This is a genomic window from Agrobacterium tumefaciens, assembly GCA_025559845.1.
GTDB lineage: Bacteria > Pseudomonadota > Alphaproteobacteria > Rhizobiales > Rhizobiaceae > Agrobacterium.
On sequence record CP048470.1, the window covers coordinates 503,699 to 734,384 of the forward strand.

The 230,686-nt window shown below is 56.7% G+C and carries 198 protein-coding genes (2 of these 198 cut by a window edge); 101 read left to right on the forward strand and 97 right to left on the reverse strand.

What is annotated here, in order from left to right; all coding sequences use genetic code 11:
- Together FY156_18800 and FY156_18805 are read right to left on the reverse strand one after the other, a co-directional pair.
- Window positions 1-18, reverse strand: partial view of an acyl-CoA dehydrogenase gene (locus tag FY156_18800; GenBank protein UXS03606.1) — the 5' end (the start) only. Its footprint begins 1,110 nt before the window's first position; 18 of the gene's 1,128 nt are visible here — the first part of the coding sequence; it begins with the start codon at window positions 16-18; its stop codon lies off the left edge, out of view.
- Window positions 19-27: 9 nt separating this feature from the next.
- Window positions 28-1,206 (reverse strand): acetyl-CoA C-acyltransferase, encoded by a 1,179-nt coding sequence (locus tag FY156_18805; protein UXS03607.1) that lies wholly within the window; start codon window positions 1,204-1,206, stop codon window positions 28-30.
- A gap of 210 nt (window positions 1,207-1,416) precedes the next feature.
- Here FY156_18805 and FY156_18810 point away from each other — a divergent pair, with 210 nt between their 5' ends.
- The 8 genes from FY156_18810 (at window position 1,417) to panB (ending at window position 10,256) form a co-directional block, all read left to right on the forward strand.
- Window positions 1,417-1,890 (forward strand): Lrp/AsnC family transcriptional regulator, encoded by a 474-nt coding sequence (locus FY156_18810; protein ID UXS03608.1) that lies wholly within the window; start codon window positions 1,417-1,419, stop codon window positions 1,888-1,890.
- A gap of 80 nt (window positions 1,891-1,970) precedes the next feature.
- Window positions 1,971-3,143 carry an isovaleryl-CoA dehydrogenase gene (locus tag FY156_18815; protein ID UXS03609.1) on the forward strand — a complete coding sequence of 391 codons (1,173 nt, stop codon included), beginning with the start codon at window positions 1,971-1,973 and terminating at the stop codon, window positions 3,141-3,143.
- 8 nt (window positions 3,144-3,151) lie between these two features.
- A complete protein-coding gene (locus FY156_18820; GenBank protein UXS03610.1) occupies window positions 3,152-4,753 on the forward strand; it encodes a methylcrotonoyl-CoA carboxylase in 1,602 nt (533 codons plus the stop codon).
- 7 nt (window positions 4,754-4,760) lie between these two features.
- Window positions 4,761-6,746: an acetyl/propionyl/methylcrotonyl-CoA carboxylase subunit alpha gene (locus FY156_18825; GenBank protein ID UXS03611.1), complete on the forward strand. Its 1,986-nt coding sequence runs from the start codon at window positions 4,761-4,763 to the stop codon at window positions 6,744-6,746.
- 1 nt (window position 6,747) lies between these two features.
- On the forward strand, window positions 6,748-7,674 hold the full coding sequence (locus FY156_18830) for a hydroxymethylglutaryl-CoA lyase (protein ID UXS03612.1): 927 nt from the start codon (window positions 6,748-6,750) through the stop codon (window positions 7,672-7,674).
- Window positions 7,664-8,446: an enoyl-CoA hydratase gene (locus FY156_18835; protein UXS03613.1), complete on the forward strand. Its 783-nt coding sequence runs from the start codon at window positions 7,664-7,666 to the stop codon at window positions 8,444-8,446. The genes FY156_18830 and FY156_18835 overlap by 11 nt, the downstream gene beginning before the upstream one ends.
- Before the next feature lie 113 nt (window positions 8,447-8,559).
- On the forward strand, window positions 8,560-9,435 hold the full coding sequence (locus FY156_18840) for a pantoate--beta-alanine ligase (GenBank protein UXS03614.1): 876 nt from the start codon (window positions 8,560-8,562) through the stop codon (window positions 9,433-9,435).
- Entirely contained in the window at window positions 9,435-10,256 is an 822-nt protein-coding gene (gene panB / locus FY156_18845; GenBank protein ID UXS03615.1) for a 3-methyl-2-oxobutanoate hydroxymethyltransferase, read from the forward strand. Before FY156_18840 ends, panB begins: the two co-directional genes overlap by 1 nt.
- A gap of 48 nt (window positions 10,257-10,304) precedes the next feature.
- Here the strand turns inward: panB and FY156_18850 are convergent, their stop codons facing one another.
- The 3 genes from FY156_18850 to FY156_18860 form a co-directional block, all read right to left on the reverse strand.
- Window positions 10,305-11,291 (reverse strand): alpha/beta hydrolase, encoded by a 987-nt coding sequence (locus tag FY156_18850; GenBank protein ID UXS03616.1) that lies wholly within the window; start codon window positions 11,289-11,291, stop codon window positions 10,305-10,307.
- A 186-nt stretch (window positions 11,292-11,477) separates the two neighbouring features.
- On the reverse strand, window positions 11,478-12,167 hold the full coding sequence (locus tag FY156_18855; protein UXS03617.1) for a hydrolase: 690 nt from the start codon (window positions 12,165-12,167) through the stop codon (window positions 11,478-11,480).
- A gap of 394 nt (window positions 12,168-12,561) precedes the next feature.
- Window positions 12,562-13,353 (reverse strand): DeoR/GlpR transcriptional regulator, encoded by a 792-nt coding sequence (locus FY156_18860; protein UXS03618.1) that lies wholly within the window; start codon window positions 13,351-13,353, stop codon window positions 12,562-12,564.
- Window positions 13,354-13,426: 73 nt separating this feature from the next.
- Here FY156_18860 and FY156_18865 point away from each other — a divergent pair, with 73 nt between their 5' ends.
- From FY156_18865 to FY156_18885, 5 genes are all read left to right on the forward strand, one after another.
- A complete protein-coding gene (locus FY156_18865) occupies window positions 13,427-14,056 on the forward strand; it encodes a TIGR00725 family protein (protein UXS03619.1) in 630 nt (209 codons plus the stop codon).
- 87 nt (window positions 14,057-14,143) lie between these two features.
- Window positions 14,144-14,929, forward strand: coding sequence for an ABC transporter permease subunit (locus FY156_18870; GenBank protein UXS03620.1), 786 nt, complete (start codon window positions 14,144-14,146; stop codon window positions 14,927-14,929).
- Entirely contained in the window at window positions 14,926-15,963 is a 1,038-nt protein-coding gene (locus tag FY156_18875) for an ABC transporter ATP-binding protein (GenBank protein ID UXS03621.1), read from the forward strand. The genes FY156_18870 and FY156_18875 overlap by 4 nt, the downstream gene beginning before the upstream one ends.
- 23 nt (window positions 15,964-15,986) lie before the next feature.
- Window positions 15,987-17,066, forward strand: a complete 1,080-nt coding sequence (locus tag FY156_18880) for an extracellular solute-binding protein (protein ID UXS03622.1) — start codon at window positions 15,987-15,989, stop codon at window positions 17,064-17,066.
- Window positions 17,067-17,170: 104 nt separating this feature from the next.
- Window positions 17,171-17,998 (forward strand): ABC transporter permease subunit, encoded by an 828-nt coding sequence (locus tag FY156_18885; protein ID UXS03623.1) that lies wholly within the window; start codon window positions 17,171-17,173, stop codon window positions 17,996-17,998.
- A gap of 18 nt (window positions 17,999-18,016) precedes the next feature.
- On the opposite strand, the gene glpK is transcribed toward FY156_18885, so the two are convergent.
- From glpK to FY156_18930, 9 genes are all read right to left on the reverse strand, one after another.
- Window positions 18,017-19,513: a glycerol kinase GlpK gene (gene glpK / locus FY156_18890; GenBank protein UXS03624.1), complete on the reverse strand. Its 1,497-nt coding sequence runs from the start codon at window positions 19,511-19,513 to the stop codon at window positions 18,017-18,019.
- 70 nt (window positions 19,514-19,583) lie between these two features.
- Window positions 19,584-21,305, reverse strand: a complete 1,722-nt coding sequence (locus tag FY156_18895) for a carbohydrate ABC transporter substrate-binding protein (GenBank protein ID UXS03625.1) — start codon at window positions 21,303-21,305, stop codon at window positions 19,584-19,586.
- Between the two features lie 75 nt (window positions 21,306-21,380).
- Window positions 21,381-21,662, reverse strand: a complete 282-nt coding sequence (locus FY156_18900; GenBank protein UXS03626.1) for a DUF2160 domain-containing protein — start codon at window positions 21,660-21,662, stop codon at window positions 21,381-21,383.
- Between the two features lie 15 nt (window positions 21,663-21,677).
- Window positions 21,678-22,505 carry a carbohydrate ABC transporter permease gene (locus tag FY156_18905; GenBank protein ID UXS03627.1) on the reverse strand — a complete coding sequence of 276 codons (828 nt, stop codon included), beginning with the start codon at window positions 22,503-22,505 and terminating at the stop codon, window positions 21,678-21,680.
- A 14-nt stretch (window positions 22,506-22,519) separates the two neighbouring features.
- Entirely contained in the window at window positions 22,520-23,386 is an 867-nt protein-coding gene (locus tag FY156_18910) for a sugar ABC transporter permease (GenBank protein ID UXS03628.1), read from the reverse strand.
- A 3-nt stretch (window positions 23,387-23,389) separates the two neighbouring features.
- Window positions 23,390-24,460 carry an ABC transporter ATP-binding protein gene (locus FY156_18915; protein UXS03629.1) on the reverse strand — a complete coding sequence of 357 codons (1,071 nt, stop codon included), beginning with the start codon at window positions 24,458-24,460 and terminating at the stop codon, window positions 23,390-23,392.
- A gap of 12 nt (window positions 24,461-24,472) precedes the next feature.
- Complete coding sequence (locus FY156_18920) at window positions 24,473-25,555, reverse strand: ABC transporter ATP-binding protein (GenBank protein ID UXS03630.1); 1,083 nt, start codon at window positions 25,553-25,555, stop codon at window positions 24,473-24,475.
- A 38-nt stretch (window positions 25,556-25,593) separates the two neighbouring features.
- Window positions 25,594-27,120 carry a glycerol-3-phosphate dehydrogenase gene (gene glpD / locus FY156_18925; protein ID UXS03631.1) on the reverse strand — a complete coding sequence of 509 codons (1,527 nt, stop codon included), beginning with the start codon at window positions 27,118-27,120 and terminating at the stop codon, window positions 25,594-25,596.
- Between the two features lie 105 nt (window positions 27,121-27,225).
- Entirely contained in the window at window positions 27,226-27,996 is a 771-nt protein-coding gene (locus tag FY156_18930) for a DeoR/GlpR transcriptional regulator (protein UXS03632.1), read from the reverse strand.
- 227 nt (window positions 27,997-28,223) lie between these two features.
- Between FY156_18930 and FY156_18935 the strand changes: the two genes are divergently transcribed.
- From FY156_18935 to FY156_18950, 4 genes are all read left to right on the forward strand, one after another.
- Window positions 28,224-29,981, forward strand: coding sequence for an alkaline phosphatase (locus FY156_18935; GenBank protein ID UXS03633.1), 1,758 nt, complete (start codon window positions 28,224-28,226; stop codon window positions 29,979-29,981).
- A gap of 78 nt (window positions 29,982-30,059) precedes the next feature.
- Complete coding sequence (locus FY156_18940) at window positions 30,060-30,518, forward strand: hypothetical protein (protein ID UXS03634.1); 459 nt, start codon at window positions 30,060-30,062, stop codon at window positions 30,516-30,518.
- A gap of 5 nt (window positions 30,519-30,523) precedes the next feature.
- Window positions 30,524-31,210, forward strand: a complete 687-nt coding sequence (locus tag FY156_18945; protein UXS03635.1) for an ABC transporter ATP-binding protein — start codon at window positions 30,524-30,526, stop codon at window positions 31,208-31,210.
- Entirely contained in the window at window positions 31,207-32,577 is a 1,371-nt protein-coding gene (locus tag FY156_18950) for an FtsX-like permease family protein (GenBank protein ID UXS03636.1), read from the forward strand. Before FY156_18945 ends, FY156_18950 begins: the two co-directional genes overlap by 4 nt.
- On the opposite strand, the gene FY156_18955 is transcribed toward FY156_18950, so the two are convergent.
- From FY156_18955 to FY156_18965, 3 genes are all read right to left on the reverse strand, one after another.
- Window positions 32,566-33,213 carry an alpha/beta hydrolase gene (locus FY156_18955; GenBank protein UXS03637.1) on the reverse strand — a complete coding sequence of 216 codons (648 nt, stop codon included), beginning with the start codon at window positions 33,211-33,213 and terminating at the stop codon, window positions 32,566-32,568. The two genes, FY156_18950 and FY156_18955, sit on opposite strands and share 12 nt — an antisense overlap.
- Window positions 33,214-33,276: 63 nt before the next feature.
- A complete protein-coding gene (rhaI, locus tag FY156_18960) occupies window positions 33,277-34,569 on the reverse strand; it encodes an L-rhamnose catabolism isomerase (GenBank protein UXS03638.1) in 1,293 nt (430 codons plus the stop codon).
- Window positions 34,570-34,621: 52 nt separating this feature from the next.
- The gene (locus FY156_18965) at window positions 34,622-36,718 is read right to left on the reverse strand and encodes a bifunctional rhamnulose-1-phosphate aldolase/short-chain dehydrogenase (protein ID UXS03639.1); all 2,097 of its coding nucleotides are present in this window, start codon (window positions 36,716-36,718) and stop codon (window positions 34,622-34,624) included.
- A gap of 197 nt (window positions 36,719-36,915) precedes the next feature.
- Between FY156_18965 and FY156_18970 the strand changes: the two genes are divergently transcribed.
- The 7 genes from FY156_18970 to FY156_19000 all read left to right on the forward strand — a co-directional run bounded on the left by FY156_18970 (window position 36,916) and on the right by FY156_19000 (window position 44,257).
- Entirely contained in the window at window positions 36,916-37,746 is an 831-nt protein-coding gene (locus FY156_18970; GenBank protein ID UXS03640.1) for a DeoR/GlpR transcriptional regulator, read from the forward strand.
- A gap of 44 nt (window positions 37,747-37,790) precedes the next feature.
- Window positions 37,791-38,801, forward strand: a complete 1,011-nt coding sequence (gene rhaS, locus FY156_18975; protein ID UXS03641.1) for a rhamnose ABC transporter substrate-binding protein — start codon at window positions 37,791-37,793, stop codon at window positions 38,799-38,801.
- 194 nt (window positions 38,802-38,995) lie between these two features.
- Window positions 38,996-40,531, forward strand: coding sequence for a sugar ABC transporter ATP-binding protein (locus tag FY156_18980; GenBank protein ID UXS03642.1), 1,536 nt, complete (start codon window positions 38,996-38,998; stop codon window positions 40,529-40,531).
- A gap of 11 nt (window positions 40,532-40,542) precedes the next feature.
- Window positions 40,543-41,544 carry an ABC transporter permease gene (locus FY156_18985; GenBank protein UXS03643.1) on the forward strand — a complete coding sequence of 334 codons (1,002 nt, stop codon included), beginning with the start codon at window positions 40,543-40,545 and terminating at the stop codon, window positions 41,542-41,544.
- Window positions 41,541-42,554 (forward strand): ABC transporter permease, encoded by a 1,014-nt coding sequence (locus FY156_18990; GenBank protein ID UXS03644.1) that lies wholly within the window; start codon window positions 41,541-41,543, stop codon window positions 42,552-42,554. The genes FY156_18985 and FY156_18990 overlap by 4 nt, the downstream gene beginning before the upstream one ends.
- Window positions 42,555-42,557: 3 nt before the next feature.
- On the forward strand, window positions 42,558-42,881 hold the full coding sequence (gene rhaM, locus FY156_18995; GenBank protein ID UXS03645.1) for an L-rhamnose mutarotase: 324 nt from the start codon (window positions 42,558-42,560) through the stop codon (window positions 42,879-42,881).
- Window positions 42,878-44,257, forward strand: a complete 1,380-nt coding sequence (locus FY156_19000; protein ID UXS03646.1) for a carbohydrate kinase — start codon at window positions 42,878-42,880, stop codon at window positions 44,255-44,257. Before rhaM ends, FY156_19000 begins: the two co-directional genes overlap by 4 nt.
- 23 nt (window positions 44,258-44,280) lie before the next feature.
- Here the strand turns inward: FY156_19000 and FY156_19005 are convergent, their stop codons facing one another.
- On the reverse strand, window positions 44,281-44,895 hold the full coding sequence (locus FY156_19005) for a superoxide dismutase (protein UXS03647.1): 615 nt from the start codon (window positions 44,893-44,895) through the stop codon (window positions 44,281-44,283).
- A gap of 88 nt (window positions 44,896-44,983) precedes the next feature.
- Here FY156_19005 and soxR point away from each other — a divergent pair, with 88 nt between their 5' ends.
- The 8 genes from soxR (at window position 44,984) to FY156_19045 (ending at window position 55,435) form a co-directional block, all read left to right on the forward strand.
- A complete protein-coding gene (gene soxR, locus FY156_19010; protein UXS03648.1) occupies window positions 44,984-45,460 on the forward strand; it encodes a redox-sensitive transcriptional activator SoxR in 477 nt (158 codons plus the stop codon).
- Window positions 45,461-45,646: 186 nt separating this feature from the next.
- Window positions 45,647-46,678 (forward strand): L-idonate 5-dehydrogenase, encoded by a 1,032-nt coding sequence (locus tag FY156_19015; protein ID UXS05146.1) that lies wholly within the window; start codon window positions 45,647-45,649, stop codon window positions 46,676-46,678.
- Window positions 46,679-46,875: 197 nt separating this feature from the next.
- Entirely contained in the window at window positions 46,876-48,273 is a 1,398-nt protein-coding gene (locus FY156_19020) for a VOC family protein (protein UXS03649.1), read from the forward strand.
- Window positions 48,274-48,328: 55 nt separating this feature from the next.
- Complete coding sequence (locus tag FY156_19025; GenBank protein UXS03650.1) at window positions 48,329-49,852, forward strand: aldehyde dehydrogenase family protein; 1,524 nt, start codon at window positions 48,329-48,331, stop codon at window positions 49,850-49,852.
- A gap of 15 nt (window positions 49,853-49,867) precedes the next feature.
- Complete coding sequence (locus FY156_19030) at window positions 49,868-51,091, forward strand: pyridoxal phosphate-dependent aminotransferase (protein ID UXS03651.1); 1,224 nt, start codon at window positions 49,868-49,870, stop codon at window positions 51,089-51,091.
- Between the two features lie 352 nt (window positions 51,092-51,443).
- Entirely contained in the window at window positions 51,444-51,914 is a 471-nt protein-coding gene (locus FY156_19035; GenBank protein UXS03652.1) for a transcriptional repressor, read from the forward strand.
- The gene (gene katG, locus FY156_19040; protein ID UXS03653.1) at window positions 51,911-54,088 is read left to right on the forward strand and encodes a catalase/peroxidase HPI; all 2,178 of its coding nucleotides are present in this window, start codon (window positions 51,911-51,913) and stop codon (window positions 54,086-54,088) included. The genes FY156_19035 and katG overlap by 4 nt, the downstream gene beginning before the upstream one ends.
- A gap of 249 nt (window positions 54,089-54,337) precedes the next feature.
- The gene (locus tag FY156_19045; protein ID UXS03654.1) at window positions 54,338-55,435 is read left to right on the forward strand and encodes a branched-chain amino acid aminotransferase; all 1,098 of its coding nucleotides are present in this window, start codon (window positions 54,338-54,340) and stop codon (window positions 55,433-55,435) included.
- Window positions 55,436-55,486: 51 nt separating this feature from the next.
- Here FY156_19045 and FY156_19050 read toward each other — a convergent pair whose 3' ends face one another.
- The 3 genes from FY156_19050 to FY156_19060 form a co-directional block, all read right to left on the reverse strand.
- Window positions 55,487-56,515 carry a zinc transporter ZntB gene (locus FY156_19050; GenBank protein UXS03655.1) on the reverse strand — a complete coding sequence of 343 codons (1,029 nt, stop codon included), beginning with the start codon at window positions 56,513-56,515 and terminating at the stop codon, window positions 55,487-55,489.
- A gap of 224 nt (window positions 56,516-56,739) precedes the next feature.
- Complete coding sequence (ppk2, locus tag FY156_19055; GenBank protein ID UXS05147.1) at window positions 56,740-57,648, reverse strand: polyphosphate kinase 2; 909 nt, start codon at window positions 57,646-57,648, stop codon at window positions 56,740-56,742.
- A 245-nt stretch (window positions 57,649-57,893) separates the two neighbouring features.
- Window positions 57,894-58,826 carry a ring-cleaving dioxygenase gene (locus tag FY156_19060; protein UXS03656.1) on the reverse strand — a complete coding sequence of 311 codons (933 nt, stop codon included), beginning with the start codon at window positions 58,824-58,826 and terminating at the stop codon, window positions 57,894-57,896.
- A gap of 116 nt (window positions 58,827-58,942) precedes the next feature.
- Here FY156_19060 and FY156_19065 point away from each other — a divergent pair, with 116 nt between their 5' ends.
- Window positions 58,943-59,842 (forward strand): LysR family transcriptional regulator, encoded by a 900-nt coding sequence (locus FY156_19065; GenBank protein ID UXS03657.1) that lies wholly within the window; start codon window positions 58,943-58,945, stop codon window positions 59,840-59,842.
- Window positions 59,843-59,906: 64 nt separating this feature from the next.
- Here the strand turns inward: FY156_19065 and FY156_19070 are convergent, their stop codons facing one another.
- Complete coding sequence (locus FY156_19070; protein UXS03658.1) at window positions 59,907-60,344, reverse strand: cupin domain-containing protein; 438 nt, start codon at window positions 60,342-60,344, stop codon at window positions 59,907-59,909.
- The gene (locus FY156_19075) at window positions 60,344-61,114 is read right to left on the reverse strand and encodes an SDR family oxidoreductase (GenBank protein UXS03659.1); all 771 of its coding nucleotides are present in this window, start codon (window positions 61,112-61,114) and stop codon (window positions 60,344-60,346) included. Before FY156_19075 ends, FY156_19070 begins: the two co-directional genes overlap by 1 nt.
- A 618-nt stretch (window positions 61,115-61,732) precedes the next feature.
- Here FY156_19075 and FY156_19080 point away from each other — a divergent pair.
- The 10 genes from FY156_19080 to FY156_19125 all read left to right on the forward strand — a co-directional run bounded on the left by FY156_19080 (window position 61,733) and on the right by FY156_19125 (window position 71,137).
- Window positions 61,733-62,851 carry a response regulator gene (locus FY156_19080; GenBank protein UXS05148.1) on the forward strand — a complete coding sequence of 373 codons (1,119 nt, stop codon included), beginning with the start codon at window positions 61,733-61,735 and terminating at the stop codon, window positions 62,849-62,851.
- Complete coding sequence (locus FY156_19085; protein ID UXS03660.1) at window positions 62,841-63,164, forward strand: hypothetical protein; 324 nt, start codon at window positions 62,841-62,843, stop codon at window positions 63,162-63,164. The genes FY156_19080 and FY156_19085 overlap by 11 nt, the downstream gene beginning before the upstream one ends.
- A gap of 4 nt (window positions 63,165-63,168) precedes the next feature.
- Complete coding sequence (locus FY156_19090; GenBank protein UXS03661.1) at window positions 63,169-63,537, forward strand: response regulator; 369 nt, start codon at window positions 63,169-63,171, stop codon at window positions 63,535-63,537.
- Entirely contained in the window at window positions 63,534-65,501 is a 1,968-nt protein-coding gene (locus FY156_19095; protein ID UXS03662.1) for a chemotaxis protein CheA, read from the forward strand. The genes FY156_19090 and FY156_19095 overlap by 4 nt, the downstream gene beginning before the upstream one ends.
- Window positions 65,498-66,043 (forward strand): chemotaxis protein CheW, encoded by a 546-nt coding sequence (locus FY156_19100; protein ID UXS03663.1) that lies wholly within the window; start codon window positions 65,498-65,500, stop codon window positions 66,041-66,043. The genes FY156_19095 and FY156_19100 overlap by 4 nt, the downstream gene beginning before the upstream one ends.
- Window position 66,044: 1 nt before the next feature.
- Complete coding sequence (locus tag FY156_19105) at window positions 66,045-67,865, forward strand: HAMP domain-containing protein (protein UXS03664.1); 1,821 nt, start codon at window positions 66,045-66,047, stop codon at window positions 67,863-67,865.
- Window positions 67,866-67,867: 2 nt separating this feature from the next.
- Entirely contained in the window at window positions 67,868-68,362 is a 495-nt protein-coding gene (locus FY156_19110; protein UXS05149.1) for a chemotaxis protein CheW, read from the forward strand.
- Complete coding sequence (locus FY156_19115; protein UXS03665.1) at window positions 68,359-69,219, forward strand: chemotaxis protein CheR; 861 nt, start codon at window positions 68,359-68,361, stop codon at window positions 69,217-69,219. The genes FY156_19110 and FY156_19115 overlap by 4 nt, the downstream gene beginning before the upstream one ends.
- Before the next feature lie 11 nt (window positions 69,220-69,230).
- A complete protein-coding gene (locus FY156_19120) occupies window positions 69,231-70,319 on the forward strand; it encodes a chemotaxis response regulator protein-glutamate methylesterase (GenBank protein UXS03666.1) in 1,089 nt (362 codons plus the stop codon).
- 116 nt (window positions 70,320-70,435) lie between these two features.
- Complete coding sequence (locus tag FY156_19125) at window positions 70,436-71,137, forward strand: ParA family protein (protein ID UXS03667.1); 702 nt, start codon at window positions 70,436-70,438, stop codon at window positions 71,135-71,137.
- A 12-nt stretch (window positions 71,138-71,149) separates the two neighbouring features.
- Here the strand turns inward: FY156_19125 and FY156_19130 are convergent, their stop codons facing one another.
- Window positions 71,150-72,880 (reverse strand): chemotaxis protein, encoded by a 1,731-nt coding sequence (locus FY156_19130; GenBank protein ID UXS03668.1) that lies wholly within the window; start codon window positions 72,878-72,880, stop codon window positions 71,150-71,152.
- Window positions 72,881-73,165: 285 nt separating this feature from the next.
- Between FY156_19130 and FY156_19135 the strand changes: the two genes are divergently transcribed.
- From FY156_19135 to FY156_19200, 14 genes are all read left to right on the forward strand, one after another.
- The gene (locus FY156_19135; GenBank protein UXS03669.1) at window positions 73,166-74,662 is read left to right on the forward strand and encodes an NAD(P)/FAD-dependent oxidoreductase; all 1,497 of its coding nucleotides are present in this window, start codon (window positions 73,166-73,168) and stop codon (window positions 74,660-74,662) included.
- Window positions 74,655-75,299 (forward strand): 2-hydroxychromene-2-carboxylate isomerase, encoded by a 645-nt coding sequence (locus tag FY156_19140; protein UXS03670.1) that lies wholly within the window; start codon window positions 74,655-74,657, stop codon window positions 75,297-75,299. The genes FY156_19135 and FY156_19140 overlap by 8 nt, the downstream gene beginning before the upstream one ends.
- On the forward strand, window positions 75,296-76,297 hold the full coding sequence (locus FY156_19145; GenBank protein ID UXS03671.1) for a membrane dipeptidase: 1,002 nt from the start codon (window positions 75,296-75,298) through the stop codon (window positions 76,295-76,297). The genes FY156_19140 and FY156_19145 overlap by 4 nt, the downstream gene beginning before the upstream one ends.
- Window positions 76,298-76,326: 29 nt before the next feature.
- Window positions 76,327-77,400 (forward strand): ABC transporter substrate-binding protein, encoded by a 1,074-nt coding sequence (locus FY156_19150; protein ID UXS03672.1) that lies wholly within the window; start codon window positions 76,327-76,329, stop codon window positions 77,398-77,400.
- A gap of 20 nt (window positions 77,401-77,420) precedes the next feature.
- The gene (locus FY156_19155; GenBank protein UXS03673.1) at window positions 77,421-78,476 is read left to right on the forward strand and encodes an ABC transporter ATP-binding protein; all 1,056 of its coding nucleotides are present in this window, start codon (window positions 77,421-77,423) and stop codon (window positions 78,474-78,476) included.
- Window positions 78,476-79,345 (forward strand): ABC transporter permease, encoded by an 870-nt coding sequence (locus tag FY156_19160; GenBank protein UXS03674.1) that lies wholly within the window; start codon window positions 78,476-78,478, stop codon window positions 79,343-79,345. Before FY156_19155 ends, FY156_19160 begins: the two co-directional genes overlap by 1 nt.
- A gap of 8 nt (window positions 79,346-79,353) precedes the next feature.
- Window positions 79,354-80,142 (forward strand): ABC transporter permease, encoded by a 789-nt coding sequence (locus tag FY156_19165; GenBank protein ID UXS03675.1) that lies wholly within the window; start codon window positions 79,354-79,356, stop codon window positions 80,140-80,142.
- Between the two features lie 7 nt (window positions 80,143-80,149).
- A complete protein-coding gene (locus FY156_19170) occupies window positions 80,150-81,661 on the forward strand; it encodes a carboxylesterase/lipase family protein (protein UXS03676.1) in 1,512 nt (503 codons plus the stop codon).
- Window positions 81,662-81,704: 43 nt separating this feature from the next.
- On the forward strand, window positions 81,705-82,661 hold the full coding sequence (locus FY156_19175) for a LysR family transcriptional regulator (GenBank protein UXS03677.1): 957 nt from the start codon (window positions 81,705-81,707) through the stop codon (window positions 82,659-82,661).
- Between the two features lie 275 nt (window positions 82,662-82,936).
- Window positions 82,937-83,677: a FadR family transcriptional regulator gene (locus FY156_19180; protein ID UXS03678.1), complete on the forward strand. Its 741-nt coding sequence runs from the start codon at window positions 82,937-82,939 to the stop codon at window positions 83,675-83,677.
- Window positions 83,678-84,074: 397 nt separating this feature from the next.
- Window positions 84,075-85,097, forward strand: coding sequence for an ABC transporter permease (locus FY156_19185; GenBank protein UXS03679.1), 1,023 nt, complete (start codon window positions 84,075-84,077; stop codon window positions 85,095-85,097).
- The gene (locus FY156_19190; protein ID UXS03680.1) at window positions 85,097-85,984 is read left to right on the forward strand and encodes an ABC transporter permease; all 888 of its coding nucleotides are present in this window, start codon (window positions 85,097-85,099) and stop codon (window positions 85,982-85,984) included. The genes FY156_19185 and FY156_19190 overlap by 1 nt, the downstream gene beginning before the upstream one ends.
- 4 nt (window positions 85,985-85,988) lie before the next feature.
- Window positions 85,989-86,825 (forward strand): ABC transporter ATP-binding protein, encoded by an 837-nt coding sequence (locus FY156_19195; GenBank protein UXS03681.1) that lies wholly within the window; start codon window positions 85,989-85,991, stop codon window positions 86,823-86,825.
- Window positions 86,825-87,586 (forward strand): ABC transporter ATP-binding protein, encoded by a 762-nt coding sequence (locus FY156_19200; GenBank protein UXS03682.1) that lies wholly within the window; start codon window positions 86,825-86,827, stop codon window positions 87,584-87,586. Before FY156_19195 ends, FY156_19200 begins: the two co-directional genes overlap by 1 nt.
- 332 nt (window positions 87,587-87,918) lie before the next feature.
- Here the strand turns inward: FY156_19200 and FY156_19205 are convergent, their stop codons facing one another.
- The 8 genes from FY156_19205 to FY156_19240 all read right to left on the reverse strand — a co-directional run bounded on the left by FY156_19205 (window position 87,919) and on the right by FY156_19240 (window position 97,285).
- Window positions 87,919-89,517, reverse strand: a complete 1,599-nt coding sequence (locus FY156_19205; protein ID UXS03683.1) for an ABC transporter substrate-binding protein — start codon at window positions 89,515-89,517, stop codon at window positions 87,919-87,921.
- A gap of 86 nt (window positions 89,518-89,603) precedes the next feature.
- The gene (locus tag FY156_19210) at window positions 89,604-90,233 is read right to left on the reverse strand and encodes an SGNH/GDSL hydrolase family protein (protein ID UXS03684.1); all 630 of its coding nucleotides are present in this window, start codon (window positions 90,231-90,233) and stop codon (window positions 89,604-89,606) included.
- 11 nt (window positions 90,234-90,244) lie between these two features.
- Window positions 90,245-91,393, reverse strand: a complete 1,149-nt coding sequence (locus FY156_19215) for an enolase (GenBank protein UXS03685.1) — start codon at window positions 91,391-91,393, stop codon at window positions 90,245-90,247.
- A gap of 479 nt (window positions 91,394-91,872) precedes the next feature.
- Window positions 91,873-92,793: an SMP-30/gluconolactonase/LRE family protein gene (locus tag FY156_19220; protein ID UXS03686.1), complete on the reverse strand. Its 921-nt coding sequence runs from the start codon at window positions 92,791-92,793 to the stop codon at window positions 91,873-91,875.
- Window positions 92,794-92,827: 34 nt separating this feature from the next.
- Window positions 92,828-93,775: an ABC transporter permease gene (locus tag FY156_19225; GenBank protein ID UXS03687.1), complete on the reverse strand. Its 948-nt coding sequence runs from the start codon at window positions 93,773-93,775 to the stop codon at window positions 92,828-92,830.
- Window positions 93,772-94,713 (reverse strand): ABC transporter permease, encoded by a 942-nt coding sequence (locus FY156_19230; protein UXS03688.1) that lies wholly within the window; start codon window positions 94,711-94,713, stop codon window positions 93,772-93,774. The genes FY156_19225 and FY156_19230 overlap by 4 nt, the downstream gene beginning before the upstream one ends.
- Window positions 94,710-96,173 (reverse strand): sugar ABC transporter ATP-binding protein, encoded by a 1,464-nt coding sequence (locus tag FY156_19235; GenBank protein ID UXS03689.1) that lies wholly within the window; start codon window positions 96,171-96,173, stop codon window positions 94,710-94,712. Before FY156_19235 ends, FY156_19230 begins: the two co-directional genes overlap by 4 nt.
- 95 nt (window positions 96,174-96,268) lie before the next feature.
- Window positions 96,269-97,285, reverse strand: a complete 1,017-nt coding sequence (locus FY156_19240) for an ABC transporter substrate-binding protein (protein UXS03690.1) — start codon at window positions 97,283-97,285, stop codon at window positions 96,269-96,271.
- Between the two features lie 291 nt (window positions 97,286-97,576).
- On the opposite strand from FY156_19240, the gene FY156_19245 reads away from it, so the two are divergent.
- Window positions 97,577-98,812 carry a GAF domain-containing sensor histidine kinase gene (locus FY156_19245; GenBank protein UXS03691.1) on the forward strand — a complete coding sequence of 412 codons (1,236 nt, stop codon included), beginning with the start codon at window positions 97,577-97,579 and terminating at the stop codon, window positions 98,810-98,812.
- Between the two features lies 1 nt (window position 98,813).
- The gene (locus FY156_19250; protein UXS03692.1) at window positions 98,814-99,536 is read left to right on the forward strand and encodes a response regulator transcription factor; all 723 of its coding nucleotides are present in this window, start codon (window positions 98,814-98,816) and stop codon (window positions 99,534-99,536) included.
- An 18-nt stretch (window positions 99,537-99,554) separates the two neighbouring features.
- Here the strand turns inward: FY156_19250 and FY156_19255 are convergent, their stop codons facing one another.
- The gene (locus FY156_19255; protein UXS03693.1) at window positions 99,555-100,439 is read right to left on the reverse strand and encodes a LysR family transcriptional regulator; all 885 of its coding nucleotides are present in this window, start codon (window positions 100,437-100,439) and stop codon (window positions 99,555-99,557) included.
- A 113-nt stretch (window positions 100,440-100,552) separates the two neighbouring features.
- Here FY156_19255 and FY156_19260 point away from each other — a divergent pair, with 113 nt between their 5' ends.
- Both FY156_19260 and FY156_19265 read left to right on the forward strand, forming a co-directional pair.
- Window positions 100,553-101,014, forward strand: a complete 462-nt coding sequence (locus tag FY156_19260; GenBank protein ID UXS03694.1) for a VOC family protein — start codon at window positions 100,553-100,555, stop codon at window positions 101,012-101,014.
- Between the two features lie 73 nt (window positions 101,015-101,087).
- Window positions 101,088-101,921, forward strand: coding sequence for an SDR family NAD(P)-dependent oxidoreductase (locus FY156_19265; GenBank protein UXS03695.1), 834 nt, complete (start codon window positions 101,088-101,090; stop codon window positions 101,919-101,921).
- 125 nt (window positions 101,922-102,046) lie between these two features.
- On the opposite strand, the gene FY156_19270 is transcribed toward FY156_19265, so the two are convergent.
- On the reverse strand, window positions 102,047-102,433 hold the full coding sequence (locus tag FY156_19270) for a winged helix-turn-helix transcriptional regulator (protein ID UXS03696.1): 387 nt from the start codon (window positions 102,431-102,433) through the stop codon (window positions 102,047-102,049).
- A gap of 382 nt (window positions 102,434-102,815) precedes the next feature.
- On the opposite strand from FY156_19270, the gene FY156_19275 reads away from it, so the two are divergent.
- The 6 genes from FY156_19275 to FY156_19300 all read left to right on the forward strand — a co-directional run bounded on the left by FY156_19275 (window position 102,816) and on the right by FY156_19300 (window position 109,232).
- Window positions 102,816-103,346 (forward strand): dehydrogenase, encoded by a 531-nt coding sequence (locus FY156_19275; protein UXS05150.1) that lies wholly within the window; start codon window positions 102,816-102,818, stop codon window positions 103,344-103,346.
- Between the two features lie 29 nt (window positions 103,347-103,375).
- On the forward strand, window positions 103,376-105,007 hold the full coding sequence (locus FY156_19280) for a GMC family oxidoreductase (GenBank protein UXS03697.1): 1,632 nt from the start codon (window positions 103,376-103,378) through the stop codon (window positions 105,005-105,007).
- A 2-nt stretch (window positions 105,008-105,009) separates the two neighbouring features.
- Complete coding sequence (locus tag FY156_19285; protein ID UXS03698.1) at window positions 105,010-106,446, forward strand: c-type cytochrome; 1,437 nt, start codon at window positions 105,010-105,012, stop codon at window positions 106,444-106,446.
- 131 nt (window positions 106,447-106,577) lie between these two features.
- Entirely contained in the window at window positions 106,578-108,068 is a 1,491-nt protein-coding gene (locus FY156_19290) for a GHKL domain-containing protein (GenBank protein UXS03699.1), read from the forward strand.
- The gene (locus FY156_19295; protein UXS03700.1) at window positions 108,065-108,646 is read left to right on the forward strand and encodes a response regulator transcription factor; all 582 of its coding nucleotides are present in this window, start codon (window positions 108,065-108,067) and stop codon (window positions 108,644-108,646) included. Before FY156_19290 ends, FY156_19295 begins: the two co-directional genes overlap by 4 nt.
- A 97-nt stretch (window positions 108,647-108,743) precedes the next feature.
- Window positions 108,744-109,232, forward strand: a complete 489-nt coding sequence (locus tag FY156_19300) for a heme-binding protein (GenBank protein UXS03701.1) — start codon at window positions 108,744-108,746, stop codon at window positions 109,230-109,232.
- Between the two features lie 77 nt (window positions 109,233-109,309).
- On the opposite strand, the gene FY156_19305 is transcribed toward FY156_19300, so the two are convergent.
- A complete protein-coding gene (locus tag FY156_19305; protein ID UXS03702.1) occupies window positions 109,310-110,368 on the reverse strand; it encodes a D-alanyl-D-alanine carboxypeptidase in 1,059 nt (352 codons plus the stop codon).
- 349 nt (window positions 110,369-110,717) lie between these two features.
- Here FY156_19305 and FY156_19310 point away from each other — a divergent pair, with 349 nt between their 5' ends.
- Window positions 110,718-111,182, forward strand: a complete 465-nt coding sequence (locus tag FY156_19310; GenBank protein UXS03703.1) for a heme-degrading domain-containing protein — start codon at window positions 110,718-110,720, stop codon at window positions 111,180-111,182.
- A 71-nt stretch (window positions 111,183-111,253) separates the two neighbouring features.
- On the opposite strand, the gene FY156_19315 is transcribed toward FY156_19310, so the two are convergent.
- Window positions 111,254-112,360, reverse strand: coding sequence for an NADH:flavin oxidoreductase/NADH oxidase (locus tag FY156_19315; protein UXS03704.1), 1,107 nt, complete (start codon window positions 112,358-112,360; stop codon window positions 111,254-111,256).
- 105 nt (window positions 112,361-112,465) lie between these two features.
- Between FY156_19315 and FY156_19320 the strand changes: the two genes are divergently transcribed.
- On the forward strand, window positions 112,466-112,825 hold the full coding sequence (locus FY156_19320; protein ID UXS03705.1) for a helix-turn-helix transcriptional regulator: 360 nt from the start codon (window positions 112,466-112,468) through the stop codon (window positions 112,823-112,825).
- Between the two features lie 15 nt (window positions 112,826-112,840).
- On the opposite strand, the gene FY156_19325 is transcribed toward FY156_19320, so the two are convergent.
- Window positions 112,841-113,683: a LysR family transcriptional regulator gene (locus FY156_19325; protein UXS03706.1), complete on the reverse strand. Its 843-nt coding sequence runs from the start codon at window positions 113,681-113,683 to the stop codon at window positions 112,841-112,843.
- 100 nt (window positions 113,684-113,783) lie between these two features.
- Between FY156_19325 and FY156_19330 the strand changes: the two genes are divergently transcribed.
- Together FY156_19330 and FY156_19335 are read left to right on the forward strand one after the other, a co-directional pair.
- Entirely contained in the window at window positions 113,784-115,022 is a 1,239-nt protein-coding gene (locus FY156_19330) for an MFS transporter (GenBank protein ID UXS03707.1), read from the forward strand.
- 131 nt (window positions 115,023-115,153) lie between these two features.
- A complete protein-coding gene (locus FY156_19335; GenBank protein ID UXS05151.1) occupies window positions 115,154-115,555 on the forward strand; it encodes a GNAT family N-acetyltransferase in 402 nt (133 codons plus the stop codon).
- A 1-nt stretch (window position 115,556) separates the two neighbouring features.
- Here FY156_19335 and FY156_19340 read toward each other — a convergent pair whose 3' ends face one another.
- Entirely contained in the window at window positions 115,557-116,456 is a 900-nt protein-coding gene (locus tag FY156_19340; GenBank protein UXS03708.1) for a LysR family transcriptional regulator, read from the reverse strand.
- A 151-nt stretch (window positions 116,457-116,607) separates the two neighbouring features.
- Between FY156_19340 and argH the strand changes: the two genes are divergently transcribed.
- The 6 genes from argH (at window position 116,608) to FY156_19370 (ending at window position 123,019) form a co-directional block, all read left to right on the forward strand.
- The gene (gene argH / locus FY156_19345; protein UXS03709.1) at window positions 116,608-118,068 is read left to right on the forward strand and encodes an argininosuccinate lyase; all 1,461 of its coding nucleotides are present in this window, start codon (window positions 116,608-116,610) and stop codon (window positions 118,066-118,068) included.
- Complete coding sequence (locus FY156_19350) at window positions 118,065-118,937, forward strand: amino acid ABC transporter permease (protein UXS03710.1); 873 nt, start codon at window positions 118,065-118,067, stop codon at window positions 118,935-118,937. Before argH ends, FY156_19350 begins: the two co-directional genes overlap by 4 nt.
- Window positions 118,938-118,945: 8 nt before the next feature.
- On the forward strand, window positions 118,946-119,716 hold the full coding sequence (locus FY156_19355; GenBank protein UXS03711.1) for an amino acid ABC transporter ATP-binding protein: 771 nt from the start codon (window positions 118,946-118,948) through the stop codon (window positions 119,714-119,716).
- Window positions 119,717-119,795: 79 nt separating this feature from the next.
- A complete protein-coding gene (locus FY156_19360) occupies window positions 119,796-120,623 on the forward strand; it encodes an ABC transporter substrate-binding protein (GenBank protein UXS03712.1) in 828 nt (275 codons plus the stop codon).
- A 108-nt stretch (window positions 120,624-120,731) separates the two neighbouring features.
- Complete coding sequence (locus tag FY156_19365) at window positions 120,732-122,123, forward strand: MmgE/PrpD family protein (GenBank protein UXS03713.1); 1,392 nt, start codon at window positions 120,732-120,734, stop codon at window positions 122,121-122,123.
- Window positions 122,124-122,134: 11 nt separating this feature from the next.
- Complete coding sequence (locus FY156_19370) at window positions 122,135-123,019, forward strand: polysaccharide deacetylase (GenBank protein UXS03714.1); 885 nt, start codon at window positions 122,135-122,137, stop codon at window positions 123,017-123,019.
- 101 nt (window positions 123,020-123,120) lie between these two features.
- On the opposite strand, the gene FY156_19375 is transcribed toward FY156_19370, so the two are convergent.
- The 11 genes from FY156_19375 to FY156_19425 all read right to left on the reverse strand — a co-directional run bounded on the left by FY156_19375 (window position 123,121) and on the right by FY156_19425 (window position 134,782).
- Window positions 123,121-123,516: a cytochrome c family protein gene (locus tag FY156_19375; GenBank protein UXS03715.1), complete on the reverse strand. Its 396-nt coding sequence runs from the start codon at window positions 123,514-123,516 to the stop codon at window positions 123,121-123,123.
- 69 nt (window positions 123,517-123,585) lie between these two features.
- Entirely contained in the window at window positions 123,586-124,146 is a 561-nt protein-coding gene (locus FY156_19380; GenBank protein ID UXS03716.1) for a gluconate 2-dehydrogenase subunit 3 family protein, read from the reverse strand.
- The gene (locus FY156_19385; protein ID UXS03717.1) at window positions 124,146-125,831 is read right to left on the reverse strand and encodes a GMC family oxidoreductase; all 1,686 of its coding nucleotides are present in this window, start codon (window positions 125,829-125,831) and stop codon (window positions 124,146-124,148) included. Before FY156_19385 ends, FY156_19380 begins: the two co-directional genes overlap by 1 nt.
- A gap of 138 nt (window positions 125,832-125,969) precedes the next feature.
- A complete protein-coding gene (locus FY156_19390) occupies window positions 125,970-126,824 on the reverse strand; it encodes a sugar phosphate isomerase/epimerase (GenBank protein UXS03718.1) in 855 nt (284 codons plus the stop codon).
- Between the two features lie 129 nt (window positions 126,825-126,953).
- Window positions 126,954-128,123, reverse strand: coding sequence for a Gfo/Idh/MocA family oxidoreductase (locus tag FY156_19395; GenBank protein UXS03719.1), 1,170 nt, complete (start codon window positions 128,121-128,123; stop codon window positions 126,954-126,956).
- Between the two features lie 11 nt (window positions 128,124-128,134).
- A complete protein-coding gene (locus FY156_19400; protein UXS03720.1) occupies window positions 128,135-129,184 on the reverse strand; it encodes a sugar phosphate isomerase/epimerase in 1,050 nt (349 codons plus the stop codon).
- A gap of 37 nt (window positions 129,185-129,221) precedes the next feature.
- Window positions 129,222-130,244, reverse strand: a complete 1,023-nt coding sequence (locus tag FY156_19405; protein ID UXS03721.1) for a LacI family transcriptional regulator — start codon at window positions 130,242-130,244, stop codon at window positions 129,222-129,224.
- A 1-nt stretch (window position 130,245) separates the two neighbouring features.
- Window positions 130,246-131,214 carry an ABC transporter permease gene (locus FY156_19410; GenBank protein UXS03722.1) on the reverse strand — a complete coding sequence of 323 codons (969 nt, stop codon included), beginning with the start codon at window positions 131,212-131,214 and terminating at the stop codon, window positions 130,246-130,248.
- Between the two features lies 1 nt (window position 131,215).
- Window positions 131,216-132,160: an ABC transporter permease gene (locus tag FY156_19415; GenBank protein UXS03723.1), complete on the reverse strand. Its 945-nt coding sequence runs from the start codon at window positions 132,158-132,160 to the stop codon at window positions 131,216-131,218.
- Complete coding sequence (locus tag FY156_19420; GenBank protein ID UXS03724.1) at window positions 132,157-133,650, reverse strand: sugar ABC transporter ATP-binding protein; 1,494 nt, start codon at window positions 133,648-133,650, stop codon at window positions 132,157-132,159. Before FY156_19420 ends, FY156_19415 begins: the two co-directional genes overlap by 4 nt.
- 109 nt (window positions 133,651-133,759) lie before the next feature.
- Entirely contained in the window at window positions 133,760-134,782 is a 1,023-nt protein-coding gene (locus FY156_19425) for an ABC transporter substrate-binding protein (GenBank protein UXS03725.1), read from the reverse strand.
- A 370-nt stretch (window positions 134,783-135,152) separates the two neighbouring features.
- Between FY156_19425 and FY156_19430 the strand changes: the two genes are divergently transcribed.
- Window positions 135,153-136,199 carry a prolyl oligopeptidase family serine peptidase gene (locus FY156_19430; protein ID UXS03726.1) on the forward strand — a complete coding sequence of 349 codons (1,047 nt, stop codon included), beginning with the start codon at window positions 135,153-135,155 and terminating at the stop codon, window positions 136,197-136,199.
- A gap of 2 nt (window positions 136,200-136,201) precedes the next feature.
- On the opposite strand, the gene FY156_19435 is transcribed toward FY156_19430, so the two are convergent.
- The 20 genes from FY156_19435 to fepB form a co-directional block, all read right to left on the reverse strand.
- Complete coding sequence (locus tag FY156_19435; GenBank protein UXS05152.1) at window positions 136,202-139,117, reverse strand: UDP-N-acetylmuramoyl-tripeptide--D-alanyl-D-alanine ligase; 2,916 nt, start codon at window positions 139,115-139,117, stop codon at window positions 136,202-136,204.
- Window positions 139,118-139,340: 223 nt separating this feature from the next.
- Complete coding sequence (locus FY156_19440) at window positions 139,341-140,543, reverse strand: HlyD family efflux transporter periplasmic adaptor subunit (protein UXS03727.1); 1,203 nt, start codon at window positions 140,541-140,543, stop codon at window positions 139,341-139,343.
- On the reverse strand, window positions 140,544-142,793 hold the full coding sequence (locus FY156_19445; protein ID UXS03728.1) for a type I secretion system permease/ATPase: 2,250 nt from the start codon (window positions 142,791-142,793) through the stop codon (window positions 140,544-140,546).
- Window positions 142,794-142,850: 57 nt separating this feature from the next.
- Window positions 142,851-146,564 (reverse strand): BapA prefix-like domain-containing protein, encoded by a 3,714-nt coding sequence (locus tag FY156_19450; protein ID UXS03729.1) that lies wholly within the window; start codon window positions 146,562-146,564, stop codon window positions 142,851-142,853.
- 594 nt (window positions 146,565-147,158) lie between these two features.
- A complete protein-coding gene (locus tag FY156_19455) occupies window positions 147,159-148,448 on the reverse strand; it encodes a TolC family outer membrane protein (protein UXS05153.1) in 1,290 nt (429 codons plus the stop codon).
- A gap of 412 nt (window positions 148,449-148,860) precedes the next feature.
- Window positions 148,861-150,192: an FAD-binding oxidoreductase gene (locus FY156_19460; protein ID UXS03730.1), complete on the reverse strand. Its 1,332-nt coding sequence runs from the start codon at window positions 150,190-150,192 to the stop codon at window positions 148,861-148,863.
- A gap of 40 nt (window positions 150,193-150,232) precedes the next feature.
- Complete coding sequence (locus tag FY156_19465; GenBank protein ID UXS03731.1) at window positions 150,233-151,405, reverse strand: FAD-binding oxidoreductase; 1,173 nt, start codon at window positions 151,403-151,405, stop codon at window positions 150,233-150,235.
- Window positions 151,406-151,522: 117 nt separating this feature from the next.
- Window positions 151,523-151,885 (reverse strand): cupin domain-containing protein, encoded by a 363-nt coding sequence (locus FY156_19470; GenBank protein ID UXS03732.1) that lies wholly within the window; start codon window positions 151,883-151,885, stop codon window positions 151,523-151,525.
- A gap of 28 nt (window positions 151,886-151,913) precedes the next feature.
- Window positions 151,914-153,236, reverse strand: a complete 1,323-nt coding sequence (locus FY156_19475; GenBank protein ID UXS03733.1) for an FAD-binding oxidoreductase — start codon at window positions 153,234-153,236, stop codon at window positions 151,914-151,916.
- A 75-nt stretch (window positions 153,237-153,311) separates the two neighbouring features.
- Entirely contained in the window at window positions 153,312-154,913 is a 1,602-nt protein-coding gene (locus tag FY156_19480) for an ABC transporter ATP-binding protein (protein ID UXS03734.1), read from the reverse strand.
- A gap of 8 nt (window positions 154,914-154,921) precedes the next feature.
- Window positions 154,922-155,734: an ABC transporter permease gene (locus FY156_19485; GenBank protein ID UXS05154.1), complete on the reverse strand. Its 813-nt coding sequence runs from the start codon at window positions 155,732-155,734 to the stop codon at window positions 154,922-154,924.
- Between the two features lie 71 nt (window positions 155,735-155,805).
- Window positions 155,806-156,756 (reverse strand): ABC transporter permease, encoded by a 951-nt coding sequence (locus FY156_19490; GenBank protein UXS03735.1) that lies wholly within the window; start codon window positions 156,754-156,756, stop codon window positions 155,806-155,808.
- A gap of 66 nt (window positions 156,757-156,822) precedes the next feature.
- Window positions 156,823-158,478, reverse strand: coding sequence for a peptide ABC transporter substrate-binding protein (locus FY156_19495; protein UXS03736.1), 1,656 nt, complete (start codon window positions 158,476-158,478; stop codon window positions 156,823-156,825).
- A gap of 194 nt (window positions 158,479-158,672) precedes the next feature.
- Complete coding sequence (locus FY156_19500) at window positions 158,673-159,365, reverse strand: SDR family NAD(P)-dependent oxidoreductase (protein ID UXS03737.1); 693 nt, start codon at window positions 159,363-159,365, stop codon at window positions 158,673-158,675.
- Window positions 159,365-159,892, reverse strand: a complete 528-nt coding sequence (locus FY156_19505; protein UXS03738.1) for a MarR family transcriptional regulator — start codon at window positions 159,890-159,892, stop codon at window positions 159,365-159,367. Before FY156_19505 ends, FY156_19500 begins: the two co-directional genes overlap by 1 nt.
- 462 nt (window positions 159,893-160,354) lie before the next feature.
- Window positions 160,355-161,644: an MFS transporter gene (locus FY156_19510; GenBank protein UXS03739.1), complete on the reverse strand. Its 1,290-nt coding sequence runs from the start codon at window positions 161,642-161,644 to the stop codon at window positions 160,355-160,357.
- Between the two features lie 6 nt (window positions 161,645-161,650).
- Window positions 161,651-162,319, reverse strand: a complete 669-nt coding sequence (locus FY156_19515) for a FadR family transcriptional regulator (GenBank protein UXS03740.1) — start codon at window positions 162,317-162,319, stop codon at window positions 161,651-161,653.
- Window positions 162,320-162,447: 128 nt separating this feature from the next.
- Window positions 162,448-163,485, reverse strand: coding sequence for an iron chelate uptake ABC transporter family permease subunit (locus tag FY156_19520; protein ID UXS03741.1), 1,038 nt, complete (start codon window positions 163,483-163,485; stop codon window positions 162,448-162,450).
- Entirely contained in the window at window positions 163,482-164,492 is a 1,011-nt protein-coding gene (locus FY156_19525) for an iron ABC transporter permease (GenBank protein UXS03742.1), read from the reverse strand. Before FY156_19525 ends, FY156_19520 begins: the two co-directional genes overlap by 4 nt.
- Window positions 164,489-165,457, reverse strand: coding sequence for a Fe2+-enterobactin ABC transporter substrate-binding protein (gene fepB / locus FY156_19530; GenBank protein UXS03743.1), 969 nt, complete (start codon window positions 165,455-165,457; stop codon window positions 164,489-164,491). Before fepB ends, FY156_19525 begins: the two co-directional genes overlap by 4 nt.
- A 155-nt stretch (window positions 165,458-165,612) precedes the next feature.
- Here fepB and FY156_19535 point away from each other — a divergent pair, with 155 nt between their 5' ends.
- Both FY156_19535 and FY156_19540 read left to right on the forward strand, forming a co-directional pair.
- Window positions 165,613-166,416, forward strand: coding sequence for an ATP-binding cassette domain-containing protein (locus tag FY156_19535; GenBank protein UXS03744.1), 804 nt, complete (start codon window positions 165,613-165,615; stop codon window positions 166,414-166,416).
- Entirely contained in the window at window positions 166,413-167,708 is a 1,296-nt protein-coding gene (locus tag FY156_19540; GenBank protein ID UXS03745.1) for an NtaA/DmoA family FMN-dependent monooxygenase, read from the forward strand. Before FY156_19535 ends, FY156_19540 begins: the two co-directional genes overlap by 4 nt.
- A gap of 2 nt (window positions 167,709-167,710) precedes the next feature.
- On the opposite strand, the gene FY156_19545 is transcribed toward FY156_19540, so the two are convergent.
- Window positions 167,711-168,526 carry an IclR family transcriptional regulator gene (locus tag FY156_19545; GenBank protein ID UXS03746.1) on the reverse strand — a complete coding sequence of 272 codons (816 nt, stop codon included), beginning with the start codon at window positions 168,524-168,526 and terminating at the stop codon, window positions 167,711-167,713.
- A 229-nt stretch (window positions 168,527-168,755) separates the two neighbouring features.
- Here FY156_19545 and FY156_19550 point away from each other — a divergent pair, with 229 nt between their 5' ends.
- A complete protein-coding gene (locus FY156_19550; GenBank protein ID UXS03747.1) occupies window positions 168,756-170,852 on the forward strand; it encodes a TonB-dependent receptor in 2,097 nt (698 codons plus the stop codon).
- A gap of 89 nt (window positions 170,853-170,941) precedes the next feature.
- Here the strand turns inward: FY156_19550 and FY156_19555 are convergent, their stop codons facing one another.
- Window positions 170,942-171,682 (reverse strand): hypothetical protein, encoded by a 741-nt coding sequence (locus FY156_19555; GenBank protein ID UXS03748.1) that lies wholly within the window; start codon window positions 171,680-171,682, stop codon window positions 170,942-170,944.
- 238 nt (window positions 171,683-171,920) lie between these two features.
- Between FY156_19555 and FY156_19560 the strand changes: the two genes are divergently transcribed.
- Window positions 171,921-172,634 carry a FadR family transcriptional regulator gene (locus FY156_19560; protein UXS03749.1) on the forward strand — a complete coding sequence of 238 codons (714 nt, stop codon included), beginning with the start codon at window positions 171,921-171,923 and terminating at the stop codon, window positions 172,632-172,634.
- Here the strand turns inward: FY156_19560 and FY156_19565 are convergent.
- A complete protein-coding gene (locus tag FY156_19565) occupies window positions 172,606-174,030 on the reverse strand; it encodes an aspartate ammonia-lyase (GenBank protein UXS03750.1) in 1,425 nt (474 codons plus the stop codon). The genes FY156_19560 and FY156_19565 overlap by 29 nt on opposite strands.
- A gap of 211 nt (window positions 174,031-174,241) precedes the next feature.
- Here FY156_19565 and FY156_19570 point away from each other — a divergent pair, with 211 nt between their 5' ends.
- The 7 genes from FY156_19570 to fhuB all read left to right on the forward strand — a co-directional run bounded on the left by FY156_19570 (window position 174,242) and on the right by fhuB (window position 183,884).
- Window positions 174,242-175,744 carry an amino acid permease gene (locus FY156_19570; protein UXS03751.1) on the forward strand — a complete coding sequence of 501 codons (1,503 nt, stop codon included), beginning with the start codon at window positions 174,242-174,244 and terminating at the stop codon, window positions 175,742-175,744.
- Window positions 175,745-175,767: 23 nt separating this feature from the next.
- Window positions 175,768-176,676, forward strand: a complete 909-nt coding sequence (locus FY156_19575) for an asparaginase (GenBank protein UXS05155.1) — start codon at window positions 175,768-175,770, stop codon at window positions 176,674-176,676.
- 176 nt (window positions 176,677-176,852) lie between these two features.
- Window positions 176,853-177,365, forward strand: coding sequence for an RNA polymerase sigma factor (locus tag FY156_19580; protein ID UXS03752.1), 513 nt, complete (start codon window positions 176,853-176,855; stop codon window positions 177,363-177,365).
- A 103-nt stretch (window positions 177,366-177,468) separates the two neighbouring features.
- Entirely contained in the window at window positions 177,469-178,452 is a 984-nt protein-coding gene (locus tag FY156_19585) for a DUF4880 domain-containing protein (GenBank protein ID UXS03753.1), read from the forward strand.
- A gap of 116 nt (window positions 178,453-178,568) precedes the next feature.
- The gene (locus FY156_19590) at window positions 178,569-181,010 is read left to right on the forward strand and encodes a TonB-dependent siderophore receptor (protein UXS03754.1); all 2,442 of its coding nucleotides are present in this window, start codon (window positions 178,569-178,571) and stop codon (window positions 181,008-181,010) included.
- Between the two features lie 134 nt (window positions 181,011-181,144).
- Window positions 181,145-181,909 (forward strand): ABC transporter substrate-binding protein, encoded by a 765-nt coding sequence (locus FY156_19595; GenBank protein ID UXS03755.1) that lies wholly within the window; start codon window positions 181,145-181,147, stop codon window positions 181,907-181,909.
- Window positions 181,902-183,884 carry a Fe(3+)-hydroxamate ABC transporter permease FhuB gene (fhuB, locus tag FY156_19600; GenBank protein ID UXS03756.1) on the forward strand — a complete coding sequence of 661 codons (1,983 nt, stop codon included), beginning with the start codon at window positions 181,902-181,904 and terminating at the stop codon, window positions 183,882-183,884. Before FY156_19595 ends, fhuB begins: the two co-directional genes overlap by 8 nt.
- 34 nt (window positions 183,885-183,918) lie before the next feature.
- Here fhuB and FY156_19605 read toward each other — a convergent pair whose 3' ends face one another.
- The 8 genes from FY156_19605 to FY156_19640 all read right to left on the reverse strand — a co-directional run bounded on the left by FY156_19605 (window position 183,919) and on the right by FY156_19640 (window position 195,569).
- Window positions 183,919-184,989: an iron ABC transporter permease gene (locus FY156_19605; GenBank protein ID UXS03757.1), complete on the reverse strand. Its 1,071-nt coding sequence runs from the start codon at window positions 184,987-184,989 to the stop codon at window positions 183,919-183,921.
- Window positions 184,979-187,393: an ABC transporter permease gene (locus FY156_19610; protein UXS03758.1), complete on the reverse strand. Its 2,415-nt coding sequence runs from the start codon at window positions 187,391-187,393 to the stop codon at window positions 184,979-184,981. The genes FY156_19605 and FY156_19610 overlap by 11 nt, the downstream gene beginning before the upstream one ends.
- A complete protein-coding gene (locus FY156_19615) occupies window positions 187,390-188,049 on the reverse strand; it encodes an ABC transporter ATP-binding protein (protein UXS03759.1) in 660 nt (219 codons plus the stop codon). Before FY156_19615 ends, FY156_19610 begins: the two co-directional genes overlap by 4 nt.
- Window positions 188,050-188,213: 164 nt before the next feature.
- Complete coding sequence (locus tag FY156_19620) at window positions 188,214-190,184, reverse strand: HAMP domain-containing protein (protein ID UXS03760.1); 1,971 nt, start codon at window positions 190,182-190,184, stop codon at window positions 188,214-188,216.
- 295 nt (window positions 190,185-190,479) lie between these two features.
- Complete coding sequence (locus FY156_19625) at window positions 190,480-192,009, reverse strand: peptide ABC transporter substrate-binding protein (GenBank protein UXS03761.1); 1,530 nt, start codon at window positions 192,007-192,009, stop codon at window positions 190,480-190,482.
- A gap of 25 nt (window positions 192,010-192,034) precedes the next feature.
- Window positions 192,035-192,862 (reverse strand): ABC transporter permease, encoded by an 828-nt coding sequence (locus FY156_19630; protein ID UXS03762.1) that lies wholly within the window; start codon window positions 192,860-192,862, stop codon window positions 192,035-192,037.
- On the reverse strand, window positions 192,859-193,830 hold the full coding sequence (locus FY156_19635) for an ABC transporter permease (protein ID UXS03763.1): 972 nt from the start codon (window positions 193,828-193,830) through the stop codon (window positions 192,859-192,861). Before FY156_19635 ends, FY156_19630 begins: the two co-directional genes overlap by 4 nt.
- Before the next feature lie 2 nt (window positions 193,831-193,832).
- Window positions 193,833-195,569, reverse strand: a complete 1,737-nt coding sequence (locus FY156_19640) for an ABC transporter ATP-binding protein (protein UXS05156.1) — start codon at window positions 195,567-195,569, stop codon at window positions 193,833-193,835.
- Between the two features lie 235 nt (window positions 195,570-195,804).
- Between FY156_19640 and FY156_19645 the strand changes: the two genes are divergently transcribed.
- The 7 genes from FY156_19645 to FY156_19675 all read left to right on the forward strand — a co-directional run bounded on the left by FY156_19645 (window position 195,805) and on the right by FY156_19675 (window position 204,088).
- Entirely contained in the window at window positions 195,805-196,518 is a 714-nt protein-coding gene (locus FY156_19645) for an SDR family NAD(P)-dependent oxidoreductase (protein UXS03764.1), read from the forward strand.
- 22 nt (window positions 196,519-196,540) lie between these two features.
- Window positions 196,541-197,854: an FAD-binding oxidoreductase gene (locus FY156_19650; GenBank protein UXS03765.1), complete on the forward strand. Its 1,314-nt coding sequence runs from the start codon at window positions 196,541-196,543 to the stop codon at window positions 197,852-197,854.
- 38 nt (window positions 197,855-197,892) lie between these two features.
- Complete coding sequence (locus FY156_19655) at window positions 197,893-199,947, forward strand: hydantoinase/oxoprolinase family protein (GenBank protein UXS03766.1); 2,055 nt, start codon at window positions 197,893-197,895, stop codon at window positions 199,945-199,947.
- The gene (locus tag FY156_19660) at window positions 199,944-201,596 is read left to right on the forward strand and encodes a hydantoinase B/oxoprolinase family protein (GenBank protein UXS03767.1); all 1,653 of its coding nucleotides are present in this window, start codon (window positions 199,944-199,946) and stop codon (window positions 201,594-201,596) included. The genes FY156_19655 and FY156_19660 overlap by 4 nt, the downstream gene beginning before the upstream one ends.
- A 37-nt stretch (window positions 201,597-201,633) precedes the next feature.
- Window positions 201,634-202,056 carry a RidA family protein gene (locus FY156_19665; GenBank protein UXS03768.1) on the forward strand — a complete coding sequence of 141 codons (423 nt, stop codon included), beginning with the start codon at window positions 201,634-201,636 and terminating at the stop codon, window positions 202,054-202,056.
- 192 nt (window positions 202,057-202,248) lie between these two features.
- The gene (locus FY156_19670) at window positions 202,249-203,016 is read left to right on the forward strand and encodes a DeoR/GlpR transcriptional regulator (protein ID UXS05157.1); all 768 of its coding nucleotides are present in this window, start codon (window positions 202,249-202,251) and stop codon (window positions 203,014-203,016) included.
- 43 nt (window positions 203,017-203,059) lie between these two features.
- Complete coding sequence (locus FY156_19675; GenBank protein UXS03769.1) at window positions 203,060-204,088, forward strand: LacI family transcriptional regulator; 1,029 nt, start codon at window positions 203,060-203,062, stop codon at window positions 204,086-204,088.
- Between the two features lie 39 nt (window positions 204,089-204,127).
- Here the strand turns inward: FY156_19675 and FY156_19680 are convergent, their stop codons facing one another.
- The 7 genes from FY156_19680 to FY156_19710 form a co-directional block, all read right to left on the reverse strand.
- The gene (locus FY156_19680) at window positions 204,128-205,042 is read right to left on the reverse strand and encodes a nucleoside hydrolase (protein ID UXS03770.1); all 915 of its coding nucleotides are present in this window, start codon (window positions 205,040-205,042) and stop codon (window positions 204,128-204,130) included.
- Between the two features lie 8 nt (window positions 205,043-205,050).
- Entirely contained in the window at window positions 205,051-206,157 is a 1,107-nt protein-coding gene (locus FY156_19685; GenBank protein ID UXS03771.1) for an ABC transporter ATP-binding protein, read from the reverse strand.
- Window position 206,158: 1 nt separating this feature from the next.
- Window positions 206,159-207,895: an ABC transporter permease subunit gene (locus tag FY156_19690; protein UXS03772.1), complete on the reverse strand. Its 1,737-nt coding sequence runs from the start codon at window positions 207,893-207,895 to the stop codon at window positions 206,159-206,161.
- Window positions 207,896-208,006: 111 nt separating this feature from the next.
- A complete protein-coding gene (locus tag FY156_19695; protein ID UXS03773.1) occupies window positions 208,007-209,077 on the reverse strand; it encodes an extracellular solute-binding protein in 1,071 nt (356 codons plus the stop codon).
- Between the two features lie 63 nt (window positions 209,078-209,140).
- A complete protein-coding gene (argE, locus tag FY156_19700; GenBank protein ID UXS03774.1) occupies window positions 209,141-210,346 on the reverse strand; it encodes an acetylornithine deacetylase in 1,206 nt (401 codons plus the stop codon).
- Window positions 210,343-212,685 carry a glycosyl hydrolase gene (locus FY156_19705; GenBank protein UXS03775.1) on the reverse strand — a complete coding sequence of 781 codons (2,343 nt, stop codon included), beginning with the start codon at window positions 212,683-212,685 and terminating at the stop codon, window positions 210,343-210,345. The genes argE and FY156_19705 overlap by 4 nt, the downstream gene beginning before the upstream one ends.
- Before the next feature lie 126 nt (window positions 212,686-212,811).
- The gene (locus tag FY156_19710) at window positions 212,812-213,759 is read right to left on the reverse strand and encodes a LysR family transcriptional regulator (protein ID UXS03776.1); all 948 of its coding nucleotides are present in this window, start codon (window positions 213,757-213,759) and stop codon (window positions 212,812-212,814) included.
- A gap of 281 nt (window positions 213,760-214,040) precedes the next feature.
- On the opposite strand from FY156_19710, the gene FY156_19715 reads away from it, so the two are divergent.
- The 3 genes from FY156_19715 (at window position 214,041) to FY156_19725 (ending at window position 216,534) form a co-directional block, all read left to right on the forward strand.
- Entirely contained in the window at window positions 214,041-215,291 is a 1,251-nt protein-coding gene (locus FY156_19715; protein ID UXS03777.1) for an NAD(P)-binding domain-containing protein, read from the forward strand.
- Window positions 215,292-215,341: 50 nt separating this feature from the next.
- Window positions 215,342-215,755, forward strand: a complete 414-nt coding sequence (locus tag FY156_19720) for a RidA family protein (GenBank protein ID UXS03778.1) — start codon at window positions 215,342-215,344, stop codon at window positions 215,753-215,755.
- A gap of 101 nt (window positions 215,756-215,856) precedes the next feature.
- Window positions 215,857-216,534, forward strand: a complete 678-nt coding sequence (locus FY156_19725; protein UXS03779.1) for a DUF1028 domain-containing protein — start codon at window positions 215,857-215,859, stop codon at window positions 216,532-216,534.
- Between the two features lie 48 nt (window positions 216,535-216,582).
- On the opposite strand, the gene proP is transcribed toward FY156_19725, so the two are convergent.
- Entirely contained in the window at window positions 216,583-218,103 is a 1,521-nt protein-coding gene (gene proP / locus FY156_19730; protein ID UXS03780.1) for a glycine betaine/L-proline transporter ProP, read from the reverse strand.
- Window positions 218,104-218,411: 308 nt separating this feature from the next.
- On the opposite strand from proP, the gene FY156_19735 reads away from it, so the two are divergent.
- Together FY156_19735 and FY156_19740 are read left to right on the forward strand one after the other, a co-directional pair.
- A complete protein-coding gene (locus FY156_19735) occupies window positions 218,412-219,464 on the forward strand; it encodes an alpha/beta fold hydrolase (protein ID UXS03781.1) in 1,053 nt (350 codons plus the stop codon).
- Window positions 219,465-219,481: 17 nt separating this feature from the next.
- Window positions 219,482-219,730, forward strand: coding sequence for a BcpO-related WXXGXW repeat protein (locus FY156_19740; GenBank protein ID UXS03782.1), 249 nt, complete (start codon window positions 219,482-219,484; stop codon window positions 219,728-219,730).
- A 68-nt stretch (window positions 219,731-219,798) separates the two neighbouring features.
- On the opposite strand, the gene FY156_19745 is transcribed toward FY156_19740, so the two are convergent.
- The 9 genes from FY156_19745 to FY156_19785 all read right to left on the reverse strand — a co-directional run.
- Window positions 219,799-220,044, reverse strand: coding sequence for a DUF378 domain-containing protein (locus tag FY156_19745; GenBank protein ID UXS03783.1), 246 nt, complete (start codon window positions 220,042-220,044; stop codon window positions 219,799-219,801).
- A gap of 89 nt (window positions 220,045-220,133) precedes the next feature.
- Window positions 220,134-220,478 (reverse strand): SH3 domain-containing protein, encoded by a 345-nt coding sequence (locus FY156_19750; GenBank protein ID UXS03784.1) that lies wholly within the window; start codon window positions 220,476-220,478, stop codon window positions 220,134-220,136.
- Between the two features lie 98 nt (window positions 220,479-220,576).
- Entirely contained in the window at window positions 220,577-221,335 is a 759-nt protein-coding gene (locus FY156_19755) for an alpha/beta fold hydrolase (protein UXS03785.1), read from the reverse strand.
- Window positions 221,336-221,390: 55 nt separating this feature from the next.
- The gene (locus tag FY156_19760; protein ID UXS05158.1) at window positions 221,391-222,401 is read right to left on the reverse strand and encodes an AI-2E family transporter; all 1,011 of its coding nucleotides are present in this window, start codon (window positions 222,399-222,401) and stop codon (window positions 221,391-221,393) included.
- Window positions 222,402-222,436: 35 nt separating this feature from the next.
- The gene (locus tag FY156_19765; GenBank protein UXS03786.1) at window positions 222,437-223,873 is read right to left on the reverse strand and encodes an amidohydrolase family protein; all 1,437 of its coding nucleotides are present in this window, start codon (window positions 223,871-223,873) and stop codon (window positions 222,437-222,439) included.
- 112 nt (window positions 223,874-223,985) lie between these two features.
- Window positions 223,986-225,230, reverse strand: a complete 1,245-nt coding sequence (locus FY156_19770) for an arginine deiminase (GenBank protein ID UXS03787.1) — start codon at window positions 225,228-225,230, stop codon at window positions 223,986-223,988.
- Window positions 225,231-225,247: 17 nt separating this feature from the next.
- Complete coding sequence (locus FY156_19775; protein ID UXS03788.1) at window positions 225,248-226,678, reverse strand: amino acid permease; 1,431 nt, start codon at window positions 226,676-226,678, stop codon at window positions 225,248-225,250.
- 86 nt (window positions 226,679-226,764) lie between these two features.
- Window positions 226,765-228,195, reverse strand: a complete 1,431-nt coding sequence (locus FY156_19780) for an amino acid permease (GenBank protein UXS03789.1) — start codon at window positions 228,193-228,195, stop codon at window positions 226,765-226,767.
- A gap of 3 nt (window positions 228,196-228,198) precedes the next feature.
- Window positions 228,199-230,686 carry the 3' portion of a multidrug efflux RND transporter permease subunit gene (locus FY156_19785; protein UXS03790.1) on the reverse strand. Its footprint extends 665 nt past the window's final position, so only the last 2,488 of its 3,153 coding nucleotides appear in the window; its start codon lies beyond the right edge, outside the window — the gene reads right to left on this strand; it ends in the stop codon at window positions 228,199-228,201.

Consider the following 230,686-nt stretch of genomic DNA (forward strand, 5'->3'; position numbering starts at 1 on the left):
GGCGTCGTTCAATATCATGATCGGCCCTCAATGACGTTCGACGGCGAAAGCTGTGGCCTCACCACCGCCAATGCAGACGGCAGCAACGCCGCGCTTCAGTGCGTGCCGCTTCAATGCGGAAAGCAGCGTGACTATGATCCTTGCCCCGGATGCACCAATCGGATGGCCAAGCGCGCAGGCACCACCATGCACATTCACCTTATCGTGCGGCAGATCGAGATCGCGCATGGCGGCCATTGCCACCACGGCAAAAGCTTCGTTGATTTCGAACAGATCGATTTCACCCAATTGCCAACCGGTCCTATCCGTAAGCCGCCGGATAGCACCAACTGGCGCGGTCGGAAATCTCGCCGGAGCATCCGCAAATGTAGCGTGCCCCGCGATTGTCGCCAGCGGCTGCAAGCCGCGCCTGTCGGCATCGGAGCGGCGCATAAGGACCAGCGCCGCTGCACCATCGGAAATCGAGCTGGAGTTAGCGGCCGTCACCGTTCCGCCTTCGCGAAAAGCAGGTTTCAACAATGGAATCTTTTCCGGCCTTGCCTTGCCAGGCTGCTCATCGACATCGATCTGCCGGCCTGAGGAATTCGAGACGGCCGCTATCTCTTCTGCGAAAGCGCCGTCGGCAATGGCACGACGTGCACGTTCCAGCGAGGTCAAAGCATAATCGTCCTGCATGCTGCGTGTGAACTGATAGGCTTCGGCACAATCCTCGGCAAAGGTTCCCATGAGACGACCCTTGTCATAGGCGTCTTCAAGCCCATCGAGAAACATGTGATCCGTCACCTTGCCATGGCCGAGACGGTATCCCGAGCGGGCCCGATCAAGCAGATAGGGTGCGTTGGTCATGCTCTCCATGCCGCCGGCGACAACGATGTCAGATGTTCCGGCCGCGATCTGATCATGCGCCAGCATCGTCGCTCGCATCCCTGATCCACACATCTTGTTGATGGTGACAGCACTTGTGGAATGAACAATGCCTGCGGCGATCGCTGCCTGTCGTGCCGGCGCCTGTCCCTGACCAGCGGTCAGAACGCAGCCCATTGCAACGTCGTCGATTTCAGAAAAAGAAAGTGTTGATCGCTGGACGGCAGCGCGGATCGCTGCAGCCCCCAGATCTGGAGCCGCAACCGAACCAAAGTCGCCCTGGAAACCGCCCATCGCAGTGCGAGCGGCCCCGACGATAACCACGGGGTCATGCACAGTCACTTTCCACCTCCCTGGAAAGAGCCCGAACCTTGACCGCAACCTCCTCCAGGCTGCGACCGATCCAATGCTGCCGAACACACAGTTCAGACAACTACGGATAGTGAACGCTATCACTATCTCGAATTCATTTCAAAGCTATTTTGATTGACAGTTTTGCACTTCGCGATATCTTTGATCCAACAATGCCCGATATCATAGAGCAAATGATCCATGATTGAGCTCGACAGTTTCGACCAGAAGATTTTGCATGTGCTTGGCGACGACGGCCGTATAAGCTGGCGTGATCTTGCATCGCGCATCGGCCTTTCCTTTACACCGACCTTGCGTCGCGTTCGAAAGCTGGAAGAAGAGGGCATCATTCGCGGATATACGGCTGTATTCGATGAGAACCGTCTGCTCGGCAACATGGGCGTCTTCATTTCGGTGACACTCGAACGGCAGATCAAGGAAGCACTGACCACCTTCGAACATCATGTCGCCTCTATTCCGGAAGTCGTGGGCGGCTATCAGACAAGCGGAAGTTCCGACTATCTCATTCATGCGATGGTGCGAGATCTGCCACATTACCAGCAGCTTCTGGATTTTCTGACAACCGTTCCCGGTGTCTCTCGTATCCAGTCCAATTTTGCCATTAAGACATTCGTGCGCCGCTCGGCTGCATTTACAGGGGGCGACGACGCATAAAGGGAGTGCCGGTGCGGAGGAGGTACTGGCAGTTCACAAGAGGGCGGTGAGGAAGAGCCGCCGGAGGAGGAACACACGCGATGAGCTCGAACCTCGCCGCCATTTTCGATGCCGACCTTGCGCCGGAAATCGCTGCCCTGCGCGAAAGTGTCCGGGCTTTTGCCGATGACAGGATTGCTCCCCATGCCGACGCGATTGATCGGGAAGATAAGTTTCCGCGTCAACTCTGGCCAGAGATGGGCCGCTTAGGGCTGCACGGCATCACCGCCTTTGAAGAATATGGCGGTGCAAATATGGGTTATCTGGCCCATTGCGTGGCGATGGAGGAGATCAGCCGCGCTTCCGCTGCGATCGGTCTATCCTATGGTGCCCATTCCAACCTTTGCATCAACCAGATTCATCGCTGGGGACGGGACGAACAGAAACGGCGTTATCTTCCAAAACTGATCTCCGGTGAGCATGTCGGTTCGCTCGCCATGAGCGAAACGGAAGCCGGGTCGGACGTTGTTTCGATGCGGCTGAAGGCAGAGCGAAAAGGCGATCATTATGTCCTGAACGGCTCCAAAATGTGGATTACCAACGGGCACGAGGCCGATACGCTGGTGGTCTATGCCAAGACGGATGTGTCGGCTGGCCCACGCGGCATTACCGCTTTCCTGATTGAGAAGGAGTTTCCCGGCTTTCGACCTGCGCAGAAGCTCGACAAGCTTGGCATGCGCGGCTCTCCGACCTCGGAACTGGTTTTCGAAGATTGCGAGGTGCCGCAAGACAATGTCCTCGGCAAACTCAACGACGGCGTAACGGTGTTGATGAGTGGCCTTGATTACGAGCGGGCAGTGCTTGCCGCAGGTCCCGTCGGCATTATGCAGGCGGCCATCGATCTGGTCCTGCCCTACAGCCGCGAACGCCAACAGTTTGGCAAACCAATCGGTGAATTCCAGCTTGTGCAGGGAAAAATTGCCGACATCTACACGGCGATGAACGCCTCGCGGAGCTATGTTTACGCTGTTGCAAAAGCCTGCGACAGCGGCCGCATCACGCGGCAGGATGCGGCAGGCGCCATCCTGTTTGCCGCTGAACGGGCAACGCAAGTCGCACTCGACACCATCCAACTGCTTGGAGGGGCGGGCTATGTCAATGAAAGTCCAGCCGGGCGCCTCCTACGGGATGCGAAGCTTTACGAAATCGGCGCTGGCACCAGTGAAATCAGGCGGATGCTGATCGGACGTGAACTTGTCAAAGGCAATATGTGAGGCGAACCATGAAGCTTTCATCCAGCCTGTTACGAGACCCCTCGTTTGCCGACAACACCAGCTTCATGTCCTCTCTTGTCCATGACCTGCAACATCATGTGCAGCAGATATCGCAGGGAGGTGGCGAGAAATCGCGCGTGAAACACCTGGGGCGCGGCAAACTTCTGGTCCGTGACCGCATCGATGCCCTTCTCGATCCGGGCAGCCCCTTTCTGGAGTTGTCGCAATTTGCCGCGCACGCCGTCTATGATGAGCCCGTCCCCGCAGCCGGGATCATCACAGGCATCGGGCGCATTTCCGGTCGTGAATGCATGGTTGTTGCCAATGACGCGACGGTCAAAGGTGGGACCTACTATCCCTTGACGGTCAAGAAGCATCTTCGAGCCCAGGAGATTGCCCGCGAAAACCGGCTTCCCTGTATCTACCTGGTGGATTCTGGCGGAGCAAACCTCCCCAACCAGGATGAAGTCTTTCCGGATCGCGATCATTTTGGCCGGATTTTTTTCAACCAGGCGACCATGTCGGCCCAGGGAATTGCCCAGATCGCCGTCGTGATGGGAAGTTGTACGGCGGGTGGCGCTTATGTCCCTGCCATGAGCGACCAATCCGTCATTGTCAAAAATCAGGGTACGATTTTCCTCGGGGGACCACCTCTGGTAAAGGCGGCCACCGGCGAAGTCGTCACCGCTGAAGAATTGGGTGGCGCGGACGTGCACTCACGCCAGTCCGGCGTTACGGACTACTACGCGCGTGACGACAGGCACGCCCTGGCCATCACCCGCCAGATCGTCGCGGGCCTCAATCGCAGCAAAAAAAACCAACTCGAAATCCGACCTCCAACCGAGCCACTATTTCCACCAGACGAGCTTTACGGCATCGTTCCGGCCGATACACGCAAGCCATTCGAGGTTCGCGAAGTTATCGCCCGGCTGGTGGATGGCTCAGAATTCGATGAATTCAAGGCGTTGTATGGGACAACTCTGGTTTGCGGCTTTGCGCATATTCACGGCTATCCGGTCGGCATCATCGCCAATAACGGCATCCTGTTTTCTGAATCAGCACTCAAAGGCGCGCACTTTATAGAACTGTGTTGCCAGCGCGGCATACCGCTCGTCTTTCTGCAGAACATCACGGGTTTTATGGTCGGCCGCGCCTACGAAGCTGGTGGCATTGCAAAAGACGGGGCAAAACTTGTCACCGCCGTTGCCTGCGCGCGTGTTCCCAAATTCACTGTCATTATAGGCGGCTCTTTCGGCGCTGGTAACTACGGGATGTGCGGCAGAGCCTACTCCCCGCGCTTTTTGTGGATGTGGCCGAACGCGCGCATTTCGGTGATGGGCGGAGAACAGGCAGCATCAGTGTTGGCACAGGTGCGCCGTGATGGCATCGAAGCAGATGGCCGCCACTGGTCAACAGAGGGCGAAGACGCGTTTAAGCAGCCGATCCGGGAAAAATACGAACGTGAGGGACATCCCTATTACGCCAGTGCACGCCTTTGGGACGACGGCATCATCGACCCGAAAGACACGCGCCTGGTTTTAGGGCTCGGGCTTTCAGCAGCGTTGAATGCGCCGATCGAACCCACTTCCTTCGGCACGTTCAGGATGTGAGGTCGTCATGTTTTCCAAAATACTGATTGCCAATCGTGGCGAGATCGCCTGCCGGATCATCCGAACCGCCCGAAAGATGGGTATCACAACAGTCGCGGTCTACTCCGAGGTTGATCGCAATGCCATGCACGTGACAATGGCCGATGAAGCCTTCGAGATTGGCCCCGCGCCTGCCCGCTCATCCTATCTCGATGGCGCTAAAATTATTGAAGTCGCACAAAAGAGCGGCGCGCAGGCTATTCATCCCGGCTACGGTTTTCTTTCTGAGAATGCCGGCTTCGCGGCGGCCTGTACCGAGGCCGGGTTAGTCTTCATAGGTCCACCGGCCGCCGCCATAGTCGCTATGGGCGGTAAAAGTGAAGCCAAGGCACTTATGGCAAAGGCGGGTGTTCCTGTTGTTCCGGGCTATCACGGAGACGAACAGGGCCCCGAAACCCTCCAAGCAGAAGCTGATGGCATCGGCTACCCGGTATTGATCAAAGCCTCCGCAGGTGGCGGTGGCAAGGGTATGCGTGTCGCCAAGAAGCGGAAAGAGTTTGCCGCGGAGCTTGCTGGGGCAAAACGTGAAGCGCTCGCCGCGTTCGGCGACGATCGTATGCTGATCGAGAAATATCTGAGCCGACCGCGGCATGTGGAGGTGCAGATTTTCGCCGACGCACATGGCAATTGCGTTTCATTGTTTGAGCGTGATTGTTCGATCCAGCGGCGGCATCAGAAAGTCATCGAAGAGGCGCCAGCCCCGGGTCTTTCTGATAGCCTGCGCACACGAATGTACGCTGCTGCCATCGCAGCGGCACGCGCCATAGATTACCGAGGCGCTGGCACGATAGAGTTTCTTCTCGATAGCTCCGGCGATTTCTATTTCATGGAAATGAATACCCGGCTCCAGGTCGAGCATCCGGTTACGGAATTCATCACCGGCCTTGATCTGGTCGAATGGCAAATTCGCGTCGCCGATGGACAGGCGTTGCCGGATGAATGGACTGAACTACGGATCAAGGGTCACGCAATCGAGGCCCGCATTTACGCCGAAGATCCGAGCCATGAATTCCTTCCGTCGACGGGTACGGTCAGCCACCTCATCTTCCCAGATCAAAGCCCTCATCTCCGGATCGACAGCGGCATTGAGGCAGGCGACATCATTTCAGTGCATTATGACCCGATGATCGCAAAACTGATCGTTTGGGACACAGACCGTCCCTCCGCCGTCAATCGGATGCGCCTTGCCCTCGAGAAACTGGCTGTCGCAGGCGTCACCAACAATGCCGCGTTCCTTGCGAAAATTGTTAGCCTGGAAGCCTTCGAGAACGCCAAACTCGATACAGGTTTCATAACCCGCAATGAAGGTGCACTCTTCTCTTTGGAAGAGCCGACGCAATCCGAACTCGCGACTGCGGCACTCGGCCTTCTTCTAGTCCGCACCAAGCGCGTTGGTTCAGAAACAGATCCTTACAGCCCATGGAACGTCCCAACTGCCTTTCGCATGAATGCGCCCGCTCGCCAAACGCTGCACTTCAAGGTGGATGGACAGGAGTTGATGTTAGCCGTCACGCATGGTGCCGACACTCTGCTTCTGGATATTGGTGGGAAGAAGGTCATGATCTCCGGCCGTCTCACCGAGGACGGATTGTTAAGAGCTACGATCGGCGACCGGCAAGAAAGCGCCTATTTTTTCTCAGGCGATCATACCCATGATCTCTTCATCAGGGGCAGGCACTTTCGGGTCTGCGAATGCGAACTGGCCGACGACGAGACCACCAGTCAACCATCAGGTGGGCTGGAGGCACCGATGCCCGGCCTTGTTCGCTCGGTTTTTGGAAAGAAGGGTGCCAAAGTCAAGGCCGGCGAAGCTCTTGTCGTTATGGAAGCAATGAAGATGGAGCATACCATTCGTGCACCGTCAAACGGCAGGGTAACCGCATTCAACTGTGCTGAAGGCGACATGGTCGAAGCGGGCAAGGTGTTGTTGGACTTCGAACCGGAGGCCACGTGAGATGGGATGGCCAGCCGCAGTCAAAATCGTCGAGGTCGGTCCGCGTGATGGGCTGCAAAACGAACCCGCATTGGTCCCAGCCTCTGTGAAGATAGAGTTGATAGAACGTCTTGCGGCGGCAGGATTGACCGTCGTGGAAGCGGGGGCATTCGTTTCACCCAGATTGGTTCCCCAAATGGCAGATAGCCGTGATGTCTATCATGGGCTGAGACCGCGCCCCGGTGTCGCCTACCCGGCGCTTGTTGCCAACATGAAAGGCCTTGTGGCGGCGATCGAAGCTGGAGTTCAGGAGATTGCTGTTTTCGTGTCCGCGTCTGAAGGTTTCAGCCAGCACAACATCGCCTGCTCTCGCGCTGAAAGCCTGATCCGATTGCGTGAAGTCGTGGAGACGGCGCACAAGTGGAACTTCAAAATACGAGGCTACGTATCCTGCATCGCTGGCTGCCCATATGATGGCGCTGTGCCACCCGAGAATGTCGTGGCGATGACTGATGCACTTCTGGCCATGGGATGTAACGAAATATCGCTCGGTGACACGATTGGCGTGGGTACGGCAGGCCAGATCCGAACGATCATAGACCGGGTGGCGACCTACGCTGCGCGCGACAAACTCGCGATGCATTTCCACGACACCTACGGTCAGGGACTGGCGAATGTGTTGGCATCGCTTGAGGAAGGAATCTCGGTCTTTGATGCCTCTGTCGCTGGCCTCGGTGGTTGCCCATTTGCACCTGGCGCAAGCGGAAACGTTGCGACTGAAGATCTTCTCTACCTGCTACAGGGCCTCGGCATCGAAACAGGCGTCGATCTGATGACGATCGCAAAAACCGGGGACTGGATCAGCCGCAACCTAGGACGGGCAAATGCCGCCAAGGCGGGAAAAGCGCTGCTCGCGGCAGGTATTCGAGGAGACACCGATGGCGGATGAATTGCTGGTAGATAACCGCGGCGACGTTCTCTGGCTGACGTTGAACCGGCCACAGGTTCACAACGCCCTGAATGTAGCGATGACCGAGGCTTTGGCGAACGCAATCAATCAGGCGTCTGGCGACAATTCATTGCGCGCCGTTGTAATAACAGCCAGTGGCGAATGGAGCTTCTGCTCCGGGGCCGATCTCAAGGAAAATGCAGGTGGGATGTTCCTCACGCAATCCGGCACGAACCCGATAGCAGACGTCATCCGTGCCATAGAAAACTGCGACAAAGTCGTCATCGTACGCATTGGCGGTAATGTTTTGGCGGGCGGTATCGGCATTGTTGCCGCCTGCGACCTCGCCTACGCAGCCGACCATGCAGAATTTGGGTTACCTGAGGTGCGTGTGGGGCTCTTTCCGGTGATGGTGGCGGCCAAACTTCTGGAAAGAATACCACTTCGGCGACTTCAGGAGATGGCTTATCTGGGGCAGCCAATCAGCGCGACCGAGGCCAGGGAATGCGGTTTGATCAACGACTGTGTTTCCCTCAGAGACCTTGATGACGCTGTTGAGGACGCACTCACTCTGTTGCGACAAAATTCACCGGAGGCGCTTTCTGCAGGCAAACGGGCAATGTCGCAGCTGCGCGACATGGCGACCGACGAGCGGTTCGCTTTTGCGGAGCGGACAATCGCCGCCATCAGCAAAAGCGCGGATGCGATCGAAGGCAGGTCAGCTTTTGCCGAAAAAAGAAAACCGCAGTGGCTCAAATCACCCAAGATATGACGGCTTCTGCTTAATCGATATTATCCCCGTACACGCGTTGACGCCCTTCGGCAAATCGCGTTCTATCCGCTGCCTTTCGCCGGGACATGCTGGCGGAACAGGGAGGGACAAACATGCGTCTGGTCAAAACCGTTGGTGAACTGCGCGAACATATCGCCGTACTCCGGCGTGACGGTAAAAAAGTCGGTTTTGTTCCGACGATGGGTTTTCTTCATATTGGTCATATGACGCTGGTTGCTCATGCCCAGGCGGAAAACGACGCGACGGTGGTCTCCATCTTTGTCAATCCGCTGCAATTTGGTGCCAACGAGGATCTGGCACGTTACCCTCGCGATCTCGACCGTGACAGCTCAATGCTCGAGGCTGCCGGTGTCGACATTCTGTTCGCTCCCGATGTCAGCGAGATGTATCCACGCCCCATGCAGACGGTGGTGGATGTTCCCGAACTTGGCAGCCAACTGGAAGGAGCCGTCCGCCCTGGGCACTTTGCGGGCGTTTCGACTGTGGTGACGAAGCTGTTCAATCTGGTTCAGCCAGACGCCGCTTATTTCGGAGAGAAAGACTACCAGCAGGTGACCTTGATCAAGCGTATGGTTGAGGATCTCGCCCAACCGGTTCGTGTTGTTGCCGTGCCCACGGTGCGTGAGAGCGATGGCCTGGCCTGCTCGTCCCGCAATGTCTACCTGAGCAGTGACCAGCGAAGAGCAGCTGTCATCGTGCCTCGAGCGCTCAATGAAGCCGAGCGACTTTATCAGTCTGGATGTGACGACCCGGTTGCATTCGAAGCTGCGATCACGCGCTTCATTGCAGACGAACCGTTGGCGACACCCGAAGTCGTCGCCGTCTGCGATCCCTTCACTCTCACGCCACTGACATCTCTGCAATCTGGTCCTGTTCTCGTTGCACTCTTCGTGCGGATTGGCGCTACACGCCTTCTCGACAACAGGGTAATCGGGGCAGACAAGTCCACCAATGGAAAGGCTGCCTGATGAGTGCACAAGGCAAGCAGAAGAGGCTGACCACAGCCTCCATCCGAAAGATGAAAGGCAATGCGCGTATTGTCTGCCTGACGGCCTATACGACACCGATCACCCGGCTGCTCGATCCCCATTGTGACCTTTTGCTAGTAGGCGATTCCCTTGGCATGGTACTTTACGGCATGGATACGACGGTTGGCGTCACGATGGATATGATGGTAGCGCATGGCCGAGCCGTCATGCGCGGGGTTGAGCATGCCTGCGTTATCGTTGATCTTCCTTTTGGTAGCTATCAGGAATCAAAAGAACAGGCGTTTCGCAGTGCCGTACGCCTGATGCAGGAAACGGGCTGCGACGGTGTAAAACTCGAGGGCGGCGAGGAGATGGCAGAAACGATTGCTTTCCTTGTTGCACGCGGCGTTCCCGTTTTCGGTCATGTTGGGCTGATGCCCCAATCGGTCAACACAGCCGGCGGCTTCCGGTCCCTTGGACACACAGATGAGGAAGCCGAGAAGATCCGGCGCGACGCCATTGCCGTTGACCGCGCCGGAGCCTTTGCAATCGTCGTGGAAGGAACGGTGGAGCCCCTTGCCCGTGAAATAGCGGCAAGCGTGTCAGCACCGACAATTGGTATTGGCGCCTCGCCGGCCTGCGACGGTCAGGTTCTGGTCTCGGACGACATGCTTGGATTGTTTGCTGACTTCAAACCGAAATTCGTCAAACGTTTCGCCGATCTTGGCCCACTTGTCTCAACTGCGGCGGAAGCTTATGCGGCCGAGGTACGCGAGGGACTTTTCCCCGCAGTAGAGCACACGTTTCAGATCAGAAAATAGCATAGCAAAAATAGCCGCAGCAGTTTCCTGCTACGGCCATGGCTCATATCACGCTTTGATGAAAGCGAGGATATCCTCGTTGAGCGTGTCTGCGTTGACGGTGAGCATACCGTGCGAGAAGCCTGGATAGGTTTTCAGGGTACCGTTTTTCAGAAGCTTGACCGCCTTGTGGGCGGAAGCGACGATCGGCACGATCTGGTCGTCTTCACCATGCAGCACCAGGGTCGCAACGCTGATCGACTTCAGGTCTTCGGTCTGGTCGGTCTCGGAGAAGGCCTTGATGCCATCGTAATGTGCCTTGGCACCACCCATCATACCCTGACGCCACCAGTTCTGGATCACCCCTTCCTGAACCGTCGCGCCATCACGGTTGAAGCCGTAGAACGGACCGGCCGGAACGTCGCGGAAGAACTGCGCCCGGTTGGCCGCAAGGGCTGAGCGGAACCCGTCAAACACCTCGATCGGCAAACCCTCTGGATTTTCTGGCGTCTTCAGCATCAGCGGCGGAACGGCCGAAACCAGAATGGCCTTGGCAACACGACCGGCAGGCTCGCCATGCTTGGCCACATACCGGGCAACCTCACCGCCACCGGTCGAGTGACCGATATGCACGACGTTCTTCAGATCGAGCGCCTCGACAACAGCAAAGGCGTCGGCAGCGTAATGGTCCATGTCGTGACCGTCCGCCACCTGGGCAGAGCGGCCATGGCCACGCCGGTCATGGGCAACAACCCGGTATCCCTTCGACAGGAAGAACAGCATCTGGGCGTCCCAGTCGTCCGAAGACAGCGGCCAGCCGTGGTGAAACATGATCGGTTGGGCATCCTTCGGACCCCAGTCCTTATAGAAAATCTCTACGCCGTCCTTGGTGGTGATCGTGCTCATTGTCTTGTCTCCGTTCGCGGAATTGATGTTCGAGGTGGTTGCTGTGGCCGTTGCCGCCATGATCGGCCGTGTTGGAAATGCGGCGGCCGCCGCGAGTGTTCCGCCGAGGATCAGGGCGCTGCGGCGATTGAAGAGGGGAAATCCGGTCATGGTCTGCTCCTGGACGATTGCTGCTTACCGGCCGCGTCCGTGTTTCGATGGAAGGAAGGTAACGCGCGTCATCGCGACCAACAATTGCAACACTGATTTCGATTGAATTGCCGATTATGAAATGAACGATGCGGCTGGCAGGGTGCGGGCGGTTCGCCGCACCCTGCCGAAAAATCCAGATCTGCCTTACTTGGCAGGGTTTGGTCCGATGCGCTTGCCGTGCTTGACGCGTTCTGCACCGCCATGGACGTGGGTGACGGCATAATCGATGCCCATGCCGTAAGCGCCCGAATGTTCCTTCACCAGCGACGTCACCGCATCGTAGGTTTCCTTGCGGGCCCAGTCGCGCTGCCATTCCAGAAGAACCTGCTGCCAGGTTACCGGGATCACACCGGCCTGGACCATGCGGTCCATCGCGTATTTATGCGCATCGAGCGACGTGCCGCCGGAGGCATCAGCCACCATGTAGATCTCGTAATCGGCAACATCATGCAGCGCCGAAAGCGCGAAGGTCGTGTTGCACACTTCCGTCCAGAGGCCGGAAACCACGATCTTCTTGCGACCGTTGGCGGCGTTCCTGGCCAGCGCATCACGGACATTCTGGTCATCCCAGGAGTTCATCGAGGTGCGCTCGAGAATGTCGTTTTCCGGAAACACTGCCAGCAGTTCCGGAAAGGTGTTGCCGGAGAAGCTTTCGGTTTCGACCGTGGTGATGGTGGTCGGGATGTTGAAGATCCTGGCAGCCTTGGCGAGGCCGACGACGTTGTTCTTCAGCGTCTGGCGGTCGATCGACTGGACGCCGAAAGCCATCTGCGGCTGCTGGTCGATGAAGATGAGCTGGCTGTTGGCGGGGGTCAGGACTTCAAGCTTCGACATGGTGGTTCTCCGTAAAATGATGGCCAAAGGCGGCTGGGTTGAAACGTCGTCGCTTGGGCGTGACCGGTGTAGCTCTGGTATTGTCCGGTGTGTCCGTCGCGTCTCTGTTGGAGCTATAACTAGCCCAACCGAACGCGGCACAGAATTGCAATAATAATTGCGAATGAATTGCGATTATTGAAACAATTAACAGGGCAGAGACTGCAACGTGCAACCGAAACGGATCATCGCTCACTTATCGCGGAAGGTCTTGCTTCCAAGTCATTTACTTTGACGATTAGTCACACCGGTTGAACGCAGTGCCCGCATCACAGCCGGGAATCGTAACAGCAACGATGAAAAACGCCTGACGTGGTTGCCAGACGCTACAGTGCCGTTTTGCAGGTCAGATCCATCAACCTGCTTCGACGACTTCGAGCTTTGCTTTGGCGAAAGAAGACAGGAGAAAATCCGGAGGCGCAAGATCGGTGACAAGATGGGAGAAATCGCGGGGGCTCCCCACTGTCGCGATTGCCTTGCGAGCAAACTTCGAATGATCACCAACCAGAACTGACTGGACCGAACGCCGCATTGCCGCCTGCTTGATTGCGATCTTTTCAAGATCGTAGTCGAGGATCGTGCCATCCGTCGCAAAGCCGGAAAAACCGATGAATGCGAAATCGAAGTGGATTGTTTCGATCTCAGCCAATGTTCTAGCGCCGACAAGTGAACCGTCAGCGCCGCGCGAAGAGCCACCAAAGACATGAAGGTGCAGGTCGGGTTCCCCGGTCAGAAGCATCGCGCAAGCAAGACTGTTGGTAAAGACATGCAAACGGATAGCGCGTTCCTTGAGAGCTCTGGCGACGGCTTCTACGGTGGTACCGACGTCCAGGAAGATTGCTGCGCCATCAGGCACCAAGTTTGCGGCCGAACGTCCTATTCTCTCCTTGGCAGCCGCTGCCCGCATCGTCTTTTCGGCATATCCAAGACGAACGGTCGAATCCATAGGCCCCGCTCCGCCGTGAAAGCGTTGCAACAAACGGAGCTTGTCGAGTTGGATTATGTCTCGCCTTATCGATTGTACGGAAACATCGAAGCGCTGAGAAAGGGTCTCCAGCGTTGCATATCCATGCTCCCCCACCAGTTGCAATATCTCGGTCTGGCGCGGCGTCAGCTCGCTATTCTCTGGCATGTCATCTCTTGTCATAAAACTCCCATTAATGTCACTTATATTACAAACTACATGACAGTTTTAAGAATTGAACGGAGCAAAAATCATTATGGTGGAATTGCGCTGGAACGCACAGGAAAAACGCCTGCACGGTACTGGAAAAGTCTTCGATCCTTCCCGGTTGGAATGGTTGGATAACGATGCTCCCGACAACAGAAGCGGTTCGGCCGTGACGCCACTTGAAGCCTTGAAGTGTCTTGCCGGGCATCGCTTGCTCAAGCGGGTTCCGATTGGCATCATCGGACCTCGAGACGCAACCGTTGAACAGCGACAGACAGCCTACCAACTTGCCTCAGCCATGGCGGATCACGGCCTGCAGCTTATCTGCGGCGGAAAGAATGGCGTTATGGAAGCGGCATGTGAGGGGCATGCTTCACGTGGTGGCTTGCCAATCGGGATATTGCCCGATGAGGAATGGCAAGCAGCCAACCCTTTCGTTGCTATACCGATTGCCACCGGCATAGGTCCTGCCCGTAACGCAATTATTGCACGTGCGTGTGTAGCGCTCGTTGCTGTCGGCGGTGGCGTCGGTACCCTGTCCGAAATGGCGCTGGGGCTGCAGTTCAACCGGTTGGTGATTGCCATGGCAGGCGCTCCGCATGTCGACAGCGTGCCTGTCATCGAAACCATTGAAGATGTGCTGGAACGCATCGCCAATCGAATTCTCTTCAAAATGTAAGCTTTCTTCCATTTGTCATCAAACTATTACATCGCATCACTAGAAGGGCGACGGACATCGAACCGCAACGCTTAAGAGGCTGCCCTCTTGCCCTTCATTGCAATCGCCTATCTGATCTTTCTGGTATCCCCCGTGCTTTTGCTTGCACTGGGCTCGTTCGGCGAAAACTGGAGTAACACCCTTCTGCCAACGGGTTTCACATGGCGCTGGTATGAGGAGGTTATGGCGGACCCCAGTTTTCGCCGAGCCTTTATCACCAGCCTGCAGATCGTCGGCGTCACCTGCGCCCTGAATATGTTGATCGGTCTGCCCTTCGCATATGCCATCCAGGTGGGCGCCAGAGGCGGTGTCAGATTTGCGGCCCGTCTGGTGACATTGCTTCCGGTTGCGGTCCCTGATCTCGTTCTTGCCTTCGGCTTCATCCTTGTCTTTTCATCCGACACGCTCCCGTGGCTTGGCAGCTTCTGGCTACTGGCGGCAGGTCATCTTGTCTTGACGCTACCCTACACAGTCACGGCGCTTGTCGCCGACATGGAGCAGTTGCGGCTGGACGAATACGAACATGCCGCCTCCACGCTTGGCGCCTCCTTCCTCGCCAGACTTCGCGACATCGTCATTCCGCTGCTTGGCCCCAGTCTGATGTCATCCATGCTGACTGTTGCGGCTTTGTCGATTGGCGAATTTCAGCTTTCAAACCTCATCTCCGGGTTCCTCTCCCGCACCTACCCCGTTGTGCTTTTGCAAGCCTTTTACGGCGCAACTGGCTTTGCCTGTGCGGCCACCATCGTGCTGCTTTTCCTCGCCGCCATCGCGTCGCTGGCAAGCAGCCTCACATCCAAATTTTCAGGCGACAAGAAAGCAGTTTCCGCATGACGCTCACATATGAAAACGTCAGCTTCACCTATCCGGGCGCAAAAACCGGCATCTTCGATCTGTCGCTTGAGATCGGGCCTGGTGAGCTTCTGGCCATCATCGGCGCCTCGGGCTCTGGCAAATCGACAATCCTGAAGCTGCTTGCCGGCTTCATCACCCCGTCCAGCGGCCGCATTCTGATTGATGGTACCGACGTAAGCGCACTGTCTCCGGAGAGACGGCGACTTGGTGTCGTTTTCCAGAACTACGCGCTCTTTCCCCACATGCGCTTGTGGGAAAACGTCGCTTATCCGTTGAAGGTACGCGGCATAGCCAAAGCCGAACGGCGCACGCGGGCAATCGACATGCTGGACCGTGTCGGCATGAGCCACCGGGCCGATGATGTTCCCGCCGCACTTTCAGGCGGACAGCAGCAGCGCGTTGCACTTGCCCGCGCACTGGTCTTCGAACCTCAAGGCCTTCTTCTCGACGAGCCGCTTTCGGCCCTCGACGCCAATCTGCGTGTAGACATGCGCGACGAGATTTTGCGCGTTCAACGCGCTTCAGGCATCGCCACATTGCTCGTGACGCACGACCAGGAGGAGGCGCTTTCGATAGCCGACAAGATCGCCGTAATGCGTGACGGTCGGTTAATCCAGATCGGCACCCCACAGGAACTCTACGAAACACCAGCCAATGCTTATGTGGCAGCTTTTGTCGGCCAATCGAACCTCTGGAAGGGCACGATCGCCGCCGACGGGTTGGTTGAGACCGAGATCGGCACACTCCGCTGCGACACCAAAGGCCACACGCCGGGGGGTGCGGTGACCGTGTTCGTTCGCCCCGAACGGATTACTCCCGCACTCGACGCTGATGCGCGGACCTCCACCGGCGTCTTCTCCGGGGTTGTGGCCGCCGATCGTTACCTCGGCCCGATCCGTCGCATCGATCTCAATGTTCAGGGCGGCCTCATCCGCCTGGAAACGCATCTGAGGGAGGCTGTGACATCCGTGCAGGTCCCTCCAGACGCAGTACGCCTTCTTCCCCCCAACTGAATTTCAGCAAAAAAGGTACGACCATGAACAGACGCCAATTCATGACAACCATGGCCGCAGGCGCCATAGTCTTGAGCTTTGCCTCCAGCGCACTCGCCTTTGAAGGCCCAGAACTCTATCAGGGTGAAAAAGCACTTTATGAGGCCGCTCAGAAAGAAGGCCTCGTCGTGTCCTTCGACACCGGCCCAACGTGGGCAAACTGGGCAGGCCAGTTCAAGGCTTTCCAGAAGCGTTATCCGGGTGTGGAGATGGTCTATAACGATCTCGGCTCGGCAGCCACAGTTGTTGCCCTCGACAAATCCCGCAACCGCCCGCAGGCCGACACGGCCTATTACTTCGCCGCATCTGCGCTCGATGCCGCCAAGGCTGGTGTTGTGGAAGGCTACAAGCCAACAAACTTTGACCGCTTGCCCGAGACACTTCGAGCGACTGATGGCCAGTGGTTCACGGTTCACACGTTGAGTGTTGCCTTCCTCGTCAACACCAAGCTGGTTAAAAACGTTCCGAAAACCTGGGCCGATCTTCTTAAGCCCGAATACAAGAATGCAATCGTCTATCAGGACCCGCGTTCGACAGGCCAGGGACAGGTTGTCACCTTCGCAGCAAGCTTCGGCAATGGCGGCAGCATGGACGATGTAACACCAGGCATCGACTATCTCGGCAAGCTCAGCAAGGCAGGCAATGTCCTTCGCACCGTCGGCACAACGCCTTACGCTCAGTTCCTGAAGGGTGAAATCCCGATCTGGATCGGCTACGAAAACGATGGCCTGAAAGCGAAGTTCACCGATGGCATGGCAGATGGCATCGAGGTCGTCATTCCCGAGGAGGCATCGGCCGCGGCCCCCTATGCGATTTCACTGGTCAAGAATGGCCCGAACCCCAATGCGGGCAAGCTGTGGCTGAACTTTGTCATGAGCGACGAAGGTCAGAAGATCTTTGCCGAAGGCTATGTCCGCCCCTCCGTCAACGACATCAAGCTTCCTGAAGCTGTCGCGGCCAAGATGCCGACTGCCACCCAGATCAAGCCACTCGATATTGCCAAGGCAACCGCCAAGAAGGCGGAAATTGATGCCGGTTGGGCCAAAGCCGTTCTGGGTCAGTAACAACGCCTCAGTCACCCGCCGCGCAATGAAGGCGGCGGGTGGCACGCCAACGGGCAGACAACGTTGGCCTGCAACTGGCAGCCATCCCTATCAGGAGAATTTCGATGGGCGTTCGTGCCTCCAAAAAAGCACTCGCACTGTTCGCCTTGCCTGGCTGTACAGTCCTTGGTGTGTTCTTCATCCTCCCCATCTGTGCAGTTCTGATTGGAGCATTTTCCGATAGCGGCAACGCATTCGTTCGATTGATCGACGATCCGGTCTTCTGGAACGGATTAAAGGGAACGCTTATTCTCGGAACAGCCGCCCCCCTGTTTTCCCTGATCGTCGGGCTTTGCGTCGCTCTTGCCCTAGCCCGCCTAGCACCGCGGCTTAAGATGGCCGCATTGATTGCCATCTCTCTGCCGCTAACATTTTCAGGGCTGATCGTGGCCTATGGCTTTATTCTTTTGCTTGGGCGCTCAGGCTTCGTAACCCTGCTGCTTGCCGAACTCGGCTTCGATCCAGCCGTGGTCGGGGGCTTCATTTTTTCACCATTCGGCCTAGGGCTCGCCTACGCCTATTATCTCGTCCCGCGCGTTGTCCTTATCGTGCTTCCCGCCATCACCAATTTCGACCGCAACCAGCTGATTGCGGCGCGGTCGCTTGGAGCCAGCAATGGCCGCGCGATGGTCGATGTGATGCTGCCGCAGATTGCACCAAGCCTCGTGGCCGCGTTCTGCCTGACGTCTGCCGTGGCGGTTGGAGCCTATGGTACAGCGCTCGCTCTTGTCGGCACACAGGTGAACATTCTTCCGCTGGTTCTCTACAGCAAGGTTTCCGAAACCGGGACTGACTTGCCCGCAGCTTCGGCAGCCTCGCTTGTACTCATCGCGATTTGCGCCCTGATCATCTCGCTTGGAGAAGCTGTCGGCCGGAAGAGCCGGTCGACTTAAAAAGCATAATGACCCTGGTTATGCCGGTCGCGACAGGCATCTGCTCACGCTGTCTCGCCAGCCGGCGATAGCACGCTCGCGTTCAGCGCCATCGAGATCTGGCGTAAAGCGACGATCACGCTTCCAATGCGAGGCAAAGCCTTCCTGATCCGGCCAGATACCGGCACGCGACGCTGCAAGCCATGCCGCTCCCAAAATCGTCGTTTCGAGAAAAACCGGGCGGTCGACGGGTGCGGCAAGAACATCGGCAAGCCGCTGCATGGTCCAGTCGGAAGCAACCATGCCACCATCGACCCTGAGAACCGTCTTGCCGTTATCGCCTGCCCAATCCTTGCGCATGGCCTCGAGCAGGTCGAATGTCTGATAGGCAACGCTTTCCAGTGCTGCGCGCGCAAACTCGGCCGGCCCGGTTCCACGCGTCAAACCGAAAATGGCGCCGCGCGCTTCCGCGTCCCAGTAAGGTGCCCCAAGTCCCGTGAACGCCGGAACCAAATAAACCCGCTGGTTGGGATCGGCCTTTTCGGCAAGTGCACTAACCTCCGACGCAACAGAGATAAACCCGAGTTCGTCGCGCAGCCACTGCACCGCCGCGCCTGCAATAAAGATCGACCCTTCGAGCGCGTAGGTCGTAACACCGTTAAGTCGGTAGGCGATGGTGGTCAGCAGCCTGTTGGTCGATGCAACGCGATCCGTTCCAGTGTTGAGCAGCGCAAAGCAGCCGGTACCATAGGTCGACTTCATCATGCCCGGTTCGAAGCAGGCGTTGCCGATGACGGCCGCCTGCTGGTCGCCCGCCACGCCGAGGATCGGAATTTCAGCGCCGAACAAAGCCTTGTCCGTGATGCCGAAATCGGCAGCACAATCCAGTACCTCCGGCAGCATGGCGCGTGGAATATCGAGAATGGACAGGAGTTCTTCGTCCCAGGCGTTTTCTTCAATGTTGTAGATCAACGTTCTCGACGCATTCGTGGCATCGGTCACGTGACGTCGGCCGCCTGTGAGACGGTAGATCAGAAAACTGTCGACAGTTCCGAAACATATCTCGCCATTGACTGCCTTTTCACGCAGACCGCTTACGCTGTCGAGCAACCATGCAAGCTTCGTTCCCGAGAAATAAGGATCAAGAAGCAACCCTGTTTTTTTCGCAAAGAGCGGCTCCAGCCCGCGTCTCTTTAACTCCTCGCACACCGGCGCGGCGCGGCGATCCTGCCAGACAACGGCGCGATGGACGGCCTCGCCGGTATTCTTGTCCCATAGAACAGTGGTTTCGCGCTGATTGGTAATGCCGATCGCCTCGATGTCGGAGGCGCCGATACCTGCGTCTGCCAGCGCCAGGCGGATGGTTTCAACCACACTGTTCCAGATATCTTCCGGTTCATGCTCCACCCAGCCAGATGCCGGGAAATGCTGGGGGAATTCTCGCTGTCCGACCCCGATGACCCGCATATCGCGATCGAAAACCATAGATCGCGTTGATGTCGTTCCCTGGTCGATCGCCAGAATATACCCACCCATTATGTCACTCCCTTCAAGATGCAAATGACCGGGGCGGCAAGCCGCCCCGGTTAGAATGTGCCGTCAGAAATTACTTCTGCCAGCTTTTGACCAGCTCGTCATAATTGACGGTAACAGGCTTTTCCTTTTCGTCGGCAATCTTCAGCTGTGGTGCCAGATTACCCTTCGAAACTGCGTCCTTGTTCCAGTATTCGATGTCGTGCTCTTCCGCCAGCGCAGGCCCGAATTCACCCTGGACCTTGGCGCGCTCAAGACGCTGCAGCACCTTTTCCTGCTCTGCGCAAAGCGAGTCCATCGCTTCCTGCGGGGTCTTTGCACCGGAAGACGCATCGCCGATGGCCTGCCACCACAATTGTGCAAGCTTCGGATAATCCGGAACGTTTGTACCGGTCGGCGACCATTGCACGCGGGCCGGCGAGCGATAGAACTCGACCAGACCGCCAAGCTTCGGTGCGCGCTCCGTGAAGCTCTTGTCCCGGATACTGGATTCGCGAATGAAGGTCAGGCCGACGTGGCTCTTCTTGACGTCGACTGTCTTGGAGGTCACGAACTGTGCGTAAAGCCAGGCGGCTTTGGCACGATCGTCAGGTGTCGATTTCATGAGCGTCCATGAACCGGCGTCCTGATAGCCAAGTTTCATACCATCTTTCCAGTAGACGCCGTGCGGGCTTGGAGCAAAACGCCACTTCGGCGTTCCATCCTCGTTGACGACCGGCAGACCGGGTTTCACAAAGTCGGCGGTGAAAGCGGTGTAGGTGAACATCTGCTGGGCGATCTCACCCTGCGATGGAACAGGACCGGATTCGGAGAAGGTCATGCCCTGGGCTGCGGCCGGAGCGTAAGCCTTCATCCAGTCCAGGTATTTCTGGATCGAATAGACAGCAGCTGGACCGTTTGTGTCACCACCGCGGGCGACGCACGAGCCGACCGGACGCGACTTTTCGTCAACCTTAATGCCCCATTCATCAACTGGCTTGCCGTTCGGAATACCCTTGTCGCCATTACCAGCCATGGAGAGCCAGGCGTCGGTGAAGCGCCAACCGAGCGACGGGTCCTTCTTGCCATAGTCCATGTGGCCATAGACCTTCTTGCCACCGACCTCGCGGCCGGTGAAGAATTCGGCAATGTCTTCATATGCCGACCAGTTGACTGGAACGCCGAGATCGTAGCCGTATTTCGCCTTGAAATCCGCCTTGTTTTTGTCGTCGTTGAACCAGTCATAGCGGAACCAGTAAAGGTTTGCGAACTGCTGGTCCGGCAACTGATAGAGCTTTCCATCGGGTGCCGTTGTGAAAGACTTGCCGATGAAGTCATCGATGTCCAGGCCGGGGTTCGTAACGTCCTTGCCTTCGTTGGCCATGAAGTCGGTCAGGCTGCGCGCCTGCTGATAGCGCCAATGTGTACCGATGAGATCGGAATCGTTGATATAGGCGTCATAGATGTTTTCGCCGGACTGCATCTGCGTCTGCAGTTTTTCAACAACGTCACCTTCACCAATCAGGTCATGGGTGATCTTGATGCCGGTGATGGCGGTAAAGGCTGGCGCCAGAACCTTCGATTCATATTCATGCGTGGTGATGGTCTCAGAGACCACCTTGATGTCCATGCCGGCAAAAGGCTTTGCCGCATCGATGAACCATTGCATTTCTTTTTCCTGATCGGCGCGGGTCAGCGTTGAAAGCTCCCCGACTTCCTTGTCAAGAAAGGTCTTTGCCTCGTCCATGCCGGCATAGGCGGAACCCGCCATCGCCAACAATATTCCTGCTGTTGTCGCTAATAGATGCCTTCGCATAATATCCTCCCAAGGTTTGCGATTGCAGTCTTAACGTCAGGCGGCCAGTTACCCGGCCATCTGTATCCTCCCGGCCTATACAAAGCGGAAAACGCCTATGGCGTAGACCACCGCGAGGCCAAGTGCCCACCACAGGTTGGGTCCCACAAAACCCAGCCATGCGAGATGAATGAACGCCGCACCAAGCAGCGAGATGAAGAGACGATCCCCCCTCGTCGTCTCAAACCGTAAAATGCCAACACGTGGCGATCCACCCGGCGCCAGATATTCCCAGACGCCCATGCTGAGCAAAAGCACGAGGATCGTCAGGAAGAACAATGCGGTTGGCAATGTCCACGCCATCCAGGAAAAATTCATGTCCAATCTCCCTTCTCAGACGCGACCGAGCGCGAAGCCCTTGGCGATATAGTTGCGGACAAAATAGATGACGAGCGCGCCGGGAATGATGGTCAGCACACCGGCTGCAGCAAGCACTCCCCAATCCATGCCCGATGCCGATACTGTGCGTGTCATGATCGCTGAAATCGGCTTTGCCGCTGTGGTTGTCAGCGTGCGGGCAAGCAAGAGCTCAACCCACGAAAACATGAAGCAAAAGAAGGCAGCAACACCAATGCCAGACGCCACCAGTGGCATGAAGATCCGAACGAAGAAACGGGGGAACGAATAGCCGTCGATATAGGCCGTCTCATCGATTTCCTTCGGCACACCGGACATGAAACCTTCCAAGATCCAAACGGCCAACGGTACGTTAAAGAGGCAATGCGCCAGTGCGACAGCGATATGCGTGTCGATCAGCCCGAACGCGGAATAGAGCTGGAAGAAGGGAAGCGCGAAAACGGCAGGGGGTGCCATGCGGTTTGTCAGCAGCCAGAAGAACAGATGCTTGTCCCCGAGGAACCGGTAACGCGAGAAGGCGTAAGCAGCCGGCAGCGCAGCAAGCACCGAGATCACCGTGTTCAGAGCAACATAGGTGATCGAATTGATATAGCCCCTGTACCACGATGGATCTGTGAAGATTATCGTATAGTTGCGCAGTGTCGGGTTGACCGGCCAGAGCGAGAAGGTGCCGGTAATCTCCGCATTTTCCTTGAAGCTCATGTTGATCAACCAGTAGATGGGCAGCAGGAGGAAGACGATGTAGATCGTCGAAACAACCCACGAATAATTGCCAGCCGGTTTGTATTTGATTGTCTGGGCCATGTTGTCCTCTCCCCTCATGCGTTCTCGTCGCCGCTGGTCATCACGGTGTAGAAGATCCATGAAAGCAGCAGGACGATGAGGAAGTAGATGATCGACATGGCCGCAGCGGGTCCGAGGTCAAACTGACCCACGGCCATCTTGACGAGGTCGATCGACAGGAACGTCGTGGAATTGCCGGGGCCACCACCCGTGACAACGAAAGGTTCGGTGTAGATCATGAAACTGTCCATAAAGCGCAGCAGCACAGCGATCAGCAAAACACGCTTCATCTTCGGCAGTTGAATATAGCGGAACACCGACCAGCGAGTGGCGCCATCGATCTTTGCCGCCTGATAATAGGCGTCCGGGATCGACACGAGACCTGCATAGCAAAGCAACACGACGAGGCTCGTCCAATGCCAGACATCCATGACGATGATGGTGACCCAGGCATCGATCGGATCGCGGACGTAGTTGTAGTCGAGCCCGATCGCTGCAAGCGTGCGTCCGAGCAGGCCAATATCGACACGTCCGAATACCTGCCAGATTGTTCCGACCACGTTCCACGGGATCAGCAATGGCAGCGCCATCAAGACCAGGCAAACAGGAACACCGATGCCCTTTTTCGGCATATTGAGCGCAATGAAAATACCAAGCGGGATTTCCAGAAGCAGGATGATGATCGAGAAGATCAGATTGCGCTGCAACGCTTCCCAAAAACGGTCGGAATGCAATGTCTGCACGAACCAATCCGCGCCCGCCCAAAAGAATTCGTTGTTTCCGAACGTATCCTGCACGGAATAGTTCACAACGGTCATCAAAGGGATGACCGCCGAGAACGCCACGAGCACGAGCACCGGCAGCACCAGAAACCAGGCCTTGTTATTCCAGGTCTTGTTCATCACTCAGCCCTCCCTGCCGACGCGCCAGGAATCTGCGTAAATGCTGATTGCGCCGGGATCGAACGTAACGCGCGCTTCAGCAGGAATGTCCGCATCTTCCGACACCACGATCGCTATTGCCTGCCCCGCGAATGTGGCCCGAACAATCTTGTGACGCCCGATATCCTCGACCCTGTTGATTGTAACGGGCATGCCCTCGCGGCCGATCCGAACGAATTCCGGTCGGATGCCTAGTTCGGTCTTGGCGCCGGCGTTCGTCTTGGGGGTGAAGTCGAGCGAAAGAACCTCATCACCAAGCTTGACCCTGTTCCCATCGAGCGTTGCCGGGATGACATTCATCCCCGGCGAACCGATGAAATAACCAACAAATGTATGGCTTGGCCGCTCGAACAATTCCGCCGGCGTGCCGATCTGGACAATCTGCCCATCATACATCACCACGACCTTGTCTGCGAAGGTCAGCGCCTCCGTCTGGTCGTGGGTGACATAGACCATTGTAAAGCCGGACTGGCGATGCAGGCGTTTCAACTGAGAGCGCAACACCCATTTCATGTGCGGATCAATGACCGTCAGCGGCTCATCGAAAAGAATGGCGTTTACATCCGAGCGAACCAGTCCGCGCGCCAGGGAAATCTTCTGCTTCTGGTCAGCTGTCAGTCCGTGCGCACGGCGCTTCGCCATGCCCGCGAGATCGGTCATTTCAAGGATTTCGCGAACTCGCCGATCGACGTCTGCCTCCGGTACATGCCGGTTGCGCAACGGAAAGGCGAGATTATCGTAGACGGTCATGGTGTCGTAAACGACCGGGAACTGGAAAACCTGGGCAATGTTTCGATCTTCCGTGGCGAGATCGGTAACATCAGTTCCGTCGAAGGCAATGCGCCCATCCGACGGCCGGATAAGGCCGGAAATGATGTTGAGCAACGTCGTTTTTCCACAGCCGGATGGACCGAGTAGCGCATAGGCACCGCCGTCTTCCCATTCATGATGGACTTCCTTCAACGCGTAATCGCCTGCGGCTTGCGCCTTGGCGCTGTAGGCGTGGCGTATATGATCCAGCGTGATGCGTGCCATGATCGCCCCTCCTCAAACCTGCCCGACAGGAGCAACACCGATGGCGCGACCGTCTGCGTCGAAAGCCATCAGATGTTGTGTGTCGAGGAACAGTTCTATCTCGCGGTCGGGTTCAATGTCGTGAATGCCCTGTGCGAGCATCACCCAACGTTGCCCGGCAAATTCGATATGCACGAAACTTTCCGATCCGGCGATTTCCGATATCAATGTCCGTGCATGGATGGCTTGCGCCGTATGCGCCTGCGATGCGGGAAACAGATGGTGTGGTTGGAAGGCGATCGTAAGGGGACCATCCGGAATGGCCACCAGATGGGCAGGAACCGCCATCACTTGGCGATCGGCGCGCACAAAACTGCCGTTCGTCTTCATCACCTCTATCGTGTTCAGCGGTGGATCGGCGAAAGTGGCAGCGGTAACGATATCGACCGGCCGGCGATAGACATCGATAGTCCTCCCAAATTGTGTCAGCCGTCCTTCGCTCAGCGTAGCCGTATTGCCACCGAGCAAAAGCGCCTCTGATGGTTCTGTTGTCGCATAGACGAAAATAGCACCGGACTCTGCAAAGATGCGCGGCAATTCCAGACGCAATTCCTCGCGCAGCTTGTAGTCAAGATTGGCCAACGGCTCGTCCAGAAGCACAAGATTGGCATTCTTGACGATGGCGCGTGCCAATGCCGTACGCTGTTGCTGGCCACCGGACAGATTAAGCGGTGTGCGGTCGAGATAAGGGGTCAATTTCAGAAGATCTGCGGCCTTACGGACTTCCCTGTCGATGGTCGCCTGGTCCTTGCCTGCCACACGCATGGGAGACGCAATGTTCTCATACACGGTGAGCGCCGGATAATTGATGAATTGCTGGTAGACCATGGCAACGTTGCGCGTCTGAACCGGGCGCCCGGTCACATCCTCGCCGTTGAAAAAGATCGCACCGCCGCTTGGCCGATCGAGGCCCGCCATCAATCGCATGAGCGTGGTCTTGCCGGATAACGTTGGCCCAAGAAGCACATTCAGGCTTCCACGCTGCAACGTCAGGTCCGTCGGATGAATATGATATTCTCCGCCAACCATCTTCGAGACGTTTCGCAATTCAAGCATCTAAACCCAAAGCCTCCTCCAGCCTTCGGTGTGAATTTTTATATCGCCTTCACATGACTGCCGGCGACACCATCCAGATAGTCTTGCAGCGCCCTCACCTCATCGCCGCTCAACCTCAAGCCCTGTTTTGTGCGTCTCCAGAGGATGTCATTGGCGGTGACGGCCCATTCACGTTCGACCAGCCAGCGCACCTCGATCTCGTAGAGCGTTCCACCGAAGTGGCGACCGAGATCGGCAGCACTCGATGCAGCGCCAAGCAACTCGCCAGCATCCGTACCGTAGTTGCGCACCAGTCGCTCACCATGCACACGCTCAAGGAACGGGTAGCGCGCCAAAAGCGCCTTCACCTGTTCCTCATAACCATTCACCCCGAAGTCACCACCTGGCAGATGGGAAGACGCTGTCCACGCGTTGCCCTTTGCTCCAATGGCTGAACCGATCTTTTCCAGCGCATGCTCGGCCAGGCGACGATAGGTTGTCAGCTTGCCGCCGAACACGTTAAGAAGCGGTGCCTCGCCATCGGCGCCTTCCACCTTCAGGACGTAATCGCGCGTTGCTTCCTGCGCCTTCGATGCGCCGTCATCGAACAGCGGGCGAACCCCTGAATAGGTCCAGACGATATCTTCAGCCTTGACTGGCTCGGAGAAATACTCGCTTGCCGCATTGCACAGATAGCTCGTCTCTTCGGCGCTGATACGCACATGGGCCGGATCGCCGGTATAGTCGCGGTCGGTCGTGCCGATCAGGGTAAAATCCCGCTCATAGGGGATGGCGAAGATGATACGCCCATCCGGGTTCTGGAAGAAGTAGGCACGCGGATCGGCGAACTTCTTCTTCACAATGATATGGCTGCCCTGCACCAGCCGGACATTGTGCACATTGTTGCGGCCGAACACGCCTGACAGCACCGTATCGACCCAGGGACCGGAGGCATTGACCAGCATGCGGGCCGAATAGACACCCGCCTGCCCGCTCTTTTCGTCAAAGGTCTCGATCCGCCATAGGCCAGCCTCGCGCCGTGCCGACACCACGCGGGTGCGGTTCAGGATCGTCGCACCGCGCTGTTGCGCATCGCGGGCATTCAGCACCACGAAACGCGCATCATCGACCCAGCCGTCGGAATATTCGAACGCGGTCGCAAACACCGGCTTCAGCGGCTTGCCGGCCACATCACGGCGAAGGTCGAGTGTCTTCGTCGCTGGCAACAGCTTGCGGCCACCCAGGTGGTCATAGAGAAACAGGCCGAGCCGGATCAGCCAGGCCGGGCGCACGCCGCCTTTCTGGAACGGCAGCACGAAGCGCATCGGCCAGATGATGTGCGGCGCCATCGCCCACAGCACCTCGCGCTCCATCAGCGCTTCGCGCACCAGCCGGAATTCGTAATGTTCGAGATAACGCAGACCGCCATGGATCAGCTTGGTCGCTGCAGACGACGTGCCAGAGGCAAAATCACCCTTTTCCGCCAGCGCAACAGAATAACCACGGCCTGCCGCATCGCGCGCAATCCCGCAACCGTTCACGCCGCCGCCAATCACGAAAATGTCGCGAATTGCCTCACCAGACATTGCTCCTCCCGCGCTTTCATCGACGCTCTCCCCATCGACATATTGAAAGCCAGAACATCTAATTCGAACGAAAAACGAATGTCAAACGAAAATTAAAACACGCACTCAGCCTGCGTTTTCTGCCGTCTCGATAAGCCTCACATCGCTGTCAGCACAGATGGTTCGCACACTTTCCAAAGGACAACGGTCGGTAATGAATGTGTGGACCTGCGAGATATGACCGATACGAACCGGGGCAGTTCTTTCGAACTTGGAAGAATCAGACACCAGAATTACGTGCCGGGCATTCGACATGATTGCCTGGGCAACTTTCACTTCACGAAAATCGAAATCGAGCAGGGCGCCGTCTTCATCGATTGCCGACACACCGATCACAGCAAAATCGACCTTGAACTGGCGAATGAAGTCAACCGCCGCTTCTCCGACGATGCCACCATCCGCACCGCGCACCACACCACCGGCAATCACCACCTCAATGCCGGGGAAAACGCGCAACCTGTTGGCAACATTGATGTTGTTAGTGATGACCATCAACTCGTGGTGGTTCTCCAATGCCTCACCAACCGCTTCGGTCGTCGTGCCGATATTGATAAACAGCGAGGAATTGTTTGGTATCAATCCGGCGGCTGCAGCGCCTATCGCCTGCTTTTCCGTCGAAGCTATTGCCCGCCTCGCTTCGTATTTTACGTTTTCATTGCCGCTCGGGAAAATGGCACCGCCATGAATGCGGGTCAGGGCGCGTGCATCGCATAAATCGTTCAGATCCTTACGGATGGTCTGAGGCGTTACAGAAAAGCGCGTTGCCAGTTCGTCGACCAATACCCTGCCATTGGCTTTAGCAAGTGCAACAATTTCGTCCTGTCGCGGGGTGAGCAATAGTTATCCTCCCTTTTCTTTCGTTTTTCATTCTATTGAAGGAGAAACGAAAAACCAATGTCAAGTGATCGGTATTCTCGCGGGATTAAGCATGTGCGATCTCCACCTCCGGTCAATCGATGTGGCCGCAGCAACGAAGCGATCAACTTTGCTTGATGACCGTCATCCAACTGTCATCCGCCAAAGCTATGCCATCGACGATCAACGATGTCATTAAGAGGGCTCCCATGCGACATTTTCTAGCTCTACTCGCTACGACCACTTTCCTGGCCGGCGCGGCGCAAGCTGCCACCGTCTACCCGCTTGATCGGGCAACGATCCTCGCCGGTTCGCCTTTCGATTTCAAAGTGGAACTGAAAAACGTCGTCAAGCAGGATGACGTGAAGATCACCGTCAACGGTCAAGACTACAAAGCTATCTTCGGTTCTGAAGCCCAATTCGTTGCCGACGAAAAAGGCAAGGAAGACAAGAGCCTGGGCTCAGCGGTTATCCTGCGCGATCTGAAGATTGCAAAGCCGGGCGCCTATGTAATCGAAGTCACGGCAGGCGACGAAAAGAAGTCAGTCACCTGGGATGTTTACGGGACCTCGGCAACGCCGAAAGCCAAGAACATCATCTTCATGGTTGGTGATGGTCTTTCCGTTGCACATCGCACGGCTGCCCGCCTGATGTCGAAGGGCATGACTGAAGGCAAGGCAAGCGGCCGTCTGAACATGGACGAAATGGACCGGATGGCCTTTATCGGTACGTCCGCAACCAACGCTGTCGCGACTGACAGCGCAAACACAATGTCGGCCTACATGACCGGCCACAAAACTGCCGTCAACGCGATTGGCGTCTACGCCGACCGTACGCCTGACAGCTTTGACGACCCGAAGGTCGAAACGCTGGCCGAAGCAATTCGCCGCGAAACGAAGAAATCGATCGGCGTCGTCACGACCTCCGAACTTCAGGACGCAACGCCTGCAGCCGTGGTTGCCCATACCCGCAAACGCGGCGACAAGCCTGAGATCACCGGCATGCTGCTCGACGTCAAGCCAGAAGTTGTTCTGGGTGGCGGTTCCGCCTACTTCCTGCCCAAGGAAACCGTTGGTTCCAAGCGCAAGGACGACAAGGATTATATCAAGCTGTTCCAGGAAGCCGGATATTCGCTGGCAACCACGAAGGGCGAACTCGCGACCGCTGCCGGCACCAATAGCGGCAAGATCCTTGGCCTCTTCCACACCGGCAACATGGATACGCTTCTCGATCGCAATTTCCTGAAAAAGGGCACCGTCGGCAAGTTCCCCGAGCAGCCCGGCCTTGTCGAAATGACTGAGACAGCGCTCAACGAACTCTCCAAGAACCCTGAAGGTTTCTTCCTGATGGTCGAAGCCGCAAACATCGACAAGATGTCTCATCCGCTCGACTGGGACCGCGCGGTCGTTGAAACCATCGAGTTCGACAAGGCACTTGGCGTTGCGCGCGAATTCGCCTCCAAGAACCCGGACACACTGATCGTCTTCACCGGCGACCACACGCACGGCGTTTCCATCATCGGTACTGTCGATGACGAAAAGGAAGGCACCGAAATGCGCGAAAAGGTCGGCACCTACGACGACGCAGGCTTCCCGAACTACACGGATGCCGATGGCGACGGTTATCCGGACAAGATCGATGTCACCCGCCGCCTGTTCCTGAATGCCAATAACGGCCCGGATCACTATGAGACGTTCCGCCCGAAGCTTGACGGTCCCTTCGTTCCGGCGATCCAGAACGAGAAGAAGGAATATGTTGCGAACGAAGCCTATAAGGACGTTCCCGGCGCAGTCTTCGTTCAGGGCAATATCCCGAAGAGCGGCGACAGCGGCGTCCACGCTGTAGACGACATGGTTTTGCAATCGACCGGCCCCGGCTCCGATGGCTTCAAGGGCTACATGGAACAGAGCGACGTTTACCGAGTACTTGCGGACACATTTGCACTTGGCACGGTTGCGTCGAACTGACGTTATCTAAAATTATGCAACATTCCGGGCGGCACCTACGCCCGGAATTCCTGTTTCTAAAGCCTGAAGAGGTACAAGATGCCGCCCTTGCTCAGCCGCCGTCACATGCTGACACTGCTCGGTCTTTCGCCGGTCTTCGCTTCTCACAAAATGTCCATGGCCGCGGCCAATGCCGAAATCGGTTTCGGGGACCTCTACAGCAAGATCAGCGTACTTGGCCTCGAGTTTTCCGAAAAGCTGAAGGGACTTGTCGGCAAACCCGTGACGATGGGTGGCTTCATGGCTCCACCATTGAAAGCTGAGGCCGCCTTTTTCGTTCTGACCGAGATCCCGATGTCGATTTGCCCGTTCTGTTCATCGGACTCCGACTGGCCGGACAATATCGTGGTCATCTATCTCGACGAAAAACAGACATTTGTGCAGCCGAGCACCCGTATCGAGGTCTCCGGAGTTTTGGAAATGGGGAGCTGGACTGACCCAGAAACCGGTTTCGTCAGCCGCCTACGCATTCGTGACGCAAAATATTGGGTTGCCTAAACAGCATGCTTTCTCTTTCTCTTGAAAACCTGTCCGTTTCCTTTCCCGGCTTGAATGATCCGGTGCTTTTCATTCAAAAACTGGATCTGCCTGCTGGCTCCCGCGTGGCCGTAACCGGCCCGTCCGGTTCGGGTAAAAGCACACTGGTGAATATCATCAGTGGCCTGGAACGGGCGGACAATGGCGCCGTTGCCTGGTCGGGCACGGATATCACCCGTCTTTCAGAAAGCGGCCGCGACCGATGGCGAGCTGAAAATATTGGCCTCATCATGCAGGACTTTCACCTGTTTCCAGGGCTGTCTGCGCTCGACAATGTCCTACTTCCGGCTCGGCTTTCGCGTGCATCGTCGTCCACTCTTGAAGAGCGGGCCGCCGATCTGTTGTCGCGTGTAGGCATTAAACGCAACAACCAGAACATCGAGACAATGTCCCGGGGAGAAATGCAGCGTGTGGCGGTGGCCCGTGCACTTTTGCGTAAACCTGGCGTCGTCATTGCCGATGAACCGACCGCAAGTCTGGACCGCGAAAGCGGTGCGGCTGTCGGGCATCTTCTCCTCGAACTGGCAGCGACCGAGCAGAGTACATTGATCATCGTTTCGCATGACAGCCGCCTCACCGAGCGTCTTGATCGCCGCGTTACTCTGAATGCCGGTCGCCTTAGTCACGACGGCAAGGCGGAGATGGCCGCATGATCCGCTTCATTCTTGCTGACCTGCGCCGCCTCTGGGTTGGCGCACTGGTAGTCGTCCTTCTTGTTGCGCTGGCCGTTGCCCTTAGTGTGACAGTCACACTTCAAGAGCGGTCGCTGCGGCTTGGTAGCGCTCGCGCAGCCGACAAATTCGACCTTGTCGTCGGCGCGGGCGGTAGCGAAACACAACTCGTGCTGTCCTCGGTCTTTCTTCAGCCCTCTCCTCTTCCGTTGATGGAGGGAGAGGTATTGGCCAAGCTCGCAAACGATCCTCGTGTTGCCTGGGCGGCGCCAATTGGTTTCGGCGATTCCTTCAATGGTTTTCCAATTGTCGGCACGACAACTGCGCTCGTCTCAAACCTGTCCGCCGGGTTGCAGGAAGGCCGAGTTTTCACGACTGAAGGCCAGGCTGTGGTCGGCTCAGCTGTATCTCTTGCCCTTGGCGCAGAAATCAAGCCGATGCATGGCGCCCCAGGTGAAGGCGGCCATACACATGGCGAACTTGCCTACACTGTCTCCGGTCGCCTGAAGCCGACCGGCACCGCATGGGACCGCGCCATCCTCGTGCCCATACAGGCCGTCTGGCACATTCACGGCCTTGGGCATGGCGATGGAACCGAAGGAAAAGAAGTCGCGGCGACAGCTGGACAGGAAAAACCCCAATCGGAGCATGACCATGATCATGCCAGCGGCAGCGAAGCCACCCATGACCATGCATCCCACGACCATTCCGGTCACGGCCACTTTGCGAGCCCGAGCCAGGATCACGACCACGAAGCACACGATCATTCCGCTCACGCGGACGCGCCGATCGTAGAGGACTGGGATCACGATGTACCCGGCCTACCGGCAATCCTCGTCAAACCGAAAACCATTGCGGACGCCTACAAGCTACGACAGGAGTATCGAGGCGGAACGACTGTTGGTGTCTTCCCCGGCGAAGTTCTGACGCGGCTTTATGCGACACTGGGAGATGCAAGACTGGTGTTGTTTGCAGTGGCAACCGGCTCGCAAGTCCTGGTGGCTGCATCACTGCTGCTGGTCACCGTTCTGCATATCGGCCAGCGTCGCCGGCAGATCGGTGCGCTTCGCGCCTTCGGAGCCCCGCGCGCAGCGTTGTTCTCCATCGTCTGGCTGGAGTTGTTGTGCCTGATCGGCACCGGTGTAATTCTCGGTTTCTTGATGGGTTACGGGGCATCCATGGCGATAGCACGTGTGCTTGCCGGCGAAAGCGGGATCGTCTTCCCCGTCACCTTCATAGGACAGGACGTATTACTTGCGGCCATCATCCTAGGCTTAGCGGCAATCCTCGCTGCCATTCCTGCGGCATTGGCCTATCGCCAGTCCCCTGCCGCTGCACTACGCGCCTAACGGCAACCTATCAGCCCAGTCTCGCACCGTTTTTCCAACGGTTGCGAGATGGTCCGCCGTGGAGAAGCCCGAGACCTTCTTGCGGGGCTTAAGATCATGATCTCCGTCTTCTAGCCAAAGAAAATCGATCTGACTGGAAAGCGGATAGGTACTGACCTCTTCACGTGTTCCGAACTCATCACGCGTCCCCTGACAGATCAAAGTCGGGGTTTTGAGGAACTCGAGATGCGCTGTCCTGAGGTTTTCGGGTTTGCCCGGAGGATGAAAGGGGTAACCCAGGCAAAGCAGGCCAGCGATCGCATGAGCATCATGGAGCTCATCGGCAATCATGCTGGCAACGCGGCCGCCCATGGATTTACCTCCGATAATCAGGTGCCCGGTCGGTGCAAGATCGGCAATAGCGGCTTTAAACTCAGGATTAAGCGTGTCCGCCCGTGGCGGCGGTTTTCGACTGTCGGAACTTCGCCGCGCCGCCATATAACCAAACTCGAAACGGGCTACTCGAAAACCCGCATTGGCAAGGGCAACTGCCGCACCCGTCATTGACGCCGAATCCATCGGCGCTCCGGCTCCATGCGCAAGCAAAATTGTGAACCGGGCGTCGTTGGGGCCTTCAATCAAAAAGGGTAGCGGCATGTGTCATCCGATTTGCGTCATCCCGCTCGAAACTAGATGGATTCTGTCTCGAATGGAACCGCGTCAGACAATGCCACCAGAACCGCCAACCACAGCCGGGCGCTGTGCGGAGACCTTGGCGCGATAGCCGCTTGCCCGATAGGTGGCAATAGGATCGATCGCGCCGCCCGCCAGTTGCCGCGCTCTTGCGAGAATAGGCTCCACATCGCTGCGGTATGCCCGCTTCAGGGTGTCGGTCGCCATGAGGGCATCATTGTCGTGCTGGAAACCGTCGAGAGCCGACCGATCCACAAGTAGCGCTTGTGCATAGGCACGCCTTATCTCGTTGGCACTTGAGATCAGGCTTTCAATCGGATCGGTCACGTTATGCGACTGATCGATCATATGCGCCGGATGAAAGCCCTTCACCCCACGATGTTCGGCATCCACCAGTTCATTGAAAACGAGGAAGAGGCGGTATGGCTCGATGGACCCCGCATCCAGATCGTCATCGCCATACTTGCTGTCGTTGAAATGGAAGCCACCAAGCTTGCCGAACTGGATGAGGCGGGCAACGATCATCTCGATATTGGTGTTCGGGGCATGGTGTCCGAGGTCGACGAGGCAGAATGCCTTTTCTCCTAGGGTGTTGGCGATCAGGTAGTTTGTGCCCCAGTCCTGCACAACGGTCGAGTAAAACGCCGGTTCGTACATTTTGTGTTCGGAAAAGATGCGCCAGTCATCCGGCAACGCCTTGTAGATATCGGCCATTGCCGACAGATAGCGTTCAAAGCTTCTGGTAAAATTGCTTTGGCCGGGGAAGTTGGAACCATCGCCAACCCACACCGTCAGCGCTTTCGAGCCGATGGCGTTGCCGATCTCGATACATTCGATGTTGTGCTCAACCGCCTGAGCGCGCGTTGCAGCATCCGTGTGGCTAAGCGAGCCATATTTATAGGAGTGGGTCTGACCGGGTGCGTCGGAGAATGTATTTGAGTTCATCGCATCGAAGCCCAGACCCAGCGCGTTCGCATGTGCCTTGAGTTTCTTCGGATCTTCCTTGTCCCACGGAATGTGAAGCGAAACATTCGGTGTCGCGCGGGTCAACTCGTTGATTACAGAGCAGTCATCAAGCTTGTCAAAAATCCCGCGCGGCTCGCCCTTGCCAGGGAAACGCGCAAATCGAGTGCCTCCGGTGCCAACGCCCCAGGAGGGAACGGCGACAAAAAACTCCGACACCTTCTTGGTGGTCGTATCGATATCAATATTGCGACGTGCGAGCTGTGCACCAAGCGCGTCATAATCATTCTGCAATGCGGCAGAACGTTTGTCGTTTTCAACCGCAATGGTGTCGGCCGCAATCTTCGTCTCGGTCATCTTTTCCTCCCCGACGGAGGCGGCACTCCCACCGCCACCCGCCGCCTTTTCCCTATCGTGTGAAGCTCTGGGCATTACCGGCATCAACGTTGATGATGTTGCCGGTCGATTTTGCGGAGGCGTCTGACGCCAGGAAGTAGATTGCCTCGGCTATGTCCTCAGGGAAAACATTGAGCTTCAGCATCGAGCGCTTGCGGTAGTGTTCCTCAAGATCCGTCACTTCGATCTTCGAGGATGCGGCACGCTGCTCGCGCCATTCGCCGCTCCAGATTTTCGATCCACGCAGAACCGCGTCTGGATTGACCGTGTTCACCCGAATGCCTGCGTCTGCGCCCTCCAAAGCAAGGCACCGGGCAAGATGGATTTCCGCAGCCTTTGCCGTGCAATAGGCCGAAGCGTTGGGCGACGATGCAAGGCCGTTCTTGGATGCGACGAACACGACATTGCCGCCAAGATTTTGGCGACGGAACAAACGAAATGCTTCGCGCGACACGAGGAAATAACCGGTCGCAAGAATATCGATGTTCTTGTTCCACATCTCAAGCGTGGTGTCCTCGACCGGAGCAGAGGACGCAATACCAGCGTTTGAAACTAGAATGTCGATGCCGCCAAATTCAACACTTGCTTCCACAAATGCGGAAACGACGGCATTTTCCTTGGTGACGTCAAGCTTGACTGTACGAACGGCATCGGAGCTGAAACGCTTTTCGAAGTCCCCTCTGGTGTTCTGCAACGCACCTTCATCAATATCCGCCAGCACCACGCAGGCACCTTCGCTTGCAAGACGCTCAGCCGTTGCCCGACCGATGCCACCCGCGCCGCCCGTGATGAAGGCAATGCGACCGGCCAGACTCTTGGGCTTGGGCATGCGCTGAAGCTTTGCTTCTTCCAGCAGCCAATATTCGATGTCGAAAGCTTCCTGTTCGGGAAGTCCCTGATAGTCAGACACAGTTGAAGCGCCACGCATGACATTGATAGCATTGACGTAGAACTCGCCGGCGATACGCGCGGTCGCCTTATCCTTGGCAAAGGAGAGCATGCCGACGCCAGGGATCAGGAAGATCACCGGATTTGGATCGCGCATCTTGGGAGAGTTTGCGTGTTTGCACGTCTCGTAATAACGCGTGTAATCGGCACGATACTCGTCCAAGGCCTTATCTAGGCCCGCAACAAGTGCGTCGACATCAGGTTTGGAGGTATCAAGATCAAGGATCAACGGGCGGATCTTGGTGCGCAGAAAATGGTCCGGGCACGATGTACCGAGTGCGCCTAGAGGTTTCAGGTCTTTCGAATTGACAAATTCAAGCACAGCATCCTGATCGTCAAAATCGGCGAGCTTGCGTTCCTCACGACCGATACGGCCACGGATTTCTGGCATCAGACGTGCAGCAATGGCACGTCGTTCTTCAGCAGGCAGGCTTTTTGCGACTGAGCCACCAAAGATGGTTTTGCCCTCTGTCTCACTCGCAAACCAATCGATCGCCTTGTTGATGATGGCAAGCGTCAGCTCGTAGCATTTCTTGGCGTCGTTATCCCAGGTGAACAGGCCGTGGCTTTCAAGCACGACGCCCTTGGCGTTAGGGTTGGCCTTCACAAAGGCTTCGAGGTCGAGACCGAGCTGGAAGCCTGGGCGGCGCCATGGCAGCCAACCAATTTCGTTACCGAAAACCTGCTGGGTCAATTCCTTGGAATTCTTCGACGCAGCGATCGCGATGATCGCATCAGGATGCATGTGATCGACATGATCGTACGGCACGAAACCGTGCAAAGGCGTATCGATGGAAGCGGCGCGGGGATTGAGATTGAACGTGCAGTGCGGCAGAAAGCCGACCATGCGGTCTTCGTCTTCGACACCCTTGTAAATACCCTTCAAGGCTTCAAGCTTGTCGAGGTAGAGAGTAGCAAAACCATCAAGCTTGATTGTACCGACGTCTCCGCCAGAGCCCTTCACCCACATGACACGCGCTTTTTCACCGGTCAGAGGATCGGTTTCGAGTACCTTTGCCGAGGTATTGCCACCGCCATAATTCGTGATGCGCTTGTCTGCACCCAGAAGATTGGAGCGATACAGCAGCTTGCCGGGCTCATCGAGCTTGGCGGCATGGGCATCATCCCAACGGTTTTCGAGAAGGCGGGATTTTCCCGTCATGCTTTCCTCCCAATGTCATCTTCATCGCGGAACCGACCCGGTCCGCCTCCTTCGAGAGTAGATATCGCGCATTCAAAAACGCAATGTCAATCAAAAACGATCATAATTTTTCATTGTGCGTCGCAACATTGAATAATTTGATCGTTGTTGATTGACAACGTAAAGAGATTACGAATAATTGCGATCAGGAGGACCCAATGCACGAACGCGAACGCCATCGCATCATTTTGAGCGCCGTACAGGAGAAGCCTGTCGTGACGGTTCAGGATATTGCTGAACTGACGGACGCGTCGGAAGCGACGATCCGCAGGGATATTGCGTCTTTGCACGTTCAGGGGAAGTTGCGCCGAGTGCGGGGCGGGGCGGAGGCTGTACATCCGCCGCAGCTAGGCAATCTGGCGGCACGCCCTTTCCGGGTTTCCGAATCAGTCAACATCGACAAAAAACGCGCAATTGCGCGCAAAGCTGTCGATCTCTGCGATGACGGCGACGCAATCATTCTGAATGGCGGTACCACCACATTCCAGATGGTGCATTACATGGCTGCGCGCCGGCTACAGGTGATGACCAATTCTTTCGCCATTGCAGAACATTTGATCAAGCACTCCAAGTGCAATGTCAGTGTGCCTGGTGGCGCGATCTACCGCGATCAAAGCTTGATTTTGTCGCCATTCGACAACGATGCCATACGCAACTTCTATGCGCGACGAATTTTCCTGGGTGCGCAAGGCGTCGGCGCACTTGGCATCATGGAATCGGATGCGCTGGTGATCCAGAGCGAACAGAAGCTGATGCGGCAGGCAGAAGAACTGATCGTGATGGTCGACTCGTCGAAATTTCGCAAACGCTCGAGCCTCATCCTTTGCCCGCTGGAAAATGTCACGACCATCATCACCGATGAGGGAATTTCGGACGACGCAGCGCGGATGGTCGAGAGTGCGGGCGTCACACTGGTGATTGCAGGAACGGTGGCTGGCGCGCAAACGCCGCAGCCGCCGGACGAAGAGGGTTCCGCCTCGGTCGCGTGAGGAGCACCGAGGGAGAGGAAAGTTTCAAACGGGAGGAAAAGGGAATGAAACTTACACGCAGAAAATTGGGTCATGCTCTGGCATTGGGTGTGGCACTTGGCACCCTGGGGCTGGGAAGCGTTGCCCAGGCGGCCGACGTCAAGATTGCGCTCGTCGTCAAGTCGCTCGGAAACGGTTTCTTCGAAGCCGCCAACAAGGGCGCACAAGAGGCTGCAAAAGACCTTGGTGGTGTTGAGATCATCTATACCGGTCCGACCAGCACGACTGCGGAAGGCCAGATTGAAGTCATCAATTCGCTCATTGCACAGGGCGTCGATGCGATCGCCATCTCCGCCAACGATCCGGACGCTGTTGTTCCAGCCCTGAAAAAGGCAGCCCAGCGCGGCATCAAGGTCATTTCCTGGGATTCGGGCGTTGCACCGGAAGGCCGCATCCTTCAGCTCAACCCGTCTTCCAACGCGCTGATCGGAAAAATGTGCCTGCAGCTTGCAGCGTCGCATCTGGAAGGCGGCAAGGGTGATTTCGCTATCTTGTCGGCAACCACCACCTCCACGAACCAGAATATCTGGATCGATGAGATGAAGAAGCAGTTGAAGGACTTCCCGGGCCTGAACCTGGTCACCACGGTTTATGGCGACGACCTCGCCGATAAGAGCTATCGCGAAGCCCAGGGCCTTCTCTCTTCGCAACCGAATGTGAAAGTCATCGTTGCGCCGACCACGGTTGGTGTTTTGGCGGCCTCCCAGGCTGTTAAGGATGCAGGCAAAATCGGTCAGGTCTTCGTCACTGGTCTCGGCCTTCCGTCCGAAATGGCAGGCGCAATCAAGTCTGGTGCCACCAAGGAATTCGCCATCTGGAATCCGATCGATCTCGGTTACTCCGCGACACAGATCGCCTACCGCCTCGTGAAGGGCGAAACCGACGGCAAGCCGGGCTCGGAGATCGAGGCAGGCCGCATGGGCAAGATCAAAGTGGGTGAAAACAGCGAAGCGGCCATGGCCGACCCGTTCATCTACGACGCCAAGAACATTGATCAGTTCTCGAAGATTTTCTGATCTTTTGCCCAATGCCTCGCTGATCAGCATCAACGCGGCATGACACTCATACCCAACATTTGAAACCATCCTCGGGCATCGCCCGGGGATACCTTCAGTGTGCGTCGCAAATTCACGGGACCATCCAGGAATGGCGTTGCGCATGGTTTTTGCTTCTTGCGCTTTAGCAGGCGCCCAGGTTCGCAATAATGACAATGGCTGCAGAAAAAATGAAAGAAGCGACAGTGCCTCAGCAATCCGCTGTCTCGCCTGTTCTCGAGATGCGTGGCATCAGCCAGGTTTTTCCAGGTGTGAAGGCGCTGGATGGCGTTAATGTTGCGCTTTATCCCGGCACCGTTACCGCGCTGATTGGCGAGAACGGCGCGGGTAAATCCACCCTCGTGAAAATCCTGACCGGGATTTACAGGCCGAATGAAGGAGAAATCCTGCTTGACGGCAAGCCTGTCCATTTTCACAGCGCACAAGACGCAATTGATGCTGGAGTGACGGCCATTCATCAGGAAACTGTCCTTTTCGATGAACTGTCAGTCGGCGAGAACATCTTTCTTGGCCACGCACCCAAAAACCGCTTCGGTTTCATTGACTGGAAAACCATCAATGATCGTTCGCGCTCCCTCCTTGAGCGGCTGGAAAGCCGAATTGATCCGACGATCCGCCTCAAAGACCTTTCCATTGCGCAAAGGCATCTTGTCGCAATCGCACGTGCGCTTTCAGTAGAGGCACGCATCGTCATCATGGACGAGCCAACCGCAGCGCTTTCCCGCAAGGAAATCGACGACCTCTTCCGCATCGTCCAGAACCTCAAAAAGCAGGGAAAAGCGATCCTGTTCATCAGCCACAAGTTCGATGAAGTCTACGAAATCGCAGAGAATTACGCCGTGTTCCGCGATGGCAAAATGGTTGGAGCAGGCGTGCTCGCCGACGCCCCGCAGGATGAAATCGTCCGGCTGATGGTGGGACGTGACGTTAAGGACGCCTTCCCGAAACAGGTGGTGAATATCGGCAGCACTGTGCTTTCCGTTCAAAAGTACTGCCATGACACAGAGTTTCGCGACATTTCCTTCGACTTGCGGAAAGGTGAAATTCTTGGGCTATACGGGTTGATCGGCGCGGGACGGTCCGAACTTTGCCAATCCCTGTTCGGCATCACGCGACCAGCGTCCGGTACCATGACGCTTGATGGCCACACACTTTCCATCCGCTCACCGGAAGATGCTATCCGAGCCGGTATCGTGTACGTGCCCGAAGAGCGTGGACGACACGGACTGGCGCTCGAAATGCCGATTTATCAGAACATGTCCCTGCCCTCACTCGCTCGGACATCGCGAAAAGGTTTTCTCGCTGCCGCCAACGAGTTTGCACTGGCCCGCAAATATGCGTCACGGCTCGATCTGCGCGCTGCAGCCCTCTCAGTGCCGGTGGGCACATTATCGGGCGGCAACCAGCAGAAAGTCGTCATTGGCAAATGGCTTGCTACACAGCCGAAGGTCATCATTCTCGATGAACCGACAAAAGGCATCGATATCGGTTCCAAGGCCGCCGTTCACGGTTTCATCAGCGAGTTGGCCGCAGAAGGACTTTCCATCATCATGATTTCATCCGAACTGCCGGAAATTCTCGGCATGTCCGACCGAGCCATCGTCATGCGCGAGGGGCTTATGGCTGATGTCTTCGAACGTGCCGATTTCTCGCCGGAAAAGCTGGTGCGAGCCGCCACGGGCAACGCGTGAGAGGAACACCCATGCAACGTTTCTTCAAGAACCGCGAAATCCTTCTGGCGGGCATCATCATACTTATGATTGCCGGATTCTCGTTCCGTGCTCCCGGTTTTGAGCGCCCAGCCAATCTCGTCAACATCTTCAACGATACGTCGATCCTGATCATTCTGGCGCTCGGCCAAATGGCCGTTATTCTGACGAAATCGATCGATCTTTCCGTTGCAGCCAATCTTGCCTTCACGGGCATGGCTGTGGCGATGACAAACGCCACCTTTCCCGGCGTTCCGCTCCCGCTTCTTGTCGCCATGGCAGTCGGGATCGGTGCCCTTCTCGGTTCGATCAACGGCATTCTCGTCTGGTGGCTTCGTATTCCGCCGATCGTCGTTACGCTGGGTACGCTGACCATTTATCGGGGCATGGCTTTCGTGCTTTCCGGCGGTGGCTGGGTTAACGCGCACCAGATGTCGCCAACGTTTCTCAACGTGCCCCGGACACCGATTCTCGGCCTGCCGGTTCTGTCGTGGGTAGCGATCATCATCATCGCTGGTGCGTGGCTCGTTTTGACGAGAACGTCTTTCGGTCGTTCAGCCTATGCATCCGGTGGCAATCCGGGGGCTGCCGTTTACGCCGGGATCGACGTTGGTCGCACGCGCTTCCTCGCCTTTGTATTGTCCGGTGCACTTGCCGGGCTCGCCAGCTATCTCTGGGTTTCGCGTTATGCGGTGGCCTATGTCGATATCGCTGCCGGTCTCGAACTCGACAGCGTGGCAGCAAATGTGATCGGCGGCATTTCGATTGCCGGTGGTATTGGCACTGCAATTGGAGCTGTTCTCGGCGCACTTTTCCTTGGCGTCATCAAGAATGCTTTGCCGGTCATTGGAATTTCTCCATTCGCACAAATGGCAATCTCGGGCGTCGTCATCATTCTGGCGGTTGTGTTCAATGCTCGCGCCGAAGCCAAGAGAGGCCGTATCATCCTGCGCGACAGGGCAGCGGCAGATAATGGGAAGGAGGCCGCAGCATGAGCCTGATCGCACCGGAAACCAAGACCGCCGCGCGCGTCATTCCCGACAAACTCGGCACCCCCTTCAAACGCGTCATGGCTAGCTGGGAAGTGCTTTTGCTCGGCGTCGCAATCCTGATCTTTATCGCGAACTCGCTTGCTTCGCCTTACTTTCTCAATGCGTGGAACCTGTCGGACGCAACCTTCAACTTCACCGAAAAGGCGCTGATCGCCTTTGCGATGGCACTCCTGGTCATTGCGGGTGAAATCGACCTTTCCGTCGCAGCGATCATCGCGCTCGCTTCGACCGCCATGGGTTATGCGGTGCAGATGGGTGTGGCCACACCAGGGCTTGTCGCCATTGGGATCGGCGTTGGCCTGGCGTGTGGCGCATTCAACGGCTTTCTGGTTGCCGGATTAAAGCTGCCGTCCATTGTCGTCACCATCGGCACGATGAGCCTGTTTCGCGGCATTTCCTATGTGATGCTGGGCGATCAGGCTTACGGGAAATATCCGGCGGATTTTGCTTACTTCGGCCAGGGTTATGTCTTCTGGGTCTTCTCCTTCGAATTCCTGCTTTTCATCGTCATGGCGGTCATTTTCGCCATTCTGTTGCACGCCACGAATTTCGGCCGTCAGGTTTATGTCATTGGCAACAACCCCTTAGCCGCGCGGTTCTCCGGCATTCCGGTGGAGCGTATCAAGTTCATCCTGTTCCTGTTGACGGGTTTGATGAGCGGGATTGCCGCCGTTTGCCTGACCTCGCGCCTTGGCTCCACGCGTCCATCCATCGCTCAAGGGTGGGAGCTGGAAGTGGTGACGATGGTCGTGCTAGGCGGCGTCTCCATTCTCGGCGGCTCCGGCACCATCGGTGGTGTTGTGATCGCTGCCTTCGTGATGGGCCTTGTTACCTTCGGCCTCGGCCTTCTCAACGTGCCGGGCATCGTCATGTCGATCTTCGTCGGCCTGCTCCTGATCATTACCATCGCCATTCCAATCGTTGTTCGCCGTCTCCGCGCCATGAGGTCCTGAACTGTGCCCGAGCTTGAAAAATACGCCTTCAAGATGAAGCTCTTTCCCGGCAAGGAAGCCGAGTATCAAAAGCGCCACGACGAAATCTGGCCGGAACTTGTGACGCTGCTGCATCAGGCAGGCGTCAGCGACTACTCGATATATTTCGATCGAGAAACCAACATTCTTTTTGGTGTTCTGAGCCGCCCGCAAAATCACGGCATGGCCTCTCTGCCCGATCATGCTGTGATGAAAAAATGGTGGGCGCATATGGCCGACATCATGGAAAGCAATCCCGATAACTCACCGGTCGCGACCGATCTTGTCACGGTGTTCCACCTGCCATGAGCGACAATCACTTCAAGCGCATTGCGGTGATCGACATCGGCAAGACCAATGCGAAGGTCGTTTTGCTGGATGGAGAAAGTGGAGCAGAGATTTCTGTTCGCAAGACACCCAACACCATCATCGCGGCACCGCCTTATCCGCATTATGATATCGATGCGCTGTGGACGTTCATTCAGGAGGCTCTTGCCGGTTTTGTAACTTCACCCGGCTTCGATGCGATCTCGATCACCACACATGGCGCGAGTGCGGCTCTGCTGGACGAAAACGGCGAGCTTGCTCTTCCCGTACTCGACTACGAGTATGAGTATCCACAGACCATCCGCGAGACCTATGCCGGGCTTCGTCCCGACTTTTCAGAGACGTTTTCGCCACCCCTGTCTGCTGGCCTCAATCTCGGGGCCCAATTACACTTCCAAAAATGGGGGTTTCCGGCCGAATTCCGCCGTGTCGCATCGATCCTCACATACCCGCAATACTGGGCCTTTCGGTTGACGGGAATCGTTTCAAATGAGGCGACGTCGCTTGGCTGCCATACGGATCTGTGGGCTCCGGCACTGGGTCAGTTTTCATCATTGGTCGACCGTCTCGATCTCCGAGAAAAGATGGCACCCGTCCACTCGGCCTTTGATGCACTTGGCCAGCTCAAGTCTGAGCTTTGCCATCAGTTTGGACTGCAACACCCGGTTCCCGTGTTTTGCGGAATTCACGATTCCAATGCATCGCTGTTGCCGCACGTACTATCCCGCAAACCACCATTTGCAGTGGTTTCTACCGGCACGTGGGTTGTATGTTTTGCGACGCCCGGCAATCTTGAGGGACTGACGCCCGAACGCGACAGCCTTGCCAATGTCAATGCCTTTGGCAAACCGACACCGTCCGCCCGCTTTATGGGCGGTCGTGAATTCGAGGTCCTGACGCAGGGACTGACCGCAACGACAGAGGACGTTGATCAAGCTGTCAGTTCAGTTCTCGAGAGATCAGTGATGATCCTGCCGAATGTGGTCGAGGGTTCGGGTCCTTTTCCGGGGCACCGTAAAGAATGGATCGGCACACCCGCCTCGGATGCGGAGAAGATCGCCGCTGCGTCCCTTTATGTCGCGCTGATGACCGAGGTGTGTCTGGAACTCACCGGAGCAGAAGGACCGATTATCGTTGAGGGGCCGATGAGCGGGAACACGAACTATCTCAGGGCGCTGGCGTCCGCGACCAATCGCGATGTTCTCGTCCCAGAAGGTGGATCATTGAGCGGGACCGCTCTGGGTGCGGCCATGTTGACCGGTGCACGTCCAAGGGAAGCGCGAACGTTGTCTATTGCGCCTTCACTTCCGCTAGCAAACTACAGGAATGCGTGGCGAAAGGCTGTTGAAATCGCCTGATTTCCAGCCTTTCACCAGTTTTCTCATGAGGCCAGGATCAGCCGGCTAGCAACTGCTTCCCAATTTACGAGTTTTTCCAGGAAATTTGCCAAATAAGCGGGTCGCCGATTGCGGAAGTCGATGTAGTAGCTGTGCTCCCAGACGTCGCAGCCAAGCAGGGCCGTCTGACCGAAGCACAATGGGTTCACTCCATTTTCGGTTTTCGTGACCTTAAGGGACCCGTCCTTGTCCTTAACGAGCCATGCCCAACCGGAACCGAACTGGCCAGCACCCGCGGCAGAAAACTCGTCCCGGAATTTTTCGACTGAGCCGAAGGACTGTTTAAGCGCCTGTTCCAGTTCGCCCGGCATTTTCTTGTTTTCGCCCGGCCCCATGATGTCCCAGAACAGAGCGTGGTTCCAATGTTGCGACACGTTGTTGAATATGCCGCTCTGGGCCGCGGCACCGGCCTGATACGTTCCGGTCACGATATCTTCGAGCGATTTCGTCTCCCACTCTGTGCCCGTGATCAGTTTGTTGCTGTTGTCGACATAGGCCTTGTGATGAATGTCGTGATGGAACTCGATCGTTTCGCGCGACATTCCGAGAGAAGCGAGAGCATCGTGGGCGTAAGGGAGACCGGGGAGAGAGAAAGCCATTCCGTATCCTTTCTTGCAAGCGGGGACAACGTTGCCCCGCGGAACGGCCTAGCTTATAAAACCTCAACCATAGTTGAGGTCAAGACACGTGAAGAAAATAGATATCTACGCTCCGCTGACGGTAGGAGAACTGGCGCGGCGAAGCGGCGTCGCCGTATCAACCCTGCATTTCTATGAGACAAAAAAGCTGATCGCGTCAGTACGCACGTCGGGAAATCAGCGCCGTTACGCGCGCTACATGTTACGGCGAGTCGCCATTATAAAGGCCGCACAACGGGTCGGTATAGGATTGAGTGAGATACAGGAAACGCTGGCCGAACTGCCGCTTGATGCAAGCCCTACCAAAAAACAATGGTCACATATGTCTTCGAGATGGCACGCTCATCTTGAGCGCCGTATTTCCGGACTGATTGCCTTGCGCGATCAACTCGATAGTTGCATTGGATGCGGGTGTCTCTCCTTGACGGAATGTCCTCTCAGAAATCCGGATGACAAGCTTGCACTCGATGGCAACGGGCCTGTCATCATGACCGCAACAATTTTCAAAAACCTCGACAAAACATGATGATAACGATGATGCACGCGGTGATTTCAATTCGCGGACCCGCCTTTTCCGTGATGGAAATTTCCCGTTCCTTACGACTGCTTATCTGAAAATCCGCCATTTTTGCTCTTTATGTTACCGATAACATGGCGTATTGGGGACGAAGGTCGCACGGCCCGTCCCTGGGAGTAGTCGGAAAGGTAAATGATGAAAGCCGTTGTCATTCATGCCGCGAAAGATCTTCGCGTTGAGGAGAAAGAAGTCGAAAGCCTTGGCCCCGGTCAGGTGGAAGTTGCGATCGAGGCTGGCGGCATTTGCGGTTCTGATCTGCACTATTACAATCACGGTGGCTTCGGCACCGTACGTGTCCGCGAGCCGATGATCCTTGGCCACGAGGTTGCCGGCACGATCAAGGCACTCGGCGCAGGCGTATCCGGCCTCACCGTCGGTGACCGTGTAGCAGTCTCGCCAAGCCGCCCCTGCAATTCCTGCGAATACTGCCTTGCCGGTCAGCAAAACCATTGCCTCAACATGCGTTTTTATGGTTCGGCAATGCCGATGCCACACATCCAAGGTGCATTCCGCCAGCGCCTTGTTGCCGAGGCCTGGCAGTGCCACAAAGTGGCCGAAGGGGTATCGATCAACGAAGCAGCAATGGCTGAACCTTTTGCGGTAACCTTGCACGCGGTCAACCGCGCTGGTGCGTTGCTTGGCAAACGTGTGCTGGTCACTGGTTGCGGCCCGATCGGTGCGTTGGCAATCATTGCAGCCCGTGCCCATGGTGCCCGTGAAGTCGTCGCAACGGACGTGATGGATGCCGTGCTCGAGAAAGCACTGGAAATCGGCGCAGACCGCGTCATCAATGTTGCAACCAATCCTGAGGCGCTTGCTGCTTATTCCGCGAACAAAGGATACTTCGACGTCCAGTTCGAAGCATCTGGCAACGAGCGTGCCGTTCGCTCCGGTCTTGAAGTTCTGCGCCCACGCTCCACAGTCGTTCAGCTTGGCCTAGGCGGCGATGTTTCCATTCCGCAAAACATGGTCGTGGCAAAGGAAATCGAGATGAAAGGCACCTTCCGCTTCCACGAGGAGTTCGGCCTCGCGGTTGACCTCATCAATCAGGGCCGCGTGGACCTGAGCCCGTTGTTGACCAGCATCTATCCGATCGACGATGCCGTGACCGCCTTCGAAGCCGCCGGCGATCGCAGCAAATCGATGAAAGTACAGCTCGCATTCTAATGCACCGAGCAGATATGACAGCCGTTTTGCCTTCCTTGGCGAGACGGCTGTTCGCTATTCGAGCAGCAGCTTGACATCAATTTCATTCTGATTTCGCATCAAGTCAGTCTCAAAGCTTACAAGACAGCCCAAGTTCATTCCGATATCGTGTGAGGATTGAATTGCCGGAAGTCTCGATAGTGGTGAGGTATAACCTGATGCAAACCCGTGAATTCGTAGCCGCTGACGATATTCGCAGCCAGTTTTCAGCAGCAATGTCATCGATGTATCGAGACGAGGTTCCGGCTTACGGCACGCTCATGGCGCTGGTCGGCAGAGTGAACAACGCAACGCTCGACGCCGACCCGCATTTGAAAGAGCGCCTGGAGGCCACGGATTCGCTCGAGCGCATCTCGCAGGAGCGTCATGGTGCAATCCGCCTTGGGACAGCTGCCGAGCTTTCAATGATGCGTCGCGTCTTTGCTGTCATGGGCATGCACCCGGTCGGCTATTATGATCTGTCCACCGCTGGCGTTCCCGTCCACTCCACTGCATTCCGCCCGGTGAAAGACCGTCACCTAAAACGCAACCCGTTCCGTGTATTCACCTCGCTGCTGCGTCTGGATTTGATCGCGGATGAGGAGTTGCGCAAGGAAGCCGCGACTGTGCTTGCCGCACGCAAGATCTTTACCGGCAAGGCGACTGCACTGGTGGAAAAGGCAGAACGCGATGGCGGTCTTGACGCTGCGGACGCCGCTCTCTTCGTGGCCGAAGTTCTTGAAACCTTCCGCTGGCACGACAAGGCCATTGTCGATGCCGGCATGTATAAGCGCCTGCACGACGCACATCGGTTGATCGCCGACGTTGTCTCGTTCAAAGGGCCGCATATCAATCATCTGACACCCCGTACGCTCGACATCGATGCTGTTCAGACGCTGATGCCTGCTGAAGGCATTGCGCCGAAAGCGGTGGTGGAAGGTCCTCCGACGCGAAAATGTCCTATCCTTCTACGCCAGACATCTTTCAAGGCACTCGAAGAACCCGTCGCATTCATTGGTGAAAACGGTGAATGGCATGCCGGTTCGCATACGGCCCGTTTCGGTGAAATCGAGCAACGCGGCGTGGCGCTGACACCGAAGGGGCGCGCCCTATACGACGCCCTGTTGAACGAAACCCGTGCCAAGGTGCGCCCTGCGGCAGACGGATCGAACTCTGCTGAGTATGAAACAGCCCTTGCCGATGTCTTCACGGCATTTCCAGATGACTGGAACGGCATCCGAAAAGCCGGGCTTGGTTACTTCAGCTATTCGTTGACCCAAAAAGGCAAGGCGGCATCACAACCTGAACTCGACATCGAAACGGCCATCGAGCAAGGGCTGATCCAGTTCGATCCCATCGTCTATGAAGACTTTCTACCCGTAAGCGCGGCTGGTATTTTCCAGTCCAACCTTGGCGACGATGCAACACAGGAATTCACCGCGAGCCCAAATCAGGTGATGTTCGAGCGTGATCTCGGCGCATCTGTGATTGATGAGTTCGCGCACTATGCGGCCATCGAAAAGGCCTCTCTCAACGATTGCCGCAGCGTCATAGAAATGCTGACCGCAGCGCAATAGTCCGTTACCTTGCGGCTAAAGCCGCTGAAGAAATTTGAAGACATGGAGAAAAGCAATGACGAATACCGTTGATGTTCGCAAGGAGACGGCAGCCCTGCTCGGGAAGCTTGGCGTTCAGGCCGATCTTTACACCGGCGGCGACATGCCATCCTATTCCCCGGTCACAGGCGAGACGATCGCCGAACTCAAGACGGTCTCGGCCAATGAAGTCGGCGCGATCGTCGAAAAGGCCGACGCGGCTTTCAAGATCTGGCGCAACGTTCCTGCTCCACGTCGCGGAGAACTCATCCGTCTTCTGGGCGAAGAGTTGCGCGCCAATAAAACCGAACTCGGCCGACTGGTATCGATTGAAGCGGGTAAAATCCCCTCAGAGGGCCTCGGTGAAGTTCAGGAAATGATCGACATCTGCGATTTCGCCGTCGGCCTGTCGCGCCAGCTTTACGGTCTGACCATTGCAACCGAGCGTCCGGGCCACCGAATGATGGAGACCTGGCACCCACTTGGCGTCGTTGGCGTCATTTCCGCTTTCAATTTCCCCGTCGCCGTCTGGTCCTGGAATGCTGCACTCGCCATTGTCTGCGGCAATCCAGTGGTCTGGAAGCCTTCGGAAAAAACCCCGCTGACGGCGCTCGCCGTTCAGGGGATCTTCGAACGCGCCGCTGCACGCTTCGGCGATGCGCCTGCCGGCTTGTCTCAGCTTCTGATCGGCGACCGTACGGTTGGCGAAGCCCTCGTTGATAATCCGAAGGTACCGCTGGTTTCCGCTACGGGCTCGACCCGTATGGGTCGCGACGTCGGTCCGCGTCTGGCAAAGCGCTTTGCCCGCGGCATTCTCGAACTTGGCGGTAACAATGGCGGCATCGTTTGCCCATCGGCCGACCTCGACATGGCTTTACGCGCTATCGCATTTGGTGCCATGGGTACCGCTGGTCAACGCTGCACAACGCTGCGCCGCCTCTTCGTGCATGACAGCGTCTACGATCAGCTCGTACCGCGTTTGAAGAAGGCTTACGCATCCGTTTCTGTCGGCAATCCACTTGAGACCTCTTCTTTGGTCGGCCCGCTGGTCGACAAGGCTGCTTTCGATGGCATGCAGAAAGCTCTGGAAGAGGCAAAATCACATGGCGGCGCTGTGCATGGCGGCGATCGTGTCGATACGGGCGCGCCTAACGCCTATTACGTCAAGCCCGCGCTGGTCGAAATGCCAAAGCAGGATGGGCCGGTTCTGGAAGAAACCTTCGCCCCGATCCTTTACGTCATGAAATACAGCGATTTCGATCAGGCAATCGACGCGCACAATGCGGTCGCTGCCGGTCTCTCGTCCTCGATCTTCACGCGTGACATGCAGGAATCGGAACGGTTCCTGTCGTCGGAAGGGTCAGATTGCGGCATCGCCAATGTCAACATCGGCACTTCGGGCGCCGAAATCGGCGGTGCCTTCGGTGGCGAAAAAGAAACGGGCGGCGGGCGCGAATCCGGATCGGATGCGTGGAAAGCCTATATGCGCCGTGCTACCAACACGGTGAACTATTCTAAAGCACTGCCGCTGGCGCAGGGCGTTTCCTTCGACATCGAATAACAAGGGCGAATAATCATGGACGGCAGCGCAACGAAGGCGTTCAAAACCGCTGAACGCATTTCCCGCATCGATGTTTCACCCATCGCGCAGATCAGCGCGCGGGCGCGCGCCATGAAGCAGGAAGGCAAACCCGTCATCGTTTTGGGTGCGGGCGAACCTGACTTCGATACTCCCGATCACATCAAACACGCTGCATGGGAAGCCATGCAGCGTGGTGAAACGAAGTACACAGCCACAGAGGGAACACTGGAGCTGCGCAAGGCCATCCGCAACAAGTTCCAGCGCGAAAACCAGCTGGACTACGCGCTTGACGAGATCATCGTTTCGACCGGCGCAAAACAGATCCTCTTCAATGCCCTGACAGCCACGGTTGACCCCGGCGACGAGGTCATCATCCCCACCCCTTATTGGGTGACCTATTCCGATATTGTCGTGATGTGTGGCGGCAAGCCCGTGCTGGTTCCGTGTGCGGCCGAAAATGGCTTCCGCATGACGGCGCAACAATTGGAAGCAGCGATTACGCCGAAAACACGCTGGCTTATGCTGAATGCGCCATCCAATCCATCCGGTGCAAGCTATTCTGAAGAACAGTATCGTCCGCTGCTCGATGTGTTGCTGCGGCATCCGCATGTCATGCTGATCGCCGACGACATGTATGAGCATATTGTCTATGACGGCTTTCAGTTCGTAACCCCTGCCCAGGTGGAACCTCGGCTGAAGGAGCGGACATTGACTGTCAATGGTGTTTCGAAAGCCTACGCCATGACCGGCTGGCGCATCGGTTATGCCGGTGGCACGAAAGCGCTCATCAAGGCAATGTCGGTGGTCCAGAGCCAGTCGACCTCCGGCGCCTGCTCCGTTTCGCAGGCTGCTGCCGTCGCAGCACTGAATGGCCCGCAAGATTTCCTGAAGGACAGAGCTGCAAGTTTTCAACGCCGGCGTGATCTTGTCGTCTCTGGGCTAAACGAGATCGAGGGTATCGATTGCCGTGTGCCGGATGGTGCATTCTATACATTCTCGAGCTGCGCCGGTCTGTTGGGTAAAAAGACACCGGACGGAAAAGTGATCGAGACCGACACCGATCTTTGCGCCTATTTCCTCGACCACGCCAATGTCGCCGTCGTACCCGGTGCTGCATTCGGCCTGTCGCCCTTCTTCCGGATTTCCTATGCCACATCTGAACCGGAATTGGTCGAGGCGCTTCAACGCCTCGCAAAGGCCTGCGCAGACCTGAAGTAAGGTTCGACACGGCCTTATCAAGCCACTTTACGGCAAGACCATCTCTGGCCCCTCTTGGCGGCCGGTTGAAACGCCCTGCCCTGCCGCTCACTGTTCTCCAGCGACCGACAGGGCAGCGTTCTGCTGTATTTCTCTCCCCAATTCTCCCTGCTTCCAAAAGTCTGCGGCGCACGCCGTCAACGGGACATGCTGCGCGCAGCTTTCTGCCTCCAAAACTCGTGAGCGATTTCGCTTGAGCGTTTAGGCCCGTCATCGCAGGCCGCCGTTCCCTGCGTAACAGATCCCATCGGATATCCACATTTTATTTCCTCGTTATATTGACCTACTAAAAATAAAAAGTATGTTGCCCGCCATGGACCAAACAACGCACCACCACGCCCACGACCATCAATGGCCGCAGGTTCTGAGAGCCAAAGGATTGCGCGCGACATCGCAGCGCATCGCAGTTCTCGACTACCTGCATCACCATCCGCACGCGGACGCAGAAACCATTTTTCAGGCCGTGCGCATCCCCTTGCCAACGATTTCTGTACAGGCCGTTCATCTGATCGTGCAGGATCTCTCGGCGATCGGCCTCATCCGCCGGATCAACCTGCCGGACTCGGCGAGTGCCAGATACGAAACCCGCATTGAGGACAATCATCATCACGTCCAATGCATTCAGTGCGGACGTATCGAGGATGTCGACTGCGTTGTCGGCCACGCCCCCTGCCTGGAACCCTCTGACACGCACGGCATGCGTATCATCGAGGCCAGCATCGTATTTCGTGGCATCTGCCGCGATTGTGACCCCATTATTGAAGAGAGGAAGCTCAAGCCATGACCGACGAAGCAAAGTGTCCATACTCAGGGGCCGCAACCGGAAAACCAGCACGCGGCGTGCAAAACCAGGACTGGTGGCCCAACCAGCTTCGCGTCGACCTGCTGAACCAGCATTCGGCCAAATCTGACCCACTGGGACAGACCTTCAATTATCGCGAAGAATTCGCAAAGCTTGACTACGAAGCGCTTAAGAATGATCTGCGCAAATTGATGACGGACTCGCAGGACTGGTGGCCGGCCGACTTCGGTCACTACGGTCCGCAATTTGTTCGCATGTCCTGGCATGCAGCCGGCACCTATCGCCTGAGCGACGGTCGCGGTGGCGGTGGTCGTGGTCAGCAGCGTTTTGCACCGCTCAATAGCTGGCCGGATAACGTGAACATCGACAAGTCACGCCGTTTGCTGTGGCCTATCAAGCAGAAGTATGGCCAGCAGATCTCCTGGGCCGACCTGCTGATCCTGACGGGTAATGTCGCACTTGAAACCATGGGCTTTCGCACATTCGGCTTCGCCGCCGGTCGTGAGGACACTTGGGAACCGGACCAGGACGTCAACTGGGGTTCGGAAACCTCCTGGCTGAAACACCGGCCGCTGGATAGCTTCGACAAATCCCTCGGCGCGACGGAAATGGGCCTCATCTACGTCAACCCGGAAGGCCCGAACGCGAACGGCGATCCAATCTCCGCTGCGGCATTCATTCGCGAAACGTTCAAGCGCATGGCAATGAACGACGAAGAAACCGTTGCACTGATCGCAGGCGGTCATACTTTCGGCAAGACCCACGGCGCTTCGGCGGAATCGCACAAGGGTCCCGATCCGGAAGCTTCGCCGCTTGAGGCTCAGGGCCTCGGCTGGGCCAGCAACTTCGGCACGGGCCATGGTGCTGATGCGATCGGCAGCGGCCTCGAAGTGACGTGGACGCAGACGCCAGCACAATGGAGCAACTTCTTCTTCGAAAACCTGTTCAAATATGAATGGGTACAGACCCGCAGCCCCGGTGGTGCGATCCAGTGGGAAGCCAAGGACGCGGAAGACATTATTCCGAACGCCCACGACCCGTCGAAGAAGCACAAGCCGACGATGCTGACCACCGATCTGTCGCTGCGTCTCGACCCGGCATATGAAAAGATCTCGCGCCGCTTCCTTGAAAACCCGCAGGCTTTCGCCGAAGCCTTTGCACGCGCATGGTTCAAGCTCACGCACCGTGATCTTGGTCCTCGCGCTCGTTATCTCGGACCGGAAGTTCCGAAGGAAGAACTGATCTGGCAGGACCCGGTACCGGCTGCAGACCACCCGCTGGTCAATGCTGACGATATCGCAGCGCTGAAAGCCAAGATCCTGGAATCCGGACTGACCGTTTCTGAACTCGTCGGGACGGCCTGGGCGTCTGCCTCGACCTTCCGCGGTGGCGACAAGCGCGGAGGTGCAAACGGTGCACGCATTCGCCTTGCGCCGCAGAAAGACTGGGAGGGCAACAGGCCCGAGCAACTGGCTCGCGTCCTCGCTGTTTTGGAAAATATCCAGACCGCGTTCAATGAAGACGCGCGCGGCGGCAAGAAACTCTCGCTTGCCGACCTGATCGTGCTGGCAGGTAATACGGGCGTTGAAGAAGCGGCAAAGGCCGCAGGTCAAAACATCACGCTGCCATTCACCCCCGGCCGTACCGATGCGACGCAGGCGCAGACCGACGCCGAATCCTTCGCGGGTATGGAACCGGTGGCCGATGGTTTCCGCAACTACCAGCAGACGGCTTCCGTTCCTGCCGAGGTGTTGCTGATCGATCGCGCACAGAAGCTGACGCTGACTGCACCGGAACTGACCGTTCTGATTGGCGGCCTTCGCGCAATCAACATCAACACCGATGGGTCGACCCATGGCGTGTTCACCGAAACGCCGGGAGCGCTGACCAACGACTTCTTCGTGCATCTTCTGGATATGAGCACGCAATGGAAGTCGATTTCTGACGCCCAGGACGTTTTTGAGGGCACCGATCGCAAGACCGGCAAACTGAAATGGCTTGGCACACGCGTCGATCTCGTCTTCGGCTCAAACTCGATCCTGCGCGCTCTTGCAGAGGTCTATGCGAGCTCGGATGCGAAGCAGAAGTTCGTTGATGACTTTGCTGCGGCCTGGACGAAGGTCATGAACCTCGATCGCTTTGACCTGCAGCGTTAAGCAAGGCCAATAGCACCGCGAAAAAGCGAAAGGCGCTTGAAACACAGCGCCTTTTTGCACGTCAATTTACTGCTTTGAATATGCCCGATCACACGTTTCGTCTACTTGTCTTGGTAGATCGAATCTGATGCCAATATCGCCTATTATCGAGCTATAAACGCAATCAAATATCGCCGGACCTAAGTTAGTGTCTTGTTCGATAGCGTGCGAGACCGCACACTTGCGTCAGTCAGAAAGAGCAGGCGAGACATGAGCGACAGCAGCACCTTGACCCTTGGTGTAGAAAAGCACCCGAACCCCGTTTCCGCGAGCGAACGTGAGAGACTGCTCCAGAACCCCGGCTTTGGGCAGATATTCACCGACCACATGATCACGTTGCGCTACAACAAGGATCGCGGCTGGCATGACTGGAAACTTGAGCCGCGCAAAGGTCTCGATCTCGACCCGGCGTCGATGGTTCTCCATTATGCCCTAGAGATATTCGAGGGAATGAAAGCCTACCATCTTCCAGATGGCGGTGCGTCGCTGTTTCGTCCTGATGCCAATGCCAAGCGTTTCCGCGCATCGGCGGAACGCCTGGCCATGCCTCAGCTACCGGAAGATCTGTTCGTTGAATCTGTTCGGGCTCTGGTGCGCGCTGATCGCGATTGGATTCCGACAGCAGAAGGTGCGTCTCTCTATCTGAGACCCTTCCTGATCGGCAGCGAAGTGGCGCTCGGCACCAGACCCGCCACCGACTACATCTTCTCCGTTATCGCGTCCCCGGTTGCCTCCTATTTCAAGGGCGGTGCATCGGCTGTGACACTCTGGGTATCGGAAAACTATACGCGTGCTGCTCCCGGCGGAACGGGCGCAGCCAAATGCGGCGGCAACTATGCCGCAAGCCTTGCCGCACAGGCCGAAGGCCAGCGTGAAGGCTGCGATCAGGTCGTGTTCCTAGATGCGGTCGAGAGACGCTGGATCGAAGAGCTTGGCGGCATGAACATCTTCTTCGTCTTTGACGATGGATCTCTGCAAACGCCGCCGCTGACCGGCACGATCCTGCCCGGTATTACGCGTGCATCACTGATTGCGCTCGCGCGCGACATGGGGCTGACGGTTCGTGAAGAGCCCTATTCGATCGATCAATGGCAGGCAGACGCCAAGAGCGGCAGACTGACAGAAGCCTTTGCCTGCGGTACCGCTGCTGTCGTCACGCCGATCGGCAAAGTCAAGGGTCGTAACCACGGCTTCACGATTGCCGACGGCAATGCTGGAACGGTTACTGGCAAGTTGAAGGCCGCGCTCACCGATATCCAGTTCGGACGCGCCGCAGATCCGCATAACTGGCTGGATCGCTTGTTCTAAGAAGCGCCCCAAAAACGACGAGATGCGACCGAGACCTCTCGGCCGCATCACTTAGAGCCAATCGATTTTCCGCAATAGCAATAGTGTTGCGACGGAAAGAGCAATCACGAAACCGACGATCAGGATGAAGGCCCAGGTGTCGTTCACACCGGGAATGCCTCCAACATTCATGCCGAAAAGACCTGCAATCACGCTTGGCGGCAGTAAAAGTGCAGCAAGAGCCGACAGCCGGTTCGAGTTGCGAGCGATACGCTCGCCGATCACGGTAGAAAGGTCGTCGTGCAAAATGCCGGTTCGATCCCTGATTGCGTCAAGATATTCGACAAAACGAACAAGCTTGTCGATCACCTCGCGAATGCGCAGCTTGTCGCGCTCGGAAAGCCATATTGCGTCATCATGTTCTATGCGGACCAGTGCATCACGTTGTGGCATCAAATAACGACGCAACTGAACAGACCGTCTGCGCAGCAATTTCAAACGCTCCCGAACCTCACCTGACGCCTTTTGGAAGATAAGATCGTCGAGCTCATCCGCTTCCTCGTCCATTGCGTCGAGAACGGGTTCGAGATCCCTTACCAGCTTGTCGCCAACGATCGCCAACAATTCACCGGTATTGCGAGGTCCCGTACGCTTGTTCAGTGCGAACCGGATATCGCGCAAGGCTGTAATGTAGTGCCCACTATCCCGCAATGTGATCAGGCGGTTCGCATCTGCCCAGATATGTAAGGGAACCAGATCAAGGTCACCGCTCTCTTCTATCACCTCGATGGGTGCCGCCCCGCAAACGCCTCTCAACGTAATCAGCAGGCCATCATTGATCGGTTCGACACGCGGGCGGGATTCTTCAGCCAGCAGTGCTTCACAGACGAGTGGATCAAGGCCGCTTCGCTCATTGATCCACGCAACCGCTGCCGGATGGTCCCGTTCGAGATGGAGCCATAACACGCCATCTTGCGGTTTCCAGTCCAGCAGCTCCTGGAGGGTAATCTGTCGACTGCCTCCCTGTGCATCCAGAAGAAGTGCGAAGCGAATGCCTGGCTCATCGCCGTATGTTGTGTCTGGCTTGGCGGATGTATCCATCTCAGTCTTCCCAAACGGCATTATTGATATGTTGCAGTATTTTACCGCAATGGCCGGGGAATGGTTATGGAAATTTCGTGGCGCAGGAAGACACGCTGACAGTTTGTTCGCCAGCATCGATCCTCAAAACAGGAGAGGTTCTTTCAAGGTGCATCTTGGATGCAATGTCCGGCCGCCCTGCCTTATGCAACGCGACCGGAATACGGCATTCACCACGAACGTAGTCAATAAACCTCGGGAACATACATATCCGGCGGGACCGGGTGACGGATATAGTCGTCATTTCGCACACGGTCCGGCAGTTCGATTGCGTCTTTAGGAACGTCCTCGTAAGGAATCTGCCCAAGAAGGTGGGCGATGCAGTTCAGGCGTGCCTTTTTCTTGTCGACGGCCTGGACGACCCACCACGGTGCTTCAGGAATATGCGTTCTTTCGAGCATTTCCTCCTTGGCCTTCGTATACTCTTCCCAATGGATACGGCTTTCCAGATCCATCGGCGAGAGTTTCCATTGTTTCAGGGGATCGTGGATGCGCATACGGAAACGGAATTCCTGCTCCTCATCGGTGATCGAGAACCAGTATTTGACGAGCACAATGCCGGAGCGAACGAGCATGCGTTCGAATTCTGGAACGGAACGGAAAAACTCTTCGAGTTCGTCGGGCGTGCAAAAACCCATGACACGCTCAACGCCCGCACGATTGTACCAGGAGCGGTCGAACAGCACCATTTCGCCGGCCGACGGCAGATGCGGAACGTAACGCTGGAAATACCACTGATTGCGCTCGCGCTCTGTCGGTGCTGGTAGCGCCACGACGCGGCAGACACGCGGATTGAGGCGCTGGGTGACACGTTTGATTGCGCCGCCCTTACCAGCGGAGTCGCGGCCTTCGAACAAGACGACGACCTTGAGTTTCTTGTGCTGGACCCAGTCTTGAAGCCGGACAAGTTCGTGCTGGAGACGGAAAAGTTCCCGGAAGTAGACCTTGCGCTCCAACGTCTGGGCAGCCGGTTCAGACAATCCTTCAACGACCAGCTGGTCCAACTGATCTTCTTCCATCTGCATTTCCAGCTCTTCATCAAAGCTGTCGGCAATCTCTGCCTTGATGCGGCTCAACTGATTAGTTTCGATCATGGTTTTGCCCGTCAGTTGCGTGGTGGTAACCTTGCCATCAAACATGCTCATGCAACAATCGCATGACATGACGCAGATTGCGACACGCAAAGGCGTTTGCGACACCATGTCACCGGCAAAGCCGTCTCGATTGAGCAATTTGGCTGACCGTTTCCCACCTGAAGGCACAAAACAAAATACGACGCCGGCACCCCTGTCGCGCGAGGAAGTACGCGATGGAGTGCCGGCGCCAACAAAGGCTGAGGTCAGGCAGCGAGTGGCGCGAGACCCGCTTCGATCTGGTTGCGGAAGGGCTCGTAGCGGTTCGGAAGCTTCAGAGCCTGACCGAGATGTGCCGTATCCTCGTCACGATCGAAGCCTGGTTCGTTGGTGGCAATCTCGAAGAGGATGCCGCCCGGGGTCCGGAAGTAAATAGCCCAGAAGTAATCGCGGTCGATGACTGGCGTCACTTGGTATCCGGTATCCATCAAGGCCTTGCGAACTTCCAATTGCTTCTCGCGATTTTCCACAGCGAAGGCAATGTGGTGGACTGAGCCTGCCCCTTGGCGCGCAAAAGGCGTTTTGGGCAGAGCAGCGAGATCGATTGTGTCGGCCCCGTTGCCACCGGGAATGACGAACCGCGTCACATCTCCTTCAGCCTCTGCTCGTTCGTATCCCATAAACTGAAGAAGCTCTTCGGTTGCTCCCGTGTCGTGCAGATTGAATCGAGCACCGGTAAAACCGCGAATGGCGTGGTTTTCGGAAATACCGTCGATGACCCAAGGGGCGCGTGCATCTTCTGCCGTTTCGATCAGAGCCAGACCGTCGCCATCGGGCCCGGTAAAGCGAAGACGATCGGCACCAAAGACCTTGTCGGTCTGGATGCCACCGACGCCATTGGTGATCAGGCGGTCCTTCCAGAAGCCGAGTGCGCCCTTAGGGATGGAAAACTGGGTTTCGCCAACTTCACCGACGCCTGGACGGCCGGCCATCATGTTTGCGAAAGGGAAGTAGGTCATGACGCTACCGGGCGTACCTGTTTCATCCCCATAATAGAGATGGTAGACGCCGGGTTCGTCAAAATTGACGGTCTTCTTAACTCGGCGCAGGCCGAGTGTTTCTGTGAAAAATTTGTTGTTCTGCTGTGCATCCGACGCCATGGAGGTGACGTGGTGCAATCCCTTGATGTCCTTGATCATGGCGGTCGGTCCTTATCCGGTGTGTCCGTTTCGATGACCAGGATATAGCCCTCTTGATTGCCGTTCAGAATTGCAATATTTCTCTCGAATGAATTGCGGATTTTGAAATAATTGACATGAACGATCACAAAGCTCTCAAAACATTCCTCCTCGCTGCCGAAAAGCGCAATTTTGCGCAGGTCGCCCGTGAACTGGGCATGACGGCTGCGGCCGTTACCCGCGCCATCGCGGCACTCGAAGACGATCTCGGTGTGCAACTCTTCGTTCGAACGACCCGTCAGGTATCGTTGACCACTGATGGAGCCGTGTTTGCCGCCCAGATCCAGCCAGCCGTCGAGGCTCTCGAAAACGCGCGGCGCGATGTCAGGAATGCCCACAAGGCTGATGAAGGGCGTTTGAGGATCAGTGCACCGACCTGGCTTGGAAAAACGGTGTTGCCGCCCATCCTTTCTGGTTTCAAAGAACTCTATCCGAAAATGTGCTTCGAGATTTCGCTATCGGACGGTTTGGTCAACATCGTCGATGACGACTACGACCTGGCAATCCGCATTTCGTCAGCGCCTTCGGACAAGTTTACGATCTGGCGCAAGATCAGGGCCGTTCCAAGAATTCTGGTCGCTGCACCTGGTAGCCGGTTTACGCAGATGCAGCACCCGAGTGAGCTGAGCCCTGACGATTGCCTGGCTTATAGCGGTGAAAGCCGGCGCGAGAACTGGGTTCTGTCAGACGGAGGCTCCAGCCTTTCGATTTCCGCCGGACGCGCCTTCAGTGCCAATAACGGCGAGGTTCTCGCAGATATGGCAGCCAATGGCGTAGGTGTTGCGATGCTGCCGGGATTTCACATCGCCGAACATATTCGCAGTGGACGGCTTGTCCACGTTCTACCAGGTTGGGCACCGCCTGAGCTCTGGCTGACCCTGTATTACCCACCCTATCAGGCCTTGCCGCCGCGCATTGCGACATTTTCGAAGTTCTTCGAAGAGCAGTTACCGCCGCATATGGTCATGCTTGGCTGATCATTCTCCTCTCTATTTATGCGTGAGACGACGGAGCGAACCAAAAGCTGCTCCGTCGCGATCTTCAAGGTTTCAGCGGCGTCGTCAAAACAGTGTCGTCAGTGTCGACGACAAAAACTGCGAGAAGCTTCGCGGGCTGCGTTTTGCTCGCATTGGCACTCACATCATGCTGGTCGCCTGGTAGCTCGGTAAAATTTTGGCCCTTCGTGAAGGTTTTTACCTCTCCGCCATTCACACCACTGAGGATCGCCCCCTCAAGCACCGTTGCGTAGATGAGAGCCGACTTCGCATGGGTATGTGCGGAGTTGTAGCCACCAGGTTCATATTCGACGAGCACCCCTTTCACGCTTTTTCCCGGTACGTCAGGAAGGGGATGCTCGTAGACTGGCGTTACTTTCGCTCCCTTTGTTTCGTAAGCGAGGTCGCGTTTGGCGACATCATGCGCCGAGACGACCGTGAGAGGAAGGAAAGAAAGGGCGAGAGTATAAGCGACCATTTTCATCATACATTCTCCAGTTGTTGGGTGCGAAGCCAGGCTTCCAGGGTGATATCTCCGCGGTGAGGAATTGCTGCCGGGACAAGCGAGCCCACGTGAACTGGGGCACCGAAGTAACCAAGGGAAGCATCAGCACTCACGCTGCGCTTGTCGCCTCTGGTGGCCAAATAGGTTCTCATCAGAGTTTCGAAGGGCGCCCGATCAGGGCCTGCAAGATCAATGGTGCCATTGCGCGGTTTATCGAGTGCGACCTTGACCAGAGCAGCAGCAACGTCATCTGCTGCAATGGGCTGGAAATCGATCGCAGGCACTCTTACGCTACCCTCTACAGTGTAGGCGTCGGCCAATGTTTCCATAAATTCGTAAAACTGCGTGGCACGGACGATGGTGTAATCTTGTCCTGATCCTTTTACTGCGCGCTCCTGTGCCTGCTTGCCGCTCATATACGGATTGGCGACCAGGTCATCTGTGCCCACGATCGACAGAATGACATGGTGCTGCACACCAGCAGTCTTCTCTGCGGCCACGAGATTTAGGCTGGACGTCTCGAAAAAGTTGCGAATGACGGGCTCATCGAAGGACATCATGTTTGAAACATCGATGACCGCGTCTGCACCGGCGAGAGCATTGTCCAACCCCTCACCCGTGAAAGCGTTTATACCATTGCTTGGACTTGCCGCGACTGCCTCATGACCGGCGCTGCGAAGAATGGCGACGGCCTTCGCGCCGATAAGACCCGTGCCGCCGATGACGACAATCTTCTTGGAATTACTCATTTCAGTTCCTCCTTTGGCGACGCACAGCCGCTCGCATTGTCTGGGTTAAGATCATCAAGCTGCTCAGATGAACCGGCGGCGCTCTCAAATGCATTTCACGCCCTATTCATGGATAAACTTTATCCGCGATTGGATTGATGGTCAACTGCCTGCGACTGAACGAAGCGTTCAACCCCCGTTGACGGCCGCACAAGCAATCACAAAAAAGTCAAGATTGGAGAGGCCGTCCCGATCTCGCGACCTGCTCAGATCAGCAAACCTGTGAAAATGTTCACTAATGGAAAAATCGACGACGGTAGCCGTGGTTCAAACGCAGCTCAGCTTCGTCTTCATCTAGACGTTTTCGCAACAAGCAAAGGGCTCAACTTCATCGCTATAGACGCATTTATAAGCAAGATTTAATTCACTGTTAATCAAGATATGATCAATTCTCCATACCAAAAAGTTGTCTGCATGAAGCCTTTCCCGCAGAAGCTTTATTTTTACTGATCACATGACGTGGTCGGTCTTTTCCCAAAAAAATGTTTTCTAACTGTCGAATTCTATCCGTGATCGCGGAGGCTTTCGCACGTCAATATGTTGGCAATTCAGCGATAGCGAGGACATGTGCAAATCGTATTGGTCGATGACAGCAAATCAATTCTTGTTGCCTTGGATGCGGCGATCCGGGGCCTCCCCGGGCTCAGAAAAATCGTCGGTTTTATCGATCCAGTCGAGGCACTGGAGTTTTGCCGCGACAACGCCGTCGATCTGCTTGTGGTCGACTATACGATGCCGAAATACAATGGCATCGAACTCGTCGAAGCACTCAAGGCCTACAAGCATTTTTCGCACGTGCCTGTGATCATGATCACATCTGAAACAGCCCGACCAATCCTCATCGAAGCAATCGAAGCTGGCATTACCGAGTTCATCAACAAGCCTTTCGACCCGATTGAGCTTAAAGCGCGTGTCCGTAATCTCCTCGACTTGCGCAGAGCACAGCGCGATCTCGCTGGCCAGGCAAGCAGGCTGGTGGGTGAGGTGCAGAAAGCTACCCGCCAGCTTGCAGCCCGGGAGGAGGAAATCATTTGGCGCCTGGCGCGCGCGATTGAGTTTCGCGACGGCCACACTGGCGACCATATCTCCCGGGTCGCACAAATCAGCATGCTTATCGCGAAAGATCTAGGCCTCGACGAAGACCATTGCCGAATGATCTATCTTGCCGCCCCGCTTCACGACGTTGGCAAGATCGGCATCTCTGACAGCGTGCTACTGAAGCCGGGCCGTCTGACGGACGACGAGATCACCGAGATGCGAAAGCATGTCGGCATCGGCGTACAGATCCTTGAAAAGGGAACGTCCGAACTCTTGCGCGTTGCAGAAGCCATTGCTGGCGGCCATCACGAGAAGTGGGATGGCACCGGATATCCTCACGAAATTGCTGGCGAACTTATTCCGCTGGAAGCCCGTATCGTTGCAATTGCCGACGTCTTCGAAGCCCTGTGTTCAGAGCGCCCCTACAAGAAGGCATGGTCCGTTGACGAGGCCTATGCACACATCGATGCGCAAAGCGGCATTCACTTCGATCCGGACTGCGTGGCAGCTTTCCAGCGCCAGTGGCCGCAGATCGAGAGGTTGATGGCTGGCCATGAACTTCTGGAGATTGAGGTTCCAAGCCTCGAGATGCCGGATGAGGCCCAATCGACGGACGATCGGATCACTCACATTACACGGGAGGTTCCCAATGTCGGGTGAAGCCACGAAAAACACATTGGTGATGCCAAAGGCCCTGTCCATACGCTCGATTTCGGCCGCGCACAGTCTTCTCCTCCAGGGCCTCGAAAACACCGATACCCTTATCATAGAGGTGCCTGATGATGCCGACGCGGACCTGAGCTTTGTGCAACTCATCGAAGCTTGCCGCAAATCTGCGGCGCAAGAGAACAAAACCATAACTTTGAAAGATCCAGCAGACGGCCAGGTTCTGCAGACACTCCGACGGGGCGGTTTCCTGTCGCGGATGGATGACGCCTCGCGCCAGTTCTGGCTGCATGGAAAGGACCTATAATAGAATGAGCGCGCATATTCTGACAGTCGACGATTCCGCCAGCATCCGTATGACAACCAAAATTGCCCTGACAGGCGCCGGTTATCAGATCACCGAGGCTGTCGACGGACAGGACGGTCTTGGCAAGGCAAAGGCCGCGAACTTCGACCTGATCATCACCGACCTCAACATGCCGAACATGAACGGTCTCGAAATGATCGAGGCCCTTCGTCAGTCTCCGGCCCATACCGGCATTCCGATCATCTTCCTCACGACGGAATCCGACGCCGATATGAAAGCGCGTGCCAAGGCCGCAGGCGCAACCGGTTGGCTGACGAAGCCTTTTGACGCGGAACATCTGGTCAAGATCGTCAAAAAGGTCCTTGGAAAATGACCACACTGGACCCCATTCAGGTTTTTAGGACAGAAGCAGCTGAGCTTTTCGAGCAGATTGAAAGCGGTCTGTTGGACCTGCTGCATGATCTGACCGATCAGGACCAGATCGACGCGGTTTTCCGCGGATTGCATACTCTGAAGGGGTCCGGCGCAATGTTCGGGTTCGAAGCGCTCGCTGCTTTCACCCACCATTGCGAGACAGCATTCGATCGCGTGCGGAAGGGCGAGGTTCCGGCGACCAGCGAGTTGGTGGCCGCCGTCCTCGAAGCACAGGATCACATGCAGGCATTGGTCGAAAACCCGCATGGCGTTCAAGGCAACGTCGGCGAACGACTTCTTGCCAGACTACACGCTGCTGTCGGTGCGGGTGGCGACAGTGGCGTTCTCACCCATCTTCCAACTCAGAGCACGGCAGACAAACCATCGACGATACGTTCCTCCACCTGGGAAATCCGGTTTAGATTGCCGGTCAACGCCATGGCGAACGGGACAAACCCTCTTGGTCTGCTCGATGAATTGGCGGAACTCGGCGAGTGCGAAATTGTTGCCGATACCTCCACCGTTCCTTCGCTTGAGGTACTGAACCCGAGCGACCTCCACCTCGGCTGGACAGTCCGCTTGACGACGGAGCAACCGCAATCGGCGATCGATGACGTCTTCATCTTTGTCATGGACGACATGGAAATCGACGTACGTGAAATCAAGGCGGCGGTCGTGACAGCGCCGATCGTTCCCGAACCGCTTGCGGAGACCAAAAAGGCTGCAGTCGAACCAAAAGGTAACAAGACCGCCGAAAACGTCCGCGTACCTGCGGAACGACTGGATGAGTTGATGGATCGGGTCGGCGAACTGGTCATCGCCCAATCACGCCTCTCGCAGTTGGCAGGTGGCAGCGCGGATATCCTGTTGCGGTCAGTATCAGAAGATGTCGAACGTCTTTCTGGCGAACTGCGCGACACGATGATGGTGTTGCGCATGGTGCCAATCGCCCAGCTATTTGGCCGTTTCCGGCGCCTCATCCATGATCTGGCACGGGAGACCGGCAAACAGATCGAACTCGAGACCGAAGGCGAAAGCACGGAGGTGGACAAAGCCGTCATCGAGCGCCTTGCAGACCCGCTTATCCACCTTGTTCGCAACTCCTGCGACCACGGTCTTGAAAAGAGCGATGAACGTATCGCGGCCGGGAAACCGGCCAAGGGTTGCATCACCCTCGTTGCCCGTCAGTCCGGCGGTGATGTGACCATTACGATCCGTGACGATGGGCGGGGCATCGACCGTCAACGGGTTCGCGCCAAGGCAGAGGCCTCCGGCTTGCTGGCTGCAAATGCGCAAGTCAGCGATCAGGACCTGTTGCAGATGATCTTCCAGCCTGGCTTCTCAACAGCGGCAGAAGTTACAAATCTGTCTGGCCGTGGTGTCGGCATGGATGTCGTGAAAAAAAGCGTGGAAGCCTTAAGGGGCACGATCAACATCGTCAGCGAACCGGGCGTCGGCTCAGAAATCTCGCTTGCGATCCCGTTGACGCTGGCCATCATCGACGGCCTTCTCGTGCGCGTCGGCAATGGCTGCTACGTTATCCCGCTGTCGGCTGTGGAAGAATGCCTCGAACTGTCACCTGAAGACGACATCCGTTCGCGTGGCCGCTCCTTCATTTCGCTGCGCGAAAGCCTTGTCCCCTTTATCCGCCTGCGCGAACTGTTCCACACCGGTACGGCGCCGGGCGAATTCCAGAAAGTTGTCGTGGTTTCGACGGGCTCCGAGCGCGTCGGACTGGTGGTGGACCAGATCATCGGCGACCACCAGACGGTCATCAAGGCCATGTCCAAACTGCACCATGACGTCGCGACCTTCTCCGGTGCAACCATCCTCGGCGATGGCAATGTCGCACTCATTCTCGATGTCGCCCATCTGGTTACAGCGGGACAGCAGCAGGAGGCGCAATTGCGGGCGGCAGGATGAACCAGCCTTTGTTGAAAAAAACCGACGGATTCTGGGGTGATTTCAGCGAGGTGGAGGTGCTTACCTTCAACATCGCCGGCGAAACCTTTGCCATAGAAGCTGTGAAAGTACAGGAAATCCTCGACCTTTTGCCAGAAACCGCGGTTCCCGGCGCAAAGCCCTTCGTGGCGAGCGTGATAAACTTTCGCGGCAAGGTCATTCCCCTTGCCGACATTCGCCTCGCTTTTGGCATGGACGCCACTGAGCGCACGATCGACAGCCGCATCGTCGTCGTCGAGCTTCTGCTCGACAACGAAACCACATTGGTCGGCATCCGCACCGACAAGGTGAATGAGGTAACAACATTTAGCAGGGCCGCTAGCGAACCCCCACCCAGCGTTGGGATGCGGTGGCGCGCAGATTACATCCACTGCCTCATCAAACGGGGCAGCGAATTCGTCATTCTTCCAAATCTCACAGCAATTTTCACGGCACACCGCGACGCGGGTCCGGGCGTAGGCAGCACACGCGGCAACGTCATCGAACTTTCCAAGGAGCATTGATATGCGATTTACAATCAAGATGAAGCTGGCCGCCGCCTTCGGCTTCCTTATATTGATGCTTGCCGGAACCGCCGGCTACGGCATTTACAGCCTCGGCGTCTCCAAGGATTCGATGGACGACGTCGTCGAAGGCACGGTCGTGCGTCTCGACAAGGTGCATCAGATGAATGCCCTGGCCCTGACGACTGTCCGGTCGCAAAAGAACATGATCCTTTCAACATCGCAGGAAGAAACCCAGCGCCACAAGGCGTCCAGCGACGAAAGCCGCAACCATATCAACGCGATGCTCAGCGATATGGCGGCCAGCGCCAGCGCCGAAACACGTGCATACTGGACGGACCTTCAGGCGATCACAAAAGCGTTCGAAGCGAGCGACGATCGCGTGCGCGAACTGGTCGCGCAGGGCAACACTTCGCTTGCTGCGTCGTTCTCCTCCGGGGATGGTCGCCTGGCGGCCAATGCCTTGACGCAAAAGCTGGATGAAGGCGTCAAGATGAACCGCGATCGTCTTGAAGCCGCCAAGCAAGCGGCAAATGACGCTTACGAACAGACCCGCACCCTTCTGATCGGTGCATCGGCGGTTGCCGTCCTCATTGCCGCGGCAACAGCACTCTGGATCGCACTCGGCATCAGCAGCGGCCTGCGCAAGATCATGACGGTTGCCGAAGCAGTTTCGGTTGGCGACCTCAACCAGAACGTCGAGATCAAAACGAATGACGAGATCAAGGATCTCGTAAACCGTATCAACGTTATGACCGGCAACCTGCGCAACACCGCCAGCATTGCAGACCGCATCGCCGATGGCGACCTAACCGTCATGCCGAAGCCGCTGTCAGAGCGCGATACGCTTGGTCTTGCGCTCGAACGTATGGTCGAACGCCTGCGTGGTATCGTTGCAGATGCTCTTTCCGCTTCCGACAACGTTTCTTCCGGCAGCCAGGAGCTGTCTGCGAGTTCCGAGCAGTTGAGCCAGGGCGCTACAGAACAGGCATCGTCTGCCGAAGAGGCATCGGCCTCGATGGAGGAGATGGCTGCCAACATCAAGCAGAATGCAGACAATGCCGCACAGACGGAGAAGATCGCTCGCCAGTCGTCGAAAGATGCCGAAGCCAGCGGCGAAGCCGTCAACCGCGCAGTGGTCGCGATGCGCACCATCGCAGAGAAGATTTCGATCGTGCAGGAAATTGCCCGTCAGACCGACCTTCTCGCGCTGAACGCTGCGGTCGAGGCCGCACGTGCCGGTGAACACGGCAAGGGCTTTGCCGTCGTGGCGTCGGAAGTCCGCAAACTCGCCGAACGCAGCCAGGCCGCGGCGGCTGAAATCAGCTCGCTCTCCGGCGAGACGGTGAAGGTGGCGACGGATGCGGGTGACATGCTGAACCGTTTGGTTCCGGATATCCGCAAGACGGCAGAACTGGTTGCCGAGATCTCTGCCGCATGCCGCGAACAGGATATCGGGGCCGCACAGATAAACGAGGCGATCCAGCAGCTCGACAAGGTCACGCAGCAGAACTCCGGCGCATCCGAAGAAATGTCGGCGACATCGGAAGAGCTGGCTGCACAGGCAGAGGAACTGCAGAGCAGCATCGCCTTCTTCAAGGTTGACGCTTCAGGTCTCTCGTCGCACCCGGCTCAAGTTTTGCGCCGTCCAGCCGCAAAGCCTGTCGCTACCCCACGGACAACCACAAAACCTGCTCTCGCACGCAAGCCTCACACGGATAATTCTGTCGGTGCTCAGCAAGCCCGCGCCAAGGGTTTTGCATTGGACATGTCCATGGGCGGTCCTGACGCCGATGATGCGGATTTCCGCGAAAGCGCCTGATGATGACCAGCACGTCCTCCGATTTCCAGTTTGTGACGTTCAGCCTCGGCGAGGAAGTCTTCGCGGTTCCTGTGACTGTCGTTCGTGAAATTCTCGACTACGAGGATACTTTCAAAATCCCTCACAGCCCCGAATATCTGCTGGGTCTGAGAGACGTGCGTGGGCAAGGCGTGCCCATCATCGACCTTCGCCTGCGGCTCGGTATGAGCCGCAGCGTGAGGACCCCCCATACGCGTGTGCTGGTGTTGGATATCCCCTTCCCTGCCCGGACACTTGCTGTTGGTCTCGTGGCAGACAAGGTGTTCGAGGTAACGCCTTTCAGCCGCGACCAGATGGAATCCGCGCCCGACATCGGTGTTCAATGGAACTGCGACTATATCGCCAGCGTCGTGCGTCGAGAGGGTGACTTTGTTGTCATCATCGACCTGGCAAAACTGTTTTCGGATGAAGAGAGCGCCCTTGCCCGGCAGAGTGGCAAACCGGTCCAAGCAGCATGAGGGGAGCCGTTTCCGTGAATGCGTCCGCCGCTGCTTATGACGGATTGAGCCAGCGGGATTTCAAGCTGCTCGCCGAGTACATCTACAATTACAGCGGCATAAAAATGCCCGACACCAAACGCACGATGCTTGAGGGGCGTTTGCGAAAGCGCCTGCGCGCCACAGGCCATGCCACCTTCGGCGAATATTGCAACTTTCTGTTCCGTGAAGACGGGCTGGAAGAAGAAGCGATCTATCTGATCGACGTGGTGACCACCAACAAAACGGATTTCTTCCGCGAGCCGAACCATTTCGACTACTTGGAGAAGTTCGCCTTACCGGCATTGGTGAATGAGGGGCACAACCGCATTAGAGCCTGGAGTTCTGCCTGCTCGACAGGTGCAGAGCCTTATACCATGGCGATGGTGCTGTCCGAAGCTGTCGATAAACAGGTGATCAGCAACTTTAGCATCCTCGCCACCGATCTCTCCACCGACGTACTCAGGAAAGCCCATAGCGGCATCTATGCCCGTGAGCTTCTCGATCCAGTTCCGGCAGAAATGATGCGCAAATACGTCATGCGCCCGGTCGACGCTGGTCGTCGGGACGTGAGGATTGTTCCAAGGTTGCGGTCAAAAATCGGCTTCGCCCGTCTTAATCTCATGGATAAGACGTATCAGATCGGCGATGCAGTGCAGCTTATTTTCTGCCGTAACGTTTTGATCTATTTCGACAAGAAAACGCAGACACATGTGCTGACCGAATTATGCCGTCGCCTGGTGCCGGGCGGCTATCTTTTCATCGGCCATTCCGAAACCATAACCGGTATCGACCTGCCGTTACGCCAGGTCGCCAATACCGTTTTCAAGAAACAGTAACGGCAGGAACCATGTCGAAAAAGATCCGCGTCCTTATTGTCGACGATTCTGCCAGCGTCCGGCAGACCTTGACGCAGGTTCTCGAGAGCGACCCAAAGATCGAAGTGATCGGAGCCGCATCTGATCCCTTTGTCGCGGCCAAGCGTATCCAGGAAGAAATCCCTGACGTCATTACGCTCGACGTGGAGATGCCACGCATGGACGGCATCACTTTTCTGCGCAAGATCATGTCGCAAAAACCGATCCCGGTGGTCATGTGCTCGTCATTGACGGAAGCCGGATCGGAAACACTGCTGCAGGCTCTGGAAGCGGGTGCTGTCGACATAATTCTCAAACCAAAAATCGCTGCGGCAGATCATCTTGCCGAGCAGGCTTCCCGCATCTGCGAGGTCGTCAAAAGTGCTGCCCATGCCCGCGTCGGAAATGCACGCCCTGCCCTCCGATCAGCCTCGGCCAGCGGTCCCCTAGCCAAACTGACGGCCGATGCCGTGCTGCCGCCCCCGTCAGGCAAGGCGATGGCGCGGACCACAGAAATGGTGATCTGTGTCGGTGCGTCCACGGGCGGGACCGAAGCGTTGCGTGAAATGCTCATGAGGCTACCGGCAAACTCTCCCGGTATGGTTATCGTCCAGCATATGCCGGAGAAATTCACCGCAGCCTTTGCAAAGCGTCTGAACAGCTTGTGCGATGTGGAAATCAAGGAAGCAGAGGACGGTGACCCGGTTTTGCGTGGTCATGTGCTGATTGCGCCGGGCGACAAGCACATGCTGCTGGAACGGCAAGGGGCCCGCTACCGTGTCTCAATTCGCAGCGGCCCTCTGGTTTCACGGCATCGCCCATCTGTCGACGTCCTGTTTCGCTCATCCGCACGCGCCGCAGGGGCAAATGCAATGGGTATCATCATGACCGGCATGGGCGACGACGGTGCTCGCGGCATGTTGGAGATGCATCAGGCTGGTGCTTTCACAGTTGCTCAGGACGAAGCATCGTCCGTCGTTTTCGGCATGCCCAAGGAAGCAATTGCGCATGGCGGTGTCGACAAGATCCTTCACCTCGACAAGATTGCGCAGGAAATCCTGGCAGAGGATCGCCGTCGTTAATATCGCCGACTGTTTTACCCGGCGTTAACCAAACTCGCCAATGATGCTGGCAACACCATGCAACAGGTGCGTTGAGCGAGGCATGACTGTCTCCGACCAATCTTCCGGGTCATTCCATGCCAGTTATCACCTTCGCGAACACCAAAGGCGGCGCAGGCAAAACAACTGCTGTGTTGCTGCTGGCGTCCGAACTGGCCCGGCGCGGGTCGCGGCTCTGCGTGATCGATACCGATCCGCAACGCTGGATATCCCGCTGGCGCGAAAAAGCCGACGCCAAAGTCGAATTTTCAGTCATCACCTATGTGACCGCGACGACACTCCAACAGCATGTCCTCGATAGCCGGCGCGCGTTCGACCACGTCCTCATCGATCTGCCGGGCGCCCAATCACCATTGCTGGCAACGGCGATCGGACTTTCTAACCACGTACTTATTCCCGTACAGGGCAGCACGATGGATGCTCAGGGTGGCGCACAAGTTCTGGAACTGCTGCGCTACCTCTATGAAAAAGCAAATATCCGGATCGAGCATTCGGTCGTCCTGACCCGCGTTAATCCGCTTGTCACCACGCGTGCCCTGCTGGCCGCACGCGAACTCCTGGCACAAAGGAATGTCCGTGTCCTCGATACGCCGATTTTCGAGAGATCGGCATTCAGAGATATGTTCGAGTTCGATGGATGCTTGCACACGATGAATTCAGGCACTGTCAGTAACCTCGACAAGGCCCTCAAAAATGCAGGCGCTTTCGCAGACGAAGTTCTTCGGTTGCTTGAAGCTTCAGAGAAGGAGACCGCCAGCAAACTGATGCAGGCGGCCTGAAACAAGGAAATTCTAGAAAAGCGCGTCGGCGAACAGATCGTCGTCGTCATCCGAGGCTGTAGCCATCGGCTCTTTCTGCCCGGACGCGAGATCGACCGGCAGGTAGTGCATATGGACGTCGCGCTCCTGTGCCATTGTATAGATCTTGTAGATGCGAGACGATAAGGGAAGGATCTTTTCTGCGAATGCCGTTATATCCTGAGCGCTGGTTACAGCGATATCCCCGGCAATTTGCCTGCATTCTTCCAGAACGTTGCCAAGCTCGCTCTCAAAATCAAGCTTCACCACGGCGGCGCTAATGCGGCTGAAAACCGCCTGCCCTTCTTCCGCCAGATCCCGCAGACCCGTTTCCATCTGGATCTTTGCCTGGCTGACTGCGTCAAGCGCCTCATTCAACGGTTTACGCAGATCTGCGGAGCTCTGTTTTTCGCCAGCCAGATCGGCAATCGCCGCCTCGATCCGGCGAAGATCGCCAACGATTGCGTCCGCAGGCGTCTCCAGCTTGTCGGCGAAGACCCGAAGTTCAGCGCTGACAACATTGACCGAACGTCCCTCGTCACCCAGCTTTGAGCAACGCAGGTTCGAGTTCAGCGCCATGTAGTGAATTTCGGTTTTGATGGACCGTAGAACCTCGATGCCCTGCAAGAGATCCTGCGCCGTACTGGTCACCGATGAGACGGCCGCATTAGCTTCAACCATACTCTCCTGCACGCGACCTGCGAGATTGCACGCCTTGGCAATATCTCTTTCAAGCAGTTGAAGCGCGCTGCCGCCGTCCTTGTCCGCATCTTCCACCAGCCGATCGCGGAGGGAGAGAATGTTGGCGGCATCATCAGCAAAGCTTGCGATTCCCGCAAAAATCTTGCGACAATCCTGTTGGAAGGTAGCAGCTGTTTCCTCGATCTGCGCGCGAACAAGCTCGAACACCGTATCACATAAGGCATCCATTTCGGCAGCGCTCAGCACTCGTGCTTCCTCGGAGTGCCGGTACTCGTCAAAAAGAGCCAGTGTTGTATTCACATGCTCGATGCGCTGGCGGGTTATGTCGCCGATCTGCAGCGAAGAGAGTGTCGATCCGATCTTGGCCTGTACGCCCTGTGCAATCGACTTCACCTTGGATGCCATCGCCGTCATATCGCGATGTTGGTCGCCGATGCGACCCGCATTGGTCTTCAACCCTCTGACAATTTCCGGGATCGTCGCATCGAAATCCACCCTGATAGCGGACGAAACATCACGCGCTTTGGCGAGCTGCTTATCCATGAGATCGAGATATTGCGCAAATTTGGCAACTTCATCGCCGCCGAAATGAATACGCTCTCGTATTTCCTCGGCAAAAGCGGAGAACTCGGAGATACCCGCGCCCGTGATCTTCACGGTGACTGCGAAGGTTTTCAAATAGCGGATAGTCTCCTTGATATCGTCGACATGGCCGTTCGAGGATTTGCAAAGCGTGCTCATTTCAGTGAATGCTGTTTGCCGTGCGTTTTCCATTTCGGGAAGACGGATGAGTTCCTCCACCGTCATTTGCATGTTGGACACGGCCGTACCGGCGGTATCGCCATCCATGGAGCCGGTCATGCGATCCAGGATCGCGATGAGCTCGCTCAGGATTTCCATGACTGAGACGAGAACCGAACCGCCATCAAGGAAGGTTTGCTCGATGCGAGACTGCGCAAGCGCCAGACGCTCGGTCAAATAAGCCTGCGGGTCGTGCGTTTCAGCTTTTGATAGATGTCTCACGTCGCGATTTTTCCTGTAGTTGAATAACGCAAGGATAGGGCGAGCTCAAAAACAGTCAGTGAATATTTTAAGTTGATCGCGCGTTAACAACGCGCGTGGTTGACCAAGTCCTACCTTACCGCGCGGATCATCATGGAGGGCGGCAAATGCCCACAAAATGTTCAGCGCCTTATTTTTTGCCTGAAACAGCCAATTATTAGAAGATTTTTGCTTCCCGGGATTGGCATTCTGTGGTTCTTATGATGCGTAAATAGAATTCATTACATTGATAAATGCAGAAAAAGCATGATTGACGATCACGGGACAAGCCGTTCACAGGAAAGATCCTTCGGGCTGAAGGCGCTTGAGGAAAGGCTTGCCTATGAATTGCAGCTGCTTGAGCGACCGGCACGGTCGTGGGTTCCAGACACCAGCTCTCCTGCAGATCACGTTCTTGATGTTGCGGTGATTGGGGCGGGACTTTGCGGCCTGACGGCCCTTGCCGCCTTGCTTTTCACCGGCATTAACAATGTCCGGGCTTTCGACAAGGCTCCCGCTGGCCAGGAAGGGCCGTGGATCACGTCGGCGCGTATGGAAACACTGCGTACGCGCAAGGAACTTGCAGGCCCGGCGCTTGGTATTCCATCGCTAACCTTCCGCGCATGGTACGAAGCCCAGTTTGGTGGACAGGCCTTCGAGGCCATGCCGCTTATTCCGCGTGAAATGTGGATGGAATACATGGTGTGGTACAGACGTGTTCTGACCCTGCCTGTGAGCAATGACCAAGCACTCGAAAACCTGGCAATCCGGCATGACGGACTGCTGGAACTCGATTTCGGTGGAGAAACAGGAAGCCAGCGCGTACTGGCGAGACGCGTCATTCTTGCCACCGGTCTGGATGGCCTTGGCGCACCACGACTGCCGGACGTCGCGGCGACCGTTCCAGCCCGTTTTATCCGCCATAGCGGTGATGTGTTCGATATCTCGACATTACGTGGAAAGCGTGTCGCCGTCGTCGGGGCCGGAGCTTCAGCCATGGATAATGCTGCATCAGCACTAGAGGCGGGTGCGGCGAGCGTCGATCTCTTTATACGGCGTCAGGATATTCCCCGCGTCGAGAAGTTTGGAGGCGTTGCCGGTCTTGGCATGACACACGGTTTTATCGGCCTGCCGGATGAAGATCGTTGGACCTTCATGACAGAAGCCGAGCGCACGCAAATTCCACCGCCGCGTCACAGCGTTCTTCGCGTGTCGCGCCATAAGAATGCATTTTTCCACCTTGGCAGCCCCATTAACGCGCTGACGCAAACCAACGAAGCCGTGGAAATCTGCACCCCCAAAGGCCGCTATACAGTCGACATCATCATTTTCGCGACGGGATTTGACGTCAATTTTGCACAACGGCCTGAATTCACGGCTCTTCAGGATCGCATCCTTTTATGGCGCGATGTCTATCAGCCACCGGCACATAACCGGAACGAGGCGCTGGGTAGCTATCCCTATCTCGGGCCATCGTTCGAGTTTCTGCCCAAGCCTGACCTCAGCGCTGCGGAAGCGGAGACAATTTCACACATCTATTGCTTTGCTTACCCGGCGGTTCCTTCTCACGGCAAGATCACTAGTGGCATCCCTGCCGTCAGCCACGGCGCAGAACGGCTGGCCGAAGGCATCGCCCGCTCACTCTTTGTCGAAGATCGCTACCGCCATCTCGAGACATTCATGGGCCACGACGTCTCGGAAATCATTGGCGACGAATGGCTCGACGCGGATGAGAATCAAGAACAGGAGACCGCAAATGGTTGAGACGGCTGTAAAACTGGAGATATTCTACGGCATCTCCTCGCCTTGGGCCTATTTCGGTGCACCGCACGCGGTTAAAATCGCAAAGGCGAATGGTGCCGAGGTTGTCTTGCGCCCAATTCGCATCATCGAGGCCAATGGCGGCATTCCGCTGCGCACGCGTCCCGACGCGCGACAGCGGTACCATGCTGTCGAGCTCGATCGTTGGCGCCGGCACCTCAACATGCCCCTCAACCTGACACCAAAATTCTACCCCTGTGCCACCATAGAGCGAGCAGCACAGACCGTCATCGCCGCACAGAAGGCGGGCCTCGATGCCATCAGCCTCTCCTTTGCAATCCAGCGTGGCCTGTGGGCAGAGGAACGCGATATCGCCGACCTCGACACGTTGCGCGAAATTGCTACGGCGACTATTGGCCCTGAAGGCGCCGCGCTCGTGTGTGATCCTCAGCCCGACGACATCGTTGCCGAATGGCACGGTAATCTGGCGGAGGCGGAGCGTCTCGGCATCTTCGGCACGCCCACATATGTCGTAAACGGCGAATTGTTCTGGGGTCAGGACAGACTGGAATTCGCCGGCCGCGCCTTGGCGGCCCTCAAGCAAGAACAGACACCATCTGCGGTAAGGACATTCCGATGACCGATGCTCAAAAACTCCACGACCAAGCCATCGTGATCGATGGCCTGCAGACCTGCCAGTGGAGCCGGTCGATATTCGAGGACATGCGCAAGGGCGGTCTGACCGCAGTAAACGCGTCGAGTGTGATCTGGGAAAACTTCCGCGAAGGCGTCGGTTATGTCAGCGAGTGGAAGCGCTTTATGCGCGAAAACGATGACATTATCCGACCAGTACGTACTGTTGCCGATATCCACGCCGCCAAGGAAGAAAACAAGACAGGTATCATCATCGGCTGGCAGAATACGTCGCCGCTCGAAGACAAGCTGGATTATGTCGAGATTTTCAAGGATCTCGGCGTCGGCATCATGCAGTTGACCTATAATACCCAGAACTATTCTGGAGCGGGATACCTGGAAGAAAACGATAGCGGCCTGACCGGTTTTGGGCGCGAAGTGCTCTCGGAAATGAACCGCGTTGGCGTGCTTTGCGACCTCAGCCATGTGGGTGACAGGACGACGGCAGATGTGATCGAGCGATCCAAGTCACCTGTCTGTATCTCGCATGTGTTGCCCCGCGCGTTGCGTGACGTGAAGCGCAACAAGCCGGACGAGTTGTTCAAGGCATGCGCCGAAAAGGGCGGAATCATCGGCGTCAGCTTGTTCGCGCCGGGCCTTGCAGCCGGCAACGACGCAACGGTCGAAGACTATCTTGATGCCATGGCCTACATCATTGACCTTGTTGGAGAAGATCACGTGGGCATCGGCACCGATTTCTCTCAGGAACGCCCGCGCCCTGGTCCTTGGCAGATCTGGGCGAACAAGGACAAGGGAACAGCCCGTACCCTGACTGAATTTGCGACGGTGAAGATTTCCAAACCGCAGGGCATCGAACGAATTGGCGACGTTCCGAACCTTACGTCCCGCATGCTCGCGCGCGGCTGGAGCGAATCTCTGGTTCTCAAACTCCTGGGGCAGAACTGGCTACGCGTACTTGATGCCGCCTGGCGGCCGACAAACTGACAAGATTTTATCAATCGGAGGCAATTGACATGAAAAATGCTATCAAGGGCCGCAAGGCCGCGACCTTCGCCGGAATCGTTGCTGCCGGTATCGCCTCGCTTTCTGGCTCTGTCTTCGCGCAGGACGCGACCAAAGGCACCGTCAACATCGTCGGATTCTCAGGCGTATTTGCGGATAACTACCAGAAGTTCGTGATCGACGCCTTCAAGGCCAAATATCCGGGCATTGAAGTCACGTATCAGCAGAGCAAGAACTCTGCCGAGACACTGGCGCTCCTCACCCTCCAACGCGCCGACCCGAAGGTCGATGTCGCGCTGATCGACGTTTCGGTTGCTATCAAGGCCAACAAGGAAGAACTGTTCACCAAGCTTGATGCCGCCAAGGTGACCAATCTTGCCGATCAGCCAGAATGGGCACGGATCGACGGTGACCGCGCCGTCGCCTTCTCCCAAGACAACCTGGCTATTCTCTACAACACCGACAGCGTTAAAACCCCGCCGACAAGCTGGAACGACCTGACCGATCCGCAATACAAGGGCAAGATCGCCGCCAAGCTTTCCGACACACGCGGCGTCATCCTGTTGCCGATCCTGACCAAACTGAAGGGTGGCGATTACAAGAATTCGATCGATCCAGGGATCGAACTCCTGAACGAAATCGCGCCAAGCGTTTCAACGTTCGAACCGGCTCCCGATTGCTACGCGGTGGTACAAAGCGGTGAAGTCGATCTTTCCATCTGCTGGAATGGTCGCGCCCAGTACCTGCATGATACGCAGGGCGGCAAGATCGGTGTGGCGCTTCCAAAGGAAGGCTCAATCGGCCAGACGAATACCATTGGTCTCGTCGAGGGTTCCAAGAACAAGGAAGCAGCGGAACTCTTCGTGAACTACGCACTAAGCCCGGAAGCACAGGCGACTTTCGCCGAGAAAAGCTTCTACGGGCCTGTTAACACCAAGGTTTCACTGACGGAACCGGTTGCTGCCCGTATCTATGGCAGCAAGGAAGCACAAGCCGCACAGTCTTCGCTGGACTGGAACTTCGTGTCGGAAAAATACTCGGCATGGATTCAGCGGATCAACCGCGAGGTTATCGCGGCAAACTGAGAAAAGAGGCAGAGGACGCCATGGCCGATCACCACCTCGAGATCGACAATCTCGTGAAGACCTATCCGGGCGCCCTCAAGCCCTCCGTCGATCACGTCAGCCTTTCCCTGCCGCGCGGGGAAATGCTGGCGCTGCTCGGCCCTTCGGGCTGTGGAAAGACGACGATCCTGCGCATGATCGCAGGTCTCATTCCCGTAACCTCGGGCGAGATCCGTCTCGATGGTCACGACATCTCGGCTATCCCGGTTTACAAGCGCAACATGGGCATGGTCTTTCAGGCCTATGCCCTGTTTCCGCATATGACTGTTGCCGAAAACATCTCCTTTGGTCTGGAAATGCGCGGCATCGCCAAGCCGGAGAGAACCGAGCGGGTGCTTAAAGCCCTCGATCTCGTGAAACTGTCTGGCTATGGCGAACGGCGCGTGTCGCAGCTTTCCGGCGGACAACAGCAACGTGCGGCAATTGCCCGATCACTTGTCATCGAACCCGCCCTCCTCCTTTTCGATGAACCGCTTTCCAATCTCGACGCCAAGTTGCGGGACGAGATGCGCGATGAAATTCGCGATATTCAGAACCGTACAGGCGTGACCAGCATATTCGTGACGCACGATCAGGATGAAGCGCTTTCGATGGCCGACAGACTTGCCGTGATGTCCGAGGGACGGCTGGAACAGATCGGTACGCCACGCGAGATTTTCGACCGCCCACGTACGGAATTTGTTGCGTCCTTCATCGGTGCCGGCTCCTTCCTGGCTGGAACCGTAACGGCACCGGGTCACGCAGAAATTTCAGGCCTCGGGCCGCTTCATTTTTCGGGCGAAGCCCCCGTTGGCGAAACTGCGCGCTTCCTCGTGCGTCCGCATCGCTTTGTGCTGGGTGAAGGCGTCAATTCGTTCTCAGGCATAGTCGATCACGTCGTTTATCGCGGCCAGATGCTGACGATTTCTGTAAAAGCGGGTGATCATCGCCTTCAAGCCGATCTTCCAACCCATGCCGCGACTTTGCCGATGAAGGGTGACCACGTCAGCCTCTCGGTCGCGCCCGACGATGTGACGCTTGTCGGGGAGGCCGCGTAATGGCGGTTCCCGGCCATTCCTCCAATGGCGGTTCTCGCGGTGTTCTCCTGCTTCTGCTGTTGCCCGGGCTTCTCGCCCTGCTGACAACATTTCTGCTGCCACTGTTTTGGCTGGTGCGCGCATCATTCGCCTCATCCGCCGTTGCAGCACTGAAAGGTGGCGACTGGACGCTTGAATCTTACCGCACCGTTCTATTCGATCCGTTCTATTGGAAACTCGCCTGGAACACGCTCTATCTTGGCGTGAATGTCGCGTTTTTCGCGGTTGTGCTTTCCTATCCGATCGCTTTGTTTCTTGCCCGCACGAAGAGCCGCTGGCGCGGTGTTTTGACAGCGCTGGCGGTCGCGCCTCTGTTGACCTCTTCCGTCGTCCGTACATATGGCTGGATGGTCATCCTGGGCGACCGCGGCGTCATCAATACAACACTGCAATCTGCCGGCTTGACGGATGGTGTCATCAGGCTGACCAATAATTATTTCGGCGCGACGGTAGCACTGATCGAAATTCTGATGCCCTACGCCATTCTCGCAATGTTGAGTGGCTTTGGCCGCCTCAACGCCCAGCTGGAAGAAGCAGCCGCAATGCTCGGGGCCAACCGTTTTCGCGTTTTCACGCGCATCATCCTGCCCCTGTCGCTACCGGGGGTCCTCACCGCAGCATTGCTGGTTTTCGTGCTGGCAATTTCATCCTTCGTCACGCCGCGCCTGATGGGCGGTGGCCGTGTGTTCGTCATCGGTACGGAAGTGTTTAATGAGGCGACAGTCACCTTGAACTGGCCATTGGCAGCGGCACTTTCTGTGTTGCTCCTCGTCCTCTTCGGCAGCGTGATCCTGATTTACCAGCGCGCGATGCGCGCGCTTGAAACGTGAGGCCGTCCATGAACGCCAAACTCGGACGTCTCACATTCGGCCTGACGATCACGCTGCTCTACCTCTTCCTGCTGGCGCCGATCATCGTCGTTCTCGTCATTTCCTTTGATACAAGGCAATATCTGGCCTTTCCGCCAGAGAGCCTGTCTTTCGGCTCCTATGCGAAGGTATTTGCCAACGCCAAGTTTATTGCCGCCTTCTGGCGAAGCCTCGGCATTGGTCTACTGGTCGGTTTTGTTTCGATCTTCGCCGGGCTTCTTCTATCGCTTGCGTTGTCGCGTTACGACTTCAAGGGCAAGGGCGCTATCAACTTCCTGATCCTTGCGCCCTTCCTCGTCCCACACATCGTGCTGGCCGTCGGCGTTATGCTTGTGCTGGGACCGCTCGGTCTACTCGACAGCTATACCGGCATTTTCCTTGCCCATCTCGGCATTACGACACCCTATACTGTGCGTACGATCAGTATGAGCCTGATGGCAGTTGATCGCCGCATAGAAGAAGCGGCACTGGTCCATGGTGCCTCACCCGCAATGGTGCTCTGGCGCATTACACTGCCATTGGTCAGACCTGGCCTGATTGCAGGTGCGGTCATCGCCTTCCTCATCTCTTTCGACGAAGCGACAATTTCTCTCTTCATCGTGTCGGTCAAATCTTCAACGCTGCCGACGGAGATTTATCACTACCTCGAATATTCGACCGATCCGCAGATTGCGGCACTCTCGGTCATTCTCATCCTGATTTCCGTAGCCGTGGTCGTGGCTGTTGAACGGCTGATCGGTTTGCGCAAGGCATTGTGAGGAGACGATGACGATTGTCGAAACCACCGGAGGTGCCATAGGCGGATTTATCGAAAAGGGGATCCACTCCTTCCTGAGTGTCCCCTATGCAGCACCGATCACACCGGCGTTGCGTTTTGAGGCGCCGCAATCAGTCTCACCATGGCGTGGCATACGGGACGCGACGACACTTGGTCCGGTCTGCCCGCAAATCCCGACATATGGGCCGGTAGGGACCGCAGCAACCTCGAAACTGATCTTTGGGACCGACTTTCTGACACTTAACATTCGCACGCCAGATCCGGCCGGCAACGCACCAGTTCTGCTTTGGGTGCACGGTGGCGGTTATGCGGTCGGCTCAGCCAATGAGACTGTACTTCAAAGCGGCGCTTTCGCGGCTAGCGGCATTGTCGAGGTGACGGTGAATTATCGCCTCGGCGCGCTCGGCTTCCTCCATGTCGACGGCAAGCCGGACAATCGTGGATTGCTCGACATCATCGCGGCTTTGGAATGGGTGCGCGACAACATCGAACGTTTTGGTGGCGATCCCACCCGCGTGACTTTGGCAGGAAGATCTGCTGGTGGCTTTGCTGTTGCAACATTGATGGCCATGCCGGCGGCACATGGACTGTTTCATCGCGCCATGCCGCAAAGCGGCGCAAGCACGGCCATTGCATCACCCGATGACGCCAGAAAGCTGACGCAGCGTTTTGCCTCCGCGATGGCCGCCGACGAGAGCACGCTTGAAGAACTTCCGATCGGCCGGCTGCTCGAAATCCAGCGCGACCTCTGCAACGAATCCTACGAGCGACACGATTTCGAACGCGATGGATCGGCTGCCATGCTCGGTGTTCCATTCGTGCCCGTCATAGACGGCACGAGCCTACCGGAACACCCGGAATGCGCGGCGGCTGCAGGACGAACTGCACCTGTCCCGATGATGATAGGCTGCACAACGGCAGAGTATCTCACACATGCAACGGCACAGCCGGAGATGGATTTCGATCTCTGCGCAGCACTGCTGCATGAACGAGTGCGGCCGTGTGGCCTCGACGGGCGCGGCATTGTCACACGTTACCGCCAGGCGCTTCCAGAACACAACCCACGCGGCATTTGGCGTGCGGTCGCTGGCGATCTCGTATTCCAGCTACCGGCTGTCCGGTTCGCCAGATTGCATGCCCGTGCGAACCCGGTTCTCAAATATCTCTATGGAGCGTTTGAAGCCCACGAACTCGGCGCTGCGCACGGCGCGGAAGTCGGTGCAGTCTGGTTCAGGGCTGGCCGTGACGAGAACGCTTTACCGGAACGTCAGCGCGTAACGGACGTGTCCTTCGCTGCTGCGATACACAATCTGTGGGCCGCTTTCATAAAGGATGAGCGGTCAGCGGCGGAGGAAATCGAATGGCCGTCTTACACCGAGCTGAACCCAGTCGTGCTTCAGCTGTCACCGGACGGATTTGTCGCCAAGATCGATCCCTTTGATACGCGCACGGCTCTATGGACGAAGCAGACTGGCAAAGCAGACGACAACGCGGCATAAGCCCCTAAAATAGAAGACGTGAATTCTCGTGGCGGAGCGAAAAATGGTGTCTGATTATCTCGACACGCGGCAGTTGGAAGCCTTTGTTGCTGTCGTTTCCATTGGCAGCATAACCGGCGCCGCCAAGGCACTGGGGAAATCCCAGCCAGTCGTGACCAGGCTAATCCAGGATCTGGAGGGAGAACTCGGTTTCGCACTTCTGCATCGCAATGGTCCGCGGATAACCCCGACGGAAAAGGGCGTGGCGTTCTATTCGCAGGCCGAACTGTTTCTAAGCGGGCTGAAGACCATCAGCGAGCGGGCACGGCGTATCGAAGCCAGCCGTCCCACCTCGATTGAAGTTGCATCCATTCCCGCTATTGCCGCAAGCTTGCTGCCGCGCGCACTTGCAACGCTATCTCCCGAACGATTTCCCAACCACGTTCATCTGCAAAGTATATCCTCGGAGAACGTCGTGCAGGCGGTCGTTGCCGGAACGGCAGATCTCGGCGTGGTCAGCCTACCGCTCGACAATCCCGGCATCGAAGTTCATTGGTTGGGCGAAGTGCCCTGTGTCGCAGTTGTTGCAGAAGATCACCCGCTGGCCGACAAAAATGTACTTTCCGCCACCGACCTTTCCGGTCACCGGCTGATTGCCTCTGCCAACCCGTTCCGTCTCCGGATGCGGATCAACGAAGCCCTTGGCAAACATGGCGTCGAGCCGGCTTCTGTCATCGACAGCAACGCCACCTATGTTTCCCTCTCGCTTGCGCGTATGGGTCTTGGTATCGCCATCGTTGAGTCCGTTACGCTCTGGGGATTGCCTGTCCAGGGTGTGAAGGTCCTACCTTTGTCCTTCCGTATCCCTTTCCAGTGGGGTCTGGTGACCGCAGCCGGTCGCCCAGCCATATCGGAAGTGGAACAGCTGGTGGCAGCGGCCCGCAGGATCGTTGCCGACATTCCCCATGCTGTGACCTATGATACGCTGGCGGAGGTGCCCGCAATCGACAGAGGCAACTAACAACATCCTCTCCCCTGATCGCCAGCATCCAGAGCTAACACTCTACGATCTCAATCCGCCTAAAATGCTGCAACCTGTTCCGCTAGATCGCGCCTGATTGCGATGACAACGTGAAGTTTAATTTCCATGTCCGCGGATGGTAGCTGGAAGACGACGCATGACGTCGGCTGGCAGCCGCCGCTCCATGCCTGAGCATCTGTTCGCATGATGCTACTCTTGCTTTCGGCGTGATAACGGCTAACATGCCAGACAGGTTCTAACAAGTGAGGGCGGACATGGACGCTGCAAACACGACCGTACGTGGTGCATCGCTCGCGGCAACCATCAGCGCCGCGCTGCGAAAAGATTTGACAGAAGGCGTGTTTCGGCCCGGCGACAGACTGCCGAGCGAAAATGCCCTGACCCGTGAATATTCAGTCAGCCGGACCGTTGTGCGGGAGGCTATCGCCATTTTACGCGCCGATGGATTGGTGGAAGCAAGAAAAGGCGCCGGTATTTTTGCGCTTGAAACGAAGCCGAAACCCGATCAGCCGTTCAAGGATCTGACGACACAGCGCATCTCATCCGTTATCGAGCTTCTCGAACTGAGAACGGTGTTCGAGGTGGAATCAGCCGGGCTCGCGGCATCGCGCCGGTCCGCGGCCCAGATCGAAGCGATCATTGATGCGCATCAACGTGTCGGAGACTGTCTGGCAACTGGAAGCCCAACCCGCGATGCGGATTTCGAACTTCACCTTGCCATTGCCGAGGCGACGCAAAACCGCCGTTTCCCGGAATTTTTGCAACTGATACGGTCGGGTATCATACCGCGTGGCGAGCTTCAGGGCTCCGCACCTGGATCACGACCCAAGGACTACAATCTTCATCTGCAGGAAGAACATGGGCTGATCGTCGAGGCGATCATTGAAGGCAATGCGACTGCAGCACGCGAGCGGATGCGCGCGCATCTTCGCGGCAGCCTTGAACGATATAATGTGCTTCTTCGTTCTCGGACGACAACACCCGAATCGTCCTGATTGTCTCCAGTAACTTCTGGCAAGATAGGTCTATCTCGCCGGCATAGCGGCGCGCCCCGGAAACATCGCTATGAAGTGATCATACAAGTTGGCTCCTCGCTAGCGCCTCTTGGCGCTCCATCTAAAGGCGCGGCGAGATGATCTCCTGATTCCGAACCATCTTCGTGCAGTCACACCTGTTTTTCCGACGAAATCCCAGGCCCTCTCGCTCAATGCGAGCACCTTGGAAGTCATAGTTCTCAACTAATTTTTGCTCTACTACGCGACACCGCTCCGTTTCCGGCCGTCGGCGCGGCTTGACAGCTCCGACAACCTGTGACAGGTTTGCCATAATTGTCATACAGGATGGGAGCCTGTATCGCCCGCCTCTTAGGAGGTGAGGCCGCAGGGAGGAACCATGTCAAAACGCCCCTTACGATTCTACGGTGCAGCCGGTCAGATTGGCACGATAGCTATAACGCTGCTCGGGCTACTGCTTCTGACCTTCTTCATCGGTCGGCTTATGCCGGCCGACCCGGTCCGCGCCATGATTGGAGAAGACGCCACCCGGGAAACCTATGAGCAGGTCTTCCGCTCGCTTGGCCTCGACCGTCCACTGTGGGAACAGTTCATTTACTATCTGGGCGATGTCTTTACCGGCAACTTCGGCACATCGATCCGTACCGGTCAGCCCGTCATTCAGGACATCCTGCATGTCATGCCAGCAACCATCGAACTGGCTACATTTGCGATCCTGATCGGTGCGGGACTTGGCATACCGCTTGGCGTGATTGCCGCCGTCAACAAGGACCGCTGGCCGGATCACGTCGTACGCGTCTTCAGCCTTTTCGGTCACTCGATGCCGATTTTCTGGACCGGGATGATCGCTTTGATCGTCTTTTACGCCCATCTCGGCATCGTCGGCGGAAGTGGACGAATGGATCAGTTCTACATCGGACTTGTGGACGAACGGACAGGGTTTCTGTTGATCGACAGCCTGCTCGCCGGAGAGATGGATGTGTTCTGGTCTGCGGTTAACCACATCATTCTCCCTGCCGCCCTGCTCGGTTATTCTTCCTCGGCCTACATCACCCGCATGACACGCAGCTTCATGCTCGATCAGCTCGGCCAGGAATATGTTACGACGGCCCGCGTGAAGGGACTGTCCCAGAACCAGACCATCTGGCAACACGCCTTCATCAATATCCGCGTCCAGCTCGTCACGATTATTGCGCTGGCCTACGGTTCGCTGCTCGAAGGTGCCGTTCTGATCGAAACCGTGTTCGCATGGCCGGGCTTTGGCCAATATCTTACCAGCAACCTCATCACCGGCGACATGAATGCCGTGATGACCTGTGTGCTGATCGTCGGCGTCATCTTTATCGGATTGAACCTTCTGTCTGACGCCCTTTACCGTATCTTCGACCCGAGGACCCGCTAATGACCACCCGTGCTGAAGCCACCGTGCGTCTGCCAGCCTCGCTGATCGCACTCAAAAACATCGTTCGTTTCCTGCTGAAAAGCCCGACCTCGGCATTCGGCCTCGCTGTCCTGTCGCTTCTGATCCTGACAGCGGTTTTCGCACCGTTGATTGCGACGCATGATCCTTACGCCCAGAACCTCGTCAACACGCTGCAGGCGCCCGGCAACGGCCATCTTTTCGGCACGGACGAACTGGGCCGCGACATCTTCAGCCGATTGGTCTGGGGTGCCCGGATCACGTTGACGATCATCTTCCTCGTCTCGATCGTTGTCGGGCCTATCGGCCTGATCGTCGGCGCCACGTCCGGTTACCTTGGCGGCAAGGTCGACACCGTGATGATGCGCGTGACAGATATTTTCCTGTCGTTTCCAAGCCTCATCCTTTCGCTCGCCTTTGTCGCTGCACTTGGACCAAGCCTGAACAATGCGATCATAGCCATCGCACTAACGTCATGGCCGCCGATCGCACGTCTTGCACGCGCCGAGGCAATGACCTTTCGCAACGCCGACTACATTTCTGCAGCGCGCCTGCAGGGTGCATCGTCGACACGCATCATCGTCAAGTCGATCATGCCCATGTGCCTGCCGTCGGTCCTCATCCGGCTGACACTGAACATGGCAACCGTAATTCTGACGGCAGCAGGCCTCGGCTTTCTCGGCCTCGGCGCTCAGCCGCCGTTGCCGGAGTGGGGTGCGATGATCGCGACCGGTCGCCGTTACATGCTCGATAGCTGGTGGCTGGTAACCTTCCCCGGCGTCGCGATCCTGTCGGTGAGCCTTGCTTTCAACCTTCTTGGCGACGGACTGCGCGACGCGCTTGATCCCAAGCAGATGAACCGGAGATAAGGCGATGGACAAGACAATTCTCGACGTCGAAAACCTTCGTATCCGCTATGGCGGATCACCCGTCGATGCCGTCCGTGGCGTTTCTTTCACCCTTGGCCGTGAACGCCTCGGTATTGTCGGTGAGTCTGGCTCCGGCAAATCCACCGTCGGCCGTGCGCTTTTGCGACTTCTCCCCGGTGCGACGATTACCGCAGATACCCTGCGTTTCGATGGTCTGGATCTCACTTCGCTCAGCGAAAAGGAGATGCTCAAGATCCGCGGCCGACGCATGTCGATGATCCTGCAGGACCCCAAATTCTCGCTGAACCCCATTGTTCGCGTTGGCGAGCAGGTTGCGGAAACCTACCTGCGGCACTTCAAATGCTCGAAGGCTGAGGCGCGAGAAAAAGCGCTCTCCATGCTCGACGCCGTCAAAATCCGCGATCCCAAACGGGTCTATGACCAATATCCGCACGAAATATCCGGCGGCATGGGTCAGCGTGTCATGATCGCCATGATGTTGCTGGCAGATCCTGACCTCGTCATTGCTGATGAGCCGACGTCCGCGCTCGACGTGACGGTGCGTCTCCAGGTGCTGAATATCCTCGACGGACTGGTACGCGATCGCGGCATTGGCCTTATCATGATCAGCCACGACCTCAATCTCGTTCGTAATTTCTGCGACCGCGTATTGATCATGTATGCGGGACGTATCGTCGAAACGATAGCCGCGAAAGATCTTGAAAAGGCCACCCATCCCTATACCCGCGGCCTGCTGGCGGCCCAACCGAGGATTGGCGGCGCACGCGCGCCTCTTGCCATGCTCGATCGCCGTCCGGAATGGCTGGAGGAGAATGCCTGATGTCCGTTTCCGTCGAAACTCGTAATCTTTCCATCACCTTCGGCTTCGGTCCAACTGCAACCAAAGTCCTGCCCGACGTCACCTTCAACGTAGCACCTGGCGAATGCTTTGGCCTCGTCGGAGAAAGCGGCTCCGGCAAATCGACGGTGCTACGCTGCATCTCGATGCTCAACGACATATGGACTGGCGATATTCTGATCAATGGGAAATCGGTCAGGGATATGCCGCTGATCGAGCGCTGCAGGACGCTGCAAATGGTGTTTCAGGATCCCTATGGCTCCCTTCATCCGCGCCAGTCCGTTCGTACCGTTCTGAACGAACCGCTTGCCATCCACAAACTTGACGAACGCGAAGCCCGCATGCGCAAGGCCATCACTGACGTTGGCCTTCCCGTCTCGTTTCTTGACAGGTTCCCCCATCAGCTTTCTGGCGGGCAGCGCCAACGTGTGGCGATTGCCCGCGCTCTCATTCTCGAGCCGTCACTGTTGCTGCTTGATGAACCGACATCGGCACTCGACGTCTCCGTCCAGGCTGAAATCCTGAACTTGTTGCAGCGCCTACGGGAAGAACGGGGTTTCACCTACATTATGGTCACGCACGATCTGGCCGTCGTCGATCACATGTGTGACCGTTTCGCCGTCATGCTCCATGGTGAGATCACCGAGGTTCTCCCTCGCGAAGCAATCGCTGGCAACCAGGCCACCCACCCCTACGCGCGTGAACTGATCGGCGCATCGCTGGAGTATGAAGGCGCGCACTGACCTACCAGTCGAGACCTCTCCTCGACGACTAACGAACAGTCTTCCTCCCCGATTTACCCGGCCTCTGTGCCGGGTATTATTTTGGCCGTCGTTTAAAGGCCAGCGTTTGAAGATGTCTGCTCTCTAGTGGAGGTCAGTCGTATCAGGCTCTGGGTTAAGCAGCGGAACGCGGGAACCAGCGAATGGATCATGACAAACTGCGCCGGGCCGAAGCCACGTGTATCCTGTCGTTCTCTCTATGCGACAGAAATCCTGTTGAGTGCGGAAATGACAAAAGAAAAAGGCGTGTCCTGAGACACGCCTTTTCATAACATTGCTCGTGACGCCGGTGATTAACGGGCTTTCGACACTTCTTCGAAACGAGAGAGCCACGGGCTGACGATCATTCCCTTGACGTCGCTGCGGAACGCGGCGGTATCGATGACTTCCGAGAACGGCTGGATCGACATGACGATCTCGTCCATATATTGCTGCACACCCTCGTAGAGCTTGGCCTGTTTGGCCGGATCCTGCTCGACCAACGCTTCTTCGATCAGCTTGTTCAGCTTCTCATCGAAGAAACTCGTCCGCCAGCTCTGATAGTTAGTCAGCTTTGCATCGTCAGAATTATTGGGGTTATAGGCAATCGAGCGCAGGTTGTTGTCTGGATGCGGCTGCTGACCGCCACCGCCGCGACCGAGCAGCATCTCGAATTTACGCTCACGCATCGCGCCGTAAATCTGGTCGCCCGAACCGCTGATCAGTTCGGCCTGAATGCCCGCCTGTGCCAGCGTATTCTGGATCGCTGTCGCCGCTTTCATGAACGGATCTTCGGAGAGCACGCGAAGCGTTGTCTTAAAGCCGTTCGGATAACCCGCCTCAGCCAGAAGCGCCTTGGCCTTCTCGACATCGAGCTTGTAGCCTTCATCCGGCAGGGCGCCCATGACGCCGGTGGAAAGCGGACGCTGATGAAGCTTGCCGTAATAAGGCATAACCGCCTTATCGAGACCGTCATAGTCGATCAGGTAACGAAGCGCCTCACGCACTTTCTTGTTTGCGAAGTGATCGTCCTTCATCGAAACGCTGAGATAATAGAAGCCCGAACCGGGTGTGGATTCGATCGCAACCTCTTTGTCAGCCTCAAGCGACTTGAGGTCCGGAGCCTGCAGCGAATAAGCAACGTCGATATCACCCTTTTCGAGCAGGAGGCGCTGGGACTGCGATTCCGGCAGGTGGCGCAACAACACGCGCTTCATGGCCGGAGCCTTGCCCCAGTAATCGCTGCTGCGGGTCAGAATGATGAACTCGTTCGACTTCCACTGCGTCAATTTGAATGGGCCGGAACCTGCGGAATTCAGTGTCAGCCATGCGCCACCGAGATCGCCATCCTTCTCATTAGCCAGGACCGTCTTGCTATCCAGGATGGAACCAGGGCCATTTTGTGCCAGGATCATCAGCAGCAGGTTGGGGTCATCAGCCTTTGGCAGGTTCAGCACAAAACTGTGGTCGTCTTCGGCAACGAACAGCTTGTCGGCAGCGTCAAGCGTGAAACCGCGCGTTTTCAAGAATGAGGACTGCGCCAGATTGCGCGCGAGAAGGCGCTTCAGGCTCCATGCAACGTCCCCGGCAGTGACAGGATTGCCGGAGGCGAATTTCGCGTCGCTGCGAAGATGGAAGCGGATCGATTTGCGATCTTCGGAAATCTCCCATTTCTCAGCAATTCGCGGCTGAACGCTGCGATCTGAAGGCGAGAGCACCACGAGCGTGTCGTAGATGTTGTTGAGCACCTGAACGGTTTCACGACCCGTGATCGCAGCCGGATCAAGTGTCAGGATGTTGTTCATGGTCGTTGCGACGACGAGCTGATCTTCCGGGGTCTCGGCCAAGGCGCCGTAGGGCATGGCTGAAACCAGAAGCGCACCGAACGCGACCGTTGCTAGAAAATGTTTCATGCTTCCTCCTTTTGAGGCCGATCACACGGAATACGGCCTACGGTTACAAGACCCGCCAGCCTGTTCCTCCACAGGAACTGGACGGTTCAACCAAGTAATTCGAGGACGGGCGCAACGAGCGCCCGGCCGATCGCCGCCGTTTCCACGGCTTCGAGATGTACGCCATCGACAGTAGACGCCGAGGCAACGGAACCGGCATCGAAGAAACCGTGACCAAGTTCGTCGGCGAGTTTGCGGTAGAGAGGGGCAAGTCGTTCGGACTCGGCAACGCTACGTCCCGCCGCCGGCTGCCCATTCGCGCTTTCGCCACAGGCCGGTGGCGCCACGATCAGAAGTTTCGGTTTTGCACCGCTTGGCTTATAGGGAAAGGTATCGACGATCTGCGCAAGACGGCGCATGCCGGAAAACGCCCCATCAGCGCGTCCACCGTGAACAGGCTTGATGTCGTTCGTGCCGAGCATAACAATCACGAGATCGAGCGGCATATGACTGGCAAGCGCCACCTGTAATGCTTTCGCACCGTTGCGGCAGGCCGGCCCAGCATGGTCGTCATAGCAGGTGGTGCGACCACCTAATCCTTCTGAAACGACGGCTACCGCACTGCCGAGCTCCGCGGCCAGCACCTCGGGCCAGCGGCCTTCAGGCGGGTGCCGCAAGCCCGTCGTGGGATCAGCACCCCACGTCAGACTGTCACCAAAAGCCAAAACATTCTTCATCGTCGCCGCCTTCACCGAACGCGATTGTTTTCGATAAACTCGAAATTGATGTCTTCGCCGAGGCCTGGGCGATCCGGCACATGGACAAAACCGTCCCGATCCATCGGGTCAGACAGCGATTTCAGATAATCATGCCCGTCGTCATATTCGAGGAACGGGTGAAGAAGTCCCCGCTCGTACCAGCGGCAATTTTTTGTTGCCGCCACAACATGCAGGTTCATGGCCGTGTTGCCGTGCACCTCACACTCCATGCCAAAGGCCTCGGCCAGATGCATGGTTTTCAGGGCAGGCGTGATACCACCGACATCGTTGACGCCGGTACGCAGAATGTCGCAAGCGCCTGACTTGATCCACTCGGCGCGATGCCAGTGCTTGCCAGCCGCGCTTTCGGGACCGACGACCGGAATATCGAGATTATCAGCAAGCCACTTGTAGGACGACAGCGACTGCTCATCCATTGGCTCCTCGATCCAGTCGAAGCCAAGTTTTTCAAGGCCGCGACCAAGCTCCAACGCGTCGGTACGCGAATACCAGTGAAACGCATCGATCATCAGGCGAATATCGGGGCCCACAGCCTCACGCACAGCAGCACAGGCTTTCAGGTCCATCTTCACATCAGGTGCCCAGCTTACAGGCGGCATCCAGGTGTGCAGCTTGATACCTTTGTAGCCGCGCTTAACAAGCGTTTCACCGAAACGGCCATAGTCGTCCGGCGTGGCAAGACCGCCTTCGATTTCGTCGCCGCACATGATTGAACCATAGGCCAGAACCTTGTCGCGATAACCACCGATCAACTTGTATACAGGCTGGTTCAATGTGCGACCGGCCAGATCCCACAGCGCACAATCAACAACCGCCAGTGTGCGATCGGTAAGCTGTGCTGCGGAGCCACGCTGCCAATGGGCAAGATCCTGCCACAGACGTTCGCGATCGCGATAGTCCTGTCCAATGAGCACCTTTTTCACGAACTTCTCGATGACGTGCGGACGCACAATCTCCGGTGCCGTAAACGAATGCCCTTCATGACCGTCTTCAGTGCGAATGGTGAGCATGGCCTGCTCGACCTGATGCGCGGGGCCCGGATGTGCGTGGCCAGCACTATCCGAATGGCGGCGCGTGGTCGTGCGGAAAACCCGCACTTCGACGTCGGTGATAATCATTGTTCCTCCAGTATGCAAACAGGCGCAGTTTCAAACGCCGTCTTGTCTAACACGATATTAGACAGACAACAGACAACTTGTCAAACTTGCATGACAAATAATCACCTTTGTATCGCGAGGCCTGAGATCGGCCAGACAAGACGCTGATTTATCTAAATAATCACGAAAAGTGCATCCTAGCGCCAACGTCAAGCGGCCATCGAGACGATGGGATGTGTCGTGCAATACAGCTCCTGACCTAGAAAAATCACTCGGTTTTTGCCATTCCAGCCTTAAGAGGAGCAACTTGTGGACAGATTAAGAAACAACTCCATTGGCCTATGTAGCGTTCGATGCGCTGGAGTAGCGGCAAATGGAAAGCGCAATGTTATGGGCGACGAGTAGCGCCGTCGTAACCGATGGCCCGCGACGAGAAAAGCGTGCAGCAAGGGGTTTGCAGCACGCCGGTTGGTCCAAAATCGCGTCAGCGTCTCTTGGGTCTAGGGCACCTGGGCGCCGGTCGCCGCGACATAGACCGAGTAAAGCGACTTTGTTGCTGTGATGAACAGGCGGTTCCTCTTTGGGCCGCCGAATGTGAGGTTTGCCACCGTCTGCGGCACCTTGATCTTGCCGAGCAACGTACCCTCCGGAGAAAAGCAGTGGACCCCGTCCCCTGCACTGGTCCAAAGATTACCCGCCGTATCCAGCCTGAAACCATCGGGCAGGCCTTTATCGATGTTGCAAAACTCGCGCCCATTAGCGAGCTTCACGCCATCAACCACGTCGAAGACGCGGATGTGGCGCGGGCGGGAAACGTCGTGACTGAAAGAGCTATCTGCAACATAGAGCCTGGTTTCGTCAGGTGAGAAAGCAAGGCCATTCGGCTGAACGAAATCGTCGATAACGATCAAGATCTCGCCTGTTTCAGGGTCCAGCCGATAAACGTTGCGCGTTTTCTGTTCAGGTTCGGCCTTGTAACCTTCATAGTCTGAGAGGATGCCGTAGGTCGGATCAGTAAACCAGACACTGCCATCAGACTTTACCACCACATCATTGGGAGAATTCAAACGCTTTCCGTCGAAACTGTCAGCGAGCACAGTGATGGAGCCATCCACCTCGGTCCGCGTGACACGTCGCCCGCCATGCTCACACGATACCAACCTCCCCTGCCGATCGCGGGTGTTTCCGTTTGTGAAGTTTGAGGGCTGGCGGAAGACGGAAATCCCGCCATCCGGCACCCACCGTAGCATACGCTCATTGGGAATATCACTGAATAGGAGGCAATTCAGGTCCGAGAACCAGACTGGCCCCTCCGCCCAACGGCAGCCGGAGTAAAGCTCTTCCAGTTCGGCATTGCCGACAATCAGGAGACGAAAGCGCTCATCATGGATTTCGTATGGAGAGGTGAGGTCTGTTGTCATGTGCGTTATCCGCTTGCAGCTTCTTGTTCAGGGTTCAGCGCGTTGCCTTGGGGCCACTTGCCAGTAGAATGACGGAAATGATGATGAGCCCGGTGAGAATGAGGCGAATTCCAGCGCCGAAGCCGTAGGTATTCAACATGGAAACCACCAGAAACATGAAGAGCGAGGCGCCCCAGATGCCCGGCACGTTGGAATCTCCACCCGCGACGGCTGTCCCGCCGATTACCACAACGGCGATAGACATCAGGAGATACTCCGAGCCCATGTTAAGTGCTGCACCGCCGGAAAAACTGGCGAGAAGGTAACCGGCGATAGCCGCCAGCACGGCACAGAGCACATAGGTGATAAAGCGCGCGCCATCGACGGGAATGCCAGTCATTCGGGCAGCGAAGGTGCTTTGCCCGATCGCCGAAATCCAGCGGCCGTAAAACGTGCGATCGAGCAACAGCCACGCTATGACAGAAAGCAGCAATGCCACAAGTGCCACGTTTGGAATGCCGAACAGGCTCGAGGTGGCAAATGTCGCCAGGGTTTCCGGAGGTTTGATACGCAGGCCACGGTTTGACCAGATCGCAATGGATTGCACAATAAAACTCATGGAAAGCGTTGCGATGATCGGCGGAATGCGCAGAAGCTTTATGAGCGCGTAGTTTCCAATGCCAATGCCGATACCGATCAGTATGGCCACCAGCAAACCTGGCAGGATCAGTCCGTCTGACACATCCATGAATTTGAGCGCTAGCGTGCCGGACAGCGTCATCGTGGCGGGGACGCAGAGATCAATGTTTCCCGGCCCAAGCGTGATAACGAACATCTGGCCAATTCCGACAATGACCGAAAAGGCCGCGAATGTCAGTGCCGCATGCGAGAGACCAAAGGAGCTCGCGCCACCGGTGAATAGAACGGTGATGGTCCAGACCGCTGCCGCAGCCGCATAAGACCAGATCCAAGGTTTCTTGGAGAGAGTAGCAAAACCGTTCATTGATTTTTCTCCCGCTTTTCAAGACGGTTGAGCAGGATGCGCAAGGCAAGTACGATGATAAGGATCGCTCCCTGGGCACCAATTTGCCAGTCAGGTGAAATACGCATGAAAGACAGAAACGAGCCCGCGAGCGTCAGCGTCAGTGCACCGATCACCGCGCCGATTGGCGAAACACGGCCACCGACAAATTCCCCACCGCCCAGAATGACACCAGCAATCGACAGGAGCGTGTAGCGCAATGCGATGTTGGCATCAGCAGACGTCGTCAATCCGACCAGTGCAATGCCTGAGAGCACCGCGAAGAAGCCGGCAAGTGCAAAGGTACCAGCACGAATGCCGACGACAGACCAGCCGGACCGCTCGACAGAGCGGAAATTTCCACCGACGCCGCGCATCAATACCCCAAAGGAAGAGCGCATGACAATGTAGTGAGCTATGGCAGCGATGAGGATACTGGCAACGATGGCAATCGGCACAAATGGCGGTTTTGCCGTCATGATGGAGCGGATAAACGCAGGAGCCTGTCCTCCCGGCGATGGCAATATCAGGACTGCAAGACCGCCCCAGACGAAACTCATGCCGAGTGTCACAACGATGGACGGCAAGGAACGAATATGGATGACGGCGCCAAGCAGCGCATAGACGGCGATTGCTCCGGTGAAGATCAAAATCCCGACGAGTGGCGCATCTTGCAGAAACGTCGCAGTTACGCAGGCACAGAAACTGACGAATGTACCCATCGACAAATCGAGATCGTTGACGGACATGATCAGCATCTGCGCAATCGTGGCAAGTGCGATCGGCACCGCGAGATTGAAGAGCAGATTGAGGCCCGTGTAACTCATGGCGCGCGGCTGCATATAAAAGACCGCGATGAGAAGAAAGCTAAGGGAGGCGGCAGGAATGATAAGGCGTAGAGCGCTCGCAGAGACCTTCATGCGTGATCGCCTCCGGAAAACGATGCAGCCAGAACATTCTGTTCGGTTATATCCTCGCCGATCAATTCCGCCTGGATGGCACCATCACGAAACACATAAACTCTGTCGCAAAGACGAATCTCATCCATTTCCGTAGAATACCAGATGAACGTCCGGCCATGAGATGCTTCGGTTCTCAAGATATCGTAGACCTCCTGTTTGGTACCGATGTCGACACCACGCATCGGGTCGTCCATCAGCACAGTGCCGGCCGTAGTTGCGAGAGCGCGCGCAAAAAGCACCTTCTGCTGATTGCCGCCGGAGAGAGAAAGAATTTTGTTGCCCATATCAGGCGTGCGGATCTCGATACGTTTTTTCCATTGCGCGCCGAGTTCACCTTCTTTTTGCCGGTCGACGAGACCCAAGGAGGAAATATCGCGTAGTGACGCGATGGAGAGGTTTTTCAGAATGCTCCACAAGGGAAACGTGCCGTTCAGGCTGCGGTCGCCCGCAACAAAGGCGATGTCGGTCTTGCGAGACGGCAGCCAATTGCTGTTTTGCGTGAGATATAGATCAAGTAGTGCTTCCGTTTGGCCGTGACCGCCTAGACCTGCCAGCCCAACGATTTCACCACGATAGGCTTTAAAGGCGAGACCTTCGCCCCTACGAGCAGGCATAGACAAAACCAGGTCACCCGCCCCCAGATCGTCACGTTTTCTTCTGTCTTGCTCCTTGACGACACTACCCATGGTTTCGACGAGCGTGCGGGTGGTAAACTGGCCAACAGGCCGATTGGCGACGGCCCGACCATCTTTCATCACCACGATGCGGGTCGCCGTCGAAAGAATTTCGCCAAGAATGTGCGAGATCAACAAAACGGAGCCGCCGCCGCGAACGAAATGACGGACATAGTCCATCAATTGCTCAGCCAGCCCCGCGTCGAGTGAGGATGTCGGTTCGTCAAGGATCACCAGCCTCGGCGCTTCCGGGCTCCGACAAAAATTGATGGCAATCTCGACCATTTGCCGTTCAGCGATCGAAAGCTCATCAACAGTCAGTTCGCAGTCGATGCCGTGGCCAGGGAAAATTTCATCCAGTGTCTGCCGGATCATCGTAAGCGCACGGCCGCGCCAGTTTCGTCCGCTCATCGCCGCGTGCATGACCCTGACATTTTCGCTGATCGTCAGGTTCGGACAGAGCGAAAGCTCCTGGAAGACACAACGCACACCGTTGGCACGTGCTACAGCAATGCCGTGATGATGCTGGTGACCGCGGTACGAGACGGCCCCCTCATGCGGGGTCAATCCGCCATTGATAACGTTGACGATCGTAGATTTTCCGGCGCCGTTGTGGCCAACGAGCCCGACGCATTCGCCTGAGCGGATAACAAGATCTGCACCATCAAGCGCCTTGACCGCGCCGAATACGACTTTCACACCGCGCGCGGCGACGACCTCTTCGGTCTCGATGATGTCATTCATGAGCAAATACGCCAGTAATCTGCAACGAGAAATAGAGCGAGGTCGCGGCGCCCTTCAAAGAGCACCGCAATCTCTTGCGATCAGGAAGCACGGGCCTATTTGGCTGAGGCGATGACCTTCTGGGCATCTTCCAGCGAATATTCGACATTCGCCACCCCACCCTTCTGGGTGTTCTTGAGATTGTCCTCGAGATTGCCCTGATCTATGCGAAGGAAGGGAACGGTCAGATCCTTCTTTACATCCTTGCCATCAAGGATTTGCTGGGCCACCCAGAAGGCAAGCGTTGAGACGCCGGGAGCAATGGAAACCGACATGGTTTCGTAACCGCTCGCGTCCTTCTGCTGCTTCCACCACTGCAACTCGTCTTCACGGTTGCCCATGACGATGGTCGGTGTCGGGCGCTTTGCAGCAGCAAAGGCCTGCGCCGCACCATAGCCGTCGCCACCCTGGGTCACGACAGCAGCAACCTCAGGAAGGCTCGGCAGGATACCTGCGACAGCGCGCTGTGCGACATCCTGCGCCCAATCGCCATTAACTGAACCGACGATTTTGAATTGCGGGTTCTTGGCAACGCCAGCAGCAATGCCGGCGTGAATCTCGTCATCGACCGAGACACCTGCCAGGCCGCGGATTTCCAGCAGGTTTCCGCCCTTCGGCATTGCTTTCGCAAGATAGTCGACCTGGCTTTCACCCATGGCCTTGAAGTCCACGGCAATACGCCATGCGCATGGCTCCGTGACAATGCCGTCAAAGGAAACGACGATGATACCCGCGTCACAAGCTTCCTTAACCGCACCGTTCAACGCGGTAGGAGATGCAGCATTGATGACAATCGCATCGTAACCTTGAAGAATGAGGTTCTGGATCTGGGCGGCCTGCTCGGTCGCCTGGTTCTCCGCAGTCGTGAACGGATCGGCCGCAGCGACCTGTTTATCGGCCACTGCCTGTTTGGTGATCTTGTCCCAGCTCGTGAGCATGGCCTGGCGCCATGAGTTACCAGCATAATTGTTCGATAGCGCAATTTTTTTTGCCGATGTATCGGCGTGAGCGACGATCGGCAACGCTGCGCATGCGACAGCGACCGATGCCAAAAGCATCTTCCTGAAAGCCATTGATTTCCTCCCTGGTGGCTTGCCCTTTACGGGCCGGAAATCCGATCTCCCGCAAATCTCCTCAGCGGTAGTCGAAATTCCTTTGCACTGGAGCTCCTTTCCCCAGTACAAGCGAGAATGACCAAGAAGGTTGGGCTTGTATAGGCGCATAACGGCAATATTCCTGCGCGTTTCCGCAGAAAGGATGCGGGAACCCGCAAGACGAACAGCACCGTGAAGCGCACTATAAGCTGCTGGTGCTCGTGTGACACCCGATATCGATACGGCAGGCGCTTGGGAGGGCGTCCGCACATGCTGGACACGCCAAAAAGCGCTCTTTTCCATCACTATATGGGCATTTCGCGTCTGCTTGCCGGGCAGCTCGAGTTCAATGCGATCATTCAGGCAGTGGCGACCGAGGTCACCCATATCATCCCGCATGACCATCTTGATGTCTGCATCAAGCAACTCGACGACAAATACCACATTGCCTATGAAAGTGGCCTCGCAAGTGCTTGGAGCAGACAGCCACCGGCACTTTTGACGGGAAGCCCGATCCGCTCGGTGCTGTCAGGCGAGGTCGACTATCTCTTGAGCGGGGATGCCTGCGCGGATCCACGTTTCCATTTCGAAGGCGCCTTTTCCAGCCCGATCATAGAGCTCAATCTGCATAGCCGTCTGCATGTGCCGATGAAGGTACACGGAGACATTATTGGCGCTTTGAGTTGTTCATCACATCAATCCAATGCCTACTCGATGGAGGATGTCACCAATGCCCGCGCCGTCGCGGATTTGCTGGCCCCCTATTTTTACGCGATCCGCGCCGCGGAGCAGGCAAAGCGTTCCGCGATTGAAGAAGCCCGTGCCAACGCCCGCGAGGAGGGCCTTCGGCTGGGCGCCCTACAATTGACAGAAGCGCTGGAGGCCGAACGACAACGCATAGGCATGGATCTGCACGATCAGACACTGGCGGATTTGACGCGGCTTGCACGACGTATCGAGCGGATGAGTTATACGACAGACCTCTCCGGTGAGATGCTCGAGCCGGTGGTGCGAAGCCTCCAGCATTGCATGCAGGATCTGCGTGAAATCATCGAGGAGGCAAAGCCTTCAATTCTGCAATTGTTTGGTGTCGTGCAGGCAATCGAAACCTATGTGGACCGGTCCGTGCGCGACAGCGGATATATCATCAACTGGTCAGTCGCCGACGATACGGATGGTCTGGTCGAAACGCTCGATAAAACAGTGGCGATTTCGCTCTTCCGTATCGTACAGGAGGCAATCAACAACGCAATCCGCCATGCCCAACCCGAAACGATTGCGGTGACATTATCGATTGTGAATGGTGGCCTCAGGGTCAAAATCAGCGACGACGGTACGGGCGGTGGCAAAAATCGCAGTGTCGGCGGTCATGGCATCAGCAACATGAAAACAAGGGCGCGGCTGATTTCCGCTCGGTTTGAGATTGGCAGGAACGATCAGGCTAAAGGTACCTGCATCACCGTTTTCTTGCCCAAGGATGTTTTTGACGGGCGCAAGGAGCTTTGACATGGATGTGTTGATTGTTGAGGACGACGCTTTGCACCGCGCCTATCTTAACGAAGCAGTGCGGGCCGCCCTGCCGGAATGCGACACCGTTCTGGAAGCTGCAAACGGCAGGACCGGCGAAAAACTCGCACGCGAAAACCGCGCGGCTCACATCGTCATGGATTTACAGATGAACGAGCGTAATGGCATTGAGGCTGCTCGCACAATCTGGAAGGAAAGACCTGATACTCGCATCCTGTTCTGGTCGAACTACTCCGACGAGGCCTACGTCCGAGGGGTGTCCCGAATTGTTCCGGAAGGCGCAGCCTATGGCTATGTTTTGAAATCGGCATCCGACGACCGCTTGCGGTTGGCATTGCGCAGCATTTTCATCGAGGCACAATGCGTGATCGACAGGGAAGTGCGCGGTCTACAGGAAAAAAGCCTGGGCAAAGCCCACGGCTTTACCGACTCCGAGTATGAAATCCTGGTCGATGTTGCACTCGGTCTGACTGACAAGGCGATTGCCCGTCGGCGCAATCTTTCGCTACGCAGCGTGCAAAATCGCCTACAAAGTCTCTACGAAAAACTGAACGTTCATCAGGCCGCCGGCGACGATGAAGCTGAAGGCCGATATAATCTCAGAACGCGCGCAGTGACCGTCGCCTTCCTGCGCAAGCTGTTAAACTACAGCGCGCTCGAACGGGCAGAACGAGAATTGTCCGAATGGGCGGGAACCCGTTAACCGCCTGATCCGGTCTCGCTAGACCCGTAAGGCTTCAATCACGGCACGCAAGCCTGCGGATATATACCTGCGTGTCGGGTAATAGATGTAGAGCCATTCCATCGGAGCGCTCCAGGACGCTAGGCATTCTACCAGCCTGCCATCGGCGATATGGGGACGTGCCCTCTCCTCCCAAACATAGGCGAGACCAATGCCGGAAAGCGCTGCCTCAACCATCAACTCGTGGTCATCAAGCGAGAGCGGTCCCGACGGTTGAAATTCAATGATTTTTCCAGCTCGACTGAACTCCCAGGGATATGGCGTGCCACTAGGGTAAATGTTGCGCAGACAGACATGAGCCTGCAATTCCTCCGGAGATTTCGGAGCCGGATGCGTGGCGAGATATGCGGGCGAACCAACCACCGCAAACCTGAGACGAGGGTTGATCTTTACCGCCGTCATACCATCCCGAAGGCTTTCTCCGAGCCTTATCCCGGCGTCGAACCCCTCCTCGACGATATCCACCAGTCGATCCGTTGTAACAATCTCAACTTCAAGATTGGGATTGGCCGTTATCAGCGGTGCCATGACCGAGCGGAAAACGAAAGGCGCGACCGAACTCGGCGCATTGATGCGAACTTTTCCAAAAGGTGTATCGCGAAACTGGTTCAACGCATCGAGCGCTGAACCAATGTCTCCGAATGCAGGTGAAAGCTGTGCCAGAAGCATTGCGCCAGCGTCTGTCAACGAAACGCTGCGTGTCGTCCGGTTCAACAGGCGTATGCCCACCCGTGCCTCGAGATTGCTGACCGCGTGACTGATTGCGGATGCGGTCACACCTCTCTCCTCCGCCGCCCGACGAAAACTTCGATGCCGAGCAACGGCATCGAAAGCTGCAAGTTCAGATAGATCGGCTGCACGCATTAATGAACCCTGCTCATGACTGAAGAGAGAATTACCTCTCTAATCAAAAATATGAAAAGGGTCCAGATTTCTCCTCGCAAGCCTCTGTACGCTTTACCGACAAGGAGAAACCCATGGCCGACTTTATTACTCCCCCTCAAAACAAAACATCGCCATTTGCCGGCATGAACGGGCACCATGTCGCCGTTCGCACACCTGACCTTGAAAGTGCCAAACGCTGGTATGTCGAGAAACTTGATTTCCGGGTGGTCGCGGAATGGAATTACGCAGATGAGCAACTCGCTTATCTTGCCCCAGCGACGGACGACCATTTCTACATCGAAATACTGGGGGGCGGCGATCCCGCTCCCATCGAGCTTCGTCCATACGCGGGCCTCGGAGACAGCCTGAAATATGCCGGCTACCACCATTTCTGCCTGAACGTCACCAGCGTCATCGATACGGTTGAGGAACTGCGAAAACGCGGCGTCACCATCGTGACCGAACCCTTTGAACTGCCCGCGATCAGCCGGCGTCTCGCGTTCTTCTGTGATCCCTTCGGCAATCTGATCGAACTTGCTGAAGTGCTTGCCTGATCTTTCCTCATCGTCGCCCGCTCATAATCCGACGACGGCTCATCAACATCTTCATCTTACAAGGAGAATACCCATGAAAACCTGGTTTATCACCGGTGCATCCCGCGGCTTTGGCGCTCTCGTCACTGAGTTGGCTCTGTCCAATGGAGATAACGTCGTCGCCACGGCCCGTAACCCGAAGGCGATAACCGATCGTTTCGGAACACATCCCAATCTGATGCCGATCTCGCTTGATGTCACCAACGAACAGCAGGCCGAAACGGCAGCACGTGAAGCAATCGCCCGCTTCGGTCGCATCGATGTCCTCCTGAACAATGCCGGCTTCGGACTTATGGGAGCGGTTGAGGAAGCTTCTGCCGCCGAGGTAGAAGCAATTTACCGCACCAACGTCTTCGGCCTCCTGAATGTCACACGCGCAATCCTGCCGCATATGCGGAAGGCGCGCTCGGGTCGCATACTCAATATTTCCTCGATCGGCGGTTATCGCGGTGCTGCGGGATTTGGTGTCTATTCGTCGACCAAATTCGCGGTTGAAGGAATAAGTGAAGCCCTGCACGATGAACTCGCACCGCTTGGTATCCATGTGACAGTGATCGAACCGGGCTATTTCCGCACCGATTTTCTCGACAGCACTTCGCTGTCCGTCAGCACAAACATTATCGACGACTACGCAGCCACCGCCGGAATGGTCCGCTCGGTAGCAACCGACCTCAGCCACAACCAGCCCGGTGATCCGAAAAAGCTGGCGGCAGTTCTCCTCGAGTTCGCAGATGCCGCCAATCCCCCTCTGAGACTGCCCCTCGGCAGTGACACCGTCGCCGCGATTGAAGACAAACATCGCAGAGACGCGGCAATTCTCGCGGAATGGCGTTCGGTATCAATATCGACCGACTTCATTTCTGAATGACACTCTTCATACACAGAGGCGGAGATAACTCGTCTCTGTGTATTTTTTTCTCTTACAACTGAGAACTCTGGCTCTCTGGGAGCTCTACACGAATTTGCTAGCAGCCATGATACTGCGGCGACAATTCAATCCTTGTCCTGCTTTTCAGATGCAGGCACCGCGATGAAATCATTCATGCTCTTGAGGAACGCCTGGAACTGATCCTTCCCCATGGAGGCTTCAATCCGGGCGCGGGCACGGGCAGCAGCTTTGGTGAGTTGATCCAGAACTTCGATCCCTGCCGGCGTGATGTGGAGAAGGCGGGCGCGTTTGTCAGAGGGGTCAACCGTTCGTGTGATCAGTTCGCGTGCCTCCAGAATCTCGACACACTTGGTGACCGAAGAGCGATCAAGGGCGATGCGTTCGCCAAGCATGTTCTGTTGAATGCCAGGTTCAATCTGCACAAAGGCAAGTGCGCTGAACTGTGTCGGAGAAAAGCCAATGTCCTCCGCTTCCTCGGTAAATATGCCCAAGGCGACCTGCTGGCAACGCCGCAGAAGGATACCGTGGGTGTTAAGCATATGCGCGGCTGTAAGCATTAAGACTGCCAGTGCCTCTTCCCAGAATTGACAATAGGAAATTAGTGGCGTAGCTGATTATCAGTAATCCAACTAATTTATGGAAGGACGCTGCGCCTTGTTGTCGCAGACCTCCAGCATCGATGACACGACTGAATCCATGACTGAATACAGCTTCCCTCCCCATAACAACGCGCCGACCTTTTACGAGACTCGATAGAGGCTGCCGCAGGGCAAATATTGCCCGACCTTGCCCGCTCGCGCAACGCTCCGCAACCGGCGTTTTCGCGCCTGGTTTTTCCTGCGCGGCGGTTTCAATCATTGAAGTGGACGAACGATAGTGCCCCAAACACCCAACACTTTATCTCGCCGCAGCTTGCTGCTCGGCGGAGCAAGCCTCATCGGCGGCAGCATGCTTGCTACACTCTGTCCGCCGCTGTCGCTTGCAGCGACAGATGCCGCCGACATGAGCGGGCGCTTCATGAGAATGTCCAACCTGTTGATCGACCATCGGCTGAATGCCGATGTTGGCGCGCGCATCGCAGAAACGGCCTCCAAGCAATACGCCCGCTGCTCCGAGATGCTTGATGCAATCATCGCCATTGCAGAGAAAAACAACGCGAGAGTCGTTGAGGACTTCTTCCCCGACGTTCCGGATGGAGAACTGAAGGATTTCGCTTTTTGGGTGATATCTGCCTGGTATAGCGGCTGTTCCTCCGAAAAGCGCGACGCGACGGTCTTCACCTTCGAAGAAGCGCTCACCTTCAAGACGACGAGCGATATGGTGACGATCCCGTCTTACGGACTGACTGGCCCAAACATGTGGCACCGTCCAAGCGTGCCGCTCTCGGCTATGCCGCGTTTCTAAGAAAACCCAGCGAAGAAAAGACCTTTCCCATGGCTACCAAGAATAGTGCCGACGTCGTCATCGTCGGAACGGGCGTCGTTGGCGTCGTTATTGCAGAACAGTTGCTCGATGCCGGCCACTCCGTTTTGATGATCGAGGCCGGGCCGCGCGTTACGCGCGCCGAAGTCGTCGAGAACTTCCGAAACGCCCCACTCGGTGTCAAAGGCGACACATCCGTTGCCTATCCACCGCGTCCCTGGGCACCCCATCCAACCGGCGGAGAAAAGCCGGAAGATGCCTATCTTCAATTGAGCGGTCCCGACAGTTACGCCCAGACCTTCATTCGTTACGCCGGGGGCTCCACATGGCACTGGGCCGGCACATCCTGGCGCCTGACACCCGAAGACATGCGTCTTCGATCTCTCTACGGCGTTGGCCGCGACTGGGCGTTCGACTACGACACGCTCGAGCCCTATTACGTCCGCACTGAGAAAAAGCTTGGCATCTGCGGCCCCTCTGACCCTGCGCTGCAATGGCCGCAACGCCCGCGTTCTGCACCCTACCCCATGCCTGCTTTGCCGTTTTCTCCCGGCGAAAACCGTTTCACCGAGGTCGTAAAGACTTTGGGATACAACAACATTCCAGTCGCGCAGGCGCGCAACAGCGGCATGCCTTACGATGACCGCCCCGCCTGTTGTGCCAGCAACAACTGCGTCCCGGTCTGTCCCGTTGGAGCACGATACGATGCGGCAACCTCGCTACATCGGCTGGAAAACAAAGGCGCCACGATCCTTGCCGATTCTGTCGTCTACAAGGTGGAGACCAATGCACAGAACAAGATCGAGGCTGTCCATTACCTCGATCAGAACAAACAGACACATCGTGTCACCGGCAAGCTTTTCGTGCTCGCCTGCAATGGCCTCGAAAATCCCAAGCTGCTCTTGATGTCGGCAGACGACCGCAATCCAAACGGGGTCGCCAACAGTTCCGATCAGGTCGGCCGCAACATGATGGATCACCCTCAGCTCACATTGACCGTGACGACGAAGGAACCCTTCTGGGCAGGCGTTGGACCCGTCGTCAACAGCGGCATTATGGAAACGTCCCAAGGGGCATTTCGCTCCGAACACGCTGGCGCTTATTTCCGCTTCAACAACTTCGCCCGCAACCGTTTCGTCACCTTCGCAGCCTTGAAAAAGGGCCTCGTCGGCAAGGCGCTCGACGCCGAAATCCGCCGGCTGACAGCCTGCACGGCCGATATCGTCGCCGCGCACGAAGTCCTTCCCGACCCGAACAACCGACTGACTCTATCCGAAAAGAAAGATTGGCACGGCTTGCCCAAGCCATCGATCCACTACGATGTCGGCGAGTACACTCGCAAATCTGCCGAAGTCTATTCGCTGCCGATCGGTCGTCGCATCGCCGAGGCGATGGGCGCGACCGACGTCAAGATCAGCCCCAAGTTCAACCAGAGCAAGCACATCATGGGTGGCACGATCATGGGTAACGACGCGAGCAATTCCGTTGTCGATGCCGACTGCCGATCACACGACCACGAAAATCTTTTTATTCCCGGCGGTGGCGCCATGGCATCCACAGCCTGCGGCAATAGCACGATCACCATGACCGCTCTTGCCATCAAGGCCGGTGATGCAATCGTCAGCCAGATGCGGGGCGCATGATCATGACTAAAAAGACATTCGCTCTCGCCTTGGCTCTCGGCGCTTTCCTGCCGGGCATCAGCACTGCGCAGGAGTTCTCGAAAGAACTGGTGGACAGAGGCAAATACCTCGCCACCGCCGCCGATTGCATCGCTTGCCATACAAATCATCATGGCGGCGAACCAATGGCCGGCGGCTTACCGATGGCCTCTCCCGTTGGCACGATCATGTCGACCAACATCACGCCATCGAAACAATTCGGTATCGGAAATTACAGCGAAGCGGAATTTGCCAACGCTGTCCGAAAGGGCGTTCGTGCCGACGGTGCCAATCTTTACCCGGCGATGCCTTATGTGTCCTATTCTGCGATGACGGATGAGGACATACACGCACTTTATGCCTATTTCATGCAGGGCGTCGAGCCGGTTGAGAAAGAGGCCCCGCAGACCAGCCTTCCTTTCCCGATGAACATCCGGGCGTCGATGATGGGCTGGAACCTTCTGTTCCGCCCCAGCGAAACCCATGTGGATGATCCACAGCGGTCGGCCGAATGGAACCGTGGGCGATATCTCGCCGAGGGTGCTGCACACTGCAGCACCTGCCACACGCCACGTGGCTTGCTTATGCAGGAGCAGAAAGCTGCCAATCTCAGCGGTGGCCAGGTCGGCCCCTGGTATGCGCCTGACATCACCAACGACCAGGTGACCGGTATCGGTTCCTGGAGCCAGCAGGACCTCGTGACCTACCTGAAGACCGGTAGACTGGATCACCGCGCCCAGGCGGCCGGAAGCATGGCAGAAGCGATCAGCTACAGCTTCCAGCACCTGACAGATGCCGATCTCAACGCGATAGCCACGTATATTCGCAGCGTGCCATCCGCTCGCCCTGCGAAAGAGGCGGCAGCTCCGACCCGCTTCGATCTGGGCAGCGCGGCGAATGAATTGACCGGGTTCCGCGGTCAAAACTATGCAAAGGGCCTCGCCGGCGTAAACTCCGGTGCGCAAATCTACTCCGCCAATTGCGCATCGTGCCATGGCTTCAACGCTGAGGGCACAGGTGACGGATATTACCCAAGCCTGTTCAAGAACGCCGCAACTGCTGGTGACAACGGCGTCAATCTGATCGCAACGATCCTCTATGGTGTTGACCGTCATACCGGAGACGACCACGCATTCATGCCACCGTTTGGTGATCAGTCCAATGCGTTGACGTCGCTTAACAACGTCGAAGTGGCATCACTTGCCAACTACATCTTCAAACATTACGGGAACGCCGATCTTGCCGTAACGCCAGATGACGTTCAGGTTATCCGTAATGGCGGCCCAGCCTCCAACCTGGTGGTCATGGCACAAATTGGTGTCGGCGCCGGGGCAACCGTAGCCTTGGTTATCTTGGCTGCAGGACTTTATGTCCTGCTACGTCGGCGCCACCGCAAATCCACCATGACGCTACAGGGATGACCATACATTATTGACGCATAACGTGTTGCTCGCCATGCCATGGCGGGCAACCTGCCGTTTTGACAAAGCTTGACAGGTCCCTGTCCACAAGACATGCCATTTTCGATGGCATCTGAACAATCGGGATCATTTTGCGAGCAGCCACACTAGGATTTTGGGCCACATTCCTCGTCACGACTTTGATCGCCATCGGCGCGGTCGCGGTCGTCCGATACAACACGGGATTGTCGGAACTTGCCGCCACGACCCGGCAGACTGATGTCCTGCTGGCAGAAAAACTGGCGCAGCACGACGCACACCTGACGGCGCTTGCGGCAGTCGTCCGCATGTCGAACGATGAACCTGCAGAAAGCGTGCAGGGGCTCGCGCAATCCGTAAGCATGTTTTATTCACGCATTACGAACATCGCCACGATCAGGATCGAAGGCCCGGTCTCGCGCGTGGTCACCTATGGCGCAGCGACAGGTCCACTTGTCTCCTCCGAACCCACAGAAGGTTTGCTCCTGCCACAAAGGCCTGGTGACACAATGGTTCGCGCAATCCCGGGCGCGCACGCCTATGACATCTACAAGCTGGTTGAGTTCAATCGGCTGCTGCGGCTGAGGATCGACGCAACCCGATTGCTGGCAATCGAGCAGATGCCACCGGAGTATTCTGTAGGCCTGTCTCTCGGCGACAGTGTGCTTTTCACGCGCCCAACGAGCGCACCTGCCATCACCTCGGCAACCGAAGCGCTTTCGTCCTCCAATGCCGGACAACCTCTGAAGCTCACCGTCAGTCGCGTTTTCGGACCGAAAGAGCTGTTGCCTCCACTAGTTCTGATACCGGTTCTCGCTCTTCTGGCTGGAGCACTCTGGCTTGTTCGACAGTATCGCCATGCCAGCAACGAGCGACGACGTCAGGAACAACGCGCGGCCCTGCTTGAACAAGAAACGCAGCTTGCTCATGCTGGGCGGGTAAACGCGCTCGGTGAAATGGCGTCAGGTATTGCACATGAACTGGCCCAGCCTGTGGCTGCAATGCTCGCGCAAAGCCAGGCAGCGCGCCGCGCGATCACGATCAACCGCACAGACATTCTCGAACAGGCGCTTGATGCCAATGTCCGAGAAGCCAAACGAGCAGGAGACATTCTCGGCCGTATGCGGGCCTATATTTCCGGAGCTGATGCAAAGATCGAGAATGTGTCCTTGACTGACGCGCTGACTGGTGCACTGCGTCTGGTGGAGAGCGACATTGCACAAAGGGGCATCGTTCTGGAAACGTCGATTTCCGAGAAGCCATGTCTTATCGCCATCGACGTCATTTCCTTCCAGCAGGTGATCCACAATCTGATCCGCAATGCTGTTGACGCGCTGGTCAACCGCCCGGCCCCGCACATCAGAATTTCGGCTGAACCTCAAGGAAAGGAAGTGATCATCACTGTCCGCGACAACGGTCCGGGCTTGGACCCTGCCTTGATCGAGCGCATATTCGAACCATTCTTCACGACGAAGAAAGACGGGATGGGTCTTGGCCTGCCGCTTTGCGCACGCCTAATCGAAAAAATGAACGGCACGCTTGAAGCACACAATGATGATGGCGCCTGTTTTACGATCCGCATACCATTGGGGAGCGCCGAATGATCTACGTCGTCGATGATGATGCCTCCGTTCGCGAAGCCCTTTCTCTGCTTCTCGCCACCTACGGCAAAGAGGTGACCGCTTTTTCCGATGCCGCCCATCTTCTTGCCCATCTGGACAAAACAAAGCCAGGTGTCCTCATTCTGGATCTGCGCATGCCAGCAACCAGCGGACTTCAGCTTCTGAAAAAACTGTCCGAGATGGATATAGATTGGCCGGCGATCATGATCACCGGGCACGGCGATATCGAAGCCTGTCGTCGCGCTTTCAAGGCAGGCGTCATGGATTTTCTGGTGAAGCCGGTGGACGAACATGTACTGATTGACGCGATCACATCATGCGAAGCCAAGCTGTCAGAATTGATGGCGCAGCACGAAACGGGCAAGCTGCTGGAACAACTCACCAGCCGCGAACGCGAAGTCATCGACCTTGTCACAAAAGGTTTCGGCAGCAAAGAGATCGCGGCCGCGCTCGGTGTATCGATCCGTACCGTGGACAGCCACCGGGCAAATATTGCGCTGAAACTTGGAACGCCTGCCGTTGCCGAGCAGACGCGTATCTGGCTTGCGCTTAATCGGTAATTCTACCGATAGAGGTCAGTGTCTCTGCGAATTTTGGCAATGTCTCTCTTTGGCTAAATGTGTCTCCAGCAACACCAGCAACTGGAGACCCACGGATATGAAAAACGTTCTGCTTTCGATCGCACTTTCAACTGCTTTCGCTAGCTCCGCCTTCGCGCAAGACACCGTCAAGCAGACGAGCCTTGGCACGGCTGCGGCAGTCGAACTGGCGAACGCAGCAGTCGCCGCGTGCTCTGCCGAAGGTTACAATGTTGCAGCAGCCGTCACCGACCGGGCTGGCATCCTGCTGGCACTGGTTCGCGCTGAAAACGCTGGTGCCCACACGGCAAATGCCGCCACGGCCAAGGCATACACATCGGCATCCTCACGCAATCCAACCAGCGGGATGGCCGAAACCGTTTCGAAAAACCCCGCAGCTGCCGGTCTCGTCGACATTCCGGGCTTCCTGGTCCTGGCAGGAGGCGTTCCGCTCAAGATCGGAAAAGACACCATCGGTGCAATCGGCGTTGGTGGCGCGCCCGGCGGTCAACTCGATGAGGCTTGCGCTACGAAGGCGATCGAGAAACTTGCTGACCGGCTGAAGTAAGCTTCAATGATCTATGACCAGCGCCTGCCAAATGACTTGCGGGCGCTGGTCTTCTCTCTTCTGGCAATAGGCTTACGTCACTGCGTGACGGGGCGCGGAGCAGGTAACGGCACACTCTCAACGGTTTCGCTGGCCCATGTGCGGATGGCGTAGACCTGGCTTGGCCCCTCACCTTCCAAATAGGTTTCGTGGCCGGGCAACCCCATTGGGTAAAGTGCTTCGCGGCTGGTCTCATAAGCCGCGCTCTGGTTGGTACAGAGACGTATCCGCATATCTTCCGGCGCGACCTCCGGCCTGTTTGGAATGTCATCCACGCGCTCCGCCCGTGCCGCCAATTGCCCGTCGAAGGCCTGAGTGAGGTACTGCGCGGAACGCTCATTGCGTTCTCTTTCCGTGGTCGCACCGAGCACGACGACCATAACCTGCTTGCCATTGCGCGTGGCAAGGCCGACATAGTTTCTCCCCGACGCACAGAGAAAACCGGTTTTCATTCCAATCGTGCCGGGGTAGCGGCTCAGGAGCAAATTGTTCGACTTGATCTCCTTGCCGTCGATGGTCACTGCCGTGGCCTGGAAGAAATGGCGGTACTCGGGAAACAGCCGATCAATTTCCATACCAAGGATCGCAAGATCACGGGCCGTTGAATAATTCTGCCGGCTGAAAAGACCGTTCGGACTGGCGAAATGCGTTCCAGTCATCCCAAGCTGCGCGGCCCTCTCGTTCATGCGGGCAACGAATGTTGGTTCGCTGGATGCAACGGTTTCGGCCAAAGCGACCGCCACGTCATTTGCAGACGCGGTAATCGTCGCATAAAGCGCATCCTCGATCGTCATCGTTCGGCCAAATGTGAGGCCGGACTCCAAAAACGCCTGTTTCGTCGCGTTACGCGACATCACAACAGGCGTCTTCAGGCTCACGACATTTGCATGAAGAGCCTCGAAGGTCAGCAGAGCCGTCATCATTTTGGTTGTCGAGGCCGGATACCAAGGCACGCCGGCATCCTCCTGATAAAGCACATCACGACTTGCGACATCCACAACCAGCACCGGCGTTGCACTGGCCGGCACGCTCGCCAGGCAAGAGGCAACAAGCAAAGCGCCTTTGAACATTCGCTTCGTCGGCTGTTTTCCCGGCATATCCGGGCTGCCAGGTAAGCCGCATCCTAGACGATGAAAAATGGAATGCTTTGAGAATAACATGGGCAGATGCTTTGGCTGTGGTCGGTTAATGTGAGATAGGGAAGATCGAGCTGATGTGTCGAAGCCGTCGCAAGATCAGAAAAACAAGATGTTCGAATACTACCAGTACCACCGACAGCGCAATGGCTAACGCTTCGACATCACGAGAAACTGTTCGGCTCTGACGGGCATCTGCGAGATCGGTTTGGACTAAGCCCGGACGCTTCCTGACGAATTGATATCCGCGTTCCGAGACGATAACGTCACGCACGGAAGATCGGGTTTCCTTAGCAAAAACGAGAACATGATGAGTGATTTGAAGACCGTCCTGGAGCAGGAACGCAGACTTGTCCTGCCGAAGTTTGATGAAGATATCGCGTTCGAGCTTGGAACAATCGGCTGGAGAATTGCCACCGAGCGGCAACTGCCAATTGCCATCGATATCAGAACGTTCGACCGTCAGATTGTCTATCTGTCGCGCCCAGGCGCCTCCTCAAACAACAGCGAATGGGTGAGACGCAAGGCAAACACGGTGCGCCGGTTCCTGAAGTCAACCTATCGCATCGTGCTCGAGCAGGGTCGCGAAGGTGAGTTTTCACCGAAGACCGGTGCCGATATCGCCGACTACGTCATGGCAGGCGGTGGCTTCCCGATTGTCGTTCAGAACGCCGGAATTATCGGAAGCCTGACGATCTCAGGTCTGACCGGGGAAGAAGATCATGCTCTTGCAGCCCAGATCCTCATGGAACATCTGAAAATCGATCCAGCGTAAGCGGGATCTTTGGCGATACCCGCTAAGGGTTGAAAGCATACCCCGACTTAAGCGTCGGGGTATGCCTGATTTTAGAGGGCCTTGAACAGGGTTTTCAAGGTCGCCGGCTGACTGCGGTGATATTGAGGAGCGGCGGAAACTTCGCCACCGAGCGCTGCGGCAGCATGCCATGGCCAACGTGGATCATAGAGAATCGTGCGGGCCAGACCGATCAGATCGGCATCTCCCGTCGCAACAATACCTTCCGCCTGAGATGGCTCGGTGATCAATCCGACAGCAACGACCGGCATCTTTACGGCAGCCTTCACAACGCGCGCGAACGGCACCTGGTAGCTAGGAGAAACAGGGATCTTTTGCTCGACATGCAGGCCGCCAGTCGAGACATTGATCGCATCGCAGCCGCGAAGCTCGAGTGCTTTGGCAAACTCAACGGTTTCCTCGAGATTCCAGCCACCATCGTGCCAATCCGTCGCTGAAACACGGACAGAGACAGTCTTGTCTGCTGGGAAGGCAGCGCGCACCGCATCGAAGACTTCCAACGGAAAGCGCATCCGGTTTTCGAGGCTTCCACCGTATTCATCCGTTCGCTGATTGGCGAGCGGCGACAGGAACGAATGGAGCAGATAACCATGCGCGGCGTGTATCTGTACAGCATCGATGCCGATACGCGCGGCACGGACGGCAGCTTCTGCGAAAGCGTCGCGGATCGCGTTCATGCGCTCGCGGCTGAGTTCGGTCGGCGCATTGTCGGTCGATTTGAATGCGACAGGCGACGGCCCCTCGGTTTGCCAACCATTCTTGTGGTCTGGCGCAATCTGCCCACCACCCTGCCAAGGTAGATCCGTCGATGCTTTTCGTCCGGCATGAGCAAGTTGGATAGCAATCGGGATGTTCGACCACTTCCTGACGCCTTCGAGTGTTCTGCGCATCGCATCTTCAGTTGCGTCATCGTACAAGCCGACGTCGGCGTAGCTGATGCGCCCTTCAGGGACAACTGCTGTCGCCTCGATCGTCAGCAAACCAGCGCCGGAAAGGGCAAGCTGCCCAAGATGAATAAGGTGCCAATCCGTCATGCAACCGTCGACGGCCGAGTAGGTGCACATAGGAGCAATGGTTATACGGTTCTCGAGTTCGAGGTTACGGATCTTGAAGGGTGTAAAAAGTTGGGGTTGGGGCATGAGGTCACCTTTGGTATGGGATAGGCCATACCTAGGATGCAAGCGGGTATGCGTCAAGCCATACCTTAGACTTGCACCAGGCAGCCAATCCTCGTAATTTACAGTATGCCAGAAATTCTTCCCCAGCCCACGCGTGATGAAATCGACCTCAGCGTCGTGTTTTCCACCCTGTCCGATCCCTTGCGTCGCACGGTGATTGCCATTCTGGCGACGCTCCCGGATTGCACTGAGCGCAACTGCGCATCGTTCGGCTTTCCGGTCGCCAAAGCGTCGCTGACCCACCACTTCAAAATTCTTCGCGAAGCGGGTTTGATCAGCCAGATCGACTACGGTAACCGTCGCGCGTCCTCGCTTCGTCGTGACGACATTGACGCCCGGTTCCCGGGCCTTCTCGCTCTTTTGATGGAAGAGCTGGAGCGGGATGGTGGTGTCGACAAAGCTGTCGCCTCAACCGGAAAACGTTGAGCCATCATTGCTGCTTCACGATGACTGAAAAGCGCGTGTTATCCGTCGAAGTACAGCGTTGGCGTGATCCCCCGTCACCGCAGAAATCATCACGACATCCAACGTTGGAAGCTCTGGTAGAAGAGTGCCGTTGATCTCCCGCACCCCGGCAGGTGCTGCGCTCTGCGCCAGAAGTGCAACGCCGATCCCAGCTTCAGCCGCCGCCCCCACAGCCGTTGCTCCAGTCCCTACAAAGACCTCACGCCAGGCAATATTCTCGCTCTCCAGAGATCGAAGCGCCATGGCGCGCAGATTGCAGGGTTCCGGTTGAAGCACGAGAGGTACAGGGGCGTCCGGAGGCAGACTGAAGTCCACGCTGCAGTACCAGTTGAAGTTTTCCTGAAACAAGGTCTCACCGTCGCGACGGATATCGTCGTGCCGTAACACGACGATCGCGTCGAGCTCGCCGGAATCGTAAAGTTCGAGCAGCGTTCTTGTGCCGGCGGTTCGAAGATGAAGCGTTACGCTCGTCTCCCGTTCACTCACAACACGAAGGATGCGGGGCAGATCGGCACCGATCAAGTGATGCGTGACACCAATCGCAAGACGCGTTGGCTCTTTACCAAAAACATCAAGGGCGCGACGGCCCGCAGCAACATAAGCACGTGCCGGCTCCAGTAAACGCTCACCTGCCGCCGTCAAACGGACTCGACGCGGTGTTCGTTCGACAAGACGATGCCCCAGCATGTCTTCGAGCCTGCGCAAGCGCAGGGATATGGCGGCTTGCGTCGTGCTCATCACTCCAGCAACCCGAGTGAATGACTGCAATTCGGCGACGAGAAGAAAAGCCTCGACGGCTTCGAGATCAAGGGAGCGCATACATTTATAACAAACTGTTATCGCTGAAATGCGCAAGCCCCTAATTCTGCAGACAATAATAGAGCGCTATTCCGACGAGAACTCTCGATAGGATTTTCTCGTGTCATCACAAATTTCACCGCCCTCCCCCACATCCGCAGTTCCCGTCGTTCCTCGAATTTGGGCAGTCCTTGCAGTGGCGGTAGGCACTCAAACTGCAGGCTCCTTTGTTTCGCAAGGGATTTACATCCTTGTGCCCTTCTGGCGCGAAGCGTTCGGCGTCTCTCTCGCATCAGCCGCACTGGCTGTAACCGTCATGAACGGCGTCCAGATAGCAACAATGTTCATGCTTGGTCGCGCCATTGACAGTCACGGTGAACGTCGCATCGTCGGCATTGCAATGCTCGGCATGGCAATCGCTATGGCCTGCGCTGCGACATTCGCAGACAGCCTGCTGGCACTTTTCCTCTGCATGGCATTTTTGGGTGGCACCTACGCTGCGGTGCAGCCAGGCGGTACACGTGCGATCATGCGCTGGTTTCCACCGGCAAAACGCGGCATAGCCACGGGCTTCAGACAGGCAGCTGTTCCTTTTGGAACGATGATCGCAGCAGCTCTTCTTCCCCTCATCGCAGTTCAGCATGGCTGGCATGCTGCGGCTTGGCTCAGCGCCGCTGTTTCCTTAGCCGGCGCCGCACTTTTCTTGGGATTATACCGTGAAGGAGGCGATCTCGCCGCCAAAACCGAGCGGCCACTTCCACTGTCGCAACTCGTTCGCACCGTCGGGCAAAACAGGAACTTCTGGCCTGCACTGCGCCTAGGCATCGCCATGTCCGCATTCCAGTTTACCTTAACGGCACACATCATCGGCTTTCTCGCAGATGGTTTGGGGCTTGGGCTTTTCGCAGCCTCATCCATGTTTGCCGCAACGCAGCTTGTCGGAATTCCCGGTCGCATCCTGTTACCGTGGATTAGCGATAGCTTCCGGCCCGGGCGTCGCAGCCAATCCTTCGGCCGCGTGTCCGTGATTGCCGCAAGCGCTGCCGCGACGCTTGCGGCTTTACCCTTGGGAACTCCCACACCAGTCATTCTACTCGTTCTTGTTGGCCTCGGTATTTTTGGAATCGGCTGGTTTCCGCTCTACCTTCTTGAAATCGCGGAGAGTGCACCGAAAGGTTCGATCGCATCTACCGTTGCCTTCGCCTCCACGATCTGTTTGGCGGTCATGGCACTAGGCCCCTATGTCTTCGGACTTCTCGTCGACCATTCTGGCTATGGCCTGGCGTGGTCGGCACTTGTCGTGCCGGTGCTCGTCACGGCGCTGCCTTTGGCCATATCATCGCCGTCTCATCCGAAATAGTTGCGGATGACCGGCGCCATGTCGTTAATGGAGGTCGATGATCGCCGGGAGAAAAAAGAATGGCTTACCTCATCCAAAGGCTGGAACAGCATTCCGAACTGCTCGGTGAGTTTGCCGAACTGCTGGAAGAAATGCAGGCGCACTACGACGTGCCCTGCCCCACCCGCGAAAACATTCTGAACGGATTGAAGGAACGGCCCGACGCGTCCGAGATCATTATCATCACCGAACAGGGCACGATCCTTGGCTTTGCTGCCTTTAGCGCACTCTACCCCGGCCCTTATCTGCAACCCGGTCTTTTCCTGAAAGAACTTTATGTCCGGCAGCGCTACCGAAGCCGGGGCCTCGGTCAAAAATTGCTCGCGCACTTGGCACAGCTTGCCGTGGAGCGCGGGCTTTCGCGGATCGATTGGACGGCAGATGCGAATGACGACCGCTTGTTGCGCTTCTATGACAACATTGGCGGCACGCAGAAACCGGAGAAGATCTTCTATCGTCTCGACGGAGAGGCGCTGAAACGGCTGGCGAACTGAACTAGTCTCTCGTCGTCCGGGCTTCTTCATAGAGCCATTGCTCGAAAAGGCGCATGGACTGGCTGGTCGGAATATTGCCAGGCTTGGTGAACCAATATCCGAGGTCGCTCCGGTATCCCATTCCGCCGGGATTGACGAGACGCCCGGCAGCAAGGTCGTCGACGATCAGACCGTGCGGGATCAGCGCCATGCCCTGCCCCGCAAGTGCTGCGCGGATGACCATGGTGTAATAACCGAAACGCATGGTGTGGCGGATTTCAAGGCCCTTTCTGTCATTCGCCTCGGCAAAAAAAGGCCAGTGAAACGGGGTCTGAGGATGCTCCAGCATCACCCCTCTTGAAACGGCTTCGATGGTGCCATTGTCACCTAACTTTTCCCAGTAGGAGGCGGCACTGACCAGGCGGACGTCATTGCCGAACAGATAGGCACCTTCTTCTTCAGCACCGGGGCAGACGACAAATCGCACGCTTCCGTCTGGCACCTCGGTCTGCGCCTTCGAGACAAAGGTGGTGAACTGCACTTCGATTTCCGGATGTGCCTCGGTAAATTGCGCAAAGCGCGGCAACAGCCAACGATCACCGAAAATCGGCGGCACCTGAAGACGAAGCACACGCGGTCCGGGTCTGAGGCGCGCGACCTTCAGTGCAGCATCCTCCATGGCCTTGATGGCCGTGCGCGCATGGTCAATGTAGATGGCACCCAACTCGGTCGGAACCATGCCGTTAGGCGTTCGTGAAAAAGCCGGGCCGCCAATTATATCTTCAAGTCCGATCAACTGCTTACTGACTGCACTTTGAGACAGAGCCAGCGGCTCAGCTGCAGCACTCGTTGACCCGCGTTCGGCCACCGCGAGCAAAACCTGCAACGCCGTCATCGATGGAAATTGTTTGCGACCGGACACTTTGACCTCGCCGTTAGTCGCTTTCAGCCTAGTCCCCAAAAACATGACTGGCTAGTCGTTTTTGTCATAGGCCAAGGAATTAACTTCGCTTGCCCGAATTGGCATCACATGGGAGCGTTGCCTCAACATTAAACAAAAAAGGGAACAAAGCATGTCGGAGCCGACCCAGCTTTGGGGTGGACGATTCAAGTCCGGCCCCTCGGAAGCACTTGCCAATCTTTCTCGCTCGCACCCCACATATTTCCGGCTTTACCGGGAAGATTTGGCTGGTTCGCGTGCACATGCCTCGGAACTGAAACGCGCCGGCGTGCTGGACGAGGCGGAATTCACCACCATCCGCGAGACGCTCGATCATATCGAAACCGATGTTGCCAGCGGAAACGAAAAGCCTATCGCCTCCGATGAGGATATCCATACCTTTCTCGAGCGCCTCTTGATGCAGCGCCTTGGCGTGCTGGGAGGAAAGCTGCGTGCTGGCCGTTCGCGCAATGACCAGACGTCCAACAACACGCGTCTTTATCTTCGCCGAAAGGCACGCGAACTGGCGCTCGGCGTCGTCGCAGTCGAAGAAGCACTCGTTCTGCAAGCGACAAAGCACACCGAAACGGTTATGCCTGGTTTCACCCACTTGCAGCCGGCACAGCCAGTCGTGCTTGGCCATCACCTCATGGCACATGCGCAAAGCCTGTTGCGCGACCTGGAGCGCTTTGAAGATTTCGACCGGCGCTTTGACCGTTCACCGCTCGGTGCGGCGGCACTAGCAGGCTCTGGCATCGCTTGCCGCCCGGATCTATCCGCCATCGAACTTGGCTACGCTGCAGCCTGCGAAAACTCCATCGACGCCGTCTCCGCTCGCGATCATGTCGCCGAGTTCTTGTTCATCTGCTCGCTGGTCGCTGTCAGCCTTTCTCGCCTCGCAGAAGAAATCTGCATCTGGAGCTCCAAGCAGTTTAGCTGGGTCAAGTTGCACGATTCCTATTCGACCGGCTCCTCCATCATGCCGCAGAAGAAGAACCCGGACATTGCCGAACTGACGCGTGGCATGAGCGGCACCCTCATTGGCAACATTGCCGGTTTCCTGGCGACGATGAAGGCCATGCCGCTGGCCTATAACCGTGATCTCGCAGAGGACAAGCGAGCTTTGTTCGAAAGCATCGATGTTATCGAACTTATCTTGCCTGCTTTTGCAGGCATGGTTGAAACACTGGAGTTCGACGTTGCAAAGCTACGCGAAGAAGCACCAAAGGGCTTCACACTCGCAACCGAAGTGGCTGATTGGCTCGTGTCCCAGAACGTGCCTTTCGCACAGGCGCACGACATCACCGGGGCTGTAGTCCGCTATTGCGAGGAACGTGGCCACGATCTGGCCGGTTTGACAGCAGATGATCTCCCACACATCGATGAACGGCTTAACCCTGGCGTTCTTGAAGCCATCACGTTGGAAGGCGCGCTTGCAAGCCGCCATGGCTATGGCTCGACATCCCCGGTTCGGGTCCGCGAGCAGATCGAGCGTTTCACCACCATACTGGACGCGAAGAAGACGTTCGCCACCAGCACACTGAACCTGCCCGGCAGCAATGCCACGGGCCTGCGTGAAAGAGGTGCGCGATGACCATCACCGATACCCACCCAGCATCGCTTGAACAAAAGTACGAGATTGCGCATCTGACACTCGTTCCCAAGCGCCACATCGGGCGCATGGTAGCGGCCGCAGTGGTTCTCCTCGTGCTCGCAGCAATCATCCGCGCTTTCAGCGTCGGCCAGATCGAATGGAGCTATGTTCGCGATTTCCTTTTCGCTCCCGCCATTCTCGATGGATTGAGAAACACTCTGTTCATGACGGTTGCGGCCATGACACTGGGGATCGTTCTTGGTGTTGTCATTGCCATCATGCGTGTATCTGGCAATCCGGTATTGTCTTCGATCGCCGTCGGATATGTCTGGATTTTCCGTGGTGCGCCAGCGCTGCTTCAGCTCATGATCTGGTTCAATCTGGCTCTGATCTTCCCGACCATGGGCATTCCTGGCCTGTTCGAGTTCCGCACCGTCGACATCATGACGCCCTTCGTTGCGGCCATGCTTGGGCTTGGCATTTCTCAAGGCGCCTATACGTCGGAAGTTGTGCGTAGCGGGCTGCTTTCCGTCGACAGCGGGCAATATGAGGCTGCGCGTTCCATCGGCATGACGCAGATGATGATGTTGCGTCGCATCGTCCTTCCTCAGGCCATGAGGGTGATGGTTCCGCCGATCGGCAACGAGGTGATAGGCATGGTCAAACTGACTTCATTGGCCAGCGTCATCCAGTACTCCGAGATCCTGCACAACGCTCAGATCATCTATTTCGCCAATACCCGTGTGCTTGAATTGCTGCTGGTTGCAAGCTTCTGGTATCTCGCCGTCGTCTCCGTCCTGTCGGTCGTTCAGCACTATATCGAACGATATTTTGGCCGTGGCAGCAAAGCTGTCAGCGCTTCGATGTGAGGTCCGTCATGAGCAAGAACATTATTGTAAAAGCAGTCGACGTTACCAAGCTGTATGGCACTTTCGCCGCGCTTGATCAGGTCAGTCTCGAAATTGCCAAAGGAGAGGTCTGCTGCATCATCGGCCCTTCCGGATCAGGCAAAAGTACCTTTCTGCGATGCATCAATCAGCTTGAGAAAATGAACTCTGGAGCGATCTGGGTCGGAGACGAATTGATCGGGTACCGCCGTGAAGGCAACAATCTCTATGAGGTGAGCGACGCCGAGATTTCCAGGCAACGCCGTCGCATCGGCATGGTCTTCCAGCGCTTCAACCTCTTTCCGCACAAGACCGCCCTTGAAAACATCATGGAAGGCCCTGTCCATGTCCTGGGCGAGCCTGTGGCAGACGTTCGTAACCGTGCCCTTGAGCTACTGGCCAGGGTCGGTCTGTCGGATAAAGCCGATCATTATCCTTCACAATTGTCGGGCGGCCAGCAGCAACGTGTCGCGATTGCGCGGTCAATGTGCATGCGACCCGATTTGATCCTCTTTGACGAACCAACCTCTGCACTTGATCCGGAACTGGTGTCCGAAGTGCTTGACGTCATGAAGGCGCTTGCCGCGAGCGGCATGACAATGATCGTGGTTACCCACGAACTGGGCTTTGCCCGCAACGTCGCCAATACCGTTGCCTTCATGGAGGCCGGAAAGATGGTCGAAGTCGGTCCTGCGGCCGAGGTGTTGGGAGCACCGAAAAGTCCGCGCACTGCCGAATTCATCAAGGCCGTTCACAGTTAATGCCAGCAGGAACGGCCAAAACCGTCGCCTTGCGATAATCCTATCAACCCAACCACGTTTCAAAACAAAGGGGAACAACGTGAAAAAAGCTCATATCTCTCTCGCCGTCATTCTGGCTTCGACTGCCGCCCAGGCAGAAGGCCTGCCGGAGCGCATCAAAACCGCCGGCAAGGTTATCGTCGCGAACCAGCCCAACTACCCGCCAATGGAATATAAAGACCCTGCTACCAACACGCTGATGGGCGTCGACATTGATCTCGGTCTGGCACTTGCCAAGCAGTTAGGCGTCAGCGTCGAATGGGCCGACATTGGCTTTGAACAGATGGTGTCCTCGCTCCAGACGGGTCGTGTCGACCTGATCCACAGCGGCATGAGCGACTTGCCCAAACGACGCGATACGCTCGATTTCGTTGACTACATGAAGTCCGGAGCGCAGTTCTACACCTCCGCCTCGCGCAAGGACGAGTTCAAGACCACGACCGATTTCTGCGGCAAAACCGTCGGCATGAGCCGCCGCACGTCCTTCCCGGAAGAAACGGCAAAATGGAGCGCCGCCAATTGTGAGGCCAAGGGTATGGCGGCAATCAAGGTGGTTGGCACCGAGGGTTCGGCAGACGCGCGTGCACAGCTTAAGCAAGGCCGTCTGGATGGCGCCGTACAGGGATCGGAAACGCTGCCTTATCTCCTCAACCTCGAGAAGGACACCTACGCTGTCGTCGGCGAACCCTTCACGGCAGTGTTCCAGGGTATTGCCTTCCCCAAGAAAGATACTGAGCTGCGCGATGCCTACGCCGCTGCCTTCAAGGCTCTCATGGCATCTGGCGAATACAAGGCAATCTTTGCCAAGCATGGCCTGGAAGGCACCCTGCTTGACGGCCTCTATATCAACGGCGAAGCCGTCAAGTAATCGACGAGCATAGATCAATGAAAAAACGCCCGACCGCATACAAGCGGTTGGGCGCAGCCTTGGCATTGCCTTTTTTGCCCGAAAAATTCCATTCAATCGAGCATTACCATGAACCGTTCTCTCGCCGACACGCCGGTCGACAGGCTGGCCCAGTTTGTTTCTTCCCTCGATTACGATAGCTTGCCCATCGACGTTGTCGCCAAGGCTAAAGTCCACATTGCCGATACGCTCGGTGCGGCTTTGGCCGGGGCGCGATCGCGCGAGTTTGCCATTGCAGTCAAATCGCTTCGGCCAGATGGTCCGGTGCGGCTATGGGGAACCGGTCTAGCTGCCTCTGCTCGCGACGCATCACTTCTCAATGGCTGCGCCGCGCATGCCTTTGAGCTGGACGATTCCGGCGGTTGCGACCATTCCGGCGCTGTGGTCATGCCTGCCCTGTTTTCAGCGCTGCATCATATCGGCCAACCTGTCAGTGGCAGGCAAATGATTACTGCCGTTGTCGCGGGCTACGATGTTGGGCGCCGTATACTTGAAGCGACCGGGGGCTATGACGCGCACAACAGTCTCGGCTGGCACTCCACCGGCACCTGCGGCACGCTAGCTGCTGCGGCCGCGTGCGCTCGACTGTTCGGGCTCGATGCTGCCGCGACACGCGATGCCATCACACTCGCCACCAGCTTCTCATCCGGTCTCTGGGCCTTCATCCACGACGGATCTCAGGCGAAGAAACTGCATGCTGGACGTGCAGCTGAAGGCGGTTTGCTGGCAGCACAACTTGCAGCCAATGGCTTTGCCGGACCATCCCGCGTCTTCGACGATGTCTGGGGCGGCTTCTTCAACGCGTACAACAAGTCGGCCTGCCAACCAGGATTTCTGGCCGAAGGTCTAGGCGATGTCTGGAAAATCAGGCGCGCTGTCCTGAAACCCTACGCTTCCTGCCGCGGCGCGCATTCGGCCATCGACGCACTTGAGGATCTCCTGAACGAAACGGGACGCAAGGCCACGGAGATCGTACGGATCGATCTGCGGATGAGTGCAATGCTCAAAGACATGTGTGGCGCAAAGGTTGGGGGCGCGATGGCGCCGACGCAGATGAGCCTGCCCTATGCGCTGGCAGCGCGTTGTGTGTTTGGGACGGCTGGGCTTCAGGCCTACACTGAGGAAAATCGCCTCGATGCGGGCGTCCATGCGTTGATGGACGGCATGAACATCAAAATTGATGACAGCATGGCTCCGATGGCAGAACCCCTGGTGACGCTGACGTTCGGTGATGGAGTGGAGATAGAGCGGATGGTGCCTCGTGCCACGGGCTCAGCCGAACGGCCAATGCAATCGACTGCGATCGAGGCAAAGTTCCGCGAACTGGCCGGCATGAGCCTTTCGTGCGAAAATCGAAACGCTCTTTGGAACGCGCTTGGCGAACTTGAAGATGTCAAGGACTGCTCCCTGATCGAAGCCCTTATGGTCGGCAATGCCGACAGCATCCCTACCTTCCGATGAAAGCGTGAAACATGACGTTCGACCTCTCTCCCCGCCCATTGAACCCGGCTCCCCCGACACCAAAGATGATCTGGCCAAATGGCGCCAAGAGCGCTCTGTTTATCGGCTTCGATGTGGATGCCGAAACCGCATGGATCGGCAATAATCCGTCTAACATCGACAGAATGGTGACAACCTCGCACGGCGGATATGACGCGCGGGTTGGCATCGCAAAAATTCTCGAGCTCATGGACGAACTGGGCTTGAAGGGTACGTTCTTCACACCGGGATGGACGGCCCTTGCCCATCCTGCTCAGTGTGAAGCGATGGTCGCGGCCGGTCATGAAATTGGTCATCACGGTTACCTTCATAAACTACCGGATCGCACGAAACTCGATGAAGCATTCGAGGAAATTGATCGCGGGGTTGAAGCGTTGCAGACCGCGCTTGGGGTACGTCCGGTTGGCTACCGTGCACCGTCGGGCGAAAACTTTCCGGAATTGCTCGCCTATCTCAAAAAGTCGGGCATTCGTTATTCGAGTTCCTTCCGCGACGACATCCTCCCCTATCGTCATGCTGGCGCTGGCGGCGAGGTCGGTCCGGTCGAAATCCCGGTCAACTTTGCTTTCGACGACTGGAACTTCGGCATGAAAAGCCGTCTTAGCCCGGGGACGTTGTTCGGCCGTGAGGCGGTCCTGCCACTCTGGATCGATGAATTCGAAGCAACTCATGCCTGGGGTGGCGTTACCACGCTTGTCCTTCACCCTCAGGTTTCCGGTCGGCCGATGCGCTGGCACATTCTCCGTGACTTCCTGAAGCACGTTCTCGACAAAGGCGATGTCTGGATCGCGACCGGCAAGGAAATTACGGACCATTACGAAGCGCTGGAGTCCGCCTCCGGCACCGCTCGCAGTTGATCGAGCAATACGGTTCGAGGCACACGTGCAAAGGCAAGGACCGCCGCAACGACTGCGGCGATCCAAAATCTGTAGCAGTGGTGAAGCGGACCATCCACCGGTCATTGTGGTGATTTTGACGCCGCACTTTCGATATAGGCGATCAGATTATCCAGGTCTTCAGCTTTGCTGACACCAGCCGAAGCCATCTTGTTTCCGGGTATTTTCTTCTTCGGTGCGCTTAGAAAATCGCGCAATTCTTCAGCCGTCCAGATCTGTCCGTCCTCACCGGCCTTCTTCATCGCATTAGAATAATTATAGTCGGCAGCGCTCCCAGCGCCACGGCCGATGATGCCATTGAGTTGCGGACCGACCCTGTTTTTTGCACCTACGCCGATGGCGTGACAGGCGGAACAGCGCTTGAAGACTGTTTCACCCTTGGCGATATCACCCTCTGCGAGAGCGGGGGCGCTGCCTGCGGCCAGAATTGCTGCCGCGAAGAACATCACATTACGCATCTTGTCATCCTTGTCTTGCCGTATGGGAGCGATCCGCCCGTAAACCGAGCGGATCGGACTATCGCGGTGTCAGGTGGTGCCCCACGCTGGTGTCCCCTTTTGATAGGGAACACGATCTTCGAAGCCGCCGGGGATTTCGTCGTAAACGAGCACTTCCGTCGCGCCGACTTTCGAAGTAAAAAAGCCGAGTAACGTCAATTGCTTGACGAGCGTGAACGGGTGCGGCGCGGTCGGTGTTTGCTCCGTTCTGGCTTTTTTATCCAGTGCAGAGAGAAGCGCCTGCCGCTGCTCTCCGGTTAGGTCCAAAAACGCTTTCTTATGGTCTGCCTGGCTGCGGCTTTCGATCTCCGTGATTGCCGAGAGGAAAAGTTTTCTCTGCTCTCCCATGTAACAATCAGCGGCGTAAACAGCCATGAATTCGCCGACAGCAGCATCCTTCGCACCCGGCGTGGATGTACGGGGGATAATGGTATCCGCAACTTCGTCCAGAAACAGGATGTCTTCCTTGCTGAAGACATGGCTTTCCCCTGCCGGCTTGGTGGCGTTTTGCGCCGCCGTCACAACGTCCGCACCAATCAAGGGAAGACCGGTTGCGATGGCGATCATTTTCAGCAGTTCGCGTCTGTTCATCACAGATTTCCCTTCTTGAGTTCCGAAACGGCAAAATCAGCGGCACGGGCAGTCAGCGCCATATAGGTCAGCGATGGATTGACGCAGGATGCCGACGTCATGCAGGCCCCATCGGTCACGAAGACGTTTGGTGCGTCCCAGACCTGGTTGTTGCCGTTGAGAACGGAGGTTTTCGGGTCGCGTCCCATACGGGCCGTTCCCATTTCATGAATGCCCATACCAGGAGCGTAGGTGCCTCTGCTTGGCTTCACATTCTTGATCCCGACTGCTTCGAACATTTCAACGGCGTCGTTGACCATGTCCTCACGCATATCGAGTTCGTTTTGCTTCATCTCGACATTCATCGACAGGACAGGCAGCCCCCACTTGTCCTTCTTGTCGTGGTCAAGCTTCACGCGGTTTTCGTGATAGGGCAGCATTTCGCCAAAGGCGGTCATGCCGATTGTCCACGCACCCGGCTCGGTCAATGCCTCCTTGTAGTCGGCGCCGATGTTGAGTTCGGCGATTTCCCGCTCCCAGCGTGTACGGCTGGCTGACCCCTGGTAACCGAAACCGCGCAGGTATTTGCGCTTGTCGTCGCCGGTGTTGCGGAAGCGCGGAATATAGAAACCTGCCGGACGGCGGCCCTTGAAATAGAAATCCTCGAAACCCTCAACCTGACCGGTGGCGCCCATCCGGAAGTGGTGGTCCATCGCATTGTGGCCAAGTTCGCCCGAGCTGCTGCCCAAGCCTCCTTCCCACACATCCGTCGCCGAGTTCATCAAAACCCAGGTCGAATTCAGGGTCGACGCGTTCAGGAAGATCACGTCGGCGGTGTATTCGTAGGTCAGGTTCGTTTCTGCATCAATGATCTCAACGCCGCGCGCCTGCTTCTTGTCCTTGTCGTACAGAATCTCTTTCACGATGGAAAACGGGCGAAGGGTGAGATTTCCGGTGGCGACTGCGGCAGGCAGGGTCGAGGCCTGCGTGCTGAAATAGCCGCCGAAGGGACAGCCCAGCCGACACTTGTTGCGGAACTGACAGCGCGTACGATCCTGATCGGGAAGCTCCTGGGTGATGTTTGCGCAGCGGGAATTGATCAGGTGGCGTGTGCCCTTGAAGGCGGTCTTCAACCGTCGAGCAACATCCTCTTCCACAAAGTTCAGCGGAATGGGCGGAAGGAATTCACCGTCTGGCAGAATGTCCAAGCCATCGCGGCTTCCGGAAATCCCGGCAAAACGCTCGACATAATCGTACCAGGGAGCAACGTCCTGGTAGCGAATGGGCCAATCGACGGCGATGCCTTCTTTGGCGTTGGCCTCGAAATCAGTTTGGGACCAGCGGTAGGTCTGGCGCCCCCAGAGAAGCGAGCGGCCGCCAACGTGATAACCGCGGAACCAGTCGAAGCGCTTTTCCTCGACATAGGGTGTTTCCTGTTCATTGGCCCACATTCCAAGTGTGGCCTCTTCCAGCAGATAATCGCGGCTGAGGACGGGATATTTCGCCTTCATTTCCTGCGTGGCACGGTTGCGATGGGGATAATCCCAGGCTTCCTTGTCAGCGTTCTGGTAGTCGGTGATATGCTCGATGTTTCTGCCGCGTTCCAGCATCAGAACCTTCAGGCCCTTCTGCGTGAGCTCCTTTGCAGCCCAGCCTCCACTGATGCCCGAGCCGACAACAATCGCGTCGTAATGATTGTTTGCCATGATAACTCCTCCGATTGGTAGTGGGTAATATGTCGACGAGACAACCCGCTCCCCGTCGCGATGCGGCGGGAACTTCGGTCTCCATCTATCGAACCTAGCGTTCCCCGGCGGAGCGACCGCCGGGGAGCTGTTCTGGTTTTACTGAAGTGTCGGGAGGCGCTCGTTCAGGAACGCGTTGCCCTTGGTCAGAACTGCTTCGGCATCAAGCGGAAGGTCGTGTTCAAGAATGAACCATTTTGCACCAGCCTTTTTGGCGGCCGGCAAGATTGTCTTCCAGTCGAGAACGCCGGTTCCAAGCGTTGCAAAGCCACGCTCATTTTCCGCCGTGCCCGCAGGCGCATTGTCCTTGGCATGGATCGCGAAGACCCGGCCATTCAACGTTTCGAGAAACTGTGCCGGATCGTTACCGCTACGGGCAACCCATGCGACATCAAGTTCGCTCTGCAGCTTCGGGCCGGCTGCATCGAGCAGCAGTTCGAGAGCCGTCTTTCCATCAAACTTCACCAGCTCGAAATCATGGTTGTGGTAGGCCATCGCAAGGCCAGCAGCCGACAGCTTGTCCGCATATCCGCCCAGTTCCTTGCCGAAAGCAGTCCAACCGGCTGCGTCCTTCGGGCGATCTTCTGGCTTGAGGAAAGGCACGGTTACAACAGGATTGCCAACAGCCTTCTGCTCGGTGATGACCTCATCAAGATTGCCGCGAAGCTTGTCGATCGGCACGTGCGATGAAATGACCTTGATCTTGTGCTTTTCCAGAAGCGTGTTCAGCTCGTCTGCGCTGACCTTTTGCATGTCCACCGTCTCTACGGCCGCGACACCAGCGCGGTTGAGAATGGTAAACTGCTCTTCAAGAGTGCCAGCATTGCGCAACGTGTACATTTGAGCGGCGATCGGCAGCGTCTTGCTGTCATCGGCAAAAACCGGGTTTGCGACACCGGCCACCAGGCCGACGACAAATGCCATGCTTGCGAATTTTGACTTGAACGTTTTCAAACGCGTAACTCCCTTTCCGTTTGACCAATGCGAACGACACACGTGCTCTTGCCCTCCCCGACTTCACAGCCGGGAAATCCCACAGCAACCTCCAATGCCTGGTGTCGTCCTTCTCCGATGTCCTGCGGTCTAAATGTCGATCGTGACCCACGACGAGCTTCGACTGGATCGGACGGCCGCATCAATGAATGCGAGCCCCGCAAGACCGTCCTCTATACCGGGATAGGTTGCGTCCCCGGCCGATGTCTTTCCCTCCCTTTTGGCGATGATTGCATCTGCGGCTTCGCGGTAAATCGTTGCGAAACCCTCGAGATATCCTTCCGGGTGCCCAGACGGCACACGGCTAACGCGGTTGGCGGCAGCACCTGCACCCGCGCCATTGCGCGTGATGAGCCGTTTCTCTTCTCCGTAAGGCGTAAACCAAAGTTCGTCAGGCACTCGATGGTGCCATTCGAGCCCACCCTTGTCGCCGTAGACGCGCAGCGACAAAGCGTTCTCGTTACCGACCGCGATCTGGCTTGCCCAAAGCATACCCTTCGCGCCACTCTCGTAGCGCAGCAGAATGTTGGCGCTGTCATCAAGTTGCCGGCCCGGTACGAACGATGTCAGATCGGCGTAAAGACTTTTCGGGATTTCGCCAGTGACGAATGCAGCCGCATTGAAGGCATGCGTGCCGATATCGCCAATGGCGCCTCCAGCACCCGAGCGGCTTGGATCGGTGCGCCATTCGGCACCCTTTGCACCCGAATTTTCCACTGCTTCAGTCAGCCAGTCCTGCGCATATTCCGCCTGGACATGACGCAGCTTGCCGATGGCGCCGTTGGCGATCATCTCCCGCATCTGACGCAACATGGCGTAACCGGTGTAGTTGTGCGTCAAGATGAACAGCCTGTCGGAGGCGCCGACGATACCGGCCAGTTCTCGCGCCTCTTCGATCGTCGCCGTCACGGGCTTGTCGCAGATGACGTGGATACCTGCTTCAAGGAAGGCCTTTGAGGGCGCGAAATGCAGATGGTTCGGGGTCACGATGGCGACCGCCTCGATCCCGTCTTCACGAGAGGCCTCGGCCGCCGCCATTTCCTGAAATGTCGCATAGGATCTCTCCGGTGCGATGCCGAGCAGGAGGGCGGAAGCGCTGGCCCGTTCTGCATCAGAGGAAAGCGCCCCGGCCACCAGTTCGTACCGATCATCCAGTCTGGACGCGATCCGGTGTACAGCGCCGATAAAGGCACCCTGACCACCGCCGACCATACCGAGCCGGATCCGCCGGCTATCGAATTTCGCTGTTGTGGAGGACATGACTACCCCTTTCAAAGACCAAGCAGACGACGGTTTGCGGCATCATCGACGCCGCTTTTGGCGAAGTCGTCAAATGCCCGCTCGGTTACACGGATGATGTGGTTCTGGATGAAACCGGCACCTTCCCGCGCTCCGTCTTCGGGATGTTTCAGTGCACATTCCCATTCAAGAACGGCCCACCCGTCGAAGTCATATTGGGTGAGTTTCGAAAACACAGCGCCAAAATCGACCTGCCCGTCTCCGAGCGAACGGAAACGCCCCGGCCGATCGACCCAGCTCTGATAACCACCATAGACACCGGAACGGCCGGTCGGATTGAACTCGGCATCCTTGACGTGGAACGCACGGATGCGCTCGTGGTAGACGTCGATAAAATCGAGGTAGTCCATCGCCTGTAGGACAAAATGCGATGGATCATAGAGGATATTGGCACGCACGTGATTGCCGGTCGCCTCGAGAAAGCGCTCGAAGGTGATACCGTCGTGCAGATCCTCGCCCGGATGCAGCTCATAGCAGACGTCGACGCCATTTTCTTCGAACGCATCGAGGATAGGTGTCCAGCGTTTGCCAAGTTCGGCGAAGGCCATCTCGACAAGGCCGGCGGGACGCTGCGGCCACGGGTAAACAAAAGGCCAGGCAAGCGCGCCGGAAAATGTGGCGTGGCTCGAAAGGCCGAGATGTTGAGAGGCTTGCGCCGCGCATTTGAGCTGATTGACAGCCCATTCCTGACGCGCCTGGGGTTTCCCACGCAACGCGGCCGGGGCGAAACCATCAAACATTTCGTCGTACGCCGGATGAACGGCAACGAGTTGACCTTGAATATGGGTGGAAAGCTCAGTGATCTCGACACCTGCATCAGCCAGGCGTCCCTTGATATCGTCACAATAGGTTTTCGAGGCTGCAGCTTTTTCGAGATCGAAAAACTTTGGGTCGGTCGGCACCTGGATGCCCTTGTAGCCGAGCGAAGCCGCCCATTGGCCGAGATTGTCGAGCGTGTCGAAAGGCGCGTTCTCTCCGACAAATTGTGCGAGGAAAATCGCCGGGCCCTTGATCGTCTTCATATCCGTACTCCTTGCAGTCTCAGTTCGGCATTGGCAGTTATTTATCCGGCAGGCGGCAGGGCGCGACGGAGCCGCGCACCACCAATTCGGTATCCAGTGTGATGGTTTCAGCAGCACGTTTGCCGTTCAGACGGTCGACCATCAGCGCCATGGCTTTACGGCCCATTTCCTGTCGGGGCTGACGGACCGTCGTCAGAGGCGGCTCGAAGGCATTAGCAAAGATAATATCGTCAAAGCCGATGACAGAGATGTCGCTCGGTACGGACAGCCCCCTGGCACGCAACTCACTGATGGCGCCAATCGCCATCTGGTCACTCGATGCGAAAATCGCAGTGAAGGAAATGCCGTTTTCGATCAGGGCGGCGATCGCCTGCCGTCCGGCTTCGATGCTGTAATCGCCAGTCACCACCAGTTCATCGGAGAAACCGATCCCGGCTTCCAAAAGCGCATCCTGATAACCGTCGAAACGTTCTTTCGCCAAGCTCTCCGGGAAAGGACCGGCGAGATGCACGATCCGCTTGTGACCGGCTTCGATCAGATGCCGCATGGCATTTTGGGAAGCGGCGCGGTTATCGACCTTCACAGTCGGCAGCGTGATACCGACGACGGTTTCCGACGCAATCACAATCGGCGGCAATGCATCGCCCTGATCAAGAAGGTCTGAAGGGAACTGCCCGGTCATCAGGATAAGACCGTCGGCGTGTTTCTGACGGACCATGTCGATGTGGGTCGCAACACGATTTTCATCGTTGCGGGCGTCACCCATGAGAACCTTGTAGCCAGCCTCACCGGCCGCTTCTTCAACACCTTTGTAGATTTCGAGATAGAACGGGTTGCCGATATCACGAACCAGGAGAATGACGGTGTTGTTGGATTGGCGCCTGAAGCTTGCCGCCTGGGCGTTGGGAACAAAGTTCGCCTGCCTTACGGCGTCAAAAACCTTTTTTCGAGTTTCCGGGCGCACCTTGTCGGGTTGTTGCAACGCCCGCGATACCGTCGCGATCGAAACGCCGGCGAGAGCTGCAACTTCTCTGATATTCGAACTTTGGTCTTTGCTCATCTCAAACACGCAACTGCTTTTGGCGTCCATAAAGCAGCATCAGCGCAAGCAACGTGACACCGAATATGATCTGCCGGGCCCATACATCAAGGTTGAGCGTTATCAGTACGCTTTGCAGAATGGTCAGCGCAACTGCCCCGGCCATGGTTCCGATATATCCACCGGCACCGCCGGCAAGAGAGGTGCCACCGATAACCACCGCGATGATGGATGGCAGAACATATTGGTCGCCGACGGAGATGAAGGAAGTACCGGTATATCCAATGACACAGACCCCGGTCAGACCGGCGAACAGGCCCGAAAAACCGTAAAGCAGTGTGCGGATCAACGAGACCGGCAATCCGACAAGTGTAGCCGCGCGCTCATTTGAACCTACGGCGTAGATGGCGAAGCCGAATGCCGTTCTGCGCAAGACGAACATCATGATCGCTGCAATGCCTAGCCAGACGAAAAGAATGCCGGGAATGCCAAAAACCAACGGCTTGTTGATGAACCCGGCAAGGAGCGGAGCCGCAGCACCGGAAGGAACACCCTGAGAATAGACGACCAGTCCACCCTGGATGACGGCTGTCATGCCCAGTGTCATGACAAGTGGTGGGATGCGCACGAAGGTAATGCCGATACCGTTGATGAGGCCGATCAGGAAAGGAATACCACCGGCGACCAGTATCGCGAGTGGAATGCCAATGTTTTGGCCATTCATCATGTTACCGGCCAGCACTGCACCAAGAGAGATCATGGCGCCGACGGAGAGATCGATACCTTCGCGACCGCCGAGGATCACAAGGTTCTGTCCTGCTGCGACAATGCCGAGGATCGCGGCGATCGTCAGCAGTCTGACGATCTGTGAGCCCTGTGCAAAACCGGGAGACAGCAACTCGCCAAGAAGCAGCAGGAAAGCCGATGCGCCGATAGCAATGGTCAAGGGATCGGTAAGGAGAGATTTGATTTGCAGGCCCTTATTGGTCATATCAACGCCTCGTCACCAGTACGCCGCCGGCAAGCGCCGTCAGCACGATCAAGCCCTGCACCAGTGTCTGGTACTCGAATGGCAAACCCGCAAAGAAAATCACATTGCCGATCATGCCAAGGACGAGTGCCCCGGCGATCGATCCCGTCGAGCTGCCGAACCCACCGGAGAGCGCCGTCCCGCCAAGCACCACCGCCGATATGGACGACAACGCAAGGCTCGCACCGAGCAGAGGGTCACCCGATGCGGTTTCGCCCGTGAGACACAGTGCCGCCAGTGCCGAAAACAAACCGGAGATCATGTATGCACCGATGCGAATACCGGAGAGACGCAAGCCTGTCTGGAAGGCGCCGGTACGATTACCGCCGACCGCTAACAAATGGGTATGAAACGGAATGCGCGACACGATCAGGGTAAAGGCGATCCCGGCAATCAAAACCCACAAGACGAAGGGTAAGCCAATGAAGCTGCGCGAATAGGTCTGCCAATAGGCTTCCGGTACGGGAAGCCCGGCCTGCGGCAAAACCCAGATTGCCAAGCCGGCAAAGATGATACCGGTTGCGAAGGTCGTCACGATTGGCTGGAAACGCAAGCCGGAAATGAAGAGACCGTTGACCAGACCGCAGAGCAGACCGACGGCAGCACCCGCTGCCATACCAGCGATGACAGCACCTCCAGAGCCACCTAGCGCGGCAATGACGCTGACGGTCACGACATTGGCGAGCGCCACGATGCTGCCGACCGACAAATCGATGTCTCCCGCCAGGATCACGTAGGTTTGTCCAATGGCAACCAGGATCAGCGGGAGAAATGTCGTCAGGTTGGATTGCAGTACGGCAGGCTGAACGAAGGACGGCTGCAAAACCGTGTTCACGGCAACAAGGAGGACGAGAACGACGAGAGTGATGATCCAGGGTTGCTTGCGCAGAAGGCCGGGGGAAATCATGCGGCGTCTCCATAGGCGGCGCGGGTCATGTTGACAGATGTCATTTCAGCTCCGGTCAGTTCTGCAGAAATACGCCCGCCGTTGAACACCAGAATGCGGTCGGCATATTCAAGGATCTCAGCGTCTTCCGAGGAGTAGAAAAGAATGGTCGCACCTGCATCGGCCTGCTGTCGCATCAGCGCAAACAGATCGGCTTTTGCGCCGAGGTCGATCCCTTTCGTCGGGTCATCGAGCAGCAGAAGTTTCGGCGATGTTGCAAGCCAGCGCGAAATGAAGATTTTCTGCTGATTGCCGCCGGAAAGCGTGCCGATTGGCATGTCCATTCCGGCAAACTTCGTTTTCATATCGTCGGCGACTTTTTGCACCTGCGGCTTCAAAGTTGCCGGCCGTATCAGTTTCATTTTCTCGCGTACCATCAGAGCAGCAACGAGATTTTCGAGGATGGACCGTCCCTGCAACGACGCATCGCGCCCGCGGTCGCCGGAAACATAGGCAAAGCCATTGTGAACCGCCTGCGAAGGTTTGCCGATCGCAATGGCCTGCCCTTCGAACTGAATATCTCCGGAAGCGAAGGGATTGGCGCCGAACAGACCTTTCAGCAGCGCAGACTGTCCCTGCCCTTGCAAACCTGCCAAACCAAGGATTTCACCCGCAAACGCCTCGAGCGTCACACCACGGACGCCCTCACCGGCTGCATTGTCGACCTTCAAACTCGCCTTTGCATCGAGGCGCCCATGCTGACGAGCCGGTGCGGCACGAACATCACCAACCATGTCATGCACAACGGCTTCACGCGTAGTGGTCGACGTATCGAGCTCGGAGATGGTCGCACCGTTTCGCATCACAGTGATACGGTCGCAGACAGCAAACACCTCATCGAGACGATGGGATATCATGATGGTGGAGACGCCCTCGGCCTTCTTGGCCTTGAGAATTTCGAAGAAACGCTGTGACTGACGGCCATCGAGTGCCGCTGTTGCCTCGTCCATGATCATGAGGCTGGCATTCTGAGCGAAGACCTTGAGAATTTCCACGAGCTGACGCTGATCAGGCGGCAGGTTACCAACGATCGCATCCGGCTCCAGCCCATCTCCAGCGACACCGTCGAAAAGCGAGATCAGTTTGTCCGTTTCTTCTTTCAGCGCCGTGCGATCCACGAAAACACCGCGCTTCGGCTCGCGTCCAAGGAAAATATTGTCGGCGACTGAAAGCTGCGGAATGAGGCTCAATTCCTGGTAAAACAGGGCGATCCCGGCATTTTCTGCGTCGCGGGGGCTTTTGAAGCGCACCTCGTCGCCATTGAAGCGAATTGTACCGCTGGTGGGCACCACTGCACCTGCAACGATCTTGCAAAGCGTACTTTTACCGCAACCGTTCGCACCCAGAAGCGCATGGATTTCACCGCGGCCGACCGTCAGTTTACCGGCAGAGAGCGCACGCACGGCGCCAAAATTCTTCGTTATGCCGGCCGCTTCCAAAGCGTTCGCCATCGCATGTCTCCGAATTGTTCTTGTCATTGGCGAACATCGTAACAACACGCTGCCCGCAATCGAGATTCCAGAATTCGGGCTGGCTGTTAACGCCAGCCCGAAGGCGGTCTTACTTGAAGAACTCGCCAGCCTGTTCCGGCGTCACTGTTGCCGTGACGGACCAATAGCCCGGTTTGCCTTCAGCGGCCTTGATGTTGTCCGCAAGGTTCTCATTGTTCACGAACGGGATCGGAATGTAGATGGCGTTCCCGTAGGTGCCGCCAAAGATACCGTCCTTGAACTCCTTGCCCTGAAGCTTCAACACCGCAACGTTGAGCGCACTGGCCATGACGCCGGGAGGGTTGACCGATGCACCGGAATTGAACTTTTCCGCTTCCCAACGGGTCATGAAGTCCTTGCGGATTTCCCCGGTGGCAGCAATGTCCTTCGCCTTGCCTGCAGATTCGATGGCGCGCCAAGCGCCATCAGCCATGCCGTCCTGCACCCATACACCGCTAATGTCGGGATAAGTCGCAAGAAGGTTTTGCATGGCCTGCTGGCCCTGCGCCTGATCCCAGCTCGCATTGGCTTCGTTCAGGACCTTGATGTCAGGATACTTTTTGAAAACTTCGCGGTAACCGGCGACACGCGCTTCGTTTGCAGGGTTGCCAGCGATGCCGTTGATGGCAACAACGCTTCCCTTGCCCTTCAGCGTATCCGCAAGCCACTGGGCCGACTGGGCTGCCCAGGCCTTCTGGTCGATACCGACATAGATCGCATCTTTCGATGAAACCTCTGCGTCGGTGGCGATGACGAGAATATTACGTGCCTTCGCCTGGGCAAAGACTGGATCAAAAGCAGTTGGGCTACCCGGGTTGATCAGGATTGCATCAACGCCCTGGTTCATGAAATTGCGGATGTGTCCGATCTGGCCCTGAACGTCGACATTGCCGCTCTGAACAACCACTTCGACCTTGACGCCCTTTTCACCCCACGCCTTCGCGGCAGCCTGAGCTTCCTCGATCATCTGCGTGCGCCATTCGCTTCCGACGAACGAATTGGAAAGACCGATCTTGAAGCTCTGTTCCTGCGCGTGCGCGGACGTGCCCGCTGCCAGCATCATCGCGGCAGCAGCCATCAAATGTCTAAACATGAAATTTGCTCCTCCAAGCAACGGAAATCGATAATGAAACCGTTTACATAAGCGAATGTAACCGGTTTCATAGATGTGTCAATCCCTGACCTCTTTTTTCCCCACCCGTAGTTCGGCGCCTTCGAGCCGCATGTCTCATTGTCACGGCGAGACACCCAAATCCGTGCGTTTTGGAGGGAGATATGCGTTGTAAGACGGAGTTTTTGATAGGGAGCACCAAATTCACAAGGGTAAGTTTTTATGCCTGATAGAGCACTAAAATCTTCCGCTTGGGTCTTGTTGCGTGACCGGCTACCTTTTGATTTCAGACGGAACTCAAATCAAATGTCATCGGTTAGCAAAGCAAAAAGATTGCGGGCGGAGCAAGGCATTGAGCAAGGAAGAACCAAGGCTTGCGTGGTGGATGGTGCGATGGTTGTTACTGGCGCTCGCCATTCCCGGAGCGTCACAGTTGGCGCTGGCCGAAGCGCCACGGCTCGGCCCCTTCGAACTGCCCAGACCACGCGCGCTGACTATTTTCCAAAATGAGACCGCCTTCGACGCCAGAGAGGCCCTCAACGGCTCCTTCTCTTCTTCCCAAGCCTGTGCCGACATTCCCTATGGGCTGTGGATTGAAGTCGAGGGCAAAGGCGACTGCATCAGATATTATCCTCACGGATTGGCGGATGGTGAAAACCGCAAGGTTCTGGTCTATTTCGGCGGCGATGTAATGTTGCGCAACTCAAAAGGTGTGCGCTTCATCACCGGCTCCTACATCCGGCAATCGCCCGCAACAATTGCAGCCGAAATGGCGGAATGGTCAAAAAAGGCGGGGCATCCCGTAATTTTCCTAGCACGGCCGGGAATATATGGTTCTTCTGGCGACCACAACAACCGCCGGCACCGGCGCGAGCTTTCCCTGATGAGCCAGGCACTCGACAGGATCAAACAGAAGCACAATGTATCGTCCTTCATTTTGACTGGACATTCAGCCGGTGGTCAGATTGTAGCGGGGCTTTTGAACCAGCGCACCGATGTTTCTGCGGCTGTCATCACGTCCGGACTGGTCTCGGTGAAACAGGTATCCAAATTCTGGGAACGGCGGCGTCGCCTTCCCGGCAAACTTCTCTACAATGCCGCAGCCTTCTATGATCCCGTAGACGAGATTTCCAACGTTTCGACCGCCGACCGCCCGGATATTTATGTCCTCTCTGATCCTGAAGATCGTGTCGTGCCATTCTTCAGTCAGCTATTCTACGTCAGGCGCTTGCGTACAGCGGGCTTCGAGCCGCACCACCTCTATGCTCATGCGACTGATCCACAGCGTCACATCCTAGCCTACCACGGCCGCCTCGCAGCCGCATTGATCTCTAAGGGACAATCGACCGCCGAAATTCGCCGTGCCGTCCACGAGATGGATCTCGAACAGTTCAAATAAGATCATGCGGCGAAACTGCCATCGGCAGTCGTCTTCAGCCAATCGACCATTTCATGCACTCCGGCGCTGTTCGAACCTTTGAAGAGTACAACGTCCATATCCTCCAGCTCTTTACGAAGAACGCCCTTTAGGGCGTCGCACGAGCCCACTTTTTTGCCGCGTAAAGAGACGGGAAGCGCACGCCAGAAATCTTCGTACAGATGACCGATAACATAGACCCGGTCGATTGAACTCTCTTTCAACACGGTAGCGAGTTCGGTGTGGTAGCCGGAAGCCCCAGGCCCTAGCTCCGCCATCTCGCCGAGGACTGCAATCTTTCGCCCACCCCCTTCGTGGTCGTTCAAGCGTTCGAGGGCGGCGCGCATTGAGCCGGGATTGGCGTTGTATGCGTCATCGATCATTATCAGTCGCCGGCCATCGAGCGACAAAGATGTTTCCTCGCCACGCCCAGGAAGCGCCGAGAAGCTCTTGAGCTTTGCAATAGCTGTCTCAAGGGGGTAACCGAGCGCCGAAAAGGCAGCAAGAACAGCAAGGCCGTTGAGTGCCATGTGCCGGCCAGCCGCGCCAACGCTATAGGTAATGTCTCCCCCCTCTATGTGGGCGCAGGCATCGCCGCTCCCCGCATCGTATCGTGTCAGTTGGAAAGCACAGCCATCCGACGTGCCGTAGGTGACAATATCGAGCCCACGGCTGCGGGCTGCATTATGAACGATTTCCCATTCCAGCATATCGCGATTGAGCACTGCCTTGTCGCCCGGAGCCATGCCGAGGAAGATTGCGCTTTTCGTTTTTGCGATATCCGAAATCGTACTGGACTCGTCGAGGTGGGCCGGCAGGATATTGGTAAAGACGGCAACCTTTGGACGCGCCATCCGTGCGCTGACCCCCATTTTACCCACTGCAAGTTCAAGCACGACATGGGGCGTATCCCACGGGATCGAGGCGAGGTTCCAGGCAACGCCGGTTGGCAGGTTTGCATTGTGGTGGCTTTTGCCCACGCGCCCCCACGAAGAAAGAGCATGGGCGAGCATGCTAACAACGGTGCTCTTGCCGGCACTTCCCGTCACACCTAGCACGGTGCCACTCATCTGACTCCGCGCATAATTCCCCAGAGCAAGGACGGCGCGCATGCCGTCATCGACCTGCAGCACCGGCGCCGGATGCGCTTGCGCAAGGGTCGCATCCGTCGTGATGAGGCCTGCCGCCGTCCGCATCCCCCTCACGGTATTTACGGGAACACCGGCATCCCCCCTTTGACTGCGTACAACCACAAGCGCACCCGGCTGCATGGCTGGCGCATAGGTGCAGAGCCCGTTTGGAGTCCAGTCCGCCGGCGGTCGACGAATCCAACGACCGCCGGTCGCAGCCTCGACATGCGCCGCCGTCCATTGCCGCTCCTGATGAAAGACTTCGGGCTTTGTCCGAACAGCGCGTTGACAAACAAGCTCGCGAAACGACGCCTGCTCCCCGAGGTAGGTGAGATAGGCGACAAAACCGGAAAGATAATGTTCGACGTCATCGATACGCACGCGGAAAGCCTGGTGACGAATGAAAAATGATCCGACTATGCGGTCGGGTTTTCGGCAGTACATGGCCATTTCCGGCCAGAAATGGCCGTTCAGCAAATGCTGCACACGTTTTTCAAGCGCCCGCTCGAAATGTGCAAGATCGATGTCCTCGAGGAGGTGGTTCAGTTGAGGTTCGGCTGCTATCCGCGACAGCGTTTGACGCGCCGCCATCATCAGCTCAAGCAAGGTGGGAAACGTCGTGATCCGGTTTTCGACAAAGTCGAGATAGCCGGCAATATTGCGAATAGCGAAGCGGAAATAACGTTCTTCCGGTCTATGGCGGGTCAGTTCATTGACGCAATAGCCAAGCCAATGGTCGTGGTGTTTCCAATAGTCCTGGGCAATGAAGTACTCAAAGGCTTTCTCAACGGTCGCGAGCCACACCGGATCGAGCGTGAGAGCGTAAAGGCGCATGAGCCCGAACGCTGCCTCGCCCTCATAATAGATGGTCCGGTATTTTTGCTTGATAGCGAGATCCGGATAATTGAGGACATGCACGAAAGACCCGGTTTTGCAGTCCTGCATGTGTCGGATGCCATGAGCAAGTTTGTCGGTCAGGCAGCGCCATTGGTTGCCACCGGTTGCCTTCATGTATTGAACGAACGCCAGTATCGCTACGGCATTCCCGCCCAACTTGATCTCGTTGTCAGCCTCCACGACAAAGGCAGCCTCCTGTCCATCGGGAAGGACGGCGGACCTAATGAGCGTTTCAGCCAGGTATTGGAGCGCGCGCTCGATAGCGTCTTTGAGGAAAGGAGAACCCGTCACCTCCCACGCTTCAATCATCGCATAGGTCGTACTGGCATGACGTAACGCATTGTAGGCATGGATGCGCCTGTCGAAGCAAGCGTGATAACCGTAGACGAAACTGCCATCATGGTTGACCTGGCGGGCAAGATAAGCGGACGAATCCTGCACCAAGGATAGGATCACGCCTTTATCAAGTCGTTCAACCGTCCGTCTGCCTGTCTCAAGGCCCTTTCCGTCGAGCCGATGCAATCGGCCTGCCTTGTCGCAGAACACGCCCTTTGTCTGCAGAAGGTAAATCGTTTCCTCATCTTTAAACGCCGGCGGTGACAGGTCCTGAAAACGGGCCGCGGCGTAAAGCCTGAAGTTGTTTTCGTTCACCACGGCATGACTGACGCTGTTACCGCCATAAAGCATTGCATTGGCATTCAATTCCTGTTCGGTGAACGCGAAGCGGAAATCTGGATCGAGAGCCAGTCCGAAACGGAAATAGTTGCGTTTGACCTTGCCAAGTAGAGCTCGCAAGCGCTTCCAACTCGTTGCCTCGGCAACATCTATCCAGTCCACCCGAAGCCAATCTCCTTTGATGCCCTCGGTCTTCATCGTAGCGAGCAGTGAGGTTATTCCCTTTTGCCACGCAGATTCGAATGAAGGACCGGATGCGTTGATGACACGCGCACGTCTTTCGCCATCCGATACCGAAAAGAACAAAGTTACGGCTGGAAGCGGCGTTTCCAAAGGCTGAATGCCACACCGCAGGAACGTTCTGATGCGAGCGAGTTTTTCTTTCACGTCCTGCGGCTCGATTACAGATCTCGCAGCGGTTTCAACGTTCACGTAACGCCTCCCGAGCCTTGTTGAAGGGCTTGATAAGATATTCCAGCACGGTCTTTTCGCCTGTGTGGATGTCAACCGTTGCGACCATGCCCGGTACGATTGGAAACTCCCGGCCGGCCGCATTGATCAGCGCGTCCTTCTCCGTCTTGATAAAAACGCGGTAATAATAAATCTCCCGGTCGACCTCATCCTGAATGGTATCGGGTGAGATGGTCGTCACCTGCCCTTCGAGACTACCGTAAACAGCGTAGTCATAAGCACTGATTTTGACGCTCGCGCGCTGTCCAGGATGTATGTAGGCGATATCGCGAGGGGAGATCCGCGCTTCGATGAGAAGCTCATCACCCAGCGGAATGATATCCATGAGCTTGCCGTTTGGCGGCACCACACCACCGATGGTCGAAACTTCGATGTTCTTGACGATACCGCGCACCGGGGAACGATGGGTGAGGCGTGAAAGGCTGTCTGTGCGACCAGTTACGACAGGCGAAAGAGAATTGACCTCCGCGTTCATTTTGGTCAATTCTTCACGGGCCTGCACCACATATTCCGATTTGATCTCAACCTTCTTGAGTTCCATTTCCACGATCTGTCTGCGCAGGCGAATAACCTCCACGTTGCTCGCAGCGCCAACAGCCCGGAGCTCTTCGTTAAGTGTCAACTCGCTGCGGACTAGAGCAAGGGATTCCTCAACCCAGTGCAAGGACTCCTCCAGAGCGCGCTTTCGCGCCGTGTAAAGCTCTGTCTCGGCGGTGATGAGCGCGGGATAGGCATCGAGTGCCGGCGGAAAGGCAAGTGATGTGCTATTAACCTCTGCTTCGAGCCGTGCAGACGCGGCAAGTGCGGCCCGATATTTGGCTGCACTTTCTTCCACGTCAGATGCACTTTTGGTGGGATCAAGTTGAGCAAGGATCTGTCCCGGCTCGACAACCTGGTCTTCACGGACATGCAGCGTCGCAAGAATACCGCCTTCAAGAGACTGAATTACCTGCTCTCGGCTGGTCGGCACCACACGGCCATCCCCACTGGAAACTTCATCGAGCGTGGCGAAATAAGCCCATATCAGCAGGACAGCCAAGAGGACGACGAAGACCTGCACGACACGTGTCGATCGGGACAGATTTCGTCCATCGTCGTCGCCAAACACCCACCCTGTCTGCCCGGAGAACTCGCGATTGCCGACTGTCGCCATTCATATCTCCCCGATTGTCTTAAATGGGAATCCCGCCACGCTGGCGCCTTTGTTTACGCTGGTCGCTTTCCCTCTTGCGATGTTTGGGGGTACGACCTTGTTCACGCCCCGCAACGTGTTGAGGATTTCCTCTTTGCCACCGTCGAGCAATACGTGACCGCTTTCGACAACCAGAATGCGGTCGACCAGTTCGAGAACACGCATTCGATGCGTGGCAACAACGACTGTTTTTTCTTCGTTCCATACCCTGAAACGGGCAATGAACTGGCGTTCGGTGGCCTCATCCATCGCAGCGGTCGGCTCATCCAGGAGAACAACGGAGGGATCTCGAATGAGAAGCCGTGCCAATAGCAAGGCCTGTTTTTGTCCACCAGAGAGCCCCCGCCCCCCTTCAAGAATGGGATGATCAAGGCCACGTGGAAGCTTACGCACGAACTCATCAGCACCGGTCATGGCGAGCGCGTCGAGCAACACCGTTTCTGGAGCATGCAGTGCGCCAAGGGTGACATTCTCACGGATCGTGCCGTGGAATAGCCGCGTATCCTGGGTCAGTAGTCCTACATTGCGACGGACATCTGCAGGATCGATCTGTGACAAGGCGAGATCGTCAAGCATGACTTCTCCGGCAGCGGGCTCCACCATGCCGGCCATGGCCATCAGCAGGGTGGATTTTCCCGCACCGTTCTTTCCTAATATTGCGATCTTTTCACCTGGAGATACTGCCAGATCGGCGACAGCAAGCGCGGGTTTGCCCGCCCCATTTCCGTAGTGGAACGCCGCTGCCTTCAACCGGTAAGCGCCTCGAAGCGTAGGCGCGCTGACCCGCGTTTCGGTTTCCGGATGGTCCGAAGGCATGCGCAGGATCGCATCGATACTGTTAAGACCGACGCGCGCCTGTTGAAATCTACCAAGGATCTGCGTGAGCTGCGCCATCGGTGCCATCATACGTGAACCGAGGATGGAGCAGGCGACAAGTGAGCCGGTAGTCATGTCTCCTTCCATAACGATTGGCGCACCGACAAAGACGACGGCTGCAAAAGTGCCGGTCTGGACAGTGTGGCTCCAGGCGGAAAGACCATTAGTGATGGCGCGCAACCGCAATTGGCCATCAGCCGACACGGCGTTGTAATGGTTCCATCGCTGCTGGAAATGATCTTCTGCCTGCAGGGTTTTAATATCCTCGATCCCCTGCACCGCCTCGACAAGCATGGCGTTGCGCAGCGATGATTCCCGCATGGCCTCGTTTGCGGCCGCACGCAACCTGCCTTGGACCAGGAGGCCGGGCAACAGCAGGAACAGCAACGCTGCTACAGGAATGGCCACAAGTGGCCCGCCGATCAGCCAGAAAATAAAGAGAAACAGGAGGAAAAACGGAAGATCGGCAACAGCAGCCACGCTGGTGGACGTCAGCAGTTCGCGAACCTGCTCAAGATCTCGCAATTGTGCGATGAAAGTGCCCGTGGATGTTGGGCGTGCCTGGTTCTTTACGCGTAACGCATGGCCAAAAACGAGATCGGAAACGCGCATATCTGTACGCTTGCCCACAATATCGATGATACGAGTGCGCAAGCGTCGCATGATGAAATCGAAAAGCGCTGCGAGCAGCACTCCAACGAAGAGCACGTAAAGCGTGTTGAACGATTTTGAGGGTACTACCCTGTCGTAGACCTGCATGGAAAACATAACGCCCGCCAGCGCCAGAAGATTGGCAACCAGCGAAGCCAGCATGACATGTCCGTAGGAGCCGATGTCGCGCAAGGCTATGACGCGGAACCAGTGTTCGCGATACGGAGCAATGTAGTCGTCAACGCGTTCATCGACCGTTCCACGTTGCGGCCGGGCCACGACCACGAAATCGGTCTGCGACAAAAGCGCATCAACCGGGAGCGTCGCTGCACCACCACCCTCGCCGCTGACAACCACAGAGGTATTCCGGTCGGAAGAAACCGCCGTAACGACACCCACCGCACCGTCGGCCAGTTGGAGGATCAGCGGGAGGCGCCAGCTCGTTAGAAGACGTGGCGAGGGCGCAGTCTTTTTGATCCTCAGCCCCAACTTGCCGGCCATACGCGCAAGCCCGTCTTCCGCATTGGCGACGTGCAGTGTACCGGCGAGCTGTTGAAGCCCGCCGGCAGAAAACGGCACGCCATAGTGACGCGCTACATATTGAAAGGCTTCGCTCCAACCTTTCATATCGATACCGGTCACGTCGGCATCTGGATGTTCATTCGTCATGTCGGAAAGAGGCATTTATATTCCTCTGTAGCGGCACACGGCCATCTAAGGCGCACATGCCGTTCCTAGATTTCAAACTACATTCGAAGCAGTGTTATTCCATTCATCTTCAGTTACGAGGTGTCCAAACGGATCGAGTGGGACGTCCGACGTGTCTACGGCAACCATCGTGTCGAGAGTTTCCCCTGTGATCGTATGGTCGGCATCAGCATCGACCGGCTCGGACAGCGACGTCAGCCCGTCGAGGGAAACAGTCAAATCCTCGGCGCTCTCTTCGACAAGTTCGGAAAGATTATCCTGACTGTCAGGCTGCGCATCCGACGGAAGAGCATCATCGCCGACGGTCGCGTCAATGGTGTTCAGACCGATGAAATCATCTGCCGCGAACATCATTGCCTGATCGGGAACACCCGCGCCTGATGGCTCCACGTTAACAACCAGAGACGACTGCTCAATAGCACCAGACGGATGGACAAGCTGATATTCAAATGTGTCCGTTTGCGCTTCGGCGAAATGCGCCAAATCAGACGCCGGCGCATAACTGTAATTTCCGTCGGCATCGACAGTGAGGGTGCCAAATTCGCCCTCGATGGTCATCGCGCCGATGACCTTCACGTAACTCGTGCCATCAAAGATCTCGAACGCCGTAAATGTGGAGCCCGTTTCGTCATTGGCGAGCAGATTGCCACTGTCGCCGACCCCATTCTCGAATTCGAACTGATCCGTGTAGGTGACGTCAATGTCGGTGGCGATCGTAGCGGAGACATTAACTAGCGAGCCGGTCAGTGTTGAGTGGATACGATAGTTGCCCGCCGTAAAATCGACCTCGGAAAGATCAATCGATGCCACGACACCAAGACCACCTACAAGAACATTGAAGGTATCGGTGGCGACCGTTTCCCACGTGCCAGGGGCAGCCTCTCTTTGAAGCGAGACAGCCCCACTGGATAGGGCCGCAAGCAGCACTGACACTGTGACACTACCTGAAATCACCATGCTGTCGGTGATGACGAAGGTCGCGCTGTCATATGTGCTCGTTTGCCCGAGACTGCCCGAGAGCAATGTCGAACCGCTAGCCGTGAAGAAATCGGTGTCCGTCACGTTGTCCCATACGACGGTTGCCTCAGCACTATCGCCTGTCGCTGCGAACTCAAACACTGCCGGAAGCCCCGGATCAGTGCCATTCCATGTCATGGTGACGCTATCACTGCCGATCTGCACGTTCAGCGTTGCGGTGCCTGTGTTACCGGTGGCATCTACGAGCGTGTATTCGAACTGGTCGACCTGACCTATTCCTGCACCATTCGCGAGGGGCGTATAGGTGAAGGTACCATCGGGGAGGATCGATAACTCTCCAAAGTCGCCCTGGATAACGGTTCCTGCGGGATCAACTGACTGACCATCAACGCTCTGCACGGTAGTGCCCGTTGGCACGTCATCATTATCGATGACGTTTCCACTCACTTCGACAGCTTCGTATCCTCCGGCCTCCGTGAAATCGTAATCGGTAGCCGTCACTGTCAGGGTACCACCCACGCCGGCGCCAAGCAGCCCATCATAGCCCATGAAGGCCCGATATTCTCCCGCATCGAGTCCCTGTACGGTACCGCTCGCTCCGCCGAAAAGATCAAGGGACAGAATCGTGGCGTTCGTTTGACCATCAATACTGGTCCACTGTTGTGTCGTCGCATCCCACTTCTGTACGACGAGATTGTAATCGCTGAGAACACCTGCCCCGAGAATGCCGTTGAAATCGAAAGCCAAGTCCTGCGTGTGACCACTTTCCACTTCAAACTCTACGGTATCGGCAAATAGCTGCAGATCGATCCCCGCAAGACTGACGACAGCCAAGTAAGTCTCGCTGCCATGCGGTACGTCCTCGGTAACGGTCGGCAGAATATTCACCTGGGCAGATGCCACATCGTCCGTCGGCTCGAGATCTGCATCGGCGTCCGCATCTGCATCTGCGTCGGCATCGGCATCAGCGTCAGCATCTGCATCCGCGTCAGCGTCGGCATCTGCATCGGCATCTGCATCGGCGTCGGCGTCAGCATCAGCATCCGCATCGGCATCTGCATCCGCGTCAGCATCTGCATCCGCGTCGGCATCTGCATCAGCGTCAGCATCTGCGTCAGCATCGGCATCTGCATCCGCGTCAGCATCAGCATCTGCATCCGCGTCAGCATCAGCATCTCCATCTGCATCCGCATCCGCATCAGCGTCTGCGTCAGCATCTGCATCCGCGTCAGCGTCAGCATCGGCATCTGCATCTGCATCTGCATCGGCATCTGCATCTGCATCTGCATCGGCGTCAGCATCGGCATCGGCGTCAGCATCGGCATCTGCATCCGCGTCGGCGTCAGCATCCGCATCCGCGTCAGCATCCGCATCTGCATCCGCGTCGGCGTCAGCATCTGCGTCTGCGTCAGCATCTGCATCTGCATCCGCATCCGCATCTGCATCCGCGTCAGCATCCGCATCTGCATCGGCATCTGCATCTGCATCCGCATCAGCATCCGCGTCCGCATCAGCATCAGCATCTGCATCCGCATCAGCATCTGCATCCGCGTCGGCATCTGCATCTGCATCGGCATCGGCATCGGCATCGGCATCCGCATCGGCATCTGCATCCGCGTCAGCGTCGGCATCTGCATCTGCATCTGCGTCGGCGTCAGCATCAGCATCCGCATCTGCATCCGCGTCAGCATCTGCATCCGCGTCGGCATCTGCATCAGCGTCAGCATCGGCATCTGCATCCGCGTCAGCATCAGCATCCGCGTCAGCATCAGCATCTGCATCCGCGTCAGCATCAGCATCTGCATCCGCGTCAGCATCCGCATCTGCATCGGCATCTGCATCTGCATCTGCATCTGCATCGGCATCTGCATCGGCATCAGCGTCAGCATCTGCATCTGCATCAGCATCGGCATCGGCATCGGCGTCAGCGTCAGCGTCAGCATCGGCATCAGCGTCCGCATCTGCATCCGCATCAGCATCCGCGTCCGCATCAGCATCAGCATCTGCATCTGCATCCGCATCTGCATCCGCGTCAGCATCCGCATCAGCGTCGGCGTCAGCATCAGCATCAGCATCGGCGTCCGCATCAGCGTCAGCGTCAGCATCCGCATCTGCATCAGCGTCGGCGTCGGCATCTGCATCTGCATCAGCGTCAGCATCTGCATCTGCATCCGCATCAGCGTCTGCATCCGCGTCGGCGTCAGCATCCGCATCAGCGTCAGCATCCGCGTCGGCGTCAGCATCTGCATCCGCATCAGCGTCGGCATCTGCATCTGCATCAGCGTCCGCATCTGCATCGGCATCTGCATCGGCATCAGCATCCGCGTCCGCATCAGCGTCCGCATCGCCATCATCTCCCGATGAACTGCCACCGATGGCAGCACCACCTGCGAGAAGTCCGAGCGCAGCTAATCCGAGAACGGAGCCACCACCGCTCGCAGAAGCACCAACAAGTTGATCGACACCTTCAATCTGCGAAAACTCGAAATCTGCCAAACCATCGCTGTTTTCGCCAAGCCAAAGATTTCCATTCTCGTCCTCAAGCACGAGTTGGCTATGTTCGCCGTCAACCTCTCGATAGAAATTTCCGATCCGGACGGTCTCACCGGACCGCATGCGAAGCAAGAGGTCATCTCCATCACGAACGAAGTCGGCGACATCATTGCGGGACGCGCGAATTTGCACGAGGCTCGGCTCATCAATCGTCAATTTGTCGAGTGGAACGGTCCGAGAATTTCCGGCGGCCATATCGGTTACGATTGCAACCATAAAACTGTCCTCCTGCAACGCGGCAACATTTCGGCGACAGAAAACCGCTGCCGCTTCAAACGCCAAGCAACATTCAAAAAAATGGATTTTTGCGAACGGCTGAACCGCTGCAGAGATAGAGCCCGAAATCCTCCAACTCTACTCTTTTGCCTCGAAGGGAAGCTTCCCTCTCAAGAACCTCTCCCGCTTCCATAATCGCATAAAAACGAGGCATCGCAAGACAAAAAACAACTCCTGAGAGCATTAGCGTGTGCTTGTTAAGGATTCTGCTTCAGCCACCTACAGAAATTCATCCCTCAGAAATAATTGGTTTTTGATCCACTCGTGGGCTTCATAGAGCGTGAAAATTTTCAATCGAATGTTCTTTTGCCAACCTTTTTGCCTCGCGCGATACTCGTTAAAATAGCACCGCTTTCAAACCAAACGAAAGGACGGCTGATCCTAAGAAAGGACCAGAAAAAAGGGGGGCTGGAGTTTGCAATACCGCAGGCAAAATAGCCATTTCCAGCAACTTGGAATGACGCAAGACAGCCACAAAAATTGACAAAAATCAAAAAGATAAAGGTCATTTCGCGGCTATGGCAGTGGTATGCTCTACAAAGATATACCTTGGACGGTCTGGCCTTCCAATGAAAATGCTTCGCGCATTCGTCCGGCACTGAAGGTGCAGTCGATGTTCAACCTGTGCAGATCATATTGAATGTTAGAGATATCGAACCTTGCTGCATGTAATTCCTGATCGGCATTCAGCAGATCGAGCAGACTGCGCGTTCCCAGTTCAACATATTGTGTCCGATAAAGGTCCCGTGTCTGTCGCATCGTGGATTGGCGTGTTGAAAGCGAGCGGCTCAAGCTTTCTTTGCTCGAAATCTGACTGCTTGATTCCGTCAGGTTTCTCAGAATATCTACCCGCGCACGAGCTTCTGCCGCCTGCGAAGCGCCAAGTGCCTGCACTGCCATATTCCGCCGAGCACTTGTTGCCCCACCATTATAAAGGCTTCCTGTGACCTTCAATCCGATGGTGTAGTCAGGGTCAGGTGAGCCAATCTCCGAAACATCAACCCCAACTCCAGCGTCCAGTGACAAGGTAGGAAGGCCTTCGGCCTTGGCAAGGTTTATCTGCGCGGCCGCTGCCTCGCGGTCTGCCTCTGCCTGCATAACTGCCGGAACACGCGACCAGTCAAGTTGTGTGGAACCGCAGGACTTCGAAAGCCAGCCTGGCATTTTGTTCGAGACGTCGATACGTCCGCTTATTCCGCTGACGTTAGCCAAAACGGCTTCCCAGCGCGACAGTTGCCCGTCGATTTCCAGCAACGTGGCTTCTGCCGCCTGCACACGTGCTTCAGCCTGTAGAAGGTCGGAGCGCGTACTTGCGCCCTTGTCAGTCCGAGACTTCACCAGTTGCACGATTGCCTTGGTATCATTGATCTGATCACGAGCCACACCTCGTAGTGCGCGGTTGCGCTGGATTTCGATAACAGAGTAGGCCGCTTCGCGTGCTAGATCATCCACCGCCATCAAGACCTGCGATTTTCGGCCTGCAATTCCGGCCGTCGCAATCTTTATCTTGTTGTCGACCTTGCCAAAATCGTAGAGCATCTGGGAGGCGTTGAGGCTGAGATCTGGGCTATATCGATCCGATCGATAGGTATTGTAGGAGGAGTCCAGGCCCCAACTGACGCTTGGAAGATAACCGGCCCTCGCTTCGTTGACCGACTCTGTCTGCTGACGTAACCGGCCAATGGTTTCCGTAACGGCCGGGTGCCATTCGACAGCCTTCCTCACAGCAGTCTCGAGTGACAGAGGCCCTCTATGCTCTGACTTGCGATATTGCACGGGTTCGGCTTGCCGCTCTGTTGATCCCGTCACACCAGGCAGATCGATCCTTTGTGATACGCCCGTATGGTTGGCTGAAATGTCTGAACTTCCTTTTGATCCCTGTCTGTTTTTTATATTCGAACCGTTGGCGCACCCCGTTGCGAGCGCGCAAAGGGCGATCGTGCACAGAAAGGGTGAAAACCAAGAAAACCGCATGCAACGTTCCACCTTCAAAACAGAAGAATGAGCAACTTGCCAGCACGCAGAACGGAAGAATGGCCACTAAAGCGCCGATACAGAATTCGGCCTTGAGGGGCAAAGCTAGGAGAGCATGGTTAACGGTTGGTTAATAGTTGCACCCAAGCATTGCAGGGTAGAAAGCACGGATTAGCCTGGTTGTTGCCTTTCCGGCATGAGAACGCCCCATCTGATCAGGCCGAAATTCGGCCAGATCATGGGTTTCGACTTAGTTTCCAACCTAAAATCCGCTGATGATTTCTATTTTTGAACCATCCGAGAACCTGTTGAACCGGAAGTTATGCGGGTCAACGAGTGGCGCGGTACCCGCCACGATATCTGCCATGAGCCTGCCGGCCGCCGGACCGATACCAAATCCGTGGCCGGAGAACCCTGTCGCGATGAAGAAACCCGGGATTTGATCAACACCCGAAATCACGGGGATTGCGTCTGGCGTGACATCGATTTTCCCTGCCCATCGCTGTGCTATTTCGGCTTTTTCAAAGGCAGGAAAGGCCTTGCACAAATTTGACAGTGCCTTGTCCTGAAGACTGAACGACGGTTTGGGGTCGAGAACACGGTTATATTCGAAAGGCGAAGCCTCATCGTTTTTCCATCGGCGAGGAAGCCGTGCTTCGTCTAGGAAACCCAGACCGCCTCGCAACATCAAAGCACGCCATTCATGGCCAAGCGCTGGGAGGAAATCGCGGAAGAAACGAAAGCTATCTGGGACAATATCGACGATATTCTCGAAACCATTGGCGATCGTGTAACCGCCGTCCTGTCGTTTGCGAATGGCAAACCCATTTGTCCAAATCGCCGATTCCGGCCCGCCTTCCATTGGTTTCGTCCTGATGACAGAATTGATAACCTTCAACTGTGGAAGCCTGATACCGGCGTTTCCGGCAAACAGGCTCGACCACGCACCACCTGCGAGAACCGCCGCATCGCAGGCAATGTAACCGCGCTCGGTAAAGACACCACAGACCTTGCCAGCTTTGGTATCGATGCCTCTTACGGCACATTCAGTCATGATGTGGGCACCACGATCACGAGCCGCCTCCGCAACAGCCGGAGCTGCCTTCTGGGGTTCGGCCCGCCCGTCAACGGACGTGTATAACGCCCCCTTGATATTGAGCTTCGAGCCAGGGTTCATTTCAGCGAACTGCTGCGGCGTCAGCATTCTCGTATTGAGTTGATAACCTTCAAGATTGCGCATCCAGCGCTCATGATCTTCGACCTCCTTGTCGGTCAGGCAGGTAAAAGTGATGCCTGCTTGCGTGTATCCGACATCCCTGCCGAGCCGCTCGTTCATGCCCGGCCATATGCGCAATGCTTCCGCCATCAGCGGCACTTCGCGCGGGTCTCTGCGGGTTATGCGCACCCAACCCCAGTTGCGGCTCGATTGCTCATGACCAACGCCACCCTTTTCGCACAAAGCGACCTTGAAACCCCGCTCTGCCAACTCGAGCGTCGTCGACGTTCCGATGATGCCGCCGCCAATGACGACGACATCCACCTTTTGCGGCAGATCGGTATCTCCATGAAACGGAACGACGAAGGGACCGGGCATTTTTGAAAACTCCTGAGGTGTCTGAAATATCGAAGACTGGCTAACCGTGAAGCTCGAGCTTCGCCTGGGGGGTATTTGCGCCAAATCGGTTGAACTTGAATGAAGAGAGGTCATGAGTAGGCTGACGGCCCGTCACGAGATCGGAGAGTATTTGGCCCGTGACAGGCCCAAGACAGAAACCATGACCGGAAAAACCCATGCCGATGACGAGGCCGGAAATTCCGGGCGCATGGTCGAGAACAGGCAGCGCATCCGGAGTAAGATCGAGGAGGCCCGCCCAACACTCCTCGATCGGTGTTTCGGAGAGGCCAGGCAGCAAATGGTCGAGCGTTTTGATGATCGCGTTCAAACTAGACAACGGCGGACGGATAAGCGGTCGATCTCCGGCGCTTGTCGTGACTGTTTCCATGCTCCCCGACCAGTCGAGCATACCGCTAGTGATCCGAAGACGACCGTTCACTTCCTGCCGTCCGGCCCAGTCGCCGCCGCACACGCCGATCACCTGATCGAGAACTGGTGCAACGGGTCGGCTGCGAATGACCGCAACCATCGGGGTGCGGATCGGGACAGAAAGGCCGAGCGGTTCGAGCAGTGCGTTTCCAAGCATTCCACCGGCGAGCACCACGCTGTCGACACCAAGTTTGCGAACACCCGTCCTGATGCCCACGACGCTGCCGCCGGAGACGGCAATTGCCTCGACGTTTTCGCCCATAGCCAACGCAACGCCATGTCGCGATAGCGCCGCGATATAGGCAGCACTGACCGCCTGCGGATCAGCGTGTCCATCCGTCGGGCAAAAAGAGGCGCCGGGAACGGCCTCTGAAACTGCAGGTGCGATATCCCTCACCGCCTGATTATCCGCTAGGAACGCAAGGTCGAGGCCAAGTCCCTGCTGTTCGGAGACCATCGAACGGATTACCCCGTATTCGTTCCCGTTGCGGGCAAGTCGCAGATTGCCACGTCGAGTGTAATGCGTTGGAGCACCAAGCTCCTCATGCAATGTCTGCCAAATATTGACGGCATCAAGAGCAAGCGGCATTTCCGCCGGATCTCGGCCAGATTGCCGCACACCGGCAAGCGTCCAGCCAGATGCCATTGCCGCCGGGCCGAAACGATCGACCAGAACGACTTTGGCGCCCATTTTTGCCAGGGTATAAGCGGTCGCGCAGCCGCTGATGCCCGCGCCGATGACGGCAACATCAAATCTGTCCATCGCTGGTTCCCCTCATCGTCTGCTATCACGAGCCCAGACGATCACGCCGTTCATGATGGCTCTTTGGCCATCACCAAAGGCCTAGTCGCACGCATGCACAATACGGCCAGGCACAGATCAGGCGTTACCCGCACCGCCCTTGGGCACAACCATCGCGAATTTGCGGAAGGGCGTAAGAACAGTCAGCGAGATTGCAGCGTTGACTGGAATCGTGACGATATCTCCAACGCCAATGCGACGGATCTCGCCATCTGCCACCTGGCAATCCGCCTCACCTTCCATCACCACAAAGGTTTCGGCCAGAGGTCGGGCGGGATAGGCATAAACGCCGGGCGGCGCGATCCAGACTGCAGCTTTTGTGGCGGTTTCGGCGTCGCCTTCATCTACCCAGATCATGTTGCGATAGGATTGTGCACCATCCGCAGCCTTGGCCGCTTCCATCAGGCCAGTGTCATCGCCGACTTTTGCATAGATCGTCATCTGCTTGTTCCTTTATAAAAAGAGAAAATCAGTAGTGAGGGGGCAGCTCGACGCCGCCGCGTTTGCTCATGAAATTGTCGACGAAGCGCATTTCGCGCAGCTTGTAGGTCGGGCCGTAATCCATCCACCACGGTGCTTCCTCAAGCGGTTCGACTTCGAGATCGAGGTCTTTCTCAGGGATGCCGATGGCCCAGTCAGCAAGGATACCGCCAAGCATCGTGCCTGTCGGGACGCCACGACCCGAAAGCCCGGTGAGCGCCACGACGCCAGGCGCAAGCCCGTAAAGGCGCGGCACCGTGCGGTACTGCATGTCGAGCTCACCGAACCAGAGATAGTCCCAGCGCACATCCTCGGTTATTTGCGGGTGCAGCCACTTCAGCTTGTCCGTCATAACCTTCTTCGTATAGTCGAGATCGCGTCCACGCGGTCCCATCAGAAACATCGAGGCGACGATGCGGTTATCTGCTGACCACTTGTAGCAATAGAAGTCACCGCGCCCATCAATCATCGAGGTGTTGCGTGGAAGAACCGTTTCTCTGAGCCTGTCCGAAAGAGGATTGGTGGCGCAGACGTAAACCGGCAAAATGCGGAAGCTTTTTTCAAGTTTTGGCCAGCCGTCGACGGTATAAGCGCCCGTCGCAAAGATCACCTTGTCGGCGATAACATGGCCGGTGCTGCTGGTGACCTTCCACTTGTCACCTTGCCGCTCGCAACCGATGGCAGGTGAACTGGTATAAAGTTTCGCTCCTTCCGAAATCACTGCACGAGCCAGTCCGCGTGCATATTTCAGCGGGTGGAGGTGCGCGCCTTCTTCGTGAAGCCAGCCGCCATACATGCGTGGCGAACCGGTAATCGCGATTGCCTCGTCACGGCTAAGAACGCGAGTGCGCGCGCCGACTTCGTTGTAACTGTCGGCCTTGTGCTGCAAATGGGGAATATGTCCCGGCCGCATCGCTCCAATGACAAGACCATTTTGAACCCATTCACAGTCGATATTGTAGTGACTGATATATTCAGCCGCCTTGTCTGCCGCCCTCGTCTGCCGTTTGATCAGACGCTCTGCGAAGGGCTGACCAACCAACGACCGAACCTTTTCCAGTTCGTAATAGGAAAAGGTCGGGCTGCAATGGCCGGCATTACGGCCCGAACCGCCGTAACCGGCTTCCTCCCGTTCAAGTACAGCGACGGAGACGCCCTTCCGTGCAAGCTCGATTGCGGTCGTCATGCCGGTATATCCCGCACCGACGATACAGACATCAACCTTCTTTTCTCCGGAAAGGCGTTCCGTCTCGGGGGCAGGCGGGGCCGATGCGAACCAGTAGGACGCATCGAAAGGCGAGAACTTTGGCATGTTTGATCCTTCTGCCTATATGCTTGGCTTCATAGGTCGATTTCTGAGATCATACGAGCGGCGCTGCGCCCATCATCAGGCGCTCCATCCCGGAATGGCATCCACAAGGCTCTTCGTGTACGGGTCCTTCGGAGCCGAGAAGAGTTCGTGGGCAGGAGCAAGCTCAACGAGACGCCCCCTCTGCAATACGGCAATACGGTCGCAGATCTGACTTGCGACCCGCAAATCGTGAGTGATGAAGATCATCGAAATGCGGGTTTCCTGCTGGATTTCGTCGAGAAGCTGCAGGACTTGCGCCTGGATCGAAACATCGAGAGCCGAGACGGCTTCGTCTGCGATCAGCAGAACAGGATTGAACATCAAAGCACGGGCAATACCGATACGCTGGCGCTGACCGCCTGAAAATTCGTGCGGATAGCGTTCAAGTGCCTGTTCGGGCAGACCAACTCGTTTCAGCAACCGGACGGCATTGGCGCGCGCTTCACCAAGCGAGGTTCCAAAGCTCATAGGGCCGCAAACCAGCGAATGTTCGATGGAATGGCGTGGATTGAGCGAGGCGAACGGGTCCTGAAAGACCATCTGGATATAGGGCCTCTTGCGCCGGAAACTGCTTTCCTTGAGCGGGACCACATCTTCACCATCGAGAATGATCTGTCCGGAATCACTGTCCAGCAGCTTCATGATCATACGTCCAAGCGTCGATTTTCCCGATCCGGATTCACCGACCACCCCTATCGTCTCGCCCTTGCGAAGAGTAAGGCTGACGCCATCCACGGCCTGCACGGTGCGTGCCTTGCCGAATAGACCGCCACCCGTCTTGTATGTCTTGTGGAGATCCTTGACGTCGAGAACTGTCGGCGCGTCATCCCGCATGGGTTTGCGCGCCTCTGTCCGCATCGTTGGAATGGCGGCGAGCAGACGCCGGGAATAGGGTTCGCGCGGGGTATTGAGCACCTGCTCGGCCGAGCCATGCTCAATGAGCCTCCCCTTTTCCATGACGATGACCTTGTCGGCAATATCGGCGACCACACCGAAATCGTGGGTGATGAACATCACCGCCATCTTTTTCTGCCGCTGCAGGCGTTTGATGATTTCGAGAATTTGCGCCTGCGTCGTCACGTCGAGTGCGGTCGTCGGTTCGTCTGCGATGAGCACGTCCGGATCGAGAGCCAAGGCCATGGCAATCATCACACGCTGGCGTTGGCCACCCGACAATCTGAACGGATACTGGTGCGCCATTGCAGGCGGATTGGGCAAGCCAACCATTTCAAGAAGCTCGATCACCCGCCCCCAGCGGTCAGCAGGAGCAGCATCGGGGTGGGTCAGCATGACCTCTTCGATCTGCTGACCGATTGTCATCAGCGGGTTCAGCGCCGACAGCGGATCTTGAAAGATCATGGAGACCACGCGGCCGTTAAAGCTCGAACGATCCTTTTCGCCGAGAGCCAGAATATCGCGATCGTGCAAGCGGATCGAACCACTCTCGACCTTGAGTGGCGGCGGCAGCAATCCCATCACGGCATTGGCCGTAACAGACTTTCCAGAACCGGATTCACCAACGATGCAGAGAATTTCGCCGGCCTCAAGCGTGAAGGATATGTTCTGGACAGCATGTGTGCGGTCGGCAACGCGTGGCAGGCTTACAGTCAGATCGCTTACAGTCAGGACAGGGGTCATTGGCAGCCTCACTTTCCATCACCGCGGACATCGAGCGCATCGCGCAGCCCATCGCCGACAAAGTTGAAACCGGTAACCGCCAGCGTGATCGCCATGCCTGGAACGATTGCGAGCCAGGGAGCCTTGTCGAGATATTGCTGAGCACCGTTCAGCATGTTGCCCCAAGAGGGTAACGGCGGCTGGATGCCGTAGCCGAGGAACGAGATGTAGGCTTCGAGAAGAATGGCATTGGCGATGGTGAGGTTCGCAGAAACGATGATCGGGCCCATGACGTTCGGCAGGATTTCTCGAAACATCACACGGCTTGGCGCCAGGCCCAGCATCGTTGCGGCCAGAACGAATTCCCGGTTGCGAAGCGAGCGAACTTCGGCATCGACCACGCGAGCCACCTGCATCCAGCTCGTGATCGCGATAATGACAGTAATCATCAGCGGACTTGGCTTGATAAAGGAGGCAAGCGTCAGCATCAGGAACACACTCGGGAAAGCGAGGAAGCCATCAACGATGCGCATCAATACTGCACCGATACGACCACCGTAGTAACCGGACACCGTGCCGACCAGCACGCCAATAACGGTCGATATAAGCATCGCCGCAACGCCTGCGGTCAGTGAAACTCGGCCAGCCATAAACAGCCGTGCCGCGACGTCACGTCCAAGAGGGTCCGTGCCGAAAATATGCGCACCGGTCAGAGGGGGAGCGTTGCGCGCCCGCAGATCGATAAAAAGCTGATCGTAGGGGATGAGCCAGGGGCCTGCGATACTGGCAAGGATCAGTACCGTTACGATGATCAGCCCAAGCACGGCCAGTTTATGCCGCATGAAGCGTGCAACAACACGGTTGCGTGGACGATGAGGAAGGACAAGATCTACAGTAGCCATCTCGGTCTTCCTCATGCCAGCCGGATGCGTGGATCGACGATTGCTGAGCAGATATCCGCAAGGAGGCTGCCCAGAACGGTAAGGATGGCAGAAAACATCAGCAGCCCCATGATCACGGGATAGTCGCTGTATCCGAGACTATCGAGGAAGAGGCGCCCCATTCCCGGCCAGGTGAAGACCGTTTCGGCCACCAGTGCGCCGCCAAGCAATTGCGGTATCTGCATGCCCGCCAGCGTTATCATCGGAAGGAGAGCATTGCGGGCAACGTGACGGCGCATGATGGTCTTGGTGCGCACCCCCTTGGCCCGTGCCGTCTTCACGAATTCCTGGCCGATCGCCTCCAGCATGGACGAGCGCATGTAGCGGCTCCAGATGGCGATGTTGACGAGCGCAAGGACCAGCGATGGCAAAATGAGGTGGTGGGCGTAATCCAACAAGGACTGGTCGCCGATGGTGTACATGTTACCGGCCGGAAACCAGCCAAGTCTGAGTGAGAAGATATAGATGGCGACGAGACCGAACCAGAAGGTCGGTATAGAGAGCGCCACCATGGTCGCAATCGTCATCGAATAGTCGAAAGCGGAATATCTCTTGATCGCACTTTTCATACCGATCCAGACACCCAGTCCGATCGCAATCGCTGTTGAGGTACCCATCAATAGCAGCGTCGCGAAGAGATGACCGCCGATGATCGACAGGACGGGACGCCCGTCGCGGAACGAGTTGCCCCAATCACCGCGAACCAGACCCCACAACCAGTCCAGATACTGTATGAGGATTGGCCGATCGAGCCCCATTTCGTGGGCGATGCGGTCGAGATCGACCTTGCTGATACCTGGCGTCAGCGCGAATTTCGACATCGGCCCACCCGGCGCCAGCATCAAAACGCAAAAGCCGATCAGGGAAACAATCAGGAACAGGACAAGGCTTTGCCCCAATCTGCCGAGCAGAAAGCGCAACATATAAAATCTCCGTCGTCGCGGTCGTAGCAGGAGGTAGGTCGGGCCTTGAAGGCCCGACCTGGCTAATTAGCTCCAGCGCCAGCTGTTGACATTCCAGCTGTCGATACGAACGTTGACGTTCGGCACGTAACCTTCGAAGCCCTTCTTGAAACCACGGAGGTCTGTAAATTGGTGCAGCGGCAGGAAGGGAAGTTCATCGCGGACCAATGCCTGTATCTTCGCATAGGTTTTTTTCCGCTCTTCCGGAACGAAGATGGCCGCACCTTCAGCAAGCAGCTTGTCGACATCCTCGTTTTTCCACTGCCAGGTATTTTGCCCTGCTCCGCCCTGCGCGGCGATCGACTTCGAACTGAAGTAATCGGATGTATCCGGATCGCCACCAGTCAGGAACACGATACCGGCAATCGCGCTCTGATACTGGGAGAGCATCCAGTGATCACCCCACATCACCGCCGGGGGAAGATTTCGGATCGTCATCTCGGCACCGATCTGAGCGAAGGTCTGCTGCAGAAACTGCTGCATCTGTTCGCGCAGGTGGTTGCCTGACGTCGTCGAGTTTTCAAACGATAGACGCAGACCGTCCTTGGCACGGACACCATCGCTGCCGAGTTTCCAGCCGGCCTCTTCCAGCAGTGCACTAGCCTTTTCGATGTTAAACTCGTGCTTCGGCAGGTCGCCATTATGGTAATAGGCCTGCTGAGGCATGTAGCTTTCGGTCGCAACAGGCAAGCCGAAATAAAGAGCATCGATGATCGATGCCTTGTCGACGGCCATATAGAGCGCCTGACGCACGGCCTTGTCCTGGAAGACGGGCAAACCGAGGTTCAACGAGAAGGTCTCGACCGGGCTGCCCGGGGCCTTGACGACGGTACGATCGGCAAGCGCGGACGCCTCTTCGTAGTGATCGGCACTGATCCCCTGCAGACCGACGATATCGAGGTCACCGGTCTTGAACTGTGTATACATTACCGTGAGGTCAGGAATATACTTGACAATCAAGCGCTCCACGAAGGGGCCATCGCCGTAATAGGACGTGTTGGCAGCCATTTCGATGTAATCGCCCGCAACGCGTTTTGTCCATTTGTAGGGGCCGGTACCGATCGGTGCGTTGTTGAACGGCGTGTTGTTGAGGTCGGCTGCGCCATCAAAGGCGTGCTTCGGCACGATGAAGGTTGAGGCCAGTATCGACGCATAGGGCGCATAAGGCTTTTCCATCGTCCAGGTCAGTTCCGTCGGCGAAACAACGGTCAGATCGCGAACGAGTTCGTGGCCAGTGTGGCGCCAGCTGTTGAACTTCGGGTTGACCAGAAGTTCCATGGTAAACTTCACGTCCTCAGCCGTCAGTGGCTTGCCATCGTGCCATGTCACGCCTTCGCGCAACTTGACCTTCCACTTCAGGCCATCTGCGGAAACGCCGCCATTGGCCACGGTCGGCACTTCGGCTGCCAGGCACGGGACGAACTCGCCACCATCGTCAACGCCGAACAAAGGATCGAACAGCGCGAAATACACGCCCTCGTCAACTTCGATATGGAGCAGATGCGGATTGAAGACCGTTGGTTCCTGGGAAAAGCCGAGGACGATCTGGCCCTTCGGCGCGTCCTGAGCACGAACGACGCTGGAGCCGAGAAGCCCAGACATCGCCGTCCCGGCAACACCGATGCCGAGCATGGCCAGAACCTGGCGTCTGCTGGCGTGGAAGTCATTGTTTCTGGTGGTCATTTTTGTTCCCCTTATTATTAGAATTGGTGGCGTCCGTTATCAGGACGATGCAATCCTTGCCCGATTGATCGGACAGGTACTTATGACTCCCTAAGCAAGGGCTTTGCCCTTTGCGGCCGGCTGGGCGGGTATCAGGCCCGCCGTCCCGGCTTCTCTTTTCGAATTGCAGCACCCGGCAAGGCGCCATGATCTCCTCAATAGAGTTGTTCGGCCCGCCAGTTGACGGTGATTTCTGCAACGCTTGCACGGTTAGGCAGGTTGATGGCGTAGGCAACGACATCGGCAACTTCATCTGCACTTGTCATGCTCGCCGCCTTCTCTGGCGCAAGCGCCAGACCCATATCGGTGGCGACGAAGCCCGGGCAGATCGCCGTTGCTCTAATGCCCTGCTCGAAGCCTGCCTGGCGAAGTCCATGGGCAAGCGCGACCGCTGCATGTTTGGTCAGCGCATAAGCAGAGGAATCCACTGACGCCACACGTTTTCCCGATAACGACGCGATGATGGCAATGCGGCCGCTACCGGATTTCGACAAGGCGGGAAACGCATATTTCGCCAGTCTCTGTGGCGCCCTGACATTGACCGCCCACATCGCATCCAGAGACGCGTCATCAATATCGATGACGGACTTCGCGACCATCACGCCAGCGTTGGCGACCACGGCATCAATGCGACCGAACCGAGCGAATGCTTCATCAACCCACTCGGCTTCGCCACCCTCCAGGGCGTCGTAGGGGTGGGTATGGATCGCCACATCGTCCGTCCAGTCATCCTGCGGTTGGCGTAATCCAAGCGAGATTTTCCAGCCATCGCGAAGGAGACGTTCAGCAATCGCCCTGCCTATACCCCTCCGCGCGCCACTGATCAGCGCTACGCGTTCCTCTGCCATCAACGCTCCCCTACCGGATGGGGCGCCATAACGAAACGCCAGTATATGCGCCGCAGAACACTCATCGCCTGCTCGTATTCGTCATCCGAAATATCGCAGAGGAACTTGCGGGACTCCTTGATGCGTTTGCGCAATTCGACAACGCATTCTTCGCCCTCCTCCGTCAGGAACAAAGACCAGGAACGAGAATCCTTCCGGCCGGTCTTTCGGCGAATAAGCCCGGCTGCCTCCAGACCGTTCAACGTGCGCGCCACCTCTGCGCGATCGCGCAAGTTAATCTGCGCAATCGCGGAAGGGTGAATGCCTGGGTAATTGGCGATCATGAAAAGGGCCGTAACTTTGCCAGTGCCCCGAATGGCTTCCATATCGGCAATGCGGGCGTCCCAATCGCGGCTGACTGCGATGTTAATGTCTCGAATGAAGTAGCTGAACGTATCGTTCAGGACATCGAGATCAATCGTCTCCGGAGAGACGACAATCCCTTCGCCAGGCCATTCGACATCATCGTTTCCACCAATGTCATTCATGAGTCTGCCATCCATTTGATTGAGATAATCAACTATAATTTAGTTGAGAGTGTCAAGCACTTTGCCTGAAAATATTTTGCCGGCTTGTCGACTTGTGGATAGGTGGCTCCTTTCTCGGAGGTATCGATTTGTTCCCCACGCAGAAAAAGGCGCCTAGTTGACGCCCCTTTTTCCAGTCGTTTGGATCTCACTGCATGTCCGAATAAGGTTTCACTTGCCTCAGGCCCGCAGGCTCACTCTTCAAGAGGTCGCTGCGGCGTTTAATTCCGCTAACTCGCTCAAGGTCGACTCCCAGGCTAGCGGCTCTGGAAAAGCTTTCGACATGTGCCACCTTGTCGCGCTGGTGATCGGTGCAATTGCGCCTTGCTGCGCCATGAGCGCAACAGCAACCTCGGATGACGGTACGCCATGTGCGGCGGAAACCGTATCAAGCGCGGCGAGACCTGCCGCCCGAATGTCGGCTCACATCTCGACAGTTTTCGCGTTCACGAAACCCGAACGCCCGGCGAACCAACCATTGACAGCAGCAACAGCACCCAATCCGACAAAAAGGACCGCGCACCAGGCAAAGCTGCCCGTCCAGCCCCGAATGACGCCAGCAACAAGCGGACCGATGGCCGCTAGGAGATAACCAACGCACTGGGCCATGCCCGAGAGATGAGCGGCAACATGTGGGTCGCGCGAACGCAATACAATCACCGTCATTGCTGCAGCGATCAATCCTCCCTGCCCAATGCCCTGCAGTACCGCCCAGAACCACACGGTCGAGAGCGGAGCAAATAGCAGGCCAATCAAAGCGACAACTGCGAACGCGCAAAGCGTAACATTGATGACACACTGGTTTTTACCGCGAACGGCGATATGCGGCACGACAAGGCACGACGCTGCCTGCACCATTACCGAAACTGATACGATAGCGCCGGCGGTAACACCATCAAGACCGCGATCGCGCAGGATTGGGACGAGCCAGCCAAAAACGCTGTAGGCAAGCGCAGACTGAAAACCCATGAACATCGTGACATTCCAGGCCAGCCTGTCGCGCCAGAGACCTTCGACACGAAACCCGCTGCGTGCCGATTTTCCCTTGGTCAACAGCACTTGCGGCAACCAGAGGGCACCGACCAGCAGTGCCGGAAGCGCCCAGATCGCCAATGCGCCATTCATTGAACCGCCAAGCATTTTCTCCAAAGGCAAGGTTAGCCCTGCAGCGCTCGCCGCCCCGGCGCAAAGCGCCATGGTGTAAAGGCCCGTCATCAAAGCAGCATTCTTGGCAAAGTCCCGTTTTACAAGACCCGGCAGAAGCACGTTACCGACTGCGATGCAGCCACCGGCAAGCGCCGTTCCGAGGAACAGGGCTGGAACAGAATGCAGACCACGCAAGGCCGTTCCAAGCGCCAGGAACAGCAACACCCCAAGCAGGGTCCGCTCTGAACCGATACGCTGGGCTAGGCGGGGCGCCAGCGGCGAGAAGGCGCCAAGGCAAAGGACAGGCAATGTCGTCAGGACACTCGCAGCAAACGAAGACAGGCCAAGTTCACTACGGATTTCCGGAAGCAATGCCGATGCGCTGGAAAAAACCGGACGAAGATTGAATGCGATGAGTACGAGGCTGGCGCCAAGCAGAACACGCCCCAAAGCACTCTGTCGTGGCGGCACCGGTGCCGGCACCGTGTCGATTTCGGCATCGACCAAGGTATCCTCGACCGGATCGTGGCCCTGGGTCTTTGTTGCCCCTAGAAATGAAGCAGTCATGATATTTTACAATCTGTCGAGAGTGGAGAAGATAGGGGCCATAAAGCTGCGAACTGCGACAGCGGCTTTGTCGGCATCACCGGATTCGATCGCGTCGACGATATCCGCATGGGCCTGCATATCGGGTTCGGGCACTTCTGCGCGCAGTGTCGCCTGAATTGTCTCAGCGATGGAGACCGAAAAGAACTCGTAGATTTCGACCATCGCGCGGTTTCCAGACGCCGCGACAACTGCCTTGTGGAAGGCGAGATCGCGCACGATGAACGCGGAATTGTCGCCGCCCTCGTAGTTGCCCCGTTCAGCCAGCAGGCGCCGCAACTCGCCAATGATGGCGGGTGTTCGTCGTATCGCAGCCAGTCGTGCAGCCTCGACGTCCAGAGCGCAACGCGCTTCAAACTGATCGCGTAGGCTTGCACGCCGCGCCATGGTCAAGGTTTCGGTCGGGTCGGTTACGGAAAGCACGTAGGTGCCAGAGCCCTGTCGTGTTTCGAGGAAACCCTGTGCCACGAGGACACGGACGGCCTCGCGCACGGTACCGCGACTGACAGAAAGCATTGCCGACAGCCCCGCCTCGTTAGGAAGCTTGTCACCGATCACCCAGCGACCCGCGACAATCTCACCTCGTATGGCTTGAGCTGCCTCTTGCGTCAGGCTGGATCTGCTTACGGTTTGCATGACGATCATCTATTCATCAAATCATCAGATGACTTGATGAATATATGCTGTCAGCAGGGGAGTCAATCGGCGCACCGATACGAGTGCACATATCAATTGTCAGGCATAGATTGCCGATCCGTCCGGCGTTATCCCTTTCCCCTGCGGGCCAGAATCCACAAAAGATAGACCCCACCGATCATGCCGGTCATAAGTCCGATCGGCAGGTTGAGATTAAGTGGTAGCCGTTGCGCCAGGAGATCCGCGCAAAGGAGAAGTGTTGCCCCCATCAACGCACTCGATAACAGTGGCACCTGTGGTGCATGCGTCAGGCGTCGGGCAAGTTGCGGAGCAATCAAGGCAATGAAGGCTATGGGGCCGGCGGCAGCTGTAGCAATGGCAGTCAGCCCGACACCCATCATGACCATTAGAAAGCGGGTGCGCTCCACATTGACACCGAGCTGCCCAGCCGTATCATCACCCATCTCAATGACGTCCAGTCGACTTGCATAGGTGAGAACGAATGGAATAACCGCGAAAAGGCCAATCGCCGCCGGTAGGACATGCGACCAGCTTCGCGTACTGAGTGAACCGCCAAGCCAGAGCTGTGCGGACATGGCCTGGTCAAGGTCTCCTTTCACAAGTAGCACCGTATTCAGGCCTGAAAGAACGGCACCGACCCCGATACCGACAAGCACAAGCCGATAACCGCCACTCGATTGCCCTTTCATCGCCAGGCTATATACAAGTCCAGCAGCAGCGAGCCCCGCCACCACGGCCGCCGCCGCAGTCTCCAACGCTCCAGCATCAAAAAGAATGATCTGAACGATGGCGCCCGTCGCGGCGCCCGTGGTGAAGCCGAGTATGTCAGGTGACCCAAGCGGATTGCGTGAAATCGACTGAAAGATTGAACCGGCCGCGCCAAGACAAGCTCCAACCAGCGCGGCTGTGAGAACCCGTGGCAGCCGGACTCCAAGCACGATGCGCTCGGCAGCGGGATTTTGAGTGGCACCAAGGAGCGTTTCCAGCACCTCTTTCGGACTGAACTTGAGACTCCCTGTTCCCAGAAGAAGCATGGCAACAATTGTCGCCGCTAGCAGCAAGCCGAAGCAGACAATGATGCTCCTTGGTCTCCAGATGATCGATACGTTGCCGAAGCGGAACACAGGCGGAAAACCACTTCTCATGCTTTCCCCAAACGAAAATGACGGGCGGCGCAGATGAAGGACGGTCCCCCGATCAACAGAACGACAATTCCCGCAGCAATTTCCTCGGGCGCAACCACGATACGGCCAACGATATCGGAGAGCAGCAGAACGCATCCCCCAGTCAGCCCGGATACCGGTATTGTCCAACGGCAATCAGGTCCGATAACGCTGCGTGTTATCTGTGGTGCGACCAGCCCCAGGAAGGTTATCGGACCAGCTGCTGCGGTTGCAGCCCCTGCCAGAAGTGTCACCGCGCCACACGCCCCAATCATTGTAGCGCCAGCGCTGGCGCCAAGTGATCTGCCAAGCTCTTCTCCCAAGGCGATGGCATTCAGATTGGATGAAATTGCCATGGCGATGATGGAACCGAACACGACTGCAAGGGCTAGCACGCCCGCAATGTCGAAGCCTCTTCCTTCGACCGAGCCCGCGGCCCAGTTTCTGAAATTGTCGAGAACGTCTACCGGCGCATTCAGGACGACCACACCAGTGACCGAGCCAAGAACGATGGAAAGCCCCGCACCCGCAAGCACCAGACGCACCGGATCGGTTCCACTTCTTCCGGCACGACCGAGCAGCAGGACCGCGCAGGCAGATGCGGCTGCTCCGGCAAAGCCCAACCAGACGTAGCTAGCGATGTCATGGATGCCGAGAACCACGACACCAAAAATAACAGCGGTCGCGGCACCGGCGTTAACACCGAGCAAACCCGGTTCGGCGAGCGGGTTGCGGGTGACCGCCTGTGTGAGAGCACCGGCTACGCCAAGCGCAACACCGGCCAGTATTGCAATAAGCGTTCGCGGTGCGCGCAACGACCAAATGATCAGATGCTCATCGATGGCCGGATTATATGCCAGAAAAGAAGCCCTAACGGTCTGCAGGTCGATGTGCCTGGAACCGAGACCAAGGCTTGCGACCGAAAGCACGATCAGGAAGCCAAAGAGCCCCGCAGTGACCGCAATTCGACGGGCGCGACGTGACGTCATGGTTTGCGCATCGAATCGACAACAGTATCAATCATCTGACGTCCCGAGTAATAGTCGATGCGAAACGACGACTGACCGAGGGGATAGACCCGCCGATTGATGACTGCCGGAAGGTTGGCGAGGATAGGGTCAGCCAGAAACGCTTCAACATCCTTCGGGCTTGCGCGCAACAGGAAAACTGTATCGCCTGTGATCGCTGCCGGCAGATTTTCGTGGGAAATGAAGTCAAAGTCGCTTGACCGGGTGACGCCACCACGCAAGGTGTCGGGAAGCCCCGCCACGGTCATGCCGAGCGATGACAGGACTTGCGCTTGTGCGCTCTCAGGCTTGCCGATCGAATAGCTGCCACCGATGTTGTAACCGACAACAGTGACCTTACCAGCCGCCAAAGCAAACTTCGTGGCCGCGTCGGCTGCGTACTGATCAAACTCCTTTATGGCCGCTTCAGCTTGCTCTTCCCGTCCGGTCGCACGTCCCAACTGACGCGCGACATCTTGCCAGCCGTGATTGGCATAATCGACAATCATCACCGGCAGATGCTGGTGGTTCAGCTCCGCATAATGTTGAGCGACGCTGTCGGCACCGGTTGATGAGCCGATGATCAGATCCGGGTTCCATCCGATAACCGCCTCGATATCGAACACAAGATTTCCGTAGAGAACCTCAACACCGCGTTGATGAGCGACATCTGACCATTGGGAAAAGAAGCCGGTCGCATCGGTCATTCCACTTGGTGTTGTTGCAGCCGAAGCCACCACCGGCGCCCCGATGGCAAGGAGGATACCAGTCAGGCTAGGTGCTGTCGAAATGATCCGCTTAGGCTTGGCCGGCAACGTCAGCTTTCCCTTGGCGTGTTCGATCGCACGCGGCCAATCCGGTTGCGCAGCCAAAGCATGACTAAAGGGAGCGGTTGCGGACAGTGTCAGGCAAAGTCCTATGAACAGAAACGTTCGGCGTCTGGCCATGAGGTGCTCCAGGTACAGGCGCGGCGCAGGCGCTCGGGAAGCGCCAACCGCAAAACATGATGAATCTAGTCAATATTTTCGGTGGCCATATTGCAGAATGCGTTCCGCAATGCAATACGCCAGTGGACCACGGTCCACAGTCAGGGAACGAACGAATGGCGCGACTTCGAACACAGTCGGTGACGTTGCGATACGATAAACGAACCGTATCCACAGACCTCTCCGTAAGCATCCCCGACGGCGGTTTCACGGTTATCGTCGGTGCCAACGCTTGCGGGAAATCGACCTTGTTACGCGGCTTGTCCCGACTTCTGAGGCCTGCGTCAGGAGAGATAATTCTCGACGGAAAAACCATTGAAACCTACACAAGCCGCGAACTCGCGCGGCAACTTGGCCTGCTCCCCCAAAGTGCAACGGCGCCGGTCGGCATTACCGTTGCGGAACTGGTTGGTCGCGGGCGTTTTCCACACCAGTCGTTTCTCAGACAATGGTCGACCGCAGATCAGCTCGCGGTCGAAAATGCCATGCAGGCGACTGGCGTCAGCCAGTTGGCCAACGTTTTGCTGGAAGAGCTTTCAGGCGGCCAGCGCCAGCGTGTCTGGATCGCTATGGTCCTGGCACAGGACACATCCATCCTACTGCTCGACGAACCCACCACGTTTCTCGACATAGCCTTCCAGATCGAGGTTCTCGATCTCTTGGCCGAACTCAACATCAAAGGCCGGACGATCGTCGCCGTGTTGCATGATCTGAACCATGCCTGCCGTTACGCCACACACCTGATCGCCATGCGTGATGGCCGCATCATCGCCGAAGGCCGCCCTGCGGATATCGTCTCCGCAGACCTCGTCGAAGATGTCTACGGGCTATCATCGATGATCATCACCGATCCCTATTCCAACACACCCATGATCGTCCCAAAGGGACGGCTCCAGATGCTCAGGAAAGACGCGCCATGAACCAGTCCAAACTTCATATCGGATTTTGCCTGGCGCCGCTTTGGCTTCAGGTTCCATCTACCGAGGCCGACAAGACTGGAATACCACCGGACCCGATTGATTTTGCGACGTCTCTTGCCAAGCGGGCGGAAGCTGCAAAGCTCGATTTCGTTTTTCAGGTCGATTACGTCGGCATTCTCAAACGCGCACGCAAAGCCAGTGGTCTAGCCCCGGTCGGCCTCGAGCCTACGGTCCTCTTTGCTGCGATTGCCCGGTCCACGACACATATCGGGATGGTGACGACAGCATCGACCACGTTCAATCTTCCCTATGTCGTGGCGCGCCAGATGCAATCCCTGAACTGGATCAGCAATGGGCGTATCGGCTGGAATATCGTCACATCGATCGAGGGAGCCGAAAATTTTGGCGACGAGCCAATGCCTCCGGCTGAAACCCGCTACCGAAAAGCTGCAGAATTTACCCATGTCGTCCGCCGCCTGTGGCAAAGCAATCCAGGCAACATGCCCGGTAAAGAGCCTCAATCTATCGAACATCAAGGTGAGTTCTTCAGTATCAAGGGACCACTCAATGTTCCCTGCCATGCATCGGGCGAACCTCTGCTTTTCCAGGCCGGCGCCTCAGACATCGGCCGCGACTTTTCCGCGTCGATCGCCAATGGAACATTTGCGGCGACACCGGACATGACGGCAGCGATCGACCTCAGGAGCGATCTGCGTAGACGCGCTCGCGCTCATGGGCGGAAAGCGGAAGACATCAAGGTATTGCCCGGTCTCCACTTCTTCCTGGCAAAGACACGCGAAGAAGCCGTTGCCTTGCACGAGAAAGCCCACGCCCATCTCGGCGAAGACTACCGTCGGCAATCGGTCAAGGCTGTCCTCGGCCTCGATCTCGCCGATATGCCGCTCGATGCAAAGGTGACCGCTGCAATGTTGCCGTCAATCGACCAGCCTGTGCGCAGCCGCACCCATGCCGATCTTTTGCGCCGCTTCATCGAGCGAGAGGAACCGTCAGTCGCACACATCTTGAAACGTCCGGAAGTCGTCGGCTCCGCCCATTGGGTGTCGGTCGGCACACCGCAGGACGTTGCCGAGGAAATTGCCGAATGGCACGACGCGGGAGCCTTGGACGGCTTCATCGCCTTGCCCGGAGGCTCTCCCGCATCGCTTGCATTGTTTTTTGACGAACTGGTGCCGCTCCTGCAACAACGCGGACTTTTCCGCACTGAGTACAAAGGTGCAACGTTACGCGACCACCTCGGCGCATCGACAGAAAATGACCTTGTCGAGCTTTAGCATCAAGACCTGACCGGCAAGCCTGAATCCGATGTCGCCAGCCGGCCAGCCTCCAGCAACGCCGCAAAATGCCCCTCGGATCGCGCCGTTTTCACAAAGGAGACGGTGGTAACAACACAGGCAATTTCGCCGTGGGCATTGAAAACCGGCACGGCCTTTCCCGTCAACGCGTTGAAAAGATGCTCATCGAGTTCGGCGCCGCCCTTTTTGCGGATGTCCGAAAACTGCTCCTCGTCCGGGCGTGCGCCCCGAAAGGCGTCCGGTTGGAGTTTGCGCACCGCATCGATGCGATCTGCCGGAAGATAGGCCTGAAACACCAGACCGCAGGCCGTGTTATCAAGGGGAAGAACGTCTCCCAGCGAGACTGTGCTGATGGCAAAGCTGGAGCTGCGATACCACTGAACAATCGTCGGGCCGCGATCGGTCCAGATTGCTACGCCACAACTGGCGCCAATCGTTGCCGCAAGCGTTTTCATATGACGTGCCGCGACTTCCACCGGGCTTATGCGCCGCAGTGCACTGATACCGAGGCTCAGAGCTGCCGGACCGAGATCGTAGGCGCCTGTGACCTGATCCTGGGCGACCAGCCCCTCTTTTACAAGGCTCTGCATGTAGCGATGCGCGGTTGAGCGTCCGCTTTTGGCGCGCCGCGCCAGTTCGCCGAGTGCGAGAGCTGATTCGGACTGAGCCAGAATGGTCAGGAATCGCGCTGCGATCGAAACAGACTGAATGACACCAGATCGTTTGTCCGCTTCGCCGCCGTCTTCATTGCCTATACCGTCGTTCAAAACCCAATCTCTCCCACTGCATCTCGGCATCCCCGCGCCATTTCATATTGGCCCGACCTGAGCATTACGTCGCTGTCATGCCAGAATCCCGACGTTTGCGGCAATGCTCTTTTCTTACCCGTTCTCCTGCCTGTTGCCAATTTGGCACAAGAGCCCCATCACACAACAATGTTCACATTATGGAATGCATTCCCTATTGCGGAATATCATTGCACGAGTTACCGAACATGAGTTTTCAACTCCAGTTTTGAGATCTTTTATGACATCGCGCCCCATCCTTCGTTTTTCGAGCAGCGTCAGCATCCTGACACTCGCACTCCTGACCGCCTCACCCGCACGATCGCAGGACGCGACGAACCAGAACGAGGACGCCACAGTTCTGAAACCGATCATCATCACCGGGGAAAAGGTGGCACGTGATCTGAAGAGCACAGCCTCCTCAGTTGCGATCAAATCAGCGCGAGAAATCGAGAAGGAGAAGACAGGAAACGCGACCGTTTCGGAGGTTATTGCGGACACCGCCAACGTGGTCTTCCCCGACAATGTCAGTGCCCCGATCATTCGCGGACAGGACACACAGGGACCGAACACCGGTGCTACGGCCTTCTTCGCCGGCACTGTTCCGCGCGCAACAATCAATGTCGACGGCCACTATCTCGGCTACAATGAATTCATTTACGGTGCGACATCCGCGTGGGATGTCGAAAGCATCGAAGTCTTCCGCGGGCCACAGACGACATCGCAAGGCGCCAATGCGATCGCGGGCGCGATCGTCGTCAACACCAAGGACCCGACGTTCACGCCAGAAGGTGCCTACCAGGCCGAATTGGGCAGCTACCACACCAAGCGCGCATCGCTCGCACTCTCTGGTCCCATCGTTGGCGAGGACCTGGCTGCCCGTATCGCGATTGATTACTCGGGGCGCGATACGTTCATCGACTACATCAATTCCGGATTTGCCAGCAAAGGCACAGATCAGGATTTCATGGAATTCAACGCTCGACTGAAGTTCCTTTGGGAGCCTTCCGAGATCCCGGGTCTCAGCACCAAGCTCACGCTTTCGCACAGCAACGCCAACCGCCCCAGCCAGGAAGCGGCATCGGTCCCATTCGATGCGCTGAACCACACGACAACAACAATGCCGAGCTGGCGACAGCGAACCGACACAGCAATCTTGGACATCAGCTACGATTTTGAGAATGGTGTGAAGGTATTTAACCAGACGCAATTCACGGATTCGAATGCCAAGCGGCGGGTCGGCGTGGTGAATAATGGCGACGCAGATGTCGATCAGACCAATGTGTCGGAAGAAGTCCGCGTCACATTCGGCGAACAGGATGACACGCTCAGCGGTGTGGTCGGCATCTTCTATAACCACACACAGGCCGATGAGGCGCTCTACCTCGCCTATAATGGCAAGACGACATCGACCTTCGATGACCAGAAGGACAATCTTGGTCTTTTCACCGAAATGACCTATCGCCTAAGCGATCAGTGGTCCTTGACAGGTGGCCTGCGTTACCAGCGCGACCAAATTCAACGAAGCGGCACCTCTGTCTATGCGGCAAACCCCGTCGATTTCGATACGACCTTCTCCGCAGTCCTGCCAAAAGCATCGATTGCCTACGCCGTCACGGACGACTGGACCGTTGGTGCTCTCGTCAGCCGCGGATACAATCCCGGTGGTGTTTCCCTCAACATCTCCGCGCAGAAATGGATGGAGTTCAAAGAGGAGAAGCTCTGGAACTACGAGCTCTTTACCCGTGCGAACCTCCTCGACGACCGGCTGACGCTCACTGGCAATCTGTTCTACATGGACATGAAAAACGCCCAATATAACATTCCTGTCCAGGTGACTTCGACGCTGACCCAGTCTTACACGATCAACGCAGAGGAGGCGCACGCCTACGGTCTGGAGATTGGTGGCGACTATCGGGTTCTCGATAATCTGACATTCAAGGCGAACGCCGGTCTGCTCAAGACCGAAATCGAAAGAATGTCCAGCAACACGACTTACGAAGGCAATGAATTCGCCAAATCACCGGGCTATATGGTCAGCTTCGGCGCGAGCTGGGATGTGACTGAAAAATTCAACGTATCAGGTCAGGTTCGCCATCTTGATGGCTATTATTCCGACATTGGAAACACAAAAGCCTACGTGATCGAGCCCTACACAATTGCCGATGTCCGTGCGAGCTATCAGTTCCGTGAGGGGCTCAAAGTCTATGGCTACGTCAAGAATGTCTTCGACGAACGCGCGCCGACATACATGCAGCAGAACCGCGGCATCGGCGGACTGGAGGCAAGCATGACCGCGCCACGCATGTTCGGTATCGGCGTCAAAGGTTCGTTCTAATTTGCAACTTCAAGGCCGGCCGCTTGGTTGCAAGCCGGCCTTGAGTTTGAATTTCACCGGCCGGCGATGGTTCGGCTGTTTCCTGACTATCACCCGTCGATAAGATGGCCGTCGAGAATGTCGATGCCGAAGAGCGTTCCCGCAAACATCAGGAACAGCACGATCGTCTGCTTGCCCAGCGAGCCTCTCAGGAACCGGAAGGCAACTTCCGTATAGATCGCCTGCGCAAGGCGCTTTTTATAGGTCGTGTTCAGCCGCGGAAACCATGCCCGGACAGGAAGAAACGTCTTGTCGCCAATACCGTCGATCAACACGAGCGTATTGCTTTTTTCATCCAGCACAATGTTCTTCAAATGGACGTCGGCGGCGACGACGCCGCTTTTTACGAACCAGTCCAAAAACTCGTTGAGTGCTGCGTCAGTCTTCGCATCGTAACGACCGGTCTCCAGCGTCTGGTCCAGCGTCATCGCCAATGATCCGTTTTTTTGGGTGACTGGCTGCACGACAAGGCCCGTCCCCTTGTCGGTCTGCACCAAGCCGGCGAAGCGTTGAAGATGGCGCGCCGTCCGCATGCCCTCCCTCGAAGCCCTTTCGTATTCATGTAATTCGCGTCGCAAGGGGATCATGGTTTTGTAAAACCGGCGCAGCGCCGCCAACAGTTTCACCCGTTGAAAATACCGCCGGGGCGGTGGTTCCTTGGCCTGGACTTTGACAATGAGATCCGTACCCGGAAGCGCATAAAGTTCGCGTGACATGCCTTTGGCGATTGGCTTGTCAGCGAGCTTCACCGAAGACGCCAACATTCCTTGTCCACCCACGATTATCGACATGATCACCTCCACCCATCACAAAACTTTCACATTCCGTATACGGCAGGTTGTACTGCAGAAAAAGCCCGCGAACGACGATACAGTCGGGAGACCGGCAACCAATCACGCCTTCGTTACCTCCGTAACATGCGCTCGCATGCAGTTCTCCTGCGGTTTGGCTGTTGGTATCATCGGCAAAACCATATCCTGCAACATGCCGGGAATTGACAACAAGACAACCATCGGACACGTTGACAGTATGAGTGCATTGACTGATTGGTTGTCAGAAAGTAGCCCGATCAGTCGCAAAAATGCGGCTGAAGCGGTATTCGAAGAGCTGCGTTCTGCGATAATTTCCGGCCGTATCGAAGTTGGCAGGCGCCTGCCATCTGAGGCTCATCTCGCGTCGAAATACGGTGTCAGCCGTCCGGTTATTCGTGAAGCCCTTCGTTCACTTCAGACGCTGGGAATGACACAGACGCGGACAGGAAGCGGCACGTTCGTGACGACCGCCACGCCATCAAGCGATCTGAGTTATAGTGGTTATTCTGCACGAGATCTGATCGAAGCGCGCCCATTCATCGAGGTTCCTGCCGCTGGCTGGGCCGCCTTGCGCCGCACGAAACAGCAATCCATGCGCCTCCTAAAACTCTGCGATGATATGGAGAAGGAAGAAGACCCCCTTCGCTGGGTCAGGCTCGATTCCGATTTCCATATGCTCCTGGCAGAAGCGTCCGGCAATGCCGTGTTCGCCAAGATTGTCATGGATTCACGCGATGCACTCATGCAGCAGTCCGAACTGGTCAACCTGATGGCCAGTCGCCGTGTGGCATCCAACCTCGAACATCGACAGATTGCAACAGCGGTCGATGCTGGCTCGCAAGACGACGCCTCGCGAGCCATGGAGCTTCACCTCGGTCAGGTGAAGCTGGCAGTCACCGAGATTATCGGCGCAGTTCAGCCGGATCGCTGACCGGTTTTTGGACATTCGCCAGAACTTCCGGACGCAGCGCTTTATCCAGCTGTTCGGCAGTCAGGTGCCCCCGTTCAAGCACTACCTCGACAATGGTTCGGCCGGTCTCCAGCGCTTCTCGTGCAACCTGGGTCGCCGCATAATAGCCGATCAGCGGGTTGAGTGCGGTCGCCAGACCGAGCGATTGCTCCAGGCGCAGAGCCATGATACCCGGATTGGCCGTGATGCCATCGACACAACGCTCTGCAAGAATACGGCAGGCCGCCTCAAGATGGGCGATACTGTCACTAAGTGAGCGTACGATCACCGGCTCAAAGGCGTTGAGCTGCAACTGGCCGGCTTCGGCGGCCATGGTGATGGTGATATCATTGCCAATGACCGAAAAAGCGACCTGATTGACAACCTCCGGGATCACCGGATTGACCTTGCCCGGCATGATGCTTGAACCCGCCTGCATGGCCGGAAGATTGATCTCTCCGATACCGGCGCGCGGTCCCGAGGACAACAAGCGCAGATCGTTACAGGTCTTCGACAACTTGACCGCAACTCGCTTTAAAACCCCTGACAGATGCACGAATGCGCCAGGGTCCTGTGTAGCCTCGATCAGGTCGACAGCAGTCGTCAGCGGCCGTCCGGTCAGCCGCGAAAGGTGTTTGCACGCCAGTGCAGCATATCCCACAGGAGCATTGAGACCGGTACCGATCGCCGTCGCGCCAAGGTTGATTTCATGCAGCAAGGTCGCAGATTCAAGCAATCGCGCGCGGTCTTCTCCAAGCATAACCGCAAAGACGCGGAATTCCTGGCCGAGCGTCATCGGAACAGCGTCCTGCAATTGGGTACGTCCAACCTTCAGGATTGGATCGAACTCCCTTGCCTTGCGCTCGAATGCTCTCTGCAAAAACTCCATCGAGACGGCCAGTGTGTCGATAGCTTCGATCGTCCCGACGTTTATGGCGGTCGGATAGGCGTCATTCGTCGACTGGCTGAGATTGACGTGATCATTAGGATGCAGGTGCGCGTAGTCACCCTTTGCATGGCCCAAGAGTTCGAGAGCGCGGTTGGCAATAACCTCATTGGCATTCATGTTCGTGGACGTGCCGGCGCCACCCTGGATCACATCGACAACGAACTGATCGTGCAAGGCCCCCGCCCTGATCTCCCTGCAGGCTGCAACGATAGCATCGCGCCGCTTTCCATCGAGGAAGCCGAGTTCGAAATTCGTTTCGGCTGCAGCTTCCTTGACGTAGGCCAGGCCACGGATAACGTGCGGGTACTTACTGATCGTAATGCCGGTGACGGGGAAGTTGTCGACGGCCCTCGCCGTATGGACGCCCCAATAGGCATCCACCGGGATTTCTTTCGGGCCGAGAAGATCTTTTTCAATGCGCATCGCCATCTCTGGCATCCTCCACAATTAATAACCTGTCATGCTGTAAGACAGATTTTGACACATAAGCTTGCCTCGGTGAAATGGTCAAATGAATTTCATCGAACTTGACGAAAGCCCAATCATGGTTTTAAGAAGGCGAAATCTGTATTACAGCATTACAGGATTCCGCGACGACATACGCGAATGAACGAAATCATCGCTCGCCTTCTGGCAAGATATGAGAGCTCTAGGGAGGAGCGTTTCAGTGAATACATCAACACAGATCAAGGCTGAAAAAGGCATCGAGTTTGCCGAAGACCAGGGCTATCAAAAAGCCCTCAAACCGCGTCAGATCCAGATGATCGCCATTGGTGGTGCAATCGGCACCGGGCTTTTCCTCGGAGCTGGCGGAAGACTTGCGGCAGCCGGACCTGCCCTCATCTTCGTTTACGCACTTTGCGGTTTCTTTGCGTTTCTGGTTCTGCGCGCGCTCGGCGAACTGATCATGCACCGCCCGACTTCGGGCTCTTTCGTTTCCTACGCCCGCGAATTCTACGGCGAGAAGATGGCTTTCGCCGTCGGCTGGATGTACTGGCTGAACTGGGCGATGACGGCGGTCGCTGACGTGACCGCGGTCGCGCTCTACATGAATTTCTTCAAACAGTACGTGCCCTTCCTGGTGGGCATCGACCAATGGGTTTTCGCCTTTGTCGCTCTGGTCGTCGTATTGGCGATGAACCTGCTTTCGGTCAAGGTCTTCGGCGAACTTGAGTTCTGGTTCAGCCTGATCAAGGTTCTGGCGCTCGTCACCTTCCTGATCGTCGGCGTCTATTTCGTCATCTTCGGCACCCCGATCGAGGGCCACGTCACCGGCTTCAGTCTGATCAGCGACAATGGCGGCTTCCTGCCGAACGGCATATTACCGGCATTCGTGATTATTCAGGGTGTGATATTTGCCTATGCCTCGATCGAATTGATCGGCACCACTGCGGGCGAAACTGAAGACCCCCGCAAGATCATGCCGCGCGCCATCCGCACCGTCGTTGTTCGCCTGCTGGTTTTTTATGTCGGTTCGGTCGTTCTGCTTTCTCTGCTTCTGCCCTACAGCGCTTACAAGGCTGGTGAGAGCCCGTTTGTAACCTTCTTCGGCGCTATCGGCATCGAAGGTGCCGACATCATCATGAACCTTGTTGTGCTCACGGCCGTTCTGTCGTCGTTAAATGCCGGCCTCTACTCCACGGGACGCATTCTTCATTCGATGGCGATATCGGGCTCCGCTCCGGCCGCACTTGCAAAGATGAACAAGGCCGGTGTCCCCTATGGTGGGATCGCGGTCACGGCAGCGGTCACGGCAATTGGTATCGTTCTGAACGCGATCGTGCCAGCCATGGCGTTCGAGATCGCCCTCAATCTGGCGGCACTCGGTATCATTAGCGCCTGGGCAGTGATCGTACTTTGCCAACTGAAACTCTGGAGCCTTGCACGTCAGGGCAAGATGAAGCGGCCGGATTTCGCGATGTTCGGCGCCCCCTACACCGGTATCATCACGCTCATCTTCCTGTTCAGTGTGTTGGTACTGATGGCACTGGACTATCCAGTCGGCAGTTGGACGATTGGTTCCCTGATCATCATCGTACCGGCCCTGATCATTGGCTGGTTTCTCGCCCGTGACCGCATTGCGGCCATCGCTGCCGAAACAGCCGCCAAGCAAGCGGCGGCCGATGATCGGATCGCTTCGTGATCGGCTCTTTGAACAAACCACTGGTGGCGGTCATCGCCACCGGTGGAACCATCGCCAGCAAGCGTAACGCCAACGGCTCCAGCGAACCCTGCCTCGACGGCGACAGCCTTGTCGGCTTGCTTCCCCAATCCAGCGTCGACTTGAGAGCCATCGATCTGATGGCAAAAGATTCAGCAAGCCTCACATTGGCCGACATGCAGTCGATCAGCAATGCGGTGGGAAAACTGCTGGCCGACGACACAGTCGATGGTGTCGTTGTCCTTCATGGCACGGATGCGATGGAAGAAAGCGCCATGCTGGTGCAACTGCAAAATCGCCTGACGAAACCGGTCATCTTCACCGGCGCACAGCACACTGCCGATCATCACCAGGCAGACGGACCGGCCAATCTTGCTGCAGCGATTGCTGCTGCAACTGACCGCAAGAATGCCGGGCGCGGTGTTCTGGTCTGCTTCGGTGGACGCACATCCCCTGCCTGGGGCCTCTACAAGCATTCCGCCGATGAGATCGACGCATTCCGTCAATCGACCGGGCAGGACAACCCGCCAGGTCTTTATTCCGGAGATGTCGGTGCGCTCCGCATCGATATCATTGCGATCTATCCCGGCTGCGACGGCGCTCTTATCGATGCGAGCCTCGACGCTGGCGCCCAAGGCATCGTGCTTGCCGCGCTTGGTTCCGGCAATGCCAATCCCTCGATTGTAGAAGCTGTTCAGCGCAGCTCAGCACGCAATGTGCCATTGGTGGTTTCCAGCCGCGTGCCGCAGGGCAAGCTGACCCCATCCTACGGCGGTGGCGGTGGTGGGCACGATCTTAGCCTGGCAGGCGCCACGCACTCGTCCAACCTTCGTCCAGGGCAAGCAAGAATTCTGCTGGCAGCCCTGATAGCGGGAGGTGCTACAGAGCACTCGATCAAGGACGCATTCGCGTAAACGACAACAAAATCTGAACCGGCCTGGTCCGAGCGGTCAAACTGGTGCAGGAATATCACGCAAACATAAGAAGAGTAATTCTGTCATATTAAATGGCCTGCCTTGGCTGGATTGGCTTTGATAGCTGTCCTACGACACGCTTCACGATCAGTTCTCAACCGGCAGACCCGAGCAATATGACAATCGACCTCGTCAGATTACTGGAATCTTTTGTCCGCTTGCGACCGCAACTGATATCCTTTTCAAGACAACGCCGCATGGATCAGGGTCTGGCGGAAGACCTCGCTCAAGATACCTGGATAAAGCTCCAGACCTCCAATCAGCCTGCTGGCGTTGACAATCCATTGGGATTCATTCGCAAGACAGCCCAAAACACGACAATCGACTATCTGCGCAAGGAACGTCGGCGTAGAAACATAGACGCTGAGATCGAAGAGATCCTTTCAGAACCGTGCGATCACGTTTCTCCTGAGAGACTTCTTATGGGGCGGCAGACACTGAAGGCCGTGACCGATGCACTTGACCAGATGCCGGACAGAACACGGCGAATCTTCCTGATGAGCCGGGTCGAAGGCCTCACACATAAGCGGATTGCAGAAATCGAAGCGATCACGGAAGAGGCCGTGTATTATCATGTCAGACGCGCATTGGAACGCCTTGCCGTTCTGCGCAACACGCTTGAGCGATAGCTGCCAGTTTTCCGGTGTGATAGTAGCGCGCCCTAACGGGTTGTGTGATAACGGCATTGCCATGCATCGTTGGCCTGCTGCGGTAATAGTGGTTTCCATTTGAATGACGGACAATGACATCAACAGATCTGAACGCCACCGCGCTGAGTCCGACGCGCGTGACTGGCTTGTCCGCCTGAGTTCCGGGACACTGAGTGAAACCGAGCTGGAGCGGTTCAAGGCCTGGCGTGATCACCGACCAGAAAACAGAGCCGCGTTTGACCGCGAGAGGCATTTCTGGAAGCAAATGGATCTCTTGGATGGGGCTGCCGATATCCCTCAGCTCCCAACAACCCCATCCATGACCCGGCGGGCGATGATTGGCGGAGGTGCTGCGGCTATGGCAGCATCCGTTGCTGTCCTGACAGCGCCCACGATCAACACATGGTGGAAAGCTGACTACATCGTACCGGCCGGAGGACAACAGGAACTGCCTTTGCCCGATGGAACGGTCATCGCACTCAATTCCGGAAGTGCGATAAAGATAGATTATCGCCACAACCTTCGTCTCGTTCACCTGTTGCGTGGGGATGCAGAATTTGGTGTCGCGCGCGATCCCAGCGGAAGCCGGTTCCGGGTTGCCGCGTCGAACGGCATCACCGATGTTGAAGAAGGCCAGATCTCGATCAACATGGTACGCGACACGACAACCGTCGCGGTCGTAAGCGGCTATGCCCTCGTTGCCAGTCCCGTCTCCCCAGATGTCGTTGATATTGCCGGATCGATGTTTGTCGACCTCAAGGCCGCGCAGCAAACACGTTACGCCTCGGGGATGGCACCTGACCGACCATCCACCGCCGATATGGAAATGGTGCTTGCCTGGCGGCAAGGAAAGATCATTTTCGAAGGCAGGCCCTTTGCAACCGCCATCGACGAGATTGCCCGTTATGTTTACGAGCCCGTCCTTTTAGGGCCGGGGATCGACAGATCGGTCCAGGTCAGCGGTGTTTTCTCGACAAACGACCCGGTGGCGGCTCTACGCTCGGTCGCCCGTACTCAGGACCTCTCGGTTCGCCGTATTCCTGGTGTGGCAATCATGATCTCGTGATTATTTTCAGAAAAATCAGAACCTCTCTTTAGGTAAAACCTTCGCTCACGCGTCAACAATCTAGGCGGGCCAGAAAGCGGCCTGCTCTGATGAGATTTATGCGTAGGGGCGATGAAATGAGCGGGACTATTGGTAGCGATAAGATAGGCGGAAGAGGCAAAATGCTTCGGGTGCTGATGGCGGGTGTCGCGATCGGAATTGTCGGAACCAGCACAGCTTGGACCACGAGGCCAGCCTTAGCTCAATCAGTACAAGTGGTTGATTTCAACATTCCCGCAACGTCGATGAACCTCGCACTTCGCCGATTTTCAGCACAGTCCGGGCTGCAGATCGCTTATGAAACGTCGATTGCGGCGAACACGAAGGCACCGGCTATAGAAGGACGGCTGACGCCGCAGGATGCTCTTTCCAAGCTTCTGGCAAATTCTGGCCTGCGCTATGCGTTCAGTGGCGGTAACGCCGTGACGATATTGAGCGCTGCATCTCCTTCCTTGGGAACCCGCCAGACGGGAACGACAACCCTCGGACAGATTGTTGTCGACGGGACAGGCGGTGCCTTTAGCCCTCTTGAGGGGTATCGTGCCAGCAGTTCCTCATCCGGGACGAAAAGCGATACTCCCATCGTCGAGACACCCCAATCCATCAGTGTGGTGACGGCAGACCAGATTGCCAATCAAAAGGCCACATCACTGGCCGACACGTTGAGCTATACTCCCGGGATAACAACGCAATCTGGCGGTTTTAGCCGGATGGTCGACGATTTCATGATCCGTGGCTTCAACACTGCAAGCGGCAACACCGGTAATCTGCGCGACGGGATGAAGTTCCAGTCCAACGTGTATGACGGCGGCCAGGAGCCATACGGCCTTGAGCGTGTCGAAGTGATGCGCGGCGCGTCATCCGTTCTCTATGGACAGGTCGCACCAGGTGGTATCGTCAACGCCATTTCGAAACGCCCAACTGCGACACCACTGCGCGAAGTGAATGTTGAATACGGCAGTTACAACAAGAAGCAGGTATCGGGTGATTTTGGCGGGCCTATCGATAATGAAGGCGTACTCAGCTATCGCCTGACAGGCCTTTACCGTGACGCAGACAACTGGGTCGACAAGACCGATGACGACAAGGTTTACATCGCGCCCGCGCTTACCTGGCGGCCAGATGACGCTACGTCACTGACGGTACTCGGCAGCTACCAACACGTCGACACGCGTTTTGCACCGCCATACCTGCTGTCTGACATCACATCCGGTTGGCTTGATCGCGACACATTCACCGGAATAGACAGCTTCGACACCTACAAGTCGGACATTTACACAATTGGCGGCGAATTCGAGCACGAGTTCGAAAATGGCCTCAAACTTCGCAACGCAGCTCGCTATTTCAAGGCGGATATTCAGTGGGATTACATGATGCCCAATCTGGCGCCGATCAGCGCGAGTGGGATCATGACGCGATTGGCTTCGGCTCGCGCTGAAACGTCCTACGGCGTAACGTCGGATAACTCGCTTGAATACGAGTTCGATGCCCTTGGTGCTCAACATACCCTGCTGGGTGGGTTTGACTATTATCGCCGGTCCTACGACAGCCACCGCTATCGTGGTGCAAGCTACAGCACGCTCAACCTCTCGAGCGGTGTTAGCACCGGTAGACCAAACGTCAGCTACGCGGTTGACCGTGGCTCCGACAGCATTGGCGACCAGTACGGAATCTACCTTCAGGACCAGATCAAATTTGATGATCACTGGGTGCTCTTGTTGGGAGGTCGCCACGATTGGGCGGATTCATCCACCCGAAGCTATCAGAACGGCTCGATCGTAGAGCAAAGCGACAGCGCCTTCACCGGCAGAGCAGGGCTTGTCTACCTGTTCGACAACGGCCTGGCCCCTTATGTCAGCGTCAGCCAGTCTTTCCTTCCTCAGGTTGGGTCAGACTACATCACCGGCAATGCTCTCAAGCCGAATGAAGGTTTGCAATACGAGGCGGGCGTCCGATATCAGCCAGTCGGTACCAATCTGCAGTTCAGTGCTGCGGTCTACGATCTGAAACAGGAAAATGTCGTCTCGTACACGGCCGGTGGCCTCGCTTATCAGCAGGGAGAAATCCACTCTCGCGGATTGGAACTCGAAGCGCGTGGAGATATTGGCAACTGGGGCATCGTCGCGGCTTACACCTTCACGGATGCGGAGATTACTCAAAGCGCCAAGCCTGCCGAGATCGGGCAGCAGGTAGCTCTTGTTCCACGCCACAGTGTTTCCCTCTGGGCAGATTACGGACTTGATGACCTGGGACTTGAAGGCGTGCGTGTGGGCGGCGGGATGCGTTATGTCGGGGAAACCAATCTGACGGACAACGTCGCCAATGTTCCCGGTTACGTCATGTTCGACGCGATGGCGACCTTTGACCTTGGAAAGTTGAACGCAGATCTCGATGGACTTGATCTGAAGCTCAATGCCCGCAATCTGTTCAATAAAAAATATTATACCTGCGTTTCGACGGACGGATGCCGTTTTGGCGAACCGCTGACTGTGTCAGCAACTCTTTCCTACAAATGGTAGGGGCATTAGAGATCCGCAGACGAGATTTCCTGAGGGCTGCATCTGCGGCCCTCGGGTGTTTGTCATTACCGTCACACTCTTTTGCACAGGATAAGGGGGACCGTTTTGTCAGTCTGGACCTGCTGATTACCGAATTGCTGCTGACAATCGGCGCCGTGCCCGTCGCAACATCGAATATCCCGCTTTATCAGCGCCTTGTAGCAAACCCGTCGATGCCTGACAGTGTCTCGGACCTCGGCCCACTCAATGAACCGAACCTGGAATACCTCCAGCGCTTGTCGCCATCGCGCATTTTCGTCGCCGATTGGCAGGCAGCAGGCCTTGAAACAGCGACGCGCATCGCTCCAGTGACCCCTATCCCCGTTTTCGCAGGCAAAACCCCTGCCATCGCCCACTGCGAGGCTCTGATCGCCAAGCTCGCAGACATGACGGGGCACGCCTTCGCAGCCCGAAGCGCCGTAGCCGCTATGCGGTCTGAAATTGACGAAACCCGCGCTCGGCTGAAGTCATTTTCCAGGCCCGTTTACGTCTGCCGGTTCAACCGAGACGGCCGAAATATCGCACTGTTTGGTGGTAACGGCTTGTTGGGCGACATGCTGAAACAACTGGGCCTGCGCAATGCCTTTAGCGGTCGGGTCAACGCCGCCGGTGTGACCAACGCGCCCCTTATTCGCCTGGCGGACGAGCCGGACGCTGTCATCATCCATTTTGACCGAGGACAGGAGACGGACATTGCCTTGCAGAGATTAGAGGCCGGGGCTCTCTGGCACGTCCTGCCGGCTGTAAAAAACGGCCGGGTCATCCGAATGCCCGTCATTTATCCGAACGGCGGCATACGTTCCGCAGAGCGATTTGCAAACCAGCTCGGACAAAAACTGGGAACGATCACGGATGGCTGATTTCGTGGCCCGGCAGCAAGATCGCCGTATGTCGCTGATCTTGCACACTCTTCTCTTGGCTGGCCTTGCCCTATTCGCATTCAATCTGCAACGCGCAGGCTGGCCAGACGTATCTCCATTCCCCCATCTGCCGACGAACGAATTGAAATCCGTTCAATTGCTTTACGGCACAGTCCCTCGTTTCATTGTTGCCTTGGCAGGTGGATGTCTTCTAGGCCTAGCCACCGCGCTGATGCAGCAGGGCCTACGCAACCCGCTCGCCGAACCGGGAACAGTCGGCCTTCTGGCAGCATCGCGGTTTGCTGTCGCCCTCAGTCTGATCTGGCTGCCTACCATCATAACGAGCTTTGTGATGCCGGCCCTCGTCGGGGCGCTCGTGGGATTGGCTGTCGTTCTTGCTCTTTCCTATCGCGGATCTTTTTCGCCGCTCTTTCTGATCCTGAACGGATTGATCCTGGGCCTTCTGCTCGAGGCTTTCACCTCCATTCTGATACTCACACATTTCGATGAACTCGGCGATCTGCTTCTCTGGCAAGCCGGTTCTTTGGTACAGGACAACTGGAACACCGCATCCACTTTGACAATAATATTAGCTGCTGTCGTTGGTGGCATCGCAGTTCTACGAAGGCCATTGTCACTTCTTGATCTGGACGACGCTTCGGCGGGCAACCTTGGAGTTTCGCCAAGAATTGTAAGGTTTGTTGCGGTGGCACTCTCGGCCACCATCGCTGCAATCGTCACTTCGCAGCTTGGCGTTCTGGCGTTCGTTGGTCTTGGTGGATCGGCACTCGCCAGCCTCTCAGGTGCACGCCGATTTTCGCAACGGGCGGTTTTCAGCGCACTTCTGTCGGCCGCACTTCTGCTGTTAACTGATCAGACCCTGCAGGTTCTGGAGACGGTTATCGCCATTCCGGCCGGGACAGCAACAGCGCTCCTCGCTGCTCCCCTTATTCTGCTTCTACTCCGCAAGGTTCGCTCGCCCGTGACTATGGGAGAAACACGCGACCCTCATATTCGTGAGAGAACTGGGCGGCTGTGGTTCATTTTCTGCCTTGCAATATCATGCCTTACAGTCGCTATTATTGGCAGCCTCACCATTGGAAGAACGCCGGATGGGTTCTTCATTGCGACAAACGCCGAACTGAGCGAGTTGCTGCCTTGGCGTTGGCCGCGTGTGATGGCAACCGGCGCGGCCGGGGGCATGATTGCGATGGCTGGATGTCTCATGCAGCGGATGACCGGCAACAGCCTCGCCAGCCCAGAACTTCTCGGGGTGTCTTCTGGTGCCGCACTCATCATGCTGCCGGTGATCTTTCTTTTACCGCCACTGACCCGGCCTCAGACAATGGTCATCGCTGCTGGCGGCTCGCTGTTGTTTCTTGTCATCGCACTCAGACTTGCCAAACGATCCGCCTACGCCCCAGAGAGACTTCTTCTTTCCGGTCTCGCGGTCACAGCTCTCAGCGGCTCACTTTTGTCTATGGTCGCCTATTTTGGTGACATCCGGCTCACTCGACTGGTGGGGTGGCTTTCGGGATCGGCCTATTCCGTAACGCCATGCGATGCGTTCATGACGCTGATATCGTTTGTCGGGATTTTAGGAATCCTTCCTTTCGTTCGACGCTGGCTTACAATGCTGCCTCTTGGCGAGACGACGGCAACGTCCCTGGGCGTCAATACCAGCGCTGCGCGCCTGACGATCATCATCGTGACTGCACTTCTAACAGGTGTAGCAACAGTCATCATTGGACCGATCAGCTTCATCGGACTGATGGTTCCTCATCTCGTCAGACTTCTCGGCATTCACAAACCGATTGGACATATCTACGGTTGCGCAATATTTGGCTCCGTTTTGATGATCTTTTCAGACTGGATCGGCCGGATCGTTGCATTTCCATGGGATGTGCCTGCGGGGATCGTGGCGAGCGTGATCGGGGGGCTGGCTTACGGCATCACGATCAGGACCCGCCGGTAACCATTCAGGTTAGGACGCGTGCGGATCTTTCTGGTCAGTAGCCCGTCATCTCAAGGTACCCCTGTCCGGAAACACTACCCTGAAACTGGATGGGCCCCTCCCAGTATGGCGTGGTCGTACTCATCCAGGATTTGTCGTTCAGGGCTTTCGTTGTGATGTCGAACCCTCGACTAGGTATTCTGACGCGCCACTCGACCGGGATCTGCTTGCCGTTGACATCTGCGGACCTAAGCGGATCGAACGAAATATCCTCAGACGGAATTGGCGACACTTTTCCGTCGGCTGAAATCCAGTTTGCCGACGTGTAACCTGCGCCGCTGTCGCGCAGCCGGAAGGCCATGACCTTTTCGCCTGTTGCAAGGTGCAATGAAAACCAGTCCCAGCCTGTCTGATCTGCCGCAAGCGGCTGAGACGACCATTCCCTATCCAGCCATGCCTCACCTTTGACATCGACAGATCGCCCATCGAGCACAACAGTTCCGCTGACCTCGTAGAAGGGCTGCGAATAATAATAGCTCGCCTGTCCAGCCAGCGATTTCACGGAATAGCCGCGATCTCCCTGAAGGACCAGCGGCCCCTTTGCCTTGAGCTCGAAACGATACTCGAAATCCTGCCCAGTTGCGCTGAGTGTGATTTGATCGAGCTGATCGCTGCCCGCACCCGTGGCCATCATATTCCAGTCGTCGATCCATGCCTCGAAAGGTGCAACGACAACGCCTGCCTGCCCTACGCCACCCCGCCCCAACCGTTCCGCAACGTGGTGGCGGCTGGCTGTCGTGACCGCCGCATGACCGATCCATATTTGCGGATCTGACCATCCTGGCCTTTCACCTGAAGCTAGGCCCGATCGAAACAAAGTCCATTGCGCGCCAAGCCTCTCTCCAGCGACGGTCTCGAGATTGGCTGTCAGGTACCACCACTCGATCCTGTAGTCGGAATGAGGTCCATGATCACGCGGGAACGTGAGCTGGACACCGCGCTGCGGAACTGAAAAGCCCTCGGCATTCGAACCCAGACCCGCAAAGCCCTGTGCAAATGTCATGACCGGGAAAAACGCCAGCACGGCGAATGCGACCAACGCCAAGAACTTCGATCTAACGCTCATTGGCAAACACCCTTAAAAGATCCGCCGGATCGGTTGTTGCCAATCGGCGTACGGGCAGCAGCACGGACAGGATGGCGGCGACCAGAGCGATCATGCCGAGCCACAACCAGTCCATCGGAAACAGGATCAACGGCAGACGCCAGCCGAACGCCTCGACATTGACGACGGACAGCAGCACCCAGGCAAGAGCAAGCCCCACCGGGACGGCGGCAACAAACGTGGCAAACCACAGGGCAAGCGTCCGGGCGACCTCAAGAAAAGCCAGGTCGCGACGTCTAAGCCCCATCGCCCAGACTGGGGCAAGCTGTGGCAGCCGGAGAGATGACAAGGTCAAAAGGCTCGAAAACATCGCAAAGCCTGCAACCGCGAGGGTGAGGACATTGAGAGCGCCTGTCACGGCAAAGGTCTGCTCGAAGATTGCGGTCGATTGCCGCTTCAGGGAAACCTGATCAACGATATTGGCCTCGGGCAGACCGAAGTCCGCAACCAGACGGCGTCTGAATTCCGCGACGGTCTCCGGCGCCATTCGCAAACCATAGCGCAACTTCGCAACGGTGGGGTAATGACGTACGAGAGCATCCAATCCCACCATCACCTGACCGTTTGGGTTGCCGTAATCGGAAAAGACCCCCACCACCTTTGTACGCCAACCTCCGGGAAGCTCGATCTCCTGTCCAAGTATCGCCCTGCCAGCGCGCCAGAGTTGCTCATTTACCAGTGCGCCTTTTCCATCGGCGACATCATCCCAGGCATCTGGCAGACTGACAATGATCGGCCAGTTGTCGCGATAGGTCGGATCATCGGCGACACCTGCTATCTGCATATGGCGGCCGGCAACGTCTGCCTCAATACTCCAAATGGGAAGAACCGCACTGACATGGCTCGGAAGCCATTGCCTGAGGCGCGCAGCCTCGCGCTCATCACGCGCAGTCACATACACTTCCGCAGCAAGCCGCTGATCAAGCCAACCGAGAAACGTCTGGCGAAAACTCGAGACCATCGTTCCAACTCCAATGTTGGCAGAGAGTGCAAGCAAGAGAGCCATTAACGCCAGTGACAGGCCTGGAAGCTGCTGGCGGGTGTCAGCCCAGAACCATTCGACCAGTACAGACCGTGACATCCGCTGGGCAATACCCATGCAGAATGCCAGGCCAGCTGGCAGGATCAGAGCCGCACCCAGAAGAAGGCTGCCAAGGATTACAAAGCCCAAGTAGAGACCGTGCCCGACAAGAGCCAATACCGCCGATACGAGCAGGAGCATCAAGCCGCTCACCGCTTGAATCGTGAGGCTCCGTGTCGAAGCCCTTGCCCAGGCTCTTTGCTGCGCAGACGCCAGGATTGGCATCGACCAGACCCGCCACAAGCTCTGAACGGAAGAAAGTGCCGTGCCGAAAAGCGCCATTGCCAGCCCGGCCGCCCACCATTCCGGTCTCAAGGACAAGGCACCCGGAACACTCGCGCCATAAAGCCCGCGTAACGTAGCAGAAACACCCGGCAGCAATGCCGAGGCGACAAAATAGCCGATGATCACACCGATCAGACCGGACAGAAGCGCAAAAGCCGCGATCTCGAGAACCAGCATGGCCGTCAGCGCACGGAGAGAAACGCCGGCCGACCGGAGCGTACGGAACGTGCCGCGCCGCTGTTCGAAAGACAGTCCCGTCGCCGAATAGACGATGAAGAGACCGACAACAAAAGCCAGAAAGCCGAATGCGGTCAGATTGAGATGAAAACTGTCAGTCAGACTGGAGACGTCGGGGCGTTCGCCTGCGGCACGTATCGACAGTTCCGGTGCGAGCGTTTCGAGCGAGGTGAGACCAGGTCTTTGTATCGGTGCAACAACAATCCTGCTTAACGCACCGCCCCGGTTGAGCAGTCGATCGGCAACACCGATGTCGACGAAGGCCGCGTCGTCGGGAAGATCCGTGGCTGTCTTAATGGACAGACCACCGACATCTTTGAGTCGGTTGGCGGTTGCGGCGGAAACGATCAGTTGCCCCGGCTCTCCGACGAAGGCAACGAGATCAGAGGTGCCGGTGACACGAAAACCACCTCCTCCTCCACTTGCCGGCATACTCAGCGGATCGATACCGATCAGCCGGATACGAACCTGCCCGAACCTACGATCACCATCGATAACAGGCGAAACGTTCCAGCCAGCTCTTCTAAGCCTTGAATAGACGCCTGTCGGGATACCTCTGCCGTCCCTGTCCACCAGTTGAACAAAGTCATTCTGTTCCAGAACCGATGCTGCCCGCCCATAACTTGCCCGCGCCTCAGCGTTGATCGCCTGCACCCCGGACCAGAGCGCCGTCGCCAGTGCCACACCAAGAATTAGCGTTACGAACTGAAGGGGCCGATAGCGCCAATGCGAAAGGAGCGCCCGGAAGGCGGGCCAACTCATGCCACCACCTTTCCGCCATGCAGCAGGACGCGGCGATCGAGCTTGTCGGCCACGCGGCTCGAATGTGTAACAAGAAGAAGCGCCATTCCAGCGTTCTTGGTGAGGTCAAGCATGACGTCGATAACGATATCAGCCGTCACTTCGTCAAGATTACCGGTCGGTTCGTCAGCGAGTACCAGCGCAGGTCTTGCCGCGAGTGTGCGGGCAATCGCGACCCGCTGTTGCTGACCACCGGAAAGCTGTTCCGGATAACGTTTCAGGAACGGGTCAATGCCGAGCGCCTGAACCAGTTCACGTTCCCAGGCGGGATCAAAACGACCGGCAAGCTTGGCATGGAAAGAGACATTCGCGGCAACGTTGAGGCTTGGGATCAGATTGAATTGCTGGAAGACGACGCCGACATCAACGCGGCGATAATTGGCACGGCCGGTATCATCCAAGTGGGCGATCTCACGCCCATTCACAACAATCGTGCCGCCATCGGGTTTGTCGAGGCCTCCGACAAGATGGAGCAAAGTGCTTTTGCCACTGCCGGACTCGCCGGTCAGTGCAAGGCTTTCGGCCGAATTCAGGCGAAGATCAACACCACGCAATATCTGCGTCGGACCTTCCGCCGTTAAATAGGATTTGGTGATATCGGTCAGTATCAGGGTCATGGATGTCCCGGTCGCAAGCCATGTGTGTTTCGCCTGACTTTATCGGGAACTACACTCACTCGGCAATAAAGCCGTTTCGCTCACGCCAAACGCTCTATACCTGATAGAAAACCACGAGGCGCTTACGCGGCCTCGTGGTTGCCGTGATGATAAGAGTAATTACCTCAGAATTCCTGCCATTCACTCATGTCGAGTGCATTGGCACCTGACGTCATGGCATAGCGGGGCTTGGGCTGACGTTGCTGCGAGACGACCACCACTGGTGCCGGACGTGCCTGGTTGGCGACTTTGAACCGGCCGACAAGCTGCGAGAGGCCAGCCGCTTCTGCCGAAAGCTTGTGCGTGGAGGCCGAGGTCTCCTCAACCATGGCTGCATTCTGCTGCGTGACCTGGTCCATCTGGTTGACGGCCGTGTTCACCTCGGCAAGTGCAGTCGCCTGTTCCTGCGATGCTGTCGCAATAGAGTGGATGCGATCATTGATCTGGGCAACGTAGTCAATGATTTCGGTCAAAGCGCCGCCGGTGTCCTCAACAAGCGTGACACCAGACTGAACGCTGGTGGCGGAGCGGCTGATCAGAACCTTGATATCCTTGGCTGCCACGGCCGAACGCTGCGCCAGTTCCCGTACTTCCTGGGCGACAACCGCAAACCCTTTACCGGCCTCACCCGCACGAGCGGCTTCAACACCGGCATTCAAGGCAAGGAGGTTGGTCTGAAAGGCAATTTCATCGATAACATTGGTGATCTGAGCAATTTCGTCGGAGGCATGCTTGATTTCCGCCATGGCGGTGATGGCACGACCAACGACATCCGAGGACTTCCCGGCGCGGTCCTTGGCTTCCGACACAATCCTGGTTGCTTCGTGAGCACGATCGGTCGATTGCCGCACCACTGTCGTGATTTCGTCTAGAGCTGCGGAAGATTCTTCAAGCGCCGCGGCCTGCTGCTCGGTTCGCTTGGAAAGGCTATCCGAAGACGTACGAAGCTCTTCGCTGTTCGCGTTCAACGTATCACTTGCGGTGCGAATTTCGCCCACGGTTTCCTGAAGGCTCGCAATCGTGTTGTTGACGTTTTGCTGAAGCTGCTGGAACACGCCCTTGAACTCGCCCGTCATCGTCTGGGTGAGATCACCGTCAGCCAGGAGGCGAACGACCCGGTTGGTCTCGTCTACGCCGGTTTCAACCGACTGCACGAGTGTGTTGATATTGGCGGCAAACTGGTCAAGAGCGTCATCACCATAGCTTGTTCCCACTCTTCTTGAAAAATCGCCGGCTGCAGCAGAGGTCACGACCACAGCCATCCCCTGCTGCAGGCTGTCGCTCTTCTGTCGCATCGCCGCTTCCTGGGCGTTCATGCGCTGCACCTCAAGGCCGTTCTGCTTGAAGACCTCGACTGCCGCTGCCATTTCACCGATTTCGTCTGAGCGCTGCAAAAACGGTACGTCCGCGCGGAAGTCGCCAGCGGCCAAAGTCTTCATGACGCTTGTTACAGTTCTTATAGGATTGCTGATCTGATGCGTGGCGATGTAGAACGCGATCGCTCCGCCGCCAGCAAGCCCGATGATTGTGACGGCGGCCATAATGACCAGTACGCTGGACTGAAACGCCTGGAGGTCGGAACTGATTTCAGCAAGCTTCGCCTGGTTCTGATTAACGACGTCGTCGATTTCTTTCTGATAATGCTTTCTGTTGGCGCGATTTTCTTCGGTGTTGCCGTGAATGTTCGAGGCCGCTGGCCCCTCAGTTACGGCGATGCGTGCCGTCTCTGTCCGGAAGCGGGTAAATGCCGTCGCTTTCTCACGCAGCTCCGAAAAGTCCTTTTTCTGCTCTTCAGGAACCAGAGGCTCCCAGGCATCAAGCAGCGTGTTCATCTTGGCCAGCGATGCGAGCGCACCATCCGCAAACGGCTTTGCCTCTTCGACTGAGGTTGCGGCATACGTGCCGCGAAGGTCCATGACGACCGCCGTGACAAGCTTGTTGAGCGCTTCGCCGTTCAGCGCACGATTGGCTGAATTTTCAAGCCGATCAACCCGGGCGTCGTAAACGCTGAGGGTGTAAAAACTGATGGTGCCGATGGTGAGCGCAGTCAGCGCCATCACCGCGACGATCGAATAGATCTTGCCACGAATGTTCATGGTTGCTCCGGAAGTATGCAGATTTTTTGAGGGAGGTTGGAGCCTTCATGGCTTCGCGATCGCTTAATTAGCCATAGATGATTAACGCAACATGACCTGACCCCAATTGATTTGCCGCCCTGAAAACTAGTTGTGGGGGTCTTCGAGAGCGTGGAGCAAGGCGTCGTCAACTCAGACGCCGGCGAGGAAAGGGCGCGACTGTCGCCAGGGGGCGATTGCAGGAAAAAGAAAGTACAATGTGTCTCAGGAGACAACTGCCGGGCACGCATATCGCTATGCCCGGCAGGTCTGGCGCTTATTCGACCTTGGTGTTCTCGATGCTCAGGCCCGACTGGAAGGTCAGGAAGCCCGGCATGTTGGTAAAGCCAGTCACACCTTTTTTGATGGCGTAGTTCTGCTCGCGCCACATGAAATAAACCAGCGGTGACAACTCCAACGCGCGATCGACGAATTTGTCGTAGATCTTTTCCCGCTCGGCCTTGTCGACCGTTGCGCGTCCCGTATCCAACAGCTCATTGATTTGCTGATCGTTGAAATAAGGGGAATTGTTGGTTCGCACGAGCTTGTCGCCACCGTAATAGTAGTTGCTCAGCCAATCAGCGTCTGTGATTTCACCCAGGCTTCCCAGCACTGTAAAATCATAGTCTGCGGAGGTCGCCTTCGCCATGCGGCTGGCCCAATCAGGAAGATCAAGCGTCACCTTGATGCCAATTTTGGCGAGTTCAGACTGGATTGCGACTGCGGTATTCTGGTGGAAGCTATATTGCGACGATGCAAGCAGACGAACCTCGAAACCGTCTGGATAGCCCGCCTTCGTCAAAAGCTCTTTCGCCTTGGCGACATCATGTTTGAAGTAGTTCGCCTTGGCGTCGGAATACCCCATGTATCCCTTCGGAATGGCAATGCCATAAATCGGGCTTCCCAGACCATTGAACGCCGTATTGATGATGACGCTTCGATCCACGGCATAGGCAATGGCCTGTCTGACCTCTGGCTTCGAAAACGGCTCGAACTTGGTGTTGAATTGCAGCCCCATGAATGGACCGGTATTTCTGAGAAGTTCTGTCTCCGGACCTTTTTCCAGGTCGGCGGCATCCTTGGCAGGTACGTAGTCGATAATATCGACATCGCCAGACTTCAGCGCGTTTACGCGGGTGTTTTCATCACTATAGAAGACATAGTGCACTTCATCGAGATCAGGCTTGCCCTGCTTGTAGTAGTCATCGAATTTCTCGACAACGATTTCGCGTCCACGGGTCCAGCTTCCAAACTTGAATGGTCCGGCACCAACCGGCGTCGCAGTCGGGTTGTTTGCGTTTTTCGCGAGCCATGCGGCAGGGACGATGACCGATTCCGGCAACGCAAGATAATCAACGAGGGCGACCGACGGCTTGGATAGCGTGAGCTTTACGGTCTTCTGATCCGGCGTCTCAATCTTCGAAATGATAGAAAGCTCGTTGCGGAAGGCAGCCTTGCCGGCAGGATCAAGCATGTGCTCCAGCGATGCTTTCACATCGGCGGCGGTAACATCCGTTCCGTCGTGGAACTTGGCAGCGCGCAGGTGGAAGGTGAACTCCTTCGCATCGGGACTGACGTCGTAGCTTTCGGCGAGTTCTGGCGAAATCTTGCCATCGATACCGTAATTGACGAGCCCACGATGAATGGCGAGCTTCACTGTGCGTCCGGACGTCCCAGGCTGGACCACGGTATCGAGCGTCGACGGCTCGCCGGATAACCCGAAATACAGTGTGCCATCAGCCAAAGCCGCCGTGGCAGCTAAGCTCAGGAAACTGCTGGCCAAAGCCAGACGGAGAAATCTCTGCATAATTGTTCCCTTTCGTTGTTGTTTATCAGTTTTCGCGAAGTCTGGGGTCCAGGTGATCGCGCAGCGCGTCACCGAGAATGTTGATGGCAAGAACCGTGAAGGCGAGGCAGACCGAAGGCCATACGACATACATCGGGTTCTGACTGAGATAGCCACGTGCCGTTCCGATCATCTGCCCCCAGGACGGTTCCGGCGGAACGATGCCGAGCCCCAGGAAACTCAATCCAGATTCCAGAAGGATTGCGGCGGCAATCGTCAGCGTTCCCTGAACCACCAGCGGTGAAAGGATGTTTGGCAAGATCGCCTTGAACACGACGCGCAGATAACTTGCGCCCATGGCATGTTCTGCCTCGATGAATTCCTGACGAATGACCTGCAATGTGGCGGACTGTGCGACGCGGGCAAATTGCGGGATGAAAATGATGCCGATAACGACACTGAGACTGACGACACCGCTGCGCCAGAAACCGACAGCCAGAAGCGCCAGAAGGATTGCCGGGAAGCTCAGCATGATGTCGACGGCGCGCATGACGAAAAATGCGGGCACAGGACGGCTGTAGGCACCGATGATGCCAAATGCCGTGCCGCCGATGGCCGCAATCACCGTCGAGACGACCGCAACGAGGATGGTCGGTCGGATGCCGACGAGAAGACGGGAGAGGATGTCACGACCGAATTCGTCTGTTCCTAGCAGATATGCAACGGAACTCGTCTGGTTCACGGCGTTCTGATTGATCAGCAGCGGATCATGCGGCGCGATCGCCGGCCCGACCAGCGCGACTGCGAGAACCGCGAGGATGACGAGCAGGCTTGCAAGAACGAGCGGACGGCGAAAAAGAAGAGACGTCATCATGCGCGCTTCCGACGAATACGTGGGTCGAGCAGGCTATAGAGAAGGTCGACGCACAGGTTGATGAGAATGAAGAGAGCGGCGATCATCAGGATGCTGCCCTGCACAAGCGGATAATTTCTGTTCGATACCGCCGTAACCAGAAGCGTGCTGAGACCTGGCCAGTTGAAGAGAGCCTCGACGAGAACCGTTCCGCCCATCAAGTTGCCGAGTTGCAGGCCAACGATGGTGACGATCGGGATTGCCGCGTTTCGTAGAACATGGAGCCAGATCACTCTACGCTCACGCATGCCGCGTGCACGCAACGAACGAACAAAGTCACGACCGAGTATTTCGAGCATCGAAGACCTGGTCATCCGGGCAATCGACGCGGCCAGTCCGAGGCCAAGCGTCAAGGCCGGTAACACGAGCTTCTGGAAATGCAGGAATGCGTTGCGGGAAATGTCTGTGTATCCACTCGACGGCAGCCAGCCGAGGTTCAGGCTGAGCAACAGGATCAGGAGTGAACCAAGGATGTAGACCGGTACGGAGATGCCGAGTGTCGACAGAGATGTCAGAAGACCATCGAGAAAACTTCCGCGGCGCAAGGCGGCGGCAATGCCGACAGGAACACCGATAAGTGCCGCAATCACAATCGCAGCAACGGCCAGTTCCATCGTTTTTGGCAGGCTGGCTGCAACGTATTCGATGACAGGATAGCCATCGAGCGAGTTGCCGAGATCACCGGTCGCGGCCCCTCCCAGCCATTTGACATATTGCGACAAGACAGGCTGGTCGAGGCCAAGCTGCTGGCGCATCGCAGCAACCGTTTCCGGCGATGGGTTACTTTCTGGACCAAGCAGCAACAGGACCGGATCGCCAGGCATGATATACATGATCGAAAATACCAGCGTTGCGATCACCCAAAGCTGAATGAGGGCCGTTACCAGCCGTGAGCCGAGGACGATGATGAAGGAAGTGAACGCTTGCATCGTCAGGCCTCCATGAGTTTGGATTGCGCCTGGCCGATTTTCGGCACCGCGCTGAGGAGTGTCCGCGTATAATCCGCCTTCGGGTTGTCGAAGACGTCACGCGCAAGGCCTGTTTCGACGATCTTGCCCTTTTGCATGACTGCAATCGTGTCGCTGACGTGACGGACGACCGACATGTCATGAGAGATGAACAGATAAGTCAGGTCGAACTCGTGCTGCAGATCCTGCAAAAGGTTCAGGACCTGAGCCTGAACGGAAACATCCAGTGCAGAGACCGCCTCGTCACATATCAAAAGCCGCGGATTGAGCGCCAGCGCACGGGCAATCACGATACGCTGACGCTGACCACCCGAAAACTCGTGCGGGAAACGACCGATCGCATTCCGAGGCAAGCCAACCGCATCAATTAATTTGGCGACACTCGCAACACGATCACGACCGCCCTGATGGATGTCGATCGGCGCGGCCACGAGGTCCAGAACGGTTTGCCGCGGATTGAGGGAACCGTAGGGGTTCTGGAAAACAAGGGCGATGTCGCGGCACGCGGACCGCATCACGCCGCGATCCAACGAAACAAGATCACGACCGTCGAAATTGATCGAACCGCTATCCGGTTCGATCAACCGCATTACCAGTCGCGAAAGGGTCGATTTGCCACACCCGGATTCCCCGACAAGACCAAGTGTCGAACGGGGCGCGATCGAGAGGCTGACCTTGTCGACCGCACGGAATGCCTGGGGCGTGGCAAGTGCGCTTTCCCGGACCCAATAGGTTTTCGTCAGGTCGCGAATTTCCAGCAATGGGGTGAGTGATGTATCCGCGGATGCGCGCGGTCTGGCCGGTGTTTTGGCAACACTGCTGGTAATGATACCGTCGTGGCCACGCACGATGATCGGAAGCTGGGTCTTGGGCACCGACATTGACGGCATCGAGGCGATCAGTGCCTTGGTGTAATCGTTCTTAGGATCGGCAAAAAGATCGGCGGTGGCCGCCTCTTCCATCAGGTCGCCGTGATAAATGACGGCGACGCGGTCTGCGACCTCATAGATCACGCCAAGGTCATGGGTGATAAGCAGCACCGCAGCGCCGATTTCGCGATTGAGGCCGCGCAGCAACGTCAGAACCTGTTTCTGCACCGTTACATCAAGTGCGGTCGTCGGCTCGTCGGCAATGATGACTTCCGGTTTGCAGGCGACCGCCATGGCAATCATCACACGCTGACACTGACCACCGGACAGTTCATGCGGATAGGAACGCATGCAGCGCGCCGGGTCGTGTATGCCGACCTTTTCCAGAAGCTGCAGTGCGAGCTTTCCAGCTTCACGACGCGATACATTTTCATGCAGCAGGATCGCCTCAACAATTTGCTGCCCGCAGGTGAAGACGGGATCAAGCGATGCCATCGGATCTTGGAAGATCATTGAGATCCGCTTTCCGCGAAGCTTTCGCAGCACGTCTGCCCGAACGGTTAGAAGGTCCACACCGGCAAATTCGACGCGGCCGCTCGTCACGACGGCATTGCGGGGCAAGAGGCCCATCGCAGCCAGCGACATGATCGTCTTCCCGCTGCCACTTTCGCCGACGAGGCCGAGTATTTCCCCAGAAACCAATGAAAGGGAAACACCCTTCACCGCCGGGCGCAATTCAGACCCGGATCTGAACGCAACGGAAAGATTGTTTATTTTCAGAATTTCCCTGCCCGGCATACCGCGATCCAATCTGCGATGCGCTCCTGACAGACAGGAGCAGGTTCCCGTTTTTTGCTCACTTATGGAGCTTATTTTTTAACATTAGGCACAAAGCTTCAAACTGCGTCAAGCATACGTTTGCATTTTTGGCGTTTCTTTTCGTTTCTGGGAGTTCTTGCAGCTTTTTCAGAATTTCTCCCAAAAAGCATCTTGCCAGATCGAAAAACCGCGCATACCGTTCATGCAAACGAATGCATGGCCACTGGCCAGGCTGGAGGGAACGATAATGACCGCTGGAAATTCCGGCCGGGTGGCGCTTGTCACCGGCGCTGGCAGGGGCATTGGATTGGCAATCGCCCAAGAACTTGCAGCAAACGGCTACCGACTAAGCCTTGGCGCACGAAGTGTCGCAGCCCTCGAGGCCGCCTTCGGTCCCGAGAACAAGCAATTCCACTACGCCTCCTTCGATGCCTATGATCCGGCGAGCGCGGAAGCATGGGTTTCTGGCGCGGTGGAAAGATTTGGAAGAATTGACGCCCTCATCAACAATGCGGGCCTGGGTGAGCGCGTCGCGCTTATGGACGACAATGACGAGGCGCTCGACAGGTTGTTTGCGGTCAACGTCAAAGCTCCCTTGCGGATGACACGCCTGTGCATGCCGCATCTGGAAAAGACCGGCACCGGCAGGATCATCAACATTGTCTCAATGTCCGGAAAGCGGGTTCGCAATGCCTTTGTCGGATACAACATGACGAAGTTCGCGGTCATGGGGCTGACGCACACCACCCGCCATGTTGCGTGGGACAAGGGTGTCAGGGCAACCGCCATCTGCCCAAGCTTCGTACGCACGGAGATGAGTGCTTACACGAACAAGGTCACGCCAGACGAGATGATTCAGCCGGAAACACTGGCGTCGCTTGTTCGCACTGCAATCGAATTGCCCAACACTGCTGCCATGGCCGAGATGCTGGTGAACTGCCGCCTCGAAGACATGCTTTGAACACGATGCCGAGGTCGAACCCATGAGCCGCATTATTCCGGACGCCGTTCTGTCCAGTACGTCCCTGCCAAACAAAGTCGATGTCGTTATCATAGGCGGCGGCATTGTCGGCGTTTCGACGGCGCTTGAGCTCGCAGAGCGAGGTGTCTCCGTTGCATTGTGTGAAAAAGGCCTGATCGCCGGCGAGCAATCCGGGCGCAACTGGGGCTGGGTTCGCCAGATGGGCCGCGATCCTGCAGAGCTTCCACTTGCGATGAAAAGCTTAGCGCTCTGGAAGGGTATGAATAGCCGTATCGGGGAAGAAACCGGGTTTCGGCAGACCGGTATCGTCTACCTGTGCAGGAATGCACGCCAGGAGGCCGAATATGAAGCATGGCTGGTCCATGCTCAAAAGTTTGGGCTGGATTCCAAACTTTTGCGCAGCGCTGAACTCCGTCAACATCTGCCAGGCATGACGGAAGGTTTCACAGCCGCGATGCATACATCGAGTGATGGACGCGCCGAACCTTTTAAGGCCGCGCCTGCCATAGCCCGTGGCGCCATGCGCGCCGGCGCCCATATCCTGACTGGCTGTGCGGTTCGTTCGATCGAACGTGCGGCAGGCAGGGTCAGCGGTGTCGTGACAGAACGTGGACCAATCGCATGCTCCTCAGTCATCCTTGCGGGGGGTGCATGGTCACGGTTGTTTGCCGGCAACATGGGGATCGACTTTCCTCAACTGAAGATCCTCGGCACCGTTGCCCGTGCAACAGCGGTCGATGGCGTCCCGGATCTTCCCGTCGGAGCCGACAATTTTTCGTTCCGCCGCCGCCTCGACGGGAGTTTTTCGATCGCGATGCGCAATGCCAACATTGCACCGATCGTTCCGGACAGCTTCCGCCTTTTCACCGATTTCGTGCCCACCCTGATCAAAAGCTGGCGTGAACTGACTTTGCGGGTTGGAAACCGCTTTTTGGAAGAATGGAGAACGCCGCGATCCTGGGCGGCGGACGCCATATCGCCGTTTGAACAGGTTCGCATTCTCGATCCGGTCCCTTTCGAGCGTTTCAATCGCGAGGGGCTAGAGCACCTGATCAAGGCGTTTCCCGCATTTGCGGGAAGTCGCATCACCCAAAGCTGGGGCGGCTTGATCGACGTCACCCCGGATGCTGTGCCGGTCATCGGCCCGGCTGGCAACATTCCTGGCTTCTATATTGCCAGTGGCTTTTCCGGGCACGGCTTCGGCATAGGGCCGGGCTCCGGGCGTCTGATGGCAGACTTGGTGACCGGCGCAACCCCATGCGTCGATCCCGCACCTTTCCGCTTTGATCGTTTCAAGAAGACCAAGGCAGCCTGATCCGCTTTCGAACAACCTTGGCCAAAGAGGGTAACGTAATGGCATTGAGAATTGGCGTGGATTCTGGTGGTACTTTCACCGATGTCTGCCTCTTCGACGAGGCAACTGGCAAGCTCGACATCTGGAAGGTGCCGTCGACCCCTGATGATCCTTCCCGCGGGATCGCAAACGGTGTTGCAGAGGGTCTTTCCACCGTTGGCAACACGGCCGGCAATATCGCTTTTCTAGGACATGGCACAACGGTCGCCACCAACGCCCTGATCGAACTAAAAGGCGTTGCGACCGGGCTTATCACCACTGACGGTTTTCGCGATTTGCTTGAGATCGGTCGTCAGAAACGGCCAAGTCTCTATGATATGAACGCGGAAAAACCGGAGACGCTGGTCAGCCGCGACCGCCGACATGAGGTTCCCGAACGACTGAAAAGCGACGGTTCCCAGGATCTTGCTCTCGATGAGGCAAAACTGCGTGCTGCCGTTCGCGAACTGGCACAGGACGATGTCAAGGCAATCGCGATCTGCTTCCTTTACGGCTTCCTGAATACCGCGCATGAGCGTCGCGTGGTCGAGATGATACGCGAAGAGATGCCGGATGTTTTCATCAGCGCATCCCACGACGTTGCGCCGGAATTCCGCGAATATGAGCGCATGTCGACGACCGTCGTGAATGCCTACCTAGGCCCCGTCATGCAGCGTTACATCGACCGTCTCAAGCAAAGACTGACTGAGCTCGGTGTACCGGTTGCGCCGCAACTGACGCAATCGAATGGCGGCGTTATCGGCTTCGACATGGCTGCGCAACTTCCGGTCCGCACCGTGCTGTCGGGCCCAAGCACCGGCGTTGTCGCGGCCCAGGCGGTTGGCAAAATGGCCGGCTTCGACAACATCATCACCTTTGATGTCGGCGGCACATCGAGCGACGTTGCACTCCTTCAGGGCGGCATTTGCAAGCTGACCGGAGAAGCCAACGTCCATGGATATCCCATCAAGGCACCGATGCTCGATATTCACACGGTCGGTGCCGGCGGCGGTTCAATCGCTTTCGTTGACTCCGGTGGTCTTCTCAAGGTCGGCCCGCGCTCCGCAGGCGCCGATCCCGGTCCCGTCTGCTACGGACGCGGCAACACGGAAGCAACGGTGACCGATGCCAACATCGTCTTGCAAACCCTCAATCCGGTCGAAATTCTCGGCGGACGCATGAAAGTCAGGCGCGATCTCGCTGTCGAAGCAATCCAGCGCCTCGCTGACCAGCTCGGTCTTGGCCTGATGGAAACCGCACAGGGCATCATTTCCGTCGTAACGGCCAATATGGCCAAGGCCATTCGTCTGATCAGCGTGCAACGCGGCCACGACCCGCGCGATTACGCTTTGATGGCGTTTGGCGGTGCAGGGCCACTGCATGCTGCGCGCCTCGCCAAAGAGCTGGATATGAGCCGTATCATCGTACCACTCACCCCAGGCACGCTCTGCGCGCTTGGCCTCCTCCTCACCGATCTGCGTTCCGACTTTGCGGTGTCGCGCTTGATGAAGGTCGATGAAAGCGCCGTCGACCCCATGGTCAGCGGCTTCAACAGCCTGGAAACGCAGGCAGCATCCTGGTTCAGCCAGGAAGGAATCGAGGCCGACCGGCAGGTCATCAATCGTACGGCCGATATGCGCTACGTCGGCCAGAACTATGAATTGCAGGTCCAGGTCCCTGCGGGACCGGTCGGTAGTGACACGCTTGAAGCGCTGGTAAAGGGTTTCGAGCAAGCGCACCTGCAGCGCTTCGGCTTTATAGCCGAGGGCGAGGCTATTCAGATTGTTACCCTGCGCCTCGAAGCCGCTGGCCTCGTCAACAAGGCCCAGTTCACACCGCAGCCGGATGCTGGCCCGGCCTGCGATGCCGCCATCATCGGCACGCGCGATGTCTATATGGACGAAGTCAGGGATTTCGTGCCCTGCCCCGTCTACACGCGTGAAAAGCTCAAGCCAGGCAACCGGATCGCCGGTCCGGCGATCGTCGAGCAGATGGACACCACAACTGTAATCTTGCCGGATATGCAGGGCGTGGTCGACCCTTACCTCAACCTCATTCTGGAGATGCGCGCATGACCAAGATCGACCCAATTACCGTCGAAGTCATCGGCAGTGCACTGACCTCGATCGTTGAGGAAATGGGAGAGGCGCTGGTCCGGGCCAGCTACTCCACCAACATCAAAGAGCGACGCGACTGCTCGACGGCCCTGTTCGACCGCAATGGCAACACCCTCTGCCAGGCTGAACACATCCCGATGCATCTCGGCAGCTTCATTGGCATCATTCCGCACATCAACAAGCGTTATCCCGCCGATGACATCAAGCCCGGCGACGTCTTCATCGGCAACGATGCCTATGAGGGCGGCGCAACTCACCTGCCCGACATTGTTCTTGCCGAACCGATCTTCCATGGGGACACCATGGTGGGTTGGGCCGTCAACACCGCTCACCACGCCGATTTCGCCGATCGTGGTCACGCTCACATTTACCAGGAAGGCATTCGCATTCCGCCGGTGCGGCTCTACCGCGAGGGTGTCTTGCAGAAGGACCTTCAGGACCTGTTTCTTCTCAACTGCCAGGTTCCTCACGAACGCCTATCCGATCTCAGGGCGCAGATGTCGGCGAACCGTCTCTGCGTTCGCCGTATGCAGGACCTTTGCACGAAATACGGTGCATACAAGGTTCTGGCCGCGGGCGACGCGCTGCAAGATTATGCCGAGCGCAAGATGCGCGCCGGTATCGCAGCCATTCCGGATGGGACCTACTCATTTACCGACTATTTCGACAGCAATCAGTTTGCCGCGGTGATGGAGTTTAAAGTCGACATCACCGTCAAGGGCGACGCGATGCATCTGGCCTTCGACGCGCCACCCCAAGTTGCTGCCGGCCTCAACGTGATCTACACCGCCCTGCTCGCGACCTGCTACTACGCTGTCAAAGCTGTGATTGATCCAACAATCCTGCCCAATGCCGGCCTGTCTCGGCCGATCACGGTGGAAGCACCCTATGGATCGCTGCTTAACTGCAAACATCCGGCTGCCGTCGATGGCCGCATCGCGGCGTGCCAAAGGGTCGCCGATCTCGTCCAAGGTGCCCTTGCGAAAGCCTTGCCCGGCAAGGTGACTGCAGCAGGAAATGGTGCCTGCACCGGCGCCCTCTTCACCGGCACCCGTGAAGACGGCTCGCTCTGGGTTTACCTCGAAACAATCGGTGGCGGCGCTGGCGCAAGGCCGACGGCAGATGGCCTGAGCGGCGTACACGTCCACATGACAAACACCTCCAACCTGCCCGTCGAAGCGCTGGAGCTGGAGTATCCCCTCACCCTGCTGCGCTACGAACTGGTCAACGGATCGGCCGGTGCGGGCACCTGGCGCGGCGGTATGGGCCTTCGCCGTGTCTACCGCATCGAGGCAGATTGCCGCTTCAGCGTGGAAGGTGGCCGTATCGCCGTTTATCCCTGGGGCCTCGACGGCGGCTTGCAGGCGACCGGCTCTAAGTTCGATTTCGGAAATGGCCAGAAAAACCTGCCAGGAACCGTGCAGCTCAAGGCAGGGCAAATCGTCGAATTGGTTACCCCTGGCGGTGGCGGCTACGGCGTGCCATCCGGCCGTTCTGTCGACGGCATCGAACGGGATCTGCGCGAAGGCCGTATCACAGCCGATTTTGCAGAACGTATCTACGGCTACCAAACTCAACACGAAACACATCGGGCAGCGACCGCCTGATTGTCGAACACCACTCGAAAATGGAAGGAATTCAAACGTGGTCAAGGTAACGAAAGTCAAGTCGGGCAGCCTTTACGAAGAGAAGGAAAGCTACTCACGCGTCGTGGCGGTGGACAATTGGGTATTCGTCTCAAATACGGCTGGCCGCAATTATAAAACCCGTGAGATGTCGACTGATCCCGTAGAACAGGCAAAGCAGTGCTTTCACAACATCGAAGGCGCGCTGGCCTCCGTGGGAGCAACACTCGCTGACGTCGTACGCTCGCGGGTCGTCATCCCGAACGTGGACGATGCCCCGTCTGTGATGGCCTATGTCGGTGAAAAATTCCGTGGCATCGATCCATGCAGCACAGTTACATGCCCTCCGCTTGGAGGTCCTGATTTCCGCGTCGAGATCGAAGTGACCGCATATAAGGGTGTCGGTGCGGCCGGCTCCGAATATATCAACGTAAGCCTCTAAAAAAAGCACCGGCCAGTCCCAGACAGGCTGGCCGGTACTTTAGAGCATCCTTGAGTTGAGCCATCAGCTTTCAGTTTTCTCACCCTGTCTGTAAGATGCGCCGAAACCGATAAATTCGAGGACTTTCTTTTGGCCGATACCAATCCCATCCCGGTAGACGATTTCCTGCCAGCGGAACGGCGTGAAAAAATCATGGAGTGGTTCGCGGCCAATCAGGTGGCGTCGAGCCAGGAACTCGCCAAACGCCTTAACACGTCGATTTCCACAATTCGGCGCGACCTGGACTACCTGGCGACACAGGGCATTGTTCGCCGAACCCATGGCGGGGCCGTGCGTGTTCGCCGCAACACAACATATGAGCCGCTTGTTGAAGAGGCTCGCCAGACGTCTGTTGAAGAAAAACGGGCCATTGCTGCTGCAGCCGCCAAGGTATTGCAGCCCGAGCAAAGCATTCTGATCGATTCCCGCTCGACACTTCATCAGTTTGCCTATGCTGTTGCCGACCTGACGATACCGCTGACCGTTGTGACCAACGATGTCCACGTCGCCTTTATTCTTGCCAACAAACCCCACATCAAACTTGTTGTGCCTGGTGGCATCTGTCGCCCCGGCGCCTATTCGCTACTGGGAGAAACCGGCATCAACTTCGTCCGCGAACTCCGCTGCGACCACTTTTTCCTTTCCTCGCAGGCCGTCGACACCGAATGTGTCAGCGACACTTCACTGGAACTGGTTCAGCTTCAAAAGGCGATGATTGAAGCAGCTGCAGAGACTACGCTTCTCGTCGACAGCAGCAAGTTTGGCAGCCGGACGATTTACCGCACGGCTCCCATCGAGAGCCTCACCCGTATTATCACCGACGAAGGCCTCGATCCCGAAGAGAGAGCCAGATATTCCCTCCTTGTACCGCAACTCGTGATCGCGCCTTATCTGGATGAGCCACAGGAGGAAACCGAATGAGAGTTCCTAAATCCAAGACTGCGACTGAAGCATCGTGAAGGGTATGGAAACTCAAAAAGAACGGCCCGCAGCGGCGATCACGATCGTCGACATCGCGCGACTGGCTGGCGTCAATCCTTCCACGGTGAGCCGAGCATTGGCGGGTTCTGAAGCAGTTACAGAACAGACCCGCAAGCGAATTCGCGAGATCGCGCAGGCCAATGGCTACGTTGCCAATCACAACGCCCGGCGCTTGAGATCGCGCAAGGCTGGTCAGGTCCTTGTTATGCTGCCCAACATCGCCGCCTTCTCGCACCCTCAGATCATTTCGGGGATCGAGGATGCGCTGGAAGAACACGGCATCGGTGTTATCGTCGGAAGCACGAAGGGAAATGCCGAGCGCGAAACCGCGCTCGCCGAGCAACTCGTCACCGGAGCAGCAGATGGTGTTATCGTCCTCACGGGACGAATTCCTGAAAGCATATCGGCGTCTCCGCACTATCGACACCGCATCATTGCTATTTCACGTCCTGTCGACACCGCGGATGTCGCCTTCGTGGGGATCGACGACAGGCAGGCCGCATATGATGCGACCCAGCACCTCCTCTCGCTCGGCAAATCGGAGATCGTTCATTTGAGCGGTCCAAGCGATAGCCCGATCTTCTCCGCACGCGCCAGAGGATACACCGATGCGATGACTGAAGCGGGTTTGGCAGACAGGGTGGAAGTCATCCATCTCCCCACATTCACGATCGATGCCGGTCGTGCCGCAATGCAGCAATTGCGTTCAAGACAAGCGCCTCTCAACGCGATCCTCTGTGCAAGTGACGAACTTGCTTTCGGAGCAATCCAGGTCGCGAAGGAACTGGGAATCAGGGTCCCAGAGGATGTCGCATTCGTCGGTTTCGACGACCATCCTGTCAGCGGCGCCTTCACGCCGCCTCTTACCACAATCAAGATACCCCGCCATTCGCTTGGTTACACCGGTGCGAAAGCCCTGATGCAGCATCTGGAAGACGGCAACGTTTCCTCAACCACAGAGTATCTTCCTCATACGCTTTGCATAAGAGAAAGCTGCGGCTCGAAACAGTGAGACAATCTTATACAGCAATGTGTTTTTCCGAGCAGAAGATTATCCTCGAAGCGCATCCACGAACAGCGTTCTGAACGCCTCTGCATCCACGCCCGTGACCACCGTACAATTCGGCACGCGTCCCGCAAGATGGCGCTCGCTGACTGCTGCGACCACCTGCCCAGCCGCAGCACCGCTATCGGTGTAGATAGAAACATGCGCGTCGAGCGTCTTGAAGATTTCAGGCTCCAACATATAGGCGATGGCAGCGGGATCGTGCAGGCACGGATCTTTTGAGCCGTAATGGATCAGCAAATGCGCAGCCTCTCGTGCAACGGGCGTGTCAATTGCCTGCATCTGACGGATCATATCCTCGGTGACGGTTGCCTGACGGGTAACGTCAAGACCGAGCATCGTGATTGGGATGCCACTGTCGAAAACGATGGCGGCTGCGTGCGGGTCGACCGCGAAGTTGAATTCGGCCAAAGGCGTTGTATTGCCCGGGCAGAATGCGGCACCACCCATTATGGTAACTGCACTGACGAAATTCGGGAGGTCCGGATCGAGAAGCAGCGCCATCGCCAGATTGGTGAGCGGACCTGTCGCGCAGATGTGCAGTTGCCCTTCCTGACGTGCGATCCGCGATATCGCGTTTGCAGCATGCCCCTCGCGCAGCGCCATGCTGGCTGCAGGCAATGTGCTACCAGCAAGCCCATCTGAACCGTGCATAATCGAAACACGGCCACGTGACGCCATGATCGGCCGGGCTGCGCCTGAGTAGACGGCAATATCCTGCCGTCCACACAGTTCAAGAATACGTCTTGCGTTGTTGACGACCGGCTCCAGTCCGACATTACCGGCAACGCAAGTGACGGCTACCATATCAAGCGCATCGGTTCGGCCGAGAGCCAGAAGCATTGCCAGCGCATCGTCGGCACCGGGATCACAGTCATAGAGGAAACGTAAAGCGGCCATGACGTGTCTTAGTCCTTGTCGATCAGGAAACGGGCAGCGTCAGGTGCCCAACCGAAGCGTACTGTCGAGCCAACCTCCACGTCACCGGCCGTGGCAGGCGCACGGGCGATGATTTCCTGCTTGCCAGCATCGATAATGACACGCAGTTCCGAGCCGCCATAGACGGTCTCGCGGACGCGTCCCTCGCACTCACCGTCACCCAGTGTGATGACTTCCGGGCGAACGACAATAGCGCCTTTCGTGCCGTCAGCCGGTGCTGTACCAGGAATGGGCAGGATACCGATCGCCGTCTCGAGTTTGCCGGCCTTCACCGTTCCGCGAATGATTGAAGAAACCCCAATGAAATCTGCCACGAAAAGGTTCTGCGGCTCATCATACATCTGACGAGGTGTGCCGAGCTGAGCGATCTTGCCATCATTCATCAGGCAGATGCGATCGGAGAGCGCCAGTGCTTCTTGCTGATCATGGGTCACGAAAATGATCGTAGCACCGGTCTCGCGGTGAATGCGTTTGATCTCGATCTGCATGACTTCACGCAGCTTCGCGTCAAGCGCGCCGAGCGGTTCGTCCATCAGAATGATGGCAGGATCGTAGACCAGACAGCGCGCGAGCGCGACGCGCTGTTGCTGCCCGCCAGAAAGTTGCCAAGGAGAGCGCCCGGCCGCATGGGCGAGGCCAACAGTTTCGAGGGCCTTGGCAACCTTGGTATCGATCTCCGACTTTGGCAGACTACGCATTTTGAGTGCGAAACCCACATTTTCTGCCACCGTCATGTGCGGGAAGAGCGCGTAGTTCTGGAAGACGACACCGATGTCACGCTTGTTGACCGGCGCATGGGTCTGATCCTTACCGTCAATGATGACATTACCGGATGTGGGCTCCTGCAGGCCGCAAATGAGTTGCAGCAGTGTGGTCTTGCCGGAACCGGATGGCCCAAGCAGTGTCAGAAGTTCTCCCTTACGTACCTCGAGATTGACGTGATCAAGGGCAATGGTTTGGCCGTAACGCTTGGCGAGGCTCTGAACCTTAAGCTTGATGTCCTGAGTGGTGGCAGAAGCGGCAGACATATCGAATGGAGTTCCTTTGGTCGTGATGGGGGAGGCAGACGCGCGCATGTCAGCGCGGCCTTGCCTTTTCAGCGATGACGAAGAGCACTGTCACCACCGCCACGATGAAGACCGAGGCCGCAGCCAGGGTCGGTGAAATACTGAGAATGATATCGTCCCACATCTGCTTTGGCAGCGTTTGCTTGACGCCTGCCCCAACGAACAGCGCGATGGTCAGCTCTTCGAAGGAGTGCAAAAGGCCAAACAGGAATGCCGCAATGGCGCCACCCTTTACGAGGGGAAGAAGGACGAGGCGAACCTGCTGCCAGCGGCTTGCGCCGAGCGTGGCTGCCGCCTGCAGAAGGCGCCAGTCGAACCCACGAAATGTCGTCAGCAGAATTACGAAAACAATGGGCATGGCCGAGAGTGTGTGGCCCAGAATAATTCCGGTATCGGTTGCGATCAGACCAACCTTCGCCAGCACATAGAAGAGCGATACCCCAATCACGATATTGGGTACGATCATCGGCAGCATGAACGACAGGAAAATCAATCCACCGGCCTTGCGCTGCGTACGCGCCAGGCCATAGGCCGCAAGACCCGAGATGATGGTCGCAACAATTCCGGTCGCGATCGCAACGACGACGGAACGCGTGGTGGCACCCATCCACTGGTCAGAGCTCAGATAGGTCTCGAACCAACGCAGCGAAAAACTCTTCGGCGGGAACTCGAGGAAGCTCGAGCCAGAAAATGCCATCGGTGGGAAAGCCAGCACGGGTATGATCAGAACCGCAATGACGATCCAGACGAAAACGGTGAAGACCGTCCGACCGAGACGGGCCGGGAAGAGATTTGCGATGAAATCGCTGACGCCCGCGCCGATCTCCACAACGGCGCCACCGATAGCACCGATAACACCCCCGCGTTTTACCGCGGCACCGTTTCCGGAAACGGCCGACATACCAAAAAAGCGGTCGTAGACGGCAATGGTGATCAGGGTCACAGCAAGAAGAAGTGCGGCAAGGGCACCGGCAAGACGCAGGTTGAAGAGTTGCTGCACCTGGGTGATCATCATCTGGCCGATCACCGTTTCGCGCGGAGATCCCAGCAATGCCGGGGTAATGAAGAAACCAAGCCCCATGACAAAGATCAACAAACCCGCCGCGGCAACGCCCGGCATGGAAAGTGGCACGAAGATACGCCAGAAGGACTGGCTGCGGCTTGCACCCATCGTCATCGCCGCCGGGATAAGGCGACCATCGATCGTCAGCATGGTTGGCAGCATAGTAAGGATCGCGACCGGCAACATCGCATGTGCCATGCCGAAGATCACGGCACCGCGTCCATAAAGCAGGTCGAGTTGCGTATCGAAGCCCATGCCGGTCAGCATCTGGGCAACGATGCCCTTGCGGGCGAGAAGCACGATCCAGGCAAAATTCTTCAACAGCGGACTAACCCAGAAAGGCAGAAGAACCAGCCACATGGCCATTCTTCGGCGACGTTCCGGCATTCCTGCCAGCCACACCGCGATCGGATAACCGACCAGAAGGCAGACAATTGTAACCTGCGCAGCAATGGCAAACGTATTGGCCAAAACCTTCACATAAACGCCAGCAGAGAACATCTGCTCGTAAACGCTAAGGTCGAAGGAACCGGACTTCGGATCGACGAAAGATTGCCAGATGAGTGCGCCAGCCGGAAGGATCAGCAACAGCGCCATATAGACAAGCCCCGGCGTCGAGAGCCAGAGGCTGTCCAGCCGCAGGCGCTTGCGAGAGATTGTGTCTTTGGCAGAGAGTTCAGCCATTGGGGGTCCTGTTCGTTGAAATGGCCCGTTCCGCGCATCGCGGAACCGGGCCACCCATGTCAGATATGGAGCCCCGCCGATAGGCGGGACCTGAAGCTCAGGCGGCGCAGATCAGCCAAGGATCCACTGTTCGAAGCGCTGCGTCAGCGCATCCTGATGTTCAGCCCAGTATGCAGCATTGAGAACCGTCAGTCCCTTGATGTTGGCAGGGGCAGTCGGCAGAAGCTCTGCCTTTTCAGCACTCAGATGTTCATAGGCCTTCATGTTGGTCGGGCCGCAGGCAAGAACGTCCGTGTAGGCTGCCTGACGTTTGGGATCGAGGCACCATTCGATGAACTTTCGGGCAAGATCCGCCTTTTCAGTGTTGCCTGCAATCGTCCAGCCATCGATGTTGAAGAGGCCACCGTTCCAGACGATACCTGCCGGTGCACCCGCATTGATCGCTGCCTGGGCGCGGGTCGACCAGGTCGACATCATGTCCAGTTCGCCGTTCTGCAAAAGTTGCGTCGCATGCGCGCCGGATGTCCACCAGATGTCAATATTGGACTTGATCTTGTCGAGGCTCTTGAAGGCGCGATCAACATCAAGCGGGTAGAGCTTGTCGAGCGGAACGCCATCCGCGAGCAACGCCATTTCCAATGTGGTCACCGGGCTGCGCCACAGGCCGCGACGGCCCTTGAATGCCTCGGTGTTCCAGAAATCGGCCCAGCTCGACGGGACCGTCTTCACCGTATCTTTGCGATAGCCCATGGCGAGCGCGAAGATGGCAACACCGGCAAAGTCGGGCTCGAAGGTATGCGGGGTGAAGTCGTCCTTGTTCGGCACTTCGATGTTCAGCGGCAGCATGTAATTGTCGCCGAGTTTACGAATACGCAGAACGTGTTCAGGCGTCATCAGTGCAACGTCAAACAGTTTCGTATCCGTATCGATCGCCATCTTGTACTGCGGGATCGGGTCAGGCTCATTGGTGTTGGTCTGGATCGTGACACCCGTCTCGGCAGCGAAGGTATCATAGAACGCAACTTTAAAGCCTTCGTAGAAGGCACCGCCCATGTCGCGCACGACAAGCGTTTCGCCAGCGAAAACACGGTTGCCTTTGAGAAGGACCGGCGCCGCAAGTGCCATGGCCGCAAGCCCTGTCGTCGTTTTCATAAAGCCGCGGCGTGAAACGTTATTGTTCATTTTACCCTCTGAGTTTGTTTAACCTTCATCAATTACTTTTCCCGTCCGCATGGCTTCGGTAAATTACATTTTTCCGTGCATCTGCTTTGGTACATGCGAAGCAAGCGGTCGCCGGCTTGCACAAAACCGAATGACGGCCGATGCAAGAACGCTGTCGCAGATGTGAAGCTGGCTTTCTTCAATGAATTCGTCGGGACGGTGTCCCTGCTCCATGCTACCGGGCCCACAAATCACAACCGGGACGTCAAGCGCCTGAGCGAACAAGCCGGCCTCCGTGCCAAAGCTCACCCGACATTCCTTGCTGCCCCTGGGCAGACATTGGGCAAAGGCCTGAACAACTGGATGATCTCCATCGATCGAATGGCCGGGATAGTTGCCGGTGATCTCAATGTCGATTGCCGCTTCCTTGAAGCGCTCCTTATAGGGAGCAACTGCAGCGGCACCGGCCTTTCGGACCTGCTCTGCGAGAGCAAGCGGGTCGTCTGCGGCCATCATCCGGCATTCCATCAGAAGCTCGGCATGATCAGGAACAAGGTTGACTGCAGTCCCGCCAACCAATTTGCCCACATGCACCGTTGCGTAGGGAACCGAGTATCTAGGCTCACGCGGACCACGGGCCTCGATATCATCCTGCAGGCGGCGCAAACCCGAAATGAAATCAGAGGCTATATGCAACGCATTCAGCGCAAGAGGTGCTTCGGCCGAATGACGCGGAACACCGGTTGCTTTTACCTGGAACGCCATCTTGCCCTTGTGACCCAAGCCGAGCTGCATTGATGTCGGCTCTCCGACAACAATCAGATCGGGCAGGATATCGCGGGCCGCAATTTCTTCCAGCATGGGCCTGACACCAACGCAGCCGATCTCCTCGTCATAGGAAATCGCAAACCAGAGCGGCGCGGCGAGGCGCGTTCCATCGATGCTTTCTGCCAACGCCAAAGCAGAGGCGACAAAGCCCTTCATATCGGTCGTACCGCGACCGTAAAGCCTGCCATTTTGACGCGTCATCGCGAAGGGCGGAACAGTCCAGTCCTGCCCGATCACCGGCACCACATCAACATGGCCGGAAAGCATGAGCCCGCCCGGAACATCTGGTCCCAGACGCGCCAACAGGGCCGCTTTCTGTCCGGTGGTGTCATAGAAGCGTTCACAGACAGCGCCAGCATTTGCCAGCGCTGATTCAATTTCTTCGATCAACGGCAGATTGGTGTCCGAACTCACAGTGGGATAGGCGACCAGCCGCGCCAACCAGTCCTGCGTCGCGGTCACAGCTTTGCTTCCGCAGCATCCATCGCCGCGTTAATGTCGCTGATAAGGCCATCAACTTCTGCTTCGGGAATGGATAGACGCAGACGACGCTCGAGCGAGGTGAAAATGCCGAAGAACGAGTTCGAGCAATGGTTGAGCATGCGCATTGCGTCGTCGTTGGAAATACTGCAGCGCTTCGTCAGATAAGCCGAGATATGTTCGCAGGCGATGGCATTCGGCAGCACGTAAGCCGGTTGCGTATCATAAGCGATCCGTCGGAACGGAAGTACCGAAGGCTTGATTGCCAGATCGGCAGAGAGTTTCGGATCACGAGAGGACGCGCCAACAACGATACGAGCCTCTACACCCTCCAGCACCCAGCGACCAAGGGCCGGATCCCAGATCGCCAGATCCGAACCTTTCAGGATGATTTCCACCCGTTTGCTTTCGCCAACCTCCAGAACCGGCTTGGCGAAGCCTTTCAGTTCCTGCGGCGAACGCTTCAACCGCTTACCGCGAGCCTGCAAGTAGAGCTGTGCGATTTCGGCACCTGCACGATCACCGGTGTTGGTAACGGTGAATGCAACAGTAATCTCATCGCGAAGCCCGATCTCTGATGAGGAGAGCGTGAGATCGGAATAGGCAAACGTCGTATAGCTCAGGCCGTGACCGAAGGGGAAAAGCGGTTCGATTTCGCGCAGATCGTAGGAGCGGTACCCCACATGGATGCCCTCTCCATAGATGTGCCGGCCGTTTTCACCGGGGTAGTGCAAGAAACCCGGCACATCGGCCAAACGCTTCGGGAACGTGACGGAGAGCTTGCCAGACGGATTGACTTTTCCCGTCAAGACATCTGCGACGGCACCGCCCATGGCCTGTCCGGAATAGAAGGTGACCAGCACAGCGTTGACCTGTTCAATCCACGGCATTTCGACTGCATCGGGGCAGGCAATCACGACAGCGACCTTGTCTGAAACGGCTGCCAGTGCAGCAATCATCTCATCCTGTCCTGGGCCTAGCGCCAGCGTGGTTCTATCTGAACCTTCACCATCATAGGCGCCTTCCGTCGACGTATAGACGAGAACAAGATCGGCCCCTGCTGCCAATGCGAGCGTTTCTGCGTCGGCGTTTTCACGGAAAGTCAGAGCATGACCTGCGCCGAGCGCCTGTTGTAGCTGCTCCAGTGGCTGATCGACCATCGTCGGTATCGTCGTCGCGCAACCGGAACCCTGAATAACAGGTGTGCCCGCATCACGGCCGACCACCAGGATATTTTTCATGGCAGGCTGGATTGGCAGCAAAGCGTTATTGCTGACGAGCACCATGGAAGCCGCAGCCATTGCCCGCGCTTCGGCATGATGGTCGTCTGCCGTGTAAACAGGCACCGGCGCCTCGGCACCAGCATTACAACGCTCGATCATATCGAGCATCCGCTGGCACGACAGATGGGCAACTTCTGCCGGTATGGATCCATCGTTGAGCGCTTCCAGCAGATCCGCTTTGCGGCGTGGGCTTTCCGGCATATCGAGGTCACCGCCAGCCATCAATGAAACGGCTCGATCCTTGATGCCGTGCCAGTCGGAAACGACAACGCCTTCAAATCCCCACTCCTTGCGCAGAACCTGATCGAGAAGCCAGGGGTCCTGAGACGCCTGAACGCCGTTCAGACGATTGTAGGACGACATGATCGTCCAGGGCTTCGATTGCTTGATAGCGATCTCAAAACCCTTGAGATAGATCTCGCGCAGCGCGCGTTCTTCAACGACGCTGTCCATCGTCGTGCGTTCAACTTCGGAGTTGTTGCAAGCGAAGTGTTTGAGCGAGGTACCAACGCCCTGAGACTGGATGCCCTCAATAACGGCAGCCGATAGTTTGCCTGTCACCAATGGATCTTCCGAGTAGTACTCATAGGAACGGCCGGCCAACGGTGTGCGACGGAGATTGATGCCAGGCCCGAGAAGCAGGTGTACACCCATGGCTCGGCATTCTTTACCGAGCAATTCTCCCAGCCGTTGCATCAACCCTACGTCCCAGCTGTTGCCCATTGCCGAGCCGTTCGGAAAACAGGTTGCCGGCTTCATTTCGCCCCAGGCGATCGCGACATCGCTGGCACGCTGATTGACGACGGAGAGAAACGCATCGAGGTCCATACCACCGCGTTCATCGCTGTCGATCTGTGGAATTGAGTAACGAACGCCGTAGGTACCGTCAGTCATGACAATTGGCTTGATGCCGTAAGCAGGCACTGCCGCCGTCTTCCACATGCCGAAGCCGGAAAGGAGGTCGACCTTTTCCGCATTTGTCATCGCTTCAGCGATCGATGCAGTGTTCTGGTTTGCGGACTGGCTCTTCTCTAACATGCTTGGCTCCGTAATGCGGCGATCGCCGACCTGTCAGTGCGGCGTTGGCGCGCACACTGTCAGTCGATGGCAAAAAAGAAAAATAAGATATTCGGAACTGGTGCTTAGAAAAAAACGAGCCTAGCGCTATTCCGTGCGGCGCAGATTAAGGATCGGCGCTTCCATACCTGGTACGTAGTTGTCAGAAATCAGGTTGCGGCAATGCTCTTCAAAGGTACGCACAAGCCGGGTGGAAACCTGCTGGCCGATACGGATGAGGCCTATGCGCATGGGCTTGTGTTCACCTGACAGCCGAAGACTGACAAGCCGCTTGCCGTCCAGCGCCGCCTTATTCTTCGGTCGGACATTTGCAAGCGTGTAACCGTAACGGTTGCCAACCATCGTGCGGATGACCTCCTGATGCTGGATCTGTGCAACGATGTTGGGTGTTGCACCGGCGGCTGCGAACAGTCCGAGGAAATAATCGCGTGAAAGCGGCAGATCGAGGAGGATGAACTCGTGCTCTTCGAGTTCGGAGAGCGAGATCGCAGAGCGCTGCGCCAACGGATCTGTTTCCGCCACCTGAACGTAAGGGGGAAGCTCGGCAAGCGGCGTAAACTCAAACCCTTCAGGAACAAGAAGATCGTAAGAGAGAGCAATATCGAGCTCGGCGCGCTCCAGCCGCGTCAACAAGGTACGGTGATCGGCTACGGTCGGCCGGACGGTGACGCTCGGATAAGCCGCCTTGAAGCTTTGGCTTACTTCCGGCAAGAGCATGGGCGCGAACGTCAGGAGACATCCAAGCGATAGGGTTCCACGGATTTGCTCGGTGGCTTCCGACGCCGCCGTGTAAAGGTTCTGAACCTGCTCGATGACCGCTTTTGCCTGCAGCAGAAGCTTTTGACCGGCGGGCGTCAACGACAGACCCTGTGCGTGGCGCCTGAGGAAAAGCTGGGTGTTGAGTTCGATTTCCAGCTGCGAAATCGCAGTAGAGATAGACGGCTGCGAGACGTGGATCCGGTCCGACGCCAAGGTGATCGACCCGGCTTCGGCCGTCGCGATGAAGTATTCGAGCTGACGCAAGGTGAAACGCATTTGAGGCCCCGGTGCCGAGTGCCGCGCAAGCTGCGCGACGGTATGCCTATGCCGAATTTAACGGCTACGGAGGGGAGTTTAATATTTGCCGTTTGTTGAAATGTAAATCTTCTAACAGCGCTCCTCCGCCAGACGCCTGATCGTACGCCACTGCACTGCTTTCGCCAATCCTAACCAGTGCTGCAGCAAATCGTAATTTTCCGAATGCAACGCGTTCGCTAGAGCGGAACGATAGCTGACGCCGATCGGCGGGTTGCGGCGAAACAGAAAAGGGCGAATGCATGTCAGTCGAAAAGATCCATACGCTGGTTGTCGGAGCTGGCCAGGCCGGCGTGGCCATGAGCGAACATCTGAGCCGCAACGGCGTCGACTATCTCGTCCTTGAACGCGGCCGGATTGCCGAGCGCTGGCGCTCGATGAGGTGGGACTCTCTCGTGGCCAATGGCCCGGCCTGGCACGATCGCTTCCCTGGCATGGATTTCCCGGGGCACCCGGACGCATTTGTACCCAAGGATGGCGTCGCCGACTACTTCGAAGCCTACGCAGGCCTGCACAAAGCGCCAATCCGCTGTGGCGTTGAGGTGGTCAAGGTCGAGCGTCTCGAAGACCGTCCGGGTTTTCGCGTCGAAACAACCGATGGTGTCATCGAAGCCCTTAATGTCGTTGCAGCGACCGGACCGTTTCAAAAGCCATCCATTCCACCAATCGTTCCTGCGGATGCCGGTGTCACGCAGATGCACTCGAGCGACTATCGCAACCCCTCCCAACTCCCCAATGGTGCAGTGTTGGTTGTCGGCGCCGGCTCCTCCGGCGTCCAGATTGCCGAAGAGCTTATGCTTGCCGGTCGCAAGGTCTATCTTTCCGTTGGCCCGCATGACCGTCCTCCGCGTGCCTACCGTGGCCGCGATTTTGTCTGGTGGCTTGGCGTTCTCGGCAAATGGGATGCACAGGCCCAAGCGCCGGGATCGGAGCATGTTACAATCGCCGTCAGCGGCGCACGTGGCGGCAAAACAATCGATTTTCGCCGGCTCGCGTCACAGGGCATGGTTCTGACAGGCATGACCGGCGCTTATAGTAACGGGTCACTTTCTTTCGCTGACGATCTCAACCGTAATCTCGATCGGGGTGATCAGAACTATCTCTCACTGCTTGATGAGGCAGATGCCTTTGTCTTGCGCAATGGTCTTGATCTGCCGGAAGAGCCTAATGCCCGCACCCTCGGACCAGGCGTTGACTGTGTGAGCAATCCTTTGCGTAAACTGAACCTGCACGAGGCCGGTATCACGACCATCATCTGGGCGACCGGATTTACCTCGGACTATAGCTGGCTTCAGGTCAATGCCTTTGATGACGCTGGTCGCCCAAAGCACCAGCGCGGCGTTTCTCCCGAAAAGGGCATCTATTTCCTCGGACTGCCTTGGCTGTCGGGCCGTGGTTCCAGCTTCATCTGGGGCGTGTGGCACGATGCCAAGCATGTGGCGGACCACATCCTCATCCAGGAAAACTATCTGGCCTACGCCCCACAGGACTAACCGTTCCATACGACCACAACGATATCGCCGCATAAACCACGGAGAAAAGAATGGCACATACGCGCATTCGCAAGTTCAATACCAAAGAAACCTATCCGGAGCAGAACCTCGATAACGACCTCTGCCAGGCTGTCGTTGCGCGCGGCACGGTAATCTTTCTGCGTGGCCAGTGCCCGCAGGATCTCGATACGGCCAAAAACATCGACAGCCATGATCCGGTCGTACAGACCCACAAGGTCATGCAGAACATCCGCCAGCTCGTGCAGGAGTCGGGTGGAGAGATGGAACATGTGACCAAGCTGGTCGTATATCTGACCGATGTGCGTCACCGCGAAGCGGTCTACCGGACCATGGGTGAATATATCAAGGGCGTCCATCCCGTTTGCACTGGCCTCGTTGTGGTTGCGCTGGCGCGGCCGGAATGGCTCGTCGAAATCGACGCAACAGCCGTTATCCCTGACTGAGTCAAAGACGTTTTGACAGACTATCGGCCAGCATCATCCGCTGGCCGGTGCCCTTCTCGGATGGTGCAAGCACGTCCGACAGTTTCCGGATGGAGTTTCCTATGACATTCTCGATTGTTGCCCGCTGCGAACTCACAGGCCAGTTCGGCGTCGCCATCTCATCTTCATCTCCGGCTGTTGCCGCTCGCTGCGCCTGGGCGCAGGCGGGAACCGGCGCAGTTGCAACACAGAACGTCACGAATCCCGCTCTTGGCCCTCGCATGCTCGATGCCCTCAGAAGTAGTGCAAGCGCGGCGGATGCCGTTTCGATCGCCCGAGATAGCGATGGTTTTCCGGGTTACCGCCAGCTTCTGGCAGTGGACACCGAAGGCAGGACAGCCATCCATTCCGGCGAGAACGCACTCGGTATCTGGACTTCGGCGACGGGCAAACAATGTGTTGCCGCCGGCAACTTGCTGGCAAACGACGGGGTTCCAAATGCCATGATCGAGACATTCGAACTGACAAAAGGCTCCCTGGGCGACCGATTGATTGCTGCGCTCAACGCAGCAATGACTGCGGGAGGCGAAGCTGGACCCGTCCATTCCGCCGGTCTTCTGATCGTTGATGACCAATCCTGGCCCTACGCCGAACTGCGCGTCGATTGGCTGGACGACGATTGCCCTATCCAGGCAGTGTCGCGTGCATGGGAAATCTACAAGACGCAGGCCGCCGATTACGTTACTCGCGCCCTCAATCCGCTCGCGGCACCGTCATACGGCGTACCCGGCGACGAATGACCACAGAATGCAGCCCCTGAGGTCACTCCAACAGGCGCTGAACACATTTCAGTTCAGTTCCGGATGTTGACCGACCAGCCGCTCTCGTTTCTGTTGAAGAAGCTCCATCTGCTCCTTCAACTCCTCCATTGCTTCATCGATCTTCTCAACACTTTCCTCGATGTAAGAATAGTGTTCCGCAAGCAGTGCCCTCGCCTCCTTGCGGTTTGAAGCATTGGGTGTGTCGCCATAAAGCGGCTTGTTGGCTGTTTCCTTGAGAAAGAAAGTCGTCACCAGACCAGCGACAGCAGCCACCATCAAATAATAGGCTGGCATGTAGATGTTGTCGGTTGCTTCGACCAGCCAGGCCGCAATCGTTGGCGTCAGACCTGCCACAATAATCGAGACATTGAATGAAAGAGCCAAGGCGCTGTAGCGGATACGAGCGGGGAAGAGCGCTGGAAGGGTGGCTGCCATGATGCCCACCAGGCAGTTGAGGCCGATAGCGAGGATCAGAAGCCCGAAGAAAATGCCGACAACATGGCCGCTCGCGATCAGGTGAAATGCCGGCCAAGAGAGGAAAAGGATGAGTGTGCTGCCGACAGCGAGGAATGGTCGGCGGCCGATCCGGTCACTTAGCAACCCGACGAGAGGCTGCACGAAGAGCATACCGATCATGACGGCAATGATGATGAGGGCGCCATGGTCCTCCGTATATCCCAACGTCTTTGACAGGTACGTTGGCATATAGGTAAGCAGCATGTAATAGGTCACGTTGGTCACGAGAACCATGCCGATGCAGATCGCCAGCGACCGCGGATGCTTGCTGAGAATTTCCGCGAACGGAACGGTTGGCCTGTCCTGCAGCGCATCCTTATCCTCCTGTTCGGCACGCTTCAGACGCTCGGTAAAGGCGGGCGTCTCCTCGGCTGCGTGCCTCAAGTAAAGGCCAATCAAGCCTAGCGGGGCAGCGAGAAAGAATGGGATGCGCCAGCCCCAGGAGAGGAAGCTGTCCTCCGACATCGCAGTACTTAAAATAACCACCAACCCTGCGCCAAGCACGAATCCTGCGATCGACCCGAAATCCAGCCAACTCCCCAAAAATCCACGCCGGCGATCCGGCGAATACTCCGCAACGAAGATCGCAGCGCCCGTATATTCGCCGCCAACGGAGAAGCCCTGCGCAAGTTTACAAAGTAAGAGAAGAATAGGCGCCCAAAGGCCGATTGTCGCATAGCCCGGAATAAGACCGATACAGAATGTACTGACCGCCATGATAATGATGGTGAGCGAAAGGACCTTCTGGCGTCCGAACTTATCACCCATCGCGCCAAAGAAGAGGCCACCAAGCGGCCGAACCAGAAACGGCACGGAGAACGTTGCAAGCGCCGCAATTGTTTGAACCGCCGGCGAAGCATCCGGAAAAAACACCTTGCCGACTGTCGCGGCCACAAAGCCGTACACACCGAAGTCGAACCACTCCATGGCATTGCCAAGAGCAGCAGCGGTGATGGCTTTTTTTAGCTTTGAATCCTCAATGACAGTCACGTCACTGAGCGTCAGTGGATTGGTCTCGATTGTATTGCTCACCCCTGCCCCCGGAAATGATTTTGCGACAATGCTTGTCGAGAGCAGAAACGCACGAAATCCACAGCAGGTTCCGAGAGGATGGTCGCGAAGTGGTGTATCAAGACTGGTCGCCAGCTAATGCTTGGATTTTACGACATGTTCGGTTGTGTTCCCTATTTACCATGACAATCTGGCTGTGTTTTAATCTCGGCATCATGGTAGGGAAACCAAGGTATTTCGGGGCATCTGCCCTTCAGGCTTTGTGCCTCTTGCTGAGTGTTTCTGTTCTTCTGCTCCTGGCTTCCTGTGCAAGGCCGGGCCCGGGAAGTTTGAAGGTCGTTGGACCGGCGCAAGGTGCCGTCCAGCAAACTGTTCTTGTCGTCACAACGCGCGAACCCGATACGTCGGGCAAGAACAGTTTTACGAGCGACAGAGCTCAGCAACCTACCTATCTTCGTATGGTCGTTTCGGTGCCACCGGGACACAGGCCGGGAACGATCGAATGGCCACGTGGCGTTCCGAACGCTGCGTCCTCTTTTGCCGTCATCGACAGCAAAGTCATTTCACGTCAAGAATTCCTCAGCATGGCTGCGGCCAGCCCTTCAGCTTTCGTCTTTGTTCATGGCTACAACAACAGTTTTCAGGAAAGCCTGTTCAGGCTCGTCCAGATATCCGCCGATGCCGACGTGAGGAGCACTCCGATCCTGTTCGCCTGGCCATCGCGAGGTAATTTCTCAAGCTACCTGGCGGACCGGGATGCGAGCAATTTCTCACGCGATGAACTCGTCCAGACGTTGGACGAGCTTGGCACCAGAAAAGTCGAGACCAAGATTTTGGCACACAGCATGGGAAGCTGGCTGACTGTCGAGGCGTTACGGCAATTGCGTCTTCAGTCAAAAGCCCATTCTCTTGATAAGATCGACCGGGTCATCCTTGCTGCGCCTGATATCGATATCGATGTCTTTCAAAAGCAACTGAAAGTCGTGGGAAGCCTGTCGAAACCGATCATCGTGCTTTCGACACAGGACGATCTGGCTCTCGCAACATCACGGTGGCTCGCAGGCGCCTCTGCAAAAGCCGGAGCGCTTGATATAGACGATCCCCGCACCATCGCGCTTGCCGAGGAACGCAACCTCCAAATTATCGACATCAGCGATGTACGGGCACCAACGAGGATCAGGCACGACAGGTTTGTCACGCTTGCAACAATGCTACCCAGAATACCCCTGCAGGCCTTGACGGCTGGAAGGGTCGGAACAGGAACGCTCTCCGTCTCGTCCGCAGGCTCAGAGGACGAACGCATCCTCAGGCAGGCCGTTGAGTTGCTGGACGAGGATGCGGTTCAATCAGCACCACGCAGGTCTGCAGATCCGACGCAATAACGAGAGAGGAATGGCGCATGCAAAAACATCGCAGATTATTTCTTCAACTCTGTGGGACACTGTTACTTGTCCCAACCGCGGCCTTATCCCAGCAAGCTGGGCCGCGCGCTCCGGTGGGAAGGCGTCCACCGCCACCACCGGACCTGAAAGAAAAAACACCCCCGCCTCGCAAGGGATATCGCTGGGTTCCCGGACGTTGGGTGTGGAGCATCCGCCGCAGCCGACACGTATGGGTCCCCGGACAATTTCAACGCCACCGATCATAAAGCACGCCGACCACTGGCAACAGGAGCATCCGATCTATGATCCTGCCGCTTTCGGCCGGCCCGACCAGTCAGGGCCGGTGAATGTTGCTACGCTTCATGTTGGCTTCGGCATCGCGACGTTGAACAACTCCGAAAATCGGCAGGAGTTGCCATAGCGCCGAAACTCCAATCAACGTATAGGCGATACGCGCAAGGATTGCGCCAGAACCTCCCAACAGCAGGCCTATCGGATCGAACTGGAACAGGCCGATCAGCAGCCAATCCAGTCCGCCGATGACAATGAGGAACAACGTTATGGCGTTCAGGGTACGCATCTTTTCAGCCCTCTCCAGGCGCCGATCAATTTAGAAGATCGGACGGCACGATAAGCCGGGCCGCCCATTGGCGGTTACGGAGGAAAACCTCATCTGTTGAGGCAAACGTGTCCGCGCGCGCCATGGAAACAAATGCTACCGGGACGATTTGCCGATCCCCACCGGACCGGGTCCAGATATCGTGCACGAACCCATCCGCTGCGCATGCCTCGCGGCTGCACATGGCACCAACGGCCTGACGTCATGCAACGAGTGACATTGACGCGCTCTCGCACCCGCAGGCGCCCGACAACACGATAGGAAGAACTGGGGCCAGCGCGAAGCTGAACATTGTTGGCGGTGACCACCGCTGGTGCCGCCTGCACAGGCACGATACCAGCCCAAAGCATGCTCCCCGACATGAACGTGATCGTCATCAATTTCCAGAAATTCATAAGCTGATCTCCTTCAGACACGTGCGGGCTTCTCGCCCGTTAAATCCATCTCCAATTTTTCTGTTTCGTTACTTCTGACAGCATGCGACCTCCAAGGCTCATTGAAAGGTTTTCACGAGCATCTCGACGGCGTCTGTGACATCGAGCGTTCGAACAAAACTACCGTGCTTTAAAAAATTGAGCGTCTCGACGACGACGATCGGATTGAACATCATGAAGGTATGTGTGGTGTGCAAAACGAGGTGCTCTTGAGCACCATCCAGTCGGGTCGAGTCAACCGTGACCTTGCCGTCGTTGGGCCGATCATGAATAGCATCAAAAACAGGATTGAGCGACACGTCGCCTGCAATAATGCCGAGCGAAAAATCCGGCCTGGGCAATCTGGCCAATATCGAATTTGCATCCGTTCCCAGTTCCAGACCAGCAGGACCGTTGAGCCACTCGAATGGTGGCATGTCTCCGAAGACGTCCACGATCTTCGACCCGTGATTTGGCGGAGCGAGCATGACAACCCGGCCGAGAATCTCAGGCCGGTGATCCATCAGCCAGAACCGCAAAATGATCCCGCCCATAGAATGGGTCACAAAGTTTGTTCGCCGGGAACCGCAATCTTCCACCGCATCGCCGACATGAAGCGCGAGCTTCGAAACGGTGGTCGTGGTTGAAGGATACTCGACGTTCAAAACGTAATACCCCGCCTTCGAGAGAACTTTCTCCATCATCCAAAACGACCCACTCCCGCGGGCGAGGCCGTGAAGCAGGACAACACACTCACTTTGGGCTTCGTCCTGGGCCTGTCCCCTGTTCTCTACGAATGGCGCAAAGAAGAAGACAGACACGGTCAGAAAGCGCTGCATGCACCTCTTCATTTTTACACTCATAACCGCACTGCTTTTGGCCATGATGTCGTTCTCAGGCGGTATTGGCGGTTTCGTTGTCTGAAAGGATGGTCGCGATCCATTTTGTTGAAGCGGCCATCGAGCAGAAAACTGTGAATGCGATCAATATCGGAACCCCTATGAACGCTCCGGCCAACCCCCACATGAAGCTCCAGAAGAACACCGCAAAGATGACCGCAAAAGGCGAAATGGAAAGGGATGCACCAGCCAGTCTCGGTTCGAGATAACTACCGATCACAAACTGGATGATGTTGAGGCTTGCAAAGATGAGCAAGGCCGGCTGCCATGTATCGAACTGGGCTATGGCAAAAAGCGTAGGCAGGGTTGTCGCTACCAACGGCCCGAGAAAGGGAATGTAGTTGAAGGCGAAGGCGATGACACCCCAGGCCGCGGCCAGTTCCAATCCCGCGCCAAGCGACAGGAGCCATACGAGCAATCCTGTCAGAACGCTGGCAAAGGTCCGCACCAGCATGAAGCGCCGAAATTTCATCGCGATGATGCGGTTTGCCGAAAGAATGATGTGACCGTAGGGCTGAGCGGCCGGCAATCGCAAACGAGCGGCGAATTCCTGAACCTCCAGCAGCCCCAGCATCACGAAGATCAGCACCAGAAGAGAAAAACCACCGAACTGGTTCAGGCGGCCGGCTGTTCCCTGCATGACGGAAAGCAATCTGGAAACATTAAACCAATCACCAATCGGCCCGGCTATCGCAATACCATGCTGCTCAAGCCAGTCGACGACCGCCATGTAAGCCGCTTGTAAACGGTCAGCATTTGTAAACAACCATTGGCCAACTCTGCTTAATCCCCAGGCGAGAGATGAGCCAATCGCCGTGATGAAGCCTACGGTGATGATGAGTGTGATCAGTAGCGCCAACAGACGCGGAAGTCTGCTCTGCAAGGCGAGCTGGCAAGGCCAGACGACAGCAATGATGAACAGAGCGAAAAAGAGCGGAGCAAACACCGATTGTGCCGCAAACAGGAGGGCGACCAAAAGAATGCCAGAAACGAGCATACCCGCCATCGGTCTGCGAGGCTCTACCTGCACATTACGCTCCTTCAAAGTATGTTCTTATGGATGCGGCCATCCTTCATGACGACGGAAAGGTTTTTCTGGGGATTTTCGAGCAGGCTGATATCATCGAGCGGATTGCCGTCGACGACAATAAGGTCTGCCAGAGCCCCCGTCTCGATGACACCAAGCTTGCCAGGATAGGGATTTCGGAGACTGGAAAGGGCAAGCAGTTCGGCGTTACCTGATGTCGCCATCTGCAGGGTTTCAGCGTTGGAGTACCAGTTTTGAAGATGTGTCAGCATGAAGTTCTGGCGCGGCCCAAGCTCCGGCGAAAACAGCACATCAGATCCCCATGCCGTCTTGATCCCGTACTTCCGGGCAAATTCGTAAATCTTCGGCGTACCAGCGAACAGTTGCTGTATGCGCTCCAACGCCGGTCCACTTTGAGGTGCTGCATCCTCCATCGTCAGGAAAGGTTGTGTGCTGAGCCATGACCCTTTGTCAGCGATCATTTTTGCCGTTTCATCGTCGACCAGATGGGCGTGTTCGATACAGGTAACCCCCGCTGCCAGCGCTCGCTGGACTGCACGGGGTGTATAGGCATGCGTCGCGACATAGGTATTCCAGTCCTGGGCAACCTCGACTGCCGCCCGAAGCTCTTCTTCGCTGAATGCCGTCATATCAAGCGGGCTTCGCGGCGATGACACCCCACCGCTTCCGACCATCTTGATCTGCGACGCGCCCTGCAGAAGTTGCTCTCGAACCCGCAACCTGATGTCGCTTACGCTGTCGACAATTGCTGCTGCACCCATCAATTCGCCGGTGCTGAGCTGTGCCCGATCCCGTGGGATTTCCGTTGGCAAACGCAGATCGCCGTGCCCACCGGACGTCGTTATCATGGCACCGGATGGGTATATGCGCGGCCCCGGTATCATGCCACCGTCTATGGCCTGCTTGAAGGAGAAGACCGGCCCTCCAAGATCACGCACCGTTGTAAAGCCGCGCAGAAGGGTCCGCTCGGCCTCGGCAGTCGACGCCGCAAAGATGATCCCCGGATCACCCGCCAGCAGGACGTTCAGGGGAACCGCTGCAAAAATTGTGTGCCAATGCGCATCGATCAATCCCGGCAGCAGAACACCATTGCGGCAATTTATGACAACCGCGTCTGTTGGCACCGGATTGTTTGCAGGATCAACGGCAGTAATCTTCTGGTTCTCGACAACAACCTGCACGCCTGTTTGGAGCGTGCTCGATTTTCCATCGAAAAGACGCACGTCGCGAAACACGGTCGTTGATGGTGCGCTTTGAGCCGCGGAGGACCTAGGCATTGCGCCAGAGAGCATAGCAGCGCCTAGGCCCGCCAGGAACCCGCGTCTTGAAAGGGCTTCCAGCCGGCGCGATACAATCTGCAGCGACGGGTTGAAGCACGCACAACCGGAATTGTGAACCAGATGGCTATATTTCGGTCCGAAACTTTGCATGAGGTATGGTCTCCCCAACAAGGTTGCCCACCACCGCTATCATGGCGGCCTCCCGATACGGCAAATCAGAGAGCGCGGCGTCTGGACGCGCTCCCTGTTTTTCTAGAAATACTCAATAGTCGACGGCATCACGGACAATCGGGCACGTCATGCAATGGCCGCCGCCACGGCCACGGCCAAGCTCCGCTCCTGTAATGGTGATGACTTCAATCCCCTCCTTGCGAAGCAGGGTATTGGTGTAGGTGTTCCGATCATAAGCGTAGACGACACCCGGTGACGCGCAGACAAGGTTTGCGCCACTGTCCCACTGGGTCCGCTCACGCATGTAATCGTTGCCTCCCGTCTCAACGACGCGCATCTTTTTAAGGCCGAGAGAATCCCGAACTGTATCAACAAAGCTACCCTTGTCCTTATGCAGCTCGACACCGCCATTGCCGTCCGGACGGAATGAAAATGCCTCGATACCGTTGACGATATCCGGATAGAGCAGCACGCAGTCCCGGTCAGCGAAGGTGAACACGGTATCAAGGTGCATGGCGGCGCGCAGTTTCGGCATGGCAGCGACAATCACGCGTTCCGCCGCGCCTTTCTCGAACAAGGCGGCTGCGACCTGACTGATGGCCTGGCGCGATGTTCGTTCGCTCATCCCGATCAGGACATTGCCCTTACCGATCGGCATCACATCGCCGCCTTCCAGCGTCGCTAGTCCCCAATCCTTGGTTGGATCACCCCACCAGACATTGACCTTGCCCGCAAAGTCCGGATGGAACTTGTAGATCGCAGACGTCAGGATCGTTTCCTCATGACGCGCCGGCCAGTAAAGCGCATTCAGGGTAACACCACCGTAAATCCAGCACGTCGTATCACGCGTGTAGAGCGTATTTGGCAACGGTGGCAGCAGGTATTCATTCACTCCCGCAGCATCGCGGATCAACGCGAGCTGCTCTCCTCCAATGCTGTCAGGAAATTCAAAGGTCGAGAGACCGCCTATCAGCGTTTCGGCGAGTTCGCGGTCCGCCAATCCTTCGAGATATGACCGAACCTCGTTGATGAGACCCAGCCCAATCTGATTTGGCACGACCTGGTGATCGAGAATCCAGGCTTTTGCTTCCGGCACCGCGAGTGTTTGTGTCAGAAGATTGTGCATCTCCAACACCTCGATCCCACGGTCACGCATTTTCGTCATGAAGTCGAAATGATCGCGCTTGGCGTTTTCGACCCAAAGGACATCGTCGAAGAGAAGCGCGTCACAATTGGTCGGTGTCAGTCGTTGGTGCGCTCGGCCGGGCGCGCAAACCATTACCTTGCGCAGTTGCCCAACTTCGGAATGAACGCCAAAGGATGTTGTCTGTGTCATGACCTTCGCCTCTCAGTTTAGGGTGTAATGATACCTGTCAGCAAACCGTAGGCCCCAACCAGGCCGCCGATGAGCGTCACTGCAAACACGATGAGTTCGGCCGGCGTGAACAAAGTGAGCTTCTGCTCCCGTCGCGCCCAGAAGTAGAGAATGGTGCCGGGAACGAAGAGCACCGCGACCAGCAGGACATATTTCAACCCAGCGGCAGCAAACATGAACAGCGTGTAGACAACCGCCACCCACGCAAAAAACTGATCGCGTCCGCGCTGTTCCGGTGTGGTTTCGTAGCCCTCACCTCGACGCGCCAGCAAAACGCCGTAACCCGCAACAAGAAGATAGGGCAGAAGCGCCGTCACACTTGTCATGTCGAGCATGAAGTTGAAGGCATCTCGTGACCAGTAGGTGGAGATCACGAAAAGCGACACGACAATATTGGTCAGCCAGAGAGCATTTGCCGGGACGCGATTAGCGTTTTGTGCCGCAAACATCTTTGGCATGTCCTGCGATTTGGCTGCGGCGAAAAGCACCTCGGCGCAAATGAGAGACCATGCGAGATAGGCACCGAGAACGGAAACCAGCACGCCGATGGAAATGAATACGGCCCCCCAGTGTCCGACGACTGCTTCAAGTACGCCCGCCATCGAGGGCTGCTGAACTGCTGCAATGGCTGATTGGGGCAAAGCTGCATAAGGCAGCAACGTGACCGCGACCATAAGACCCGTGACGCCCACGAAGCCGAGGATCGTGGCAGAGCCGACGTCGGATCGTTTTTGCGCAAAACGGGAATAGACGCTGGCACCCTCGATACCGAGGAATACGAAAACGGTGATCAGCATCGTGTCTCGCACTTGTGCGACCAGAGATTTCACCGGCATGTCTGCGCCGCCGAAAAAATTGTCGGAAAACTGCGCGTAGTTGAAGAAGAAGATCAGCGCCAGAATGAAGACGAGGATCGGCACGACCTTCGCCACCGTGACAATAGTGTTGATGAAGGCTGCTTGCTCCACGCCGCGCAGGATCATGAAATGAAACGCCCAAATGCCGACAAGCGACACAACAATCGCCGTGGCACTACTTCCGTCACCAAAAAATTCGGGAAAAAAGCGGCCGAGCGTTGAGCCGATGAGCACCCAATAAAAGACGTTTCCAAGGCAACTGCCAAGCCAATAACCAAAGGCTGAAAGGAAACCCATGTAGTTTCCAAAACCTGCCTTGGCATAAGCGAATACACCGGAATCAATGTCGGGCTTTTTTTCGGCGAGAGCCTGGAAGACCCGCGCGAGCATATACATGCCTGTTCCGGCGATAGCCCAGGCAATAATCGCACCAAAAGGTCCTGTGGCAGTTCCGAAGCGGCTCGGAAGATTGAAAATACCCGCCCCAACCATGGAGCCGACAACCATTGCCGTTAACGAAAATAACGTGAGTTTCTGTTGCGACGCTGCCATAAACCTAACCCTCTCAGCCAAGTATAAAGTCAGTCAAAGCCCACCAATGGCAAGCAAATTATGCGTTCAATCCTCGGAAATTACGCTTATATACTCAGATACCCTTTTGTAATTCCGAATATAACCGCAAAAAATCCAACACTCAAAACCGCAAATACAAACCACTCTACATGGTTAAATATAGTTTCACCCTGCTCATTCCTTGCCATAAGGAAAAGAGCTGTCCCCGGGACATAGATCAACGTCGTAAGAAGGAGGAACTTGAATCCGGCGGCATAAATAAGCCCGGCAGTGTAGATCAGGGCCAGAAATGACTGTACCGTTTCGGTACCATTGCCCTTGGACTGAATGACAGACTTATCGCCCTGCAAGTTGCTTTTCACGCCGAATGCCGCAACGAGAAGATACGGTACGAGGATCATCGAACTCGTCATCGCCACCGCGAGCATGAAAGCATAATCCGAAAACATCGAGATGATGAGGAAAACCTGAACGATGATGTTTGTCAGCCAGAGCGCGTTGGCGGGGACGCCTGCCGCATTTTCACGTGCGAGAAAACTTGGCATGGTCTTATACTTGGCCGCGGAGTAAAGGATTTCTGCTGCCAGCAGCACCCAGGCGATATAGGCTCCAGCGACGGAGATGATCAAGCCGATGCTGACGAAGACCGCTCCCCACGGTCCTGTCACAGCTGCCAGCACTCCTGCCATCGATGGATTGCGTAACTCTGCAAGATCCTCTTTGGGCAGGACGCCGTATGAGAGCAGTGTGACCGCCAGCATAAGAGCGAGAACGAACAGAAAACCGGTGACGGTTGCGGTGCCCACGTCCGAGCGTTTTCTCGCATATCTTGAGTAAACGCTTGCGCCCTCAATACCGACAAAGACGAAAACGGTAACCAGCATGGTGTTTCGCACTTGAGTGGAAAGCGACCCTAACCCAGCCTCATCGGCGCCCCAGAAGCTTTCTCGAAAGATCTCCCAATCGAAGGCCATCAAAACCAGCAGAAGGAAAACGAAGATCGGCAGGATCTTGGCGATCGTCACGACTGTGTTCAGAGCCGCTGCCTGCCGGATACCTCTCAAAATGAGGCTGTGAAACACCCACAACAATACGGACGACGTCGCAACGGCAATCAAGGTATTACCGTCACCGAAAGCCGGGAAAAACAGACCAAGTGTCGACTTTACGAGGATGAAGTAGGTGACATTTCCAAGTAGCGCGGCTGCCCAATATCCAAGGGCAGACAGGAAACCGAGATAGTTGCCGAAACCTTCCTTCGCATACATGAAGATGCCCGCATCCAGATCCGGACGCCGCTGCGCCAGGCTCTGAAAAACGAATGCAACCATCAGCATGCCAATTCCGGCGATCGTCCAGGCGACAATCGCGCCAAGCGGACCAGTTGCCTTTCCAAATGCCTGCGGCAGCGAGAATATTCCGGCTCCGACCATGGAGCCGACCACCATGCCCGTCAACGTCACCAGAGATAGCTTTGCTTCACCGGCTGCGGACATCGTTCATTCCCCTCCGCCTGTCGTCGTATGTTTGGATTGCGCGCCCAACCCAAACCAGGAAGACTTGACCCTTTCGCGCAGGGTCTGAACAAGGACGTAGAGAAGCGGGATAATCAGGATACCCACCAGGGTGCCAACCAGCAGGCCGCCGAAGATCGAGACGCCAATCGCCTGACGGCTGGCCGCTCCGGCCCCGGTCGCAAAGACAAGCGGAAGGACACCCAGCACCGAAGCCATTGCCGTCATGAACACAGGCCGGAAACGTTGGTATGTGGCCAGTCTGGCAGCCTCAGTGATCTCCAGTCCGGCTTCACGCCGTTCCTTGGCGAATTCAACGATCAGGATCGCATTTTTTGCCGCAAGACCGATCAGCAAAACAAGCCCGATCTGTGCGTAAACATTCAAATCCAGACCGGCGATCAGGAGGCTGCTCAATGCACCTGCCGCTGCAGCACACACGGAAAGTATGACGGCGAGTGGGACCGACCAGCTTTCATATTGGGCGACGAGGAACAGGTAGGTGAAAACTATTCCCATGATGAGCAGCAGCGCGGTTTGCGCGCCGGCCTGACGTTCCTGCAACGCCAACCCTGTCCACTCGAAACCAAACCCTGACGGAAGGGTCTCGGCTGCAACGTTCTCCATCGCGACAAGTGCGTCCCCGGTGCTAACACCGGGCCCCGGCTGACCATTGATCGATGCAGCAGGGAAAAGATTGTAACGGTTGATCGAGCTTGCACCGTATATCGTGGAAACGGATGCCACAGCCTGGATCGGCACCAATGCACCGTTTGACGATCTCACTCTCAGGCGTTGAATGTCCTCGATGCGCGAGCGGAATTGCGTATCATTTTGGAGCCGCACCTGAAACACGCGGGACGAGAGATTAAAATCATCAATGTAGGCTGAACCAAGCTGTGCCTGCGCAGCGCTGAAGATCGCTGCCGGTGACACGCCATAGAGTTCGGCCCGGTTGCGATCGATGTCCATGAACAATTGTGGAGCGTCAGCAGAAAACGTGCTGAATACGCCAGCAAGAGCTGGGGTCTGATTTGCCTTGCCGATGAGACCGCGCATGACCTGAGCAAGTTCGCCGGGCTCCTGCCCATCAAGCGCCTGCAGCCGGAAATCAAAACCGCCCGTGGTACCAAGGCCAGGTATGGCAGGTGGATTGAATGCGACGACCGAGGCGTTGGAGAAAACGGTAAACTCGCGCCGCAGTTTTGCCAGAATAGCATCCGCACTTTCGTCTGAATTACGCTCGCTCCACGGCTTCAACGCAGCGATCACCATGCCAGCATTCGATCCGCCGCCACCGATGAGGCTCATCCCTGAAATACCGATGACGTTTTCAACACCTGGCGTATTCCGGAGAATTGTCTGGACCTGCGACACGGTTTGTTGCGTACGCCCTATGGCAGCGGAATTGGGAAGCTGAACGTTCGCAAAAAGATACCCCTGATCCTCCGAGGGAATGAACCCGGTTGGCAAGACTCGTACCAGCGCGTAGGTCCCGACAAAGATCCCCAGAATGATCACGATCGACACGATGACACGCCTCGATAGCGCAAGCAGCATCCGGACATAAAAATCCCTGATCCAAGCCAACCCCGTATTGAATCGCTCGAAGACCTTTGCCCGCTTGGTCGCCGGCGGCTTTAAAAGCATGGCGCACAGTGCCGGGCTGAGAGTGAGGGCATTGATGGTCGAAAAGCTGATCGTGACCAAAATCGTGACTGCAAACTGCCGGTAGAGCTGCCCGGTTATTCCCGGCAAAAACGACACCGGAACAAACAACGCAGCGAGAACGAGCGTCGTTGCGATGATTGGGCCCGTCACCTGTTCCATTGTCTTGAGCGTCGCATCAGTGATCGACAGCCCTTCTTCCTGCATGATGCGTTGCGCATTTTCAGCAACGATAATCGCATCGTCGACAACGAGGCTGATCGCCAGCACCATGGCAAACAGGGTGATGGTATTGGCCGAGTAGCCAATGAAATAGAGAACGGTGAAGGCACCAATCAACGAAACTGGAATTGTCAGTGTCGGGAGAATTGTCGCCCGCCAATCCTGCAGGAAGACGTAGACGACAGCGACCACCAGAACAAATGTGATCGCAAGGGTTATGATGATCTCTTCGATCGTCGCGTTGAGGAAACTCGTCGTATCGAAGACGACCGTATATGCGATGTCCTCCGGAAATTGCTGCTGCAAACGCTCCAGTTCCGCTCTCGCAGCTTGTGAAACGGACAAGGCGTTCGCATCTGCCGACTGATAAAGCACGATGGTCGCGCTCGGCTTTCCGTTGAACGTCGATACGGTATCATAGGACTGAGCACCAAGCTCGACCCTCGCCACATCCCGCAATCTGACGATTGCGCCATCGGTATTGGTCCGTACAACGATGTTGCCGAACTCCGAGGGATCGCTCAATCGCCCCTTTGCCAGGATGGTAAGTTGCAGTTGCTGGCCATCTGAGGTTGGTGGTGAT

What these genes read in the sequence shown, in the direction of transcription:
- FY156_18810 (UXS03608.1), top strand. Translation starts at nt 1,417, where the DNA reads ATGATTGAGCTCGACAGTTTCGACCAGAAGATTTTGCATGTGCTTGGC.
- FY156_18815 (UXS03609.1), top strand. Translation starts at nt 1,971, where the DNA reads ATGAGCTCGAACCTCGCCGCCATTTTCGATGCCGACCTTGCGCCGGAA.
- FY156_18820 (UXS03610.1), top strand. Translation starts at nt 3,152, where the DNA reads ATGAAGCTTTCATCCAGCCTGTTACGAGACCCCTCGTTTGCCGACAAC.
- FY156_18825 (UXS03611.1), top strand. Translation starts at nt 4,761, where the DNA reads ATGTTTTCCAAAATACTGATTGCCAATCGTGGCGAGATCGCCTGCCGG.
- FY156_18830 (UXS03612.1), top strand. Translation starts at nt 6,748, where the DNA reads ATGGGATGGCCAGCCGCAGTCAAAATCGTCGAGGTCGGTCCGCGTGAT.
- FY156_18835 (UXS03613.1), top strand. Translation starts at nt 7,664, where the DNA reads ATGGCGGATGAATTGCTGGTAGATAACCGCGGCGACGTTCTCTGGCTG.
- FY156_18840 (UXS03614.1), top strand. Translation starts at nt 8,560, where the DNA reads ATGCGTCTGGTCAAAACCGTTGGTGAACTGCGCGAACATATCGCCGTA.
- panB (UXS03615.1), top strand. Translation starts at nt 9,435, where the DNA reads ATGAGTGCACAAGGCAAGCAGAAGAGGCTGACCACAGCCTCCATCCGA.
- FY156_18850 (UXS03616.1), bottom strand. Translation starts at nt 11,291, where the DNA reads ATGACCGGATTTCCCCTCTTCAATCGCCGCAGCGCCCTGATCCTCGGC.
- FY156_18855 (UXS03617.1), bottom strand. Translation starts at nt 12,167, where the DNA reads ATGTCGAAGCTTGAAGTCCTGACCCCCGCCAACAGCCAGCTCATCTTC.
- FY156_18860 (UXS03618.1), bottom strand. Translation starts at nt 13,353, where the DNA reads ATGACAAGAGATGACATGCCAGAGAATAGCGAGCTGACGCCGCGCCAG.
- FY156_18865 (UXS03619.1), top strand. Translation starts at nt 13,427, where the DNA reads ATGGTGGAATTGCGCTGGAACGCACAGGAAAAACGCCTGCACGGTACT.
- FY156_18875 (UXS03621.1), top strand. Translation starts at nt 14,926, where the DNA reads ATGACGCTCACATATGAAAACGTCAGCTTCACCTATCCGGGCGCAAAA.
- FY156_18880 (UXS03622.1), top strand. Translation starts at nt 15,987, where the DNA reads ATGAACAGACGCCAATTCATGACAACCATGGCCGCAGGCGCCATAGTC.
- FY156_18885 (UXS03623.1), top strand. Translation starts at nt 17,171, where the DNA reads ATGGGCGTTCGTGCCTCCAAAAAAGCACTCGCACTGTTCGCCTTGCCT.
- glpK (UXS03624.1), bottom strand. Translation starts at nt 19,513, where the DNA reads ATGGGTGGGTATATTCTGGCGATCGACCAGGGAACGACATCAACGCGA.
- FY156_18895 (UXS03625.1), bottom strand. Translation starts at nt 21,305, where the DNA reads ATGCGAAGGCATCTATTAGCGACAACAGCAGGAATATTGTTGGCGATG.
- FY156_18900 (UXS03626.1), bottom strand. Translation starts at nt 21,662, where the DNA reads ATGAATTTTTCCTGGATGGCGTGGACATTGCCAACCGCATTGTTCTTC.
- FY156_18905 (UXS03627.1), bottom strand. Translation starts at nt 22,505, where the DNA reads ATGGCCCAGACAATCAAATACAAACCGGCTGGCAATTATTCGTGGGTT.
- FY156_18910 (UXS03628.1), bottom strand. Translation starts at nt 23,386, where the DNA reads ATGAACAAGACCTGGAATAACAAGGCCTGGTTTCTGGTGCTGCCGGTG.
- FY156_18915 (UXS03629.1), bottom strand. Translation starts at nt 24,460, where the DNA reads ATGGCACGCATCACGCTGGATCATATACGCCACGCCTACAGCGCCAAG.
- FY156_18920 (UXS03630.1), bottom strand. Translation starts at nt 25,555, where the DNA reads ATGCTTGAATTGCGAAACGTCTCGAAGATGGTTGGCGGAGAATATCAT.
- glpD (UXS03631.1), bottom strand. Translation starts at nt 27,120, where the DNA reads ATGTCTGGTGAGGCAATTCGCGACATTTTCGTGATTGGCGGCGGCGTG.
- FY156_18935 (UXS03633.1), top strand. Translation starts at nt 28,224, where the DNA reads ATGCGACATTTTCTAGCTCTACTCGCTACGACCACTTTCCTGGCCGGC.
- FY156_18940 (UXS03634.1), top strand. Translation starts at nt 30,060, where the DNA reads ATGCCGCCCTTGCTCAGCCGCCGTCACATGCTGACACTGCTCGGTCTT.
- FY156_18945 (UXS03635.1), top strand. Translation starts at nt 30,524, where the DNA reads ATGCTTTCTCTTTCTCTTGAAAACCTGTCCGTTTCCTTTCCCGGCTTG.
- FY156_18950 (UXS03636.1), top strand. Translation starts at nt 31,207, where the DNA reads ATGATCCGCTTCATTCTTGCTGACCTGCGCCGCCTCTGGGTTGGCGCA.
- FY156_18955 (UXS03637.1), bottom strand. Translation starts at nt 33,213, where the DNA reads ATGCCGCTACCCTTTTTGATTGAAGGCCCCAACGACGCCCGGTTCACA.
- rhaI (UXS03638.1), bottom strand. Translation starts at nt 34,569, where the DNA reads ATGACCGAGACGAAGATTGCGGCCGACACCATTGCGGTTGAAAACGAC.
- FY156_18965 (UXS03639.1), bottom strand. Translation starts at nt 36,718, where the DNA reads ATGACGGGAAAATCCCGCCTTCTCGAAAACCGTTGGGATGATGCCCAT.
- FY156_18970 (UXS03640.1), top strand. Translation starts at nt 36,916, where the DNA reads ATGCACGAACGCGAACGCCATCGCATCATTTTGAGCGCCGTACAGGAG.
- rhaS (UXS03641.1), top strand. Translation starts at nt 37,791, where the DNA reads ATGAAACTTACACGCAGAAAATTGGGTCATGCTCTGGCATTGGGTGTG.
- FY156_18980 (UXS03642.1), top strand. Translation starts at nt 38,996, where the DNA reads ATGGCTGCAGAAAAAATGAAAGAAGCGACAGTGCCTCAGCAATCCGCT.
- FY156_18985 (UXS03643.1), top strand. Translation starts at nt 40,543, where the DNA reads ATGCAACGTTTCTTCAAGAACCGCGAAATCCTTCTGGCGGGCATCATC.
- FY156_18990 (UXS03644.1), top strand. Translation starts at nt 41,541, where the DNA reads ATGAGCCTGATCGCACCGGAAACCAAGACCGCCGCGCGCGTCATTCCC.
- FY156_19000 (UXS03646.1), top strand. Translation starts at nt 42,878, where the DNA reads ATGAGCGACAATCACTTCAAGCGCATTGCGGTGATCGACATCGGCAAG.
- FY156_19005 (UXS03647.1), bottom strand. Translation starts at nt 44,895, where the DNA reads ATGGCTTTCTCTCTCCCCGGTCTCCCTTACGCCCACGATGCTCTCGCT.
- FY156_19015 (UXS05146.1), top strand. Translation starts at nt 45,647, where the DNA reads ATGAAAGCCGTTGTCATTCATGCCGCGAAAGATCTTCGCGTTGAGGAG.
- FY156_19020 (UXS03649.1), top strand. Translation starts at nt 46,876, where the DNA reads ATGCAAACCCGTGAATTCGTAGCCGCTGACGATATTCGCAGCCAGTTT.
- FY156_19025 (UXS03650.1), top strand. Translation starts at nt 48,329, where the DNA reads ATGACGAATACCGTTGATGTTCGCAAGGAGACGGCAGCCCTGCTCGGG.
- FY156_19030 (UXS03651.1), top strand. Translation starts at nt 49,868, where the DNA reads ATGGACGGCAGCGCAACGAAGGCGTTCAAAACCGCTGAACGCATTTCC.
- FY156_19035 (UXS03652.1), top strand. Translation starts at nt 51,444, where the DNA reads ATGGACCAAACAACGCACCACCACGCCCACGACCATCAATGGCCGCAG.
- katG (UXS03653.1), top strand. Translation starts at nt 51,911, where the DNA reads ATGACCGACGAAGCAAAGTGTCCATACTCAGGGGCCGCAACCGGAAAA.
- FY156_19045 (UXS03654.1), top strand. Translation starts at nt 54,338, where the DNA reads ATGAGCGACAGCAGCACCTTGACCCTTGGTGTAGAAAAGCACCCGAAC.
- FY156_19050 (UXS03655.1), bottom strand. Translation starts at nt 56,515, where the DNA reads ATGGATACATCCGCCAAGCCAGACACAACATACGGCGATGAGCCAGGC.
- ppk2 (UXS05147.1), bottom strand. Translation starts at nt 57,648, where the DNA reads ATGATCGAAACTAATCAGTTGAGCCGCATCAAGGCAGAGATTGCCGAC.
- FY156_19060 (UXS03656.1), bottom strand. Translation starts at nt 58,826, where the DNA reads ATGATCAAGGACATCAAGGGATTGCACCACGTCACCTCCATGGCGTCG.
- FY156_19065 (UXS03657.1), top strand. Translation starts at nt 58,943, where the DNA reads ATGAACGATCACAAAGCTCTCAAAACATTCCTCCTCGCTGCCGAAAAG.
- FY156_19070 (UXS03658.1), bottom strand. Translation starts at nt 60,344, where the DNA reads ATGAAAATGGTCGCTTATACTCTCGCCCTTTCTTTCCTTCCTCTCACG.
- FY156_19075 (UXS03659.1), bottom strand. Translation starts at nt 61,114, where the DNA reads ATGAGTAATTCCAAGAAGATTGTCGTCATCGGCGGCACGGGTCTTATC.
- FY156_19085 (UXS03660.1), top strand. Translation starts at nt 62,841, where the DNA reads ATGTCGGGTGAAGCCACGAAAAACACATTGGTGATGCCAAAGGCCCTG.
- FY156_19090 (UXS03661.1), top strand. Translation starts at nt 63,169, where the DNA reads ATGAGCGCGCATATTCTGACAGTCGACGATTCCGCCAGCATCCGTATG.
- FY156_19095 (UXS03662.1), top strand. Translation starts at nt 63,534, where the DNA reads ATGACCACACTGGACCCCATTCAGGTTTTTAGGACAGAAGCAGCTGAG.
- FY156_19100 (UXS03663.1), top strand. Translation starts at nt 65,498, where the DNA reads ATGAACCAGCCTTTGTTGAAAAAAACCGACGGATTCTGGGGTGATTTC.
- FY156_19105 (UXS03664.1), top strand. Translation starts at nt 66,045, where the DNA reads ATGCGATTTACAATCAAGATGAAGCTGGCCGCCGCCTTCGGCTTCCTT.
- FY156_19110 (UXS05149.1), top strand. Translation starts at nt 67,868, where the DNA reads ATGACCAGCACGTCCTCCGATTTCCAGTTTGTGACGTTCAGCCTCGGC.
- FY156_19115 (UXS03665.1), top strand. Translation starts at nt 68,359, where the DNA reads ATGAGGGGAGCCGTTTCCGTGAATGCGTCCGCCGCTGCTTATGACGGA.
- FY156_19120 (UXS03666.1), top strand. Translation starts at nt 69,231, where the DNA reads ATGTCGAAAAAGATCCGCGTCCTTATTGTCGACGATTCTGCCAGCGTC.
- FY156_19125 (UXS03667.1), top strand. Translation starts at nt 70,436, where the DNA reads ATGCCAGTTATCACCTTCGCGAACACCAAAGGCGGCGCAGGCAAAACA.
- FY156_19135 (UXS03669.1), top strand. Translation starts at nt 73,166, where the DNA reads ATGATTGACGATCACGGGACAAGCCGTTCACAGGAAAGATCCTTCGGG.
- FY156_19140 (UXS03670.1), top strand. Translation starts at nt 74,655, where the DNA reads ATGGTTGAGACGGCTGTAAAACTGGAGATATTCTACGGCATCTCCTCG.
- FY156_19145 (UXS03671.1), top strand. Translation starts at nt 75,296, where the DNA reads ATGACCGATGCTCAAAAACTCCACGACCAAGCCATCGTGATCGATGGC.
- FY156_19150 (UXS03672.1), top strand. Translation starts at nt 76,327, where the DNA reads ATGAAAAATGCTATCAAGGGCCGCAAGGCCGCGACCTTCGCCGGAATC.
- FY156_19155 (UXS03673.1), top strand. Translation starts at nt 77,421, where the DNA reads ATGGCCGATCACCACCTCGAGATCGACAATCTCGTGAAGACCTATCCG.
- FY156_19160 (UXS03674.1), top strand. Translation starts at nt 78,476, where the DNA reads ATGGCGGTTCCCGGCCATTCCTCCAATGGCGGTTCTCGCGGTGTTCTC.
- FY156_19165 (UXS03675.1), top strand. Translation starts at nt 79,354, where the DNA reads ATGAACGCCAAACTCGGACGTCTCACATTCGGCCTGACGATCACGCTG.
- FY156_19170 (UXS03676.1), top strand. Translation starts at nt 80,150, where the DNA reads ATGACGATTGTCGAAACCACCGGAGGTGCCATAGGCGGATTTATCGAA.
- FY156_19175 (UXS03677.1), top strand. Translation starts at nt 81,705, where the DNA reads ATGGTGTCTGATTATCTCGACACGCGGCAGTTGGAAGCCTTTGTTGCT.
- FY156_19180 (UXS03678.1), top strand. Translation starts at nt 82,937, where the DNA reads ATGGACGCTGCAAACACGACCGTACGTGGTGCATCGCTCGCGGCAACC.
- FY156_19185 (UXS03679.1), top strand. Translation starts at nt 84,075, where the DNA reads ATGTCAAAACGCCCCTTACGATTCTACGGTGCAGCCGGTCAGATTGGC.
- FY156_19190 (UXS03680.1), top strand. Translation starts at nt 85,097, where the DNA reads ATGACCACCCGTGCTGAAGCCACCGTGCGTCTGCCAGCCTCGCTGATC.
- FY156_19195 (UXS03681.1), top strand. Translation starts at nt 85,989, where the DNA reads ATGGACAAGACAATTCTCGACGTCGAAAACCTTCGTATCCGCTATGGC.
- FY156_19200 (UXS03682.1), top strand. Translation starts at nt 86,825, where the DNA reads ATGTCCGTTTCCGTCGAAACTCGTAATCTTTCCATCACCTTCGGCTTC.
- FY156_19205 (UXS03683.1), bottom strand. Translation starts at nt 89,517, where the DNA reads ATGAAACATTTTCTAGCAACGGTCGCGTTCGGTGCGCTTCTGGTTTCA.
- FY156_19210 (UXS03684.1), bottom strand. Translation starts at nt 90,233, where the DNA reads ATGAAGAATGTTTTGGCTTTTGGTGACAGTCTGACGTGGGGTGCTGAT.
- FY156_19215 (UXS03685.1), bottom strand. Translation starts at nt 91,393, where the DNA reads ATGATTATCACCGACGTCGAAGTGCGGGTTTTCCGCACGACCACGCGC.
- FY156_19220 (UXS03686.1), bottom strand. Translation starts at nt 92,793, where the DNA reads ATGACAACAGACCTCACCTCTCCATACGAAATCCATGATGAGCGCTTT.
- FY156_19225 (UXS03687.1), bottom strand. Translation starts at nt 93,775, where the DNA reads ATGAACGGTTTTGCTACTCTCTCCAAGAAACCTTGGATCTGGTCTTAT.
- FY156_19230 (UXS03688.1), bottom strand. Translation starts at nt 94,713, where the DNA reads ATGAAGGTCTCTGCGAGCGCTCTACGCCTTATCATTCCTGCCGCCTCC.
- FY156_19235 (UXS03689.1), bottom strand. Translation starts at nt 96,173, where the DNA reads ATGAATGACATCATCGAGACCGAAGAGGTCGTCGCCGCGCGCGGTGTG.
- FY156_19240 (UXS03690.1), bottom strand. Translation starts at nt 97,285, where the DNA reads ATGGCTTTCAGGAAGATGCTTTTGGCATCGGTCGCTGTCGCATGCGCA.
- FY156_19245 (UXS03691.1), top strand. Translation starts at nt 97,577, where the DNA reads ATGCTGGACACGCCAAAAAGCGCTCTTTTCCATCACTATATGGGCATT.
- FY156_19250 (UXS03692.1), top strand. Translation starts at nt 98,814, where the DNA reads ATGGATGTGTTGATTGTTGAGGACGACGCTTTGCACCGCGCCTATCTT.
- FY156_19255 (UXS03693.1), bottom strand. Translation starts at nt 100,439, where the DNA reads ATGCGTGCAGCCGATCTATCTGAACTTGCAGCTTTCGATGCCGTTGCT.
- FY156_19260 (UXS03694.1), top strand. Translation starts at nt 100,553, where the DNA reads ATGGCCGACTTTATTACTCCCCCTCAAAACAAAACATCGCCATTTGCC.
- FY156_19265 (UXS03695.1), top strand. Translation starts at nt 101,088, where the DNA reads ATGAAAACCTGGTTTATCACCGGTGCATCCCGCGGCTTTGGCGCTCTC.
- FY156_19280 (UXS03697.1), top strand. Translation starts at nt 103,376, where the DNA reads ATGGCTACCAAGAATAGTGCCGACGTCGTCATCGTCGGAACGGGCGTC.
- FY156_19285 (UXS03698.1), top strand. Translation starts at nt 105,010, where the DNA reads ATGACTAAAAAGACATTCGCTCTCGCCTTGGCTCTCGGCGCTTTCCTG.
- FY156_19295 (UXS03700.1), top strand. Translation starts at nt 108,065, where the DNA reads ATGATCTACGTCGTCGATGATGATGCCTCCGTTCGCGAAGCCCTTTCT.
- FY156_19300 (UXS03701.1), top strand. Translation starts at nt 108,744, where the DNA reads ATGAAAAACGTTCTGCTTTCGATCGCACTTTCAACTGCTTTCGCTAGC.
- FY156_19305 (UXS03702.1), bottom strand. Translation starts at nt 110,368, where the DNA reads ATGCCGGGAAAACAGCCGACGAAGCGAATGTTCAAAGGCGCTTTGCTT.
- FY156_19310 (UXS03703.1), top strand. Translation starts at nt 110,718, where the DNA reads ATGAGTGATTTGAAGACCGTCCTGGAGCAGGAACGCAGACTTGTCCTG.
- FY156_19315 (UXS03704.1), bottom strand. Translation starts at nt 112,360, where the DNA reads ATGCCCCAACCCCAACTTTTTACACCCTTCAAGATCCGTAACCTCGAA.
- FY156_19320 (UXS03705.1), top strand. Translation starts at nt 112,466, where the DNA reads ATGCCAGAAATTCTTCCCCAGCCCACGCGTGATGAAATCGACCTCAGC.
- FY156_19325 (UXS03706.1), bottom strand. Translation starts at nt 113,683, where the DNA reads ATGCGCTCCCTTGATCTCGAAGCCGTCGAGGCTTTTCTTCTCGTCGCC.
- FY156_19335 (UXS05151.1), top strand. Translation starts at nt 115,154, where the DNA reads ATGCAGGCGCACTACGACGTGCCCTGCCCCACCCGCGAAAACATTCTG.
- argH (UXS03709.1), top strand. Translation starts at nt 116,608, where the DNA reads ATGTCGGAGCCGACCCAGCTTTGGGGTGGACGATTCAAGTCCGGCCCC.
- FY156_19350 (UXS03710.1), top strand. Translation starts at nt 118,065, where the DNA reads ATGACCATCACCGATACCCACCCAGCATCGCTTGAACAAAAGTACGAG.
- FY156_19355 (UXS03711.1), top strand. Translation starts at nt 118,946, where the DNA reads ATGAGCAAGAACATTATTGTAAAAGCAGTCGACGTTACCAAGCTGTAT.
- FY156_19365 (UXS03713.1), top strand. Translation starts at nt 120,732, where the DNA reads ATGAACCGTTCTCTCGCCGACACGCCGGTCGACAGGCTGGCCCAGTTT.
- FY156_19370 (UXS03714.1), top strand. Translation starts at nt 122,135, where the DNA reads ATGACGTTCGACCTCTCTCCCCGCCCATTGAACCCGGCTCCCCCGACA.
- FY156_19375 (UXS03715.1), bottom strand. Translation starts at nt 123,516, where the DNA reads ATGCGTAATGTGATGTTCTTCGCGGCAGCAATTCTGGCCGCAGGCAGC.
- FY156_19380 (UXS03716.1), bottom strand. Translation starts at nt 124,146, where the DNA reads ATGAACAGACGCGAACTGCTGAAAATGATCGCCATCGCAACCGGTCTT.
- FY156_19385 (UXS03717.1), bottom strand. Translation starts at nt 125,831, where the DNA reads ATGGCAAACAATCATTACGACGCGATTGTTGTCGGCTCGGGCATCAGT.
- FY156_19395 (UXS03719.1), bottom strand. Translation starts at nt 128,123, where the DNA reads ATGTCCTCCACAACAGCGAAATTCGATAGCCGGCGGATCCGGCTCGGT.
- FY156_19400 (UXS03720.1), bottom strand. Translation starts at nt 129,184, where the DNA reads ATGAAGACGATCAAGGGCCCGGCGATTTTCCTCGCACAATTTGTCGGA.
- FY156_19405 (UXS03721.1), bottom strand. Translation starts at nt 130,244, where the DNA reads ATGAGCAAAGACCAAAGTTCGAATATCAGAGAAGTTGCAGCTCTCGCC.
- FY156_19410 (UXS03722.1), bottom strand. Translation starts at nt 131,214, where the DNA reads ATGACCAATAAGGGCCTGCAAATCAAATCTCTCCTTACCGATCCCTTG.
- FY156_19415 (UXS03723.1), bottom strand. Translation starts at nt 132,160, where the DNA reads ATGATTTCCCCCGGCCTTCTGCGCAAGCAACCCTGGATCATCACTCTC.
- FY156_19420 (UXS03724.1), bottom strand. Translation starts at nt 133,650, where the DNA reads ATGGCGAACGCTTTGGAAGCGGCCGGCATAACGAAGAATTTTGGCGCC.
- FY156_19425 (UXS03725.1), bottom strand. Translation starts at nt 134,782, where the DNA reads ATGTTTAGACATTTGATGGCTGCTGCCGCGATGATGCTGGCAGCGGGC.
- FY156_19435 (UXS05152.1), bottom strand. Translation starts at nt 139,117, where the DNA reads ATGAAGACCGAGGGCATCAAAGGAGATTGGCTTCGGGTGGACTGGATA.
- FY156_19440 (UXS03727.1), bottom strand. Translation starts at nt 140,543, where the DNA reads ATGGCGACAGTCGGCAATCGCGAGTTCTCCGGGCAGACAGGGTGGGTG.
- FY156_19445 (UXS03728.1), bottom strand. Translation starts at nt 142,793, where the DNA reads ATGCCTCTTTCCGACATGACGAATGAACATCCAGATGCCGACGTGACC.
- FY156_19450 (UXS03729.1), bottom strand. Translation starts at nt 146,564, where the DNA reads ATGGTTGCAATCGTAACCGATATGGCCGCCGGAAATTCTCGGACCGTT.
- FY156_19460 (UXS03730.1), bottom strand. Translation starts at nt 150,192, where the DNA reads ATGCCCGGTCCCTTCGTCGTTCCGTTTCATGGAGATACCGATCTGCCG.
- FY156_19465 (UXS03731.1), bottom strand. Translation starts at nt 151,405, where the DNA reads ATGGACAGATTTGATGTTGCCGTCATCGGCGCGGGCATCAGCGGCTGC.
- FY156_19470 (UXS03732.1), bottom strand. Translation starts at nt 151,885, where the DNA reads ATGACGATCTATGCAAAAGTCGGCGATGACACTGGCCTGATGGAAGCG.
- FY156_19475 (UXS03733.1), bottom strand. Translation starts at nt 153,236, where the DNA reads ATGCCAAAGTTCTCGCCTTTCGATGCGTCCTACTGGTTCGCATCGGCC.
- FY156_19480 (UXS03734.1), bottom strand. Translation starts at nt 154,913, where the DNA reads ATGACCCCTGTCCTGACTGTAAGCGATCTGACTGTAAGCCTGCCACGC.
- FY156_19485 (UXS05154.1), bottom strand. Translation starts at nt 155,734, where the DNA reads ATGCGGCATAAACTGGCCGTGCTTGGGCTGATCATCGTAACGGTACTG.
- FY156_19490 (UXS03735.1), bottom strand. Translation starts at nt 156,756, where the DNA reads ATGTTGCGCTTTCTGCTCGGCAGATTGGGGCAAAGCCTTGTCCTGTTC.
- FY156_19495 (UXS03736.1), bottom strand. Translation starts at nt 158,478, where the DNA reads ATGACCACCAGAAACAATGACTTCCACGCCAGCAGACGCCAGGTTCTG.
- FY156_19500 (UXS03737.1), bottom strand. Translation starts at nt 159,365, where the DNA reads ATGGCAGAGGAACGCGTAGCGCTGATCAGTGGCGCGCGGAGGGGTATA.
- FY156_19505 (UXS03738.1), bottom strand. Translation starts at nt 159,892, where the DNA reads ATGAATGACATTGGTGGAAACGATGATGTCGAATGGCCTGGCGAAGGG.
- FY156_19510 (UXS03739.1), bottom strand. Translation starts at nt 161,644, where the DNA reads ATGACTGCTTCATTTCTAGGGGCAACAAAGACCCAGGGCCACGATCCG.
- FY156_19515 (UXS03740.1), bottom strand. Translation starts at nt 162,319, where the DNA reads ATGCAAACCGTAAGCAGATCCAGCCTGACGCAAGAGGCAGCTCAAGCC.
- FY156_19520 (UXS03741.1), bottom strand. Translation starts at nt 163,485, where the DNA reads ATGAGAAGTGGTTTTCCGCCTGTGTTCCGCTTCGGCAACGTATCGATC.
- FY156_19525 (UXS03742.1), bottom strand. Translation starts at nt 164,492, where the DNA reads ATGACGTCACGTCGCGCCCGTCGAATTGCGGTCACTGCGGGGCTCTTT.
- fepB (UXS03743.1), bottom strand. Translation starts at nt 165,457, where the DNA reads ATGGCCAGACGCCGAACGTTTCTGTTCATAGGACTTTGCCTGACACTG.
- FY156_19535 (UXS03744.1), top strand. Translation starts at nt 165,613, where the DNA reads ATGGCGCGACTTCGAACACAGTCGGTGACGTTGCGATACGATAAACGA.
- FY156_19540 (UXS03745.1), top strand. Translation starts at nt 166,413, where the DNA reads ATGAACCAGTCCAAACTTCATATCGGATTTTGCCTGGCGCCGCTTTGG.
- FY156_19545 (UXS03746.1), bottom strand. Translation starts at nt 168,526, where the DNA reads ATGCCGAGATGCAGTGGGAGAGATTGGGTTTTGAACGACGGTATAGGC.
- FY156_19550 (UXS03747.1), top strand. Translation starts at nt 168,756, where the DNA reads ATGACATCGCGCCCCATCCTTCGTTTTTCGAGCAGCGTCAGCATCCTG.
- FY156_19555 (UXS03748.1), bottom strand. Translation starts at nt 171,682, where the DNA reads ATGTCGATAATCGTGGGTGGACAAGGAATGTTGGCGTCTTCGGTGAAG.
- FY156_19560 (UXS03749.1), top strand. Translation starts at nt 171,921, where the DNA reads ATGAGTGCATTGACTGATTGGTTGTCAGAAAGTAGCCCGATCAGTCGC.
- FY156_19565 (UXS03750.1), bottom strand. Translation starts at nt 174,030, where the DNA reads ATGGCGATGCGCATTGAAAAAGATCTTCTCGGCCCGAAAGAAATCCCG.
- FY156_19570 (UXS03751.1), top strand. Translation starts at nt 174,242, where the DNA reads ATGAGAGCTCTAGGGAGGAGCGTTTCAGTGAATACATCAACACAGATC.
- FY156_19580 (UXS03752.1), top strand. Translation starts at nt 176,853, where the DNA reads ATGACAATCGACCTCGTCAGATTACTGGAATCTTTTGTCCGCTTGCGA.
- FY156_19585 (UXS03753.1), top strand. Translation starts at nt 177,469, where the DNA reads ATGACGGACAATGACATCAACAGATCTGAACGCCACCGCGCTGAGTCC.
- FY156_19590 (UXS03754.1), top strand. Translation starts at nt 178,569, where the DNA reads ATGAGCGGGACTATTGGTAGCGATAAGATAGGCGGAAGAGGCAAAATG.
- fhuB (UXS03756.1), top strand. Translation starts at nt 181,902, where the DNA reads ATGGCTGATTTCGTGGCCCGGCAGCAAGATCGCCGTATGTCGCTGATC.
- FY156_19605 (UXS03757.1), bottom strand. Translation starts at nt 184,989, where the DNA reads ATGAGCGTTAGATCGAAGTTCTTGGCGTTGGTCGCATTCGCCGTGCTG.
- FY156_19610 (UXS03758.1), bottom strand. Translation starts at nt 187,393, where the DNA reads ATGAGTTGGCCCGCCTTCCGGGCGCTCCTTTCGCATTGGCGCTATCGG.
- FY156_19615 (UXS03759.1), bottom strand. Translation starts at nt 188,049, where the DNA reads ATGACCCTGATACTGACCGATATCACCAAATCCTATTTAACGGCGGAA.
- FY156_19620 (UXS03760.1), bottom strand. Translation starts at nt 190,184, where the DNA reads ATGAACATTCGTGGCAAGATCTATTCGATCGTCGCGGTGATGGCGCTG.
- FY156_19625 (UXS03761.1), bottom strand. Translation starts at nt 192,009, where the DNA reads ATGCAGAGATTTCTCCGTCTGGCTTTGGCCAGCAGTTTCCTGAGCTTA.
- FY156_19630 (UXS03762.1), bottom strand. Translation starts at nt 192,862, where the DNA reads ATGATGACGTCTCTTCTTTTTCGCCGTCCGCTCGTTCTTGCAAGCCTG.
- FY156_19635 (UXS03763.1), bottom strand. Translation starts at nt 193,830, where the DNA reads ATGCAAGCGTTCACTTCCTTCATCATCGTCCTCGGCTCACGGCTGGTA.
- FY156_19645 (UXS03764.1), top strand. Translation starts at nt 195,805, where the DNA reads ATGACCGCTGGAAATTCCGGCCGGGTGGCGCTTGTCACCGGCGCTGGC.
- FY156_19650 (UXS03765.1), top strand. Translation starts at nt 196,541, where the DNA reads ATGAGCCGCATTATTCCGGACGCCGTTCTGTCCAGTACGTCCCTGCCA.
- FY156_19655 (UXS03766.1), top strand. Translation starts at nt 197,893, where the DNA reads ATGGCATTGAGAATTGGCGTGGATTCTGGTGGTACTTTCACCGATGTC.
- FY156_19660 (UXS03767.1), top strand. Translation starts at nt 199,944, where the DNA reads ATGACCAAGATCGACCCAATTACCGTCGAAGTCATCGGCAGTGCACTG.
- FY156_19670 (UXS05157.1), top strand. Translation starts at nt 202,249, where the DNA reads ATGGAGTGGTTCGCGGCCAATCAGGTGGCGTCGAGCCAGGAACTCGCC.
- FY156_19675 (UXS03769.1), top strand. Translation starts at nt 203,060, where the DNA reads ATGGAAACTCAAAAAGAACGGCCCGCAGCGGCGATCACGATCGTCGAC.
- FY156_19680 (UXS03770.1), bottom strand. Translation starts at nt 205,042, where the DNA reads ATGGCCGCTTTACGTTTCCTCTATGACTGTGATCCCGGTGCCGACGAT.
- FY156_19685 (UXS03771.1), bottom strand. Translation starts at nt 206,157, where the DNA reads ATGCGCGCGTCTGCCTCCCCCATCACGACCAAAGGAACTCCATTCGAT.
- FY156_19690 (UXS03772.1), bottom strand. Translation starts at nt 207,895, where the DNA reads ATGGCTGAACTCTCTGCCAAAGACACAATCTCTCGCAAGCGCCTGCGG.
- FY156_19695 (UXS03773.1), bottom strand. Translation starts at nt 209,077, where the DNA reads ATGAACAATAACGTTTCACGCCGCGGCTTTATGAAAACGACGACAGGG.
- FY156_19705 (UXS03775.1), bottom strand. Translation starts at nt 212,685, where the DNA reads ATGTTAGAGAAGAGCCAGTCCGCAAACCAGAACACTGCATCGATCGCT.
- FY156_19710 (UXS03776.1), bottom strand. Translation starts at nt 213,759, where the DNA reads ATGCGTTTCACCTTGCGTCAGCTCGAATACTTCATCGCGACGGCCGAA.
- FY156_19715 (UXS03777.1), top strand. Translation starts at nt 214,041, where the DNA reads ATGTCAGTCGAAAAGATCCATACGCTGGTTGTCGGAGCTGGCCAGGCC.
- FY156_19720 (UXS03778.1), top strand. Translation starts at nt 215,342, where the DNA reads ATGGCACATACGCGCATTCGCAAGTTCAATACCAAAGAAACCTATCCG.
- FY156_19725 (UXS03779.1), top strand. Translation starts at nt 215,857, where the DNA reads ATGACATTCTCGATTGTTGCCCGCTGCGAACTCACAGGCCAGTTCGGC.
- FY156_19740 (UXS03782.1), top strand. Translation starts at nt 219,482, where the DNA reads ATGCAAAAACATCGCAGATTATTTCTTCAACTCTGTGGGACACTGTTA.
- FY156_19745 (UXS03783.1), bottom strand. Translation starts at nt 220,044, where the DNA reads ATGCGTACCCTGAACGCCATAACGTTGTTCCTCATTGTCATCGGCGGA.
- FY156_19750 (UXS03784.1), bottom strand. Translation starts at nt 220,478, where the DNA reads ATGAATTTCTGGAAATTGATGACGATCACGTTCATGTCGGGGAGCATG.
- FY156_19755 (UXS03785.1), bottom strand. Translation starts at nt 221,335, where the DNA reads ATGCAGCGCTTTCTGACCGTGTCTGTCTTCTTCTTTGCGCCATTCGTA.
- FY156_19760 (UXS05158.1), bottom strand. Translation starts at nt 222,401, where the DNA reads ATGGCGGGTATGCTCGTTTCTGGCATTCTTTTGGTCGCCCTCCTGTTT.
- FY156_19765 (UXS03786.1), bottom strand. Translation starts at nt 223,873, where the DNA reads ATGCAAAGTTTCGGACCGAAATATAGCCATCTGGTTCACAATTCCGGT.
- FY156_19770 (UXS03787.1), bottom strand. Translation starts at nt 225,230, where the DNA reads ATGACACAGACAACATCCTTTGGCGTTCATTCCGAAGTTGGGCAACTG.
- FY156_19775 (UXS03788.1), bottom strand. Translation starts at nt 226,678, where the DNA reads ATGGCAGCGTCGCAACAGAAACTCACGTTATTTTCGTTAACGGCAATG.
- FY156_19780 (UXS03789.1), bottom strand. Translation starts at nt 228,195, where the DNA reads ATGTCCGCAGCCGGTGAAGCAAAGCTATCTCTGGTGACGTTGACGGGC.